We start from the raw sequence: 228,758 nt of genomic DNA, 5'->3' as shown, positions 1-228,758 counted from the left end.
CAGCGTCGCAGCAGATCACGAGGAAGCCCGCCCCTCCATCGGCCACGCCCTGCGGCAGGCCCGTATCGCCGCCGGGCTGACCGTCGACGACGTCAGTAGCGCCACCCGGGTCCGCATGAACATCGTGCACGCGATCGAGGCGGACGACTTCTCGCCCTGCGGCGGGGACGTCTACGCCCGCGGGCACATCAGGACCCTGGCCAAGGCCGTCCATCTGGACCCGGAGCCCCTGCTCGCCCAGTACGGCGAGGAGCACGGCGGGCGTCCGGCGCCGACCCCGGCGGCTCCCCTCTTCGAGGCGGAGCGCATCCGTCCGGAGCGGCGGGGGCCCAACTGGACCGCGGCCATGGTCGCCGCGATCGTCGCCGTGATCGGCTTCGTCGGGTTCACCATGTTCCAGGGCGGCGACGACGGCGGCAACGAGGCGAACGTGGCCGAGGGCTCCACGCCCAGCGACTCCGCCTCGCCGACCACCAAGACCAAGAAGCCCGCCGACCCCAAGCCCGAGCCGTCCGACAGCGCCATCGCCGCCGCGCCGCAGGACAAGGTCACCGTCCGCGTGGCCGCCGCCGACGGCCGCAGCTGGATCGCGGCCAAGGACCACAACGGCCGGATGCTCTTCGACGGCGTCCTCAAGCAGGGCGACACCAAGACCTTCCAGGACAGCACCAAGGTTCACCTCGTCCTCGGCGACGCCGGCGCGATCGACCTCTTCGTCAACGGCAAGAAGATCGAAGAGGACTTCCAGCCCGGTTCCGTCGAACGCCTGACCTACACCAAGGGCGATCCCGAAGCCGGATGACCTGTCCGTAAAGCGCACTTAGCACGGGGTTGGCCGGGAAACGGCCAACCCCGTCGACGTGGGGTGTCGGCGGGACGAAGTAGTCTTGAGCCCATGCCTGAACGCCGTACCGTCGCACTCGTCACCCTTGGCTGCGCCCGTAACGAGGTGGACTCGGAGGAGCTCGCAGGCCGTTTGGAGGCGGACGGCTGGCAGCTCGTCGAGGACGCCGAGGAAGCCGACGTCGCCGTCGTGAACACCTGCGGCTTCGTCGAAGCCGCCAAGAAGGACTCCGTCGACGCCCTCCTCGAAGCCAACGACCTCAAGGGGCACGGCAGAACCCAGGCCGTCGTGGCGGTGGGCTGCATGGCCGAGCGGTACGGCAAGGAACTCGCCGAGGCCCTCCCCGAGGCCGACGGCGTCCTCGGATTCGACGACTACGCGAACATCTCCGACCGGCTGCAGACCATCCTCAACGGCGGCATCCACGCCGCGCACACCCCGCGCGACCGGCGCAAGCTGCTGCCGATCAGCCCGGCGGAGCGCCAGGAGTCGGCAGCCGAGGTCGCCCTGCCCGGACACGGCCCCGCCGAGCCCGCCGTCGCGCCCGCCGACCTCCCGGAGGGCCTCGCACCGGCCTCCGGCCCCCGTGCGCCGCTGCGCCGCCGCCTGGACGGTTCGCCGGTCGCCTCGGTGAAGCTCGCCTCCGGCTGCGACCGCCGCTGCTCCTTCTGCGCCATCCCGTCCTTCCGCGGCTCCTTCATCTCGCGCCGTCCCTCGGACGTGCTGAACGAGACGCGCTGGCTGGCCGAGCAGGGCGTCAAGGAGATCATGCTGGTCTCCGAGAACAACACCTCCTACGGCAAGGACCTGGGCGACATCCGGCTGCTGGAGTCCCTGCTGCCCGAGCTGGCCGAGGTCGACGGCATCGAGCGGGTGCGCGTCAGCTACCTCCAGCCGGCCGAGATGCGGCCCGGCCTGATCGACGTCCTGACCTCCACCCCGAAGGTCGCCCCCTACTTCGACCTGTCCTTCCAGCACTCCGCGCCCGGTGTGCTGCGCGCGATGCGCCGCTTCGGCGACACCGACCGCTTCCTGGAACTGCTCGACACCATCCGCAGCAAGGCGCCCGAGGCCGGCGTGCGCTCCAACTTCATCGTCGGTTTCCCCGGCGAGAGCGAGGCGGACCTCGCGGAGCTGGAGCGGTTCCTGAACGGCGCGCGGCTGGACGCCATCGGCGTCTTCGGCTACTCCGACGAGGAGGGCACCGAGGCCGCGACCTACGACGGCAAGCTCGACCAGGACGTCGTCGACGAGAGGCTGGCCCGCGTCTCGCGGCTCGCGGAGGAACTCGTCTCGCAGCGCGCCGAGGAGCGGGTCGGCCAGACGGTGCACGTCCTCGTCGAGTCCGTGGACGACGAGGAGGGCGTGTACGGGCGCGCGGAGCACCAGGCGCCCGAGACGGACGGCCAGGTGCTGCTCACGAGCGGCGAGGGTCTGAGCACCGGCCGTATGGTCGAGGCGAAGGTGGTCGGCACGGAAGGTGTCGACCTGGTGGCCGAGCCGCTGCAGGGCTCGTTCGCCTTGCCTGCGTGGAGTGAGGAGGCGGGCAGATGACCGGTGTCCCGGCATCCGCGGCGGGTGGTGCCTCCGGCGCGCGGAGTGCCGCGGCCGGAGCGGTGTCCCCGGCCGGCACGGTGTCCCCGGCCGCCGCGGCCTCGGGGACGGTTCCCGGGATGGTGGCGGGGCGCGCGGCGGCTCCGTCGGCCGACGGCGGACCGTCCGCGGCCGGGTCCGGAGCGCCCGACGAGGCGGAGTGTGGTGGCGCCGCCGGCGCGGTGCCCGGCCGTGAGCCGGTCGCGGGGGACGCCGGTGCCCACGGGGACGGCGCGCCCGGCGCCGATGGCAGTGGCACGGCCGGCGGCAGCGGCGCGGCGGGCGGCGCCGGTGACGGTCGTGCGGTGGTCGGTGACGGTGGCGTGATGCTCGGGGAGGCCGAGGGCCTCGACGGCAGGGGCGGCGACGGCAGGCACCCGCGGGGCGCGAAGCTGGCGGCCGCGGCCGTCAACCAGGCCAGCGTCTGGAACATCGCCAATCTGCTGACCATGCTCCGGCTCGTCCTGGTGCCGGCCTTCGTCGCGCTCATGCTCGCCGACGGCGGATATGACCCGGCCTGGCGCTCGCTGGCCTGGGCGGCCTTCGCCATCGCCATGATCACCGACCTCTTCGACGGCCATCTCGCCCGTACGTACAACCTCGTCACGGACTTCGGGAAGATCGCCGACCCCATCGCCGACAAGGCGATCATGGGCGCGGCGCTCGTCTGCCTCTCGGCGCTCGGCGATCTGCCCTGGTGGGTCACCGGCGTCATCCTCGGCCGGGAACTCGGCGTCACCCTGCTGCGTTTCCTCGTCATCCGCTACGGCGTCATCCCCGCCAGCCGCGGCGGGAAGCTGAAGACCCTCACCCAGGGCGTGGCCGTCGGGATGTACGTGCTGGCGCTGACGGGCTGGCTGGCCACCCTGAGGTGGTGGGTGATGGCCGCGGCGGTCGTGCTGACCGTGGTGACCGGGCTCGACTATGTGAAACAGGCCATTGTGCTGCGCCGGCGGGGAATCGCCGAGCGCAAGGCTGCGTTGGAGGAGACGGAAGCGTGAGTTCCACGGCCACCGACGTGGTGCGACTACTCACGGTGAAGGGCGGGACGCTCGCTGTCGCGGAGTCCTTGACGGGTGGCCTCGTGGCCGCGGAGATCACGTCGGTCCCCGGGGCGTCCAAGGTCTTCAGAGGCTCGGTGACCGCTTACGCCACCGACCTCAAGCATGAGCTGCTCGGCGTCGACGCCACTCTGCTGGCGGCACAGGGCGCGGTGGATCCGCAGGTCGCGGCCCAGATGGCGGCGGGGGTACGTGCAGCGCTCGGTGCCGACTGGGGGATCGCGACCACCGGAGTCGCGGGACCGGAGTCCCAGGACGGCCGGCCCGTCGGGACGGTCTACGTCGCCGTGGACGGGCCCTTCGGACCGGATTCCGGTTCTGCCCGCGGCGGAAAAGTGGAGGGTCTGCGGTTGAACGGCAGCCGCGAGGAAATTCGTAGAGAGAGTGTACGGAGCGTACTCGCACTGCTTCTGAAGGAGCTTGCGGGCGAACAGACCAGGAATGAGCCGGCACAGGATACGGAACGGAACGGGGGGTTTTGATGTTTGCAGCCCTGAGTGAACACGACATCGCTCCCCGCACGGCCGCGGCGCAAGGCGGTACGGTGGGGCGTAATGGATGCGGCTACGCGGTCCGAGGAGGGAGCCACCGATGATTCTGCTCCGTCGCCTGCTGGGTGACGTGCTGCGTCGGCAGCGCCAGCGCCAGGGCCGTACTCTGCGCGAAGTCTCCTCGTCCGCCCGAGTCTCACTCGGCTATCTCTCCGAGGTGGAGCGGGGGCAGAAGGAGGCTTCCTCCGAGCTGCTCTCCGCCATCTGCGACGCGCTGGACGTACGGATGTCCGAGCTCATGCGGGAAGTGAGCGACGAGCTCGCCCTCGCGGAGCTGGCCCAGTCTGCTGCGGCCACCCCCAGCGAGCCTGTGCCCACACCGGTACGACCCATGCTGGGTTCCGTTTCGGTGACCGGTGTGCCACCGGAACGGGTGACCATCAAGGCGCCTGCCGAGGCGGTGGACGTCGTCGCCGCGTGAGGCTCCACGCTCACACGGCATGAACGAGGCCCCGGTCGGGCTTCTCCGGAGATCCGGAGGGGCACCGGTCCGGGGTTTTCGCTTGCCCGGGTGCGGTGAGGCCTGGGGCGCGCCCGGCTGGACGCCGGGCCCTGCCGGCTACCTGCTGTCCGAATTGTCTGCGTTTGCCGGTGGGGCGCGGGGCGGTCATCGTTGAGGGGATGGCGGGGGCAGTTCTCGGAGGTGCGGATGTACGTCGTGAAGAGCCCGTTGTCGGACGCGAGCCTGAAGACCGTGTCCGAGGCACTGCAGGGCGCCCTGGTCGACCTGGTGGACCTCGCCCTCGTGGCGAAGCAGATCCACTGGAACGTGGTGGGGCCGCGCTTCCGTTCCGTGCACCTCCAGCTCGACGAGGTCGTCGACACCGCACGCACCTACTCCGACACCGTGGCGGAGCGGGCCGCGGCACTGGGGATCTCGCCCGACGGGCGGGCGGCGACTGTGGCCGTCGGCAGCGGCATCGGCGTCACCCCGGAGGGCTGGGTCGACGACACCACCGCGGTGGGGACGCTGGTCGAGGCACTGGGCGCGGTGATCGCGCGGATGCGGGAGCGGATCGAGACGACCGGCGAGCCCGATCCCGTGAGCCAGGACATCTTCATCGGGATGACGGCGGCCCTGGAGAAGCATCACTGGATGTTCCAGGCCGAGAACGGGTGAGCCGGGCGGGCGCCACGGCGGACGCCGGGCCGGGCGAGCCGTGGGGGCCGTGTGGGGCATACGGGCCGCGGGGTTCCTGTGGGCCGGGAGGTGGGCACGTGGCTCTCGCCGTTCGGCGCGCAGGGGAGCGTGGCGCGTCGGGACGTGCGCGGGGTGCGCCGGCGCCCGCCGTCCGAAGGGGGCGCGGTGGTCGCCGCCCGGATGTGGGGCGGGGGTGGGGGGCGTGGCGGGCATAGTGCGCTGGGGGGTGCGCGGTACCGCGTTCGGGTTCGGTGCGCTGTGGTGGTGGGCGGTGCTGCGGCTGGTGACGGAGTCCGAGGCGGGGCTGCTGGAGGCGGCGGTCGCCGCCGGGGGCTGGGGGTTGAGCGTGCTGCCGGTGCATTGCGTGCCGAAGCGGCGGGCGCCGGGGACCGTGGCTGCCGCGCGCAGCCGGAGCGGGTGGATATCTGCACGGCGTAGGACGGACGCGCGTCGGGGGTGAGCCCGCTGACCGAGGCCGTCGTGCGGTGCGTGCAGGCGCCGACGGCTCCGAGGAGATCCAGGGCTCCGCGGCGCGTACGGCAGGCCGTCACATGGTGTGGCTGCGCCGGCGGGCGGGGGAGAGGGCCGGGGACGGGCCCGGCTGACACGTGGGGCACCAGTAGGTGGGGCGTTCCCGGGAGCCGTCGCCCTGGTCGGCGACCCTGATCGGGGTGCCGCAGCGCAGGCAGGGGCGGCGGGCCCGGCCGTAGACGAAGAGGTCCTGGCCGCGGCGGCCCGTGGTGACGCGGACCGGGCGCTCGCGGTTGAACTCCAGCAGCTTCTTGGCCAGCTCGGGCAGGTGCGCGGTCCGGTCGGCGGGCAGGTCCCCGACCGGCAGCCAGGGCGTGACACCGAGGAGGAAACACATCTCGCACTTGAAGACATTGCCGATACCGGCGAGGTTGCGCTGGTCGAGCAGGGCCTCGCCGAGGGAACGCGCCGGATCCTGCAGGACGTTGGCGAGGGCGCGGTCGGGGTCCCAGTCCGGGCCCAGGAGGTCGGGGCCGAGGTGGCCCACGGCGCGGGACTCGTCGGCGGTGCGCAGCAGTTCCAGGACGGGGAGGCGGTAGCCGACGGCCGTGCGCTCCGTGGTGCCGAGGATCGCGCGGATCTGGTGCCCGGGCCCGCCGGTCCAGCGCCGGCCGTTCTCGTAGATCTTCCAGGCGCCGTCCATCCGCAGGTGCGAGTGGAGCGTCAGCCCGCCCTCGATGCGAGTGAGGAGGTGCTTGCCGCGGGGCGTGACGTCCAGGACCGTGCGGCCGGTGAGGTCGGCCGTGGCGAAGCGGGGCACCCGGAGGTCGCTGCGGGTCAGCACCCTGCCCGCGAGGGCGTCGTGCAGCCGCCTCGCGGCCTGCCAGACCGTGTCACCTTCGGGCATGGTTCAAGAGTCGCACGCCGGCCGGGGATCAAACCCTCAGACGCAGACCGCGGGGCGTCGCGATGAAGCCCGCTCCTTCCAGCAGGGTGCCGATGGGGGACGTGAGGGCCTGGGCGCCGTTGACGCGCTCCACGGTGACCGTGCCGAGGGAGCCGGCCCGGGCGGCTGCGGCGAGGGCCTCCGCCGCGGTGCGCAGACGCGGATCGTCGGTGGGGGTGCCGTCCGGGTCGGCGGCCCAGGCGAGCAGGGTCTTGCCGCCGCGTTCCATGTAGAGCGTCAACTCGCCCTCGACGAGCACCACCAGGGAGCCGGCCTTCCGGCCGGGCTTGTGCCCGGCGCCGGTCGGCGGCTCGGGCCAGGGCAGGGCGGCGCCGTACGCGTTCGCCGGGTCGGCGGCGGCCAGGACGACGGCACGGGACGCGTCGGTACGGTCGCGGCGGGCGGAGAACCCGGAACCGTACGATCCGTACGGGCTCCCTCCACCGTTGTACCAGGGCGGTGTGTCCTGGGCCGGGTGGTCGCGCGGGGACACCCACTCGTCCCGCGCGCGGGGTGGGGCGCCGAACGGGGCGTCCGGGACGTCGGGGCCGGGGAGGCCGTCGAGGCCCGGGTGAGCGGTGTGGTCGCCGGCGGGCGGGGCGGCGGGGTCGTCCGGGCCGGCGAAGTCGTGAGCGGCGAAGTCATGGTTGGCGAACTCGTCCTGGCCGGTCCCCGCAGGCGGGGCGGGCAGGCCCTCGCCCCGGTCGCGGGCGTTGGACACCGCGCGCAGCCGGTCCACGGCGCCGTCCATCGCGAACTGGGCGGCGCCGAGTCCCTCCACCACATAGCCGCGGCGGGCCTGGCCGCTGTCCTCGAAGGCCGACAGGACGCGGTACGTGGCCGAGAAGCCGCCCTCGACGCCCTCCGCGGCGACCGCACCCCTGGTCACGACGCCGTGCCGGTCGAGCAGGGTGCGGGCGAGGGCATGCGCCCGGACGGTCGGGTCCGGCTCGTGGGCGGGAAGCAGGGACCAGCGGCCGGCGACCGTCGGCGGGCCGGACCGGGACGCGGTACGGGCGGCGGCGGTCAGGGAGCCGTAGCGGCCGCGCGGGACGGCGCGCTTGGCGCGGTGGGCCGTGGACCCGGCGGTGCGGCCCGAGCCGAGCAAGGAGCGCATGGGGGTGAGCGTGTCGTTGGTCAGACGGCCCGACCAGGCCAGGTCCCACAGGGCGTCGGCGAGCTGCTGATCACCGGCCTCGGGGTGGGTGGTGGCCCGGACCTGGTCGGCGATCTGCCGGAAGAACAGGCCGTAGCCGCCGGAGAGGGTGTCCAGGACCGACTGGTGCAGGGCGGTCAGCTCCAGCGGGTGCGGGGGCGGCAGGAGCAACGGGGCCGCGTCCGCCAGGTAGAGGGAGACCCAGCCGTCCTTGCCCGGCAGGGAGCCCGCCCCGGCCCAGACGATCTCCCCGGCGGTGGTCAGCTCGTCCAGCATGGCGGGCGTGTAGTTCACGACCCGGGACGGCAGGACGAGCTTCTCCAGGGCGGACGCGGGCACGGACGCGCCCTGCAACTGCTCGACGGCGCGCACCAGCCCGTCGATGCCGCGCAGGGCGTGCCCCTTGCCGATGTGCTGCCACTGGGGGAGGAACTGGGCGAGCGCGGGCGGCGGCACCGGCTCCAGTTCGTGGCGCAGGGCGGCCAGGGAGCGGCGACGCAGGCGGCGCAGCACGGCGGCGTCGCACCACTCCTGGCCGATGCCGGCCGGATGGAACTCGCCCTGGACGACCCGGCCCGCCGCGGCGAGCCGTTGCAGCGCACCCTCGGTGACGGCCACGCCCAGACCGAAGCGGGCCGCTGCCGTGGCGGAGGTGAACGGCCCGTGGGTGCGGGCGTAGCGGGCGAGGAGATCGCCCAGAGGGTCCTTGACGGGCTCGGTGAAGGCCTCCGGGACGCCGACGGGCAGGGCGGTGCCCAGGGCGTCGCGCAGACGGCCCGCGTCCTCGATCCCCGCCCAGTGGTCGGCTCCGGCGATCCTGACGCGGATGGCCCGGCGCGCACCGGCGAGTTCCTGCGCCCACTGGGATTCGGCGCCCCGCTCGGCGAGCTCCGCGTCCGTGAGCGGGCCCAGCATGCGGAGCAGGTCCGCGACGCCCTCGGCATCCTTGACCCGGCGGTCCTCGGTGAGCCATTGCAGCTCACGCTCCAGCTCGGTCAGGACCTCCGCGTCGAGCAGTTCGCGCAGTTCCGCCTGGCCCAGCAGCTCGGCCAGCAGGCGCGAGTCCAGCGACAGGGCGGCGGCTCGGCGTTCGGCGAGCGGGGAGTCGCCCTCGTAGAGGAACTGGGCGACGTAGCCGAACAGCAGGGAGCGGGCGAAGGGGGACGGCTCGGGGGTGGTCACCTCGACGAGGCGGACCTTGCGGGACTCCAGGTCGCCCATCAGCTCGACGAGTCCGGGCACGTCGAAGACGTCCTGCAGGCACTCGCGGACCGCTTCCAGGACGATCGGGAAGGAGCCGAACTCGCTCGCCACCTGCAGCAGCTGGGAGGCGCGCTGCCGCTGCTGCCACAGCGGGGTGCGCCTGCCCGGGTTGCGGCGCGGCAGCAGCAGCGCGCGGGCGGCGCACTCGCGGAACCGGGAGGCGAAGAGGGCCGAGCTGCCCACCTGGTCGGTGACGACCTGGTCGACCTCGCCCTTGTCGAAGACGACGTCGGCGGCGCCCACGGGTGCCTGCTCGGCGTCGTACTCCCGGCCCGTTGTCACCGGGTCCTGGTCGAGCAGGTCCAGGCCCATCAGGTCGGCGTCCGGCAGGCGCAGCACGATGCCGTCGTCGGCATGCATCACCTGGGCGTCCATGCCGTACCGCTCGGACAGCTTGGCGCCGAGCGCGAGCGCCCAGGGGGCGTGCACCTGAGCACCGAAGGGGGAATGCACCACCACGCGCCAGTCGCCGAGCTCGTCACGGAACCGCTCCACGACGATCGTCCGGTCGTCCGGGACGTGACCGCAGGCCTCTCGCTGTTCGGCCAGGTAGGACAGCACGTTGTCGGCCGCCCAGGCGTCCAGTCCGGCGGCGAGCAGGCGCAGCCGGGCGTCCTCCTCGGACAGCGAGCCCACCTCGCGCAGGAACGCGCCCACCGCCCGGCCCAGCTCCAGCGGGCGGCCCAGCTGGTCGCCCTTCCAGAAGGGCAGCCGGCCCGGGACACCGGGGGCGGGTGAGACCAGCACGCGGTCGCGGGTGATGTCCTCGATGCGCCAGGAGCTGGTGCCCAGGGTGAAGACGTCACCGACGCGGGACTCGTAGACCATCTCCTCGTCGAGCTCGCCGACCCGGCCGCCGCCCTTCTTGGGGTCGGAACCCGCGAGGAAGACGCCGAACAGGCCGCGGTCGGGGATCGTGCCGCCGGAGGTGACGGCCAGGCGCTGGGCGCCGGGACGGCCGGTGATCTCACCGGTGACGCGGTCCCACACCACGCGCGGACGCAGCTCCGCGAAGGCGTCGGACGGATAGCGGCCCGCCAGCATGTCGAGGACCGCGGTGAACGCGGACTCGGGCAGCGACGCGAAGGGGGCCGCCCGGCGCACGGTGGCGAGGAGGTCGTCGAACTGCCAGGTGTCCAGGGACGTCATGGCGACGATCTGCTGGGCCAGGACGTCCAGCGGGTTGGCGGGCACCCTGAGGGACTCGATGGCGCCGGTCCGCATGCGCTCGGTCACCACGGCCGCCTGGACCAGGTCGCCGCGGTACTTGGGGAAGACGACGCCGGTGGAGACCGCCCCCACCTGGTGGCCCGCCCGGCCCACGCGCTGCAGGCCGGAGGCCACCGAGGGCGGGGACTCGACCTGGACCACGAGGTCCACCGCGCCCATGTCGATGCCCAGTTCGAGGCTGGACGTGGCCACCACCGCCGGCAGACGGCCCGCCTTGAGGTCCTCCTCGACGAGGGCGCGCTGCTCCTTGGACACCGATCCGTGGTGCGCCCGGGCGATGACCTGCGGTGCGCCCTGGGCGGCCCCCGAGCCGCCCATGAGCGCGGCGGGGGAGTGGTGCTCCTCCAGGGGCTCACCCGTGGCCCGCTCGTAGGCGATCTCGTTCAGGCGGTTGCACAGGCGCTCCGCGAGGCGGCGGGAGTTCGCGAAGACGATCGTGGAGCGGTGCGACTGGACGAGGTCGGTGATCCGCTCCTCCACGTGCGGCCAGATCGAGGGCCGCTCGGCGCCCTCCTGGCCGTCGGCCACCGGGGAGCCGCCCAGCTCGGCCAGGTCCTCGACCGGGACCACCACGGACAGGTCGAACTCCTTGCCCGACTCGGGCTGGACGATCTCCACCTTGCGGCGGGGCGAGAGGAAGCGGGCCACCTCGTCGACCGGCCGGACCGTCGCCGACAGTCCGATGCGCCGGGCGGGCCTGGGCAGGAGCTCGTCCAGCCGCTCCAGGGACAGGGCGAGGTGGGCGCCGCGCTTGGTGCCGGCGACCGCGTGCACCTCGTCGAGGATCACCGTCTCGACACCGGCCAGCGCGTCGCGGGTGGCCGACGTCAGCATCAGGAACAGCGACTCCGGCGTGGTGATCAGGATGTCCGGGGGGCGGGTCGACAGGGCACGGCGCTCGGCGGGCGGGGTGTCACCCGAGCGGATACCGACCTTCACCTCGGGCTCGGGCAGGCCCAGGCGCACGGACTCCTGACGGATGCCGGTCAAAGGACTGCGGAGGTTGCGCTCGACGTCCACGGCCAGGGCCTTCAGCGGCGAGACGTACAGCACGCGGCAGCGCTTCCTGGGGTCGGCCGGAGGAGGCGTCGAGGCCAGCTGGTCCAGGGCCGCCAGGAAGGCCGCCAGCGTCTTGCCGGACCCGGTGGGGGCGACGACCAGCACGTCCGAGCCCTCGTGGATGGCCTGCCATGCCCCGGCCTGGGCCGTGGTGGGCGCGGAGAAGGCACCCGTGAACCAGGCGCGGGTCGCGGGGGAGAAGCCGTCCAGGGGTCCGGGTGCAGTGCTGGCCATGCGTCCATCGTGCACCCCGCCACTGACAACCGGCCGGACACGGATCGGCGGGGCCCGGCGTCCGGTCCCCCGGCAGCCGGACAATGGTCATATGAACGAGCGCGCGCGGCACTGGCAGTACGACGAGCTGCCCGGGGTCGATCTGCTGCGGGCCCGGTACGTCCGGAAGACCTTTGTGCGGCACACGCACGAGAACTTCGTGATCGCCGCCATCGCGGACGGGGTGGAGGTCTTCCACCACGGCGGCGGCGACCAGTACGCGGGCGCCGGGGCCCTGGCGCTGGTCAATCCGGACACGCCGCACACCGGACGGGCCGGGGTACCAGAGGGCTGGCGGTACGGAGCGGTGTACCCGTCTCCCGACGTCGTCGCGGAGATCGCCGCCGAGACCACGTCGCTGCGCGGGACGCCGGGCTTCGTGAGCCCGGTGGTGGACGACCCGTACGCCGTCGGGCTGGTGCATCAGGTGCTGCGGGCGGCCGACGAGGGCAACGCGCTCGCCGCGGACACCCTGCTGCGGGTCGCCGTGACCAGGCTGCTGCGGCTGAACGGGGGACCCCTGCCGCAACGTGAGGTGCGTACCGCCGGAGCACGCATCGCCGCACGCGCGCGTGGGGTGCTGGAGGAACGCATGGCACGACCGCCGAGCCTGGAGCGCCTGGCAGCCGACCTCGGAACGAGTCCCTTCGCCCTGCTACGGGCCTTCCGGGACACCTACGGGATGCCGCCCCACACCTGGCTCACCGACGCGCGCGTGCGCCGGGCCCGGGCCCTGCTCGACCTCGGGACGGCGCCCTCGGAGGTCGCCGTGGCCGTGGGCTTCACCGACCAGCCGCACCTGAACCGGCACTTCGGCCGCATCGTCGGTGTACCCCCGGGCGCGTACCAGCGGGAGCGCAAGAACGTACAAGACGTGCGCTGACCCTGGCCCGTAGCGTGCGGGGCGTGGTGGATCGAACGACTCTCGAAGACACGAGGACGGACGGGAAGACGGCGGACCGGGCCGTCGTACGGGACGCGCTGGGCGTCGGGGTGGCCGTCGGGCTGTCCGGGTTCGCCTTCGGCGTGACCTCGGCCGGCAGCGGGCTCACCCTGGCGCAGACCTGCGTGCTCAGCCTCCTGGTGTTCACCGGCGCCTCCCAGTTCGCCCTGGTGGGTGCCCTCGCGGCCGGCGGCGCCCCCTTCACGGCCGCGGCCGGGGCCTTCTTCCTCGGCGTGCGCAACGCCTTCTACGGCCTGCGCCTGTCCCAGGTGCTGGCCCTCCCACGCGCGGTGCGGCCGTTCGCCGCCCAGTGGGTGATCGACGAGACGGCAGCCGTCGCCCTGGCCCAGCCCACCCGTCGCGGCGCCCGCCTGGGCTTCCTGGTGACGGGCCTGACTCTGTACGTCCTGTGGAACCTCACCACCCTGCTCGGTGCCCTCGGCGCTGAGGCCATCGGGGACACCGACGCGTGGGGGCTGGACGCGGCGGGACCGGCGGTGTTCCTGGCCCTGCTCGCACCGATGCTCAAGAGCGGCGCGGAGCGGGCCGTCGCCGCACTGGCGGTCCTGCTCGGCCTCGGACTGCTGCCGGTGCTGCCCGCCGGCGTCCCGGTCCTGCTGGCCGCGCTCGCGGCGCCCCTGGTGCTGTGGGCGAGCGGCCGCCGCAGGGGACGGGGGCCCGACGGGAGACAGGGCCATGACCAGAGACAGGGGGCGGCGCTGTGAACGTCTGGATCGCCATCGGCGTGACCGTCCTCGGGTGCTACGCCGTCAAGCTGGCCGGGCTCCTGGTTCCCGCGCACGCTCTGGAGCGGCCGGTCGTCAAGCGGCTCGCCGCCCTGCTGCCCGTCGCGCTGCTCGCCGCCCTCACGGCCCAGCAGACCTTCGCCGAGGGGCAGACGCTGGTCCTGGACGCCCGGGCCGCGGGGCTCGCCGCCGCCGCCGTCGCGCTGCTGCTGCGCGCGCCGTTCCTGCTCGTCGTCGCGGCGGCCGTCGTCGTGACGGCGGGTGTGCGGGCCCTGGGCGGCTGATCAGGCGATGCGGCGGCCGTACGCGTGGAGCGTGCGCAGCGCCTCGATCGTCACCAGGGAACGGGCCTCCAGGGCGGGAGCGGGAGCCCAGTGCCGCCACCGCACCGGCCACCCGCCGTCCTCCCGCTGCTGCGCCGCGAGATGGTCCAGCGAGCGGTCCATCTCCTCGTCGGTGAACCACGCGCGCGCGAGCGAGTGAGGGCTGCGCGCGTAGTCGTACGCGAAGTGGTGCTCCCCCGGCGCGTAGCCGGGGGAGACCGGGTACGCGTCCGGGTCCTCCGGGTCGAGCGCCGCCAGGCGGTGCTCCCGCACCAGCCGGCCCAGCCGGTCGGCGGCCGCCTGCGCGCGGGGACGGTCGGGAACGGAGTCCAGGAAGGCCACGGCGGCCTCGATCTCGTACGGGTGCGACTTCTCCAGGGACTCCACCGCCTGCCAGCAGAAGTCCGTGGCCCTGAAGAGCCACGCGTGCCACACCTCGTTGCGGTGCAGCAGACCGACCACCGGCCCGGTCGCCAGCAGGTCGCCGGGCGGATCGTCCACGACCGTCACGAAGGGCGCCGCCGGGTGGCCCTGCTGACTCGGGTGCACCGCCGGGAGCGCGCCGTCCGGTGTGGAGACGGACGTCAGATAGCGGCACAGGCGTTCCACGCGCTGCCCGGCGCAGCGCCCCACGGCGTCCAGGACGCGCAGCGCGTGGGCGGTGTGCAGCGGCTGGCTGACCGGGCCGCGCAGATCCGGCTCAAGGGCGTGGCCGTACCCGCCGTCCTCGTTGCGGTAGGCCTCCAGCGCCGCCTCCACCGGCTCGGCCGGAGCGTCCCGGAAGTGGTGGGCGAAGAGGCGCTGCTCGAGCACGCGCGCGGTGAGCCAGACGAACCGCTCCGCGCGCGTGACTGGGCTGTGCGCCGGGACGGTCGGGGGGAGTGCGGACGCTCCTGTATCGGCCATGGGACGACCGTAGGGCGCAACACGGCGCCGGGTGGCGGTCCCGGCTCAGGCCCACCCGCAGGGGCGGGATACTGGAGTCATGCGGTTGACGGTCTTCTGGCAGCGGATGGCGGAGCACTTCGGTACGGGCTACGCCGACACCTTCGCGCGCGACCATGTGATGTCCGAGCTGGGCGGGCGCACGGTGAACGAGGCGCTGGACGCCGGCTGGGCCGCCAAGGACGTGTGGCAGGTGGTCTGCACGGTGATGGACGTGCCACGCGAGCGGCGCTGACCTCGACTGCGCAGCGGCCCGGGGGAGCGGCTCGGACGGCGTCCCGGGAAGCCGGACGGTACCGGCGGTGCAGGGGCGGAGCGGCCCGCCGGGCACAAAGATCGCAGGCGGGCAGACGGCTGTCGGTGGTGTGTACGAGACTTGGTCCGTGGCACCCACTGACGAGTCCGGGCAGGCAGCCCTCCAGTCCTCCGCGTCCGGTACGACGCCGCCGTCCGACCGCGCCCCGTCCGGCACCGCCGGACCGAGCGGCCGCATGCCGCGCTGGCTGCCGCGCGCCCTGGTGCTCGCGCTCGCCCTCGTCGCCGCGTTCCAGCTCGGCAGCTGGGCCTTCCACCAGCTCACCGGGCTGCTGATCAACATCCTCATCGCGTTCTTCCTGGCGCTCGCCATCGAGCCCGCGGTCGGCTGGATGGCCGCGCGCGGCATGCGCAGGGGGTTCGCCGCGTTCGTCGTCTTCATCGGCGTGCTGATCGTGGCGGCCGGTTTCGTCACGCTGCTCGGATCGATGCTGGCGGGCCAGATCATCAGGATGGTCGAAGGCTTCCCCGACTACCTCGACTCCGTCATCAACTGGGTCAACGCCCACTTCAAGACCGACCTGAAGCGCGTCGACATCCAGGAGGGCCTGCTCCGCTCCGACTGGCTGCGCAACTACGTGCAGAACAGCGCCACGGGCGTCCTGGACGTGTCCGCCCAGGTCATCGGGGGCCTCTTCCAGCTGCTGACGATCGCGCTCTTCTCGTTCTACTTCGCGGCCGACGGCCCGCGGCTGCGCCGCACGATCTGCTCCGTCCTGCCGCCCGCCCGCCAGGCCGAGGTGCTGCGCGCGTGGGAGATCGCCGTCGACAAGACCGGCGGCTACATCTACTCGCGCGGTCTGATGGCCCTGGTCTCCGGCGTGGCGCACTTCGTGCTGCTCCAGGCTCTGGACGTGCCCTACGCGCCCGTGCTCGCCGTGTGGGTGGGGCTGGTGTCCCAGTTCATCCCCACCATCGGCACGTACCTCGCCGGCGCCCTGCCGATGCTGATCGCGTTCACGGTCGACCCCTGGTACGCGCTGTGGGTGCTGATCTTCGTCGTGATCTACCAGCAGTTCGAGAACTACGTGCTGCAGCCCAAGCTCACGTCCAAGACCGTCGACATCCACCCCGCCGTCGCCTTCGGCTCGGTCATCGCCGGCACCGCCCTGCTCGGCGCGGTCGGTGCCTTGATCGCCATCCCCGCCATCGCCACGCTGCAGGCTTTCCTGGGCGCGTACGTGAAGCGCTACGACGTCACCGACGACCCACGGGTGCAGGGCCATCGCTGGCGCGCGGAGGGGCCGGGACTGCTCGTGCGAGCCAGAGGGCTGTGGGGGACGCGGCGCGGCACGAGGGCGGAGCGGCACGACGACGAGGGCACCGGAGGGGACTCCTCCTGACGTCGCGTGCTCGGCCGCAGGCCCGACCACTGCGGTGAGGGACGTGCGGGACGCCCCGGTGGACCCGTGGGTCGCCCCGGTGGACGCATGGGACGCCCCGGCCGGGCACCGAGGAAGATGACACGCGGGTGCCGCGTGGTGCGCTTGACACCAAAATCGAACATCCATTCTTATGGGGTGCACCGGCAAGGCTCAACGGCGGGCGTTTCGACGTAGTTTGGGTGGAGAAGGGCCCGAGTTATCCACAGGCCGGACGGGCGTCAGGACGCATTGTCAGTGGCAGGCGTTAGCGTCATTGACGTGAAGCGATCGACTCAAGCAAATCGGGTGGAACCCATGGCAGGAACCGACCGCGAGAAGGCGCTGGATGCCGCTCTCGCACAGATTGAACGGCAATTCGGCAAGGGCGCGGTCATGCGCATGGGCGAGCGGTCCATGGAGCCCATCGAGGTCATCTCGACCGGCTCCACCGCCCTGGACGTGGCTCTCGGCGTGGGCGGCCTCCCGCGCGGCCGCGTCGTGGAGATCTACGGACCGGAGTCCTCCGGTAAGACCACCCTGACCCTGCACGCGGTGGCGAACGCGCAGAAGGCCGGCGGCCAGGTCGCCTTCGTCGACGCGGAGCACGCCCTCGACCCCGAGTACGCGAAGAAGCTCGGCGTCGACATCGACAACCTCATCCTCTCCCAGCCCGACAACGGCGAGCAGGCCCTGGAGATCGTGGACATGCTGGTCCGCTCCGGTGCCCTCGACCTCATCGTCATCGACTCCGTCGCCGCGCTCGTCCCGCGCGCGGAGATCGAGGGCGAGATGGGCGACAGCCACGTCGGTCTGCAGGCCCGGCTCATGAGCCAGGCTCTGCGGAAGATCACCAGCGCGCTCAACCAGTCCAAGACCACCGCCATCTTCATCAACCAGCTGCGCGAGAAGATCGGCGTCATGTTCGGCTCCCCGGAGACCACGACCGGTGGCCGCGCGCTGAAGTTCTACGCCTCGGTGCGCATCGACATCCGCCGCATCGAGACCCTGAAGGACGGCACCGAGGCGGTCGGCAACCGCACCCGCTGCAAGGTCGTCAAGAACAAGGTCGCGCCGCCCTTCAAGCAGGCCGAGTTCGACATCCTCTACGGCCAGGGCATCAGCCGCGAGGGCGGTCTGATCGACATGGGCGTGGAGCACGGCTTCGTCCGCAAGGCCGGTGCCTGGTACACGTACGAGGGCGACCAGCTCGGCCAGGGCAAGGAGAACGCGCGCAACTTCCTGAAGGACAACCCCGACCTGGCCAACGAGATCGAGAGGAAGATCAAGGAGAAGCTGGGCGTCGGGGTGCGTCCGGAGGAGCCGGCCGCCGCCGAGCCGGGCACCGACGCGGCGGTCTCCGCCCCGGCCGAGACGCCGGCCGTTCCCGCCCCGGCAGCGGCGAAGACCAGCAAGTCCAAGGCCGCCGCAGCCAAGAGCTGACCCGTGACACGACGAACCGACTGGGCGGAGTACGAGTACGCCGCCTCCGGTGCCCCCCGGGGGAGGGGCACCGGAGGCGACACCGACTCGGCCGGGGAAGCGGAGCACGGGTACGGGAGCGCGCCCTTCGGGGACGAGTCGCACGGGGGCGGCTCGCCCGAGGGAGGCTCTCCTCGGGGTGGCTCGCGTGACGGCGGGCCGCGCGGCCGGCGAGGGCGTCGCCGGCGCGGCTTCGGCGAGACGGCCGGTGCCGAGGACGAAGGCGCCCCCTCCTCTTCGAGGGCGGAGCAGGGGGCGCTTCCGGCAGACCCGGTGGAGCAGGCTCGGGCGATCTGCCTGCGCCTGCTCACCGGGACCCCGCGGACCCGAAAGCAGCTCGCCGACGCCCTGCGCAAGCGGCAGATCCCGGAGGACGCGGCCGAAGAGGTGCTGTCGCGGTTCGAAGAGGTCGGCCTCATCAACGACAGTGCCTTCGCGGACGCCTGGGTCGAGTCCCGTCACCACGGCAGGGGCCTGGCCCGGCGGGCCCTCGCCAGGGAACTGCGGACCAAGGGCGTCGACGCGACCCTCATCGACGAGGCCGTCTCCCAATTGGACTCCGAGCAGGAGGAGGCGACCGCCCGCGAGCTGGTCGCCCGCAAACTCCGCTCCACCCAGGGCCTCGACCGCGACAAGCGGCTCCGCCGCCTCGCCGGCATGCTCGCCCGCAAGGGCTACCCCGAGGGCATGGCCCTGAGAGTGGTCCGGCAGGCGCTGGAGGAGGGGGAGGACACGGAGTTCCTGGGAGGCGAAGGGTACTGAGCCGGGGCGCCGTCGGGAGGACCCCCACTTCCCTCACGAGCCCGGTCGGGTCGGTACCGGGCACCACACAGAGCATGAGAAGCGGGGGCGGCTCACTCCACCGGTAGCCCGGCGGCCCTCCAGGCCTGGAAGCCACCGGCCAGGTCGGTGGCCCGGTGCAGGCCCAGCTGATGCAGGGAATGGGCCGCCAGGCTGGACGCGTAGCCCTCGTTGCAGAAGACGACGATGCGCAGATCGTGACGCGTCGCCTCGGGGAGGCGGTGGGAGCCCTGCGGATCGAGACGCCACTCCAGTTCGTTGCGCTCGACGACGACAGCGCCCGGGACGAGACCGTCCCGCTCGCGCAGGGCCGCGTAGCGGATGTCGACCAGCAGTGCGTCCCCCGTCCGGGCCGCCTCGTACGCTTCCTGCGGTGCGATGCGCGCGTAACCGGCGCGCACCCGTTCCAGGAACTCGTCGATGCCTATGGGCGGCTGTGCGCCGCTCGCACCTTCCGTGACGCTCACTGCCAGTCCTCCGGTCGCTCGACCTGCTCGAGTCGCAGCACGGGGCCACTTCGACTGTAACGGCGGATCTGCGGCAGGGGCGGGTAGTAGGCGTGGACGGAGATCGCGTGCCGGTCGGGGGACTCGTTCAGCACCTCGTGCACATGGTGCCGGCCGAAGGCGCGGCCCTGGCCGACGCCCAGTCGTCGCTCCCGGTCCACGCCCTCGCTGAGCTCGAGGGTCTTCCACCCGTCGGTGGGCAGCCGGGCGGCGAGCGAGTTCTCCTTGAGCTCACCCGACGCGGTCAGGAAGGCGCCGACGGAGTCGGCGTGGTCGTGCCAGCCGGTGCCCGTGCCCGGCGGCCAGCCGATCAGCCAGGCCTCGCTGCCGCGGGGGCCGTCGAGTCGTACCCACGTACGACCCTCCGGGTCCAGCGGCAGGGAGGAGATCAGCTTGCTGTCGGCGGCCGTCCGCCGCACGAAGTCGTAGAGGTCCGCCTGGGTGGGAGCCGAACCGGAGAGGGAAACGGCAGGGGAAGCGGAAGGAGACGCAGAAGGAGACGCTGAGGGGGATACAGACACGGGTGCCGTCCTGAAGTCCTGGTGAAGGTTCGCGAAGAGGACGCGGCAGCCGACGCGAAGGGGCCGCGGCGCGCTCGGAGAGTGGGGAGATGCGAAGTCAGCAGGACGGGCGACACACGCAGCCCGCATAGCGGACGAGGTCCATATGGACCCTCCGCCACAGGCGCACACAGGTGTCGGTCACGCACCGGAGTACACCACGGCCGCCCAAGCCGGTCAACTCACTGTCACCATGCGGACGCACGGTGACAGTGAGCACGTCGGAGGCGGTGGCGGAGGCGGAGGCGGTAGCGCGTCAGCGTCAGGGCGCCCCGACGGAGGCACCGGCCCCGGCCTGGGCCTTCACCGGTCCGCCCACGGCGGCCTCCGCCGCGGCGTACAGATCGGCGGGGCGCACTCCGCTCAGCGCGGTGACGAGATGCCCGTCGGGGCGGATCAACAGGACGGTGTGGGCGGCCGCGCCCGGGTAAGCCTCGGCGACCAGCAGTTCGGCCGGGTGCGGGAGCGCCGTCACGGCTGCCGCGAGCCGGGGCATGAGGCCGGCCTTGGCCCAGTGCTTGCGCTCCCACACGCCGGTACCCGGCGCGATCAGCACCACGAGCAGCACGCCCCTGCCGAGCCGGTCCCGCAGCCGTACGAAGGTGCCGTCCTCCGCGGTGACCCGCACGTCGGTGACGGGCGCCCCGGGCGCCGTGTCCACGGGGGTCTCGCCCTCGAGGTCGCGCGGCGCGAGCGGTGAATCGCCGTACGCGCCCGGCGCGCCCAGCTGGCCGTGCCCCAGATGCCCTTCCGTGAGGAGGGTGTCGTGGCCCTTGGCGGAGCCGGGCACGTAGGAACGCAGCCCTCCGCCGCCGCGCAGCACCGGCAGCGCCTGGTCGGCGGCACGCAGCCGGGCGGCGACGACCGCCCTGCGCTCGCTCTGGTAGCTGTCCAGGAGGGCGTCGTGCGGGCCGTGGTGCCAGGCCGCGGCCAGTTTCCAGGCGAGGTTGTCGGCGTCGCGCAGCCCCTCGTCGAGACCGTGCGTGCCCAGGGCGCCGAGCAGATGGGCCGCGTCCCCGGCGAGGAAGACGCGGTCGGCACGCCAGCGCCGGGCCAGGCGGTGGTGGACCGTGTGGACACCGGTGTCCAGCAGTTCGTACGGCGGGACCGTGCCGCCCGACCAGCCGGCCAGGGTCTCGCGGATACGGTTCAGCAGCAGTTCCGGGGTGACCAGGTCCTTGCCGGGGGGCAGCAGCCAGTCCAGGCGCCACACGCCGTCCGGCAGCGGTCGCGCGGTGACCTCACCGGCCGAGGGGCCCGACATGCGCCAGGGCGGCATGCGGTGCAGCAACGCCTCGTCGTGCCAGGGCAGGTCCGTCCGCAGCGCGGCGACGGCGTGACGTTCCACCGCAGTACGGCCCGGGAAGCGGATGTCCTGGAGTTTGCGCACGGTCGAGCGGGGGCCGTCGCAGCCCACCAGGTAACTGCCTCGCCACCAGGTGCCCTTGGGGCCGCGGGTGTGGGCCGTGACGCCCGAAGGCTCCTGCTCCAGCGCGTCCAGCCGGCTCTCCACCGCGATCTTGACGAGCCGTTCGTCCGCGAGGGCCTCGCGCAGGGCGCCGGTCAGGACGTGCTGGGCGATGTGCAGCGGGGAGGGCTCGGGGCCGTCGAAGACGACCTCGCGCATCACCTGCTTGCGCCGCATCGACCGCCATCCGGCCCAATGCGCGCCGAGGCGTGACAGGGGAACACCGGAGAGCCGTTCCATGAGAGCGGCGGTGTCCTCGCGCAGGACGACGGTCCGCGCGGCACGGGGTTCGTCCTTGCCCGGGCCCTCGTCGAGGACCACGCACGGCACCTCCTGCCGTGCCAGCGCCAGTGCGAGCGTGAGCCCCACGGGCCCCGCTCCGACGACGATCACCGGATCCACGGCGCGGCGCCCCCTGCCCGTGGTGTTGTCCTGGAAGACGTAGGCGAACACGAAGGTGGAGCAGGGTGCACGATCACAGAACGTATGCAACCTATTGCGGGTGCTTGCGTCAAGTGACCAGGGGCAGTGGCGATCATGCCGCTGCTCCGGAGGTCAGGCCATACGAGTACCGGCCAGGCGGCTGCTCAGGTCCTCCCACTGCCACGCCATCCGCGCTGCTTGCATGCGGTTCTTGACACGGAGCTTGGCGTAGAGGGAGCTCAAGTGGTCCTTGACAGTGTCAGGACGGATGCCGAGAGCTTCGCCGATGTCCTTGTTGGACAGTCCGTCGCCTACCAGTGTCAGTACCTCCCTCTCGCGCCGAGAAAGGCCGGAGTCGTGGAATGGCGAAGAGGGGATCGTGCACTGCATCCGCGGCGGCCCCACGTATTCATGAATCAGTGACTCCGAGAACTCGGGAGAGAGTACGTGTGCGCCCTGAGTCAACGCCGGTATGGCCCAGTGCAGGTGGTCTCCGGCTGAATCTTTGAGGAGTAGTCCGGACGCGCCGTGCAGAAAGAGACGTCGTGCCTCCTTCTTTTTCAGGCGGTCGGTGAGCATGAGAACTGCGGCTGGCTTTCCGCTCTGATGGAGACGCTTGAGAAGTAGGATGGATTCCCCCGTGCTCGGGGTGCAGGTCAGTATGACGTTCGGGCGTACCCTTTTCACCATGTGGAGGGGGCGATGCGCCTCTGCTTCTGCAGCCACGCAGAAATCCGCGCAGGACTCCACCAAGGCGCGAAGGCCGGCTCGGACAATGCTGTCCGGACATACTATTGCAACGCGTATCATGCAGAACCCCGTTTTACCCTTCCTGTGTACAGCGGTCCGCGTAGGCGCGAACTTTGAATTCGCTCATGTCGGCTGGTCGGGCCGATTGCCTACGACCTCATTCTGTCACTCTAGAGCTGCTGAGAATCAGAATCGAGGTGCCACCGACTGTGTTGCTGAAGAAGTGTGTGCTGTTTGAGGCATTTTGAGTGGCATGTCGTGGTCCTTCGTGCGCAGTCAACCCCCTGATATGGGAGTGTCCCGAGGTGAGGCGCCGGGTGGGGGGTCTCGGCGAATCGACCACCGGCAGAGAATTCATGTCACCCGGATCCAGCTACAAACGGAGGGGATATGAAGCGCGACGAAGCTGCGGCAGTCAGTCGAAGCCTTACCCGCACGCGAAAAGGTCTGGCCGCCATTGGTGGCTCGCTGGTTCTTCTGCTCGGAGCTGCGCCGGCCATGGCTGCCCCCACGGCCGCCGCTCCCCGGGCGGCGGCAGGCTGCGGCGGTCCACAGATCAAGGCGTGGTACGACTCGGATCAGTTCGGTACGTACCTCAAAGTCGATTTCTCGAGAAAGAGCAGCTGCCGCGCTCGCGTGGGTTCGATAAAGGGCGAAGTCGTCTGTAAGAGCACCGGGAAGCGTGTGTACTACGAGTCCGAAGCTCTGAAGAACAGCACGATCATCAATCCTCTCCCGGGCAAGAGCAAGTGCAAGGCCTTCTGGGCGCAGGGGACCATCACCTATGTTGGCGTCTCCGGTTCTTACCAGGACACTTGGCCGTGGGAATGGGGTAACCACCCCGCATGAGAGAGGAACGTGAGAAGGTAATGATGCGAAATGCGCTGGCCGGCGGATTTGCTGCCACCCTCGGAAGTGCGAGCCTTTTGATCGGTCTCATGGCGCTACCGGCAAGCGCCGACAGCTCGTCCGAGGTCTACCTCGGAACTGTGACCGGTCAGATCAACGTGTCCGGCGGTACAGCTCACAAGTACTCGGACAAGCAGTATCGAAGCACCTCTCTCCCAAATCTCCGTAAGCACTCGATCCGCGTTTCCTACTCCGGCTGTGCGACCTGGAAGGCGCGTGCGGCTGTGAAGTGGGGCAGTGATGTCGACACTGTCGAGCAAGAAGTGACAGGCTGTAACAAGTCTGTCTTCCTGACTCCGATGGGCGACATGAAGGCATCCGTGACGCTCACCGTCCACTTGGAGCCGATGGACCGTACGGGAAGCAAGAGCATCAAGCCCGTCGGCTGATACCCGGGAAGCTCTCATGCGTGTGGCCCGCCGTTCGCTACGGCGGGCCACACGCATGTTGTGAGGGAACAGGCCATTCAGCGCCTGTGGCGCTGTGAGGCTCTGCGGGAAGGGATCCCGACTTGACCAGGCGACTCCTCGGGTTGAACGGTCCTGCGGACGCGCCTGGACTCTCTGCGCCGGTCGGAGTGCCTCAGTTGACGTTCTAGATTTCGGCCGCGTTGAGGTCGTCGACCTTGTCGGCACCGAGGACGGCTCCCGAACTCCGCTTGCTTCGGCGCAGCCTGCCCTCGAGCCACGAGGCGAAGGACGTGAGGATGAAGTTCAGGATGATGAAGATGACCGCCACCACGATGAAGCTGGGGATCACGTTCGCGTAGTTGGCTGCGAGGGTGCTTCGGGAATTGAGCAGTTCAGTGAACCCGAGCATCACGCCGCCCAGTGCGGTGTCCTTCACGATGACGACCAGCTGGCTGACGATGGCGGGCAGCATGGCCGCGACCGCCTGCGGCAGCAGGATGCCGGCCATCGTCTGGCTCTTCCGCAGGCCGATCGCCATGGCGGCTTCCGACTGTCCCTTGGGCAGGGACTGGATGCCGGCCCGCACGATCTCGGCGAGGACCGAGGCGTTGTAGAGCACCAGGCCGGTCACCACGGCGTACAGCGGTCGTTCGTCGCTCGGGATGCCCGTGGAGCGGACGTACAGCTCGTTGGCGAACAGCATCAGCAGCAGGACCGGGATGGCCCGGAAGAACTCGACGACCGCACCGACCGGGATGCGCACCCAGCGGTGGTCCGACATGCGTGCGATGCCGAGGGCGGCGCCCAGCGGAAGGGCGATCACCATCGAAAGGGCAGCAGCCTTCAGCGTGTCGGCCAGACCGGGAAGCAGGTACGTCGTCCAGGCCTCGGACGTGGTGAAGGGCTTCCACAGGGCCCACTTCAGCTGGCCCTTGTCGTCCAGTGTCTGCCAGACCCACCACAGGAGCAGGGCGAGCAAGACGGAGAAGACGACCGTGAAGATCACATTCCGCCGCTTGGCCTTGGGGCCAGGGGTGTCGTAAAGAACGGAGGTCATCGCTTTACCGCCAGTCGCTTGCTCAGCCAACCGAGGAAGAGGCCAGTGGGCAGGGTCAGTACCACGAATCCGAAGGCGAAGATCGCGCCGATGAACAGCGTCTGAGCCTCGTTCTCGATCATTTCCTTCATCAGGAGCGCCGCTTCCGCCACACCGATCGCGGCCGCGACCGTCGTGTTCTTGGTCAACGCGATCAGGACGTTGGCCAGCGGGCCGATGACGGAACGGAATGCCTGGGGCAGGATCACGAGCCGCAGCACCTGGCTGAAGCTGAGTCCGATGGCCCGTGCCGCCTCGGCCTGTCCGACAGGCACGGTGTTGATGCCGGACCGGATGGCTTCACAGACGAAGGCGGCCGTGTACGCGGTGAGGCCGAGCACGGCCAGGCGGAAGAACTTGGTCTCGAAGTTGTCGGGTGCGCCCATGGTCACGCCGAAGATGTCGGCGAGGCCGAGGGACGTGAAGACGATGATGACGGTCAGCGGAATGTTTCGGACGATGTTCACGTAGGCCGTGCCGAAGCCGCGCATCAGCGGGACCGGGCTGACCCGCATCCCCGCCAGGATGGTGCCCAAGATCAGCGAACCGACGGCCGAGAAGACGGTGAGCTGGATGGTGACCCAGAAAGCGCCCAGCAGGGTCGGGTCGTCATAGTCTGAAAGAAAGTCGAACACGATCTCCCGCGCTTCCGGGTGTGTGGCGTAGGGGGCGGACGTGGCGCGCCGCCGTCAGAGCAGCGACGGCGGCGCGTCTGGGGACACCCGCAGAACCTGCGGACATCCTGCGTCGGCGGAGTTCCCGCGTTACTGGACGATCTGGCCGATCTTCGGGGCGGGCTCGTTCTTGTAGTTCGCCGGGCCGAAGTTCTCCTTGACGGCCTTGTCCCAGGCGCCGTCCTTGACCATCTTCTCCAGGGCGGCGTTGACCTTGTCGAGGGTCGCCTTGTCGCCCTTCTTGACGCCCACGCCGTAGTTCTCGTTGCTCAGCTTCAGGCCGGCAAGCTTGAACTGGCCCTTGTACTGGTCCTGCGCGGCGTAGCCGGCGAGGATCGAGTCATCGGTGGTGAGGGCGTCCACCCCACCGTTCTGAAGGGCGGAGAGGCACTCCGAGTACCCACCACGCTGGTCCAGCTGAGCATCGGGGGCGAAGTCCTTCTTGACGTTCTGCGCCGACGTCGAACCCGCGACCGAGCACAGCTTCTTGTCGTTGAGGTCCGTCGCCTTGGTGATGTCCGAGTCCTTCTTCACCAGCAGGTCCTGGTGGGCCAGCAGGTACGGACCGGCGAAGTCGACCTTCTGCTTGCGCTCGTCGGTGATCGAGTACGTGGCGGCGATCAGCTTGACGTCACCGCGGGACAGCGCGTTCTCACGGTCGGCGCTCTTCGTCTCGACGAACTCGATCTGGTCGGGCTTGTAGCCGAGCTCCTTGGCCACGTACGTCGCCACGTCCACGTCGAAACCGGAGAAGGAACCGTCGGGCTCCTTCAGGCCCAGACCGGGCTGGTCGTACTTGATGCCGATCTTGATCGTCTTGCCGCCGCCGGAGCCGGAGCCGTTCGAGTCACCGCTGTCGTCACCACCGCAGGCGGTGGCGGTGAGAGCGAGGACGAGAGCCGTGGCGGCCGCGGCGGAGACCTTGCGGAGCTTCATCGTGAACATCCTTTGCCGTGAAGAGAAAGAGCCGTCGTTACGGGTGAGGCGGAGCGTCGCCGGAGCAACGCGCGCGCCTAGTGGTGCAGGATCTTCGACAGGAAGTCCTTGGCACGGTCGCTGCGCGGGTTGCTGAAGAACTGGTCGGGCGCAGCCTCCTCGACGATTCGGCCGTCCGCCATGAACACCACGCGGTTTGCAGCCGATCGTGCGAAACCCATCTCGTGGGTGACGACGATCATCGTCATGCCGTCGCGGGCGAGCTGCTGCATGACCTCCAGCACCTCGTTGATCATCTCGGGGTCGAGCGCGGAGGTCGGCTCGTCGAAGAGCATGACCTTCGGCTCCATGGCCAGCGCCCGCGCGATCGCCACGCGCTGCTGCTGGCCGCCGGAGAGCTGTGCCGGGTACTTGTCGGCCTGCGCGGCCACACCGACCCGGTCGAGCAGGGAGCGGGCCCGGTCCTCGGCCGCCTTCTTGTCCTTCTTGCGGACCTTGATCTGGCCGAGCATCACGTTCTCGAGCACGGTCTTGTGCGCGAAGAGGTTGAAGGACTGGAAGACCATGCCGACGTCGGCGCGCAGCCGGGCCAGCGCCTTGCCCTCGGCGGGCAGGGGCTTGCCGTCGATCGTGATCGAGCCGGAGTCGATCGTCTCCAGCCGGTTGATGGTGCGGCACAGGGTGGACTTGCCGGACCCGGAGGGTCCGATGACCACGACGACTTCACCGCGGGCGATCGTCAGGTCGATGTCCTGGAGTACGTGCAACGAGCCGAAGTGCTTGTTGACGCTCTTCAGGACGACCAGATCGCCGGTCGCGGCCACATCTTCCTTGGCCACCGATACTTCGGTCATCGCTCTCAGGCTCCGTCCTCCTCGGTTTCGGAGGACAGTAGTAACCCTCTACGACCTGCGTCATTACATCTGAGGTGAATCTGAGCATCACGATCCGATAGCAATCGGACACTAGTCGTAGCACTTGCGAGCAGCGCTCATACCAGCCGGGTAACGGAAGCTCCTCGCAACCGGAACCCTCTTGACGGCGTGCTCATCCATCAGCGTGACTGCACAAGGTGCACGCGCGCGCGTGCACGCGTTTTTGTACACACCTGGATCGTACGACCAGTGAACCGAAGGGGGCCCGGGTGAGACTGCTGCTCGTCGAGGACGACAACCACGTCGCCGCCGCCCTGTCGGCGGTCCTGGCGCGGCACGGCTTCGACGTCACCCACGCGCGCAGCGGTGAGGAGGCCCTCCAGGCACTCGTCCCCGAGAGCGACGGCTTCGGTGTCGTCCTCCTCGACCTCGGCCTGCCCGACCAGGACGGGTACGAGGTGTGCGGCAAGATCCGCAAGCGCACGGCCACCCCGGTCATCATGGTCACCGCCCGCGCCGACGTGCGCTCGCGCATCCACGGCCTCAACCTGGGCGCCGACGACTACGTGGTGAAGCCGTACGACACCGGGGAACTGCTCGCCCGGATCCACGCGGTCAGCCGGCGCACCTCGCACGAGGACACCTCCAGCGGCATCGAGACCGCCCTGCGGCTCGGGCCCGTGCACATCGAGCTCCCCACGCGCCGGGTCAGCGTGGACGGCGCGGTGGTCCAGCTGACCCGCAAGGAGTTCGACCTGCTGGCCCTTCTCGCGCAGCGGCCCGGCGTGGTGTTCCGCCGGGAGCAGATCATCAGCGAGGTGTGGCGGACCAGCTGGGAGGGGACCGGGCGCACCCTGGAGGTGCACGTCGCCTCCCTGCGGGCCAAACTGCGCATGCCCGCCCTCATCGAGACCGTGCGCGGGGTCGGCTACCGGCTCGTCGCGCCCGCCGGATAGCGGGGCCGGGTGCGCACGCGTCTGCTCCCGCTGCTCATCGTCCTGATGGCGGCCGTGCTGCTCGCCCTCGGGGTGCCCCTCGCCGTCAGCCTGGCCGGCGCACAGCAGCAGAAGGTCGTGGTCGACCGGATCGACGACACCGCCCGGTTCGCGGCCCTCGCCCAGTTCGTCACCGACTCGCCCGAGGGCCCCACGGGGGCCTTCGAGAACGAGCGGCTGGCCACCCTCAGCAGCGAACTGCGCAGCTACCACGAGGTCTACGGCATCCGCGCCGGTGTCTTCTACCGCAACGGCAGCGCCATGGCGAAGGCACCGGCACGCTGGTCCCTGCCCGAGGAGGGCGAGGTCCGCGAGGCCTTCGACGAGGCGAAGCTCAGCCGCCGCAGCCACGACCCGCAGCAGGTCTGGCCCTGGCAGCAGCGCAAGCTCGTGGTCGCCTCGCCGGTCATCCGCGACGGGGACGTCGTCGCGGTCGTCGTCACCGACTCGCCCACGGGTCAGCTGCGTTCGCGCACCCTGCACGGCTGGCTGCTCATCGGCGCGGGCGAGTTCGCCGCCATGCTGCTGGCCGTCGGCGCCGCCCTGCGGCTCACCGGCTGGGTGCTCAAGCCCGTACGGGTGCTGGACGCCACCACGCACGACATCGCCACCGGGCGGCTGAAGTCCCGGGTCGCCGCGGCCGGGGGACCGCCGGAACTCCGGCGGCTGGCCCGGTCGTTCAACGAGATGGCGGACAACGTGGAGGACGTGCTGGAGCAGCAGCGCGCCTTCGTCGCCGACGCCTCGCACCAGTTGCGCAACCCCCTCGCGGCGCTGCTGCTGCGCATCGAGCTGCTCTCCTTCGAACTGCCCGAGGGCAACAAGGAGATCGCCTCCGTCCAGACCGAGGGCAAGCGCCTCGCCCAGGTCCTGGACGACCTCCTCGACCTCGCGCTGGCGGAGCACAGCGAGGCCGACCTGAGAGTCACCGACATCGGTGAGCTGACCGCGGAACGCCTGGCGGCCTGGTCCCCGACCGCCGATGCCAAGGGCGTGACCCTGGTCGGCGACTGCCCGCCGACCACCGCCTGGGCCGATCCGGTCGCCCTGTCCAGCGCGCTGGACGCGGTCGTCGACAACGCGGTGAAGTTCACGCCCGACGGCGGGACCGTCGAGGTGGCCGTCGCCTCGGAGGGGGACACCGTCACCGTCACCGTGAGCGATCACGGGCCCGGCCTCACCGACGAGGAACTCGCCCGTGTCGGCGACCGCTTCTGGCGCAGCGGCCGCCACCAGAACGTCAAGGGCTCCGGCCTCGGCCTGTCCATCTCCCGGGCGCTCCTCGCGGCGGGCGGCGGCACGATCGCCTATGACCACCATGAGCCGCACGGGCTGCGGGTGACCGTACGCGTGCCGCGATCCGCGCCCGCCGTCTGACCGCGCTCGGCACCCCGGATCCGGATGTGAGCCGGTCCGCCGTCCCATCCGAGCGGGCTCGCCGTCCGAGGCCAGACTGGGTTCGCCGCCCGAGGTCCGACTGGGTTCGCCGCCCGATGCTCGGCCGGGATCGCCCTCTGCTGACCGGTCGGTCACCCCGGAGGGGGCAACGGGCTCGGCTCCGGCCGTGGCACCGCCGCTGCCGCTACGGCTTGACCGACTGGTAGTACCGCTGGGCGCCGACGTGCAGTTGCAGCGGGTCCGTGTAGATCGCCGTGCGCACGTCGACCAGTTGCGCCGAGTGGACGGTCGCACCGATCCGGTCCCGGCTGTCGAGCACCGTGCGCGTGAGCCACTCGGTGAGCCGGGGATCCGTGTCGCTGCGCGTGATCAGCAGGTTGGAGACCGCCAGGGTGGGCACCGGGTGGCCGTTCTGGACGGAGGGGTACGCCGACTCCGGCATCTTCGTGGCGCGGTAGTAGCGCGTGGCTCCGCCCTGCTCGTGCAGCGCGGCCACCAGCGTGGCGTCGATCGGCACGAACCGGAAGGCCGACGCCGACTTCTTGGCCAGCCGGCTGAGCCCGTCCGTGGGCAGTCCCCCCGACCAGAAGAACGCGTCCAGGCCGTGTCCCAGCCGCTTGGGGCCGGTGTCGATGCCGTCCGAGGCCGGCTCGATGTCCTTCTCCGGATCGATGCCGGCCGCCCTGAGCACGCCGTTCGCGATCAGTCGCACCCCGGAGTCGGGCAGCCCTATCGCCACGCGCTTGCCCCGCAGGTCGGCGACCGAGCGGATGTCCGAGTCCGGCGGCACGACGAGCTGCACGTAGTCGTCGTACAGCCGGGCGACCCCGCGCAGCCGGTCGGCCCCCGGGCGGTTGTCGTGCATGTACGTGGCGACCGCGTCCGCCGCCGCGATCGCGAAGTCGGCCTCGCCCGACGCCACGTCCGCGACGTTCTCCTGGGAACCGGCGCTGGTCAGCAACCGCACCCGCAGGTCGGGCATGTCCTTGTCGATCGCGGTGCGCAACAGCTCGCCGTACTCGTGGTAGACCCCCGCGCGCGTGCCGGTGCTGAAGTCGATCGTCCCCGACGGCGGCTCCTCCGCCCAGGGGCGCAGCCACCACAGCAGCAGGCCGAGGACCAGGACGGCGGCGGTGCCGCCCTGCGCGGCCCGGCGCCTGCCGACACGGGGGAACTTCTGGGACATGCGCGCGATCCTGCCAGCCAGAGGGTCTCGCTGACCAGGGGAGGGGGTGCCACCGCGACGGCCCCCGGTGTCGGTGGCGGCCACTACAGTCGGCCGCATGAGTGCCTCGCCCGCCGATCTGGTCCGTGAGTTCCACCGCGCGTTCGGCCTGGACGCCCGCAGCACCCCGACGGAGGTCCCGCCGGAACTCGCCGCTCACCGGGGCGCACTCCTCGCGGAGGAAGCCGCCGAGGTCGCCGAGGTGGCGGTACGGGGGCCGCTGGACCGGCTCGCCCACGAACTGGCGGACGTGGTGTACGTCGCCTACGGCACGGCCCTGGTCCACGGCATCGACCTCGACGCGGTTCTGGCGGAGATCCACCGCTCCAACATGACCAAGATCGGCCCGGACGGCACGGTCTCCCGCCGCGAGGACGGCAAGATCCTCAAGGGGGAGCACTACGAGGCACCGGACGTGTCGCGCGTGCTGCGCCGGCAGGGATGGACGCCGGGCGGGGCGTGAAACGGCGGCATGGGCCGGCAGGGCAGGGTCGGCAGCGCAGGGGCCGGCAGGGCATGAACCGGCAAGGTATGGGACGGCGGGCACGAGACGTCCACCGCCGTTGCTCGATGAGCGCCCCGCCGTCCCGCCGCCCCGCCGCCCCGCCCCCTGTTCCGCCCCGCCGCCCCGTCCGCCCCGCCCCACCGCTCAGTCGGCGACCGGAGCCTCCGCCTCCGCCTTGGCCGTCCGGGGCGCCGGTTCCGGGGCGCGAGGCTCGCGGCGCCGCGCCCACCAGGACGCCACCGGCTCGGTGTAACGCGCGGTGAGCGGACCCAGGACGACCAGGATGAGGACGTAGGCCGTGGCCAGCGGGCCGAGGGACGGCTCGACACCGGCCGCGACCGCGAGCCCGGCGATGACGATGGAGAACTCGCCTCGCGCCACGAGCGCACCGCCGGCACGCCAGCGGCCCTTGACGGAGATCCCCGCGCGCCGGGCCGCCCAGTAGCCGGTGGCGATCTTCGTCAGCGCCGTGAGGAGGGCCAGTCCGAGAGCGGGCACCAGCACGGGCGGGATGCTCGACGGGTCGGTGTGCAGCCCGAAGAAGACGAAGAAGACCGCCGCGAACAGGTCACGCAGGGGACTGAGCAGGGTGTGCGCGCCCTCGGCCACCTCCCCGGACAGGGCGATGCCCACCAGGAAGGCCCCCACGGCGGCCGACACCTGCAGCTGCTGCGCGACGCCCGCGACCAGGATGGTCAGGCCCAGCACGACCAGCAGGAGCTTCTCCGGGTCGTCGCTGGAGACGAACCGTGAGATGACCCGGCCGTAGCGCACCGCGAGGAACAGCACGAGCCCCGCCGCGCCCAGGGCGATCGCCAGCGTCACGCTTCCGGCCAGCAGCCCGGCCCCCGCCACCAGCGCGGTGACGATCGGCAGGTAGACCGCCATCGCCAGGTCCTCCAGCACCAGCACACTGAGGATCACCGGCGTCTCGCGGTTGCCGACCCGGCCCAGATCGCCCAGCACCTTCGCGATCACGCCGGACGACGAGATCCAGGTGACACCGGCCAGCACCACGGCGGCCACCGGGCCCCAGCCCAGCAGCAGCGCCACCGCCGCTCCGGGCAGCGCGTTGAGCGCGCAGTCGACCAGGCCGGCCGGGTAGTGCGTCTTGAGGTTGGAGACCAGATCGCTCGCCGTGTACTCCAGGCCCAGCATCAGCAGCAGCAGGATGACGCCGATCTCGGCACCCGTGGCGACGAACTCCTCGCTCGCGCCCAGCGGCAGCAGACCCCCCTCACCGAACGCCAGGCCGGCCAGGAGGTACAGCGGTATGGGCGACAGCCGGAAACGGGCGGCGAACCGGCCGAGCAGGCCGAGGCCGAGGATGATGGAACCGAACTCGATCAGCAGGACCGCGGAGTGCACCGGCTCACTCCCGCTCGAGTATCGTCGCGGCCGCGTCCACGCCCTCGCGCGTCCCGACGACGATCAGCCGGTCCCCGCCCGCCAGCCGGAAGTCCGGCGCCGGGGACGGAATGGCCTCCGCCCGCCGCAGCACCGCCACGACCGACGCGCCCGTTTCCGTCCGCATCTTCGTGTCGCCCAGGACCCGGCCGTTCCAGCGGGAGGTGGCGGGCACCTCGATCCGCTCGGCGACCAGCCCCAGATCCGTCGTGTACAGCAGGCTCGGGCTGTGGTGCGACGGCTTCAGCGCGTCGATCAGCGAACCCGCCTCGGAGCCGGTCAGCCGCAGGGAGTGCGCGCACGAGTCCGGGTCGTCGGCCCGGTACACGTTCACCGTGCGCGTGCCGTCGCGGTGCGCCACCACCGACAGATGGCGGTGTTCCCGGGTCTCCAGGTCGTACTGGACCCCGATACCCGGCAGCGGCGTCGCCCTCAGGCGCGGAGCTGACACGTTGCTTCCCCTTGTTCGTCGAGTTTCGGCTGGCCGATCATCGGATCGGCGACCTCCGCATGCTCCCATCCGGCCGTACGGTGACGACATGGGTGTCGTGACGGATATACGCCGCGGCCGGTGGTCGGAGAGGCTGGGACGGGCTGTGTCGTACGCGAGGGGCGGAAGGAGCGGGTCCAGGAACGTGTCGTTGTTCTGGCGGATCTTCTCGCTCGACGCCGCGGGCCTGGTCGTGGCCACCGCGTTGCTGCTCGGCCCGGTCACCGTGTCCACGCCCGTCCTGCCCGGCGAGGCCCTCGTCCTGCTCGGCGGCCTGGTGGTGCTGCTCACCGGCAACGCGCTCGTGCTGCGCTTCGGTCTCGTCCCCTTGCAGCGGCTGGACCGGGCCATGGCCACCGCCGACCTGCTGCGCCCGGGACATCGCCCCGAGGTCAGCGGCCCGGCGGAGGCGGCCGGTCTGATCACCACGTACAACACGATGCTCGACCGGCTGGAGGCCGAGCGGGCCGAGGGCGCCGCCCGGGCCCTGTCCGCACAGGAGCGGGAGCGGCACCGGATCGCCCGGGAGTTGCACGACGAGGTCGGGCAGACCCTCACCGCCGTCCTCCTCCAGCTCAAGCGCGTCGCCGACCGGGCGCCCGAGGACCTGCGCGAGGAGGTCGGCCAGGCCCAGGAGGCCACCCGGGCCGGCCTGGACGAGATCCGCCGGATCGCACGCCGGCTGCGCCCCGGTGTCCTGGAGGAGCTCGGCCTGGCCAGTGCCCTGCGCTCGCTGGCCGGTGAGTTCACCACCCACGGGCTGACCGTGAGCCACCACGTCACCGGTGACCTGCCCGCCCTCGGCCCGGAAGCGGAGCTGGTCGTCTACCGGGTCGCCCAGGAGAGCCTGACCAACACCGCCCGGCACGCCTGCGCCGACCGCGCCGAACTCCGGCTGCGGCCCGTCCCCGGCGGTGTCGAACTCCTCGTGCGCGACAACGGCAGCGGCCTCACCGAGGCCGTCGAGGGCGCCGGCATCACCGGCATGCGCGAACGCGCCCTGCTGATCGGCGCCGCCCTCGCTCTGGAACCGGCCCCGGGCGGGGGCACCGACGTGCTGCTGCGCATCCCCGTCACGGAAGAAGCCCGCTGATGTCCGTCACCGCAGGACCCCACTGATGTCCGCCCCGATCCGCGTCCTGCTCGCCGACGACCACACCCTGGTGCGGCGCGGGGTCCGTCTCATCCTGGACGGCGAACCGGACCTCACCGTCGTCGCCGAGGCCGGGGACGGGGCAGAGGCCGTGGCCAAGGCCCGGGAGACCCCCGTCGACCTGGCGGTCCTGGACGTGGCCATGCCCCGGATGACCGGCCTCCAGGCGGCCCGCGAGCTCTCCCGCCGGCTGCCCGGCCTGCACATCCTCATCCTCACCATGTACGACAACGAGCAGTACTTCTTCGAGGCGCTCAGGGCCGGGGCCAGCGGCTACGTCCTGAAGTCCGTCGCCGACCGCGACCTGGTCGAGGCGTGCCGGGCGGCCGTGCGCGACCAGCCGTTCATCTACCCGGGCGCCGAGCGGGCCCTGGTCCGCTCCTACCTGGAACGGCTCCGGCGCGGCGACGGCGTGCCCGAGCGGGCCATCACCGAGCGCGAGGAGGAGATCCTCAAGCTGGTCGCCGAGGGCCACACCTCCAAGGAGATCGGCGAACTGCTCTTCATCAGCGCCAAGACGGTCGAACGCCATCGGGCCAACCTCCTGCAGAAGCTCGGCATGCGCGACCGCCTGGAGCTGACCCGGTACGCCATCCGGGCCGGGCTCATCGAGCCGTGAGCCCCCGGCGGAGTTGTCCACAGGCGGCCGAGCCACCTGTGCCGAGCGCCTACCCTTGTCGTCATGAGCAGCATCGACCGGAGCCAGTCAGTGGGCGGCACGCGCACGTACGAGGTACGCACCTACGGGTGCCAGATGAACGTCCACGACTCCGAGCGATTGTCCGGACTGCTGGAGGACGCGGGCTATGTCCGCGCCCCGGAGGGCGCCGACGGCGAGGCCGACGTCGTCGTCTTCAACACCTGCGCGGTCCGGGAGAACGCCGACAACAAGCTGTACGGCAACCTCGGCCACCTCGCGCCGAAGAAGGCCGCCCGCCCCGGCATGCAGATCGCCGTCGGCGGCTGCCTCGCGCAGAAGGACCGGGACACCATCGTGAAGAGGGCGCCCTGGGTGGACGTCGTCTTCGGCACGCACAACATCGGCAAGCTCCCCGTCCTGCTGGAGCGCGCCCGCGTGCAGGAGGAGGCGCAGGTCGAGATCGCCGAATCGCTGGAGGCGTTCCCCTCGACCCTGCCCACGCGCCGCGAGAGCGCCTACGCCGCGTGGGTGTCGATCTCCGTCGGCTGCAACAACACCTGCACCTTCTGCATCGTCCCGGCGCTGCGCGGCAAGGAGAAGGACCGCCGCCCCGGCGACATCCTCGCCGAGATCGAGGCCCTGGTCGCCGAGGGCGTCTCCGAGGTCACGCTGCTCGGGCAGAACGTCAACGCGTACGGCTCGGACATCGGCGACCGCGAGGCCTTCAGCAAGCTGCTGCGCGCCTGCGGGAGGATCGAGGGGCTGGAGCGCGTGCGCTTCACCTCGCCGCACCCGCGTGACTTCACCGACGACGTCATCGCCGCCATGGCCGAGACGCCGAACGTGATGCCGCAGCTCCACATGCCGCTGCAGTCCGGCTCGGACCCGGTCCTGAAGGCGATGCGCCGCTCCTACCGCCAGGAGCGCTTCCTCGGGATCATCGAGAAGGTCCGCGCCGCCATCCCGCACGCCGCGATCAGCACCGACATCATCGTGGGCTTCCCCGGCGAGACCGAGGAGGACTTCGAGCAGACGCTGCACGTGGTGCGCGAGGCCCGCTTCGCGCAGGCCTACACCTTCCAGTACTCCAAGCGCCCCGGGACCCCGGCCGCCGAGATGGACGGCCAGATCCCCAAGAAGGTCGTCCAGGAGCGCTACGAGCGCCTCGTCGCCCTCCAGGAGGAGATCTCCTGGGAGGAGAACAAGAAGCAGGTGGGCCGCACGCTGGAGCTGATGGTCGCCGAGGGCGAGGGCCGCAAGGACGACAGCACCCACCGCCTGTCCGGCCGCGCCCCCGACAACCGCCTCGTCCACTTCACCAAGCCGGACGAGGAGGTCCGCCCGGGCGACGTCGTCACGGTCGAGATCACCTACGCCGCCCCGCACCACCTCCTCGCCGAGGGCCCGGCCCTGGGCGTGCGCCGCACGCGCGCGGGTGACGCCTGGGAGAAGCGCAACGCGGCCGAGAAGTCCAAGCCCGTCGGTGTGATGCTGGGCCTGCCGAAGGTCGGCGCTCCCGAGCCGTTGCCCGTGGCGGCGGGCGGCTGCGGCTGCGACTGACCCCGGCGGGAGCGCTGCCGCCCGCGGTGGCGGCGCTCCTCGAGCGTTACCCTGCCGATCATGCTTGTCGCCGCCGCAGCCTGCCCCTGCCCGCCCCTGCTCGTGCCCGAGGTCGCCGCGGGCGCGGCACCGGAACTGGACGCCGCGCGAGCCGCCTGCGTGGACGCGCTGGGCGTGCTCGCCGCCGCCCGCCCCGACCGGCTCGTGGTGGTCGGGCCGGTGGAGGGCACCGGGTACGAGTCCTACGCGGAGGGCACAGCGGGCTCGTTCCGGGGCTTCGGCGTCGACCTCGACGTCCGGCTGGGACCGGCCGGGGACGCCGAGGGGGAACGGCGGTTGCCGTACTCCCTGGCCGTGGCCGCCTGGCTGCTGGAGCGCACGGACTGGCGTGACACGGCCGTGGAGGGACTGGGCGTCGGCGAGCAGCTCGCCCCACAGCGGTGCCTCGGGATCGGGCAGGAGGCCGCCGACCGGGCCGGGCGGGTCGCGCTGCTGGTCATGGGCGACGCCAGCGCGTGCCGGACGCTCAAGGCCCCGGGGTACCTCGACGAACGCGCCGCGCCGTTCGACGCCGGGGTGGCCCGTGCGCTCGGTGCGGCCGACGTGACGGCCCTCAGTGGCCTGGACACCGGTCTGGCGCAGGAGCTGAAGGTGTCCGGCCGGGCTCCCTGGCAGGTGCTGGCGGGCGCGGCCGAGGGCGCCGGCCTCGGCGGATCACTGCTGTACGAGGACGCGCCGTACGGCGTCGGGTACCTCGTCGCCACCTGGTCGTAGACACGCGGTCGGACACCGCGGACACCGCGGACACCGCGGACGCCGCGGACACGGCGGAGACGACGGAGGCCCGACGAGCGGCGGACGGCCGGGAGCGGGGGTGCTCCGCGGCCGTCCGAGGTGTCCCGCGTGTGCCGTGCGAGATGCCTCCCGTTCGCCGTGCGCCGTGCGCCGTGCTTTTGTGCGATGCCCTTGTGCCGTGCCCGTGCCGGGCGCGAATCAGGAGGTGGGCGGAGGTACGTCGTCCGGCGGGGTGGTGCCGCCCGTGTCACGCGGGGGAGCCGTGCGGCCCGCATCCGGGGGCGTGGCTCCCGCGGTCGGCCCCGGAGGGGTACCCGGCGTCGACGTCGTTCCCGCCGCCGCTGCCGTGCCGCCCGTGCCCGGTGCGCCGTCCTCCTTGTGCGCGAGCCGGCCCATGGCGCCCTTGGCCTTGCCCGTGCCGGACTGGATCCGGTCGCTGTACTTGCCCTTGGTGCTCTTGTCGACGGCCTCGGCGGCCTTGTCCAGACCGTGGTGGATCTTGTCCTCGTGCCGCTGCGCGAGGTCCGAGACCTTGTCCTTGGCCGGGCCCAGTTTGGCCTTCACGTTGTCCAGCAGACCCATGGTTCACCTTCCCTCGCGGAGGGCGGTCACGTACGGGCGCCCTCACCGGCCTCGTTGTCCGCCGCCTCTTCGGTGGACTGCTGCTTGGGGATGTCGACGCCCTCCGGCTCGGCGCTCTCGGCAGTGGCCTCGGCGGCCGGCCCGTGCGCCTGCGCGGTCGCCTCCGCGCCCTTCGTCTCGGCGCCCTGCGTCTCCGCGGCCCCGGCTACCGCCTCCTCCGCCTCGGCCCCGGCCTTCGCCGGCTCGGCCTGAGCTTCGGCGGCAGGCGCCTGCGCTGTGGCCTTCGACCGCCGGAAGAGTCGTGCAAACACGCCCATATCCACTCCATACGTTACTCGTGCGGGCGAAAACCCGCGTTGCCCGGTGCGTCCGTCTGCGCGGCCCGGGCTACCGCCTCGGTGATCCGGCGGCAGGAACCTCGCAACGGGCAACGACCCCGCGAGCGTGGCGTCACGTAACTCGTTCGAGAGCCGGCTTCGAGGTTTGCGAGACTGTCCCGGTGAGCAGCGCACCCCCCGCCCCCCGCGTCATCGCCGTCGTCGGACCGACCGCGGCCGGAAAGTCCGATCTGGGCGTCTTCCTGGCCCAGCGTCTCGGCGGCGAGGTCGTCAACGCCGACTCCATGCAGCTCTACCGAGGGATGGACATCGGCACCGCCAAGCTGACGCCCGAGGAGCGCGGGGGAGTACCGCACCACCTGCTGGACGTCTGGGACGTCACCGTCACGGCCTCCGTCGCCGAGTACCAGCGCCTGGCCCGCGAGCACATCGACGCGCTGCTCGCACAGGGCCGTTGGCCGGTCCTGGTCGGCGGCTCGGGGCTGTACGTGCGCGGCGCCGTCGACAACCTGGAGTTCCCCGGCACCGACCCCGAGGTCCGGGCCCGGCTGGAGGAGGAGCTCGCGCTGCACGGATCCGGTGCGCTCCACGCCCGGCTGGCCGCCGCCGATCCCCAGGCCGCCCGGGCCATCCTGCCGGGCAACGGCCGCCGGATCGTCCGCGCCCTGGAGGTCATCGAGATCACCGGCAAGCCCTTCACCGCCAACCTCCCCGGCCACGACTCGGTGTACGACACCGTGCAGATCGGGGTCGACGTGGCGCGCCCGGAGCTGGACGAACGCATCACGCGCCGCGTGGACCGGATGTGGGACGCCGGGCTCGTCGACGAGGTACGCGCACTGGAGGCGCAGGGGTTGCGCGACGGACGGACCGCCTCGCGTGCGCTCGGCTACCAGCAGGTGCTCTCGGCGCTCGCCGGGGAGTGCACCCTGGAGGAAGCGCGGGCCGAGACCGTCCGTGCCACCAAGCGCTTCGCGCGCCGCCAGGATTCGTGGTTCAGGCGCGATCCCCGGGTGCACTGGTTGAGTGGGGCCGCGGCGGATCTCCCCCGACTTCCGCAGCTCGCACTGTCCTTGGTCGAACGACCGGTTACAGCCTGATCACGTCCTGGCATCGGGACGCCCAGGCCGTCATCGGGGCCTTCGGCGGCGTGCCATCATCGAGCTTCGATCGACCGAGTTGAGTCCTAGTTGGGAGGGCGCGTGGCGATGGAGGCCGGCCCTCGCGACACCGCACGAAGCACCGACCGCGTCAGCGCCGAGCGGGACGGGGCGGTGTTCGGTGACGGACCGGAGCCGGAGACCGACCGCCTCAGCGAGGACGGGCCCGACGAGACGCCGAGCGTGACGGACGACGGCCCCGAGCCGGAGGAGATGTTCGCCGACGAGGTCGAGGTCGAACTGCGCCCGCAGCGTCGGCTGCGCCTGTGGCAGCTCGCCCCGATCGTGGCCCTGGCGGCGCTCGGCTCCCTGATGTTCGCGTTCCCGCTCGCCTTCGACTTCGGCGACAGCGGGGCCGTCATCGCCATGCTCGGTCTGCTGATCTGCTCGACGGCGGCGGGCTGGGGCATGATGGCGGCCCGCCGCGTCGGCTCCACCTGGCCCGGCCTGCCGGCCCGCGGCTCCGGCCGCAGACCCGACTGGCGGGTCGTCCTGGCGTACGCACTGGTGGTGGCCGCCGTGGTCGTCCTGGCCGTGTGGCGGGTGGCGCGGCTTCGCTAGAGCGGCGCGCGCCCGGACAGTGCACGGTTGCGTCCGAACAATGCACGGCCGCGCCCGAACAACGCACGGTCGCGTCCGCGCGCCCGTCGCGCCGGGGCGCACGAGCCGCGTGGCCCTTCCCGCGCGGCAGGCGCCGGGGCGCGAGCAACGCACAGTTGTCCCCGCCGTACGGCTCTGACGCCGGGGCGCGAGCGGCGCACGGTTCCTCTCGCCGCGCGGCGCCGGCGCCAGGGCGCGAATCCCGCACGGTCGTGCCCGTCCGGCAGCCCGTACGATCGAGGACATGAGCACGCGGATCGCCTTCCTCAAGGGGCACGGCACCGAGAACGACTTCGTGATCGTCCCGGACCCCGAGAACGCCATCGACCTCCCCCCGGCCGCCGTCGCCGCCCTGTGCGACCGCCGCGCGGGCATCGGCGGCGACGGGCTGCTGCACGTCGTGCGCTCCGCGGCGCACCCGGAGGCCCGGGACATGGCGGCCGAGGCCGAGTGGTTCATGGACTACCGCAACGGCGACGGCTCGGTCGCCGAGATGTGCGGTAACGGCGTGCGCGTGTTCGCCCGCTACCTCCAGCGCGCCGGGCACGTGACCGAGGGCGACCTCGCCGTCGCCACGCGCGGGGGCGTGAAGAGTGTGCACCTCGCCAAGAACGGCGACGTCACCGTCGGCATGGGCAGGGCGGTCCTCCCCGAGGGTGACGTGACGGTGAGTGTCGGTGAGCGCAGCTGGCCGGCGCGCAACGTCAACATGGGCAACCCGCACGCGGTCGCCTTCGTGGAGGACCTGGCCCACGCGGGCGACCTGTACGCCCCGCCGCCCTTCAGCCCGGCCTCGGCCTACCCGGACGGCGTGAACGTGGAGTTCGTGACCGACCGCGGCCCGCGGCACGTCGCGCTGCGTGTGCACGAGCGCGGCTCCGGTGAGACCCGCTCCTGCGGCACGGGCGCCTGCGCGGTCGCCGTGGCCACCGCCCGCCGCGACGGCGCCGACCCCACGGTCACCGGCATGCCGGTGACGTACACCGTGGACGTGCCCGGCGGCACCCTGGTGATCACCGAGCGGCCCGACGGGGAGATCGAGATGACGGGTCCGGCCGTCATCGTGGCCGAGGGCGAGATCGACGCGGACTGGCTGGACGCCGCCACGCGCGCGTGAAGCCGATTCGGTCACCGCTGTGTGCTGTCGGCCACCCGGGCCCGAAAGCGCTGTAAAGATCATAAAGATCAAGCCAATTGGCGGGAATTCGCTCGACGCGACCCTGTCATGCAGGGGTGCAAACTTCGCATTCGTCCCTCGAATGGGTGATCAGTTTCACGCTCGGCGAGAGGCGGCCAGCCACGCGTGGTGGGCTCGGTAGCATCAAGCACCGGCCCGGACGGGGGACCGAAGCCGCCCCCTGAGCCGTGTCCGCCCTGGGGCACCCCGTCCGCCGGTTGACGCAGCCGGAGGTGCCCATGAGTGCGGAGGCCACGAATTCCGTGACCCCAGGCCCGATGCCGGGCGCGGTGTCGGGATCGCTGACGCCGACAGCGCCACGCAGAAAGGCCCGCCCCCGGATCGACCTGCGCCGCCTCGGCAGAGCCGCCCTGCTCGGCCCCGCCGCGCGCGACCGGCTGCCCGACGCGATCAGCCACGTCGTCGAGGCCCACCGCGCGCACCACCCCGACGCGGACCTCGATCCGCTGCGCCGGGCGTACGTCCTGGCCGAGTCCTCCCACCGGGGTCAGATGCGCAAGAGCGGCGAGCCGTACATCACGCACCCCCTCGCGGTGACCCTGATCCTCGCCGAACTCGGCGCGGAGACCACGACGTTGACCGCCTCGCTGCTCCACGACACCGTCGAGGACACGGACGTGACGCTGGACCAGGTTGGCGACCAGTTCGGCGAAGAGGTCCGCTACCTCGTCGACGGCGTGACCAAACTGGAGAAGGTCGACTACGGCGCCGCCGCCGAGCCCGAGACCTTCCGCAAGATGCTCGTCGCCACCGGCAACGACGTGCGCGTCATGTCGATCAAACTCGCCGACCGGCTGCACAACATGCGCACCCTGGGCGTCATGCGCCCCGAGAAGCAGGAGCGCATCGCGAAGGTGACACGTGACGTGCTCATCCCGCTCGCCGAACGCCTCGGCGTCCAGGCCCTCAAGACCGAACTGGAGGACCTGGTCTTCGCGATCCTGCACCCCGAGGAGTACGCGCAGACCAGGGAACTGATCGTCCGCAACGCCGGCCGGACGGACGACCCGCTCGCGGAGGTCGCCGACGAGGTGCGCGGCGTACTGCGCGAGGCGGACATCACCGCCGAAGTGCTCATCCGCCCCCGTCACTTCGTCTCCGTGCACCGGGTCTCGCGCAAGCGCGGCCGGCTCCGCGGCTCGGACTTCGGCCGGGTCCTGGTCCTGGTGAACGAGGACGCCGACTGCTACGGCGTCCTGGGCGAGCTGCACACGTGCATGACGCCGATGGTCTCGGAGTTCAAGGACTTCATCGCCGTACCGAAGTTCAACCTCTACCAGTCGCTGCACACGGCCGTCGCCCGGGAGGATGGCCAGGTCGTCGAAGTCCTCATCCGCACCCACCAGATGCACAAGGTCGCCGAGGCCGGCGTCGTCGCCCTCGGCAACCCGTACGCACCGGCCCCCGACGACCCGGCCGACGGGGAGCGCGTCGACCCCACCCGCCCCGGCTGGCTGTCCCGGCTCCTCGACTGGCAGGAGGCGGCGCCCGACCCCGACCACTTCTGGTCCACCCTGCGCGAGGACCTCGCCCAGGACCGCGAGATCACCGTCTTCCGTCCCGACGGCGGCACGATCGGTCTGCCCGAGGGCGCCACCTGCGTGGACGCCGCGTACGCGCAGTACGGGGAGGACGCCCACGCCTGCATCGGCGCCCGCGTCAACGGCCGCCTAGCGACGCTGAGCACCGTCCTGAAGGACGGCGACACCGTCCAGCTCCTCATGGGCCAGGACCCGGCGTCCGAGCCGTCGCGGGAGTGGCTGGAGCACGCGCACACACCGGCCGCCCGCATCGCCATCCAGCGGTGGCTGGCCGCCCATCCCGCGCAGGCCGAGGCCCAGGAGGGCCGGGCGCCGCAGGGCCAGGCGCGGGAGCGGACGGTTTCCGGGGGGCAGACCACCGCCGGTTCGGCCGGGGCCGGCGGGGACTCCGGGCAGGGTCCCGAGCGTTCCGCCGTCGCCGCCCGCGGTGCCACGGTCGGTTCGAGTGCCGGAGGCGGGCGCGGCGCGAGTGCCGAGCGCGGGCCCGGTGCGGACGTCCTCGCCGACCTTCCCGGCGCGAGCGTCCGGCTCGCCCGCTGCTGTACGCCCGTACCACCCGACGACATCACCGGCTTCGCCGTACGCGGGGGAGCGGTCACCGTGCACCGCCTGGAGTGCGCCGCGGTGGCGCGCATGAGGGACGGGGAGCGCTCGGAGGTGGGCGTGCGCTGGGGGGAGACCGCCGAGTGCCGGGTCACGCTGGTCGCTGAATCGTTCGTCCGTCCGCATCTGCTCGCCGACCTCACCGAGGCCATGGCGCTCGAAGGCGCCGAGATCGTCTCCGCGACCGTCGAGCCCCCCGCCCAGCAGCAGGTGCGCCACACCTACACCGTGCAGCTCCCCGACGCGGCCCGCCTGCCCACGCTGATGCGCGCCATGCGCAACGTGGCCGGGGTGTACGACGTGAGCCGGACGCAACCACAGACCCAGGGCGGCTGAGCCGGTCCGGTCAGCGCGTCATCCGGCGTCCTCCGCTGCCCCGATCGGTCCGGCGGGGAGCGCCCCGCGCGCGGGCGCTTCCGCCCAGGACAGGCCGATGTCCGCCACCCGGGCCTCCCCGGGCTCGCCCGCGCTCCCTGGGCTCGTCTGCGCCGGCCCGTCCCCGGCCAGTCCCGGCGGGCACCCGGCGCACGTGTCGGTCCCCGGATCGGGTGGGGCGGGTGCGCGCCGCGCTCGCCGCGCCCGCGCACGCTGGTAGCGGTGGGGCATGCCCCACGCCCCCCACGCCCCTCACCCCACTCGCCCCGGAGCCGCCCGCACCCGCCGTCGCCGGACCTCCGCCGCGCTCCTCGCCTCCGCCGTCTCCGTCTGTCTCGTCGCCGCGAGCGCCCCCGCCGTGCCGCTGGGCATCGGCGACCGCCTCTTCCCGTACCTGGGCAATCCCGGCTACGACGTCGCCGCGTACGACCTCTCCTTCGTCTACCCCGGCAGCAACAGCGAGCCGCTGCGCGCCGTGACCACCATCGACGCCTGGACCACCGCCGACCTCGACCGGATCAACCTGGACTTCGCCCACGGCACCGTGGAGTCGGTCGAGGTCGACGGCGACCCCGCGCAGTTCCGCACCGCCGGCGAGGACCTGGTGATCACACCCGAGGACTCCGTGTCGGACGGCAAGTGGGTGCGCATCACCGTGCGGCACACCAGTGATCCCGTGTCCGCCGACGGTCGCGAGGGCGGCTGGGTCCGCACCGGGGACGGCCTCGCCATGGCCAATCAGGCCGACGCGGCCCACCTGGTCTTCCCCTGCAACGACCACCCCTCCGACAAGGCCATGTTCACCGTCCGCGTCACCGCGCCCGACGGGTACACGGCCGTGGCCAACGGCCTGCCCGCCGGTACGCACAGGGCGGGCGGCTCGACCACGTGGACGTACCGCACGCACCATCCCATGGCCACCGAACTCACCCAGGTGTCCATCGGCCGATCCACCGTGCTCCACCGCACCGGACCGCACGGCCTGCCGATCCGGGACGTGGTGCCCACACAGTTCCGCGCGGCACTCGAAAGCTGGCTGGAGAAGACGCCCGCCCAGATCGAGTGGATGGAGAGCAAGGTCGGCCGCTACCCCTTCGAGGCCTACGGCCTGCTCATGGCCGATGCCGCCACCGGTTTCGAACTGGAGACCCAGACCCTCTCCCTCTTCGAGCGGGAACTGTTCACCGAGCCGGTCTACCCCCCGTGGTACGTCGAGTCGATCATGGTCCACGAGCTGGCCCACCAGTGGTTCGGCAACAGCGTCGGGCCCCGTACTTGGTCCGACCTGTGGCTCAACGAGGGACACGCCACCTGGTACGAGGCGCTGTACGCCGAGGAGAAGGCCGGCAAGCCGCTGCAGGACCGGATGAAGGCGGCCTACGGCGCCTCCGACCGCTGGCGTGCCGCGGGCGGGCCGCCCGCCCTGCCCAAGGCACCGGAGGCGGGCCACAAGATCGGCATCTTCCGGCCCGTCGTCTACGACGGCTCCGCCCTCGTCCTGTACGCCCTGCGCCAGGAGATCGGCCGGCCGGCGTTCGAGCGGCTGGAACGGGAGTGGGTGGGTCGCCACCAGGACGACACGGCCGCGACCGAGGACTTCGTCCGGCTCGCCGCCGAGGTCTCGGGACGCGACCTGGACGACTTCTTCCAAGGCTGGCTGTACGAGGAGAAGACCCCGCCGATGCCGGGGCATCCGGACTGGAAGCCGGAGGCGCCCGCGAAGCCGGAGCCGGCTGCCAGTCCGGCGTCGGCTGCCAGTCCGGAGCCGGCTGTAGGGCCGTCGCCGTCCGCGAAGCCGGAGTCCGCTGGTGGGGCCCGTGGGGCTGGTGGGGCCGGCGGGGCAAGGCGGGTCGCGTCGGGCGGGAGTGCGGCGTAGGACGTGCTGGGGCGACCGGGCGTGACGGCTGCTGCCCACCGGCCTGCCGGTCGCCCCCGGGTGAACTCCCCGGGACGGGCAGGAGGGCCGCTGCCATGCGGCCCCCAGGGCCCCGAAACCCGCCCGGGTGGGCCCGACCGAGCCCCGGAATCCGCCCGGGCGGGCTGTCGCTCCCGTCCGATAACCCGGTGACGAGACGACCCGTGCCGTGCGACCATCGTCAGGTCGGCAGGGCACGGAACGCCGGGAATCTCGCGGACCGCCCGTGCGTTGTGGACAGTGACGGCAGAGCACATCGCACTCCGTCGCAGAAGTCGGTTTCCCAGCTACGTAAGGATCCAATGACCTCCTCTTCTTCCTTTTCCCAGGACACCAAGCGCTTCGCGCACAGCCACCCCGAGGGTCTTCGGGCCGATGCCCTGATGGAAGAGGACGTCGCCTGGAGCCACGAGATCGACGGAGAGCGGGACGGCGACCAGTTCGACCGCTCCGAGCGCGCGGCCCTGCGCCGCGTGGCGGGCCTCTCCACCGAGCTCGAGGACGTCACCGAGGTCGAGTACCGCCAGCTCCGCCTGGAGCGGGTCGTCCTCGTCGGTGTCTGGACCTCGGGAACCGTGCAGGACGCGGACAACTCCCTCGCGGAGCTCGCCGCCCTCGCGGAGACGGCCGGCGCACTGGTGCTCGACGGTGTCACCCAGCGCCGCGACAAGCCCGACGCGGCCACCTACATCGGCTCCGGCAAGGCCGAGGAACTGCGCGACATCGTCCTCGAGACGGGCGCGGACACCGTCATCTGCGACGGTGAGCTCAGCCCGGGCCAACTCATCCACCTCGAGGACGTCGTCAAGGTCAAGGTCATCGACCGTACGGCCCTGATCCTCGACATCTTCGCCCAGCACGCCAAGTCCCGTGAGGGCAAGGCGCAGGTGGCGCTCGCGCAGATGCAGTACATGCTGCCGAGGCTGCGCGGCTGGGGTCAGTCGCTGTCCCGGCAGATGGGTGGCGGCAAGGGCGGCGGCCTCGCCACCCGTGGTCCCGGTGAGACCAAGATCGAGACGGACCGGCGACGGATCCGCGAGAAGATGGCGAAGATGCGCCGTGAGATCGCGGAGATGAAGACCGGCCGTGAGATCAAGCGCCAGGAGCGCAAGCGTCACAAGGTGCCCTCCGTCGCCATCGCCGGTTACACCAACGCGGGCAAGTCCTCGCTGCTCAACCGCCTCACGGGCGCGGGCGTGCTCGTTGAGAACGCGCTGTTCGCGACTCTCGACCCGACCGTACGCCGGGCCGAGACCCCGAGCGGACGGCTGTACACGCTGGCCGACACGGTCGGCTTTGTACGCCATCTGCCGCACCACCTGGTCGAGGCGTTCCGCTCCACGATGGAGGAGGTCGGCGAGTCCGACCTGATCCTGCACGTGGTCGACGGTTCGCACCCGACACCGGAGGAGCAGCTGGCGGCCGTGCGCGAGGTGATCAGGGACGTCGGCGCCACCGGCGTGCCCGAGATCGTCGTGATCAACAAGGCCGACGCGGCCGACCCGCTCACGCTGCAGCGGCTGCTGCGTGTCGAGAAGCGGTCCATCGCCGTCTCGGCCCGCACCGGCCAGGGCATGGAGGAACTGCTCGCGCTGATCGACAGCGAGCTGCCGCGCCCGTCGGTCGAGATCGAGGCGCTCGTGCCGTACACGCACGGCAAGCTGGTCGCCCGTGCGCACGACGAGGGCGAGGTCCTCTCCGAGGAGCACACCCCGGAGGGCACGCTGCTCAAGCTGCGGGTGCACGAGGAACTGGCGGCGGAACTCGCGCCGTACGTCCCGGCACCGCTCGCCTGACCCCTCCCGGTCATCGCGAAGGCCCGCCCCCGAGGTCATCGGGGGCGGGCCTTCGTTCGTCCGTCCGGGCGCCCGGCGCCGTGTGCCGGTCCGGCTGCCGGGATCAACGACCGCCGTACGTCCTGCTCATGTTCCGGTAGAGCGCCTCCGCGTCGTGGCCCAACTGCGGGCCGGCCAGCCACGTGTTGTCGGCGGGGCCGATCGAGGTGTTGGAGACCAGCACGGACTCGCCGTTCAGCACGCGGAACCAGCCGCCGCCCGAGGACCCGCCGGTCATGGTGCAGCCGATGCGGTACATGGCGGCGGGGTGCGCGCCCGCTATGCCGCCTGCGAGGGCTCGGATGCCGGGTGCGCCTGCGTGGACGGAGGCGCACCCGGTCCCGCCGGGCGATGCGGCTGGTGACGCTCGCCGGCGGTCCGTCCCCACGCTCAGCGCTGGATCACTGACCCGCGAACTTCTTGCTCACCGAGTCGTACACGCCCTTGGCCACCTCGCCCAGGCGCGGCCCGGCGAGCCAGCCGGACGTCACCGGGCCGATCGAGGTGTTGGACACCAGCGCCGGCTTGCCGTCGGACCGCGTCGCGACCCAGCCACCGCCCGACGAACCGCCGGTCATGGTGCATCCGATGCGGTACATCGTCGGGTCCGACTCGGTGATCGACAGCCGTCCGGGCCGGTCCTGGCACCGGTACAGCTTCTGCCCGTCGTACGGCGGCGCGGCCGGGTAACCGATCGCCGTCACACTCTGGACATCAGGCACGGCAGGCGCCTTGAAGTCGACCGGCAGAGCCGAACCCACCATCTCCTCCAGCGACTTGCCGCCACTGCCCTTCTCGGGAGTCACATGGATCACCGCGAAGTCGTACGGCGCGCCGTCCCCGCCCGTCGAACCGCCCTGCTCGATCCACTGGTCCGAGGTCTGCGCCCAGTCACCCCACCAGACGCCGTACGGGGCGACCTCCTCACGGGTCGGGTTCTCCAGCTCCTCGACCGCCTTGCCGCCGTCGTTGTACGAGGGCACGAACGCGATGTTGCGGTACCAGCCGCCCTTCTTGCCCGCGTGCACACAGTGCCCCGCCGTCCACACCAGGTTGGACTTGCCCGGGTGGGCCGGGTCCTCCACCACCGTCGCCGAGCAGACCGCCGAGCCCTCCGGGGAATCGAAGAACACCTTCCCGGCAGTGGGCTCGTTGGCGTGGTACGACGCCGGAACCCCCTCCGCCCGGACAGGCTTGGGCGCCGGGTCCGTGACCCCCTGGTCACCGGAGATGTCGCTCTCGCCGACGCCCTGCTCGGGCTCCTCGGCGTCCCGCATGCGGTCCGGGTTCCACAGGCCCTCGATGATCGGGTTGATGTACTCGTTGGCCTCGCGCAGCCAGTCGTCCCGGTCCCAGTTCTTCCAGGCGCCGTCCTTCCACTTGTCGATGTCGATCCCGTGTTCGCGCAGCCGGTCGCGGATGTCGTCCGGCAGCTTGAACTTGCCGTCGTCGGACGCCGTCGCGGAGGCCGACGCCTCACCGCCGGCTTCGGCGTCGCCCGAGTCACAGGCGGTGGCGGTCAGCGCGAGGGCCGAGGCCAGGGCCACGGCGGCCAGCACGGGGGAGTTCCTGCGGCGCGCCCTCCCCCCTCGGCCGGTGCTGGACGACTGCCGTATGGATCGCATGATCTGACTCCCCCTGGGGTGAACGAACTGGGACGAACCTCGTCCAGGGCATGATCTCCAGCCCACTCGCGGGAGTTGGGGCCGGCCTCACGGCGTCCGGGACGGCACCACACACTATGCGGTGCCTGTGGGGGAGGTCCGACGGAACCGCAACAGTTCCGTCACGGAGAAGATCTTGAAGCAACCCGTAACCCCGAACGAGGCCGGGGGTTGGTAGCGGTGAGGGTCCTGCTGTCCGTCTGCGATCCCCCGTGCCCGTGCGCCGTGGGAGGTCAGGGAAGCCGTGCCGGAGTCCGCTGGTGGGGGTCGCGTGTCCGAGGAGGCCGCCGTGGTGTGTGCCCAGGTGAAACTGACACCGGGTGGAGCCTTCGACGCCGCGGTACGGGAAGCCCCTCGTGCGCAGGAGGGAATCCGGCGCCGTCAGTCCGCCCGCGACACCGCCGCCCGCACCTACGCCCGCGCCCTGCCCCTGGTGCCGGTGCGAGCCCGAGGGCTGACCATCGAAGGCGCGGACGGCCGACGCTACTTGGACTGCACCTCCGGCGCCGGGGCGCTCGCCCTCGGGCACAACCACCCGGTCGTCCTGGAGGCCATCCGCGCCGTCCTCGATTCCGGAGCCCCCCTCAACACCATCGATCTCGCGACTCCCGTCACGGAAACCTTCCTCGACGAACTCCACCGGACTCTGCCGCCGGGGCTCGCGCACCGAGCGCACGTGCGGTTCTGCGATCCGTCCACCGGTGACGCACTGGAGACCGCCTGCCGATGGGCACGCGCGACGACCGGACGGACCGGCCTCATGACGTTCACCGAGGCCCACCGGCGTGCGGCGTTCCAGCCCTACGACTCCTGCGCGGCCGCGCAGCCGACCGCCGCCCTTGCCGGGCTGCGGGACCCCCACTACCCCGACGGCCTCGCCGACGGGCGGGAACTCGACCTCGCCGCCGACTGGGCCGAGTCCTTGCTGGACACCCCAGGCACCGGCGGTGTTCTTCCCGCGGGGGTGATCGTTGAGCCTGTGCAGGGAGAGAGCGGAGTCCTCCCTGTGCCCGGCGCCTGGTTGCGGCGCATCCGCCGACTCACAGCCGACCGCTCCATCCCTCTCATCGTCGACGAGACACACACCGGATTCGGACGGACCGGTGCCTTCTGGGCGGTCGGGGACAGCGGCGTGACCCCCGACGTGATGATCCTCTCCCCGGACATCGGCGGCAGCCTGCCGCTGGCCGTCGTGATCCAGCGCGACGAACTCTCCGGCGAGCAACCAGTCGCCGACACGGCCCCCTTCCGCGGTAACCAACTCGCCATGGCCGCCGGTGCGGCAACCCTGGCCCACGTGCGCGAGAACGGTCTCGCCGAGCGGGCCGCGCACCTCGGTGCCCGCATGCTCGCTCAACTCCGACTGCTGGCCGAGGAGTCGCCGATCGTGGCCCGAGTGCGGGGGAGAGGGCTGCTGATCGGGGTGGAACTGGTCGCCACGGAGGAGGCGGAGGAGGCGGTGGAGGCGGTGGAGGCGGGGGAAGCGCGCACGGCGGACGCTGGCGCGCTGGGACAGTGCGGCGCCGCGGGCACGGGACCCGGGTCCGCCTCCGCCCTGGCGGCCGCCCTCCAGCGCGAGTGCCTGCGGCGTGGCCTCATCATCGGGCTCGGCGGGCACGGGGGAAGCGTTCGCCTGTCGCCGCCCCTGACGATCACCGACGAACAGGCGACCGCCGTGCTCGATCGTCTTGCCGACGCGGTCGAGGCGGTGGCGCGGGCCCACGGGGCGGCACGACAGCAGCGCCGACACCGGATCCGCCGGTGATTCACGAGGACGTGACACGTCAGGCAACGAGTGCGTCTCCCCTCGTGTCTTCGCACAACCGCCGCTTCGACGCGTGCCCACGCCGCCCGGGCTTACAGGTCGGCCCTCACCGGCCTGGCGTGATTGCTGTCGAGTAGCCCTGCTGGTCCGCACGCGCATCCCCACCCACCGCATGTCCCGCACCCCCCTCCGAGGTATCCGCCTTGAACGCCATCTCCGGGCCCGAGCCCGTCCGTCATCCCGCGACGACGCCGGACCAGGACCCCGACCACCCCGGAACCTCGCAGACGCCGGCCGTGTCGACACCTCCCGTGGTCCCTCGTCAGAGGCCGGGGAGGCAGCCGACCGGAGGCGTGGAGGGCGAGACCCCGGGCACCGACCCGCTGTGCGATCCGGAAGCGCACACCGTTGCCGAAGCAGCCGCCGTCGAGAACCTGCTCCGCTGCTGGGCGCGCGAGACCGGCCACTCCGCCCCTGCCGACGGCCTGCTGCGTATCCCGCTTCCCTCCAGCGGCGTGTCCCTGTTCGCTCCGGTCCGCTACTGGTCCCCCACCGGCTGGCACCGCTTCGGCCCCGCACGCTTCGCCGGCGCCCCCGACCATGTCCCGCCGGTCGACGCCGTCACGATCGCCGCACTGCTCGCCCGGGAGTCCACCGCCGGCGGACTCGCCCCGGCCCGCTGGGGCGAGCAGAGTCACGACCATGACCCGGGCCGCGACCATGCCCAGGGCCGCGTCCCTGATCAAGGCCGCGCTCTTGAGCAAGGCCGCGTCCGTGAGCAGGGATACGCTCAGGGCCAGCGGCACGATCCCGACCACGGGCACGATCCCGAGCACAGACATGGTCACGGCCAGGGACATGGTCACGACCAGAGCCCGAGCCGCGACCGAGGCCCTGGGCCACGTCAGGGCGGGAGCCCAGCCGACTGCCCCGCAGGTGACATCGCCGCCACTGACAGCGTCGGGTTCGTCGCAGGTGTCGCCGACTCGGTACGCCGCGTCGCCACCTTCATCCGCGACCGGCGGGAGCACCCGGCCGACATCGCCGACCTGTTTCTCTCGGCTGAGCAGGCACTCCTCCTCGGGCATCCTCTGCACCCCGCTCCCAAATGCCGCGAGGACCTCACGGAAGCCGAAGCTCGGCTCTTCTCACCTGAGTCGCATGGCACCTTCCCCCTGCACTGGATGGCTGTCGCTCCCTCGATCCTCGCCACCGACACCTCCTGGACCGAACGTGGTCGCCCCGTGCCCGCGACCACACTCACCGCGCGCCTCGCCGGACCCGGTCTCCCGCCGCTCGACGGGTACGCCCTGCTACCCCTTCACCCCTGGCAGGCCCGCGAGGTCCGCCACCGGCCCCACACCGCCGCCTTGCTGGACAGCGGACTGCTCCGCGACTTGGGAGCCCACGGAACTTCCTGGCACCCCACCTCCTCCGTTCGCACTGTCTACCGCTCCGGCTCCCCGGCGATGCTCAAGCTGTCGCTCGGCCTGCGCATCACCAACTCCTGTAGGGAGAACCTGCGCAAGGAGCTCCACCGCGGCGTGGAGGTCCACCGTCTGCTCCGCAGCGGCCTCGTCCGGCAGTGGCAGGCCGTCCACCCGGGCTTCGACATCGTGCGTGATCCCGCCTGGCTGGCCGTCGACGCTCCGGACGGCGCCCCGTTGCCCGGCCTGGACGTCGTGATCCGCCACAACCCGTTCACCCCGTCCGACGATGTCTCCTGCGTCGCCGGGCTCGTCTCCCTGTGTCCACGCCCGCCGGTCCCACCTTCATTTGTGCCGCCTTCGTTCGTGCCTCCTTTCCCCGTGTCTCCCACGCTGGTCCCGGCGTCGCCGGGCTCGTCCCCGTCGGGGCCGAGAGCACGCCGGCGCGGGGCGGCCCAACCGCTCATGCAGTCCCGCCTGGCGCGGGTCGTCACACATCTCGCCCGCCGGACCGGCCGTCCCCGTGGAGCCGTCGCCGCCGAATGGCTGCTGCGCTACCTCGAGCACGTGGTGCGCCCCGTCCTGTGGCTCGACGGTGAGGCGGGCGTCGCCCTGGAAGCGCATCAGCAGAACACCCTGCTTCTGCTGGACCCCGCCGGCTGGCCGACAGGCGGCCGCTATCGGGACAACCAGGGCTACTACTTCCGCGAATCCCGACGCGCGGACCTCGACGCGCGGCTGCCCGGCATCGGTGAACGCAGTGACACGTTCGTGCCGGACGGCGTTGCCGACGAGCGCCTCGCGTACTACCTGGCGATCAACAATGTGCTCGGACTCATCGGCGCGTTCGGCTCTCAGCGACTCGCCGACGAACGGCTGCTGCTCGCCGCCTTCCGCCGGTTCCTGCAGCGCGTGGCCTCCGGCCCCGACCGGTTGCGATCCTCCCTGCCCACCCGGTTGCTCGACTCGCCGGTCCTGCGCTGCAAGGCCAACCTGCTGACCCGTTTGCACGGCATGGACGAGCTCGTCGGCCCGGTGGACACCCAGTCCGTCTACGTCACCATCGCCAACCCCCTCCACTGTTGATCACATCGGCCGCCCGTGACCCGGTCGGCCACCGCCGACCGCCCGGCATCCCTCCTATGGACCCACTGCGAACACGCTTCACCACCTCCTTGTCCGACCGAGAGGAGCCCTCGGTGCTTCCCGCTGAGCCGACAGCCGAGACACACCTCGCCGTCACCGCCCCCAATGACAGCCATCCCGACAGTGGGGACCCTGCCGAGCCCGGCCCTCGCCCTGCGTCCGTTCGTCCTCACGCCGACCCCTCTGCGGGCGATGGGGACGAAGCCGGCGAGAACGCGGGTAGGGAGGGCCCGGGAGATTCCAGCGGCGACGCGCAGGGCGAGGACACCATGGACCTGCGTCTCCCGGACGAGTTCCTCACTTCCCTCGAGGAAGAAGCCACAGGGTTCGGCGGATGCGGACCGAAGTCGGACGGGTCCTCTGGTGGAGCGCATCACTGGCTCTCCCCTTCCGACCACGCGACCTCCCGCCCAGCGATCGACGACCTCCTGGACGGGATCGCCGGCTGGGGGCCGCTCCGGACGCCTGTGGGTGCGTTCCACCTCGTCCCCGTGCGCCTGAAACGCGACCTCCGGATGATCAGCCGCTGGATGAACGACCCCGCCGCCGCGGCCTTCTGGGAGCTGTCCGGTCCGCAGAGCGTGGTCGAGGACCACATCCGTGCCCAGCTCACCGGGGACGGACGCAGCGTGCCGTGTGTCGGAGTGCTGGCCGGAAGGCCGATGAGCTACTGGGAGATCTACCGCGCCGATCTGGATCCGGTGGCTCGGTTCTATCCGGCCCGGCCCCACGACACGGGGCTGCATCTCCTTCTCGGTGAGATTCCCGACCGTGGACGCGGTCTCGGCGGCCTGCTGCTCCGCGCCGTGGCCGATCTCGTTCTCACGCAGCGACCCTCCTGCGCACGCGTCATCGCGGAACCCGACATTCGCAACACCCCCTCCATCGCCGCTTTCCTCACCGCCGGTTTCCGGCTCTCCGCCGAGGTCGACCTGCCCGGCAAGACAGGCGCCCTCATGGTCCGAGACCGGTCACTCCGGAATGTCTTGTAGCGCAGTGTCACCGCGCCATCACTCATTGAACGTGGCGCCGGCCGCCGTGGTTCCCGCTCACCGACAAAAGGTGGATTGCCTCCCCGGCCTCGGCCGCCCGGTCCACTCCGGCCAAAGGAGCGGCTCCAAGGGCCGCCCTCACCCGCCGCGCCCTCACGACCCGCCCCGCCGTGCCGAGGAGTCCACCTTGAGCTCGACACCCGCCCCCACTGCGTTCCCTCCTTCCTTCGCCGCCCTGCCCCTCACCTCCTCCGCCACTCCGACCCCGCTCTCCTTCCCCGCCGCGATCACCCGTTTGTCAGTGCCGGGTCGTAGGGTGGTCGCGCTATGACGAAGCCCTCACTCCCCGAACTCCTGCACGCTGCCGTCGCTGCCGTCGGCGGTACGGAGCGCCCCGGTCAGGTAGCCATGGCCGAAGCCGTCGAGGAAGCGATCGACGACGGCTCCCATCTGCTGGTCCAGGCCGGCACCGGCACCGGCAAATCGCTGGGCTACCTGGTGCCCGCGCTCGCGCAGGGGGAGCGCGTGGTGGTCGCGACCGCCACCCTGGCCCTGCAGCGGCAGCTGGTGGAGCGGGACCTGCCCAGGACGGTCGACTCGCTGCACCCCTTGCTGCGCCGCCGCCCGGAGTTCGCCATGCTCAAGGGCCGGTCGAACTACCTGTGCCTGCACCGCATGCACGAGGGTGTGCCGCAGGACGAGGAGGACGGCCTCTTCGACCAGTTCGAGGCGGCCGCCCCCACCAGCAAACTGGGCCAGGACCTGCTGCGCGTGCGCGATTGGGCCGACGAGACCGAGACCGGCGACCGTGACGACCTCACGCCGGGCATCTCGGACCGGGCCTGGGCCCAGGTGTCGGTCTCGTCCAGGGAGTGCCTCGGCGCATCGAAGTGCGCGTACGGCGCGGAGTGCTTCGCCGAGATGGCCCGTGAGCGGGCGAAGCTCGCCGAGGTCGTCGTCACCAACCACGCACTCCTCGCGATCGACGCCATCGAAGGCGCCCCGGTGCTCCCGCAGCACGAGGTGCTCATCGTCGACGAGGCCCACGAACTGGTCTCACGGGTCACCGGGGTGGCCACGGGGGAACTCACGCCGGGCCAGGTCAACCGCGCGGTGCGGCGGGCCGCGAAACTCGTCAACGAGAAGGCCGCCGATCAGCTGCAGACCGCCGCGGAGGGCTTCGAGCGGCTGATGGAGCTTGCCCTGCCGGGTCGCCTGGAGGAGATCCCTGAGGATCTCGGGTACGCCCTCATGGCCCTGCGCGACGCGTGCCGCACGGTCATCTCCGCGATCGGCACGACGCGTGACAAGTCCGTCCAGGACGAGGACGCGGTCCGGAAGCAGGCCCTCGCCTCGGTGGAAAGCGTGCACGACGTGGCGGAGCGGATCACCAACGGCTCCGAATGGGACGTCGTCTGGTACGAGCGCCACGACCGTTTCGGCGCATCCCTGCGCGTCGCCCCCATGTCGGTCTCGGGCCTGCTGCGGGAGAAGCTCTTCGCCGACCGCTCGGTGATCCTGACGTCCGCGACGCTGAAACTGGGCGGTGACTTCAACGGCGTCGGCGCCTCCCTGGGCCTCGCTCCCGAAGGCACCGAAGGGGACGACATCCCGAAGTGGAAGGGCATCGACGTCGGCTCGCCCTTCGACTACCGCAAGCAGGGCATCCTGTATGTCGCCAAGCACCTGGCGCGCCCCGCTCGGGACGGCGACCGCGCCGACATGCTCGACGAGTTGACCGAACTGATCCAGGCGGCCGGCGGCCGCACCCTGGGCCTCTTCTCCTCCATGCGCGGGGCACAGCTGGCCGCCGAGGAACTGCGCTCGCGCATCCCCGAGTTCCCGATCCTGCTCCAGGGCGAGGAGACGCTCGGCGAGCTCATCAAGAACTTCGCGGCCGACCCCAAGACCTGCCTGTTCGGCACGTTGTCCCTGTGGCAGGGCGTGGACGTTCCGGGTCCCAGCTGTCAGCTGGTCGTCATGGACAAGATCCCGTTCCCGCGTCCGGACGACCCGCTGATGAGTGCCCGCCAGAAGGCCGTCGAGGACGCGGGCGGCAACGGTTTCATGGCCGTCGCCGCGACCCACGCCGCCCTTCTGATGGCCCAGGGCGCCGGCCGCCTGGTGCGGGCGTCCGGAGACCGCGGCGTGGTCGCCGTGCTGGACCAGCGTCTGGCGACGGCGCGGTACGGGAGCTATTTGAAGGCGTCGCTGCCGGACTTCTGGTTCACCACGGACCGGAACCAGGTGCGCAGGTCGCTGTCGGCGATCGACGCCGCGGCGAAGCAGGCGGAAGCGGTGACGGAGCCGGCGGAAGACGCCTGACCCCTGGGGTCGGTCTGCAGCTACGGCGAGACAGGCCGGCCCAGCCCTCCGCGCCGGTGCTATGGAGCGCGCGGCCGCTCCACCGCGGTGCGGCGAGCAGCGCCCCTGCTCCTGTCCGCACACGGACTCCTGTCCGCACACGGACCCCGAGAGCGCTGAGGGCCGTGGCAGCGACCCCGCACGGTGCAGGGCCCGGGCAGCGCAGGACCCCGGAACCGGCGCAGGGGTTCCGGGGCCCGGTCTGAGGGCGGGCCGCTTGGCCCGTCCGACGCGGCGCGCTGGGTCAGACGCGGCGCAGTACGGCCACGACCTTGCCGAGGATGGTCGCGTCGTCGCCCGGGATCGGCTCGTAGGACGCGTTGTGCGGCAGGAGCCAGACGTGGCCGTCCTCGCGCTTGAAGCGCTTGACGGTGGCTTCGCCGTCGAGCATGGCGGCCACGATGTCGCCGTTCTCGGCGACCGGCTGACGGCGCACCGTGACCCAGTCGCCGTCGCAGATCGCGGCCTCGATCATCGAGTCGCCCACGACCTTGAGGACGAACAGCTCACCGTCGCCGACGAGCTGGCGGGGGAGAGGGAAGACGTCCTCGACGGACTCCTCGGCCAGGATCGGGCCACCTGCGGCGATGCGGCCGACCAGCGGGACGTACGAGGCGGCCGGCTTGCCCGCCGTGTCCGTAGGCTGCACGGTGGCGGCCTGGTCCGAGCCGCGCACTTCGTAGGCGCGGGGGCGGTGCGGGTCGCGGCGCAGGAAGCCCTTGCGCTCCAGTGCCATCAGCTGATGGGCGACGGACGAGGTGCTGGAGAGGCCGACGGCCTGGCCGATCTCCCGCATCGACGGGGGGTACCCGCGCCGCTGCACCGAGTCCCGGATGACCTCGATCACCCGGCGCTGGCGGTCGGTGAGTCCGGAGCTGTCCGCCCGGATGCCCGGAGGTCGGCCCGGCAGGGAGCGCTTGTGCCCCTCAGGGTTCGTGGCTTCGTTCATCGCATGCACCGGCTCCAGTCGACCCTGGGAGCGGTCCTGGGCAGTAATGGCGGCACTGTCTGCGGTGGTGGTCACGTCGGCCCCTCTCGATGGTCTCCCTGCTGGACAACGGTAGTTGCTTTCGAAAGGTTGCGCCAAACACACGTTCGAGTGAAAAAACGTGGATTGGTGGGCGCGATCGCGTGTCCGGGTGTATTGGAGGCCGCGCCGCCCGGCGGGCAAATGGGCCCATTGCTGTACTCTTCACCGCCGGGGTGATCGCCTCGTGGACTGCTGCCCCAGTCTGCCATCCGGCATTCCCCTGCCCTGGGACCGGCCCTCATCTGTGCGGGAGTCCCACGCCCCCTCCCCGCGGCGCCCACGGTATCTCCGCATGTGCCGCAGCGATACGGCTGTGCAGAAAGTGCGGCCGGCCGGGCCGCGATCCGGGGCCGTACGGCGGCCCCTCAGGCGTGGAGCGGGGCCTGTGTGGCCGGACGCGCGGCCTCTCGCCGGGGCGCGCGCCTGCGACACGCGCGTACGACCTCGATGTATGCGCCAATCCCTACATCTAGTGGTTGGATTGCTACAGCAGCCCAGAAGTTGTGGTGCCCCGGGTCTCCGAGCCCAAGGTCATCGCCTATGCTTGGGGCTGCTTCGCGGGGCGCAAGAGGTCCTACGAGGCTATTGAGTCTGCTGTGAGGAGGGTTGGAGTCCATGCACTGCCCCTTCTGCAGGCACCCCGACAGTCGCGTGGTCGACAGCCGAACGACCGACGACGGCACGTCGATCCGCAGGCGCCGACAGTGCCCTGACTGCTCCCGTCGTTTCACGACCGTGGAGACGTGCTCGCTCATGGTGGTCAAGCGGTCGGGGGTCACCGAACCCTTCAGCCGCACGAAGATCATCAACGGCGTGCGCAAGGCGTGTCAGGGACGGCCGGTCACCGAAGACGCGCTCGCCCAGCTCGGCCAGCGGGTCGAGGAGGCGGTGCGGGCCACCGGAAGCGCCGAGCTGACCACCCACGACGTGGGGCTGGCCATACTCGGCCCGTTGCAGGAACTGGATCTCGTCGCCTACCTGAGGTTCGCGTCCGTCTACCGAGCCTTTGACTCGCTCGACGACTTCGAGACGGCCATCGCGGAACTCAGGGCGCAGACGGGAGACCCCGACGCGGGTGACGAAGGCCGCGACGAGGCGGGGGGCCAGGAAGACGACCGCGGGCCCGGCGGGACGAAACAGGTCCCCGAGCCCGCAGGCGCCGCCGACTGAGTGGCGGGCCGGACCCGGAAGGCAGCTCCGGGGCCGGCCGGACGGCGGCGATGTGAAGACCTGTTGCGGGCTGTGTGAGTGGGTGCCCGCAACATCAGACAGAACACCGTGCACCGGGAACAACGGGGCACTTCAGGGCGTTTTCGCCCGTACAGGGAGGCGGCATGACAGAGACGGCGAGCGGTCCGGCACGGAGTTCCCGCGCCAAGAGCGCCAAGGCGAGCAAGGGCCTGCGTATCGAGCGCATCCACACCACTCCTGGGGTCCACCCCTACGACGAGGTGGCCTGGGAGCGCCGTGACGTCGTCATGACCAACTGGCGCGACGGCTCGGTCAACTTCGAGCAGCGCGGCGTGGAGTTCCCCGACTTCTGGTCGGTGAACGCGGTCAACATCGTCACCAGCAAGTACTTCCGCGGTGCCGTGGGCACCCCGCAGCGCGAGACCAGCCTCAGGCAGCTGATCGACCGCATCGTGAAGACGTACCGGAAGGCCGGAGAGGACCACCGGTACTTCTCCTCCCCGGCCGACGCCGAGATCTTCGAGCACGAGCTGGCCTACGCCCTCCTGCACCAGATCTTCAGCTTCAACAGCCCCGTGTGGTTCAACGTGGGCACGCCGCAGCCCCAGCAGGTCTCCGCCTGCTTCATCCTGTCCGTCGACGACTCCATGGAGTCGATCCTCGACTGGTACAAGGAAGAGGGCATGATCTTCAAGGGCGGCTCCGGCGCCGGCCTGAACCTCTCCCGCATCCGCTCCTCCAAGGAGCTGCTGTCCTCCGGTGGCAACGCCTCCGGCCCCGTCTCCTTCATGCGCGGTGCCGACGCCTCGGCCGGCACGATCAAGTCCGGTGGCGCCACCCGGCGTGCTGCCAAGATGGTCGTCCTCGACGTGGACCACCCCGACATCGAGGACTTCATCGAGACCAAGGTCAAGGAAGAGGAGAAGATCCGCGTCCTGCGCGACGCCGGCTTCGACATGGACCTGGGCGGCGACGACATCACGTCCGTCCAGTACCAGAACGCCAACAACTCCGTCCGCGTCAACGACGAGTTCATGAAGGCGGTCGAGCAGGGCGGCCAGTTCGGGCTGCGCGGCCGGATGACCGGCGAGATCATCGAGGAAGTCGACGCCAAGGCGCTCTTCCGCAAGATCGCCCAGGCCGCCTGGGCCTGCGCCGACCCCGGCATCCAGTACGACGACACGATCAACAACTGGCACACCTGCCCCGAGTCCGGCCGGATCACCGCGTCGAACCCGTGCAGCGAGTACATGCACCTGGACAACACGTCCTGCAACCTGGCCTCGCTGAACCTGATGAAGTTCCTCAAGGACGACGGCAAGGGCAGCCAGTCGTTCGAGGCCGACCGCTTCCAGAAGGTCGTCGAGCTGGTCATCACCGCGATGGACATCTCGATCTGCTTCGCGGACTTCCCGACCCAGAAGATCGGCGAGAACACGCGCGCGTTCCGCCAGCTGGGCATCGGCTACGCCAACCTCGGCGCCCTGCTGATGGCCACGGGTCACGCCTACGACTCCGACGGCGGCCGCGCCCTCGCCGGCGCCATCACCTCCCTGATGACCGGCACGGCCTACCGCCGCTCCTCCGAGCTCGCCGCGGTCGTCGGTCCGTACGACGGCTACGCCCGCAACGCCGACGCCCACAAGCGCGTCATGAAGCAGCACTCCGACGCCAACGACAAGGCCGTCCGCATGGACGACCTGGACACCCCGGTGTGGGCCGCCGCCAGCGAGGCCTGGGGCGACGTCCTGCGCCTGGGTGAGAAGAACGGTTTCCGTAACGCGCAGGCGTCCGTGCTCGCCCCGACCGGAACGATCGGTCTCGCGATGTCCTGCGACACCACCGGTGTCGAGCCCGACCTCGCGCTGGTCAAGTTCAAGAAGCTCGTCGGCGGCGGCTCGATGCAGATCGTCAACGGCACCGTCCCGCAGGCCCTGCGCCGCCTCGGCTACCTCGAGGAGCAGATCGAGGCGATCGTCGCCCACATCGCCGAGAACGGCAACGTGATCGACGCCCCCGGCCTCAAGCCGGAGCACTACGAGGTGTTCGACTGCGCCATGGGCGAGCGGGCCATCTCCCCGATGGGTCACGTCCGCATGATGGCCGCGATCCAGCCGTGGATCTCCGGCGCCATCTCCAAGACGGTCAACATGCCGGAGACGGCGACCGTCGAGGAGGTCGAGGAGATCTACTTCGAGGCCTGGAAGCTCGGCGTCAAGGCCCTCGCGATCTACCGCGACAACTGCAAGGTCGGCCAGCCGCTCTCCGCCAAGACCAAGGAGAAGGAGAAGGCGGAGATCACCGAGAAGGCCGAGGAGACGATCCGTACCGCGGTCGAGAAGGTGGTCGAGTACCGCCCGGTCCGCAAGCGCCTGCCGAAGGGACGTCCCGGCATCACCACGTCCTTCACCGTCGGCGGCGCCGAGGGCTACATGACCGCCAATTCCTACCCGGACGACGGCCTCGGTGAGGTCTTCCTGAAGATGTCCAAGCAGGGCTCGACCCTCGCGGGCATGATGGACGCCTTCTCCATCGCGGTCTCCGTCGGCCTCCAGTACGGCGTGCCACTGGAGACGTACGTCTCGAAGTTCACCAACATGCGCTTCGAGCCGGCCGGCATGACGGACGACCCGGACGTGCGGATGGCGCAGTCGATCGTCGACTACATCTTCCGCCGCCTGGCGCTGGACTTCCTGCCGTTCGAGACGCGCTCCGCGCTCGGCATCCACTCCGCCGAGGAGCGCCAGCGCCACCTGGAGACCGGTTCGTACGAGCCGTCCGAGGACGAGGTCGACGTCGAGGGCCTGGCCCAGTCGGCGCCGCGCGCCCAGGAGCTGAAGGCAGTCGCCGCCCCGAAGCCGGAAGAGGCGGCCAAGCCCGCCCCGCAGCAGGCGCACACCAGCGCCGAGCTGGTCGAGATGCAGCTGGGCATCCAGGCGGACGCCCCGCTGTGCTTCTCCTGCGGCACGAAGATGCAGCGCGCCGGTTCCTGCTACATCTGCGAGGGCTGCGGCTCCACCAGCGGTTGCAGCTGACGCCAAGCGCCTGTTCGCATGACAAGCGCCTGACCGCATGACAGAGGGGCACCGGCTTCGGGCGGTGCCCCTCTCGTCGTCATGAGCCCTGTGCCACTGGGCCGCGACCGGCCGGCCTCAGCGTCCGGACCTTCCCCGAGCCCGCTGTACCGGCCGTCCGATACGTCCGGCCCGTCCGGTCAGGGACGGTGAGCCGCCCCCATCGTCCGGGTGAACTCCGCCGGGTCACCCTCGAAGCCGTGCAGACCCGAACGGAACTCCCACGGACCGGAACCGTCCCGGACGAACTCGGCGACCGTGGTGGCCGTCGCTCCGAGGACACCGCCGAAGTCGTCCTCCGCCAGGACGGTGTAGCCCTCACGGATCCGCAGGCCGGGGTTGATCACACTGACGAAGGTGCGCTCCGCGGGCCGCTGCTGGATGACGACGCCCACCACCACGCGCGCGTAGCGGACGTCCAGCCGGTCGAGCTCCAGCGTCATGACCTCGTCGTATCCGAAGCCCTGCCCGTCCTGGCTGTCCCGGTTGAGGTAGATGGTGCCGTCGGGCGAGCGGCTGTCGAAGTGCACGACGTAGGCCGGGTCGCCGTGCGGGTCGTCCGACAGGTACGTCGCCGCGACCAGATCCAGGTCCGTGGACGGCTGCCCCGCCGGACTGGGGTCCCACCGCATCGCGATCTCGATCTTGCGAAGCCCCTTGTTCAGCCCGTCCACCCAACTCCCCTTCCCCGCACCGACCGCATGTTCGCCCCAACTGCCGGGCTTTCACGACTGCTTGTCCATCCTGCCACGCGCGCGGGTGCGTGCGTGGGGGAGCGGTACGGCGGAGAGTGACCGACGCCACGCCCGGGGCCTTACCATGGCGCGGTGCTGGTCAAGTGGATTCGCTGCACCGTGGTGGACCGCCGCGGTTTCGAGCGGGGGCAGCGGAAGTGGGCGGGGCTTCTGGGAGAGCCGGGATTTCGGGGGCAGGGGGGTGGCTGGAGCCGGGGACGGCCCGACGTGGCGCACATCTTCGCCTTCTGGGAGAGCCGGGCCTTCTACGACTCCTTCATGGCGCGCTCCCACGACCGGCTCGCGACAGCGCAGTCGGGCACGTTCAAGGACGCCCGGGTCAGACTGTTCGATCACCGCTTCGACGTGAAGACCGGTTTCGAACCGCGCTTCACGGACGCCGACCTGCTGCGGGTCGCGCTCTGCCGTGTCCACGCGGAGCGGGCGGAGCACTTCGTGCTGATGCAGGAGAAGGTCTGGAACCCCGCGATGGCGGGTTCCCCGGGCATGGTGCGCGGCCTCTTCGGTGAGGCACCGGGGAACGAGTACATGGTGCTGTCGATGTGGCGGTCGGCCGCCGAACACGGCAAGTACCGCACCGAGCGGGTGGAGCGGCTCGCCCTGCGCGCCCAGACGGAAGCCGACGTGGCCGCCCTCACCGGCGCCGTCGTGGACATGGAGCCCAGCTGGACGGTGTGAAGCGCGGCCGGCCCGGGACCTGCGCGGTGCGCAAGGACGCCGATGCCGGCCGGGCCCTGTCGGGCGGGCGTGACCGATCGCGGGGAGGCGGGACCTGTCGCCGCAGGCGTGCGGTGGATGTGACCTGAGGTGCGGGAGCTGTGTGACCTACGCTGTAACGGTGCGGCATGTGTGCTCGACGGGCCGCCACTCGATCTAGGGTTTCGGCATGGCACGACCACGGCGCATCGTCCTTGTCCGGCACGGCGAGTCAACGGGCAATGTTGATGACTCCGTGTACGAGCGTGAACCCGATCACGCCCTGGCTCTGACCGAGCGGGGCAGACAGCAGGCCGAGGCCACCGGCGAGCACCTGCGCGAGATCTTCGGCGAGGAGCGCGTGAGCGTCTACGTCTCCCCCTACCGCCGCACGCACGAGACCCTGCGCGCCTTCCACCTCGAACCCGATCTCATACGGGTCCGCGAGGAGCCCCGGTTGCGCGAGCAGGACTGGGGGAACTGGCAGGACCGGGACGACGTGCGGCTGCAGAAGGCCTACCGGGACGCCTACGGCCACTTCTTCTACCGCTTCGCCCAAGGGGAGTCGGGGGCCGACGTCTACGACCGGGTCGGTGGGTTCCTGGAAAGCCTTTTCCGCAGTTTCGAGGACCCCGAGCATCCGCCGAACGTGCTGATCGTCACGCACGGCCTGGCCATGCGGCTGTTCTGCATGCGGTGGTTCCACTGGACGGTGGCGGAGTTCGAGTCCCTGTCGAACCCGGGGAACGGCGAGGTGCGGATGCTCGTTCTGGGGGACGACGGCAAGTACATGCTCGACCGGCCGTTCGACCGCTGGCGAGACCCCGAACCGTACGGGGTCACCGGATAGAGTGGCAGGGCGATGACCGCTGACTCCTCCCTCGACGTGCGCCTGGACCGCGCCCTGGCCGGCCTGCGCGGGCTGTCTGTCGGGGATGCGCTGGGCTCCCAGTACTTCGTGCCGGTGAACTACCCGCTCCTCAAGCGCCGCGAGCTGCCGGATGGGCCGTGGCGGTGGACGGACGACACGGAGATGGCCTGCTCCGTCGTCGCCGTGCTGGCCGCCCACCACCGCATCGACCAGGACGCCCTGGCCCGGTCCTTCGCCGAGCACCATGACGCCGAACGGGGCTACGGCCCTGCGGTGGGCCGCTTGCTGCAACGCGTCCGGAAGGGCGGTGACTGGCGCGAACTCGCCGCGGCGCTGTTCAACGGGCAGGGGTCCTGGGGCAACGGCGCCGCCATGCGCATCGCCCCGCTGGGCGCCTGGTACGCGGACGACCCAGAGCAGGCGACCCATCAGGCGGAGATCTCCGCCTACACCACCCACCAGCACCGCGAGGCCGTCGTCGGCGCGATGGCCGTGGCCGCGGCCGCCGCGTTCGCCGCCGCACCGGACGGACCGCCGGGCCCCGAGGCCCTGCTCGACGGGGTCATCGACCTGGTCCCGAAGAGCGCCGTGGGTGCGGGTCTGCGCCGGGCCCGGGACATGCTCGACTACGGGGACGCGGCCACGGTCGCGGCGGTGCTGGGCTGCGGGCGGCGGAAGACCGCCCACGACACCGTGCCGTTCGCCCTCTGGTCGGCCGCGCGGAGCCTCGGCGACTTCGAGCAGGCGTTCTGGACGACCGCCCGGGCCGGCGGCGACATCGACACCACTTGCGCCATCGTCGGGGGCGTGATCGCCGCCGGGAAGGCCGGAGCACCTCCTGCCGAGTGGGTGGCACGCACCGAAGAGCTCCCCGGCTGGGTGCCTGCGACCGCTTAGTTCGCCTTCTCGGGAGACTCTGCGTACACACCGGGAACTCTGCGTGATCGGCCGAGCGTTGTCATGACATCGGCTGCGTGGGCCTCGGGGGTCCTACCGCCGACTGTGGGGCAAGGGTTCGTACGCGAGCGCAGGGGGTGGTCATGCGAGTTCTGTCGGCACTTCTGCGCTCCTGCTGGGCGGTCCTCGCACTCGCTGTGCGCTGCACGTCGATGGCCAGGAGCGGCCGGGTGCCCGTGCCGCGCGTCTCCGGTTGCGGAGGTGGCCGTCCGCCCATGCGCGCGGACCGGCCCGGCAGCCGTCGGCGGGATTCTGTGAGAGCTGCCGGTGAGCTGCTGGAGCCGGTCCGCAGTGGGTTCCGCTCAGCCGATGCCCGGTCCCGCAGAGCCGGACAGTGCCTCCAGGTCGCTCTTGCGTACCCGGATCACCACCGCTGCGGTGATCAGAGCGAGGACGGCCATCGAGGCCGCCGGTATGAAGGCCGCGGAGATGCCCTGGGCCAGTACCTCGTGACCCCATGGCGCGGGCAGCTGGTGGGTCGTCGCGAACTCCGCCTTCTGCTCCGCGGAGCCCTCGGCCATGAAGTGCGACAGCTGCTCCTCCGCCTCGTTACGGGTCGCCGTGCCGAAGACGGTCGTGAGGATCGACAGTCCCAGCGAACCGCCCACCTGCTGCATGGTGTTGAGCAGGCCGGAGGCGGCGCCGGCCTCGTGCTGGGCGACGCCGGACACCGCGGTGAGGGTCAGAGTCACGAAGTTCAGGCCCATGCCGAAGCCGAACACCAGCATCGGGCCGAGCACCCCGCTGACGTACGAGCTGTCCGAGCTGATCAGTGCCTGCCAGGCGAGACCGATCGTGGCGAGCGCCGTGCCCGTGAGCATGAACGGCTTGGGGCCGAGCACGGGCAGGAAGCGCTGGGACAGCCCCGCGCCGAGCGCGATCACGACCGTCACGGGAAGGAAGGCGAGGCCCGCCTGGATCGGGGTGTATCCCAGCACGTTCTGCACGAACAGCACGATGTAGAAGAACATGCCGAACATCGCCGCGGCCAGGCTGAGCATGATCACGTAGGTGCCCGAGCGGTTGCGGTCGGCGAACATCCGCAGCGGGGTGATCGGCTCCTTGGCCCGGGATTCGATGACCACGAAGGCCGCCAGCAGTACCACGGCGGCGGCGAAGGACCCGATGGTGAGGCTGTCGCGCCAGCCCTCGTCCGCGGCCCGGATGAAGCCGTAGACCAGGGACGCCATGCCGGCGGTCGAGGTCACCGCACCCGCTATGTCGAACCGGCCGGTGTGTCGCTCGCTCTCGCTGATGTAGAGCGGTGTCAGTACGGCGATCAGCACACCGATCGGCACATTGACGAAGAGGACCCATCGCCAGTCGAGCCACTCGGTGAGCATGCCGCCCGCGAGCAGACCGATGGCGCCGCCGCCCGCGGAGACCGCGGCGAAGACACCGAAGGCCCGGTTGCGTTCCGGACCCTCGGGGAACGTGGTGGTGATGAGGGCCAGCGAGGTGGGCGACGCGATCGCGCCTCCTACGCCCTGCAGGACCCGTGCAGCCAGCAGCTGCCAGGGTTCCTGGGCGAGCCCGCCGAGCAGGGAGGCCAGGGTGAACAGCAGGATGCCGGTCATGAAGACCCGGCGCCGGCCCAGGATGTCACCGGCGCGGCCGCCGAGAAGCAGCAGACCGCCGAAGGTGAGCGTGTAGGAGCTGACGACCCAGGTGAGGTCGGTGGTGCTGAACTGGAGCGCATCTTGAATGTGCGGGAGCGCGATGTTCACAATCGTCGCGTCGAGTACCACCATGAGTTGGCAGGCCGCGATGACTGTGAGTGCGATGCCGGGGCGTCCTTCCCGGCGGGCCGCGCCCGGCTTCTGGTCCTGGAGCAATGGAGAGGTTGTCACTATGGGTCCCCCACGAGTGCCTTAGTGAACGCTCGCGTTCACTGTCGCGTCAACCGTAGTGAGTCCCCAACAGTGAACGCAAGCGTTCACTCGCGGCGGCGTCGTCCGGTACGTCCCCCGTTGCGATCGCACGGCGCGTCCCCCGCCCCCGAAATCCCCGCTTCCCTTGTTCGTTGGAGAGACAGATGGTCACCCCCAGCTGGGCGGACGCTCCCGCTCAGACGACCGCCCGCCGGCGCGGTGCCGTGCTGGAGCGCGCGATCCTCGACGCCGCTCTGGAGCAGCTCAGCACGGTCGGCTGGAACGGCCTGACGATGGAGGGCGTCGCCGCCGGCGCCCAGACCGGGAAGGCCGCGGTCTACCGTCGCTGGCCCTCCAAGGAGGACCTGGTCGCCGATGCCCTGCGCGCCGGGCTGCCCCGGTTCGACGAGACGCCGGACGAGGGTGGTGTGCGTGAGGACCTCCTCGTGCTGTGCCTGCGGGCCCGCGACGCGATGTTCTCCCGGCCTGGTTTCGCACTGCGCTCGGTCATTCACGAATGCGACACGGCACAGGCCGAACGCTTTCACGCCGTGATCTTCGACGGGGTAGTGGAGCCCACCCTGAAGATGCTGCGTGCGGTCATCGATAGAGGGATCGAGCGGGGGGAAGTGCGTCCCGAGGCTGCCAACGGCTATGTCTTCGACGCCATTCCGGCGATGATGATGTACCGCTCCAAGATGTGCGGCTGCGAATGGCAGGATCATGAAGTCGAGGAGATGATCGACCAGTTGATGGTTCCGCTCCTGCGGCCGGCTGACGGCTGAGACGGCTCCGTCGGGGCTTCGGCCGGAGGGAGACCGACCGGGGTGTCGCCGGGGGATCGGGGCGGCGTAATGTAGGGGCGCCATGCCGTACGAACCACCTACTCACACCGTCGAGCGCTCCCTTCGAGCCACGACCGGAGCGAAGATCGTTGCGGGTGTCGACGAGGTGGGGCGCGGTGCGTGGGCCGGTCCCGTCACCGTCTGCGCGGCGATCACCGGACTGCGCCGCCCGCCCGAGGGCCTCACGGACTCGAAGCTGCTCACCATCAAGCGGCGCACCCTGCTCGCCGAGGAACTGCGTACCTGGGTGACGTCGTTCGCCCTGGGGCACGCCACCCCCGAGGAGATAGACGCTCTCGGCATGACTGCCGCGCTGCGCCTCGCGGCGGGGCGTGCTCTGGACGCCCTGCCCATCCGTCCCGATGCGGTCATCCTCGACGGCAAGCACGACTACCTCGGTGCGCCGTGGCGGGTCCGCACGGTGATCAAGGGTGACCAGTCGTGCGTGGCGGTCGCGGCGGCCTCGGTGATCGCCAAGGTCCAGCGCGACAAAATGATGGCCGAACTGGGTATCGACCATGCAGACTTCGGTTTTGCGGACAACGCCGGGTATCCCTCACCCGTGCACAAGGCCGCACTGGCGGAGCGGGGTCCCACTCCCCACCACCGGTTGTCCTGGGCGTATCTTGATGCGCTGCCCCAGTGGCGGCACCTCAAGAAAGCCCGCAGCTGGGCGGACGGAAGCGTTCCGGAGATCGAGGGTCAGCTCGGCTTCGACTTCTGACCGATTCGTTCGTGCGCATGCACCACCCGCCGACGCGGGTCGTACCAACGTTTGATAAAAATCAACTCATGCCTCTCATTCCCGAGGAGCCTCAGATTCACGAGAGTGCCCAGGGTCCCCGCGCCACTCCGGCCAGCGGCCGCATCGCGCCGACCCCCCGCCCCGTACCCGGCCCCCGTCCCGCGGCGCCGCCGCGTCCCGGTCGTCCAGGGCCTCTCCGGCCCACGCCGCCGGCGCAGCGCGCAGCCCGTGAGGTGGCCGCCAAGCCCGCTGCGGCGGGCCCCGTCCCCGGCCCGGCGACTCCCGCCGGACCGCAGATCCAGCTGATCCCCGCTTCCGTCGAAGGCGCGCTCGACGCTGCCGAGGAAGCCGTGGACCTGCTGCTGGACTCCGGTCGCGCCCCCGGCGAGGTCCTGGTGATCACGACCGGTGAGCAGCATCCGTGGGCCGCCCACGAGCTGTCGTTCGGTGACGCCTCCTACTGGGCCCAGCACGATGCCGGTGACGACGTCTTCTACACGGACGCGACCATCGCCACCCGTGCCGCGTCGCGCCCGGTGGTCGTGGTCGCCGTCAACGGCGGTGACGAGCCCGCGGCGGCCAGTGCGCTGTCGCTGGCGCTCTCCCGGGCCAAGACCCTGCTGATCGTCTGCGGCGACCCGCAGCGCATCAACTCCGTGCTCGGCGCGGGCGTCTGACCCGTAGTAGGGCGCTCGTTCCGGCCGACGTCGGGACAGGGCCGCTGCGGCGGCACTCCGTCGGCACTGCAGCGGCTCAGCAGGGTGGGCGGATCGGCGTGCTTCGAGGGCTTCCCCGTCCCCGGCCTCGGGGGCGCCCCGCTGACGGCAGCTTGGCGGGGTGCCGACCAGGGGCCGGGCCAGTCGCTCGGTCTGTCTGTCGGGCTCGACAGCCGACGGGTTCTGGAAGCCCTGCCGTGCGAGACGAGGGTGGCCCCGGTTCGAGCCGGGGCGGGCCGTCGGAGGTTCAGCGCGCGGCTGCCGCGCGCCGCAAGATCTCGGAGGCGGCGCCACCGGCACGTGGTGCGGGCGGCGGCGCCTCGGACGTCGCGAAGGGTTCGGGTTCCGAACCCGAGTGGGGGCGGCGCCCGCCACGTCCCTCGCCGAGAACCTGCCAGCCGTCACGGGTCAGCGTGACGTACGCGCCGCAGCGCAGCCCGTGCAGCGTGCAGGCGTCGCGCAGTCCCCACATCCAGGCGCCGTCCTCCTCCGTCCAACGGGCGTCGCCCTCACGGCAGTAGAGCAGCACCGCAGTGCGCACCGGCGTACGGCGGCGCAGGTCGTGCGGGATGATCCGGCGCAGCTGGGCAAGCAGCACGTTGCGGAACATCCAGCCGTCGGCGGCTGCCGGGCGGCGGACGAACGAGGCGCTGGCGCACAGCCGTTCGTCCGGATCGAGTACGGCGACGACCGCGGTCGCCGGCTGGGGATGGTGCCGCGCGTGCAGTCCGCTGACGACCTCGCGCGGGTTGCGCAGCAGAGGGATCCCGGCGGCGGCCCATTCCGCGGGCTCGAGCAAGCGGTTGGCGGCGGCGGGCGTCGGCGCCGCTGCCGGAGCGAATCCGAAGGTCACGGTCCTCCCTTCGGCTACGCGCCCACACTGCGGGCGGGGTCGGATTCCTGGGAGCGCGCACCGCGGCAAAGCCCTGCCGGAGCGGCGGACGAGCCGTGCGGGGAGCGGACCTCAATTGTTCCTGTCGAACTTGAATGCGGCAACGAGCAATTGAGGCAGCAGACCGTTATCGGATGATGCGCGGCGAATATCCCCGCCGAGTGTGGCACCGGGCCACGCATGGGGCGTTCGAGCCCGATACGTTCGTACGCCACGGAAGTGTGCGGCGTCCAGGGGTGTGCGCGTCCTGTGCCGCGAGACGACGCACCTGCCGGGCGGTCGAAGGGTGTCGGGGTGCCCCCGGCCGCACCGGGCACAGGCCGACGACGTCCGGCGCGGCACCGCTGCCTCGTCATCCCTGCACTGCCAGGACCAGGGGATACACCCCCTGCGCGCCGGCGCGCCGGAGCAGTCGGGCCGCGACCGCGAGGGTCCAGCCGGTCTCCGTGTAGTCGTCGACCAGGAGAACCGGGCCCGAGACGTCGGCCAGGGCGGACGCGAGGGCGGGCGGCACGGTGAGAGCGCCGTCGAGTGCCTTCAGACGCTGAGCACTGTTGCTGCGGGAGACCGGGTGGGTGTCGCCCGTGTGCTCGACGGCGCCCAGCACCGGCAGCCGTCCGACCTCCGCGATGCGTGAACCCAGCGAACGGATCAGCTCGGGCCGGGTGCGGGAGGCCACGGTGACGACGCCGACCGGCCGGGGCTGCGCGTCCGGCACGCCCGGAGCCCAGCCGCCGGGGCCCTTGGCCCAGTCGGCCAGCACGCCCACCACGGCCGTCGCCACGTCGTCCGGCACGGCACCGTCATGCGCCTGGGGCGCGAACATGGGACGCAACCGGTTGCCCCAGCCGATGTCCGACAGACGACCCAGCGCGCGCCCCGCCCCGGCTTGCTCACCGGCCGGAATGCGCCCCTTGAGGTCCACTCCGATCGCCGGGAGCCCGGTGGGCCACATCCTGCGCGGTTCCACCTCGACACCCGCCCGGCCCAGGTCCACACGCGCCGCGTCGAGGGCCTCCTCGGACATGTCCACCGTGAAGCGCGGTCCCGCGCAGTTGTCACAGCGCCCGCACGGCTTGGCGCCCTCGTCGTCCAACTGGCGCTGCAGGAACTCCATCCGGCACTCTGTCGTGGACGCGTACTCGCGCATGGCCTGCTGCTCGGCCTCGCGCTGGCGCGCCACCCACGCGTAGCGCTCCGCGTCGTACGTCCACGGCTGTCCGGTCGCGATCCAGCCGCCCTTTACGCGCTTGACGGCTCCGTCCACGTCGAGGACCTTGAGCATGGTCTCCAGGCGGGAGCGGCGCAGCTCCACAAGGGGTTCGAGTGCGGGCAACGACAGGGGCTTTTCCGCCTGTGCGAGGAGGTCGAGCGTACGGCGCACCAGGTCCTCCGACGGGAACGCGAGCGATGCGAAGTACTTCCAGATCGCCTCGTCCTCCTTGCCCGGCAGCAGGAGAACCTCCGCGTGCTCCACTCCGCGGCCGGCCCGTCCGACCTGCTGGTAGTACGCGATGGGGGACGAGGGCGAGCCGAGGTGCACCACGAAACCGAGGTCGGGCTTGTCGAAGCCCATGCCGAGGGCGGACGTGGCGACCAGTGCCTTCACCTTGTTGGCGAGCAGGTCCTCCTCGGCCTGCTGGCGATCGGCGTTCTCCGTCTTGCCCGTGTAGGAGGCCACGGTGTGCCCGCGCTGCCGGAGGAAGGCGGTGACCTCCTCGGCGGCGGCCACGGTGAGGGTGTAGATGATGCCGGAACCCGGCAGTTCGTCGAGGTGCTCGGCGAGCCAGCCCATCCGATGAGCCGCGTCGGGCAGCCGCAGCACGTTGAGGCTCAGACTGTCCCGGTCCAGCGGACCCCGGAGCACGAGGGCGTCCGAGGCGCCTCCTGTGCCGAGCTGCTCCGCCACATCGGCGGTCACGCGGGCGTTGGCCGTGGCGGTGGTCGCCAGCACCGGCACACCGGCCGGGAGGTCGGCGAGCATCGTGCGCAGCCGGCGGTAGTCCGGCCGGAAGTCGTGCCCCCAGTCGGAGATGCAGTGCGCTTCGTCCACCACGAGCAAGCCGGTGGCCGCGGAGAGCCGGGGCAGCACCTGGTCCCGGAAGTCCGGGTTGTTCAGCCGCTCGGGACTCACGAGCAGGACGTCCACGTCGCCTGCCGCGATCTCGTCCTGGACGGCGTCCCACTCCTCGGTGTTGGCGGAATTGATGGTCCGAGCATGGATGCCGGCCCGGGCCGCGGCCTCGACCTGGTTGCGCATGAGGGCGAGCAGGGGGGACACGATGACGGTCGGGCCGCTGCCCTGCGCCCGAAGCAGCGAGGTCGCCACGAAGTACACGGCGGACTTGCCCCAGCCGGTGCGCTGGACGACGAGGGCGCGGCGTCTGTCGGCGACCAGCGCCTCGATCGCCCGCCACTGGTCCTCGCGCAGCCGGGCCTTGCCGGAGGGGTCGCCGACGAGACGGGCGAGGACCGTGTCGGCCGCTGCTCGTAGTTCCGCGTTGCTCGTGTGCTCCATGCGTCCCATACAACAGGACCACACTGACAGCGCGAGCCGGTGGCGGGGATGACGGGCGTGCGCGTCCGGTTCGTGCACGGCCTGACTCGTCAGGTGCGCGCACACCCGTTCGTGTCCGGATCATGCAGTGCTTCGTGCCGCTGTCACGGGTTGGGGGAGCCGGGCGCGATGGACGCGCTCACGGGGCGATGCGACGGCCGGTGTTCGGGTGACGTGTCCCTGATCGGACTTATCCACAGGCTCAAGCGAAAGATCGCATTCCGCGAGATCGTCTCCGCATGACGAACCACAGCGAAGCGACTGGATCCTCTGATAACGGCGATATCACCGAAGGGGCCCAGCACATGGGGCATCGCGGACACACGAGCGGCGTACCGGAGAAGCGGCGGGGCGACGGACCCGGCCTGCCCGCAGCGGACACCACCTACGACGGACCCGGCGAGCATCAGGTCACCCTTCGCACCCCGGCCGAACTCGCCGACGCCCTGCCCTACCTGCTCGGCTACCGCCCCGAGGACAGCATCGTGCTGGTCACGCTGCACGACAGGGACGGACGCGGTCGGTTCGGTGGTCGGGCCCGGCTCGGGATCCCGGAGAGCGCGGACGACTGGCCGTCCGCAGCACGGCAACTCGCCCACGGTCTGGTCAGGGGCAGCGAGCGCCGGGGAAAGCGGCCCGAGTCGATGGTCGCCTTTCTCTGCCAGGAACCGGCCAGGGGCGAGACCGGACGGGAGGTCATGGAGCGGCTGAGGCCTCTGGCGCAGGGGCTGCGGACCGAGTGCGGTTCCCTCGACGCCGTGGTGGTCGAGGCTCTGTGCATCTCTGACGGACGCTATTGGTCCTACTGCTGTGACAATGAGGCCTGCTGCTCGCCCGAGGGAACCCCCATGGGCCTGCCCGGCACTTCCGTGCTGGCGGCCGCCGCCACCTACGCCGGCATTCAGGTACGCGGCACCCTGCGCGAGCTGCGGGCCCGATTGCTGCCCTGGGAGAACGCGGCCGCCCTGGAGCAGGAAGCCGCACTCGACCGGGCCAGCATGGAACTGGTCCCCCGGATCCTGGACGAAGCGGGCAGGGCCGCGGTGGCCGAACAGACGCTGGAACTGGCAGCCGCCGCCCTCGACCGCTTCGCCAAGGCACAGCCGGTGTCCGGAGTGCTGCTGGCGGACCTCCGTGACGACGAACTGCTGGGATGCGACGAGGCCGCGAAACTGGTCCTGGGCCTGCAGGACCGCTCGACCCGCGACCGTGCGGCCGAGTGGATGGAGGGCGACGAAGCCAGTTCCGCCCTGCGCCTGTGGCGGACACTGGCTCGCCGATGCGTAGGGCCGTACGGCGAGCACGCCGCTGCGCCGCTCACCCTCGCCGGGTGGGTCGCCTGGTCGGCCGGCGATGAACTGGAAGCCCGAGAAGCCCTCGCCATGGCTCTGGGGGCGGACCCCGATTACCTCTTCGCCCGCCTGCTGCACCAGGCCTGCAACGAAGGCCTCGACCCGGAGTCCATCCGCACCTGCCTGCGATCGGAGCGCACGGGCCGTACCGGAGCCGACGTCAACGGCAGGTCCCCGCAGCCGAACGATCAGATCCAGGCAGGTGATCAGCGCCAGGACATGGGGGACCAACGCTGCGGGGACGGCCGAGTCCAGGCCGGTGGCCACGGGGTACTCGAAGCAGACACAGCCATGGACGAGCCGTCACCAGCTCAGCGGCCCGTACGACGCCGCCGGCGTGCACGTCCCGCTCTCGACGCCGCTCCCGGTCGAGCCCTCTCGGACAGTCGTGGCCAGGGCACCCGACGTCCCGGCCGCACACCGGCTGGTACGGCGGGGCCCGGTCGTCGCCCGACGGCGGCGGATGCTGGCCGATCCCTCAGCGCGAGCGCAGGCCCCCGTCCGGATACCGAGGGCGCGCCCCTGCGCGAGAGCTCAACCACTTTCCGCCGGACCAGCAAGCGGGAAGGCGTGCAGTCCGGCCGCACGGTCGAGGACAAGGAATGAGCACCCGCCGGACCATCCCGACAGCCACAGGTCAGGACTGCGGAAGCCGGACGTCGCGACTGCGGAAGTCAGACGTCGGGACTGCGGAAGTCATACGCGGCGACTGCGGAAGGCACAGGCCGGGACTACAGGCGTGACTCCAGGCGTGACTCCGGGGCAGCCCTCACCGTTCACCTGAGTGGCGGAACACCTGGACGGGGTGTGACGCCGCTCCGCCCCTGCTCCGCCGGAGCCCTCAGGCGCCGGCGTGGAACTCGATCCAGGCACACAGAGCGCAGAGGAAGCCTTTCGATGCCACAGCGGACTCCGCACTCCTCCGCCCCTGACGGCTTCCCCCCGGCCGGACCCCCCTCCCGGCAGGACCTCATCCCCCGAGACCCTCCTGCCTCGGGAGGGCGGGGAAGCCTCCCGCCACCGCCGACCAGCCGTGACGGCAGCAAGCCGGGGCTGAGGGACGACGTGCTGGACGACGTGCTCGCCACCGAGGGCGACTCACAACCCGCGCTCGAGGGACTCGCGCCGCTGCCCTCGCCGTCATCCTCGCCCTCACCCACAACCGTTCCCTTCACCCGGACGAGACGCCCAACCCTTTTGGGCAGTGGCGCCATAGGCCGTGCCGCCAGCACTCCACCCCGGGGCGGAGCTGTGGCAGGAACGCGTCGTCCTGACGAATTGCCCCCTGCCCACTCGGTCATGATCTGCGTGGCCCTGCCCGGGCTGGCCGTTTCGACGGAGGGCGGTCAGTTGACCGGACGCGGGCTGGAGGGTTTCTACCGCGCCGGCCGCCGGGTGCTCTCCCGCTGCGAGGTCCGTGTGGCCGGGCAGGAACCCCTCCCCGTACAGGCCCGGCTGGCCGCGGCCGACCGCGCCCGGTTCGTCGGCACGCTGCGCACGACCGCGCAGACCGGCCCCGACCCGAACGTGTTCGTCGAACGCAACCGCTTCGCGGACGGCACGGAGCGGATCACCCTGCACAGTTCGTCGAGTCGTCCGCTGCCGGTGCCGGTCGAAGTGACGCTGGGCACGGACCTCGCCGACCTGAGGGCCATCGCCTCGGGCGAGGCAGGACCGGAACTGCCCGCCAGCGTTCATGGTTCCGGTCTGCGCTGGTCCTGCGCGGCAGGCAACGCCACCGTGACCGCCGAGCCACCGCCCGCGGACGCCCTTGCCGCGACGGGGTTGCTGCGATGGGAACTCGTGCTGCCACCCGGCGGCAGCACGAGCGTGGAGCTGCGGGTGCGGCCGGACGGAGCGGGTCCGCTGCGCACCGCGGGTCGTGCGGCGACGAGCCCACTCGCCGCCGCAAGCGCAGAGGGCGACGATCCCAGAGCGGCCACTCTCCTCCGGACGAGCATTGAGGACCTGCAAGCGCTCCTGCTGCGTGACGCCGCGCATCCCGCCGACATTCACTTGGCCGCAGGCGTCCCCTGGCGGTGCGGTCCGGCTCCCGCCGATGCGCTCGTGGCGGCCCGGATGGCGCTTCCGCTCGGGACCGGCCTGGCCGGGGGCACCCTGCGCGCGATCGCTCGCACGCAGCTCGCCGGCCCGGGATCGCAGGCGGGGATGATCCCGGGACCACGACGGGACGCCGGCCCCTACCTCCCTCCGCACTGCACGGGGACGGAGGCCACGCTGCTCTTCCCCGTGCTGCTCGCCGAAGCGCGCCGCTGGGGACTTCCCGAGCAGGAGGCGGAGGAGTTGCTGCCCACCGCCGAGCGCTGTCTGAACTGGCTGCGGAGATCCGCGGGTGACGCCGTGTACCTGCGAGACCCGTACCCGGGTGGACTCATCCGCTGCGAGACACAGGCGCATGCCCACCGAGCAGCGCTGCTCGGCGCCGACCTGCTCAACGCCTGCGGACGGACGGGCGCCGAGGGCCTGCGGCAGTGGGCACAAGCTCTGCGAAACGCGTTCCGGAGGGACTTCTGGATCGACGATCGAGGGGGCGGTCGGCCTGCTGCGGCCCGCACTCCTGACGGCAGACCCGTGCCTTGTCTGGGTGCCTCCAGCGTCCACCTCCTCGACACCGGGTTGCTGGGGCACGGCGAGCCGGCCCCGGGCCTGCTCGACAAGGTGCAGACGGAGAACCTCGCCCGGTTGCTGGGCAGTCCCCTCATGAACTCCGGCTGGGGCCTGCGTGGGCTGGGGGCCAAGGAGCCCGGCTACAACCCGTTCGGCCACCGTGCCGGTGCCGTCCGGATCCAGGAGACGGCACTCGCCGTGGCGGGACTGGCCGCCGCGGACTACGAGAAGGAGGCGGACGCACTGCTGCGCGGCGTCCTCGCGGCCGCGGAATCCTTCGCCTACCGCCTGCCCGAGATGTACGCGGGTGAGCAGCGCATGCAGGGCAGCACACCTCTGCCCCACCCGGCGGCCTGCCGCCCCGCCGCCACCCCGGCGGCGGCAGGGGTCCTGCTGCTGACCACACTGGCCGGTATCCGCCCGGATGCCCCGGCCGGCACCGTGACCCTCCGCCCTATGCGCAGCGCACCCCTGGGCGAGATCGGCTTCACGGGGCTGCGGGTGGCCGGGGCACCCTTTTCCGTGCGAGTCAGCCGACTCGGTCTCGCCATGGTGGAGGAGGCGGCCGACGGACTGCAACTGGGGGTGTGACCAGCCAAGACCTGTCACCGCCGGGCACCTGTCACCGGACGGCGGAACCCATGCGGCACGGAAGTGGATCAGTGGCCGGGGGAAGCGGCGAAGGGAGTGTTTATCGTCAGGCAGACGACTATGATCGCCGCATGCCCTACGACCCGTCAGCGTTTCCGCCCTTCGCCGTCACCGTGGACCTGGTCGTGCTGACCGTGCGCCGCCACGCCCTCTGTGCGCTGGCGGTACGCAGGGGCGAGGCGCCGTTCCAGGGCCGATGGGCGCTGCCCGGCGGTTTCGTACGGGCCGACGAGAACCTGGCGCAGGCCGCGGCGCGCGAACTCGCCGAGGAGACCGGGCTGCGGGTCCACGACCCGTCCGCCCCCGCCCAGGACAACGGCGCGCATCTGGAGCAGCTCGCCACCTACGGCGATCCCGAGCGTGACCCCAGGATGCGGGTCGTGAGCGTCGCGCATCTCGCTCTTGCTCCCGATCTGCCGGCGCCCCGGGCGGGCGGCGACGCCAGCAACGCGCGATGGGCGCCGGTGGAGGAACTGCTGCAGCAGGGCGGTTACGGCCGCGACGCGGAGCTGGTCGACCCGCTCGCCTTCGACCACGCGCAGATCCTCGCGGACGGGGTGGAGCGGGCCCGCTCCAAGATCGAGTACTCGTCCCTGGCGACGGCCTTCTGTCCGCCAGAGTTCACCGTGGGGGAGCTGCGCCGGGTGTACGAGGCGGTATGGGGCGTGGCGCTGGACCCCCGCAACTTCCACCGCAAGGTCACGGGCACCCCGGGCTTCCTCGTCCCGACCGGCGGGACGACCACCCGCCAGGGCGGACGCCCCGCGCAGCTCTTCCGTGCCGGTGGCGCGACGCTGCTCAACCCTCCGATGCTGCGCCCCGAGGTCTGACCGACGACACGGGCGGAAGCGACACCGATCGCGATACTCCCTCGCGCCGCTTCGAATTCGCCGTTCCGCCTTGCCCTGCGCCAGCCTCACGCTGCCCGAAAAAGGGGACATAGCGCGCTATCTTGCTGCGGGTGATCGAGGCCTTCGGACTGACCAGCAATCCCCGCAAAGAGCTCCCGCCCGCAGCCGATGACGTCTCCTTCGAGGCGCGAGCCGGTCGCGTCACCGCGCTGCTCGGAGCACCGGGCGCCGGCAAGACGACAGTGCTCAGACTCATGCTCGAACTCCAACAAGGCCGCGGCATCACACACTTTCGGGGCCGGCCGCTCCACCGGATCGCCCACCCCTCACGAGAAGTCGGAGTACTACTGGGCGACGTACCGGGGCACCCGGCCCGTACGGTCCGCGGCCATCTGCGCATGCTGTGCGCGGCCGCCGGCGTTCCGGTACGGCGAGCGGATGAAGTCCTCGAGGCCGTCGGGCTGGTGAGTCTGCGCGACGAGCGCCTCGGCACCCTCTCGCGCGGCATGGACCGCCGGCTCGGCCTGGCGTGCGCGCTCCTTGCCGACCCGCACACCCTTGTCCTGGACGGCCCGACCGCCGGGCTCTCGATCCGGGAGGGCACCTGGATGCACACCACGCTGCGCGCCCTTGCCGCCCAGGGAGGAACGGTCCTGTTCACCACGGCCGACCCCAAAGAGGCCGCTCGCAACGCCGATCAGGTCGTCACGCTCGAACAGGGCAGGCTCGTGGCCGACCAGGAAGCAGCGGAGTTCGCCCGCACCCGACTCCGTCCCCGGGTCGCCGTCCGCAGTCCGCACGCGGTCCGTTTGGCGACACTCCTGGCCAAGCAGGCACGCGCCACGCGCCGTTCCGTCGAGGTCGTCCGCGAGGGCGGCAACCGCCTGTCCGTCTACGGCAGTAGCTGCGCGGACATCGGCGAGGTTGCCTTCCGGTACGGCATCGTCGTGCATCAACTGGCCGACGAGATCGGCGACATGGGCCCCGGCGCAGGAACCGTCGCCCACGCGCGGCCGACACCCCACCATGAACCGGACGGCACTGCCCTCGAGGCGCAACCCTCGCCTGCCGGGCCGCCGACGCTCACGCCCAGGCCCACGCTGTCGGCACCTTCCGGCGACAGCGCACTCGACGATGTCGGTACTCACCAGCCTGCCTTCGACGAGACGGAACAGGTACCGGTCACCCCCGAGAGGCACCCGACGCCCGACCGACCGCCCACCATGGAGGACGCAGGGCCCGGTGACGCACAACCGGCAGACACGGAGCCGCACCCAGTCCTCGGCCCACAGCCGGTCCTGAACCAGCAGCCGGCTATGAACCACCAGCCGACTCCAGGCCAGCAGCCGACGCCAAGCCGCCAGCCGACTCCAGGCCAGCAGCCGACGCCAAGCCGCCAGCCGGCTCCCGAGCAGCCACCGTCAATCTCAGGGCGACCGTCGTGTGGCGAACCCCGCGCCACGCAGGAGGAACACGCCCGGCCCATCGCCCGTGGCGGCCCGCACCCCGCTCCCGGAACCCGCACCCTCGACCAGCTTCCCCCTCTGCCGCCGCCCATCTCCGTCCGTCCCGCACCCAGTCCCCTCCGCCCGCTGCGCTACGAGATCCGCCGTGCCGCCGGAGTGGGCACCGGCTTCCTCACCGGTGCCGTCGTCCTCGTCGTCTCCGCCGTGACCGCTGTCGTACTGGCCCGGATCGGGCACACGCCGCAGCCGCGTCTGCTCGCCGCCTGGCCGCGGGAGCTTCCCCTGCCGCCCGCGGCACTCGGCGCGGGACTGCTGGGCGCCCTGTCCTTCGGCGACGAGTTCCGTCACCCCGCCCTCGCGGCGGACCGCGGCACCGTCCCCCGCCGTCTGGGGCTGCTGGCCGCCAAACTGGCCGTCTCCTCGGTCACCGCCCTGATGCTGGCCGTGCTCACCGTCGGCTGCGACGCCGAGGTGCTCCACCTCGTCTACGGACCGGAGCTCGCCCGGGTTCCCGCCGACTGGCCCGCGCTCAGTGCGGAGTGGATCGGCCTCGTGGTCGGCTGCGCCTGGGCAGGAGTGCTGGCGGCGGGAGTCTTCCGGTCCACCTCGGCGGGGCTCGCCGCCGTGGCGGCGGTGCCCCTCCTCGTCGTGCCCGTCGTGCACAAGCTCGTGACCGGCCCGTCCGTGCGCACCGCGGCCGGACTTCCCGCGCGGCTGCGGGAGGCCTTCCTTCCGCGGTGGCCGTTCGGGGGCGAGCGGTACCTGGAGGTCGTGTTCGGTGCGGTCTCCCAACCGGTCGGCGGCGCCCTGATGTTGTCGCTGGTCACGCTGCTCTGCGCCTACCTGTTCACCTCGTTGCGGAGCAGGCTCAGATGACGACTGTCCGTGACCCTTAGTTCGGCCATGCGCACAACTCCCCATAGAACGCCCATTTCTTTCCGATAAGGCGTCAATTGCGACGGGGTGAGCGATCACCCTTTCGTGTGCTTTTCACCAAAGACCTCAAGGGAGTTGGAGACGGCGCCGACAAAGGATGTGTGAGTACCCTTGCGCACACCATGATGACCGCCGCCCGCTCCGCCGACTCCGGCCTCGCGAACCCGGGCGAACTCGACCGCTACCCCTACGCGGAGGCGCCCGCCGTCGACCGTGTCGGGATGCCTGCCTGGGACGGAGCGGACCACGAGCTGGGGCGCGTGGGCCGGCGCGCCGCGGGCAGCCGCGGCCGCGGACTGCACGGCCAACTCGTCCAGCAGCTGGGTCAGATGATCGTCTCCGGCGATCTGGGGGCCGACCGTCCCCTGGTGCCCGAGGAGATCGGCCAGCGTTTCGAGGTCTCCCGCACCGTCGTGCGCGAGTCCCTGCGCGTTCTCGAGGCCAAGGGCCTCGTGAGCGCCCGTCCGAACGTCGGTACGCGTGTGCGCCCCGTGAGCGACTGGAACCTCCTCGACCCGGACATCATCGAGTGGCGTGCCTTCGGTCCGCAGCGCGACGACCAGCGCCGCGAGCTGAGCGAGCTGCGCTGGACGATCGAGCCGCTCGCCGCCCGCCTCGCCGCCGGGCACGGGCGTGAGGACGTCCAGCAGCGCCTGACGGACATGGTCGAGATCATGGGGCACGCGATGGCGCAGGGGGACGCGCTCACCTTCTCCCGCGCCGACGCCGAGTTCCACTCGATGCTCATCCAGGTCGCGGGCAACCGCATGCTCGAGCACCTGTCGGGCATCGTGTCCGCCGCCCTCCACGTCTCCGGCGGCCCGGTCACGGGCTGTGACCGCCCCAACGAGGCCTCTCTCGCCCACCACGGCCGCATCTGCGACGCCCTCGCCGCCGGCGACGGGGCGGGCGCCGAGGCGGCGATGCGCCAACTGCTCACGGTCCACCCCGAGGTGGAACGGGTGGTGCCCGCCCCGCGCGAGCACTGACCTCGTTCCGCGGGCGGCGCGGCCGGGTGTGCCACCCCCCTCCTGTGGCAGTGCCCAGTCGGTGATCCGCCCCCGTCGGACCCCGCCGGATCATGGCGATCCGGCGGGGTCCGTCTGCGCTGGGGACCTTCGCCCGGGCCGTCGCGTGCTTCCGTTGCGGGCCCCGTGAGCTCCCCGACCCGAGCGCTGCGGAGTCGTCGCTTCACGGGCGGCCGGGTCGGTACCGTAGGTGCCCGTATGTGTTCGCGTCTGACCGTTTTCGTCCGCTTACGGGGTGTGACTCGGGCCACGGAGATTAGGCGTAACGCTCGCGGGAAGAACGCGATGACCTAAGAGGTGACAGCCGCGGAAGGAATACGGACGTCGGTGACGGCGCTGTGCATCTTCCCCGGCCCCCGCCCGCACCGTCGGCCCATCCCCAAGCCGGCGGTCGGCTCCTGTCCCCCCGTGGATGGGGCCGGAAGCCGTTTTCCAACGTTCCGAGAGGTTGTTCGTGTCGGCCAGCACATCCCGTACGCTCCCGCCGGAGATCGCCGAGTCCGTCTCTGTCATGGCGCTCATTGAGCGGGGAAAGGCTGAGGGGCAGATCGCCGGCGATGACGTGCGTCGGGCCTTCGAAGCTGACCAGATTCCGGCCACTCAGTGGAAGAACGTACTGCGCAGCCTCAACCAGATCCTCGAGGAAGAGGGTGTGACGCTGATGGTCAGTGCCGCAGAGCCCAAGCGCACCCGAAAGAGCGTCGCAGCGAAGACCCCCGCCAAGCGCACCGCCACCAAGACGGTCGCGGCCAAGGCGGTGACCACCCGCAAGGCCACTGCCACCGCCACCCCGGCGGCGCCCGCCGAGGAGCCCGCCGGCGAGGAAGAGGCGCCCGCCGCGAAGAAGGCGGCTGCCAAGAAGACCACCACCGCCAAGAAGACGGTCGCGAAGAAGGCGACCGCCAAGAAGACGGCGGCGAAGAAGGCCGGTGGCAAGAAGGACGACGCCGAGGTCCTCGAAGAGGAGGTGCTCGAGGAAGCAGCCCCCGGCAAGGCCGGTGAGGAGCCCGAGGGCACCGAGGCCGCGGGCTTCGTGCTGTCCGACGAGGACGAGGACGACGCCCCCGCGCAGCAGGTCGCGGCCGCCGGCGCCACCGCCGACCCGGTCAAGGACTACCTCAAGCAGATCGGCAAGGTGCCCCTGCTCAACGCCGAGCAGGAGGTCGAACTCGCCAAGCGCATCGAGGCCGGCCTGTTCGCCGAGGACAAGCTGGCCAACGCCGACAAGCTGGCGCCGAAGCTCAAGCGCGAGCTGGAGATCATCGCCGAGGACGGCCGCCGCGCCAAGAACCACCTCCTGGAGGCCAACCTCCGTCTGGTGGTCTCCCTGGCCAAGCGCTACACCGGACGCGGCATGCTGTTCCTGGACCTCATCCAGGAGGGCAACCTCGGTCTGATCCGCGCGGTCGAGAAGTTCGACTACACCAAGGGCTACAAGTTCTCCACGTACGCCACCTGGTGGATCCGGCAGGCGATCACCCGCGCCATGGCCGACCAGGCCCGCACCATCCGTATCCCGGTGCACATGGTCGAGGTCATCAACAAGCTCGCGCGCGTCCAGCGCCAGATGCTCCAGGACCTGGGCCGCGAGCCCACCCCGGAGGAGCTGGCCAAGGAGCTCGACATGACCCCCGAGAAGGTCATCGAGGTCCAGAAGTACGGCCGCGAGCCCATCTCGCTGCACACCCCGCTGGGCGAGGACGGCGACAGCGAGTTCGGTGACCTCATCGAGGACTCCGAGGCCGTCGTCCCGGCCGACGCGGTCAGCTTCACGCTTCTGCAGGAGCAGCTGCACTCCGTCCTCGACACGCTCTCCGAGCGTGAGGCGGGCGTCGTCTCGATGCGGTTCGGTCTCACCGACGGTCAGCCGAAGACCCTCGACGAGATCGGCAAGGTCTACGGCGTCACGCGTGAGCGGATCCGCCAGATCGAGTCGAAGACCATGTCGAAGCTGCGCCACCCGTCGCGTTCCCAGGTGCTGCGCGACTACCTCGACTGATCTTCGCAGCACGGCGCAAGGCCCGGTTCCCCGCGAGGGACCGGGCCTTTCCCGTGCCCTCTGCGCGGGTGCGAGGGGCGGCACGGTGGATCACTCTGGGTGTCTCAACGGCACCAAGGAGTGAGGAGCAGGTATGCGTCGTCGCCTTGCCCGAGCCGTGGCCCTCGCCGCCACGCTGTCCGTCATACCCGTCGGCATCGGCGCCGCCGAGGCATCCGACCGGGTCGTCATAGGCGGCTTCCCCGTCGACGTGGCGCAGAGCCCCTGGACGGTGGCTCTGGCGAGCCGTGACCGGTTCGGGGGTACGCGGGCCGGGCAGTTCTGCGGAGGCGCCCTGGTGGGCCCCAGCACCGTGCTCACGGCCGCCCACTGTCTCGGCCGGGAGGCACTCGGCGGGCCGCCGGAGCGGGTGCGGGACCTGAAGGTCATAGCCGGGCGCACGGACCTCGCCGACGGAGCCGGCCGGGAGGTCGCCGTGCAGCGCACCTGGGTCAACCCGGCGTACGACGGCGCGAGCAACTCCGGGGACTTCGCCGTACTCGGTCTCGCGGAACCGCTGCCCCGCGAGTGGGTCGTCGGGATGGCCCCGGACGGTGACTCCGCGTACACGGCGGGTGGCGCGGCGACCGTGTACGGCTGGGGCGACATCTCGGGCGCCGGGGAGTATCCGAGCAGCCTGCGGGCGGCGCCGGTGCGGGTGCTCGACGACGCGGTCTGCGAGGAGGCGTACCCGGGGGGCGTGGACGGGACCTACGACGCCCGGACGATGCTCTGCGCCGGAGAGGTCGAGGGCGGCCTGGACGCCTGTCAGGGGGACAGCGGGGGGCCGCTGGTGGCCCAGGGGCGGCTGATCGGGCTCGTGTCCTGGGGGATCGGCTGTGGCCGGGCCGGCAACCCGGGGGTCTACATGCGCGTGTCGGAGGTCATCCGCGCCCTCGGCTGGGACCGGGCGTGAAGAGGCCCGGAAGGGCGTCCGACGGGGCCTGAACCGCCGTGCGGGGACGCGGACGGGCGGCTTCCTCCGGGTGCGGAGGAAGCCGCCCGTTCACCGGCCTGTGCCGTGCTGGCTCGTCGTCGGACGCGAGGTGTCAGCGCTCTTCTTCGGAGGCAGCTGCGGGAACGGCCGTGAGCCGCTCCGTCTCGTCCTGTATCTCAGCGGCGATCTTCTTGAGTTCCGGCTCGAACTTGCGCCCGTGGTGGGCGCAGAAGAGCAGCTCTCCGCCGCTGAGCAGGACGACGCGCACGTACGCCTGGGCGCCGCAGCGGTCGCAGCGATCAGCGGCCGTCAACTGGCTCGCAGGGGTCAGAACAGTAGTCACGTCGCCTCTTCTCTAGCTCGACGAGCTGTCGTACCAGGGTCAACATCCAACCAGCCCCAAAACGTTCCCGCTCGTGGCTTTTCCTCGAAAAAATCTTGCGAGGCGGCTGTCTGCTGCCGGTTGGCGGCGAATGTGCCGTATTGCGTGTCTCTGTGTCTTACGGGGCTTCGCTTGTATCGGTGGTCGGTCCGCCGGCTGGGTTGCCGGTTGTTCATGAGGACGTGCCCGGAGCCTAAATGGTTCATGCCTCGAAGGGAACGTGATGTGTGCTTCACTCCATCGAAGGATCGAACAAGCATGCGACTGTGGACTAGTCTGAGTTTTCGACGAGGGTGGCGTGACAACGGCTCTACCAGGCCTCGGTACCCTCTCACCGGTGAACGAAGCCGCGCCCTTACCCACGAGGGCCCCATCTGAAATTCAGCGAGGAGCGAACCGCGTGACCGCCGATACGTCCGTGCCGTCCACAGCTCTGCTGGCAGGAGCAGACCGGGACGGTTCCAACTACACCGCGCGGCACCTGCTCGTCCTCGAGGGGCTCGAGGCCGTGCGCAAGCGCCCCGGAATGTACATCGGCTCGACCGACAGCCGTGGCCTGATGCACTGCCTCTGGGAGATCATCGACAACTCGGTCGACGAGGCCCTCGGCGGCTTCTGCGACCACATCGAGGTGATCCTCCACGACGACGGCTCGGTCGAGGTCCGGGACAACGGCCGGGGCATCCCGGTCGACGTCGAGCCCAAGACCGGCCTCTCCGGTGTCGAGGTCGTCATGACCAAGCTGCACGCCGGCGGCAAGTTCGGCGGTGGCTCCTACGCCGCCTCCGGCGGTCTGCACGGCGTCGGCGCCTCCGTGGTGAACGCCCTGTCCGCCCGCCTGGACGTCGAGGTGGACCGCGGGGGCCACGCCCACGCGATCAGTTTCCGCCGCGGTGTCCCAGGCGCCTTCTCCGGCAACGGCCCGGACGCCAAGTTCGAGGCGAAGAGCGGACTGCGCAAGGCCAAGAAGATCCCCAAGTCGCGCACCGGCACGCGCGTGCGCTACTGGGCCGACCGCCAGATCTTCCTCAAGGACGCCAAGCTCTCCCTGGAGAACCTGCACCAGCGCGCCCGGCAGACCGCCTTCCTGGTGCCCGGCCTGACCATCGTCGTGCGCGACGAGTACGGCCTCGGCGAGGGCGGCAGCAAGGGCGAGGAGTCCTTCCGCTTCGACGGCGGCATCAGCGAGTTCTGCGAGTACCTGGCCACCGACAAGCCGATCTGCGACGTCCTGCGCTTCTCCGGCCAGGGCACCTTCCGGGAGACCGTCCCCGTCCTGGACGAGCACGGGCAGATGACGCCCACCCAGGTCACCCGTGAGCTCGACGTCGACGTCGCGCTCCGGTGGGGTACGGGATACGACACGACCCTGAAGTCGTTCGTGAACATCATCGCCACCCCCAAGGGCGGCACCCACGTCGCCGGTTTCGAGCAGGCCGTCGCCACGACGATGAACGAGGTGCTGCGGGCGAAGAAGCTGCTGCGCGTCGCCGAGGACGACGTCGTCAAGGACGACGCCCTGGAGGGCATGACGGCGGTCGTCACCGTGCGCCTCGCGGAGCCCCAGTTCGAGGGGCAGACCAAGGAGGTCCTGGGGACCTCGGCGGCCCGCCGCATCGTGAGCAACGTGATCAGCAAGGAACTGAAGGCGTTCCTGACGTCCACCAAGCGGGACGCGGCCCAGCAAGCCCGTGTCGTGATGGAGAAGGCCGTCGCCGCGGCCCGTACGCGTATCGCCGCCCGGCAGCACAAGGACGCCCAGCGCCGCAAGACGGCCCTGGAGTCCTCGTCCCTGCCGGCCAAGCTGGCCGACTGCCGCAGCGACGACGTGGACCGCAGCGAGCTGTTCATCGTCGAGGGGGACTCCGCGCTCGGCACCGCCAAGCTCGCGCGGAACTCCGAGTTCCAGGCGCTGCTGCCGATCCGGGGCAAGATCCTCAACGTTCAGAAGTCGTCCGTGACGGACATGCTGAAGAACGCAGAGTGCGGAGCGATCATCCAGGTCATAGGAGCCGGCTCGGGCCGCACCTTCGACATCGACACGGCCCGCTACGGCAAGATCATCATGATGACCGACGCCGACGTCGACGGGTCCCACATCCGCACGCTGCTCCTGACCCTCTTCCACCGGTACATGCGGCCGATGGTCGAGGCGGGCCGGGTCTTCGCCGCGGTGCCGCCGCTGCACCGGATCGAGATCGTCCAGCCGAAGAAGGGCCAGGACAAGTACGTCTACACGTACTCGGACCGGGAACTGCGCGACAAGCTCATGGAGTTCCAGACCAAGGGCATCCGCTACAAGGACTCGATCCAGCGCTACAAGGGTCTGGGCGAGATGGACGCCGACCAGCTGGCCGAGACGACCATGGACCCGCGCCACCGCACCCTGCGCCGGATCAACCTGTCCGACCTGGAGGCCGCGGAGCAGGTCTTCGACCTGCTGATGGGCAACGACGTGGCGCCGCGCAAGGAGTTCATCTCCAACTCGGCGGCGACGCTGGACCGGTCGCGGATCGACGCGTAGCCAGACCGAGCCGCGAGGTGTCTCCACCCCCGGGTGGAGACACCTCCGCCGGGGATCCACGGCCCGTTACGCCTACGGAAGGCGCACGTGCGGCCACCGACAGGGTGAGTCACCTGATGGGGTGAAGAGCGCGGGGAAGAAGAGTCGGGGATCTTCCCGTTCTGTCCATCCTTGGACATGCAGTCAAGCAAGGATCGTTCCCGCGGAGTCGGGGCCGGTCAGGAGAGTCCGGGCGAGCAACCCCACGGCCGTGCACCGGACCTGGCCGGGGCGGCCGGACAGCCGAGGTACGACGACCCCTGGTACGACGCCCTCGCCAGCGGCTGGGGCGAGTCGGCCGACGTCCCTGCGCAGGCGGTCGTCCCGCCGGCACGCGGGGGGCAGACCGGCGTCGCCGCCGCGGACATCTACCTGGAGGTGCAGCGCAGCGCGGCCTTCCAGGAGGTGCGACGGCGGTACCGGAGGTTCGTGGTCCCGGCCTGCGCGGCGTTTCTCACCTGGTACGTGGGATACGTCGTGGCCGCGACGACGGCGCCGCAGCTCATGGCGCGGCCCGTGGCCGGGGCGGTGAACGTCGGGATGGCCGCAGGGCTCGGGCAGTTCCTCACGACCTTCCTGCTGACCTGGGCGTACGCGCGGCACGCTCGGTTGCGCAGGGACCGGGCCGCGCTCGAACTGCGGTGGGACACCCAGGAGCTGACGCGCGAGGCGAACGGAGGAGCCTCGTGACGAGTGAGCATCAGACGCTGGCGCTGCTGCTGTTCAGCGTGTTCGTCGCGGTCACCCTGGGGATCACCACCTGGGTGAGCCGCAACCGGCGGGGCTCGGCGGAGGAGTTCTACGCGGGCGGGCGGCTCTTCTCGCCCATGGAAAACGGTTTCGCCATCGCGGGTGACTACATGTCGGCCGCGAGCTTCCTGGGAGTCGCCGGGCTCATCGCGCTGTTCGGCTACGACGGACTGCTGTACGTCGTCGGGTTCCTGGTGGCCTGGCTGGTGGTTCTCTTCCTGGTCGCGGAACTCGTCCGCAACTGCGGGCGCTTCACCCTCGCCGACGTGGTGGCGTCGCGGATGAGGGAGCGGCCGGTACGGATCGCGGCGGGGACGTCGTCCGTGACCGTGTCCGTGCTGTACCTGGTCGCGCAGATGGTCGGCGCGGGCAGCCTGGTGGCGCTGCTCCTCGGCGGCACGAGCGAGGCGGCGAGGTCCTGGACCGTCATCGGGGTCGGCGTGCTCATGGTGATCTACGTGTCGCTGGGCGGCATGCGGGCCACGACGTGGATCCAGATCGTCAAGACGGTACTGCTGCTCGGCGGCAGCGTCGCGCTCACCGTGCTCGTCCTGCTGCGGTTCCACGGTGACCTGGACCTGCTGCTGCTCACGGCGGCCGAACGCAGCGGCCACGGGCAGGCGTTCCTGGCGCCGGGGTTGAGATACGGCGGGGACTGGACGGCCCGGTTCGACTTCATCAGCCTGGGACTGGCCCTGGTCCTGGGGACCGCGGGGCTGCCGCACATCCTGTCCCGCTTCTACACGGTGCCCACCGCCCGGGCCGCGCGTCGCTCCGCCGTCTGGGCCATCGGTCTCATCGGCGGCTTCTACCTGATGACGATCGTGCTCGGGTTCGGCGCGGCGGCCATCCTGGGACCGGACGTGGTGCGCGCCTCCAATGCGTCCGGGAACACCGCGGTTCCTCTGCTGGCGCTCGACCTGGGCGGTGGCGCCGGGTCCACGGGCGGCACGGTGCTGTTCGCGATCGTCGCCGCGGTCGCCTTCGCCACGATCCTGGCCGTGGTCGCCGGTATCACGCTCGCGTCCTCCGCCTCCGTGGCCCATGACCTCTACGCGTCCCTGCGGCGCACGGGCAAGGGCGGCAAGCCGCGCAGCGAGGTGGCGGTGGCCCGTGTCGCGGCCATCGGGGTCGGGGCGCTGGCGATCGCCCTCGGGCTGCTCGCCAGGGACCTGAACGTGGCCTTCCTGGTGGGCCTGGCCTTCGCCGTCGCCGCGTCGGCGAACCTCCCCGTGCTGCTCTACTCCCTGTTCTGGCGCGGCTTCACCACGCGGGGCGCGGTGTGGGCCGTCTACGGAGGGCTGATCCCCGCGGTGGTCCTGGTGGTGCTGTCCCCGGTGGTCTCGGGCAGCCCCGACGCGCTGTTCCCCGACGCCGACTTCCAGTACTTCCCGCTGCAGAACCCGGGCCTGGTCTCGATACCGCTGGGCTTCCTCGCGGGCTGGCTCGGCACCGTCACCTCGGCGGAGGTGCCGGACGAGGCCAAGCAGGCGGAGACCGAGGTGCGGTCGCTGACGGGGGCGGGGGCGGCGTAGGAGCGACCGCGGGCGCCTTTCCCACGGAAGCCGATACCGGAGGCGGGGGCCTCATCGGGACCGCCCTGCCGGCCGACCGGCCGGAGCGTCAGCCGCGGGATGCCCACACGTAACGGTGTTCCGGGCGGCCCGCGTCGCCGTACTTCAGGGTCAGCCTGGCCCTTCCGGTCCGTTCCAGGAGCTTCAGATAGCGCTGGGCGGTCTGACGGCTCACGCCGGTCCGTTCGGCGATCTCCTGGGCGGACAGGGGGCCGTCGGCGTTGATCAGGGACTGGCGGACGAGTTCCGCAGTGGTGGGGGAGTGCCCCTTGGGCAGGGAAGGCTCCGAACCGGCCGACAGCGCCCCGAAGATGCGATCGACCTCGGCCTGCTCCGCCTCCCCGCCACCGTCCAGCGTCCGGCGCAACTCCGCGTACGCCTCCAGCTTGGCGCGCAGTCCGGCGAAGGCGAACGGCTTGACCAGGTACTGCAGCGCCCCGTGCCGCATGGCCGCCTGGACGGTCGACACGTCCCGGGCCGCCGTCACCATGATCACATCGGTGTGCAGGCCGCGCCGGCGCATCTCCTGGACCACGGCCAGTCCCGTCTCGTCGGGCAGGTAGTGATCCAGCAGCACCAGATCCAGCCTCGGCAGAGTCTCCATCCGTCGCAGGGCGTCCGCGGCACTGTGCGCCTCACCGGCGACATGGAAGCCGGGCACCTTCTCCACATAGGCGGCGTTCACCCGGGCCACCCGGGCGTCGTCGTCCACGACCAGCACCTCGATCATCACGACTCCTCCTGTGGGGCCGGGCGGGACGGCGGTGCCGTCAGGGCCGGTGCGGGGCCGGCCTCGGTCAGCGCGTCGGGCAGGACGACCGTGAACTCCGCGCCCCCGCCGTGTGCCTCGCCGACCGTGGCACTGCCACCCTGCCGCTCGGCCAGCCGGCGCACCAGAGACAGTCCGATGCCCCGCTCCCGGTGCGCCGGGGGCTTCTTCGTGGACCATCCCTCGGTGAAGATCAACTCGCGCTGTTCGGGCGGGATTCCCGGGCCGGTGTCCCGCACCCGCAGGACCGCCGTACGGCCCTCGGTGCGCAGTTCCACCTCCACGCGCGCGTGCGGCTTGCCCGCCACGGCGTCCAGAGCGTTGTCCACCAGGTTCCCGACGACGGTGACAAGCCCTTGCGGGTCGACCAGCCGGTCGGGCAGCCGGGTCCGGTCGGACACCCCGAGGGCGACGCCCCGCTCGGCGGCCACGGTCGCCTTGCCCACCAGCAGGGCGGCGACCAGAGGGTCCTCGATCCGCCCGGTCACCTGCTCCGCGGTCGCCCGGTGGTCGCCGACGACCTCGCCGACGAACTCGACGGCGTCGTCGTACATCTCCAGTTCGAGCAGCCCCAGCAGTGTGTGCATCCGGTTGGCGTGTTCGTGGTCCTGGGCGCGCAGGGCGTCGATCAGACCGCGTGTGGAGTCGAGTTCGCGACCCAGTTGCTCCAGCTCCGTGCGGTCGCGCAAGGTGGCCACGGCGCCGCCGTCGTCCGTGGGCATGCGGTTGGCGACCAGCACCCGCCGGCCGCGCACGGTGAGCAGATCGGTGCCGGTGACCCGCCCGGCCAGCACGTCGGCCGTACGGCCCGTGCCGAGCGCCTCCTCGGGCGTGCGGCCGACCACGGTGTCCCCGAGGCCGAGCAGGCGCTGTCCCTCGTCGTTGACGAGCCGGATACGGCCGGTGCGGTCCAGGGCGACAACCCCCTCGCGAATGCCGTGCAGCATCGCCTCGCGTTCCGACAGCAGCGCCGCGATGTCCGAGAAGGCCAGGTCCCTGGTCTGCCGCTGGACCCGCCGGGAGATGAGCCAGGCGGCCAGCGCCCCCACGGCCAGGGCGCCGCCGGCGTAGGCGAGCAGGCCGGGGATGGCGTGGATCAGCCGGGCCCGGACACTGTCGTAGGCGATCCCGACGGAGACCGCGCCGACGATGGTGCCGTCACCGTCGCGCAGAGGCACCTTGCCGCGGGCGGAACGGCCCAGCGTGCCGTTGTCGATCTCCATGACCTCCTTGCCGGCCAGGGCCCGGCCGGGGTCGGTGGAGACGATGCCGCCGATCTGCTTCGGGTCGGTGTGGGACCAGCGCACGCCCCGCCAGTCCATCACCACGACGTACTCGGCCTTGGTGGCCTCGCGGATCCGCTCCGCATCCTTCTGCACCGGGCCGTTCACCGTGGGCGGCGTGTCCCGCACCTCCTGGGCCAGCCCCGGCTGCTGCGCGGTCGTCTGCGCGATCGCCAGCGCGCGGCGCATCGCCTGGTCGTCGAGCTGGTCGCCGAGCGGCGCGAGGAACAATCCGGTCGCCAGGACCGCCACTCCCGCGGCGATCGCCACCTGCATGAGCAGCACCTGCGAGAACACCCGCCGGGGCAGGCCGAGGCGCAGGCGGCGAACGGGGGCAGTGGGACTCATACCCAAGACGGTACGTGCGGCTGTCCACCTGCCGTAATGGGTGTGGCATGGATCTCTTGATCAATACCTGGACGTGATCAAGGGGTCCACACGGCACGGTGGACGGCACTGAGATCGCAGCCGTGCGCCAGGGGACCTCCGGCTGTGCGGCAGCAAGCCTGCGGCCGTGTGGCAGCGGACCCTTCCGGCCGAGCCGGGGTCCCGGTCACACCGGACGGTCAGCTCGCCAGGGCCGACGCCAGACGGTCCTCGCGCACCGCCACCACGTCCATCCGCGCGGGGGAGCCGAGGACGGCAGCCCCGCAGCTCTCCGGACGCGGCGGCAGCGCGGCGCCCTGGGCCACGTCGACCCGCCAGCGGCGTCCGTCGACGTGGGCGACCGTCACCTCCCAGCGCGGTGCAGCGCCCGCCGTCCGCACCACGCGCAGAGCCTCCGCCGCGTCCTCACCCGTCTCGCGGCGCACGGCCAGCTCGGCCGCCTGGCCGGGCCGCTCCCAGGCCGACCTGCCCCGGCAGCCCGCCACGACGACGCGTCCCTCCTGGGCGCGGTGCAGGACCTCTTTGAGGGCGTGGGCCTCCGCACGGCCGTAGGCGTAGCCGTGCGGCAGGACCAGTGCCGTCGGGGAGAAGCGGTGACCACCCAGATGGGTGACCTCCCAGACGCCCTGAACCCCGGAGGAGGCCAGTTCGGCGGCGAGCGGCCGGCCCAGGAGGGCGCAGCAGCGGTCGCGCTTGCCGTTGGTGCAGACGAGGGCGAGGGGGTCGCCCTCATGGGCCCGGCCGCCGAGTACGGCGTCGAAGCCGGAGTGCTCACCCCGGCCCAGGGCGGCGAAGTCGAGGTCGAGCAGGCGGGCCGGATCGGAGGTCGTGGCGCTGTGCAGCCAGACGTTCCCCGGGACGGTGTGGGCCGCGAACACCCTGCGCGTGGCCGGCATCCTGCGGTCCGCGTGCCGTCCGGGGCGGCGGATGAGCACGATCCGTACGCCCGTGTCCTTGGCGGCCGCCTCCAGGGCACGTCCCACCACGGGGTCCAGGTGGCTCGAAGTGAGCGCCTTGGCACCCCAGGGGCCGGGCTGTTCCAGCAACAGCCAGGTCCTCGCGATGGCCGCGGTTCCCGCAACGGGCTCGTCGGAGTCCCGGGAGACGCTTGAGCACGTACTCACAGAGGTGAGCCTAACCTGAGTTGGGCGGGAGCTCATTTCGGCCCCGCCGCTCCCTACTCCGGCAGGGGTTGCGGCGGCCTCGGCCCGACGTACTGACCGCTCGGGCGCATGCGCAGGGGGCGTTCGCCGTACTCCTCCAGCGCATGGGCGACCCAGCCCGCCGTCCGGGCCACGGCGAAGATCGTCTCGCCGGCGCTGGCGGGCATGCCGCAGGAGGTGGTGAGCACGGCCAGCGCCAGGTCGACGTTGGCGTGCAGCGGTGTGTGGCGGGCGGTCGTCTCGACGATGTCCCGGGCGGCGAGCAGGGCGGGCTCCGCGCGCGGGACGCGCTCCAGGAGGGCGAACAGGGCACGCGCGCGTGGGTCCTCGCCCGGATACAGGCGGTGGCCCAGTCCGGGGATGCGGCGGCCGGCACGGAGTTCGTCCGCGATCACCGGTGCCGCGTCACCCCGGTCGAGCACGTCGTGCAGGAGCCGGTGCGCCAGCCCGCTGGCCGCGCCGTGCAGCGGGCCCTCGATCACGCCGAGTCCGGCGGAGACGGCCGCATAGGCATGGGCCCGGGCCGAGGCCGCGACACGCACCGCGAGCGTGGAGGCGGCCAGGTCGTGGTCGACGAGGAGGGCCAGTGCGGTGTCGAGGGCCCGCAGGGACGCCTCGTCCGGGTCCTCGCGGTGGGACAGGCGGTTCCACAGGCGGTGGGCCAGCGGCCCGTCGTCACGTCGTCCGTGCCAGGTCGGGGGGAGCGCGGCGACGAGGGTGGGGATGAGCGTGCGCGCGGTGCCGAGCACGGCGTCCTCGGACAGGTCGAAGCGCAGCGGGTCGGCGGTGGCGGCGGCGATGGTCGCGACACGCAACCGGTCGGCGGGGGAGGCGTGTTCGGGCAGGGCCTCGACCGCGCGGCGGGCGACGGCGACGGCGGGCGCGGGCGCGTCGAACGTGACGCCCGGACGCATGCGGCCGGTCCACAACCACTCGGCGACTTCTTCGTAGGTGTGCCGGGCTGCCAGGTCGACCGCGTCGACGCCGCGGAAGTGGTACCGGTCGCCCTCGATCAGCGTGATGCGGGTGCGTACGCCCAGCTCTCCGCCGGAGCCCGAGACGGTGGCGCTCTCCCGCCGGTTGCGCCGGGCGAGCGCTTCGACCTCCGCGGCGTCGAAGGTGCTGCCCCGGCCGCCGGCCGCTCGCCGGCTGCTGAGCTGCCCACGACTCACGTACGCGTACAGGGTCTCCGGTTTCACGCCGAGCAGCTCGGCGGCCTCCTTGGTGGTCAGCCGCCGTTCCGCGTCCGGTGAGACGGTCTCTTGATCGCGCATGGGGGTCACCGTATCCGTCCGTCGGTCTGTTGACTGATGTGTTGATCTAATCAACATTGACAGGCTTTCAGTCAATCATGGACAGTCGAATCAAGTTCAGGGAGGCAGAGATGTCCGTCAACAGGTCAGCAAGCGCTCTTCTCGACGTGCCCCGGGGGCTCGCGGGCGTCGTCGTCACCGACACCCGCATCGGCGACGTCCGAGGGCGCGAAGGCTTTTACCACTACCGGCAGTACTCGGCGGTCGATCTCGCCCGCAGCCGCGGATTCGAGGACGTCTGGCACCTCCTCGTCCACGGCGAACTGCCCGACCCCGCACAGCGCGCCGCCTTCGCGGCGGACACCGCCGCGCTGCGGGCGCTGCCCGGCGAGGTGCGGGCGGCGCTGCCCGCCATCGCTGCGGCGGGCGGACGTTCCGGCCCGCTCGCGGGGATGCGCACGGCGCTGTCGCTGCTGGGCGCGGCGAAGGGCTTCCGTCCCGTGTACGACATCGACGAGGAGGAGCGCCGGCGGAACACGCTGGAGGCGGCGGCAGCCGTTCCCACCCTGCTCACCGCACTGCACCGGCTGGGGCACGGGCAGCAGCCGATCGAGCCCCGGCCGGACCTGTCCTACGCGGCCAACTACCTTTACATGTTGACCGGATCAACACCGGACGAGCGGCACGCCCGGGCGATCGAGCAGTACCTGATCTCCACCATCGACCACGGCTTCAACGCGTCGACGTTCACCGCCCGGGTCATCGCCTCGACGGGGGCGGACGTGGCGGCGTGCCTCGCGGGCGCGGTCGCGGCGCTGTCGGGGCCGCTGCACGGTGGTGCGCCGAGTCGCGCGCTGGACACCCTGGACGCGATCGGCAGCCCGGACCGCATCGACTCCTGGGTGCGGGAGCGGGTGCTCGCCGGGGACCGCATCATGGGGTTCGGGCACGCGATCTACCGCACGGAGGACCCGCGGTCACGGATGCTGCGGGAGGTCGCCCGGTCGTTCGGCGGCCCGCGGGTGGACTTCGCGATCGAGGTCGAGCGGCACGTCGAGGCGATTCTGGCGGAGCTGAAGCCCGGCCGGGAGCTGCACACCAACGTCGAGTACTACGCGGGTGTGGTGATGGAACTCTGCGGTCTGCCCCGCGAGATGTTCACCCCGACCTTCGCCGCCGCGCGGGCGGTGGGCTGGAGCGCGAACATCCTGGAGCAGGCGGAGGACACGAAGATCATCCGCCCGGTGGCCCGGTACGTGGGGCCGGAGGCGCCGGAGCCGGTGCCTGTGGCCTGAGCAGGGTGCCCGGGCGAGGAGAGGTCCGGAGCGGCCGGGGCAGGGGCACGGTCAGGGTGCCGAGCGGCTCTGATCGGCAGGGAGGCGGAGAGGAAGAGCACGGAGGGAAGCGAGGAACACAAACCGGCGCCACGCTCGGCGTCTGCCCAACGCGTGCTGCCAACCATCGTTCACCTCGGCGCGACTTGCGCGGCTCGTATCCTGGACCGGCATCCCATCCCCTGCGTGTGCCGCCCACGTGAGCCGGTGCGCGCGTCGGCGTGAAAGAGGTCGCACGGTGCGTCAGGCGAGCCCGCAACCGCAGCAGATTCCGGTCGTGGTCCTGGCCGGGTTCCTCGGCTCGGGCAAGACCACTCTGCTCAACCACCTCCTGCACCGCAGCGGCGGCAGCCGCATCGGCGCGATCGTCAACGACTTCGGGGCCGTCGAGATCGACGCGATGGCCGTGGCCGGGGCGCTCGGCGACTCGACGGTCTCCCTGGGCAACGGATGCCTGTGCTGCGCGGTCGACGCGAGCGAACTCGACACCTACCTGGAGCGGCTCGCGGCACCCTCCCTCGGCATCGACGTCATCGTCATCGAGGCCAGCGGCCTGGCCGAACCGCAGGAACTGGTCCGGATGCTGCTCGCCAGCGAACACCCCGGCATCGTCTACGGCGGACTGGTCGAGGTCGTCGACGCCGCCGAGTTCGACGCGACCCGCTCCCGCCACCCCGGGATCGACCGCCACCTCGCGCTGGCCGACCTCGTCGTGGTCAACAAACTCGACCGCGCGGCCGACGGCGAACGCGTCCTCGGGCTGGTCCGGTCGCTCACCGACGGCGCCGCCGTCGTCCCGGCCAGCTACGGCCGCATCGACCCCGAGTTCCTCTTCGACTGCCGGCCGAGCGAGGAGCGCATCGGACAGCTCACCTTCGACGACCTGCACGCGCACGACGAGCACCACGAGCACCACACGCCCGGCGGGCCCGGCGAGCACGCCGGGCACCTGCACACCGCCTACGACAGCGTCTCGTTCGTCTCGTCCGCGCCCCTCGAACCCCGCCGGCTGATGGCCTTCCTCGACAGCCGCCCCCCGGGCCTGTACCGGATCAAGGGCTACGTCGACTTCGGGCCGTACGACGTCCGCAACCGGTACGCCGTCCACGCCGTGGGGCGCTTCCTGCGCTTCTACCCCGAGCCCTGGCCGGCCGGCGACGAACGCCTCACCCAGCTCGTCCTCATCGGCTCCGGCATCGACCCCACCGCACTCGGCAAGGAACTGGAGGCGTGCAAGGACGACGCCCCGCACGCCGACGAGCACGGCATGTGGGGCGTCCTGCGCTACGTGCGCACCGGCGGGGAGGAACCCGCGGAGGAACCGCCGGCCTAGACCGGCCCGGCCACCACGGCCACCGTCTTCGCCAGGGACACGCCCGACCCGTCGCGTCGAGGGTCGATGTCCGGCAGGGCGGCCGGGGTGCCGTTCTTCTGGGCGGCACGGGCCGGGACGGGCCCGGCCCAGGCCAGGGACAGGCAGTCCTCGCCCTTCAGGAACCGCTGGCAACGGACACCGCCGGTCGCGCGGCCCTTGCGCGGGTACTGGTCGAACGGGGTCAGCTTGGCCGTCGTCTGCACCGAGTCGTCCAGCGTCCCCCGCGAGCCCGCGACCGTGAAGACGACCGCGTCCGCGGCCGGGTCCACCGCCGTGAAGGAGATGACCTTCACCCCCTCGGCCAGCTTGATGCCGGCCACACCGCCGGCCGGACGCCCCTGCGGGCGGACCTGGGACGCCTGGAAGCGCAGCAGTTGGGCGTCGTCGGTGATGAACACCAGGTCCTCGTCCCCGGTGCGCAGCTCCACGGCACCGACGATCCGGTCACCCTCCTTGAGGGTGATCACCTCCAGCTCCTCCTTGTTGGACGGGTAGTCCGGCACCACGCGCTTGACGACGCCCTGCTGCGTGCCGAGCGCCAGGCCCGGGGACGACTCGTCGAGCGTGGTCAGGCAGACGACCGTCTCGTCGCCCTCCAGGGTCACGAACTCCGCCAGCGGGGCCCCGCCCGCCAGGTTCGGCGTCGGCAGGGGCTCCGGGAGCTGCGGCAGATCGACCACGTTCAGCCGCAGCAGCCGGCCCGAGGAGGTCACCACGCCGATCTCGCCGCGGGCCGTCGCCGGTACCGCCGAGACGATCACGTCGTGCTTGACGCGCTTGGCACCGGCGTCCTCCGCGAACGGCTCGGCGTCGGCCGTACGGGCCAGCAGACCCGTCGAGGACAGCAGCACCCGGCACGGGTCGTCCGCCACCTGCAGCGGTACGGCCGCGACCGGGGCGCCGCCCGACTCCAGCAGGACCGTGCGCCGGTCGGTGCCGAACTTCTTGGCGACCGCAGCCAGTTCCGAGGAGACCAGCTTGCGCAGCTCCGCGTCCGAGTCGAGGATCCGGGTCAGCTCCTCGATCTCCGCGTTGAGCCGGTCCTTCTCCGTCTCCAGCTCGATGCGGTCGTACCGGGTCAGCCGGCGCAGCGGCGTGTCGAGGATGTACTGCGTCTGCACCTCGCTCAGCGAGAAGTGCTCCATCAGGCGCTGCTTGGCCTGGGCGGAGTTCTCGCTGGAGCGGATCAGGCGGATGACCTCGTCGATGTCCAGCAGGGCCGTCAGCAGGCCCTCGACCAGGTGCAGCCGGTCGCGCCTCTTGCCGCGGCGGAACTCCGAGCGCCGCCGCACCACGGTGAAGCGGTGGTCGAGGTAGACCTCCAGCAGTTCCTTCAGGCCGAGCGTGAGCGGCTGACCGTCGACCAGGGCGACGTTGTTGATGCCGAAGGACTCCTCCATCGGCGTCAGCTTGTACAGCTGCTCCAGGACCGCCTCGGGCACGAAGCCGTTCTTGATCTCGATGACCAGGCGCAGGCCGTGCTCGCGGTCGGTGAGGTCCTTGACGTCGGCGACGCCCTGGAGCTTCTTCGAGCCGACCAGGTCCTTGATCTTGGCGATGACCTTCTCGGGGCCGACCGCGAAGGGCAGCTCGGTGACGATCAGGCCCTTGCGGCGGGCCGTCACCTGCTCCACCGTCACGGTCGCGCGGATCTTGAACGTGCCCCGGCCGCTCTCGTAGGCGTCGCGGATGCCGGACAGGCCGACGATGCGGCCGCCGGTGGGCAGGTCCGGGCCCGGGACGTGCTTCATCAGGGCGTCGAGATCCGCGTTCGGGTGCCTGATCAGGTGGCGGGCCGCGGCGATGACCTCGCGCAGGTTGTGCGGCGGCATGTTCGTCGCCATGCCGACCGCGATGCCCGAGGCGCCGTTGACCAGCAGGTTCGGGAAGGCGGCGGGCAGCGCGGCCGGTTCCTGCTCCTGGCCGTCGTAGTTCGGGTTGAAGTCGACGGTGTCCTCGTCGATCGACTCCGTCATCAGGCTCGTCGCCTCGGCCATGCGGCACTCGGTGTACCGCATGGCGGCCGGCGGGTCGTCGTTGCCCAGGGAGCCGAAGTTGCCGTGGCCGTCCACCAGGGGGACGCGCATGGAGAACGGCTGGGCCATGCGCACCAGGGCGTCGTAGATCGACGCGTCGCCGTGCGGGTGCAGCTTGCCCATCACCTCGCCGACGACGCGGGCGCACTTGACGTACCCCCGCTCGGGACGCAGGCCCATCTCGCTCATCTGGTACACGATGCGCCGGTGCACCGGCTTGAGACCGTCGCGGGCGTCCGGCAGGGCGCGGGAGTAGATGACCGAGTACGCGTACTCGAGGAAGGAGCCCTGCATCTCGTCGACGACGTCGATGTCGAGGATCCGCTCCTCGTACGAGTCGTCGGGCGGCGGGGTCTTCGTGCTGCGGCGGGCCATCGCTGCCGGCTCCTTGCTGCTGCGATCCAGATCTGACGCGGACCATTGTGGACCGCCGCACTGACAAGCGGGACCAGGCCCCGGGGCAAGCGGCGCCCGCGCCCCCGGAAGGAGGCCGGCACCGGGAACTTCACCAGGGCTTCGCGCGCTTGCATACAGTGGCAGGACCGGCACGAATCCGCGGTTGTGAAGACCGCTCCGCGATCGAAGGGACGTACATGCCCATGGGTCACACGGCCACAGCCCAGGCAGGCTCCGGAGGCCTGACAGCAACCGAGCACCGCCTGGCCAACGGCTTGCGCGTGGTGCTCTCCGAGGACCACCTGACCCCCGTCGCGGCGGTGTGCCTCTGGTACGACGTCGGCTCGCGCCACGAAGTCAAGGGGCGTACGGGCCTGGCTCACCTATTCGAGCACTTGATGTTCCAGGGATCCGCCCAGGTCAAGGGCAACGGCCACTTCGAACTGGTCCAGGGCGCGGGCGGCTCGCTGAACGGCACCACCAGCTTCGAGCGGACCAACTACTTCGAGACCATGCCCACCCACCAGCTGGAGCTCGCCCTCTGGCTGGAGGCCGACCGCATGGGCTCCCTGCTGGCCGCCCTCGACGAGGAGTCGATGGAGAACCAGCGCGACGTCGTCAAGAACGAGCGCCGCCAGCGCTACGACAACGTCCCCTACGGCACCGCCTTCGAGAAGCTCACCGCCCTCGCCTACCCGGAGGGCCACCCCTACCACCACACCCCGATCGGCTCGATGGCCGACCTGGACGCGGCGACCCTGGAGGACGCCCGCGCGTTCTTCCGCACGTACTACGCGCCGAACAACGCCGTGCTCTCCGTGGTCGGTGACATCGACCCCGAGCAGACGCTGGCCTGGGTCGAGAAGTACTTCGGTTCCATCCCCGGCCACGACGGCAAGCCCGCCCCGCGCGACGGCTCCCTGCCGGAGACCATCGGCGAGCAGCTGCGCGAGGTCGTCGAGGAGGAGGTCCCGGCGCGTGCCCTGATGGCTGCCTACCGGCTGCCGCACGACGGCACACGCGCGTGCGACGCCGCCGACCTTGCCCTGACCGTCCTGGGCGGCGGCGAGTCCTCCCGTCTGTACAACCGCCTGGTGCGGCGCGACCGTACGGCCGTCGCGGCCGGGTTCGGCCTGCTGCGGCTGGCCGGGGCGCCCTCCCTGGGCTGGCTGGACGTCAAGACGTCCGGCGACGTGGAGGTGCCGGTCATCGAGGCCGCCATCGACGAGGAGCTCGCCCGGTTCGCCGAGGAGGGCCCCACGGCCGAGGAGATGGAGCGCGCCCAGGCGCAGTTGGAGCGCGAGTGGCTGGACCGCCTCGGCACGGTCGCGGGCCGCGCCGACGAACTGTGCCGGTACGCGGTGCTGTTCGGCGACCCCCAGCTCGCCCTGACCGCCGTCCAGCGCGTGCTGGAGGTCACGGCCGAGGAGGTCCAGGAGGTCGCCAAGGCCCGCCTGCGCCCCGACAACCGCGCGGTGCTCGTCTACGAGCCCGTCGCCGACGAGACCGACGATGCCGGGGACACCGCACCCGCGGCCGGCGACGAGAACGAGGAGGCGGCCAAGTGACCGAGCTCGCCACGATGGACTTCCACCCCCGGCCGCAGGCGGGCGAGGCCAAGCCGTGGGCCTTCCCGGCCCCGGAGCGCGGCACCCTCGGCAACGGCCTGACGGTCCTGCGCTGCCACCGCCCCGGCCAGCAGGTCGTCGCCGTCGAGGTGCTGCTGGACGCGCCCCTGGACGCCGAGCCGGCCGGCCTGGACGGCGTCGCCACGATCATGGCGCGGGCCTTCTCCGAGGGCACGGACAAGCACTCCGCCGAGGAGTTCGCGGCCGAACTGGAGCGCGCGGGCGCCACCCTGGACGCGCACGCCGACCACCCCGGGGTCCGGATCAGCCTGGAGGTCCCGGCCTCCCGGCTCGAGAAGGGGCTCGGTCTGCTGGCCGACGCCCTGAGGGCGCCCGCGTTCGCGGACAGCGAGATCGAGCGGCTGGTCCGTAACCGCCTCGACGAGATCCCGCACGAGCTGGCCAACCCCTCGCGCCGGGCCGCCAAGGAGCTGTCCCGGCAGCTGTTCCCGGCCGACTCGCGCATGTCACGGCCCCGGCAGGGCAGCGAGGAGACGGTCGCCGCGATCGACTCCGCCGCCGTGCGCGGCTTCTACGAGAAGCACGTCCGGCCCGCCACGGCCACCGCCGTCGTCGTCGGCGACCTCACCGGCATCGACCTCGACGCCCTGCTCGGTGACACGGTGGGCGCCTGGACCGGCTCCCGGGCCGAGCCGCGTCCGGTGCCGCCGGTCACCGCCGACGACACGGGCCGGGTCGTCATCGTGCACCGCCCGGGCGCCGTCCAGACGCAGCTGCTCATCGGCCGCACCGGCCCGGACCGGCACGACCGCGTCTGGCCCGCCCAGGTGCTCGGCACGTACTGCCTCGGCGGCACCCTGACGTCCCGTCTGGACCGCGTGCTGCGCGAGGAGAAGGGCTACACCTACGGGGTGCGGGCGTTCGCCCAGGTCCTGCGGTCCGCCCCGGAGGGCACCGGCGCCTCGATGCTCGCCATCAGCGGTTCCGTGGACACGCCCAACACCGGCCCCGCCCTGCAGGACCTGTGGGCCGTGCTGCGCACCCTGGCCGCCGAGGGGCTGACCGACGCCGAGCGGGACGTCGCCGTGCAGAACCTGGTCGGCGTCGCGCCGCTGAAGTACGAGACGGCGGCGGCCGTCGCCTCCACGCTGGCCGACCAGGTCGAGCAGCACCTGCCCGACGACTACCAGGCCGCGCTGTACCGGCAGCTCGCCGCGACCGGCACCGTGGAGGCCACCGCGGCGGTCGTCAGCGCCTTCCCCGTGGACCGCCTGGTGACCGTCCTCGTCGGTGACGCGACGCAGATCAAGGCGCCCGTCGAGGCCCTCGGCATCGGCGAAGTCTCGGTCGTCACCGCGGAGTAGGCCACACGCGCGCGGGAGCCCTGGTTGTCATCGAAGGCACCAGGGCTCCCTTATGCCCGAATTGATACGGAGGTGGCCTGTCTGCCCTGTGGGATGCGCTACAAAAGGCGGGTTTCGTTTGGGAATTGAAAGCGGCGCCGCTTAGCGTCATCCGGGCTGTTCGTCAGGCAGTGCGCCGCACCCGCGGCACCGGACAGTCATCGCCGAGTCCCCGTACGGCGCGAGCCAGGGGAGCCGGGGACCCAACCGCAGTCCCTGGGGTGAATCGGACGCCCGCGCGAGCCGCGAGGGGGTCCGTAGGAGACCTTCCTGCTCCGAACCCGTCAGCTAACCCGGTAGGCGAGAAGGAAGGAAAGGACCAGCCACTTCATGGCGTTCACCCGCGCCACCGGGAAGCACCGTCGTCCCAGCCGCATCCAGCGCGGCACGGCCCGTGCGGCGGGCGTCGCGGCCCTCGCCACGACCGGCGTCATCGGCACCGTGGCCGCTCCGGCCGCCTTCGCCGCCGAGCCGGCACCCGAGCAGACCGGTCTCACCCCCGTCGTCACCATGGGCGACACCGTCGCCGAGCAGATCGACGCCCAGGCCGTCGCGCAGAAGCAGGCGGCCGAGGAGGCCGCCGCGAAGAAGAAGGCCGAGGAGGCCGCGCGCGAGCGGGCCGCCGAGGCGGCCAAGAAGGCCAAGGAAGCCGCCGAGAAGGCGCGCGAGGCCAAGGAACGGGCCGCACGCGAGGCCGAGCGCAAGCGCCTGAACACCTTCGTGTCCCCGATCTCCGGCTCCTACGTGTCCACCAGCTACCAGGCCAGCAGTGGCCTGTGGTCCTCCGGCAGCCACACCGGCGTCGACTTCCACGCCGCGACCGGCACTTCGGTCCACTCCGTCGGCGCGGGAACGGTCGTCGAGGCCGGCTGGGGCGGCGCGTACGGCAACCAGGTCGTGATCAAGATGAACGACGGCACGTACACCCAGTACGGCCACCTGTCGTCCGTCGGTGTCTCGGTCGGCCAGCAGGTCACCCCCGGCCAGCAGATCGGCCTGTCCGGCGCGACCGGCAACGTCACCGGCCCGCACCTGCACTTCGAGGCCCGCACGAGCCCCGAGTACGGCTCCGACATGGACCCCGTCGCCTACCTGCGCTCGCACGGCGTCAACCTCTGACGTCACCCCGAGATTCGTGACAGCCCCGGCCCGCAGGCCGGGGCTTTTCGCGTCCCGGACGGCTCGTCGCCCAAAAACTTCTCCCTGATTTCCGTCCGCCGCCGGAAAGTGCGGCACATTGCAATAGAGTCACGTGCAATGAAGCCGTGGAGCGCGCGTCGGCGTTTTCCCCGGGAATCAGACGGAGGTCGGTCATGCGCATTCCCGCGCACTCGGTGTGCACGGCCATCCGGGACGACATCGTCGCCGGCGTCCACCCGTGCGGGGCCCGGCTCACCGAGGAGCTGCTGGCCCGCCGCTACGGCGTCTCCCGGGTCCCCGTGCGGGAGGCCCTGCGCACGCTGGAGGCCGAGGGCTTCGTGGTGACCAGGCGGCACGCGGGCGCCTGTGTCGCCGAGCCCACCGAGCAGGAGGCCGCCGACCTGCTGCAGATGCGGGTGCTGCTGGAGCCGCTCGGCGCGGCCCGGGCCGCACAGCGCCGCACCGAGGCCCATCTCAAGGTCCTGCGCGGCCTGGTCCGGCTGGGCCGGGAGCGGGCGCGCCAGGGCGGCGGCGAGGACCTGCGCTCCCTGGACGGCTGGTTCCACGAGACGCTGGCGCAGGCCTGCGGGAGCCCCGCGCTGACCGCGGTGCTCACCCAGCTCCGGCACAAGATCGCCTGGATGTACACGGTCGAGGCGCAGCCCGGCCCGGTGGAGTCGTGGAACGAGCACGGCGCGATCGTGGACGCCGTGGCGCGCGGGGACGGCGAGCGCGCGCGGGCCGCCGCGGCCGCGCACGTCGAGCGCGCGACCGCCGCCCACCGCCTGCGGTCCGGCTCGGCCGGGGAGCGCGGGCGGGTGAGGAACTCGCAACATCCCCTCAACACGGCGAGCCCGCGGAATTAACACGCGAGCCGTATACAAAGAGCAGGGAATGCCGGAGGGGTGGAATTTCCCCTTTCCGCTGCCCCCTTTTCCGCTGCCTGTTTTTGGAATGCCGCCCCCATGCGGTGCGCAATTCGTCCGCGCGGACGAAAACATGGCCGGACATGCGAAGGGCCCGCCCGGTCGACACCGGACAGGCCCCGCACGCACCTGAGAGGCGCTCTCACATCAGACGGTCTCGGGCAGTTCCTCGAGACCGTCGGCGACCAGCTTGGCCAGCCGGTCCAGGGCGGCGTCCGCGCCCTCGGCGTCGGAGGCGAGGACGATCTCCTCGCCGCCCTGGGCGCCCAGGCCCAGGACGGCCAGCATCGAGGCCGCGTTGACGGGGTTGCCGTCAGCCTTGGCGATCGTCACCGGGACGCCTGTGGCCGTGGCGGCTCGGACGAAGATGGAGGCGGGGCGGGCGTGGAGACCCTCGGCCCAGCCGACGTTGACGCGGCGCTCAGCCATGTGTTGCTGCCCTTCGGTGTTCAGGGTTGTCTAGACCAGTTTCCCATACGTGAAGCCCACCGGGAGCGGTCCTGTCGTTCCACCGCCCCGGGGCGGAGATCAGATCGCGGCCTCGACCCGACCGGCGCCCCCACAGACTGCCCCGCGCCGCTGTCGGACGCGAGCCGTACTCTGGGGCCCATGCAGACCTCGCCGGACCGGCACGAGTATCCCGCCCACTGGGAGGCCGACGTGGTGCTGCGCGACGGTGGCACCGCACGCATCCGGCCCATCACCGTCGATGACGCCGATCGCCTCGTCAGCTTCTACGAGCAGGTCTCCGACGAGTCCAAGTACTACCGCTTCTTCGCGCCGTACCCTCGCCTGTCCGCCAAGGACGTCCACCGCTTCACGCACCACGACTTTGTGGACCGGGTGGGACTCGCGGCCACGGTCGGCGGCGAGTTCATCGCCACCGTACGCTACGACCGGATCGGCGCCGACGGAACGCCCGCGTCCGCCCCAGCCGACGAGGCCGAGGTCGCCTTCCTCGTGCAGGACGCACACCAGGGCCGCGGGGTCGCCTCCGCCCTGCTCGAGCACATCGCCGCGGTCGCCCGCGAGCGCGGCATCCGCCGGTTCGCCGCCGAGGTGCTGCCCGCGAACAACAAGATGATCAAGGTGTTCACGGACGCCGGGTACACCCAGAAGCGCAGCTTCGAGGACGGCGTGGTCCGTCTGGAGTTCGACCTCGAACCCACCGACCGCTCGCTGGCCGTGCAGTACGCGCGCGAGCACCGAGCGGAGGCCCGCTCCGTGCAGCGACTGCTGGCGCCCGGCTCGGTCGCCGTCATCGGCGCGGGACGCACCCCCGGCGGCGTGGGACGCAGCGTCCTCGGCAACATCCGCGACGCCGGTTACACCGGCCGCCTGTACGCCGTGAACAGGGCCCTGCCCCAGGAGCAGAAGGAACTCGACGGGGTGCCCGCCCACCGGTCGGTGCGCGACATCGACGGCCCCGTCGACCTCGCGGTCGTCGCCGTGCCCGCCGAGCACGTGCCCGAGGTCGTCGCCGAGTGCGGCGAACACGGGGTGCAGGGACTGGTCGTGGTGTCCGCCGGCTATGCCGAGAGCGGGCTCGAAGGGCGCGAGCGCCAGCGTGCCCTCGTCCGGCAGGCCCGCACGTACGGCATGCGCATCATCGGGCCCAACGCCTTCGGTGTCATCAACACCTCGCCCCGGGTGCGGCTCAACGCCTCCCTCGCCCCCGAGGTGCCGCGCCCGGGCCGCATCGGGCTGTTCGCCCAGTCCGGTGCCATCGGCGTAGCCCTGCTGTCCCGGCTGCACCGGCGCGGCGGCGGCGTCACGGGCGTGACCGGCGTGTCCACGTTCGTCTCCTCCGGCAACCGCGCCGACGTCTCCGGCAACGACGTCCTGCAGTACTGGTACGAGGACCCCGACACCGACGTCGTCCTGATGTACCTGGAGTCCATCGGCAACCCCCGCAAGTTCACCCGCCTCGCCCGGCGCACCGCCGCCGCCAAGCCCTTGGTCGTCGTCCAGGGCGCCCGGCACGGCGCCGCCCCCCAGGGGCACGCCGTGCGGGCGACGCGCCTGCCGCACGCGACCGTCTCGGCCCTGCTGCGGCAGGCCGGGGTGATACGCGTCGACACCATCACCGACCTGGTGGACGCGGGCCTGCTGCTGGCGCGCCAGCCGCTGCCCGCCGGACCCCGGGTGGCGATCCTCGGCAACTCCGAGTCGCTCGGCCTGCTCACCTACGACGCGTGCCTGGCCGAGGGCCTGCGGCCGCACCCGCCGCAGGACCTCACCACGGCGGCGTCGGCGGCGGACTTCCACGCGGCCCTGTCCCGGGCGCTCGCCGACGACCGTTGCGACGCGGTCGTCGTCACGGCCATCCCGGCGGTGGGGGAGGGCTCCGTCGCCGACGCGGCCCTCGCGCAGGCGCTGCGCTCCGCGACGGCCGCGGCCCCGTCCAAGCCGGTCCTGGTCGTGCACGTGGAGCTGGGCGGTCTCGCGGAGGCCCTGTCGGCGGCGGCCAGCACGGCCCCGCAGGCCAGGACGGACGACGCACCGCAGCCCGGACCCCACCGGGCGACCCCGGACCAGCGACCGGCACCCGCGGACGAGCCCCGCCCGCCCGCGGACGAGCGACCAGTACCTGCGGACCAGCCCCGCCCGCCCGCGGACCATCGACCGGCACCCGCGGACGAGCCCCGCCCGCCCGCAGCCCAGCCCCGCACACCCGGGGACGGGCACGCGGCGGCCCCCGACCGGCACGCGACCGGCCCGGCCCGGCCCGCGGCGGCCCCCGAGGCGGCCGAGGGCGCACACCTCATCCCCGCCTACCCCGCCGCCGAGCGGGCCGTCCGCGCCCTCGCCCAGGCCGTCGCCTACGCCCAGTGGCGGCGCGACGCTGCCGACCCGGGCAAGGTGCCCGAGTACGACGACATCGACGTGAAGGGCGCCGCCGCGCTGATCGACGGCCTGCTCGCGCGCGGGCAGAGCCCCGCCCTCGCCCCGGACGAGGCCTGTGACCTCCTCGGCCACTACGGCATCGAGGTCCACCGCTCCCTGCCCGCACCGACGCCCGACGCGGCCGCCGAGGCCGCCCGCACGCTCGGGTACCCGGTGGCGCTCAAGGCCACCGCCCCGCACCTCAGGCACCGGGCCGACCTGGGCGGGGTACGCCTCGACCTCGCGGACGAAGAGCAACTGCGCCGTGCGTACGCGGAGTTGACCGAGATGTTCGGCGCTGCCGAGGAGCTGCGCCCGGTCGTGCAGCGCATGGCACCGCGCGGCGTGGACGTGGTCGTACGGGCCGTGATCGACCCCGCGGCCGGGGCGGTGCTCTCCTTCGGGCTCGCCGGCGCCGCCTCCCAGCTGCTCGGGGACACCGCGCACCGGCTGATCCCGGTCACCGACCGCGAGGCGAACTCGCTGGTGCGGTCGATCCGCACCGCGCCCCTGCTGTTCGGCTGGCGCGGCTCGGCCCCGGCCGACACCCGCGCCCTGGAGGAGCTGCTGCTGCGTGTGTCCCGGCTGGTGGACGACCACCCCGAGGTCGTCGCGGTCACCCTGGAACCCGTGGTCGTCGCCTCGCACGGATTGAGCGTGCTGGGCGCCTCCGTCCGTCTCGCACCACCGCCCGCCCGGGACGACCTGGGCCCGAGGACGCTCCCCGCGTACTGACGAGGACGCTCCCCGCCTACGGACGGGGGCGAGCGGTGCCTCGCAGTCAGTGGTCCCCCGTAGGATGGGCGTCATGGCCAAGACCAGTACGACGACCCAGGGGCTGCGGGCGGCGATCGAGCGCAGCGGCTACTACCCGGCCCTCGTGGCCGAGGCGGTGGAGGCCGCCGTGGGCGGCGAGCCCATCCGGTCGTACCTGGTCCACCAGGAGACGACGTTCGACCAGAACGAGGTGCGCCGGCACGTCACGGTGCTCGTCCTCACGGACAACCGCTTCATCGTCAGCCACACCGACGAGCAGGCCGCCGACAGCACCTCCCCGACGCCGTACGCCACGACGTCGACGGAGTCCGTGAAGATCGGCCGCATCTCGTCGATCGTGGTCAGCCGCATGGTCGCCAACCCGGAGTCGTACAAGCCGGGCACCCTGCCGCGCGAGGTCGTCCTCACCATCGGCTGGGGCGCCGTCTCCCGGATCGACCTGGAGCCGGCGGCCTGCGGCGACCCCAACTGCGAGGCGGACCACGGCTACACGGGCAACTCCACGGCGGACGACCTCAGCCTGCGCGTGAGCGAGGCCGGGGACGGACCGGAGACCGTGCGCGAGGCCCTCGCCTTCGCGCAGGCCCTCTCCGAGGCGACCGCGGACACCACCCGCTGATGACCCATCCCAAGACGGCCTGGGACCCCCATCCCGAACCGCTCACCGTCGCCTCCGCCCCCGTACCCGAGTACGGCAGCGGATCGCTCGCCGACCTGCTGCCCACCCTGGCCGCCGGCCTGGACGTGCCGGGCATGACCGCCGCGATCTCCGAGCTGACCCCCGCCGACCGCAACTGCGTGTTTCTGATCGACGGCCTCGGCTGGGAGCAGCTCAAGGCGCACCCGGAGGAGGCGCCCTTCATGGCGTCCCTGCTCGCCACCTCGCGCGGCGGCACCGGACGCCCCCTGACCGCCGGATACCCGGCGACGACGGCGACCTCCCTGGCCTCGGTCGGCACCGGGCTGCCGCCCGGCGCGCACGGCCTGCCCGGCTACACCGTCCGCAACCCGGACACCGGCGAGCTGATGAACCAGCTGCGCTGGCAGCCGTGGACCCCGCCCGGCTCCTGGCAGCCGTACCCGACGGTCTTCCAGCTGGCGCACCAGGCGGGTGTGCACGCCGCGCAGGTGTCGTCCCCCACCTTCGAGAACACCCCGCTGACGAAGGTCGCGCTCAGCGGCGGCAGGTTCCTCGGGCGGCTGTCCGGCGAGGACCGCGTCGACCTCGCGGCCGAGCAACTGGCCGCGGGCGACCGCTCCCTGGTCTACACGTACTTCGCCGAGGTCGACGGAGCCGGTCACCGCTTCGGCGTGGACTCCGACGCCTGGCGCGGCCAGCTCATGTACGCCGACCGCCTGGTCCAGCGCCTGGCCGAGCAACTCCCGCCGCGCAGCGCGCTCTACGTCACCGCCGACCACGGCATGGTCGACGTGCCGTTCGACGAGCAGCACCGCATCGACTTCGACGAGGACTGGGAGCTGAGCGCGGGCGTCGCCCTGCTCGGCGGCGAGGGCCGCGCCCGGCACGTGTACGCGGTGCCCGGCGCCGCCAACGACGTCCTGACCTGCTGGCGCGAGGTGCTCGGCGAGCAGTTCTGGGTCGCTTCGCGCGACGAGGCCGTCGCGGCGGGCTGGTTCGGCCCGCAGATCGACGAACGCGTGTACGGCCGACTCGGCGACGTGATCGCCGCCGCCCGTGACGACGTGCTGCTCATCGCCTCCGAGCGGGAGCCCAAGGAGTCGGCGATGGTCGGCAACCACGGTTCGATGACCCCCGCCGAGCAACTGGTCCCCCTGCTCGAAGTACGCTCCTGACGTCCCCGCCGCCGGACCGACCCGTCCGGCCGGCCCACCCGCCGAAAGGTGCTCGACCCGACATGCCCGAGCTGGTGTTCTTCTCCGGAACGATGGATTGCGGGAAGTCGACACTGGCTCTCCAGATCGAGCACAACCGCTCCGCCCGCGGCCTGCAGGGCATGATCTTCTCCCGTGACGACCGGGCGGGCGAGGGCAAGCTCTCCTCCCGCCTCGGCCTGGTCACGGACGCGGTGGAGGTCGAGGACGGCCAGGATCTGTACGCCTACCTCGTCGACCACCTGTCCCAGGGCGGCCGCGCCGACTACGTGATCGCCGACGAGGCGCAGTTCCTCTCGCCCGAGCAGATCGACCAACTCGCGCGCGTGGTCGACGACCTGAGCCTGGACGTCTACGCCTTCGGCATCACGACCGACTTCCGCTCCAAGCTGTTCCCCGGCTCGCAGCGGCTGGTGGAACTGGCCGACCGGGTCGAGGTGCTCCAGGTGGAGGCCCTGTGCTGGTGCGGCGCCCGGGCCACGCACAACGCCCGCACGATAGGCGGTGTCATGGTCGTCGAAGGCGCCCAGGTCGTCGTCGGCGACGTCACCCACTCCGCCGACGAGATCGGCTACGAGGTGCTGTGCCGCCGCCACCACCGGCGCCGCATGACCGCGGCGTCGGCCAGGGCGGCGGCCCTGTCCCCGGACGTGCTGCCGGTGACGTCCGCCTGACGGACACCGGCCGGGACGCGGCAACCGCTCGGCGCACCCTGGCTCGTGACGCCTGCGCCGTCAGCCCGGCGGCTGCAGCAGCGCGAACCGCGCCCCCTCCGGATCCGCCACCGCCGCCACCCGCCCCTGCGCCGTGTCGTGCGCCGGCCTGAGCACCTGCCCGCCCAGGTGCACGACATGGTCCGCGGCGTCGTCCACGTCCGTGACCTGGAAGTACGTGACCCAGTGCGGCCCGCGGTCGCGGGGCAGGACCTGGCCCAGGCCGTGGATCCCGGCCACGGGCCGGCCGTCCAACTGCAGCGTGACGTAGTCGAAGTCGGCGGACACCACCGGCTCCTCCTCGTGGCCGAACACCGTCCGGTAGAACTTGGCGACGGTCGCGGACTCGAAGGTCAGCAACTCGTTCCAGGCGGGCGCGCCGGCGACACCGGAGACGGCCGTGCCGAGGTGCGCGGCGGCCTGCCAGACGCCGAACACGGCGCCCGAGGGGTCGGCACCGATGGCCAGCCGCCCGGCGTCGGCGGCGTCCAGCGGGCCCACCCCGATCGTGCCGCCGCGGCTGCGCACGGTGTCGGCCGTCAGGTCCACGTCGTCCGAGGCGAAGTAGGGCGTCCACGCGACGGGGAGGTGGCGGTCCGGAGGCAGCCGCCCGATGCCCGCCACCTCGCGCCCGTCGAGCAGGGCGCGCACGTACGGGCCGAGTTGCTGCGGCCCGGGACGGAACTCCCAGCCGAACAGCGCCCCGTAGAACTCCTCCGTCGCGTCAAGGCCGTGCACCATCAGGCTCACCCAGCAGGGTGCGCCGGGCGTGTGCCGATCGGGCGCTGCGCCGTTCCGGCGGGCGGACCCCCGTGCGTCGGTCATCGTCACTCTCTTCTCGGCCTCGCGGTGGCCGTGCTCTCCGCAGCCTGCGTGGGGCATGCCCTGTGGGGCGGCCCTGCCCGGGAGAATGCCCGAAGTGCGGGCCCCTGTCCCTTGCGGCGCGCTCGTGGGCACATGCGTTCAGCTGTACAGCATGTGCTTGTTCCCGTACGCATGGTGACCGTCCGGGCCCGGCCGAGCAGAGTAGCCGGACGCGGGCGGCTCGGCCACCCCGTGCGCGAGGATGGGGGCCATGAACGCCATCATCTCCGCAACCGACCTCGTCACCGAGCTGGCGGGTTCGCGGCCGCCGGTCCTGCTCGACGTCCGCTGGCAGCTGACCACGGCCAAGGCGGCCGGTGAACCGCCCTTCGACGGCCGCGCCGCCTACGAGGCCGGGCACCTTCCGGGTGCCGTCTACGTCGACCTGGACCGGGAGCTGGCCTCCGCACCGGGCGAGGGTGGCCGTCACCCGCTGCCCGACCTGGGGCTCTTCGGCGCCGCGATGCGCCGGGCGGGCGTGTCGTCCTCGACGCCGGTGGTCGTCTACGACGGTGGCCAGGGCTGGGCGGCGGCCCGGGCCTGGTGGCTGCTGCGCTGGACGGGTCACCCGGACGTGCGAGTCCTCGACGGCGGGTTGCCGGCCTGGCGGGGTCCGCTGGAGACGTCCGTACCGGACCCGGTGGAGGGCGACTTCGCGCCCGTGCCGGGGGAGAGCGGCCTGCTCGACGCCGATGCCGCCGCCTCGCTGGCGCGTGCGGGGGTGCTGCTGGACGCGCGGGCGGGGGAGCGGTACCGCGGCGAGGTGGAGCCCATCGACCCGGTGGCCGGGCACATCCCGGGCGCGGTCTCGGCGCCCACCACGGACAACGTGGCCGCGGACGGCCGGCTCCTGCCCGCCGAGGAGTTGCGTGAACGCTTCAAAGGGCTGGGCGTGACCGGGAGTTCCCGCGTCGGCGTCTACTGCGGCTCCGGCGTCTCCGCGGCGCACCAGATCCTGGCGCTGGCGGTCGCGGGCATCCCCGCGGACCTGTACGCGGGGTCCTGGTCGGAGTGGTCCTCGGACCCGGACCGCCCGGTGGCGACGGGACCGGACCCCCAGTAGGGCGGCACGGGCGAGGGCCGCGCCCGTAGGCGCGGCCCTCGTGTGTTCCTGTGGCCGTGGTGCTGGGGCCGCAGGGCTACTCCTGCTTCTTGCGCCGGGTGCCGAACACGATCTCGTCCCAGCTCGGGACGGCCGCCCGGCGGCCCGGACGGACGCCGTCTGCCTCGGCCTGCCGGTCGGTGGCGCCGACGAGCCGGTCGCGGTGGCTGCCGACGGAACGCGGCATGAGGACGTCCGCGTAGGCGGAACCCGCCGAGGCGGCGGGGGCCGGAGCCTCCTCCACCTCCACTTCCACGATGGGCTCGTCCTCGGCTTCCGGGGCGGGGCGCTCGGGGACCACGAGGTCGCCGCGGAAGCTCGGCACCGCCTCCAGCAGGCTGGTCAGCGAGTCCCGTTCGGCCGAGGCCGTGAGGGCGGTGGCCTCCTCGTCGGGCTCGGTCACCGGTGCGGGCAGGCTCAGCCGCTCCCGGTCACCGGAACGGTCCAGCGGCCTGTCGCGCGGCAGCCGGGCGATCCGCGGCACGAACGGGAAGCTCGGCTCGGGCGCGGCGAGGTCGTCGGACTCCCCGATCAGCGAGCGGGCCTCGTCGTCGACGGCCTGGACGAGCCGCCGGGGCGGGTCGTACGTCCAGCTCGCCGAGTGCGGTTCACCGGCGACGCGGTAGACCAGCAGGACCTCCCAGGTGCCGTCGTCGCGGCGCCAGGAGTCCCACTGCACGCTGTCCTTGTCGGCGCCGCGCAGCAGCAGCCGCTCCTGCACGGCCTCGCCCAGCGGGGGGCCGGAGGTCTCGCCGGGACGGCGCACGGGAGTCTTGCGGGCCCGCTCGGCCATGAAGGCGCGCTCGGCGAGCACGGGGCCCTCGAAGCGGCGCACCCGGTCGACGGGGATGCCGGCCATCTGCGCGACCTCTTCCGCGGTCGCGCCGGCACGTATACGCGCCTGGATGTCGCGGGGGCGGAGGTGGCTCTCCACCTCGATCTCGATCTGGCCGAGGCGGGGACGGTCACCACGCACGGCGGCGCGGAGCCGTTCGTCGATGGGAAGCGTGTACTCCGTGCTGTCCGCAGCCTTCAGCACCAGCCGTGTGCCGTCATTCGAGACGGCCACGACACGCAGTTCGGGCATGGGGACCTCCCGGGTGGTGCCTGCCGACGTCACGTGCGTCGCTGCTTCCGCTAGTCGAGTGTGGCCTGCCCGGGTGCAGCCTGCCACAACCTTGCCGAGTTGCCCGGCGTGTCGGGCACGGGCCCGGGATCGCCGTTATGGCACGGTTACCTATTCGCAACGCTAAGTGACGAACTCCGTCACCCTGTGCAACTAGCCCCCTCCCGGCGGTCCTTGACGGCCCCGGGCACCCTGACGGGAGACCGGACCCAGGGCTCGCCACAGTACTCCATTCGGGCCACGTGCGTGGATTGGCACGCCGCCCAACTTCTGGCAAGGACTGAGACTTGGCCTTCTGGTGCCCCCGCTCCGCGATCTTGAACGTGGGGAAGTTCACGTAATCACCGGAATCGGAACTGGGCGTTTCGGCCGCTCGTCCCCCTTCTTGTGCAGTTGGAAGGCCGTGTACGGGAAAGGGAGGCAAGGTCCGGGGATGCGTGAAAGGCCCGATGGTGTCGGTGTGGTGAGCGAATCCGGGGCGGAGAAGCCGAAACGGATCGACCTGAACGTGCCCCAGGTCGCGGGCGGAGCGGTGGCGGCGGTCCTGGCCGCCAAGCTGGCCTCGTACTTCGGCGTGTACGGCACGATCCTCGGGGCCGGCGTGGTGAGCGTCGTCGCCACCTGCGGGGGCTCGCTCTTCCAGCACTTCTTCACCCGCACGGGTGAGCAGATCCGCGGCACGCCGGCCGCGGCGCCCCGAGGGGTGGCCGGTCCGGAGGCGCGGATCCCGCCGCTCCCGGGCGAGTTCACCCAGGCCACCGTCTACCGCGCCCGTGTCCGAGGCTGGAAACGGCCGGTCCTCGCCGCGGCTGTCGTCTTCGGCGTGACGATGGCCGGAATCACCTCCTACGAGCTGCTGTCCGGCCACAGTCTCGACGGCGGACGCAGCACCACCGTCGGTGACGCCCTCACCGGCAGCCACAACCCCGCACAGGATCCGGGTGATTCGGGCAAGCCGGGCGAATCCGGTGCGTCGCGGGATGCGGACGAGCCGGAATCGTCCGCGGGTTCCGACGCGCATTCGGAGGGTGACGCCGGCGCGACGGCTGATCCGTCCGCGGGTGCTTCCCGGAGCGGGGACGCCTCGCCCTCTCCCGGCGGGGGAACTCCCGGCGGGGCAGAGGGAACCGCGACACCCGGCCCGACGCCCGCCCCGACGGGGAGCGAGGACTCCGGGCGCGCCACCCCCGAGGCGTCGCCTACGCCCCCAGGACCCTCCGCAAGTAGTCGTTCTGGAACCGGCGGTCGGGATCCAGGCGGTCCCGCAGTGCCGTGAACTCGCCGAAGCGCGGATACACCTCGGAGAGGTACTCGGCGTCCCGGGTGTGGATCTTGCCCCAGTGCGGACGGCCCTCATGGGCGGTGAAGATGCGCTCGGCCGCGGTGAAGTACCGCTGGTAGGGCGTCCCGCGGAACATGTGGACGGCGATGTAGGCGCTGTCGCGGCCGGAGGCGGTGGACAGGGTGATGTCGTCGGCGGGGGCGGTCCGCACCTCGACGGGGAAGCTGACCCTCAGCCCGGAGCGGTCGACCATCGTCCTCAGTTCGCGCAGTGCGTCGGTCACGGCCGCGCGCGGGAGCGCGTACTCCATCTCCACGAAGCGCACCCGGCGCGGGGAGGTGAAGACCTTGTACGGGATGTCGGTGTAACTACGGGCGGACAGGGCCTTGCTGGAGACCTGGGCGATGGCGGGGATCGCGGCGGGCACCGCCCGGCCGACCCAGTTGGCCACCTGGAAGACGCCGTTGGACAGCAGCTCGTCCTCGATCCAGCCCTTGACCTGCGGCACGGGCCTCTCCGGGCCGGCGCTGCGGTTGTTGCGCTTGGTGGTGGTGCTGCCCGTGTGCGGGAACCAGTAGAACTCGAAGTGCTCGTTCTCGGCCCACAGCTCCTCGAAGTCCGCGAGCACCCGGTCGAACGGCATCGGTTCCTCGCGGGCGGTGAGCAGGAACACCGGCTCGACGGCGAGGGTGATCGCGGTGACGATGCCCAGCGCTCCGAGGCCGATCCGCGCGGCGGCGAAGACCTCCGGGTTCTCCTTCTCGGAACAGGTGAGGACCGAGCCGTCCGCCGTGACCAGTTCCAGGCCCTTGATCTGGGCGGCGATCGAGCCGGAGTCACGGCCGGTCCCGTGCGTGCCCGTGCTGGTGGCGCCGGAGACCGTCTGCTCCATGATGTCGCCCATGTTCGTCAGCGACAGGCCCTCGCGCGCGAGCGCCACATTGAGCCTCTTGAGCGGGGTGCCGGCCTCCACCGTGACCGTCATGTTCTCGCGGTCGACCCTGCGTATGCCGGTCAACAGTTGAGGGCGGATCAACACGCCGTCCGTCGCGGCTATGGACGTGAAGGAGTGCCCCGTGCCGACGGCCTTCACCCGAAGCCCGTCCTCGGCGGCCCGCCGCACGGCGGCGGCCAGCTCGTCGACGGAGGCCGGGGTGACCTCCCGGGCGGGGCGCGCCGAGACGTTGCCGCCCCAGTTACGCCACGTGCCGTTCTTTCCGTTCGCTGTGCTGCTCAACGGAGCCTCCCCGACCCGGTGCCGGTCGCTTGAGCCGGCGGAACCCGAGGAAACCCACCGCGACCGCGACGGCCCCGGACACGGCCGGAACCCCGTACCCCGCGCGCGCTCCGGCCGCGTCGATCACCCAGCCGGCCGCGGAGGAGCCGAGCGCGACGCCCACCGCGAGTCCGGTGCTCACCCAGGTCATGCCCTCGGTGAGCTGAGCGCGTGGTACGTGCTCTTCGATGAGGGACATCGTCGTGATCATCGTCGGAGCGATGGACAGACCCGCAACGAACAGCGCCACGGCCAGAGACGGCAAGTTTCCGACCAGTAGGAGGGGGATCATACTCACGGCCATGGCGCACACGCCCAGCAACCACCGGCGTTCCGGGGCCCCGGCGAAGTGCAGCAGCCCGAAGACCATGCCCGCCACACAGGAACCCGCCGCGTACACCGCGAGGACGACGCTGGCCGCCGCCTTGTGCCCCTCCTCGTCGGCGAAGGCCACGGTCACCACGTCCACCGCCCCGAAGATCGCGCCGGTGGCGACGAACGTCCCCACCAGCACCTGGAGTCCCGGCGCGCGCATCGCGCTGCCCCCGCCCGTGCGCTCGCGCGGGTGCGGGGCGGGCTCGGTGGCGCGCTGCGCGGTCAGCCAGAAGACGCCGGCGGCCAGGAAGCACGCGGCCAGCAGCGGCCCGGCCTCCGGGAACCACGCCGTGGACAGGCCGATGGAGATGATCGGCCCGAAGATGAAGCACACCTCGTCCACCACGGACTCGAAGGAGTACGCGGTGTGCAGCTTCGGCGTCCCCCGGTACAGCACCGCCCAGCGGGCCCGGACCATCGCGCCGACGCTCGGCACGCAGCCGATGCCGACACAGGCCGCGTACAGCACCGAGTCCGGCCAGCCGTAGTGCGCGGCCGGCAGCAGGAGGGCGGCCGCGGCGAGCGAGACGAGCGTCGCCGGGCGCAGCACCCGCCGCTGCCCGTACTGGTCCACCAGCCGGGAGACCTGCGGCCCGGCCACCGCCGCGGACAGCGCGATGGTCGCCGACAGGGCGCCCGCCAGGCCGTACCGCCCGGTGAGCTGGGAGACCATCGTGACCACGCCGATGCCCATCATCGACAGCGGCATCCGGCCGAGGAAGCCCGCGGCGGAGAAACCCTTGGTGCCGGGCGCGGCGAACAGGGCGCGGTAAGGGCTGGGCAACAGGGTCTCCGGGGGGCTCGGTAAGCTGCCAACGCAGTCGGCACAGCTTACGTCCCGCGGCTCTGGGACGCACCGGTCGGAAGGCCCCCGCATCCGGCCCCTCCGCGTGCGGGTCCCCCGTCCGGCCCTCCGTGCGAGGGCCCCGGGATCCGCCCCGGCGCGTGGGCGCCCGCCGTTTCCCGGCTGTCGGTGCCGGGTGGCAGGATCGGACCCATGCCAGACGCGCGCGATGTCAGCCCCTACGACGCCCTGCTCCTGCTCTCCTTCGGCGGCCCGGAAGGCCCGGACGACGTGGTCCCGTTCCTGGAGAACGTGACACGCGGCCGGGGCATCCCCAAGGAACGCCTCAAGGAGGTCGGGCAGCACTACTTCCTGTTCGGCGGGGTCAGCCCCATCAACGACCAGAACCGCGCCCTGCTGGACGCCCTGCGCAAGGACTTCGCGGAACACGGTCTGGAGCTGCCCGTCTACTGGGGCAACCGCAACTGGGCGCCGTACCTGACGGACACCCTGCGCGAGATGGTCCGCGACGGCCGCCGCCGCGTCCTGGTCCTGGCCACCAGCGCCTACGCCTCCTACTCGGGCTGCCGCCAGTACCGGGAGAACCTCGCCGACGCGCTCGCCGCGCTGGAGGACGAGGGGCTGGAGCCGCCGAGGATCGACAAGCTGCGGCACTACTTCAACCACCCCGGCTTCCTGGAGCCCATGATCGACGGGGTGCTCCGCTCCCTCGAGGAGCTGCCCGAGGACGTGCGGGACGGGGCGCACATCGCCTTCTCCACGCACTCCATCCCGACGGCCTCCGCCGACACCTCCGGCCCCGTCGACGCCCACGGCGACGGTGGCGCCTACGTGGCGCAGCACCTGGAGGTGGCGAAGCTGATCGCCGAGGCGGTCCGGGAGCGCACCGGCGTCGACCACCCCTGGCAGCTCGTGTACCAGTCCCGCTCCGGCGCCCCGCACATCCCCTGGCTGGAGCCGGACATCTGCGACCACCTCGACGAGCGGCACGCGGCCGGCGTCCCGGCCATGGTGATCGCCCCCATCGGCTTCGTCTCCGACCACATGGAGGTCCTCTACGACCTCGACACCGAGGCCAAGGCCAAGGCGGAGGAACTGGGGCTGCCCATGCGCCGCTCCGCCACCGTCGGCGCCGACCCCCGCTTCGCCGCCGCCGTCCGCGACCTCGTCGTGGAGCGCGCCGCCCTGGAGCGCGGACAGGAGGTCACGCCGTGCGCCCTGGGTTCCCTCGGGGCGAGCCACCAGGTGTGCCCGGTCGGCTGCTGCCCGGCCCGCGCCCCCCGGCCCGCCGCTGCGGGCGCCGACAGCCCCTACGCGTGAGGAGCGCCGTGACCGACCCCCTGCACTCGGACCTGCTCGCTCTCGCCCGGGAGGCGGCCGGCCGGGCCGGCGCCCTGCTGCGGGACGGCCGGCCCGCCGACCTCGCCGTCGCCGCGACCAAGTCCAGCCCCATCGACGTCGTGACGGAGATGGACATCGCGGCGGAGAAGCTGATCACCGGCCTGATCGCCGAACGCCGCCCGGACGACGGTGTGCTCGGCGAGGAGGGCGCCTCCACCGAGGGCACCAGCGGTGTCCGCTGGGTGATCGACCCGCTCGACGGCACCGTCAACTACCTGTACGGCCTGCCCACCTGGGCCGTCTCGGTCGCGGCCGAGCAGGACGGCGAGACCGTCGTCGGGGTCGTCGCGGCCCCGATGCGCGGCGAGACGTTCCACGCCGTGCGCGGCGGCGGAGCCTGGCTGACCGGTGACCGGGAGGGGGAGCGCCGGCTGGCCTGCCGTCCCGCTCCGCCCCTGGACCAGGCGCTCGTCTCCACCGGTTTCAACTACGTCGCCGAGGTCCGCACCCACCAGGCCGACGTCGCCCGGCGGCTGATCCCGATGCTGCGCGACATCCGCCGGGGCGGGTCCGCCGCCGTCGACCTGTGCGACGTGGCGGCCGGACGCCTGGACGGGTACTACGAACGCGGGCTGCACCCCTGGGACCTCGCGGCGGGGGACCTCATCGCCCGGGAGGCGGGCGCGCTGACCGGTGGCCGCCCCGGAGAGCGCCCGTCGGGGGACCTCGCGATCGCCGGGACCCCCGGCGTCTTCGAGCCCCTGCAGCGCCTCCTGGAGGACTTCGGCGCCTGGCACGACTGAGCGGGACCCGGCCCCCCCGGTACCCGGCCCCCCCGGTACCCGGCCCTCCCGGGGGCGGTGTCCCGGCCCGCCGAACGGAGGGCGGCCGCAAGCCGGACACGAGGTGAACACCGCCGTGAACGGCGAAGCGGGCCCCGGCGCTGGATTCGCCGGGGCCCGCTCTCGTTCGCTCTCGATCAGACGCTGATCGCGCTGACCTCCACACCGTGCTCGGCGGCGAGGCGGCGCAGGTCGTCGAGCTCGCCCTGTTCCACGTCGACGAGGAACTCGTCGCCCTCGTCTCGAGCCCGGGACAGATCGGACTCGGTCGCCCTTATGCGCTGCAGAAGTCCTGCGGTGAATGCGTCCATGCTGCGCCCCCTCGTCCTGGGTCGTGGGTCGATGGCACGGGGGTGTGCCGGTCGGAAGGGACGATCACGCCGCATGCGGATGCCCGGCGCCGCTCGGCCGGGCGGCGACGATGCCGGACACCCACACCCCGCCCTGCGGAAAGCGGATCGCACCGCACCGCATGGTGGCGCGGTGCCAGCAGAGCGTGATCGTGGGATGTAAAGCCGTCCTCCCCAAGCTCCCTTTCGTGGAAACCTAACCGCCCGAGAAAATCTCCTATTCCCCTCCCGGCCCCCGCAGTCCCACCCGCCTTACCGCCGACTTATGACCGAAAAGGGCAGGATGGAGGCCAACACCGAGACCCCGAACACCCCTGCCCGCCCGCGCCCTGCGTCCGGCGGGCGGACATCAGGAAGGACAAGGGACGTGCGCGTACTCGTCGTCGAGGACGAGCAGCTGCTCGCCGATGCGGTGGCCACCGGACTGCGCCGGGAGGCCATGGCCGTCGACGTCGTCTACGACGGTGCGGCCGCCCTGGAGCGCATCGGGGTGAACGACTACGACGTGGTCGTCCTCGACCGTGACCTGCCGCTCGTGCACGGCGACGACGTCTGCCGCAAGATCGTCGAGTTGGGCATGCCCACGCGCGTGCTGATGCTCACCGCCTCCGGCGACGTCAGCGACCGGGTGGAAGGCCTGGAGATCGGGGCGGACGACTACCTGCCCAAGCCCTTCGCCTTCAGCGAGCTCATCGCGCGCGTGCGGGCCCTGGGCCGGCGCACCAGCGTGCCCCTGCCGCCCGTCCTGGAGCGGGCCGGGATCAAGCTGGACCCCAACCGCCGCGAGGTCTTCCGCGACGGCAGGGAGGTGCAGCTCGCGCCGAAGGAGTTCGCCGTCCTGGAGGTCCTCATGCGCAGCGAGGGCGCCGTGGTCTCGGCGGAGCAGCTCCTGGAGAAGGCCTGGGACGAGAACACCGACCCCTTCACCAACGTCGTGCGCGTGACGGTCATGACCCTGCGCCGCAAGCTGGGCGAGCCGCCCGTCATCGTCACCGTGCCCGGCTCCGGCTACCGGATCTGATCCCCCGTGGCAGCGACCCCCGCACCCCCGCAGGCGCCCCCGAAGCCCACCTGGGACCCCAGGAGGCCCGTACCGCCCTTCCCCTGGCTGCGCCCGACCATCCGGATACGGCTCACACTGCTGTACGGCGGCATGTTCCTGATCGCCGGCATCCTGCTGCTGTCGATCATCTACCTGCTGGCCGCGCAGGCGCTGAACACGGGCAACGAACCGCTGTTCAAGATCGTCGGTGGCACGGAGATCAAGGTGGCCAGTGAGAACTGCCCCGCCGTGAACTCCGCCAGCCCCACGCTGTCCGAGTTCAACGCCGCGATCAGCAGGTGCATCGACGACCAGCGCCAGGCCGCGCTCGACAACCTGCTCAGCCGCTCGCTCCTGGCGCTGCTGGGCCTCGCGGTCATCGCCTTCGCCTTCGGCTACGCCATGGCAGGGCGGGTGCTGTCGCCGCTGGGCCGGATCACCCGCACCGCCCGCGCGGTGGCGGGCTCGGACCTCTCGCGCCGGATCGAGCTGGACGGCCCGGACGACGAGCTGAAGGAACTGGCGGACACCTTTGACGACATGCTGGCGCGGCTGCAGCGCGCCTTCACCGCCCAGCAGCGCTTCGTCGGCAACGCCTCGCACGAGCTGAGGACGCCGCTGGCGATCAACCGCACGCTCCTGGAGGTGCACCTGTCCGATCCGGGCGCCCCCGTGGAGCTCCAGCAGCTCGGCAAGACGCTGCTGGCCACCAACGAACGCAGCGAACAGCTCGTGGAGGGGTTGCTGCTGCTCGCCCGCAGCGACAACCAGATCGTCGAGCGCGGTCCGGTGGACCTCGCCGAGGTCGCGGGACAGGCCATCGACCAGGTGCACGCGGAGGCCGAGAGCAAGGGCGTGCGCATCCGCGGGGAGCAGAAGCCCGCGGTCGTCCAGGGCAACGGCGTGCTGCTGGAGCGCATCGCGCTGAACCTGCTGCAGAACGCCGTGCGCTACAACGTGCCCGAGGACGGCTGGGTGGAGGTCACCACGGACGTCCAGCACGGCCAGGCGGTCCTGGTCGTGTCCAACACGGGCCCGGTCGTGCCGGCGTACGAGATCGACAACCTCTTCGAGCCGTTCCGGCGGCTGCGCACCGAGCGCACCGGCAGCGACAAGGGCGTCGGACTGGGTCTGTCCATCGTCCGGTCGGTGGCCCGGGCGCACGGCGGGCACATCTACGCCCAGCCCCGTGAGGGAGGTGGGCTCGTGATGCGGGTGACGCTGCCCGTCTGAGATCATGGCGCCGATCAACTCGGCGACACCCGGAGTTGTTCGCTTTAAGCGGAATTTCCACACCATCGCCCCGCGTGTCCCGTGTGTGATCGATCACAGGGGCGATATTCCGGCCATCTACTCTCCGTGATCATGGGTCCTGTCGGAAAGCCGGGAAAATCCCGGTTTTCGGGGGTCCTGATCACGGGAAGTACACGGTGAGACGCCTTTGTAGTGCGGCATTCGGACCGTGTACGGTCCCCATCGCCATCCAAGCCGATCACTCGTGAGGGGTCCGGTTGGGTGTCGATTGAGTAACAGACCTTGATGTGAGGCAAAATCTCCGCCTCAGGTCGGGCACAAGTCCGGCCTCTCACGCGTTACGTGCGCTGGAGACACCGCAGACACCCAGAGGGGGAGAGCGACCATGGCAACCGATTACGACACTCCACGCAAGACCGACGACGACGTCGACTCGGACAGTCTCGAAGAGCTGAAGGCTCGGAGGAACGACAAGTCGGCCTCCGCCGTGGACGTCGACGAGTTCGAGGCCGCGGAAGGCCTCGAACTGCCCGGCGCCGATCTTTCGAACGAGGAACTGGCCGTCCGGGTCCTCCCGAAGCAGCAGGACGAGTTCACCTGCATGAGCTGCTTCCTGGTGCACCACCGCAGCCAGCTGGCCCGGGAGAAGAACGGTCAGCCGATCTGCCGCGACTGCGACTGAGGGCGGGTCGGCCGTGACTGGCTCGACCCCTCCCTGGAAGCGCCGCTCCTCCAAGCGGAGGGCGGACGAAGGGCCGACCGAGAGCGGCCCGCGGTACGACGCGCGTGACGACGAGCGAGGCGCCACCGGCACGGGGGCGGCCTCGCTCGAACCTGCGGCGGAGCGGGGTGACCTCCCGGCTTCCGCGGACGTCCCCGCAACCGTTGCCCCGCGGCGGGCGGGGACGATCCGGCAGCGGGCCAGGGAAGGCGCCCGCAAGGGCGGCGACCGGGCCCGGGCGGGGCTGTCCCACCTCGCCGACCGGATCATCGAGATGGCCCCCCGGGTCCCCGTGCGGGACCTGGCGACCCTGCGTCGGCAGTTCCCCGGTCTCGGGCCGGAGGAGCTCGCGGACAAGCTCGTGGCGGGGGCCACCAGGGCGACGGCGACGGTCGGCGCCGGCATCGGCGCGGCGGCCATGCTGCCCGTGCCGATGGCGATGCCGACGGAACTGGCCGCCGAGGTCACCGGCGTCGCGGCGATCGAACTGAAGCTGATCGCGGAACTGCACGAGGTGTACGGCGTCCGGCCGCCCGGCAACCTCAAGCAGCGCAGCACCGCCTACCTCCACTCGTGGTCGGGCGAGCGCGGGATCGACGCCACACAGCCGTCGACGTTCAGCACGGCGCTGAACAGCCGCATGAAGCGTGAGCTGCGGCAGCGGATCATGAAGCGGATGGTCCGCAACATGCCGAACCTGATGCCCTTCCTGGTGGGCGCCGCCGTGGGCGCCGCGATGAACCGCAGCGAGACCAGGAAGCTGGCCGGCCGGATCCGTGCCGACCTGCGCAGGACGCAGGTGCCCTGGGAGGCACTGGAAGCCCTTCCCGCCCTCGAGCGCCCTGCCGACGCGCTGGAGATGGGCGAGATCGAGCACGACCCGCTGAACCGCCGTACGCGGCCGCGCGGTGACCACGGGGAGGACGGCGCACCGGGCGGCCTGCCCGGCGCCGGGCGCTGACTCGCCGCCCGGAGACCCGGACCCCGATCGCCGTCTCACCCGCAAGCCCGGCCGGCCGGGCCGCTCCGCCCGCCGGGACCCGGTCCGCCCGCCGGGACCCGGTCCGTCCGCCGGCCCGGTGACAGCCCGCGCGGGTGTGCTACTTCGCCTTCGCCGCCGTGAGCGCCGCCGCCAGGCGGTCCGGCTCGCGCGTGGACAGGTACAGGTAGGGAGTGGGGTCCTCCGGGTCCGTGACCTGCACGCGCAGCGCCGCCGGGATGTAGGCGCGCAGCAGCATGAAGGCGCGCGGGTCGGCCTTGTGCGTACGCCAGGCACGCGCCTCCTCGGCGTCCAGCACCTCCGCCTCGCCCAGGGCCGCCACCGGGATCCTCGCCTCGCCCGCGATCAGGAAGTCCCCCACGACCCGGATGCGCACCGAGCCGTACGAGCTGGCGGCGACGGCGGCGACCGCGGTGCCCCCGGCCAGCCCGCCGAGCATCGGCAGCGTGCCGAAGGGGAGCAGGACCAGGGCCATGGAGACGCCGACGAGGAACGAGATCAGCCACCAGGTCCGCGGGGCGGTCAGGCGTTCTTCGTACGGGGCGGCGGAGAGCTGCATGGAGCCAAGCTTGGCACGGTGTCCGCGGCGGGCCGACGCGCGGGTAAGGTCTGCGGCTGTGAGTCGTACTTCCGCAGCTCTTCAGCCCCCGGCCGACGCCGTGCCACCGGTGCGGCACCCGGACGCCCCGGCGCCCGGCGAGCTCCTCGGCGCGCACTATGGCCAGTGCTTCGGCTGTGGCGGCGAGCAGCCGCACGGACTGCACCTGGAGGCCCGGGCCGGCGACGGCGTGTCCCTCACCGCCGAGTTCACCGTGCAGCCCGCCCACCAGGGCGCTCCCGGACTGGCGCACGGCGGCGTGCTCACCAGTGCCCTCGACGAGACCCTCGGCTCGCTGAACTGGCTGCTGCGCACGATCGCCGTGACCGGACGGCTGGAGACCGACTTCGTGCGGCCCGTGCCCGTCGGCACCACGCTGCACCTCCGGGCCGAGGTCACGGCGGTGGCCGGCCGGAAGATCTACTCGACCGCGACGGGACACGTGGGCGGCCCCGACGGGCCCGTGGCCGTGCGCGCGGACGCGCTCTTCGTCGAAGTCAAGGTCGACCACTTCGTCGACCACGGCCGCCCCGAGGAGATCCGGGCCGCCATGAGCGACCCGGACCAGGTCCGGCGTGCCCGCGCCTTCGAGGTGAACCCGTGAGCCGTGAGCCGGTGGAGCTGCTGATCCGGCGCGTCGACCCCGACGTACCGCTCCCGTCGTATGCGCACCCCGGGGACGCGGGGGCCGATCTGCGGACCACCGAGTCCTGTGAACTGGCTCCGGGCGAGCGGGCGGTACTGCCCACGGGAGTGTCTGTGGCACTGCCGGAGGGGTACGCGGCCTTCGTGCACCCGCGATCCGGTCTGGCCGCTCGCTGCGGCGTCGCCCTGGTGAATGCCCCGGGGACGGTTGATGCCGGGTACCGTGGGGAGATCAAGGTGATCGTGGTGAATCTCGACCCGCGCGAGGCCGTGCGGTTCGAGCGCTTCGACCGGATCGCCCAACTGGTCGTCCAGCAGGTCGAGAGGGTCCGCTTCCGTGAGGTGGCGGAGCTTCCCGGCTCCGTGCGCGCCGAGGGGGGCTTCGGGTCCACCGGAGGCCATGCCGCGGTGGACGGGACGAGCGGCACAAGCGGTCAGGCCGCCGTGGGCGGTCGGACGGGTGGGAATCGATACGCTTCGGTCGTATCCGACCGGGAAGGACAGTGACGTGTTCGGACGTCGCAAGAAGAGGGATGCCGCCGAGGACGCGGCCGGCGAGGCCGAGCAGGTCGTCGACGGTGTCGACACCGAGGCGGACGACAAGGCCGAGCGCCTGAGGCTCGAGCCGGCGCCCCGCCCCGACGGGCCCTGGGACAGCTCCGAGGTCCGCGACCCGGCAGAGGGCCGCGTGGACCTGGGCGGTCTGTTCGTGCCGGGCGTCGACGGCATGGAACTCAGGGTCGAGGTCGCCGGGGACGCGATCGTCGCCGCGACGGTCGTCCTGCGTGACAGCGCCATCCAGCTGCAGGCCTTCGCCGCTCCCAAGCGCGAGGGCATCTGGGGCGAGGTGCGCGAGGAGATCGGCACCGGCATCACCCAGCAGGGCGGCATCATCGACGAGGTCGAGGGTCCGCTGGGCTGGGAGCTGCGCGCCCAGGTACCGGTGCAGCTGCCCGACGGCACCGGCGGCTTCCAGGTCGTGCGGTTCGTCGGCGTGGACGGCCCCCGCTGGTTCCTGCGCGGGGTGATCTCGGGTCAGGGCGCGGTGCAGCCGCAGGCCGCCGGGTTGCTGGAGCAGATCTTCCGGGACACCGTCGTCGTCCGCGGCGAGGGCCCGATGGCGCCGCGCGACCCCATCGTCCTCAAGCTGCCGAACGACGCCCAGATGGTGCCCGAGGGCGTGCAGCAGGAGGAGGGCTCCCGTTTCGCCGGCGGAATGGGACAGCTCCAGCGTGGACCGGAGATCACCGAGGTCCGCTGAACCCACGCACCGGCAGGGCCGCATCCCGGAGGGGGTGCGGCCCTTTCTCGTGCGCGGAACCTTGACGGCGCATTGGTCTGTACCTACCGTCTCCGACCAACGCGCCCGTTCATAAAGGCGCTTCACGTTCACATACGAGAACGGAAGGCCCCCCACACATGCGCAGAATCGCTCTCCTCGCCGCCTCGGCCGCCCTCGTCGCCGGGGCCCTCGCCTGGCCCGCCGGCGCCGCTCCCACCGCTCCCGCCGCCTTCGTCCACCCGGGCGTCACCGTCTCCCAGGGCCAGCTGGACTTCGCCCGCTCCCAGGTCACCGCCGGCGCCCAGCCCTGGAAGGGCGCCTTCGACCGGATGATGGCGAGCAAGTACGCCGACCTGAACCGCGTGCCCAAGCCCCGGGCGGTCGTGGAGTGCGGCTCCTACTCCAACCCCAACTACGGCTGCACCGACGAACGCGAGGACGCGCTCGCCGCCTACACCCAGGCCCTGGCCTGGTACGTCACCCGCGACGAGCGGCACGCCCGCAAGGCGATCGAGCTGATGGACGCGTGGTCGGCCGTCATACGCGACCACACCAACAGCAACGCCCCGCTCCAGACCGGCTGGGCCGGCTCCTCCTGGCCCAGGGCCGCCGAGATCATCAAGTACACCTACTCCGGCGGCTGGGCGAACTCCGGGCGCTTCGCCACCATGCTGCGCACCGTCTACCTGCCCGAGATCATCAACGGCTCGAACTCCAACGGGAACTGGGAGCTGTCGATGATGGAGGCGGCCGTCGGCATCTCCGTCTTCCTGGAGGACAAGACGTCCTACGACAAGGCCATGGCGAAGTTCCGCACCCGCACGGCCGCCTACGTCTACCTGGAGTCCGACGGGGCCCTGCCGAAGACCGTGCCGAGCCAGAACCTCGACACCCGGGACAAGGTCGTCAAGTACTGGCAGGGCCAGTCCACCTTCGTCAACGGGCTCAGCCAGGAGACCTGCCGCGACTTCACCCACACCGGCTACGGGCTCTCGGCGATCTCGCACGTCGCCGAGACCAGCCGCATCCAGGGCCAGGACCTGTACGGCACGGACGTGGGCGAACGCCTGCGGCACGGCCTGGGCTTCCACGCCAAGTACGAACTCGGCACCGCCGCCCCGAGCTGGCTGTGCGGCGGCTCCCTCAAGCCGGGGCTCGGGCCGGTCACGGAGGTCGGGCACAACGCCCTGGCCAACCGCCTCGGCCACGCCATGACGAACACCGAGACGCTGACCCTGCGCAACCGCCCCGCCGGCTCCAACAACCTCTTCGTCGCCTGGGAGACCCTCACCCACGGCGACAATCCCGCGTGAGCGGCTGAGCGGCTGAGCGGCCGGGCGCGTCAGGGTTCCGTCAAGGACGGCGCCGACGACGTGCCCGGCACCGCCGCGGCGCACCCGGCGGCCGTAGGGTCGACGCTGCGCAAGCAGCAGACCGGAAGACAATGAGGCCATGGCACGCGGCAAGCTCCGTATCCACCTCGGTGCGGCACCGGGCGTCGGCAAGACGTACGCGATGCTCTCCGAGGCGCACCGCCGGGTGGAGCGGGGCACCGACTGCGTGGTCGCCTTCGTCGAGCACCACGACCGCCCCCGCACCGCGGCCCTGCTGCACGGGCTGGAGCAGGTGCCGCGAAGGGAGCTGGAGCACCGGGGCGGGGTCTTCCCCGAGATGGACCTCGACGCGGTCCTCGCCCGCCGCCCCGGCGTCGCCCTGGTGGACGAACTCGCCCACACCAACGTCCCCGGCTCCCGCCACGCCAAGCGCTGGCAGGACGTGGAGGAGCTCCTCGCCGCCGGGATCGACGTCGTCTCGACCGTCAACATCCAGCACCTGGAGTCCCTCGGCGACGTCGTGGAGTCGATCACCGGGGTGCGGCAGCAGGAGACCGTGCCGGACGAGGTGGTCCGCCGGGCCGACCAGATCGAGCTGGTCGACATGTCGCCCGAGGCGCTGCGACGCAGGATGGCGCACGGCAACATCTACCGGCCCGACAAGGTCGACGCCGCCCTGTCCAACTACTTCCGCCCCGGCAACCTCACCGCCCTGCGCGAGCTGGCGCTGCTGTGGGTGGCCGACCGGGTGGACGCCCACCTGACGCGGTACCGCAGCGAGCAGGGGGTGTCGCGGATCTGGGGCTCCCGCGAGCGGATCGTGGTCGGCCTGACGGGCGGCCCCGAGGGCCGGACCCTGATCCGCCGGGCCGTGCGGCTGGCCGAGAAGGGGGCCGGCGGTGAGGTGCTCGCCGTCTACATAGCCCGCAGCGACGGCCTGACCGCGGCCTCACCGAAGGAACTGGCGCTGCAGCGGACCCTGGTCGAAGACCTGGGCGGAACGTTCCACCATGTCGTCGGCGACGACATACCGGCCGCGCTGCTCGCCTTCGCCCGCGGGGTGAACGCCACCCAGATCGTGCTCGGCTCCTCGCGCCGCAGGACCTGGCAGTACGTCTTCGGGCCCGGCGTCGGGGCGACCGTCGCCCGCGAGTCCGGACCCGACCTGGACGTGCACATCGTCACCCACGGCGAGGTCGCCAGGGGCCGAGGGCTCCCGGTCGCCCGGGGGGCGCGCCTCGGACGGTCCCGGCGGGTGTGGGGCTGGCTCGCCGGCGTCGCCGGGCCGCCGGTCCTGGCGGCCCTGCTCAGCGCCGTCGACCTCGGCCTCGCCAACGACATGCTGCTGTTCCTCGCGCTGACCGTGGCGGCGGCCCTGCTCGGCGGTCTGCTCCCGGCGCTCGCCTCGGCGGCGGTGGGCTCCCTGCTGCTCAACTACTTCTACACACCGCCCCTGCACCGGTGGACCATCTCCGACCCGAAGAACATCGTCGCCATCGTGATCTTCGTGGCGGTCGGGGCGGCGGTCGCCTCCGTGGTGGACCTGGCCGCCCGCCGCACCCACCAGGCGGCCCGGCTGCGGGCCGAGTCCGAGATCCTGTCGTTCCTCGCGGGCAACGTGCTGCGCGGCGAGACCGGCCTGGAGGAACTGCTGGAACGGGTCCGGGAGACCTTCGGCATGGATTCCGCTGCCCTGCTGGAACGGGCCGGTGACGTCGAGCCGTGGACCTGCGCCGCACGCGTCGGCCGCGGGCGCCCCGTCGGACGGCCCGACCAGGCCGACGTGGACGTGCCGGTCGGGGAGCACATGGCGCTGGCTCTGACCGGGCGTGTCCTGCCCGCCGAGGACCGCAGGGTGCTGGCGGCCTTCGCGGCCCAGGCCGCCGTGGTCCTGGACCGCAGCCGGCTCCAGGAGGAGGCCGACCGGGCCCGCACGCTCGCCGAGGGCAACCGCATCCGCACGGCCCTGCTCGCCGCCGTCAGCCACGACCTGCGCACCCCGCTCGCCGGCATCAAGGCCGCCGTGACCTCGCTGCGCTCGGAGGACGTCGACTGGTCCGAGGAGGACCGCGCGGAGCTGCTGGAGGGCATCGAGGAGGGTGCCGACCGCCTGGACCACCTCGTCGGCAACCTGCTCGACATGTCCCGCCTCCAGACCGGCACCGTCACCCCGCTCATCCGCGAGATCGACCTGGACGAGGTCGTGCCGGTGGCGCTCGGCGGCGTGCCCGAGGGCAGCGCCGTGCTGGACGTCCCGGAGACGCTGCCCATGGTCGCCGTCGACCCGGGACTGCTGGAGCGGGCGGTGGCCAACCTCGTCGAGAACGCGGTCAAGTACGCGCCGCCCGGCGCGCCCGTGCTGGTCGCCGCCAGCGCGCTCGCCGACCGGGTCGAGGTGCGGGTCGTCGACCGGGGGCCGGGCGTGCCCGACGCGGCCAAGGACCGGATCTTCGAGCCCTTCCAGCGCCACGGCGACGCCCCGCGCGGGGCCGGCGTGGGACTCGGCCTGGCGGTGGCGCGGGGCTTCGCCGAGGCCATGGGCGGCACGCTGAACGCCGAGGACACCCCCGGCGGCGGACTGACCATGGTCCTCACCCTCCGCGCGGCGCACTCCGGCCCCTCGCACCGTCCCCCGGAAGGCACCGCGGAAGACCCCATGGAACTCCCCGCGGAAGCCCCCGCGGAACGTTCCGCAGCAGACCCCGCAGCAGACTCCGAAAGGCAGGTCTCATGACCCGCGTCCTGGTGGTCGACGACGAGCCGCAGATCGTGCGCGCCCTCGTGATCAACCTCAAGGCACGCAGCTACCAGGTCGACGCGGCCCACGACGGTGCCACCGCCCTCCGGCTCGCCGCCGCTCGCCACCCCGACGTGGTCGTCCTGGACCTCGGGCTGCCGGACATGGACGGCGTCGAGGTGATCCGGGGGCTGCGCGGCTGGACCAGGGTGCCGATCCTGGTGCTGTCCGCCCGGCACTCCTCCGACGAGAAGGTGCAGGCGCTGGACGCGGGCGCCGACGACTACGTCACCAAGCCGTTCGGGATGGACGAGCTGCTGGCCCGGCTGAGGGCCGCCGTGCGCCGGGCCGAGCCGGCCCCCGGCGGGGAGGACGACGTGCTCGTGGACACCGGCGAGTTCACCGTCGACCTGGCCGCGAAGAAGGTCAACCGCGCGGGCAGGGACGTACGGCTGACGCCCACGGAGTGGCACCTGCTGGAGGTCCTCGTGCGCAACGGCGGCCGCCTGGTCGGGCAGAAGCAGCTGCTGCGTGAGGTGTGGGGGCCGTCGTACGGGACGGAGACCAACTACCTGCGCGTGTACATGGCGCAACTGCGCCGCAAACTGGAGGCCGACCCCTCCCACCCGAAGCACTTCATCACGGAGCCCGGGATGGGGTACCGGTTCGAGAAATAGGGGCCCTCACCACACGGGTACGGAGTTGGCGGCGGGCCCCGGTACGCTTCAGATATGAGTGCTGTTCCTCGTTCCGAGAAGCCGGCGGGCCGGTTCCGGCGCATGCTCGACCGGCTCTCCTCGTCGCAGGAGGACCTGGAGTCGGAGGAGCTGCGGGAGGACACCGAGACCACCGGCTGCATCCGGATCGGAGACTGCCAGGACCGCGAGATAGTCACGGTTACTGGTACCTTGCGCACGGTCACCCTGCGGCCGCGGGCCGGAGTCCCGGCGCTGGAGGCCGAGCTGTTCGACGGCACGGCCGCACTGGACGTGGTGTGGCTCGGCAGGCGCTCCATCGTGGGGATAGAGCCGGGGCGCAAGCTGATCGCGTCGGGCCGGATCTCGATGAGCCGGGGCCGCCGGGTGCTGTTCAACCCCAAGTACGAACTGAGACCCCTCGGACGGGAGTAGCCGGTGACGTCGCTCGACAAGCCGACCGAAGAGAATTCTGCGGACGACGCCCGGGCGGTGACCGAGGCCGCCCTGTTCGAGGCGTTCGGCGGCGTGCGGGGCATGGTCGAGACGGTGCTGCCCGGCCTGCTGTTCGTCACCATCTACACGATCAACAAGGACCTGCACCTGTCCGCGCTCGCGGCGCTCGCGGTGTCGGTGGTGCTGGTCGCGGTCCGCCTGGTGATGAAGGACACCGTCAAGCACGCCTTCAGCGGTGTCTTCGGCGTGGCCTTCGGTGTCGTCTTCGCGATGATGACCGGCAACGCCAAGGACTTCTACCTGCCCGGCATGCTGTACACGCTGGGTCTGGGCCTGGCCTACATCGTCACGACCCTGTGCGGGGTGCCGCTGATCGGGCTGATCCTGGGGCCGGTCTTCAAGGAGAACCTCTCCTGGCGCACGCGCAACCCCGGCCGCAAGAAGGCGTACGCGAAGGCCAGTTACGCCTGGGGCGCGATCCTGCTCGCCAAGTGCGCGATCCTCTTCCCGCTGTACTGGTGGGCCGACACCACCCAGCTGGGCTGGGTCCTGATCGCCCTGAAGATCCCGCCCTTCCTGCTCGCCGTGTGGCTGACCTGGGTCTTCCTGGCCAAGGCGCCGGCGCCCATCGACGTGTTCGCCGAGATGGAGGCCGAGGAGAAGGCCGCCGAGGAGCGGGAGCGGCAGGCCGCCGCCCGGTCCGCCGAGCAGTGAGTCCCCGGATCTGACGAAGGAGGGGCGCCCCCGGCCGGGGGCGCCCCTCCTTCGTCAGATCCACCGGGCGGGTGTCAGCCCGCCGCGCTGTCCCGGCGTACCGACAGCAGGTCCTCCAGCTGCTCCTCGCGGGCCTGGGCCGCGACGAAGAGGAGCTCGTCGCCCGCCTCCAGGGAGTCCTCCCGGGTGGGGGTCAGGACGCGGGTGCCGCGGATGATCGTCACCAGGGACGTGTCCTCGGGCCACTGGACGTCGCCGACCTGCGTGCCGGCCAGAGCCGACTCCTCCGGCAGGGTCAGCTCGACCAGGTTGGCGTCGCCGTGGCTGAAGCGGAGCAGACGGACCAGGTCGCCGACGCTCACCGCCTCCTCGACCAGGGCCGACATCAGACGCGGGGTGGAGACGGCGACGTCCACGCCCCACGACTCGTTGAACAGCCACTCGTTCTTGGGGTTGTTCACCCGGGCGACGACGCGCGGGACGCCGTACTCGGTCTTGGCCAGCAGGGACACGACCAGGTTGACCTTGTCGTCGCCGGTCGCGGCGATGACCACGTTGCAGCGCTGGAGCGCGGCCTCGTCCAGGGACGTGATCTCGCAGGCGTCGGCGAGCAGCCACTCCGCCTGGGGGACGCGCTCGACCGAGATGGCGGTCGGCGCCTTGTCGATGAGCAGGACCTCGTGGCCGTTCTCCAGCAGTTCGCCCGCGATCGAACGGCCGACCGCGCCGGCTCCGGCAATGGCGACCCTCATCAGTGACCGCCCTCCTCATCGGGACCCTTGGCGAACGCCGCCTCGACCTTGTCGACCTCGTCGGTGCGCATCATCACGTGCACCAGGTCGCCTTCCTGCAGCACGGTCTGCGAGGTGGGCAGGACCGCCTCGCCGAGCCGGGTCAGGAACGCCACGCGCACACCGGTCTCCTCCTGGATGCGGCTGATCTTGTGGCCGACCCAGGCGGTGGAGGTGTGCACCTCGGCGAGCTGGACCCCGCCGGTGGGGTCGCGCCACAGCGGCTCGGCACCGGAGGGCAGCAGCCGGCGCAGCATCTGGTCGGCCGTCCAGCGGACGGTCGCGACGGTGGGGATGCCCAGGCGCTGGTAGACCTCGGCGCGACGGGGGTCGTAGATGCGGGCGGCGACGTTCTCGATGCCGAACATCTCACGGGCCACGCGCGCGGCGATGATGTTGGAGTTGTCACCGCTGGAGACGGCGGCGAAGGCGCCGGCCTCCTCGATGCCCGCCTCGCGCAGGGTGTCCTGGTCGAAGCCGACGCCCGTGACGCGGCGGCCGCCGAAGCCCGAGCCCAGCCGGCGGAAGGCGGTGGGGTCCTGGTCGACCACGGCGACCGTGTGCCCCTGTTGCTCGAGGTTCTGGGCCAGAGCGGAACCCACCCTTCCGCAACCCATGATGACAATATGCATCGCGTCACACCGTGCTTCCTGCAGGCCCTCTGACCTTCATGAATGTCGTGCTCATGTCTCTCTTTCGGCTCGCCAGGCATCACGTCGCGGCCTGCGTGCGGGCCGCCAGGCAACATCATGCCGGTGGAATCACGCCATGATGCCCTCCGGGGCCGGTGCGGTGTTCGACTGTCCGACTGTCCGGCTCCAACGTATCGGCAAAGCGCAGGGGGTTGCCGACGGGGCCGTGAGGGCTCCGCCGGGCCCCAGGACGGGGGAGAGGGCCGTCGTGGACCACGAGATCGACGTACTGGTGCTGGGCGGAGCGGGCGTGGACACCATCGTCCACGTGCCCGAGCTGCCGGTGCCCTTCGCGGACAGCCACATGATCCGCCCCGGCATCGTCACCCGGGCGGGACAGAGCGGGGACTTCGTCGCTCTGGCGGCGAGCGCGCTGGGCCTGCGCACGCACCACCTCGACCTGCTCGGCGACGACCCCGAGGGCGACCTGGTCCGCGCACTGCACCGCGACCGGGCCGTCCCGCTCACCGCCGTCCACCAGCCGCTCGGCACCAAGCGCGCCGTCAATCTCGTCGGCCCCGACGGCCGGCGGACGTCCCTGTACGACGCCACGCGCTCCGCCGAGACCGACCGGCTGCCCGAGGCCCTGGTGCGCGAACTGGCCGCGGCCGCCCGGCACGCCCACGTCGTCATCACCCAGCCGTGCGCCCACGCGCTGCCCGTCCTGCGCGAGACGGGCGTCACGATCTCCACCGACCTGCACGACTGGGACGGCGCCAACCCCTACCACGAGACCTTCGCCCACCAGGCCGACCTGGTCTTCCTGTCCGCCGCGGCACTGGACGACCCGCTGCGCACGATGCGCTCGATCGCCGAGCGGGGACGGGCCCGCATCGTCGTCGCCACCGCCGGGGCCGACGGGGCGTACCTCCTGGCCGACGGGGAGCCGACCCACGTACCCGCCGCCCGGCCGCCGGCCCCGGTCGTCGACTCCAACGGCGCGGGCGACGCCTTCGCGGCCGCGTTCCTGCACGCCTGGCTGAACGGCGAACCGCCGCGCCGCTGCGCCCTGCACGGCACGGTGGCGGGCGCCTACGCGTGCACGGTCCCGGCGACCCGCGCGGACAGCATCGGTCTCACGGAACTGCGGGCCGGGGTGGCCGAGCAGGAACGGCTGCGGGACCGGTGAGACCCGGCTGCCGGACCGGTGAGACCCCGGCTCACGGCATGCCCCCGCCGCGCATGTCCGGCGAGCCGTTCTTGCGCCGGCTGATGCTCCGCACGCTCGCCACCGTGAGGATTCCGAGGACGACCAGTGCGGCCGCTGCGCCGATCAGCTCTGCGGTCGGGTGCATGGGACCTCCGGGGGGCGGGGCGGCCGGGCGTGGACAGGGCCTAGTCATATAGGCATGGGAAGCGGGTGACCTGCGCAATCCCCAGCCGCACCAGCCTCTGATTTCACTCGGAGAGCAGAGGGAACGCCGATGGGGGGTGGCGGGTGGGCACCCCCGCAATCGAACGCTTACGATCCTCTGTTGTGTCCAAACTGACCGACGTGCCCAAACGGCTCCTGATCGGGCGCGCCCTGCGCAGTGACCGGCTCGGGGAAACGCTCCTGCCGAAGCGCATCGCACTCCCCGTCTTCGCCTCCGACCCGCTGTCCTCCGTGGCCTACGCGCCCGGCGAGGTCCTGCTGGTCCTGTCGATCGCCGGCGTCACGGCGTACCACTTCAGCCCCTGGATCGCCGTCGCGGTCGTCGTGCTGATGTTCACCGTCGTCGCCTCGTACCGGCAGAACGTGCACGCCTACCCCAGCGGTGGCGGCGACTACGAGGTGGCCACCACCAACCTCGGCCCCAAGGCCGGCCTGACCGTCGCCAGCGCGCTGCTCGTCGACTACGTCCTCACCGTCGCCGTGTCGATCTCCTCCGGCATCGAGAACCTGGGCTCCGCGATCCCGTTCGTCGTCGAGCACAAGGTGCTGTGCGCGATCGGCGTGATCGTGCTGCTGACGCTGATGAACCTGCGCGGGGTGAAGGAGTCGGGCTCGCTGTTCGCGATCCCGACCTACGTCTTCGTCTTCGGCGTCTTCACGATGATCGCGTGGGGCGCCTTCCGCGGGCTGGTCCTGGACGACACCATGCGGGCGCCGACCGCCGACTACGTCATCAAGCCCGAGCACCAGGGGCTGGCCGGCTTCGCCCTGGTCTTCCTGCTGCTGCGCGCCTTCTCCTCCGGCTGCGCCGCCCTCACCGGCGTCGAGGCGATCTCCAACGGCGTCCCCGCCTTCCGCAAGCCCAAGTCCAGGAACGCCGCGACCACCCTCGCCATGATGGGCCTGCTGGCCGTCACCATGTTCTGCGGCATCATCGCGCTGGCCGCCGCGACCGACGTGCGCATGGCCGAGAACCCGGCCAAGGACCTCGTCCACAACGGCGTCCCGCTCGGCCCCGACTACGTGCAGAACCCGGTGATCTCCCAGGTCGCCGAGGCCGTCTTCGGCGCGGGCAGCCTGCCGTTCATCATCCTGGCCGCGGCCACGGCGCTGGTGCTGTTCCTCGCGGCCAACACCGCCTACAACGGCTTCCCGCTGCTCGGCTCGATCCTCGCCCAGGACCGCTACCTGCCGCGCCAGCTGCACACCCGCGGCGACCGCCTCGCCTTCTCCAACGGCATCGTGCTCCTCGCCGGCGCCGCCGCCCTGCTGGTGGGCATCTACGGCGCCGACTCCACGCGCCTGATCCAGCTGTACATCGTCGGCGTGTTCGTGTCCTTCACGCTCAGCCAGACCGGCATGGTCCGGCACTGGAACCGGCACCTGGCCACCGAGAAGGACCAGGCCAAGCGCCGCCACATGATCCGCTCGCGCGCGATCAACACCTTCGGCGCCTTCTTCACCGGCCTGGTGCTGGTCGTCGTCCTGCTCACCAAGTTCACCCACGGCGCCTGGGTCGCCCTGCTCGGCATGGTGATCTTCTACGCGACGATGACGGCCATCCGTAAGCACTACGACCGGGTCGCCGCCGAGATCGCGGCCCCCGAGGGCCCGAGCGACGACAGCGTCCGGCCCTCCCGCGTCCACTCGGTCGTGCTGATCTCCAAGATCCACCGCCCGACGCTGCGCGCCCTGGCCTACGCCAAGCTGATGCGCTCGGACAGCCTGGAGGCTCTCAGCGTCAACGTCGACCCGGCCGAGACCAAGGCCCTCCAGGAGGAGTGGAACCGGCGCGGCATCGACGTACCGCTGAAGGTCCTGGACTCGCCCTACCGCGAGATCACGCGGCCGGTCATCGAGTACGTCAAGAGCCTGCGCAAGGAGTCCCCGCGTGACGCGGTGTCCGTGATCATCCCCGAGTACGTCGTGGGCCACTGGTACGAGCACCTGCTGCACAACCAGAGCGCCCTGCGGCTGAAGGGCCGCCTGCTGTTCACGCCGGGGATCATGGTCACCTCGGTGCCGTACCAGCTGCAGTCCTCCGAGGCGGCCAAGCGGCGCGCGCGCAGGCAGCAGAACTGGAACGCGCCCGGTTCCGTGCGCCGCGGCCCCGCGCAGGTGCGGTCGAAGGAGCCCACCGAGCCCAAGTCGTGAGCGGGCGGCTCGTGTGAAGCGGCCGGGCGGCAGCCACGTAGACTGGTGGGCTGTTGTCCGGCCGCTTCCGTGCGGCCCTTCCCCCTCACGCGTTATGGAGTCACCCCGCCATGCAGGCAGAACCGAGGAAGTCGCTGGTGGGGGAGGAGTACGAGGTCGAGGTCGGCCCCGTCGCCCACGGCGGTCACTGCATCGCCCGCACCTCCGAGGGGCAGGTGCTGTTCGTCCGGCACGCCCTGCCCGGCGAACGGGTCGTGGCCCGGGTGACGGAGGGCGAGCAGGGCGCGCGCTTCCTGCGCGCCGACGCCGTGCGGGTGCTGGACGCCTCCAAGGACCGCATCGACGAACCGTGCCCCTTCGCCGGCCCCGGCCGCTGCGGCGGCTGCGACTGGCAGCACGCGAAGCCCGGGGCGCAGCGCCGCCTGAAGGCCGACGTCGTCGCCGAGCAGCTGCAGCACCTGGCGGGGCTCACCCCGGAGGAGGCGGGCTGGGACGGCACGGTCCTGCCCGCCGAGGGCGACAAGGTGCCGGCCGGCCAGGTCCCGGCGTGGCGCACCCGCGTCCAGTACGCCGTCACCGCCGACGGCCGGGCCGGCCTGCGCCGGCACCGCTCCCACGAGGTGGAGCCGATCGACCACTGCATGATCGCCGCGGAGGGCGTCAGCGAGCTGGGCATCGAGAAGCGGGTCTGGACGGGCATGGACTCCGTCGAGGCGATCGCGGCGACGGGCTCCCAGGACCGCCAGGTGATCCTCACGCCGAAGCCGGGCGCGCGGCTGCCGCTGGTCGAACTCGACCGCCCGGTCTCCGTCCTGCGCGTCGACGAGCGCTCGGGCGGTGTCCACCGGGTGCACGGCCGTCCCTTCGTCCGCGAGCGCGCGGACGGCCGGACCCACCGCGTGGGCAACGGCGGCTTCTGGCAGGTCCACCCGAAGGCGGCCGACACCCTCGTCACGGCGGTCATGCAGGGCCTGCTGCCGCGCAAGGGCGACATGGCCCTCGACCTCTACTGCGGCGTGGGCCTCTTCGCCGGCGCGCTCGCCGACCGGGTCGGCGACCAGGGCGCGGTGCTGGGCATCGAGTCCGGCAAGCGCGCGGTGGAGGACGCGCGGCACAACCTGGCCGACTTCGAGCGGGTGCGCATCGAGCAGGGCAAGGTCGAGTCGGTCCTGCCGCGCACGGGCATCTCGGAGGTCGACCTGATCGTCCTCGACCCGCCGCGGGCCGGTGCCGGCCGCAAGACGGTCCAGCACCTGTCGTCGCTGGGCGCCCGCAGGATCGCGTACGTGGCGTGCGATCCGGCGGCGCTGGCGCGGGACCTGGCGTACTTCCAGGAGGGCGGCTACCGGGTGCGCACGCTGCGGGCGTTCGACCTGTTCCCGATGACGCACCATGTGGAGTGCGTGGCGATCCTGGAGCCGCTCTCGAAGGGACTCTGACCTGCAGATTTCACAGGTTGCTCAAGCGCGTTCGGGTGCGCTCGACGTGTTCCTCGACATGCACGATGTGGAACGTGTCCTGGTGCCGGGGGGTGGGTTCGACCTGTGGCTTCGTGGGAGGTCTCGCGAGGTGATGGACGCGCTTTCCTCGGTCCATGGAGGCGGAGGGGAAACCGTCCCGACGCTCGTTTGACGCTGCTTCCGACGGACCATCAGGTGGGTGGCACGCGGGCTGCCTGGTCATGACTGGCCCCGACCCACTCGTCTGCGACTGCTCCGTCCCGCGTCGGGGCAGCCGGCCTGCTCCCCGTCGGGACGGCCTCCGCCCGCGACAGGACAGGGGCGAGGTCCACCGGCCGCCGCGTCGAGGAGCGGCCCGCCGCCGTCGGCTGACGAGGGAAGCCGCCGGAAGACACTGGTCGGCACGGCGGCTCAGGAGGCCAGGGAGTGTGTCGACGGCGTTGAGCGTTCTCGTTCTGCCAGGCACCGGCCTGCCGGGGGCAAGGGCTCACGCCGTCCTCGGCGCCCCCAGGCCCTGCTGTCGCTGAGCGGAGACGCGCTCAGGAGGGTGAGGGGAAGCGGGCGGCGAGCAGGGCGCGGTCGTCGGGAAACGCCGCTTCGGGCTGGTGGTGCAGGAACCGGTCGCACAGCTCGGTGATGCTCAGGCCGCTGGTGGTGTGGGCGAACTCGGTCAGCCGTTCCATTCCTATGGCGAGGTCCTCGCGACGGCGCTCGATCAGGCCGTCGGTGTACAGCAGCAGGGTGTCGGTCTCGGTCACGGTGGTGTCGGCCTGCCGGTAGCGGACGTTCCGGACGGGGCCGAGAGGCGGGGAGGTGGCGTGGTCGAGGTAGGCGCTGGTGCCGTCGGAGTGGATGAGCAGCGGCGGCGGATGGCCTGCCCTGGCGTAGGTCAGGGTGCATGTCCGGCGATCGAAGACCAGGTAGCAGGCGGTGGCCATGCGGCTCGGATGGTAGCGGCCCAGGAAGGTGTTGAGCTCGTCCAGGACGGCGGCGGGGTCGGTGCCGCAGCGCGGCACGATGTTGCGCAGGGCGGCGGTGATCTGTGCCATGACGGTCGCTTCGCGCAGTCCGTGACCGGCGACGTCGCCGATGCTCAGGCCGATGTGATCGGAGTCCACGTCGTAGACGTCGTACCAGTCGCCGCCGACCGAGAGCAGGTCACTGCCCGGGGCGTAGCAGGTGGCAGACTCCAGACCGGGCAGCTGTGGCAGCTGGGGCAGCAGACTGAGCTGCAGGCGTTCGGCGACCCGGTGCTCGTGCTCGTGCAGCCCGGCCCGGCGCAGAGCCTGGGCGATCTGCTGGGTGACCGCTGTCACATGCTCGGGAGCGGTGGCGCTGAGCGAGCCGTAGACGATCAGCATGCCCAGGTGGACGCCGTCCGCCTCCAGGGACAGGGCCAGGGGAACCGCGTCCGCGGCGTCACGAGTGAGCGGGCCGTCCGAGGAAGAGGGCCGGTCCAGGTCGGTCCAGCCGCCCGCGCCGACCGGAAGGCCGTTGTCCTCCGGCTGTAGGGGCGGTACCAGCCGTGACGAGTGCAGATAGAGCTCCGCCGCGGTGGCCCCCAGGGCTGCCGGTGCCACCTCGCTGACAGCGCGGGAGACCTCCGCGAGAGTGATCGCTCCAGCCAGGGCGGCGGTCAGGTCGTACAGGTGCTGCAACCGGGCACGGGCGGCCTGTTCGGCGGCCAGCAGCCGCGCCCGGTCCACTTCGGTGGCCCGACGGAAGGCCACCTCCTGGTTCAGTGCCTCCACCTGCTGGCTGAGCACGACGAACCGGTCCGACGCCCCGGCCTCGACGAGATGCAGCTGCAGAGCCGGCTGCGGGCCGTCCCACCACGTGGCCCGCGCCCCGTGACAGCGGAAACGCCGCGTGCGGCCGTCGGCGTCCTTGAGGACCAGCGCGCCGGGCACGGGACTGCCGCTGCGCAGCCACACAGCCAACTGCTGACGCAGCTGCCGGGTGTCGTCCGGCCGTAGATCGAACACGCTGGTGCCCGGGCGCAGCCGGTCGTCACAGCGGACGGCCGCCGGGTTGGCGGCCAGCACGCGGCCGTCGGCCCCGCACAACAGCACCGGATGGGGCAGCGGTCTGGTGATGGCCCGGAAGAGGCCAAGGGTCATGGAGCCACAGCCCGGTCGCCGAAGTACTCACGGCCACTCACCGTCTCGACGTCCACGTCGGGCACCAGGTGCACCACCACCCGGCAGCCCGCGTCGCCGCGCGCGATGGTCTCCTCCAACTCCACCCGCGCGTAGCCCAGATTGCGGGCGGCGACAGTGCCGAAGACGTTGGACGTCATCATGCACATCGACTCCCGGCCCACCACCTTCTCCGCGAACGGGCACACCCGGTTGCCGAGCACGATCTTCGTCTCGTCGTGCTCGATGACGTAGAAATCACCCCTGATACGGCGCTTGAGGTCCACCAGCGCCTCGGCGACCTGCTCACCCGTGAGACGGTCGGTTCCCAGTGCCTTGAGGTACATCTCGTCGATCTGCGTGCCGACGGCCTGCCCCACCAGGCTGACGTAGCCGGACGCCTCCTCCAGACCGATCACCGACTCCAGCGACGTCGCCAGCTCACGCACCAGAGTGCGCAGGAACACATCACGGTCCAGCGGAATCTCCACATCCGCAATCTGTTCCATGCCGGCTCCCTCGTCCTCGGGCCACGGTGGCCGCGCGACCGGCGTGGCCTCATGTCGTGTGCGGGAGTGATTCTGCCAGCGCACTCCAGCCCGCCACCACCAGCCCCGTCGACAGCGGTGATCAACCCTTCACAGGATCAGTCCGTCACCCGACGGACACAGATGGTTCACCAGGCATGCAGGGGTACCCGACAGACGACTGCGACCGGCTGTACGCGGCGCCAGCCGCCGGCAGAGCAGGGCCGCCACCCGTGCTGGAGGAACCTCGTGAACGGCGAACCGACCATCCCGTCCTGCGAGTCGCGCTTCCCCGCTGTGACGGCGAGCATCGCGGCCGCCCGGCACTGGGTCCGCGACTGCGTGAAAGGTTTCGGCGGTCCGCTGCACCAGCACCGGATGATCCAGACCGCCGAACTGCTCGTCTCGGAACTGATCACCAACGCCATCCGCCACGGCGTCGGCCCACCCCTGATCCGGCTCACCTGGAACGGCCGGCTGCTGCGCATCGCGGTCAGCGATGACAGCGACAGCTGGCCGCGCATGCGTGCCACCAAGAACACCGAGCCTGGCGGCTTCGGCATGCAACTCCTCGAGCGGCTCGCGCACCGCTGGGGCGTCACCCCGCGCCACCCCGGCAAAACGGTCTGGGCGGAACTCAGCCTCGCTCCCTGAGCTCGCCCTACCGGCCAAGCCTGAGTTGGCAGGGGTGCCACTACAGGAGGACACACGTACTCGGTCGCACGAGCCCCACCAGCTCACGTCATCGGACCCGCGCAGGTCAGGCCCGGCCCGAATCTCTCGCGTGGCCGGACTGGGCGTCCGCCGTGCCTGACCGGGTATCGTGCAAGGCGATCGATACGAGCGGCCGTGCGGCCGAGCCCGGGGAACTGGGGGCAAAGCGTGGATGTCGCACCCGGCATGGGCGGGCCCTCCGCCGCGCCGCCACGTGAGGCGGTACTGCAGATCGATCCGTTGCCCGACAGTTCGGGGCTGTGGGCGATCGGGGAGATCAGCATGAACACACGGACAGTCTGGCAGCAGGCGCTGCAGCAACTGGTCGAGCGTGACACAGACGTGCATCACGTCGATCTGTCCCGGGTGCGATTCGTGGATGTGGCCGGCGTGACGGATCTTGCGGTCACCGCCCAGCGTCTCCCCGAGGGACAGCGCATCGTACTTCACCGGCCTCCGGCGCAGCTGCCGCGCATCCTCGAACTCTTCTGGCCCGGGCTTGCCGTGATCGAGGTGGCCGCGTGATGACCACAGTCACCTCGCACGAGCCGTTCGTGCACCCGGCGCTCTTCTACGAGGGAACCGACCAGTACGTCGCGGGAACGGTTCCCTTCCTGCGGGAAGGGCTGGACGCCGGTGAGCCCGCAGCCGTCGCAGCTCCGCCGGATCGTTTGGAGCTGATCCGCGAGGGGCTCGGTGAGCGAGCGGCACAGGTCCGCTTCATCGACATGACCCAGGCCGGCCGCAACCCGGGCCGCATCATCCCCAACGTGCTGCGCAAGTTCGCCGACGCCCAATCCGGCGCCCGCCGGGTCCGTATCATCGGCGAGCCGATCTGGCAGGGCCGTTCCGCCGACGAGTACCCGGCGTGCGTCCAGCACGAGGCGCTGATCAATGCCGCTTTCACCGGACGCGCGGTGACCATCCTCTGTCCCTACGACGCCGGGCGACTAGAGCAGCAGGCTCTCGGCGACGCCCTGGCGACCCACCCGGTCGTCATCGGCGCCGACGGTGAGAGGCAATCCACCGCCTACAGCCCCGAAGAGATCATTGCTCGCTACAACGAGCCCCTGCTCGCGCCACTCGATGCCGCGGCCTGTACTTTCGCCGCACCGACACTGCCCGAGACTCGCGACTTCGCCGTGTCCCGGGCGCGGGCCCTGGGCGTGTCCGGCGTGAGCCTGGGCGACCTGGAACTCGCGGTGGCGGAACTGACCACCAACAGCGTCGTCCACGGCGCCGGCTCGGGGACGCTGCGGGTCTGGGCCGAGAGCGACCGCATCGTCTGCGAGGTCCACGACGGCGGACAGCTGACCGATCCGCTGGCCGGCCGCCGCCCGCCGAATCCCACGCAGCCCGGCGGCCGCGGACTCCTGCTGGTCCACCAACTCGCCGACCTCGTCCGTGTCCACACCGGCCCCGACGGCACCACCATTCGCTGCTACCTCCCCAGCTGACACGGGTAGCGAGCCTGCTCAACACAGCACAGGTATAGGTGCGGGAAAGCGGGGTAGGCGGTGCGCCGTCGGCCGTCTTGCAGGCGGTAGCGGTCGGCTCGAACTTTGGGAGGGGCACAGCATGGCGCTCATGAGCATTCCGGCGGCACTGGACGCACGAACGAGCGAGCTGCCGGAGGTCGCCGACCCCTCCCGGGTTGCGCCCAAAGACGCTCGCCAGCTCTCCAAGCTGTTCTTCGAACAGCTGACGGTCCTGGAGGAGGGCACGCCCGAGTACAGCTACGCCCGCAGCACACTGATCGAGATGAACATGTCCCTGGTCCGGTACGCGGCCGGCCGTTTCCGCAGCCGCGGCGCGGAAGAAATGGAGGACATCGTCCAGGTCGGCATGATCGGCCTGATCAAGGCCATCGACCGGTTCGAGCTGACGCGCGAAGTGGAGTTCACCTCCTTCGCGATCCCCTACATCGTGGGCGAGATCAAGCGGTTCTTCCGCGACACCACCTGGGCCGTGCACGTGCCGCGTCGGCTGCAGGAAGCCCGCGTCCAGCTCGCCCGCGCCACCGAGGAATTGCGCAGCCGGCTCGGCCGCACCCCCACGGTCAAGGAACTGTCGGAGCTGATGAGCCTGCCCGAGGACGAGGTACGGGAAGCCCGACTTGCCGCCAACGGCTACAACTCCTCTTCCCTGGACGCCGCGATCGGCGGCAGCGAAGACGGCGAGAGCGCTCTGCAGGACTTCATCGGCGCCGAAGACCAGTCGCTGGAACTGGTGGAGGACTTCCACACCCTCGCCCCGCTCCTCGCTGAACTCGACGAGCGAGACCGGCAGATCATCCACATGCGGTTCGTGGAGGAACTCACCCAGTCCCAGATCGGCGAACACCTGGGCGTGTCCCAGATGCACGTCTCCCGACTCCTGTCACGGACCCTTGGCCGCCTGCGTGAAGGCATGCTCACCCAGCGCTGAGGCCACCGGCAAAAGCGACGCCAGGTCCGCAAAGGCCCCCGATGGACGTCGGCCAGAACCGGGCGGCTGCGTTGCCGTCGAGGTGGGCGGTTGCCGAGGCCGGCCGATGAAGACGCCGGACGAAATGTGGATGATCACGCACGGAGACAGGGGCTCTCGGTAGCTCGGGCATGCAGATTCCGACCGAGAAGTGGGGGAGGCCCCGGTGTCCTTGTTGCACGTGTCCGAGCCGGTCCGGTTCAGCTCGGCTGCTACGGCCACCACTCCCGATGCCCGGTCCGGCCCAGCAGGCCGGACCGGGCATCGGGGTCATAGGGACTGCCTGGGTCACGCCTCGGCCACTTGGAGCAGCCAGCTGACCGGGATGTCGTCCTCGGTGTCGCTCGCGCTCTTCCTGACGCGGCCGATGGCGATCTTCTGCGTACTCGTCGGGAGCTTCGCGCCGTTGTGGACCCGGCCGCCTGCCTGCGTGACGTTCAGGTCCACGGCGGCGCTCCAGTTCGAGCCGTCGTGCCAGTTCACCTTGATCTTCGCATCCCCCCAGGCGGAGCCGAAGCTGATCCACATGTCGCCCGACCAACCGGCCTGGTTGGCCGCCGGGACGGCCAGGACGATGCCGTACTTGTAGTGGATGAGCCCGCCGCTCTCAGTGAACGCGAAGCCGGGGGGAATCTCGCCAGTCTGGAAGTTCGCCATTCAGTGCCCCTTGCCTGTCGCTGCTCCGGTGCCGCGGGAGGCGACGCCGCACCGCAGCCCGCAGACCACGGCGCGAACCACGCTAGGGACGCATTCTGGTCCCATCCTCAACTCCCGCGGCAAAACCACCAGTTGAGGGGTAGTGCAAGCATGCCCAGCCCATCCGCTCCGCTCCTGCGCTCCCGGATGCCCCCTGCTGCACCCCAGGGAGCGGCTGACCCCTTCGGCCGTCGGACGGGGCCCAGGGGCTTCTACAGAAGCGGATCTTGGTCGTGGATGATCACGCGTCGTGGGACACGGTGATCTGACGAGCGGCCAGCGAGCGGGGCTGGAGTTGTTGTTGCCGCAGGGCATCAAGCCGGGCCGTCCACCGGTACGGACGCGGCGGCAGCCGATAGACGGCATTCGGTGGCGACCCCGGACGGTTGCGCCCTGGCGGGATGCGCCGGAACGAGAAGGGCTCTGGGGCCGGGTCTATGACCTGTTCCGCCGCCGGCAGCGGGATGGCACCTGGGCTCGGATCGTCACCCCAGCTCCAAGCCGACGCGCAAGCCAAAGGCCCTGATCACCTGGGACGTGAATGCGGCTCCGCCTTCTGCCGGGCTCACCAGCACGCCGCCGGCGGTGAAAGGGGGGCCTGTGTGAGGGTGTCGTCCGTGCAGGCGAGGCGTGTGCGGCATTTTGTGTCAGCCGGCGTGCACGCGCGTGCGGGGTCCGGTTCCGCCTCGCGCAGCACCTCGCGAGTGACCGGGGCGACCTCCCCCTGGCCGAAGAGGAAGAAGCGCAGGAAGTTGGCGAAGGGGTTGCCCTCGGTCCATTCGAAGTAGATGTGCGGGGTGCGGCCGGTCGTGTCACGGACGTGCAGGAGCAGCGCGGCCAGGCCATTGGGTACGGAGGACGATTCCAGGGTCAGGACGCGGTAGCGGTTGTGCATGACCTCGCCGCGCGCGACCGGACCGGCCTCGAACTCGGACGGGTCGGTCACGGTGACCTCGACGAAGACGAAGTCCTCCTCATACGCCGATGGCCTCCAGGAAGCCCTTGAGGAACACCGCGCCGAGCAGCGCGATGAGGATCATCGTCACCAGAACCTGCCGGTCGTGCAGGGCCTCTTCGAGGTGCGGGTTCTCGATGAGGTGGGTCGAGGCGTCCGCGGCGGACAGCGTGATGGTGATCAGGAAGTCGGTGGCGGCGAAGCCCGACAGGGTCAGCACGAACAGCTTGCCCTTCCAGAAGGACAGCAGCCGCTCCAGCATCGCGATCGAGCCCTCGCCGTGCGGGCTCTCCTCCGCCACCCTCCGGTAGACCGGCAGGGCGCCCGCCAGCGTGACGACGACCAGCACGATGGTCGCGATCGGCGACAGCAGACCGGCCGCGAGGGCGGCGATGCCCGGCTGGTAACCGAGGGTGGAGAAGTAGTCGACGCCGGTCAGGCACATCACGCGGTACCAGGGCCGGCCTTTGTGCTCCCGCCGGGTCTCCCGGCGCGGGCCCACCTTGCCCTGATCCTTGCCCATGTCGGACAGGCCCTCCAGCATCCAGGCACGCAGCCGATGCGGTGGGTGTTCGGTGGTGGCCATCGGCGTGCTCCTGATGTGCTGCGCGGCGTGAGGTCCGGCCATCACGCGGACGGCCTGAACAGCGTAAGCAGAGAGTCACGTCCGGGCCCATGGATGTCCGGCGCAGGCCCGTCAGGATCCCGTTGAGAGTTGCCGTGTGAACGGCCTCGCGGGGGCGGGAGAGCGTACCTGCGGGGCCTTCCTCGGCGCTGAGCCGATCGTTGCCACAGGGCGCCCCGCAGCGTGCCTGGTGAAGGGACGTGCGGCGGAGCCGGCCGGCCGCCGGCCGGAATCGAACCGCTGGACCGCTACGCAGACCCGCAGCCGGGACGCGAGTGGATCAGGATGAGTGCCGGGGCGGCCGTTGGCCTGCCCCGAGGTCTCGACGAGCGGGAGCTTCCGGGCTGGACGCACCCGGCGCTGCCGGGGAGTAGCCTGAACGCACTGAGGGCTTTCGCACACCGGACCACTGCTGATCTCGTCCCACACCGGGCGGTCATCGACAGGCAGTGTCCGGAGACAGGTTGCACGCCATGCCCGTGACTACCGCGCATAGTGCGCCGTCCTTCGTGCCCTACCGGACCACGTCGGCCCGCCTCGCTCTCCGGCAGGTGACTTCTTCCCTCACCCCAGCCGGCCCGGACGGCGCCTGGTGGCCGCGCACGCACGACCTGGCGTCCGAGCTCTGCGAGCTGGCCGATGTCCTCGACCCTCTGTGGGGACGGATCACCCACGTCGCAGCCAACCCCCGTCACTGGTCTCACGTCCCGCGTACCACCGTCCTCGTCAACGACCACGACGTCAGGATCGACTGGTTCGCCCCTGGCGTGGACCCTCACCGGATTCTTCTGCAGTCCTACTCCGCAGGCCGATGGGATCTCCTCGTGGTACCGCCTGGGACCTTCGCGCTGGCAGCCGCTCGGCTGATGGCCGCGGCGAGCGCGGGGCCCGAGGGCCTCCGTCGGCCGTGGCCGCGCGGATGACGGTGTGACGAGAACCGCGACCTGCTCGCCCCCGCTGCCCCGGGGGCTGCCGACCGCGCGGCATGCGCCCCGTAGCAGCATGTCCCGTTATGGCCGGTGGCCCTCCGGGGGAGCCACGGCAACAGGGCGGCCAGGGCCACGTCGTAGGTGGTGACGGGGCGGAGCCGGGAAGCCGACGTGGTCGCGCGGCGGCTGACGCACCTGGGGCTCAGGATGTGAGAACGAGAACGCGGAACGGACCCCACCGCGACGCCGGAGTTCGTGACGGGGCAGCATCCCAGTCGCACAGGTCCCATTTTGGACGGTCGCCGTGTCGGTCGCCGTCCGTGAGGTCATGCGCAGACGCTGCTGGAGACTTGCTCGCAGTGGCGGGACCGGCCGCCGGGCGCAGGTCGAGCGGTCCCCCCCCGGGCACCACCACCGTTCACACCCGGGCGCGATGAGAGCTGACGAGTAAGACGAGCGGACGCCAACGGCAGGACGGCGAGGCGATGGCGAGGATGCTGAGCGCCCACCCCTGGACACAGCGCTCCGTCGACTGGAAACGGACCCTTCGGCTCGAGCACGGCCCGGCGGCAGTCCCGCAGCCCGTGCCGACCGGTACCTGGACTTTGCCGACGCCTTCCAGACGGACAACGACAGCCTGGAGAACGAGGCGGCGCGGCAATTGGCTCCGATCGGCCGCCCACCCCTGGCAGCCCCACCGGCATCTCGTCCACTCCCGGAGCCTCGGTACGGGATGGTGAGTGGCAGGGCGCATACTCAGTGATCATCGCGCCGGCGCCAGAGCGGTGGCGTGCGGCGATCGTTCCGACCGTCAGGATGAAGAGGGCATGGGGGATATGAGCGAGGCGAGTGGGCCGGTGATGCCGGAGACGGTGGACAGTCCCGCGCTGCGTGCGCAGCCGACCGGTGCGTTGGCGCGGTGGCTGTTGCGGCACCGGGTGCAGCCGGTGGGGCCGGCGGCGGGTGAGAGTCACGCCGAGCCGCATGCCTGGTGGAAGGTGATGTGCCTGACCGGCGTGGACTACTTCTCCAGCCTGGCCTACGTCCCGGCGATCGCTGCCCTTGCGGCGGGGGCCGTGTCGCCTCTGGCGACGTTGCTGATTGTTGCGCTGACGCTGCTGGGGATGCTGCCGATGTATCGGCGGGTGGCCAGGCAGAGTCCGCACGGTGCGGGGTCGGTGGCGATGCTGGAGGATCTGCTGCCGTTCTGGTGGGGCAAGCTGTTCGTGCTCGTCCTGCTCGGCTTCGTGGCCACCTCGTGGATCATCACCATCACCCTGTCCACTGCGGACGCCTCCGTCCATGTGGTGGAGAACCCCTTCTTCCCCGCCGCCCTGCACGGCCATGAAGTCGCTCTGACGGTGGTGCTGCTGCTGATTCTCGGCGGCGTCTTCCTGCTGGGCTTCAGCGAAGCGGTCAAGGTGGCCATCCCCCTGGTGGCTGTCTTCCTCGCCCTCAACGCCGTCGTCATCGGCGTCGGCGTGACCCACGTGCTCACCGATGCCGACGCCTGGTCTGCGTGGACCGGCTCCCTGACCGACCTCGGCGGCTTCGGCGATCTCGCGAGTCCCGCCCTGCTGGCCTTCCCCCTGCTGGTGCTGGGCCTGTCCGGCTTCGAAACCGGTGTGAGCATGATGCCGCTGGTGGCGGCTGACGGGGCAGACGAGGAACAGCGCCTGCAGGCCCGCATCCGCAACGCCCGCAAGCTGCTCACCGCCGCCGCGCTCATCATGAGCGTCTACCTCCTGGCCGCCAGCTTCGTGACCACCGTCCTCATCCCCGAGGACGAGTTCGAGCCCGGAGGCGCCGCCAACGGCCGTGCCCTGGCCTGGCTCGCTCACGAGCACGTCGGTGAGGCATTCGGCACCGTCTACGACATCAGCACCATCCTCATCCTGTGGTTCGCCGGCGCCTCCGCCATGGCGGGACTCATCAACATCGTGCCCCGCTACCTGCCCGACTACGGCATGGCCCCCGAGTGGGGACGCGCCGTGCGCCCCGTCGTCCTCGTCTACACCGCCCTGTGCATCATCATCACCATCGCCTTCGACGCCGACGTCGACAAGCAGGCCGGCGCCTACGCCACCGGCATCCTGGCGATGATGGTCTCCGGCGCCTTCGCCGTCACCGTCTTCGTCGCCCGTAAGCACCGACGCCCGGCCACCATCGGCTTCACGCTGCTCACCGCGGTCCTGCTCTACGCACTGATCGCCAACATCGTCGACAAGCCCGACGGCATCGCCATCTCCGGCTTCTTCATCCTCGGCATCATCACCGTGTCGCTCATCTCCCGGATCTCGCGCACCACCGAACTGCGCGCCGACCGCATCGTCTTCGACGAAGCCGCCCGCCACTTCATCACCGACACCCTCGCCCACGACCAGTCCATCAACATCATCACCAACCGCCGCCAAGCCGGCGACGCCGCCGAGTACAGCGCCAAGGAACGCGAACAACGCGGCACCAACCCGGTGCCGGGCCCGGCCGACGTGCTCTTCCTCGAGATCGACGTCGTCGACCCCTCCGACTTCAGCGACACCCTCACCGTCCACGGCGTCGAAGTGGACGGCCACCGCATCCTGCGCGCCCAGGCTCCGGCAGCGCCCAACGCCATCGCCGCCATTCTGCTGGCCCTGAGGGACGCCACCGGTGTGCGGCCGCACTGCTACTTCGCCTGGGCCGAAGGCAGCCCTCTGGTGCACATGTTCCGCTACTTCCTCCTCGGCCGCGGCGACACCGCCCCCGTCACCCGCGAGATCATCCGCAGTAACGAACCGGACCCCGACCGCCGCCCCGGCATCCACGTCGGCGACTGAGCCCGCCGCCCGTGGTCCTGGGCAGTGAGGACGTTCTGTGCGGTACCGGTGGGCCCCGGCGCCGGAGACGGCAAGCGGGGCCGACGCTTACTCCAGACCGGAGATCCTGAACACGGCGCGGGCTGTCTCGCGGTCCATACGCTCGGACAGACGCCGCAGGGCGGTGGCACCGCAGAGCAGCGAGCCGCCTTCGGCGGCCTTCCGAGCCCCCCGCTCCAGGCAGAACCACAGATGCGGATGACGCACCAGGACCGCCGGGTCGATCTCGACCCGGCCTCCCAGGTGATCACGCAACAGGAGCCGCTGGGAGACCCCGTCCAGGCAGCGGACCGACACCAGCAGATCCGTCCGGACCCGGTTCCCGCGAACCAGGCCGCGTGTAATCAGCCAGTTGCCATCGGCGGACACGCGCTGGGGGTAGAGCACGACGTAGAGCAGTCCGGCGAGGGCGGACCACAGCACGGTCCGCCAAGGGGTGATCAGGCCGGAGCCCCAGTCGAGCAGGAGGAGGAAGACCAGCAGTAGCCCGGCGCAGCAGGCAGCGCTGCGCAGTTCATGTGCGCGCTCGAGGTCGTTCGTCGCCTCACCGGTTCCGTCGGGGTCCTCCGGCCGGGCGTCGAGTCGTCCTCCGTGTGCATCGTCACGGCGTCCCATGACCTGGACGCCAGTGAGTCCGGGCTGCCGATGGGCGCGCCTTGACGCGGCTCTGACGGATGCCGAACGGCATCTTGCCCCGACGTCGCCTCTCACCGGCCGAGCCGTCAGGCAGCCGGGGCGAGGCGCTCGGTCGTCGCCCACGTCACTCGCGTATCAGCATCCCGTCAAAGTTGGCCGCCCGGGCGCGAAGAAGGCGCAAGGAACGGTCGGATGCGATGGGAACCGGACGGAACCTGGGTGCACTCGCACACTTCCCGAAGGAGCACCCGTCCATGACCGCAGTGACCGCCCAGCCGGATGCCGCGCCCGTCGGCGAGGAACCACCCGATACCGGTGAGCGCCACCGGCTGACCGCCGTCACGGGCCTGGCCGCCCTGTCCCTGGACGCCATGGCATCAGTGGCCTACGGGCCCGAGGCCATCGTCCTGGTCCTGGCCGCCGCGGGTGCTCACGGTCTGGGCTTCACCCTGCCGGTCACGCTGGCCATCGCCGCGCTGCTGGCGGTGCTGGTCGCCTCCTACCGTCAGGTGATCGCGGCGTTTCCGGACAGCGGCGGCTCCTACGCCGTCGCCAAGGCGCACCTGGGCGCGCGCACGAGCCTGGTCGCCGCCGCCTCGCCGGTGAGCACGGCCACCGCGGCGGGCCACCCCTCCGTACTCGCCGACAACGCGACCGCCGTGGGCGCCCTGCTCCTGCTGAAGGCTTTCGCTTCGGGCTGCTCCGCCCTGACCGGCGTCGAGGCCATCGCCAACGCCGTTCCCTCCTTCCGTGTCCCCCGTGTCACGCGCGCTCAGCGCGCGGAGGTCGCGCTCGGAGCCGTCCTCGGCGTGATGCTGACAGGGCTGTCGGTGCTGATTTCCCGGTTCCACCTCCAGCCGGTCGAGGGGGTCACGGTCCTCGCCCAGCTCGCGGACGCCTCCCTCGGCCACAACGGGGCGTTCTACGTGATCCAGTTCGCGACGATGATCCTGCTCGCCCTGTCCGCGAACACCTCCTTCGGCGGCCTTCCGGTGCTGCTGAAGCTGCTGGCCCGCGACAACTACCTGCCGCATGTCTTCGCCCTGAAGGCGGACCGCCAGGTGCACCGGCACGGCGTGCTCACGCTCGCCCTTGTCTCCTGCGCGCTCCTGGCCTTCTCCGGCGGTGACACCAACACCCTCGTGCCGCTGTTCGCCATCGGTGTCTTCGTCGGCTTCACCGTCGCCCAGGCCGGCATGGTCCGGCACTGGTGTGTCCAGCACGGTCCGCGGTGGCGAGGCAAGGCGGCCCTCAACGGCTTCGGTGGGCTGCTCACCGGAGTCTCGGCCCTCGTCGTCACCGCGACCAAGTTCGAGGAGGGCGCCTGGCTGATCGTCATCGCCCTGCCCCTGCTGGTCGTGGCCTTCCAGACCGTGCACCGCACCTACGCCCGCATCGGTGAGCGCCTCGGCCTGGGCCTGATCCCCGAGGTCCCGCACCGCGACCGCTCGGTCGTGATCGTGCCCGTCTCCTCGATCTCCCGTCTGACCTCCGAGGCGCTGACCGCCGCGGCCTCCCTCGGCGACGAGGTTCGCGCGGTGACCGTCTGCCACCCCGACCCGGAGGACCGCGCCGCCCTGTACGCGCTGGAGCTGGGCTGGACGGAGTGGGACCCCGGGGTGCCGCTGGTCAGGCTGAACAGCGAGCACCGGTCACTCGGCCGTCCCATCGCCGCGTACGTCCGCGAAGTAGGCGCCGCCGAGCCCGGCGCGCGCGTCACCGTGCTGATCCCGGAGACCGAGCCGGAGCGGCTGTGGCAGCGGCTGCTGCAGAACCAGCGCGGCGCCGTCGTCGCGCACGCCATGCGGCGGGAGACGGACGCGGTGATCTGCCGTCTCCGTTTCCGGCTGCCGTGAGGCCGGATCTCCTGCCTCAAGGCGAGTCCGATCGCCCGGTCGGCCCGGGCAGCGTCAACGTTCCGTCAAAGCCGTCGGCCTCGCCGTAAGGGAGGCGTCAACGACCGGCCTGATCCGGCCACCGATGCGCTTTCCTCGAATCGTCCGTATCAACCGAACCTCACTCCAGGAGTTCGCGATGGCCGATCTGGCCTTCGTCCTAGTCACGATCGCGGGTTTCGCACTCGTGGCTCTCGCAGCCAAGGGGGTGACGAAGCTGTGACCGCCGAGAACATCGTCGGCCTCGTCGTGGCCGTCTCCCTGCTGGGCTATCTCGTCCTCGCCCTGATCTTCCCGGAGAGGTTCTGAGACAAGAGATGGGTCCCGTACTCGCCGGCGTGCTCCAGCTGCTCGCGCTCATAGCGGCGCTGGCGCTCGCTCACAAGCCCCTCGGCACCTACATGGCCAAGGTGTACTCCTCCGACAAGCACCTGCGCGTCGAGAAGTGGATCTACAAGGGCATCGGTGCCGACCCCGACACGGAGATGCGCTGGCCCGCGTACCTGCGCGGAGTCCTGGCCTTCTCCCTGGTCGGTGTCTCGTTCCTGTACGCCCTCCAGCGGCTCCAGGGGGTTCTGCCCGGCTCGCTCGGCTTCGCCTCGATCGACCCGGACCAGGCGTTCAACACGGCCGTGTCCTTCGTGACGAACACGAACTGGCAGTCGTACTACGGCGAGCAGGCCATGGGCCACGTCGTGCAGACCGCCGGCCTGGCCGTGCAGAACTTCGTCTCCGCCGCCGTCGGCATAGCCGTCGCGGTGGCTCTCGTGCGCGGCTTCGCCCGTTCGCGCACCGGTGAGCTGGGCAACTTCTGGGCCGACCTGGTGCGCGGGGTGGTGCGCATCCTGGTGCCGCTGGCGTTCGTCGCCGCGATCGTGCTGGTCGCCTGCGGCGTCATCCAGAACTTCTCCGGGATCCACGAGGTCGGCCAGTTCATGGGCGGCGCGCAGGAGCGGAACGGCGGTGCGGTCGCGTCGCAGGAGGTCATCAAGGAGCTGGGCACCAACGGCGGCGGCTACTTCAACGCCAACTCCGCCCACCCCTTCGAGAACCCCACCCCGTTCTCCAACCTCTTCGAGATCTTCCTGATCCTGCTGATCCCGTTCTCGATCACCCGGACCTTCGGCCTGATGGTCGGCTCGGTCAAGCAGGGCTACGCGATCCTCGCCACCATGGCCACCATCTGGCTCGGCTTCGTCGCGCTGATGATGTGGACCGAGTTCTCCCACCACGGCTCGGCCTTCGAGCTGGCGAACGGGGCGATGGAGGGCAAGGAGGTCCGCTTCGGCGTCGGCGGTTCGTCGATCTTCGCGGTGTCGACCACCCTCACCTCGACCGGCGCGGTGGATTCCTTCCACTCCTCCTTCACCGGCCTCGGCGGCGGCATCACCATGCTCGGCATGATGCTGGGCGAGATCGCGCCCGGCGGCGTCGGCTCCGGCCTCTACGGCATGCTGATCATGGCGATCATCGCGGTGTTCATCGCCGGCCTGATGGTCGGCCGCACCCCCGAGTACCTGGGCAAGAAGATCGGCTCCCGCGAGATCAAGCTCGCGGCCTGCTACATCCTGATCACCCCGGCGCTCGTGCTCGTCTTCACCGCCTTCGCGATGGCGCTGCCGACCCCGGCGAACTCGATGACCAACAGCGGGGCGCACGGGTTCTCCGAGATCCTCTACGCCTACACGTCCGGAGCCAACAACAACGGCTCGGCGTTCGCCGGCCTCAACGCGGACACGCAGTGGTTCAACACCACGATCGGCCTGGCGATGCTGCTCGGCCGCTTCCTGCCGATGGTGTTCGTGCTGGCGCTGGCCGGCTCGCTCGCCGAGCAGAAGCCGGTCCCGGCCACCGCGGGGACCCTGCGCACGGACAAGCCGCTGTACACCGGGCTGCTGGTCGGCACGATCATCATCATCACCGGTCTGACGTACTTCCCCGCCCTCGCGCTGGGACCGCTGGCCGAAGGGCTGGCGTGATGACCACCGACGTAAAGAAACAGGACTCCATGTCCACTCCCACCCTCGCTCCCCACCAGGACGCCCCCACCGGACACAAGCCCGCCGAGGGGCGTGTGGGCGCCGGCCTCTTCGACCCCAAGCAGCTTCTCAAGTCGCTGCCGGACGCCTTCCGCAAACTCGACCCGCGGGTGATGGTCAAGTCCCCCGTGATGTTCGTCGTGTGGATCGGCTCCGTGCTGACCACGGTCTTCTCCTTCACCGACCCCGGCGACTGGTTCGGCTGGACCATCAGCGCCTGGTTGTGGCTGACCGTGCTCTTCGCCAACCTGGCGGAGGCCGTCGCCGAGGGCCGGGGCAAGGCCCAGGCCGACACCCTGCGCAAGGCCAAGACCGACGCGGTCGCCCGCCGCCTGGTGGGCGACCGCGAGGAGCACGTGCCCGGCACCGAGCTGAGGATCGGCGACCTGGTCGTCTGCGAGGCCGGCGACGTCATCCCCGGTGACGGAGACGTCATCGAGGGTGTGGCCTCCGTCGACGAGTCGGCGATCACCGGTGAGTCCGCGCCCGTGATCCGCGAGTCCGGCGGCGACCGCTCGGCGGTCACCGGCGGCACGAAGGTCCTCTCCGACCGGATCGTCGTCAAGATCACGACGAGGCCCGGCGAGACCTTCATCGACCGGATGATCAACCTGGTGGAGGGCGCGGCCCGGCAGAAGACGCCGAACGAGATCGCCCTCAACATCCTGCTGGCTTCGCTGACCATCGTCTTCCTGCTCGCGTGCGCCACGCTGCCACCCCTGGCGGACTACGCGGGCACCCACCTGACGATGGTCGTGCTGGTCGCTCTCCTGGTCTGCCTGATCCCGACCACGATCGGTGCCCTGCTCTCGGCGATCGGCATCGCCGGCATGGACCGGCTCGTGCAGCGCAACGTGCTCGCCATGTCCGGCCGCGCGGTCGAGGCCGCCGGTGACGTCTCCACCCTGCTGCTCGACAAGACCGGCACCATCACCCTGGGCAACCGGCAGGCCGCCGAGTTCGTGCCCGTGCGCGGCACGACCGAGGCGCAGGTGGCCGACGCCGCCCAGCTGTCGTCGCTGGCCGACGAGACACCCGAGGGCCGCTCGATCGTGGTCCTCGCCAAGGAGAAGTACGGGCTGCGCGAGCGCCACCAGGGCGAGCTGGTGGGTGCCGAGTGGATCGCCTTCACCGCGCAGACCCGGATGTCGGGTGTGGACGTCGACGGGCGCAGGATCCGCAAGGGCGCGGCCGGTTCGGTCACCGCCTGGGTCCAGGAGAACGGCGGCACCGTCGCCGACGACGCGGACCTGATCGCCGACCGCATCGCCGAGGCCGGCGGTACGCCCCTCCTCGTCGCGGTCCAGGACGCGCGTGGGGCCCGTGTCCTGGGCGTCATCCACCTCAAGGACGTCGTCAAGGACGGCATGCGGGAGCGGTTCGAGGAACTGCGCCGCATGGGCATCAAGACCGTCATGATCACGGGCGACAACCCGCTGACGGCCAAGGCGATCGCGGAGGAGGCAGGCGTCGACGACTTCCTCGCGGAGGCCACCCCCGAGGACAAGATGGCCCTCATCAAGCGGGAGCAGGCGGGCGGCAAGCTGGTCGCGATGACCGGTGACGGCACCAACGACGCTCCCGCGCTGGCCCAGGCGGACGTCGGCGTGGCGATGAACACGGGCACGTCGGCCGCCAAGGAGGCCGGCAACATGGTCGACCTCGACTCCAACCCCACCAAGCTCATCGAGATCGTCGAGATCGGCAAGCAACTCCTCATCACCCGGGGCGCGCTGACGACGTTCTCCATCGCCAACGACGTCGCCAAGTACTTCGCGATCATCCCGGCGCTGTTCGCCGCGGTCTACCCGGGCCTGGACAAGCTCAACATCATGGGCCTGTCCTCACCGGACTCCGCGATCCTGTCCGCCGTCATCTTCAACGCACTCGTCATCATCGCGCTGGTGCCGCTGTCCCTGAAGGGCGTGCAGTACCGGCCGGTCAGCGCGGACAGGCTGCTGCGCCGCAACCTGACGATCTACGGCATCGGCGGACTCGTCGCCCCCTTCATCGGCATCAAGCTCATCGACCTGCTCATCTCCCTCATCCCCGGGATCGGCTAAGGCCATGAACAACTCCGTATCGAACACCGCCCGGCTGCTCGGGGCGGGCCTGCGCGCCCTCCTCGTGCTGACCCTGGTGACCGGCGTCCTTTATCCGCTGGTCGTCACCGGCATCGCGCAGGGGCTGTTCCACGACAAGGCGAACGGCTCCGAGATCAAGGCGGACGGCAGGGTCGTCGGCTCGTCCCTCATCGGGCAGGCGTACAACCTGCCGCTGAAGAAGGGGCAGGAGACCCCGGCACCGGACCTGAAGTGGTTCCAGGGCCGACCACAGAACGGCCTCGGCACCAACAGCGTCAACACCCAGTACAAGCTCATCCTGTCCGGCGCGACCAACCGGTCCGGGGACAACGAAGAGCTCGTTCAGTGGGTGAAGGACGCCAGAGCCGCCGTCGTCAACGACAATTCCACGGGTACCTACCGGGTGACGCCGTCCCAGGTGCCCGCGGACGCCGTCACCTCCTCCGGCTCCGGACTGGACCCGAACATCTCCCCGCAGTACGCGGACATCCAGGTCCACCGGGTCGCCGAGAAGAACGGCCTGTCCACCGCCGAGGTGCGCAAGCTCGTCGACGAGCACACCGAGGGCCGCACCCTCGGCTTCATGGGCGAGCCGCGCGTGAACGTCCTCGAGCTCAACATCGCCCTCAAGGAACTCGGGGCGAAGAGCTGATGACGTTACGCGATGTCCTCGGGAGTCGGCGGCTACGGGAACATCCCGGACCCGCCGGCTCCCGCAGCCGCGACGTCGGGCGCCCCGCTTCCGGGCGTGCACGGCACGACGTACGACAGGAGAGGCAGACGCCCATGACCCGGGTGCTCGTGGTCGAGGACGACCCGCAGCTGGTGCGGGCCCTCGTCCTGAACTTGCAGGCACGTCACTACGGCGTGGACGCGGCTCCCGACGGGGCCACGGCCCTGCGGCTCGCCGCCGCACGGCAGCCCGACGTGGTGCTGCTCGACCTCGGTCTGCCCGACATGGACGGTGTCGACGTCATCAAGGGCCTGCGCGGCTGGACCCGCGTGCCGATCCTGGTCCTGTCCGCCCGCCAGGGGTCGGACGAGAAGGTGGCCGCGCTGGACGCCGGTGCCGACGACTACGTCACCAAGCCGTTCAGCATGAACGAACTGCTGGCCCGGCTCCGGGCCGCCGTACGCCGTACCGAGACCACCCCCGCCGGTCCGGCGGCGACGCTCGTCGAGACCGACGACTTCACCCTCGACCTGCTGGCCAAGAGGGCGGTGCGCGACGGAAGGGACGTGCGGCTGACGCCGACCGAGTGGCACCTGCTGGAGATCCTCGTGACGAGTCCGGGCCGGCTGATCACACAGAAGCACCTGCTGAGGGAGGTCTGGGGCGTCTCGCAGAGCAGCAAGACCAACTACCTGCGGGTCTACATGGCCCAGCTGCGGCGCAAACTGGAGAAGGACCCCGCCCACCCCCGCTATCTGATCACTGAGCCCGGCATGGGCTACCGCTTCGAAGGCTGACCGAGGAACGACATGGCACGCGGCAAGCTCCGGATCTACCTCGGCGCGGCACCCGGCGTCGGCAAGACGTACGCGATGCTGTCGGAGGCGCACCGCCGCATCGAGCGAGGCACCGACTGCGTGGTCGCCTTCGTGGAGCACCACCACCGGCCGCGCACCGAGGTGATGCTCCACGGCCTCGAACAGATCCCGCGCAGGCAGCTCGACCACCGGGGCGCCACGTTCACCGAGATGGACGTGGACGCGGTTCTGCGCCGCGCCCCCGCGGTCGCCCTGGTGGACGAGCTGGCCCACACCAACGTTCCCGGATCCCGCAACGCCAAGCGCTGGCAGGACGTCGAGGAACTGCTCGCCGCCGGCATCGACGTGATATCGACCGTCAACATCCAGCACCTGGAGTCCCTCGGCGACGTCGTCGAGTCGATCACCGGGGTGCGGCAGCGGGAGACCGTCCCCGACGAGGTCGTACGGCGTGCCGACCAGATCGAACTGGTCGACATGTCCCCGCAGGCACTGCGCCGCCGCATGGCGCACGGCAACATCTACAAGCCGGACAAGGTCGACGCGGCGCTGTCCAACTACTTCCGGCCGGGCAACCTCACCGCCCTGCGCGAACTGGCTCTGCTCTGGGTCGCCGACCGGGTCGACGCCTACCTGACCGAGTACCGCAGCGAGCACCGGGTCTCCGCCATCTGGGGTTCGCGGGAGCGGATCGTGGTCGGCCTCACCGGTGGTCCGGAAGGGGGCACCCTGATCCGGCGGGCCGCGCGACTGGCGGAGAAGGGCGCCGGCGGGGAAGTCATGGCCGTCTACATATCCCGCAGCGACGGCCTCACCGCCGCCTCCCCGAAGGAGCTGGCTCTCCAGCGCACCCTGGTCGAGGACCTGGGCGGCACCTTCCACCACGTCATCGGCGACGACATCCCCGCCGCCCTGCTCGACTTCGCCCGCGGCGTGAACGCCACCCAGATCGTCCTCGGTGTCTCCCGGCGCAGGAGCTGGCAGTACGTCTTCGGGCCGGGCGTCGGCGCCACGGTGGCCCGCGAGTCCGGCCCCGACCTCGACGTGCACCTCATCACGCACGGCGAGGCCGGCAAGGGGCGCGGGCTGCCGGTGGCACGCGGAGCACGTCTCGGGCGTGCCCGCGTGATCAGCGGCTGGCTGACCGGTGTGCTCGGCCCTGTCCTGCTCACCTTGCTTCTGAACAGTGCCGTGCCGGACGTCGGCCTCGCCAACGACATGCTGCTGTTCCTCAGCCTGACGGTGGCGGCGGCGCTGCTGGGCGGACTCCTGCCGGCGCTGGTCTCGGCCGCGGTCGGATCGCTGTTGCTGAACTGGTTCTTCACCCCGCCCGCCCACACCCTGACCGTCGCCGACCCGCAGAACATCGTCGCCATCGTGGTCTTCGTCGGTGTGGCCGTGGCGGTGGCCTCGGTCGTCGACCTCGCCGCCCGCCGCACCCAGCAGGCCGCCCGGCTGCGGGCCGAGTCGGAGATCCTTTCGTTCCTCGCGGGGAACGTGCTGCGCGGCGAGACCGGGCTGGAGGAATTGCTCGAACGGGTCCGCGAGACCTTCGGCATGGAGTCGGTAGCGCTGTTGGAGCGGACCGGCGAAACAGCACCTTGGACCTGCGCCGGCAGCGTAGGGCCCCGGCCCGCCGGCACACCGGACGACGCGGACGTCGATGTTCCCGTCGGCGACCACATGGCCCTGTCCCTGCGCGGCCGGGTCCTGCCGGCCGCCGACCGGCGGGTCCTGGCCGCGTTCGCCGTACAGGCCGCCGTCGTCCTGGACCGTCAGCGACTCAAGGGCGAGGCGGACCGGGCGGAGGAACTGGCCGAGGGCAACCGCATCCGCACCGCGCTGCTCGCCGCCGTCAGTCACGACCTGCGCACCCCGCTGGCCGGAATCAAGGCCGCCGTCTCGTCACTGCGGTCTGACGACGTCGAGTGGTCCGAGGAGGACGAGGCGGAGCTCCTGGAGGCCATCGAGGAAGGGGCCGACCGGCTCGACCAGCTGGTCGGCAACCTGCTCGACATGTCCCGCCTGCAGACCGGCACGGTCACACCCGTACTGCGCGAGACCGACCTCGACGAGGTCGTCCCCATGGCACTCGGCGGGGTCCCCGAGGACAGCGTCGAGCTGGACATCCCCGAGACACTGCCCATGGTCCAGGTCGACCGGGGACTGCTGGAGCGGGCCGTCGCCAACGTCGTCGAGAACGCCGTCAAGCACAGCCCGCCGGGGCAGAAGGTCCTGGTCTCCGCCAGTGCCCTCGCCGACCGGGTCGAGGTGCGGATCGTCGACCGCGGCCCCGGAGTGCCGGACGAGGCCAAGGAACGCATATTCGAGCCGTTCCAGCGTTACGGCGACTCACCCCGCGGTGTGGGTGTGGGCCTCGGCCTCGCGGTCGCACGCGGCTTCACCGAGGCCGTCCGCGGCACGGTACACGCCGAGGACACACCCGGCGGCGGCCTCACCATGGTGCTCAGCGTCCCCATGGCCCCCGAGCGGCTGGACCAGCCGGCGCTTCCGGCCGCGGCCGGGTCCTGAGGGCCCCGGGGCAGCGAGGTCCGGAAGGACGTGTGACCGGACGGCGTTCCGCCGGGACGGCCGGATGCCGCCGGCGGCACCGTCAGTGACCCTTGAGCAGTCACCGCACCGGCCGCGGTCCGTTGCGCGGCACCGGGCCTTGTGGAGCGCGCGGGGCGCGGCGGTGTCACTGCCCGGTGAGCCGCCAACCCCAGGACGGTCGCGAGCTGCCGAGCGCGGGCGGACCCGCCGACGCTTCCACACTCTGGCTGCCGAGGGGCACCCATCGGTCATCAAGCGCGCACCCGCCTCCCGCGCCTGTACCGCACGGTGTCCGACGGCCGTTGGGTGACATCCCGGTGCCCTCCGCACACCGGCTTCCGGGCCCCTCCCGCCCGCCACGTCAGCGATGCGTATGGGTCGACGGCACCGGCGTCAGCGTCCCGTCAGGACCGGACCGGACCGCGTGGCACCGGGCATAACGTCGATGACGGGCCCCGGACCGCCTCCCCGCGTTCCGGGGCCTCCCGGACTCCGCGCTTCGCGCAACCCTCTCAGGAGACACCCATGGCAGGGGGACCCGTGACGCTCGTTTGACGCTCCGAGTCCCCGACGGCCCCTCATGCGAGCCCGTAGACCACCTCTGACCTGCTGTTTCCTTATCCGTGCCCAGGGTGACGTGTTTCCGATGACGCACCATGTGGAGTGCGTGGCGATCCTGGAGCCGGCCGACACCCGCGGCACTCCAAGCCGGCGGCCACCGCGGATCGGCGCCGGCCCGATGCTCCGGCACGAGCCCTTTGGCCGGGCCGACGCGATCAGCTCGGTTCGGCGCAGGGGTGGTGAGCGCTGCCGCAGGCCGTGGTGCGCTGCGTCCCGGGCGGCTCACTGGTCGCGCCGCCGGCGGGGGCAGGAGTGATCGAGCCGTGCTCGCCCGCGCCGGTGAACGTGCCGGCGGTCATGACGGTGACTGCTTCGGCGGCGGTGGCGTGGACCGGCAGGACTGCGTCGACGCCGGTGAGGACGAGCATCCGCATCAGGCGGTCGGGGACGCTGACGAGACCGAGTGCACCGCCCACCGCCTGGGCGGTGTGCCAGAGGCCGATGAGCGCGCTCAGACCGGCGGAGTCGCAGAAGCCGACCTGCGACAGGTCCAGGACCAGAAGCGGACATCCGCGTTCGAGGACTCCCGAGGCTTCGCGGCGCAGGGCGTCCGCGGTGCGGGTGTCCACGTCGCCGAGAACCGTGGCGATCGCGATGCCGGGACGAGGGTGCCGGACGGTCAGCTGCAGCGTGTCGGTCACGTCGGTCGTCACTCCTGGCCGAAGTGGTCGGGCGCGGCGGCGGTGTGGGCGGTGGCGGCGACACCGCTGTCGGGTGTGGTGTGAGGGTGGGGGACGGACAGGGCCAGCAGAGCCACGTCGTCGCGGGCTCCGTCGGGCAGCGAGGCCAGCAGGGTGATGCTGTCCTCGACCAGGGAGGTGGCGGTGACGGGACCGGTGCGCTGGTGCAGGAAGCCGGTCAGGCCGTCCTCACCGAGCAGGGCGCCTTCGGTGTTACGTGCTTCGATCAGCCCGTCGGTGTAGAGGAACAGGCTCTCGCCGGCCGTCAGCGAGAACGTGGTCTGCGCGAAGGGCGCCTGGGGGAAGGCACCCACGAGCATCCCGCCCTGGGGGCGTACGGTCCGCACCCAGACGTCGCCGCTGTCGTCGGGGCGCACGTGGTAGGCCGGCGGGTGGCCGCCGGTGGCCACGGTGACGGTGAAGCCGCCGTCCTGCCGGGGCTCCAGGAGGCCGAAGAGCACGGTGCAGAAGCGGCGGCCGGCGGTGACGTCGGTGAGCAGCACGGTGTTGAGCGCGCTCAGCACCGTGACGGGATCGGCGTTGATCTGGGCCGCTGCGCGCAGAGTGTGGCGGGCCAGCGCGGTGACGGTCGCCGCCTCGGGGCCCTTGCCGCACACGTCACCGAGGAAGAACGCCCACCGGTCGCCGTCGAGGGGGAAGACGTCGTAGAAGTCGCCGCCCACGTCGTGGACCGAGGCGGTGCGGTAGTGACAGGCCAGTTCCAGGCCGGGCACCACGGGAAGGGCCGGGGGCAGCAGGGTGCGCTGGAGGGTGGAGGCGAAGGCGGCGATGGCGGCCTTGTCCTGCTCCGCCTTCTCCCGCGCCGCCCGTTCCGCCTCGGCCCGCGCCCGTTCCGCCTCGGCATGCCGCTTCTCCGCCTCCCGGCGGGCCTGCTCGTCGCGCAGGGCGCGCAGCGCCGACAGCCGCAACTCCATCTCGTCCAGCACGATCGCGGCGAGATCGGCGAGCGTGGCGGTGTCCTTCTCGGTGATCGAGCGCGGCCGGGTGTCCAGGACGTTGACCGTGCCCAGCCGGTGCCCGTCGGGGGTGATGATCGGGGCGGCGGCGTAGAAGCGCACCCCCATCTCTCCGGCGACCAGCGGATTGTCCGCCGCGACGGCGTCCTTGAGAGTGTCGGGGATGACCATGGTGTCGTCGCGCAGGATCGCCGAGCCGCACAGGCCCGGATCACGGCCGATCTCCGCGACGCCCTCCAGGCCGTGGGCGGCCTTGAACCAGATGCGGTCGGTGTCCACGATCGTGACGGTCGCCACCGGCACGTCGAAGAGCCGGGCGGCCATCGCCGCCACCCGGTCGAACGCCCCGTCGGGGGGAGTGTCGAGGATGTCGTAGCGGCGCACGGCCGCGATACGGGCCGACTCGACATCCGGGTCGGGGACCAGCTCGGGGCGGCGCCCGGGAGCCGGGTCGGTGGCCGATGCATGCTGCATCATCGGCTTTCCTCTCCGTCGATGGGCTGCCGCCGTGGACGGCACGAACCGCCGCAGCCTAATCGACCACACGCCCGGACACCGATTCCGCCGGGGGCTGGGCACCCGACCACGGCCTCCCGTGGATCGCGCGCGGGCCCTCAGGCCCGGTTACCCGTTCTGTTCGGCGCTGTCGTGCTTGCCGGCGCCGGGGCGGTCGTCGCGGTGCCGGCTGCCGGGCAGCATCTCCTGCACCTTGGCCTTCAGCCCCTGCTTCACCATGGAGCCGCGGTCGCTGTCGCCCTTGAGGATCGCGGTGGCGGCGGCCTCGATCTGGTCCAGCGAGGCGTGCGGCGGGATCGGCGGTACGGCCGGGTCGGTGCGGAAGTCGATGACGAACGGCCGGTCCGCGGCGAGGGCGCGGTCCCAGGCGGCCTCGACCTGCTTGGGCTTCTCCACCCGCACGCCGTCCAGCCCCATGCGCTGGGCGATGTCGGCGTAGGGCAGGTCGGGGATGGCTTGCGACTCCTCGAACTGGGGAGCACCCGACATGGCGCGCATCTCCCAGGTGACCTGGTTGAGGTCGCCGTTGTTCAGCACGGCCACGATCAGCCGCGGGTCGGACCACTCGCGGTAGTACTTCGCGGCGGTGACCATCTCCATCATGCCGTTCATCTGCATGGCACCGTCGCCGACCAGGGCGATGGCGGGCCGGTCGGGGTGGGCGAACTTGGCCCCGATGGCGTACGGCACGCCGGGGCCCATGGTGGCCAGGGTCCCGGACAGGGAGCCGCGCATGCTGCCGCGCAGCCGCAGGTGACGGGCGTACCAGTTGGCGGCCGAGCCGGAGTCCGCGCTCAGGATCGCGTCGTCGGGCAGCTTGCCGTCCAGGGCGTGGACGACGTACTCCGGGTTGATGGGGTCGGCGCTGACGGCGGCGCGGCGCTGCATGACCTCCCACCAGCGGGCGACGTCCTTCTCGATCTTCTCCCGCCAGGTCCGGTCCTGCTTGCGGTGCAGCCGGGGCAGCAGCCGCCGGAGCGTCTCGCGGGCGTCGCCGACGAGGTTGACCTCGTTCGGGTAGCGCAGACCGATCATGTGCGGGTCGATGTCGATCTGCACGGCACGAGCCTGGTCCAGTTCCGGCATGAACTGGGTGTACGGGAAGCTGGAGCCGATCATCAGCAGGGTGTCGCACTCCCGCATCAGCTCGTACGAGGGCCGGGTGCCCAGCAGTCCGATGGAGCCGGTCACGTAGGGCAGGTCGTCGGGAAGGGCGTCCTTGCCGAGCAGGGCCTTGGCCACGCCGGCGCCGAGCACGTCCGCCAGCCGTTCGACCTCCTCGCGGGCGCCGCGGGCCCCCTGCCCGATGAGGACTGCCACCTTCTCGCCGGCGTTCAGCACGTCGGCGGCGCGCTGGAGGTCCTCGTCGGCCGGAACCGGCGCGTACCGTCCCAGTCCCAGGCTGGAGGGCACCATCTTGAAGGCGTGCGTGGGCGGACTGTAGTCCAGCTCCTGCACGTCACCGGGCAGGATGATCGCCGTGACGGTGCGCTTGGCGTAGGCGGTGCGGAACGCGCGGTCGATCAGGTTCGGAAGCTGCTCGGGCACCGTCGCCGTCTCGCAGAAGTCGGAGGCGACGTCCTTGTAGAGGCTCGCGAGATCCACTTCCTGCTGGTAGGAGCCGCCCATGGCGCTGCGGTTGGTCTGGCCCACCAGCGCCACGACGGGAACGTGGTCGAGCTTGGCGTCGTAGAGCCCGTTCAGCAGGTGGATGGCGCCGGGGCCGGAGGTGGCCGCGCACACCCCGACCTTGCCGGAGAACTTCGCGTAGCCGACGGCCTGGAACGCGGACATCTCCTCGTGCCGGGCCTGGACGAACTTCGGTTTGTTGTCCGCCCGCCCCCAGGCCGCCAGCAGACCGTTGATGCCGTCGCCCGCGTAGGCGAAGACATGGTCGACATCCCACTCGCGCAACCGCTGGAGGATGTAGTCGGACACCTTGGTGCTGGCCATGCAAGCTCCGTTCCGATCCCGTCGGTGATCCACTGCCCCGGCGTCCGGACCGTGCACGGGGCGCGCCGGGAGACGACTCTTCAGGGGTAACCGGGCGACTACGGGCGAAACGCCGGGGTCGCGGAGTCCGCCCGGTCGTCCGAGCGTCCACGTTCCCCTCCCGCTCGGCCCGGGCCTCCCGCATGGCCCGGGCCTCCCGCATGGCCCGGTCGGGTGCACCGCGGGGGCCGTCCGCCCACCGCGGGGTACGGCTGTCTCATGAAGGCACTGGTGATCAACTGCACGCTCAAGAAGTCCCCCGAGCCGTCCAACACCGCCGCGCTGGCCGAGGTCGTCGGCGACTGGCTGGCGGAGAACGCCGGCGTCGAGGTCGAGTACGTCCGGGCCGTGGACCTCGACATCCATCCCGGCGTGGTCAGCGAAGCCGTGGACGCCGGCGACGACTGGCCCGCGGTGCACGCCAAACTCCTGCAGGCGCAGATCCTCGTCATCGCGTCCCCGACCTGGCTCGGCCGGCCGTCCTCGGTCGCCCAGCGGGTCCTGGAGCGCATGGACGCCATGCTGTCCGAGACGGACGACGAGGAGCGCCCTGTCGCCTACAACCGCGTCGCGGGAGTCGTCGTCACCGGCAACGAGGACGGGGCGCACCACGTGATCAGCGAGATCAACGGCGCCCTGTGCGACATCGGCTACACCGTTCCCGGCCAGTCGTGGACGTACTGGCACCTGGGCCCGGGGCCGGGCCCGGACTACCTCGACGACGGACGTGGTCACGACTGGGCCCACAAGACCGGCCGTGCGATGGCCGCCAACCTCTACGGCACCGCGCGTGCGCTGGCCGCGAGCCCGCTGGGCGCTCCGCCCGAGTGACCGTGCCCCGGCCTGCTCCGGCCTGCTCCGGCCTGCTCCGGCCTGCTCCGGCCTGCCCGGCCAGCCCCCGGCCTGCCCGGCCCGGCCGGTGCTGGGCAGACCGGGGGCAGGCGCACACCGTCCGGCCCGGCCGAAGACGCCGCCGCGCCGGCGCGGTCCGGCCCGAGGGGCGAGGTCAACCGGGTCCGGGGTGCCGGGGGACCGCGCGACGGATGCGGACGGGACCGCGGGCCTCGTTCTCCGTGACGGGCCGTCCGGCCCGGGTCACCTCGACCTCGCCGGCCGCCACCAGACGCCAGGCCGCCCGGCGGGCCGGATCCATCAGCGCCCGCCAGCCGTCGTCGTCACCCTCGTAGACGGCGCGCGCTGCGTCGGACGGGCAGATGGAGGCGGTGGGCGCACGCCGCTCCAGCAGGTCCACGATGGCCTGCTCCAGCCGCCGGTCGAGCTCCCGGTCCGTCTCCGCCACGCGATCCAGTGTGGCACCGGTCACCTCCGGCGTGCTCTGGCCGCCCTCCGACCGCCCTCGGCGGCACCGGCGTCACCGTCAGCGGGACAGCGTGGTCCCGCGTCCCCGGCCGGCCACTCGTCGCCGGTCGGCCGTACGGCCGCACCGGGCCTTCGGGTGGCTGCTGCGGCCGCGGGCGGCGGAGTACCGTGGAACGAGGTGGCCGATCGGCCCCTGTCCCCGTGAGGCAGGCCGCTCCATGTCCGACTCCGAATCCCCGCAGGTGACCAGCCCCTTGCCGGACGCGATCCACCGGGGCGTGCGGCCCGGGTCGGCCCTCGTCGTACGGCTGGAGACGACGCACGACCGGCAGGGCGTGCTCGACGGGGCGTGGTGGCCGCGCTCCCGGGACATCGCCGCCGAACTCCCCGGCCTGGTCGGTGCGCTGACCGAGTACCTGGGACCCGTCACCCGCGTCGGACTGGACGCCGGCGCCTGGGAGGGCCTGCCGACCCGGATGACCATCGACGACCGGGTCGTCCACATCGACTCCTCCCCGATCGGCGACGACACCGTTCTCATCACCCGCGGCGGGCAGGACCTCTTCTCGCTCCTCGTGATCCCGCCGCACGCGACGCCCGACGCCGCGCGGGCCGCCATGGCCGAGGCCGTCCGCGCCGGGAGCGCGACGCAGGCCCATCAGATCCTGCTCGACACCGGCACGGGACGAGCGGGGCACGGGCCGAAGGGCGCGTAGCGCCGACGGCGCCGGGCCGGGAACCGGCACGACGGGCACCCCGGGGGAGGCCGAACTCCCGGTGCGCGCACGGCCCGAGAGGCGGCCGGCAGGAGTAGGCTGGAGCAGTCGAGGATCTACCGCACACCGGCTTCCAGGCCGGTGTCGTTTTCGGCGATCGAATACGCCGGGCCGGTTCGCGTCGGCTCGGGGTGAGGCTCGCGTCATGACCGCGACCGTTGTCCAGCCGCCGACCTCAAAGACCGACGAGGATCCGTCCTCGCCCCGCCTGGCACTCGTACCCGCGGGCTCGGCGCCGCCGCTCCTGGACGGCGCCTGGTGGCCCCGCTCCCGTGATCTGACGGCCGAACTCCCGGCCCTGGCCGCGGTGCTGGATCCGTTGTGGGGGCGCGTCACCCGCGTCACGGTGAACCCCACCCACTGGCCCGTCGTCCCGCGCAAGGTGCCCTTGCCCGGCCGCGTGATGAACGTCGGCTGGTTCCTGGCCGAGCAGGACGCGCACGAGCTGCTGCTGCTCTCCTACCGCGTGGGCCGGTGGAACCTCCTGGTGATCCCCCCGGAGACGCCCCCCGACGCCGCCGCGTGGCTGATGGCCGCCGCGAGCGATCCGGGCGGCACGTCCTCCGGTAGCCGGTTGATGGAGGAGGCTCTGGGCGGGCGTACGCCGTCCTCGGCCGGCGGCGGGCCGCGCGGGGCGGACGTGACCGCCTGACCCGTGGCCCGGGCTCGGCCGCCTCCGGTCCCGGGCCGGGCGGAGGCGGCGTGGCCGTGGGTGCAGGGGTGCGCTCCGGTGGGTACTCGGTGCGGGCTGCCGCGGCGAGTGCGGCAGGTGGTGCCCACGCACGGACGGAGGCGGATGTCCATGACGCGAGCGGGCCGGCCGGGCACCCCTGCGGTCGCCCGGCCCGAGCCACGGCGGACGGCGGCCGTCTGTGCGCTGATCGGAGCCGCCGTGATGGCGGCGGTCGACGAGATCGTCTTCCACCAGATCCTCGGCTGGCACCACTTCTACGACCGGTCCACCACCAGCGTGGGCCTGCTGTCGGACGGTCTGCTGCACAGTGCCGAACTGCTGGGCCTGGTGGCCGGATTCTTTCTCTTCGCCGACCTTCGCCGCCGGCGGTCGCTCGACCGGGCCCACGCCTGGGCGGGCTTCTTCCTGGGACTGGGCGCCTTCCAGCTGTTCGACGGGATCGTCGACCACAAGCTGCTGCGCCTGCACCAGATCCGCTACGGCGTCGACGTCACCCCGTACGACTGGGCCTGGAACATCGCCGCGCTGGTGCTGCTTCTCGTCGGTGCCGGGCTCGCCGTCCGTGCGGCCCGGGGGCGGGCCGGCGCCGGGCGGCGGCCGGGTCCGGGCGAGGGGACGGCATGACCGGACGCCTCACCCACGAGTCACCACCACGGAGGATGCTGCTGTCATGATCACCCCCGAGCACGTCAAGGACCTGCTGGAGTCCGAAGCCGACGACCCCGTTCTGGTCGTGGTGTCGGGTGCCGCCGAGGTCGTCCCGGAGTCGGCCCTGCGAACGGACGACTACCGGGGAGCCCTGGAGATCGCCTCCCGCGAGGACCTCCTCACCGGGCTGGACGGCGAGGTCCCCTCGCGCCACGCACTGGAGGAGATCGCCGCCCGCCTGGACGCCTCCGTGACCCGCCTCGGCGCCTGACCCACCGGGGCACGTTCGAACAGCCTCTGGGGGGTGGCGGCTCCTGCCGCCACCCCCCAGAGGCTGTCGCGCGCAGGCGCCGCGGCGGTCGGCAGCGTCGTATTCGCGCCGAATTCGCCGTTGCGGTCCGGTGAAGGTGAGCAGGGGGGTGAGCCGCGGGAATAACCGCATCCCGGGCGCCTGCACGGGACCGCGCCGCGCGGGGCCCCGCGAGAAGGGGCCCGGCCCGTTCAACGCTTCCCCCCAACCGCACGTACGTACAGGAAAGTTCACCACCGCGTCCCCCAGCCGACGCGCTCCCCAGGTGTGTTCGCACCGTCTTCAGACCGGTACCCCCACGCCGGAACGGAGGACCCGCTCATGGCCACCCCGCTCACCGCCACCCGGCTCGTCGCCGCACTGAAGGCCGAGGGCTGCGCCGTCCACGAGGTGGCCGGATGGCGCACCAACAACCGCAACCACGTGGGCCCTTGGGGGCCCGTGCACGGGATGATGATCCATCACACCGTCACCGGCCCGGGCACGGACGTCGTCGGCCTGATCTACCGCGGCCACAGCGCCCTGCCCGGCCCGCTCGCCACCGGCTGCATCACCAAGGACGGCGTGGTCCACCTGACCGGCAACGGCCGGGCCAACCACGCCGGGGGCGGCGACCGCGACGTGCTGAACGCCGTCATCGGCGAGTCGTACGGCACCTACCCGCCCGCCACGCACGAGCACGACGGATCCGCCGGCTCGGTCGACGGCAACGCCCGCTTCTACGGCTGGGAGTGCGAGAACAAGGGGGACGGCAAGGACCCCTGGCCGCCCGCCCAGTACCTCGCGATGGTCAAGGCCACCGCGGCGGTCTGCCGCGCGCACGGCTGGGGCCGCAAGAGCACGATCGGCCATCTGGAGTGGAGCGACTGGAAGGTCGACCCGCGCGGGTTCGACATGGCCGACTTCCGGCGCGACGTCGCCGACGCCCTGGCCCTGCCCGCGGGCCGCTGGAAAGGAGAGGACCCCATGCCCGAGTACGTCAACCTCGGAGTGACCCAGCCGTACCCGCTGCGGCCCGGTGCCTGGGACTCGGTGGAGTTCACCACCGAGTGGGCCGACGAGTCCGGTGACCACGCCTCCGGCGGCAGCGTCTTCGTGCGCGGGCCCGCCCGCTTCACCGGCACCGTCAGCCTGCACCTGGAGGGCCTGCCGGCGGGCGCGGTCGTCCAGGCGCGCATGTCGGAGTACCAGGGCGACGAGCTGCGGTCCGACCACCCGATCCACGAGATCACCGGGACCGCCGGCGGCACCTTCGCCGTCGTGCCCCTGACGAAGCGGCTGGCCTCGGGGCGCGGCATGCGCATCCGGCTGCTGAACCAGGCCGAGGTCCCGGTCACCGTCGCGAGCGCGGTGCTGACGGCACTCGTGTGGGAGGAGCCGTAGGGAGGAGCCGTGAGCGGTTCGCGTGCGCGGGTACCCGGTTGACGCCCGCCGGGCTGCGGTGTGCAGGCCGCACCCGCAGGCTGGAGGGACGGCACGTCACCCCGAGGGAGCACCGGCATGGCGAAGAACCGCAGCGAAGGCGACCGGCCGAAGAAGGGTGACAAGGTCACCTGGAGCAGCCACGGCAGCACCGCCGAGGGCGAGGTCGAGCGGAAGATCACCGAACGGACGGAGGCGGCGGGCCGGACGGTCGACGCTTCGCCCGACGACCCCCAGTACGAGGTGCGCAGCGACAAGTCCGGCCGGACCGCCGTGCACAAGCCGTCCGCGCTCAAGAAGAAGAAGTGAGGCGGCGTGGACGACGGGCAGCGCGAGGAGACCTGGAAAGAGTTCCGTGAGCTGGTGAACATGACACCGGCCGAACTGGAGAAGTGGCTGGAGTCCGGCGATTCGCAGGACGCGGGTCAGCACAAGGACGGCGGCGAGTCCACCGGGCACGCCTCCGGCCGCCGGATCGTGGAGATCCTGCGGGCCGCGAAGGGCGACCTCACGGACGACGACTACCAGCACATGCGCAAGGTGGTCGGGTACGTCCGCCGCCACCTTGCCCAGCGCCCCTCCGGTGACGTGCGGGACACGAAGTGGCGGTACTCGCTGATGAACTGGGGCCACGACCCGCTCAGCGGGTGACGGCCCGGTCCAGCAGCGTCTGCGGGTCAGCCCGCGCTGGGCGTCCATGCCGGCGTGCGCGTGACCACGTCCGTGGCGAAGTCGCGGCGCAGCGCCGGCCGGCACTCCTCGTGGCCGGCGCCGGCGGCGGCGCCGTGGTCGTGCTCGCAGGCCGGCTCGATCCAGCGGCGCGGACCGCCGGTGCCGCGCACCCGCGCGATCGCACCGCACGGCGGCACGTCTGACGGGCAGCGCCGTGCTCGGCGGGGCTCAGTGCTCGGCGGGTTCCTCGTCGGCGGGCACGGGGTGCCCGGCCAGCGCCTGGCTCATGCGGTGCTGGGTCTCCTCGGAGACCGCGCGGGCCTCCTCGACGACGTCGCCGCGTTCGCGTATGAGGCTTTCGTAGATCGGCAGTTCTTCGGTCCGGGTCGTCTGGGTCGTCACCGCGTTTTCCTATCGCTGTATCGGGCGGGGTCTGAAGGGACCGGGTAAGTCTGCGACACGCCCTTCCTGGGCGTTACCCACCCCCGTCCCGTGCAGATTTCCGTCACGGGTTTCGCACAATCCCCACATGTGTGACCCGGTGCTGCAGGGGTACGGGCGCGGCTCGTCGTGCGGGTACGCGAAAGGGCCCCGGGACAGTTCCCGGGGCCCTTTCGCGGTCTGGTCTAGAGCGAGGTGGTGTGCACGCCCGTGTGCGCGCCCGCCGCGGCGCCCTGCGGCGACAGCGCGGCCTGCAGGTCGGCGCAGGCCCCGGCGGTCAGCGGCTCGACCAGGCCGGCGGACAGACCGCCCACGAGGCTCGCGGAGGCGCCCAGGCCGGCGTTGCCGCCGGAGACGTTCTCCAGATCGGCGTCGGAGAGCTCGACGCTGTGGGCCGGGTCGGTGAGGTGCATGGGAATTCCCTTCGCGTGAATGTCATCGCGTGAATGTCATCGCGTCAATGTCGCAGGATCAAAACACCGCCGAAGCGGAACGGCCAGTGGGTGACGGGCAGTTCGGGGTGTCGATCGCCGACGGTTTCCACCGCTGTGACCGCGGGGTCACAGGAAAACCCCACTCATTCACGAAGCCCGGCGGCCCGCCGCGCCCGAAAGGGTTGCGTCCGGAATCAGGAAGCGGGCCATTCGGTGCCGAATTCCCGTGCCGCCTGTGCCGGGCGACGGCGGCCCGGGTGGGCCGCCGTTCCTGGACGGGCGGTGTGCAGATCCGCGGGAGATTCGCGCGCCGAGCCGCGCCGGGCCGGCCGCCGTACGGGCCCGGCCCCCCCCGAGCGGGGCGACCGGGCGCCCGTCCGCGGAACGACCCGCCGCGGCGTCACGCCGCCGCGGCCGGCTGCATCAGGCGGGCCAGGAGGTCGTCCAGGGTCACCAGGCCGGTCAGCCGGCCCGCGTCGTCCCGGACCACCGCCAGGGAGGCCCGGCGGCGGCGCAGCACCTCGATGGCCTCGGCGACCGTCGTGGCCTCGGTCAGTTCCGGAACCGGCCGGGCCAGTTCCCGCGCGGACGTGGAGCGGCCCCGGGCCCGGGCGACCAGGGCGTCCCGGGCGTGCACCGACCCCAGGACCGCACCCCCCTCCCGCACCAGCAGCCGCGTCCGGTCGTGCGCGGTGGCCAGCCGCAGCAGCGCCTCGACGTCCGCGCCGCCCTCGACCCAGGTGATGCCGGCGGCCGGGACGCTCAGCGCCGCCACCGGTGTCTCCGGCTCGGTCAGGGAGCGGGTCAGCAGCTCCGAGTCGGTCGTGCTGATCAGGCCCAGCCGCTCGGACTCCTCCACGAGGTGCGCAAGCTGCTCCCGGTCGTGCACCGGGGCCAGCTCGTCGCGCGGGGCGACCCGGCACAGCCGTACCAGGCCGTTGCTCACCCGGTTCAGCAGCCGGATCAGCGGGCGCACGGCCCGCACCACCGCACGGAACGGCGGGGAGAGCAGCATCGCCGAACGCTCGGGGTGGGCGATCGCCCAGGACTTGGGCGCCATCTCGCCGACCACCATGTGCAGGAACACCACGACGACCATGGCGACGGCGAAGGCCACGCCGTAGCTGACCGCGCTGGGCAGGCCCAGGGCGTGCAGCAGCGGGTCGAGCTCGTGGGAGATCGCCGGCTTGGACACCGAGCCCAGGCCGAGCGTGCACACGGTGATGCCCAGCTGGGCACCGGCCAGCATCAGCGACAGCTCGCGCATCCCGGCCAGGGCCGCCCCGGCACCGCGCCGGCCCTCGGCCGCCGCCTTCTCCATGCGGTGCCGCTTGGCGGCGACCAGTGCGAACTCGGCCGCCACGAAGAAGCCGCTGCCGATCAGCAGCAGCACGGTCACGAAGACCGCCATCGGGAAACTCACGCCATCTCCTCGGCTTCCGCGGCTTCCTCCGCCGCCACCAGCGGACCGATCCGCACCCGGTCGGCCACGTGCCGGTCCAGCGTGCGCACCTCGATCAGCGCGCGCCCGCCACCGGGCAGTTCGGCCGTGACCCGGTCGCCCACGGTCGGGAAGCGGCCGAGGCGGTCCACGACCAGTCCGGCCACGGTGTCGTAGTCGTCGTCCTCCGGCAGCCCGACACCGGTGGCCTCGGCCACCTCGTCGAGCCGGCGGCCGGCGTCCACCAGCCAGCCGTCGCCGTCGGCGACGGCGACCGCCGTGACCGTGTCCGACTCGTCGGCGATGTCGCCGACCAGCTCCTCGGCGATGTCCTCGTAGGTGACGATGCCGGCCACGCCGCCGTGCTCGTCCAGGACGACGGCGAACTCGTCGTCGTACTCCCGCATCCGCGCGACCGCGTCGGGCAGGGCCAGGGTGTCGGGCAGCAGCAGCGGCCGCCGGGCCAGCTCGCCCGCCGTCGCGCCGTCGACGCGGGAGGCGGGCAGCGCCATCAGCTCGCGCACGCCCAGCACCCCGGAGACGTCGTCCGGGTGGTCGCCGAGGACCGGGTAGTTGGAGTGGCCGTGCCGGGCGATCAGGCCGATGGCCTCACCGGCGCCGGCGTCCCTGCGCACGAAGACGGCGTCGGCGCGCGGCACCATCACCTCGTCCAGGGTGCGCTCGGAGAACTCCAGCGCGTGGTCCAGCAGCGCGGCCGTGTCCTTGGGCAGCGCGCCCTGCTCGTGCGACTCGCCGATCAGGTGGCCCAGCTCCTCCAGCGTGGCGCCGTGGTGCAGCTCCTCCACCGGCTCGATGCCCACCCTGCGCAGCAGCTTGTTCGCCGCGGAGTCGAAGACGTGGACCAGAGGGCCGACCACCTTGAGGTAGCCCAGCGTCGAAGGCGCCAGCGCCTTGGCCAGCCGTTCGGGCACGGCGATCGCGAGGTTCTTCGGGGCCAGCTCGCCCAGCACCATCTGCACGACGGTGGCCAGCACGAAGGCGAGCACCACGGAGACGCCGCCGACGGCGGCGTCGGGCAGGCCGAGGCCGGACAGGGCGGGCCGGAGCAGGGCGGACACCGACGGCTCGGCGATGAAGCCGACGACGAGTCCGGTGACGGTGATGCCGAGCTGCGCGCCCGACAGCATGAACGACAGCCGTTCCAGCACCTTCAGGGCGCGGGCGGCCCTGCGGTCACCGGCTTCGGCCTCACGGGCCAGGGTGAGCCGGTCGGCGGAGACGTAGGCGAACTCCTGGGCCACGAAGTAGCCGGTGCCGGCGGTCAGCACGAACACGGCGAGCAGGCCCAGCAGGGCGTCGGCGGCACTCATCGAACACCACCCCGCCGTGTGCCGCGATCAGTGATGCCGTGGCGGGATGGTCGGGGACTGTGCCCCGGAGGGTCCGTCGGTCTGGCGGACAAGAACGTGCTCCTTAAGTGCGGTCTGTCTCCGGGCCAACGTCTGCCGCCGCCCCGGTGTTCCCGGATTCTACGGCCGTGTAGATGACAGCGCCCGGGTGAGGCGGCGGGGGGTGCTCCGGAAAAGCCGTTGCGCGCCGCATTGACATCGCGGAGCGTGTCGCATTGGGCCGAACGGGTGACGGTGCGCAACAATTGGCCGATGCAGACAGCGAGTGCGAGCCAGGACGGAGCATGCCGGTGAACAGCCACGATGTCACCGACGAACAGTGGGAGGGGCTCGCTCAGGTCGTGCCGCTGCGAGGCAGGGACGCCTGGCCCTCCTCCGTCGGCCACCGCTCGGTACCCGAGGCCATGACGGAGGCCCGGCGCCGTTTCGTCGTACTGCGGGTGAACGTCTTCGCCGACGCCCGCGACGTCGCCGAGACGCTGATGGCGGGCGTGCCGGTGCTGCTCGACCTGACCGGCGCCGAGACGGACGTCGCCAAGCGGGTGCTGGACTTCAGTACCGGGGTGGTCTTCGGCCTGGCGAGCGGGATGCACCGGGTCGACCGCAACGTGTTCCTGCTGACGCCCGCCGGGACCGAGGTGACGGGGCTGATGGAGGGCATCGGCGTCCCCGAGGCGTGAGCCCCGGCGGCTCCCGCCCCTCACGGGTCGCCCGTTCGTAGGAACCGGCCGGAGGCGGAACGGTTCGGCCCGTTCCCGCGGTCCTACCGTCCGGGCATGACCCACCCCCCGCTTCCCGACCGCCCCCGCGTCACCGAGCTGCGCCTGGCCGCCTTCGCCGCCCACTGCCGCGCCGCGTTCCCGCTCGGGCCGCTCACCCTCCTCGCCGGCCGCAGCGGAACGGGCAAGACGAGCGCGTTACGGGCGTACGAGGCGCTCGCCCGGCTCGGGGGCGGTGCCGAACTGGGCGAGGTGTTCCCGGACGCCACCGCCTGCGTCCCGGAAGGGGCCCGGCCGGACGCCCAGCACCGGCGCGGCTTCCGCATCGGCTGCACGGCCGACGGCCCGGCCGGCCCCGTCCGGCTCGACGTCGCCGTGCAGGCCGAGCCGGACCTGCGCATCGTGGGCGAACGGCTGTCGGCGGACGGAACGGTGCTGCTGGAGACGGCCCTGCGCGACCCGCGCAAACGCACCGTGCAGGCCGCCTGGCACACGGCGGGACCGGCCCCGGTGACCCGCGGTCCGCTGCCCGACGACCGGCTCGGCACGGCGTTGCTCCCGCTGCGCGTGGCGGGCCGGACCCCGGGGCAGCGGCGGGTGCTCGCCGCCGCCGAGCAGATGGTCGTCGCCCTGCGCTCCGCCTACTCCTGCGACCCCGAGCCCGCCCGCATGCGCGGCCGGGTCCCGGCCGGTTCCGGCAGGCTCCTCGGCGACTGCGCCAACCTCGCCGACGTCCTGTGGCGCACCCGGACCGAGTGCGGCCGCCGGCACGCGCTGTTCGTGGCGGCGGTACGGGCCGGCTGCGCCGGGCCGGTGGAGGACGTGCGGGCCGAGCGGTCGGCTCCCGTCCACGCCGGGCACGGCACCGGCACACGCACCGCCGTGCCCCGGGCGGCTCCCTCCACCCGCCCGGACGGCCTCGCCTCGGTCCGCGCCCTGCTGGACCGCGGCGCCGGCGTGCGCACGGACCTCGCCCGGCTCGGGCACGGTGAGCTCCGCTACCTCGCGCTCGCGCTGGTCCTGCTCACCGGCCCCGGAGTCCTGGAGGTCGACCCGGCCGGCGAGGTGCCGGCGGCGTTGCAGACGCTCACCGTCCTGGCCGACGGTTTCGACCGGGGTCTGGACCCGCGGCAGCGGCGCGCACTGCTGGAGCTGGCGGTGCGGATGTGCGAGCGGGGGCACATCCGGCTCGTCGGGGCGGTCAGCGACGCCTCGTGGGCCGCGGGGACCGAGGGAGTGACGGTGGTAGACCTGAACCGTGACTGATCCGTCTCCCGCACCGCACGACGAACGCCCGGACCTGGCGGCGCTCCAGCGCCGGCTGGCCGAATTCGCCGCAGCGCGCAACTGGCAGCCGTACCACACGCCGAAGAACCTGGTCTCCGCCCTCAGCGTCGAGGCGTCCGAACTGGTCGAGATCTTCCAGTGGTCGACCCCCGAGGAGTCGGCCCGGGTCATGGACGACCCGGACACCGCGCACCGCGTGAGGGACGAGGTCGCCGACGTGCTCGCGTACCTGCTGCAGCTGTGCGAGGTGCTCGGCGTCGACCCGCTGGCCGCGCTGTCCGCGAAGATCGACCGCAACGAACGGAGGTTCCCGGTCGAGTGACGCCCGGGTGAACGACAGGAGCCGCACAGTCCGTTTGTACTCTGTGTAGTCGAACCACGGTCCGAATCCGAATTGTTGTCCGTTAATTTCCGTCTTCCTCTGGCTTTTCGTCTCAACGCACCTCACTCTGGGTAGTGAACAAGGGAGTTCGGGCAGCGGACGCGCGCGGCGCGTCGGGACAGACGGGGGCAGCGCATGGAAGCGGTGCGGCTCATCGTGACGAGCAAACGGTCCCTGGCCGCGGGCGGCGAGGTCCGGGAGATCCTGGCCGAGGTATGGCAGGCGCAGGCCCTCGCGCAGGCGATCGGCAGTCGCCTCGCGGTCGCCGGGCCACCCGAACTGCGCGGCGAGGCCCTCGGGTTGACGGAGCTGGCCGGCCGCGGCTGCGGTGTTCTGGACGCTCCCGAGCTGGCCCCCGGCGAGCTGCGGGCGGGCCAGCTCACGGAGTTGGGCGACGCCCGCCACACGCTGATGTACCTGGGCGGGCTCCTCGGTGAGGTCGGCATCGCGCTGGTCGCCCTGGCCTGCGCCGCGGACGACGAGGGCACGTACTGGCAGTGCATGGAGGCCATCGACGCGGCCGACGAGTCCCGCGACCGCGTCCTGGAGATGCTCCGCAGACTCGCCGACCGCGAACAGGCCCTCCCGGAGAGGGAGGCGGGCTAGCCCTCGATCAGCCCTCCCGGTGGGAGAGGGACGGGACGGATCACGTCGTCGGCGAGGACGGAGACCCCCGTGCGGAGCGCTCCCACAGGCCCGGGCGGCACGAGCCCGGGGCGCGGCCTGAGGGCCGCCGAGACCCGGCGCGACCGCGACCGTGGCCCGGCGCCGCGGAGCCCGGGGTCCAGGCGCGGTGCGGTCGCGCGCGCCGCCGGGCGCCGGTGGAGGCCCTGCTCGCGGCGCACCCCGGGCAGACCTCGTGACCGACTGCGGGCACGCCCCGGCCCGCGGCGTGCCCGGGGTCGAGTGCCTACGCCGGCCGGCTGTCCTCCGCCGTCGTGCGGTCCGCCCCACCCGCGGACTGGAGGTCCGCGTCCAGCGCCGACAGGTCCGCGTCCAGCGCCGCCATCAGCTCCTCCATCTGCTGCAACAACCCCTTCGGCTGCGGCACGGTCTCCTCGGACATGACGGCCTCCTCGGCCCCTGGCCCCCCGCCGGAGGCCGACACGGTGACGCCCCGGGCGCTCACCGGCCGGTGCGGAAGCCGGGTCCTCCGGCTCCGCCCGAGCCAACGATCTTCGTGGGGGCCGGTCACTGGCCGGACCGGGCGTGGACCGCGGTATGGACGTCATTTCACCCGACCGGGGACCGCCCGGGTGAGGGTCCGGCCGCGAGATCGCCCACCCCGGCGTGCAGGATGGAGGTATGGACCTGCGCATCTTCACCGAGCCCCAGCAGGGGGCCACCTACGACACGTTGCTCGCCGTCGCCAAGGCCACCGAGGACCTGGGCTTCGACGCCTTCTTCCGTTCCGACCACTACCTGCGCATGGGCAACGTCGACGGCCTGCCCGGCCCCACCGACGCCTGGATCACCCTGGCCGGACTCGCCCGCGAGACCAAGCGCATCCGTCTCGGCACCCTGATGACGGCCGGCACCTTCCGGCTGCCCGGCGTGCTGGCGATCCAGGTGGCCCAGGTCGACCAGATGTCCGGCGGCCGCATCGAACTCGGCCTCGGCGCGGGCTGGTTCGAGGAGGAGCACAAGGCGTACGGCATCCCGTTCCCCAAGGAGAAGTTCGCCCGTCTCGAGGAGCAGCTGGCGATCGTCACGGGCCTGTGGGCGACGGAGGCCGGCAAGACCTTCGACTTCCACGGCACCTACTACGACCTCACGGAGTCCCCCGCGCTGCCCAAGCCCGCGCAGCGCAAGATCCCCGTGCTCGTGGGCGGCCACGGCCCGACCCGCACCCCGCGGCTCGCCGCGCGGTACGCCGACGAGTTCAACATGCCCTTCGCCTCCGTCGAGGACAGCGAGCGCCAGTTCGCCCGGGTCCGTGCCGCCGCCGAGGAGGCGGGCCGCGGCGGTGACGCCCTGACCTACTCCAACGCTCTGGTCGTCTGCGTCGGGCGGGACGACCAGGAGGTCGCCCGGCGGGCCGCGGCGATCGGCCGCGAGGTCGACGAACTGAAGCTCAACGGCCTGGCGGGCTCCCCGGCCGAGGTCGTCGACAAGATCGGCCGCTATGCCGAGGCCGGATCGAGCCGCATCTACCTCCAGGTCCTCGACCTGCACGACCTGGACCACCTGGAGCTGATCTCCGCGCAGGTGCAGTCGCAGCTGTCCTGACCGGCGCGACCGGCCAGGGCCCGCCGGCCGCCCGGATAAACGAAGGCGCTGGTGGGCACGGGTGTGCGAAGCTGTGGGCGTCGTCCTGCCGAGCCCCCGGGATCACCTCCTGGGGGCTTTCGCGCGCACGGCACCCCCGACGTCCACCCAGCCGGAGAGGCCCTCCGCATGTTCCTGACGATCAGCACCACCGGTACGCCCGAACGCCCCGCGACCGATCTCGGCTACCTGCTGCACAAGCATCCCGACAAGGCGCAGACGTTCTCCACCTCCCACGGCACCGCCCACGTCCTCTACCCGGAGGCGGACGACCGGCGCTGCACGGCGGCGCTGCTGCTGGAGGTCGACACGGTGGCCCTCGTCAGGAAGGGCAAGGGCAAGGGCCGCGGCGGCGCCCCGGACGCGGCCCTCGCGCAGTACGTCAACGACCGCCCCTACGCGGCCTCCTCGCTGCTCGCCGTCGCGTTGAGCAGCGTCTTCTCCAGCGCCATGAAGGGCGTCTGCACCGCCCGCCCGGAACTGCCCGGGCAGGTGCGGCCGCTGCGCGTGGAGGTGCCCGCACTGCCCGCCCGCGGCGGCCCGGGTCTCGTGGCCGAGTTGTTCGAGCCGCTGGGCTGGCGGGTCACGGCCGAACCGGTGCCGCTGGACGGCGAGTTCCCCGAATGGGGCGACTCGCGGTACGTGCGCCTGGTCCTGGAGTCCGACGCGCTCACCCTCGCCGAGGCCCTGCGCCACCTGTACGTGCTGCTGCCGGTCCTCGACGACGCCAAGCACTACTGGGTCGCCCCCGACGAGGTCGACAAACTGCTGCGCGCCGGCGAGGGCTGGCTGCCCGGCCACCCGCAGCAGAGGCTCATCACCAGCCGCTACCTGACGCGCCGCTGGTCGCTGACCCGCGCCGCCGCCGAGCGCCTGGAGCTGGTGCGGCTCGCCGAGGCCGACGACAGCGAGGTCGAGGCCATCGACAACGCGGTCGCGGCGGAGACCGAGACGGAGGAGAAGCCGACCCCGCTGGCGGTGCAGCGCCGGGAGGCGATCGTCACCGCGCTGCGGCGGTCCGGGGCCGTCCGGGTGCTCGACCTCGGCTGCGGTCAGGGCCAGTTGGTGCAGGCCCTCCTCAAGGACCCGGCGTTCACCGAGATCGTCGGCGTCGACGTGTCGATGCGCGCGCTCACCATCGCCTCCCGCCGGCTGAAGCTGGACCGCATGGGCGAGCGCCAGGCGTCCCGCGTCACGCTCTTCCAGGGTTCCCTCGCCTACACCGACGTCCGGCTCAAGGGCTACGACGCCGCCGTGCTCAGCGAGGTGATCGAGCACCTGGACCTGCCCCGGCTGCCCGCCCTGGAGTACGCCGTGTTCGGCTCGGCCCGGCCGCGCACGGTCCTGGTGACGACCCCCAACGTCGAGTACAACGTCCGCTGGGAGAGCCTCCCGGCCGGTCATGTCCGGCACGGCGACCACCGCTTCGAGTGGACCCGCGCCGAGTTCCGCGCCTGGGCGGACGCGGTGGCCGCACGGCACGGCTACGGCGTCGAGTTCGTCCCCGTCGGCCCGGACGACCCCGAGGTCGGGCCGCCCACCCAGATGGCCGTGTTCACGATGACCAGCCCGAAGGAGGCGAAGGCGGCATGACCGACGAGACACAGGGGCGCGTGCTGCCCGTCACCGACCTGTCCCTGGTGGTGCTGATCGGGGCCTCCGGCTCCGGCAAGTCCACCTTCGCCCGCAGGCACTTCAAGCCCACCGAGGTGATCTCCTCCGACTTCTGCCGCGGTCTCGTCTCCGACGACGAGAACGACCAGAGCGCCACCAAGGACGCCTTCGACGTCCTGCACTACGTCGCCGGCAAGCGCCTGGCCGCCGGCCGCCGCACGGTCGTGGACGCGACCAGCGTGCAGTCCGACGCCCGCCGCCAGTTGATCGACCTGGCCAAGCGGTACGACGTGCTGCCCGTCGCCATCGTCCTCGACGTGCCCGAGGAGGTGTGCGCCGAGCGCAACGCGGCGCGCACCGACCGCGCCGACATGCCCCGCCGGGTCATCCAGCGCCACACCCGCGAACTGCGCCGCTCCCTGCGCCACCTGGAGCGCGAGGGCTTCCGCAAGGTGCACGTGCTGCGCGGTGTCGAGGAGGTCGAGCAGGCCACCGTCGTCACCGAGAAGCGCTTCAACGACCTGACCCACCTCACCGGCCCCTTCGACATCATCGGCGACGTCCACGGCTGCTCCGCCGAACTGGAGGCCCTGCTGGGCAAGCTGGGCTACGTCGACGGGGTGCACCCCGAGGGCCGCACGGCCGTCTTCGTCGGCGACCTGGTCGACCGCGGCCCCGACAGCCCGGGCGTACTGCGCCGCGTGATGGCGATGGTGAAGTCCGGCAACGCCCTGTGCGTGCCCGGCAACCACGAGAACAAGTACGGCCGTTACCTGCGTGGCCGCAACGTCCAGCACACCCACGGGCTCGCGGAGACCATCGAGCAGATGGCGGGCGAGAGCGAGGAGTTCGTCGCCGAGGTGCGCCGCTTCCTCGACGGCCTCGTCAGCCACTACGTCCTCGACGGCGGCCGGCTGGTGGTCTGCCACGCCGGCCTGCCCGAGAAGTACCACGGCCGCACCTCCGGCCGGGTCCGCAGCCACGCCCTGTACGGCGACACCACCGGCGAGACCGACGAGTTCGGCCTGCCGGTGCGCTACCCGTGGGCGGAGGACTACCGGGGCCGGGCGGCCGTCGTCTACGGGCACACCCCCGTCCCCGAGGCCACCTGGCTCAACAACACGATCTGCCTGGACACCGGCGCCGTCTTCGGCGGCAAGCTCACCGCGCTGCGCTGGCCGGAGCGCGAACTGGCCGAGGTACCCGCCGAGCGGGTCTGGTACGAGCCGGCGAAGCCGCTGCGCACCGAGGCGCCCGGCGGCCAGGACGGCCGGCCGCTGGACCTGGCCGACGTGCGGGGCCGCCGGGTCGTGGAGACCCGGCACCAGGGCCGCGTCGCGATCCGCGAGGAGAACGCGGCGGCCGCCCTGGAGGTCATGAGCCGTTTCGCGGTGGACCCGCGGCTGCTGCCGTACCTGCCGCCGACGATGGCCCCGACGGCCACCAGCCGCGTCGAGGGCTACCTGGAGCACCCGGCCGAGGCGTTCGCCCAGTACCGGGAGGACGGCGTCGCGCGCGTGGTGTGCGAGGAGAAGCACATGGGCTCCCGCGCGGTGGTCCTGGTGTGCCGCGACGCCGAGGCGGCCCGCCGGCGCTTCGGTGTGGAGGGCCCCACCGGGTCGCTCTACACCCGGACCGGCCGTCCTTTCCTCGACGACGAGACGCTCACCGAGCAGATCCTCGACCGGGTGCGCACCGCCGCCGGTGACGCGGGCCTGTGGGACGAGCTGGAGACGGACTGGCTGCTGCTGGACGCCGAGCTGATGCCCTGGTCGCTGAAGGCGTCCGGGCTGCTGCGCTCGCAGTACGCGGCCGTGGGCGCCGCGTCCGGCGCGGTGCTCCCGCGGGCGCTGGACGCGCTGCGGGGCGCGGCCGGCCGGGGCGTGGACGTCTCCGGTCTGCTGCAGCGCACCGGTGACCGGGCCGCCGACGCCGCCGCGTTCACCGCGGCCTACCGCCGCTACTGCTGGACCACCGACGGTCTGGACGGGGTCCGCCTGGCCCCGTTCCAGCTGCTCGCCGTCCGGGGCAGGAGCCTGGCCGCACTGCCGCACGACGAGCAGCTCGCCCTGCTCGACCGGCTCGTCGAGCACGACGCGAGCGGCCTGCTGCAGACCACCCGGCGGCTGTACGTCGACACCGCCGACCCCGCGTCGGTGCAGGCGGGTGTCGACTGGTGGCTGGAGATGACCGGCCGCGGCGGTGAGGGCATGGTCGTCAAGCCCGTGGGCGCGGTGGTCCGGGACGGCAAGGGCCGCCTGGTGCAGCCCGGCATCAAGTGCCGCGGCCGCGAGTACCTGCGGATCATCTACGGCCCGGAGTACACGCGCCCGGAGAACCTGGCCCGCCTGCGCTCGCGGTTCCTCAACCACAAGCGGTCCCTGGCGATCCGCGAGTACGCCCTGGGCCTGGAGGCCCTGGACCGTCTGGCCGGGGGCGAACCGCTGTGGCGGGTGCACGAGGCGGTGTTCGGGGTGCTGGCCCTGGAGTCGGAGCCGGTGGACCCGAGGCTGTGACGGCGGCCGGGCCGGGCACCGAGGCAGGTGCCCGGCCCGGCACCGCTGTGGCCGCCGTCCCCTTCTCGTTCCCCGGAAACGAACAACCGGGGACGGAAACGCGCGAGGAGCGCGTCAAGGCGGGCTTACGTGGTCAGGATGGAGGCATGGCATACCACGTCCACTCCGAGGCCGGGCGGCTGCGCCGCGTCATCCTGCACCGGCCCGATCTGGAGCTCAAAAGGCTCACCCCCAGCAACAAGACCTCGCTGCTCTTCGACGACGTGCTGTGGGTGCGCCGGGCCCGCGCCGAGCACGACGGTTTCGCCGACGTGCTGCGCGACCGCGGTGTCGACGTCCACCTCTTCGGCGACCTGCTGGCCGAGACGCTCGAGGTCCCGGCGGCCCGAACCCTGGTCCTGGACCGGGTGTTCGACGAGAAGGAGTACGGCCCGCTGGCCACCGACCACCTCAGATCCGCCTTCGAGGCCCTGCCCGGCAGGGAACTGGCCGAGGTGCTGGTCGGCGGCATGACCAAGCGGGAGTTCCTGGACGCGCACCCGGAGCCGACCTCCGTGCGCTTCCACGTCATGGAACTGGACGACTTCCTCATCGGCCCGCTGCCCAACCACCTGTTCACCCGTGACACCTCGGCCTGGATCTACGACGGCGTGTCCATCAACGCCATGCGCTGGCCGGCCCGGCAGCGCGAGACCGTGCACTTCGAGGCGATCTACCGGCACCACCCGCTGTTCCGCGACGAGTCCTTCCGCGTGTGGTCCGAGGGGCAGAGCGACTACCCGTCGACCATCGAGGGCGGGGACGTGCTCGTCATCGGGAACGGGGCCGTCCTCATCGGCATGAGCGAGCGCACCACCCCGCAGGCCGTCGAGATGCTCGCGCACAAGCTGTTCGCGGCCGGTTCCGCCGAGACGATCGTGGCGCTCGACATGCCCAAGCGGCGTGCGTTCATGCACCTCGACACCGTGATGACCATGGTCGACGGCGACACCTTCACCCAGTACGCGGGTCTCGGCATGCTCCGCTCCTACACCATCGAGCCGGGCGTGGGGGAGAAGGAGCTGAAGGTGACCGACCACCCGCCGGAGCACATGCACCGGGCGATCGCCGCCGCGCTGGGCCTGAACGAGATCCGGGTGCTCACCGCCACCCAGGACGTTCACGCGGCCGAGCGCGAGCAGTGGGACGACGGCTGCAACGTGCTGGCCGTCGAGCCCGGCGTCGTCGTCGCCTACGAACGCAACGCCACCACCAACACCCACCTGCGCAAGCAGGGCATCGAGGTGATAGAGATCCCGGGCAGCGAACTGGGGCGGGGCAGGGGCGGGCCGCGCTGCATGAGCTGCCCGGTGGAGCGCGATCCGGTGTAGGCGCGGTCCCGAGGCGCTCCGGGGCCGCTCACAGGGCGCGTCCGTATAGACATGCTGACTCTCGTATAGTATTCCAATCGTCCGTGTCCCCGCATCCCTGGAGCGCCCCCATGGCGACTGTCCCGACCGCCCTCGCCGGCCGCCACTTCCTCAAGGAGCTGGACTTCACGGGGGAGGAGTTCCGCGCCCTGGTCGAGCTGGCCGCGGAGCTGAAGGCCGCCAAGCGGGCCGGGGCGGAGACCCCGTACCTGCGGGGCCGGAACATCGCCCTGATCTTCGAGAAGACCTCCACGCGCACCCGGTGCGCGTTCGAGGTCGCGGCCGCCGACCAGGGCGCCTCGACCACCTACCTCGACCCCTCCGGCTCCCAGATCGGGCACAAGGAGTCGGTCAAGGACACCGCGCGGGTGCTGGGGCGGATGTACGACGCGATCGAGTACCGGGGCGACAGCCAGCAGAAGGTGGAGGAGCTGGCCGCGTACGCCGGAGTGCCCGTATACAACGGGCTCACCGACGACTGGCACCCCACCCAGATGCTCGCCGACGTGCTGACCATGACCGAGCACTGCGCCAAGCCGCTCACGGAGATCTCCTTCGCCTACCTGGGCGACGCCCGCTTCAACATGGGCAACTCCTACCTGGTCACCGGCGCCCTGCTCGGCATGGACGTCCGCCTGGTCGCGCCGAAGGCCTACTGGCCCGCCGAGGAGGTCGTCGAGCGGGCCCGGGCGCTCGCCGAGGACAGCGGGGCGCCCATCACGCTCACCGAGACGCCGGACGAGGGCGTCCGTGGTGCCGACTTCGTCGCCACGGACGTCTGGGTCTCCATGGGCGAGCCGAAGGAGGTCTGGGCCGAGCGCATCGCCGCCCTCGCCCCGTACGCGGTGACCATGGACGTGCTGCGCGCCACCGGCAACCCGGACGTGAAGTTCCTGCACTGCCTGCCCGCCTTCCACGACCTGGGCACCCAGGTCGGCCGGGACGTCCACGCCGCGCACGGCCTGGAGTACCTGGAGGTCTCCGACGAGGTCTTCGAGTCCGCCCACTCGGTCGTCTTCGACGAGGCGGAGAACCGGATGCACACCATCAAGGCGGTCATGGTGGCCACGCTGGCCTGAACAGGCCCTATGCTGACCGGCGGCCCGGAACCACCCCTCCTCCGCGGCCGCCCGCGCGACACACCCGTCGCACTCCGCACCACCAGAAACGAGCACCACCCGCATGCCCCGCTACAAGTCGCCCCATCTGCTGGTGGCCGAATCCGGCGCCGACCGCGAAGGCCACGGCCTCAAGCGCACGATGGGCCTCTTCCAGCTCGTCTGCTTCGGCGTCGGTGCCATCGTCGGCACCGGCATCTTCGTCGGTCTGTCCGACTCCGTCGCCCAGGCCGGTCCGGCCGTCGTCGTCTCGTTCGTCCTCGCGGCGATCACCTGCGTCTTCACCGCGTTCGCCTTCGCCGAGCTCGGCGGCGCGATCCCGGTGTCCGGCTCCTCGTACTCCTTCGCCTACGCCGGGCTCGGCGAGGGCACGGCCTTCCTCGTCGGCTGGTGCCTGCTGCTGGAGTACGGCGTGTCGGTGTCCGCGGTGGCGGTCGGCTGGAGCCAGTACGTCAACGAGCTGCTCGACAGCCTCGTCGGGCTGCACCTGCCCGACGCGCTGTCGGCCGGTCCGGCCGAGGGCGGGCTCGTGAACCTGCCGGCCGTCCTCGTCATCGCCATGGCCGCCGTGCTGCTGGTGCGCGGGGTGCGCGAGAGCGCCCGGGCCACGGCCGCGATGGCCGTGCTCAAGCTGGCCGTCCTCGTGGCCTTCGTCGCGATCGGCTTCACCGCCTTCGAGGACGGCAACCTCACGCCGTTCTCGCCGGAGGGCCTGGCCGGCATCGGCGCGGGCACCACCGCCGCCTTCTTCTCCTACATCGGCTTCGACGCGATCACCACGGCCGGCGAGGAGGCGAAGAACCCGCGCCGGGACATCCCGGTGGCGATCCTCGTCTGCATCGGCCTGGTCACGCTGCTGTACTGCGCGGTCGCCGTCGCCGCGATCGGCGCCATCGGGGGCGACGCGGTCGGCGGCCGTCCCGCCGCCCTCTCCTACGTGGTCAACCAGGTCACCGGGTCCACGGTCGGCGGCGGCGTGATCGCCTTCGGCGCGGTCGTCGCCATCGCCTCGGTGGTGCTCGCCGTGATGTACGGCCAGACCCGGATCCTGCTGTCCATGTCCCGCGACGGACTGGTCCCGCGGGTCTTCGAGAAGGTGTCGCCGCGCACCGCCACACCGGTCGCCGGCACGCTCATCGTGGCCGTCGTCTTCGCCGTGCCCGCCGCCTTCGCGCCGCTGGACGCCGTGGTGAACCTGTGCACCATCGGCACCCTCGCCGTCATGGCCGCGGTCAACCTCGCGGTCATCGCCCTGCGCCGCCGCGAACCCGGCCTCGACCGCACCTTCCGCGTGCCGCTGTACCCCGTCACCCCGCTGCTCGGCGTCGGCTTCTGCCTGTACCTGATGTACGAGACGGGCGTGACGACCTGGATCCAGTTCGCCGCGTTCCTGGCGGTCGGGGCGGCCCTGTACCTGCTCTACGGGCGCCGCAACTCCCGGCTGGCCCGTGTCACTGCGCCGGACGCCGAGGAGCGGGTACCGCAGGCAGTCTGAACCAGACCGCCTTGCCCGACTCGGTCGGCCGGTGCCCGCAGGAGGAGCTCAGGGCGCGGATCAGCAGCAGTCCGCGCCCGTGCTCCTGCCAGGGGTCGGGCGGTCCGCCGGCCGGGCGGGTGAGGTCGCCGGGCGGTGCCGGGTCGGTGTCGTGCACCTCGACCCGGCAGCCCGACGGCATCAGCTCCACGACCAGCTCTATCGGCTTCTCGCCGGTGGTGTGCTCCACGGCGTTCGCCACCAGCTCGGCCGTGAGCAGCTCCGCGGTGTCGCAGTCCGCCCCGTGCTCCAGCTCGGCCAGCGCCGTGCGGACCAGGGCGCGGGCCACGGGCACCGCGGCGGCGGTGTGCGGCAGCGCGACGCGCCAGGAGGCGGGGGCTGAGGGGAGTTCGTACAAGGCGGGTCCGTTCATGGAGCAGGACATCCTGCTTTCAACCTTATGAATGGTACGGCGCCGCCTCCGGAAGACGTCCGAGGGGCACCGCGAGGGAGCGCCGTCGCCCCCTCGCCGGACGGCTTACCCAGGTGAACGCGGTGTCGCGCACCGCCGCTCCCGCCGTTACGCCGGTGTGGACGATCTGTGACGGATGTAACCGGCCCAGGTCACGTCCGGGCCCCTCACCCCGTTCCTACCCGTCCGACGTATAGCGCACTCCTGACGACAGTCACGAATGAGTGATATCTTCGGGGGGTAGAGCTCAGTGAGGCAGTGCCCGCCCGAGGAGGCCGCACGTCATGAGTCCCTTCACCGGCTCCGCCGCCCGCACCCCGCGCTGGGAGCATCTGCGCGTCGAGGTCTCCGACGGCGTCGCCACCGTCACCCTCGCCCGCCCCGAGAAACTCAACGCCCTCACCTTCGGCGCCTACGCCGACCTGCGCGACCTGCTCGCCGAGCTGTCCCGGGAGCGGTCCGTGCGGGCGCTGACGCTGGCCGGTGAGGGCCGCGGCTTCTGCTCCGGCGGCGACGTCGACGAGATCATCGGCGCCACCCTCGCCATGGACACCGCCCAGCTCCTGGACTTCAACCGGATGACCGGGCAGGTGGTCCGCGCGATCCGCGAGTGCCCCTTCCCGGTGATCGCCGCCCTGCACGGCGTGGCGGCCGGCGCCGGCGCGGTGCTCGCCCTGGCCTGCGACTTCCGGATCGCCGACCCCACCGCCCGCTTCGCCTTCCTCTTCACCCGCGTCGGCCTGTCCGGCGGCGACATGGGCGCGGCCTACCTGCTGCCCCGCGTCGTCGGGCTGGGCCACGCCACCCGGCTGCTGATGCTCGGCGACCCGGTCCGCGCCACCGAGGCGGAGCGCATCGGCCTGATCAGCGAGCTGACGGAGGAGGGCCGGGCCGACGAGGCGGCGGGGCAGCTCGCCCAGCGCCTGGCACAGGGCCCGGCCCTGGCGTACGCCCAGACCAAGGCCCTGCTCACGTCCGAACTGGACATGCCCATGGCCGCCTCGATCGAACTGGACGCCTCGACCCAGGCGCTCCTGATGAACAGCGAGGACTACGCCGAGTTCCACGCGGCGTTCACGGAGAAGCGCCCGCCCAAGTGGAGCGGACGGTGACGGCCACCCCCTCGGGCGCGCGGGAGACCGCGCGGCAAGCCGCGAACGAGCGGCGCCCGCAGACCGGCCCCGGCCATGCCCGGCGCGTCGCGGTCGTCGGCGGCGGCCCCGGCGGTCTCTACGCCGCCGCCCTCCTCAAGCGCCTGGACCCGTCCCGCGAGATCACCGTCTGGGAACGCAACCCCGCGGACACCACCTTCGGCTTCGGCGTCGTCCTCTCCGACGAGACCCTCGGCGGCATCGAGCACGCCGACCCGGAGGTCTACGAGGCACTCCGGCGGGACTTCGTCCGCTGGGACGACATCGACATCGTCCACCGCGGCACCCGCCACACCTCCGGCGGCCACGGATTCGCCGCACTGGGCCGGCAGCGCCTGCTGGAGATCCTGCACGCCCGCTGCCGCGACCTCGGCGTGCACCTGCGCTTCTCCACCGAGGCCCCGCAGGACCTCGCCCGGACCCACGACCTGGTCGTCGCGGCCGACGGCGTCCACAGCGCCACGCGCGAGCGGCACGCGGACGTCTTCCGGCCACGGATCACCCCCCACCGCTGCCGCTACATCTGGCTCGCCGCCGACTTCGCCCTGGACTCCTTCCGCTTCGAGATCGCCGAGACCGAGCACGGCGTGATGCAGCTGCACGGCTACCCCTACTCCCCGCACGCCTCGACGGTGATCATCGAGATGCGCGAGGAGGTCTGGCACGCCGCCGGCCTCGACGAGCTCGGCCCGGACGAGTCCGTCGAACACTGCGCCAAGATCTTCGCCGACGCCCTGGACGGCCGCCCCCTGAAGTCGAACAACTCGGCGTGGACCACGTTCCGCACGGTCGTCAACGACCGCTGGTCGCACGGCAACGTCGTCCTCCTGGGCGACGCCGCCCACACGGCCCACTTCTCCATCGGCTCCGGCACCAAGCTCGCCGTCGAGGACGCCCTCGCCCTGGCCGCCTGCCTGAGTGAGCACGACACGCTGCCCGAGGCCCTGACCGCGTACGAGGAGGAGCGGCGCCCCGTCGTGGCCTCCACCCAGCGCGCCGCCCGGGCCAGCCTGGAATGGTTCGAGAACCTCTCCCTCTACCTCGACCAGCCGCCGCGCCAGTTCGCCTTCAACCTGCTCACCCGCAGCCGCCGCGTCACCCACGACAACCTGCGGCTGCGGGACGCCCGTTTCACGGAGGCGGTGGAGCGCGAGTTCGGCTGCCCGCCCGGCACACCCCCGATGTTCACCCCGTTCCGGCTGCGCGGCCTGACCCTGCGCAACCGGGTCGTCGTCTCCCCGATGGACATGTACTCGGCCACCGACGGCGTCCCCGGCGACTTCCACCTGGTCCACCTGGGCGCCCGGGCCCTGGGCGGGGCGGGGCTGGTGATGACGGAGATGGTGTGCGTCAGCGAGGAGGGCCGCATCACGCCCGGCTGTGCCGGTCTGTACACCGGCCGGCAGGCGGAGGCATGGAAGCGGATCACGAACTTCGTGCACGAGCAGGCACCGGGCACCGCCATCGGCGTGCAGCTCGGCCACAGCGGCCGCAAGGGCTCCACGAAGCGGATGTGGGAGGGCATGGACGAGCCGCTCGACGACGGCAACTGGCCGCTCGTGGCCGCCTCCGCGCTGCCCTACAAGCCGGACGGGCGGACACCCCGGGAGCTGTCCCGGGCCCAGCTCACGGACATCCGCGAGCAGTTCGCGGCCGCCGCCTGCCGGGCCGCCCGGGCCGGGTTCGACCTGCTCGAACTGCACTGCGCGCACGGCTATCTGCTCTCCGGTTTCCTCTCCCCGCTCACCAACCGCCGCACCGACGCCTACGGCGGCTCACCGGACAAGCGGCTGCGCTTCCCGCTGGAGGTCTTCGACGCGGTGCGCGCGGTGTGGCCGGGGGAGCGGCCCATGACGGTGCGCATCTCCGCCACCGACTGGGCGGAGGGCGGTCTCACGGCCGAGGACGCCGTCGAGATCGCCCGGGCCTTCGCCGCCCACGGCGCCGACGCCGTCGACGTCTCCACCGGGCAGGTGGTGGCCGACGAACGGCCCGACTTCGGACGCTCCTACCAGACGCCGTTCGCCGACCGGATCCGCCACGCCACCGGCGTGCCCGTGATCGCCGTGGGCGCGATCTCCTCCTGGGACGACGTCAACTCCCTGATCCTGGCGGGCCGCACCGACCTGTGCGCCCTGGCCCGGCCCCATCTGTACGACCCGCACTGGACCCTGCACGCCGCGGCCGAACAGGGCTACGCGGGCGAGGCGGCCGTGTGGCCGGCGCCCTACCGGGCGGGCAGCCGCCGCCCCCGGACGGGCCGCACGGACGCCCCGAAGCCCCGGCTGAGCCTGTGAAGGGCGGGCCCTACGCGGCGCCCTCGGTGAAGTCCGTCTCCTCGGCCGTGACGATGCGGGCGCCCATGTTGAGCTCCATCATCTCCAGGGCGGCGGAGGCCAGATGGGGGTGGATGGAGGCGACGGCGTCCTTCGGCACCGTGACCTGAAGGTGCCGGATGTGCGCGTCCAGGGCGGAGTAGAGCACGCACTGCTCGGTGACCTGACCCGTCAGCACCACGTGACCGACCCCGAGGCTCCACAGCAGGTAGGCCAGGGGCGTCTCGTAGAAGACGGAGTGGCGGGCCTTCATCACGAAGAGGGACTCGTCGTCGGGCCGGATCGGCTCGATGAGGTCCGCGTGCGGCCGGGCGAGGGCGTTCTCGACCAGCTCTCCGTGGTGCGAGCGCCACCGCCCGAAGTTGTCGTTGGCGTAGACGACCGGCACGTCGGCCGCACGGGCCCGGCCGATCAGGTCCGCGATGACCGGCACGACCTTCTCGACGGAGGGCAGCAGCAGTTCCGCGTCCTCGTGGTCGTAGGTGTTGATCATGTCGACCACGATCAGCGCCGGCCGCTTCCGGCCCGACTGTTCTTCCATGGTCGCGTCTCCCGGTGTGCAGCGTGGGGTACGGGACGCGCCGGGTACCCCTGGGGCCGGGGAGCCTAACAACGCCGTATGCGCAGGTCACAGCCCGACGAACCGGGCCCCGGCGTCCCGCAGCCGCTCGTGCAGCCCCCGGAACACCTCCGCCGAGCGCACTCCCGGCCAGTCCCCGGGCAGCAGCCCCGAGGGCAGCCCCGGATCGGTGTAGGGCAGGTGCCGCCAGGAGTCCAGAGCGAGGAGGTAGTCGCGGTACGCCTCCTCCTCCGGGGTGCCGTCGCGCTGCTCCCAGTCGCGCAGCACCCGCTCGTGGCGGTCGAGGAAGGCCTCGTGCTCCTTGGCGATGGCGGCCAGGTCCCACCAGCGGGCCACGGCCTCCGCGGTCGGCGCGAAGCCCAGGTGGTCGCCCCGGAAGAAGTCGACGTACGCGTCCAGCCGCAGCCGCTCCAGGGTGTGCCGGGTCTCCTCGTACAGCCGCGCGGGCGCGATCCACACGCCCGGGGCCGCGGTGCCGAAGCCGAGGCCGGCCAGCCGGGAGCGCAGCACGTGCCGCTTCTGCCGCTCCGACTCGGGCACGGAGAACACCGCGAGCACCCAGCCCTCGTCCTCGGGCGGGGCGGTGGCGTAGACGCGCCGGTCACCGTCGTCGAGGAGCTGGCGGGCGTCGGGGGACAGGGCGTACCCGGCGGCGCCCTGCGCGGTGCGGGCGGGCACCAGCAGCCCGCGTCTCTTCAGCCGCGACACCGAGGAGCGCACGGAGGGGGCGTCCACGCCGACCGCGGCCAGGAGCCGGATCAGTTCGGCGACGGGCACGGGGCCCGGCGCGAAGCGCCCGTACGCGCCGTAGAGCGTGACGATGAGAGACCGTGGTGCATGCTGGTCGGACACGTTGATCATCTTAGGTCGTACGGATCAGTGCCGGTCCTCTTCCGCCGATCCGTCCCCGGTCCCCGCCGTGCGCAGCCGGAAACGCTGGAGCTTGCCCGTGGCGGTGCGGGGCAGGGCGTCGAGGAAGACGATCTCCCGGGGGCACTTGTAGGGCGCCAGCTCGGCCCTGACGAAGGCGCGCAGCGCCTCGGCGTCCCGTACGGCGCCCTCCTTGAGGACGGCGAACGCCACCACGACGTGCCCGCGCGCCTCGTCGGGGCGGCCCACGACCGCGGCCTCGACCACGTCCGGGTGCCGCAGCAGCGCGTCCTCCACCTCGGGGCCCGCGATGTTGTACCCGGCCGAGATGATCATGTCGTCGGCGCGGGCGACGTAGCGGAACCAGCCGTCGGGCTCGCGGACGTAGGTGTCGCCCGTGATGTTCCAGCCGCCGCGGACGTACTCCCGCTGCCGCGGGTCGGCCAGGTAGCGGCAGCCGACCGGGCCGCGCACGGCCAGCAGTCCGGGCTCCCCGTCGGGTACCGGGTTGCCGTCCGGGTCCTGCACGCGCGCCTGCCAGCCCGGGACGGCCGTCCCGGTGGTGCCGGGCCGGATCCGGTCGCCGGCCGCGGAGATGAAGATGTGCAGCAGCTCGGTGGCGCCGATGCCGTTGATGATGCGCAGACCCGTCCGCTCCCGCCAGGCCCGCCAGGTGGCCGCGGGCAGGTTCTCGCCGGCCGAGACGCAGCGGCGCAGGGACGACACGTCGTGGCCGTCCAGGTCGTCGAGCATCGCGCGGTAGGCCGTCGGGGCGGTGAACAGCACCGACACCCGGTGTTCGGCGATCGCCGGCAGCAGCTGCCTCGGCCCGGCCTGCTCCAGCAGCAGTGCGCTCGCCCCGGTCCGCAGCGGGAAGACCACCAGGCCGCCGAGGCCGAAGGTGAAGCCCAGCGGGGGGCTGCCGGTGAAGACGTCGTCGGGGTCGGGCCGCAGGACGTGCCGGGAGAAGGTGTCGGCGATGGCCAGGACGTCCCGGTGGAAGTGCATGCAGCCCTTGGGGCGGCCGGTGGTGCCCGAGGTGAAGGCGATCAGCGCCACGTCGTCGGCCGCCGTGCCGACGGCCTCGTAGGGGGTGCCGGGCGCGGGGCGGGCGAAGAGGTCGTCCGGGCCGTCGCCGCCGTAGGTCGTGATGCGCAGACCCGGGACCTCCGCCTTGACAAGGTCGTCGACGGCCCGGACGTCGCACAGCGCGTGCCGGACCCGGGCCATCTCGCACATGGTGCTCAGCTCGTGCGGCCGCTGCTGGGCGAGGACCGTGACCGCCACGGCCCCCGCCTTCAGCACCGCCAGCCAGCACGCGGCGAGCGAGGGCGTGGTGGGGCCGCGCAGCAGCACACGGTTGCCGGGGACGACGCCGAGTTCGCCGGTGAGCAGATGGGCGATCCGGTCCACGCGGGCGCGCAGCTCGCCATAGGTCCACCGCTCACCGGCCGGGGTGAGGAACGCCGGGCGGTCGTCCGGGGGGCCGCTCAGCAGCTCCGCGGCGCAGTTGAGCCGGTCGGGGTAGTGCAGCTCCGGCAGGTCGAAGCGCAGCTCGGGCCACTGGTCCGGGGGAGGCAGATGGTCGCGCGCGAAGGTGTCGACGTGGGCCGTGCGCCGTGCATCCATACGGTTCGCCCCCTTGGCGTGGGTGGCTCGCTCCTGGAGCGTATCGTGTTGGTGACGACAGTCAACGGTTCGCGATAGCCTCGGAGTGACCCGGCCGGAACGCAGGGTGGCGGAGAAGGGACCGGCGATGACCGCATTCTCGCTCGAACCGGCACAACTCGCCTGGTGCGCCGAACTGCGCGCCCTCGCCGCGCAGCAGCTGCGCCCGTACGCCGAGAAGGGCGAACCCGGCCGGGTGAACCGCGCCCTGGTGGCCGAACTCGGCCGGGTGGGGCTGCTCGGCCGGTTGTTCACCTCCGGCGCGCTCGACCTGTGCCTGATGCGCGAGTCCCTCGCCCACGGCTGCACCGAGGCCGAGACGGCCCTGGCCCTCCAGGGCCTCGGCGCCCACCCCGTCCACCGGCACGGCACTCCCGCGCAACGGGAGCGCTGGCTGCCCGGGGTGGCCGACGGCACCACGATCGCGGCCTTCGCCCTGAGCGAGCCCGGAGCGGGCTCCGACGCGGCCGCCCTCGCCCTGCGCGCGGTCCCCGACGGTTCCGCCCGCTGGCGCCTGACCGGCGAGAAGTGCTGGATCTCCAACGCCCCCGAGGCCGACTTCCACACGGTGTTCGCGCGCACCGGCCCGGACGCCGGGGCCCGTGGCGTCACGGCCTTCCTGGTGCCCGCCGACCGCCCGGGGCTGACCGGCCGCGCACTGGACATGCTCTCCCCGCACCCCATCGGCGCGCTGGACTTCGACGCCGTACCGGTCACCGCCGCCGACGTGCTCGGCGAGGTGGGCTCCGGCTTCCGCGTCGCCATGGGCACCCTGAACCTGTTCCGGCCCAGCGTCGGCGCCTTCGCGGTCGGCATGGCCCAGGCGGCCCTCGACGCCACCCTGGCCCACACCGCCGGCCGGGACGCCTTCGGCGGCACCCTGCGCGACCTGCAGGCGGTCTCCCACCAGGTCGCCGAGATGGCCCTGCGCACGGAGGCCGCCCGGCTGATGGTCTACGCGGCGGCGACCGCGTACGACGACGGCGCCCCAGGCGTGCCCCGGCGTGCGGCCATGGCGAAACTGCTCGCCACCGAGACCGCCCAGTACGTCGTCGACACGGCCGTCCAGTTGCACGGCGCCCGCGCGCTGCAACGCGGCCACCTGCTCGAACACCTCTATCGCGAGGTGCGCGCCCCGCGTATCTACGAAGGGGCCAGCGAGGTGCAACGCGGCATCATCGCCAAGGAGTTGTACGCCCACCTGGAGGACCAGCGGTGACCACCGAGCGCGTCAACCCGCCCCGGCTCGCCCCGCCGGCCGGCTTCTCCCACGCCGTGGTGGCCTCCGGCTCGCGCGTGGTCTTCCTGGCCGGCCAGACCGCGCTCGACGGCGACGGCAAGGTGGCCGGTGCGACCCTGCCCGAGCAGTTCGAACGGGCCCTCGCCAACCTGCTCGCGGCGCTGGCGGCCGCGGGCGGCTCCCCGTCCGACCTCGCGCGGGTCACCGTCTACGCCACCGACGTCGAGGCCTACCGCGCCCACGCTCCCCGGCTGGGCGAGATCTGGCGCGAGGCGGCCGGACGCGACTACCCGGCCATGGCGGTCGTCCAGGTCGTCCGCCTGTGGGACGCGGAGGCCCTGGTGGAACTGGACGGCTTCGCCGTCCTGCCCTAGCGGCGCCGTTCGGGCGGGGCCCCGGCCCCGGGGTGTCAGGCGGCGACGGCCAGGCCCTGTGCCGTGACCCGGTGGGGCTCCACCACCCGGCCGTCCGGCAGGAGTTCGCCGGTGTCGTCGAAGACGATCGCGCCGTCGCACAACAGGCTCCACCCCTGCTCGGGGTGGGCGGCGACGACGTGCGCGGCGGACGAGCCGGTCGCGGGGCACTGGGTCCGGTGGGCACACATGGCGCACCTCCACGTCGATAGGGCCGTGTGAAGCTTTCCCATACCTCTTACGGACAGACGATCCTCCCGTCTCGACCGCGGGGGAACGGAGTGCCGGCAAGCGTGACGAGTCCAGGACATCGCCGCGACCGTTCCACGACGGCCGGTGCGGACTCGCCACCGAAGGGGTGAGGGTCACGGACCCCGGCCCCGGGGGCCGGTACGAGTGGGAGACGGACATTTCACCTCATTCTGGAGGTTTCCCTCATGGGTCCACGTTCCCTTCTCGGCGCGGCGGCCGGTGCCGCGCTGCTCCTGTTGACCGGCGCGGGCGCAATCTCCGCCGCCGCGTCCCCCGCCGCCGCGTCCCCCGCCACCGCGTCCGCCGCCGTGGCGTCCGCCGCCGTGGCGGACAGCGTCACCGTCGACGCCATCGGCCGGATCGCCGCCGACGGCACCGTCACCCTGACCGGCACCTACCGGTGCGCGAGCGCCGGCGGTCCGGTCTTCGTCAGCTCCTCCGTGAGCCAGGGCGTGTCCACGACCCGCCACGGCATCGGCGGCACCCGGGCCGTGTGCGACGGCGCCGAGCACCGCTGGGTGAACACGGGCCGCCCCATGCCCGGCTCCCTCGTGCCCGGCGCGGCCCGGGTCGAGGCCACGCTGATGGAACTGCGCCTCTTCGGCGGCCTTCCCCTGCCCAGCGCCCACGCCACCTCGGGCCAGGCGGTCACCCTGACCCAGGGCTGAGGCCGCGGGCCCCGGCGGACCGGCGCGCGAGCCGCACAAGCGGGCGCCGCCGGTCCGTCGTGCGCGGTCGGCCGACGGCTTCCTGCCGGGGGGGTGGTGCGCCCGGGCCTCCCTTGACTGTTTAATTGCGAGGTCTGTGCAAAAGCCAGACCGAAGCAACAAGGGTGTGAGGTCACAATGTCGACCCGTCGGATACGAGGGGCCGCCGCCACGGCGGCGCTGGCCGCGGCGGTCACCGCCTGCTCCGCTCCCGGCGGTGGCGGAACCGACGGCGCCGGGTCCGCGGCATCGGTCGTCATCGGCGTGGCCACCGAGCCCGACACCCTCAACCCGCTGCTCGGCTACGGCAAGGACGGCAACTCCAAGATCTTCGACGGGCTCCTGGCGCGCGACGCCGAGCTGAAGCTGAAGCCCGCCCTCGCGGCGGCCCTGCCCGAGATCAGCGACGGCGGCCGGACGTACACGTACACCCTGCGCGACGGCGTCGAGTTCAGCGACGGCGAGCCGCTCACCTCCGCCGACGTCGTCTACACCTACCGGACCGCGCTGGACGCGAAGACCAACAACACCTTCAAGAGCGAGCTGGACGCCGTGCAGAAGGTCCGGGCCGACGGTGACGACAAGGTCGTCTTCACGCTGAAGTACCCCTACGCGCCCTTCGCCGCCCGCACCGTCCTGCCCATCGTCCCCGAGCACGTCGCGGGGAAGCAGGACCCCAACACCGGCACCTTCAACACCAGGCCCATAGGCACCGGCCCCTACGTCCTCAGCAGGTGGAGCAAGGGCGAGAAGCTCACCTTCAAGGCCAACCCCCGCTACTGGGGCGGCAAGCCGAAGGTCACCTCCTTCACCATGGCCGTCATCGGCGACGACAACGTGCGCGCCACCCGGCTGCGCTCCGGCGACCTCGACGGCGCCGTCCTGCCGCCGAACCTCGCCGCCACCTTCAAGAACGACGACGGCAAGCGCACCCACCGGGCCCGGTCCTACGACTTCCGCGCCGTCACCCTCCCCACCGCCAACCCGGTCACCGGCGACCGCGCCGTCCGGCAGGCCCTCGACGCCGCCGTCGACCGCAAGGCCATGGTCGACAGGATCCTCGACGGCGCGGGCCGGCCCGCCTACGGGCCGCTGCCCGTCGACGACCCCGCCTTCAGCCGGGACATCGAGCGCACCCGGGACCTGGACAAGGCCCGCAAAATCCTCGACGAGGCCGGCTGGAAGCCCGGCAAGGACGGCGTCCGCGCCAAGGACGGCCGGCGCGCCGCCTTCACCCTGCTCTACCCCTCCGGCGACAAGGTCCGTCAGGACCACGCCCTCGCCTACGCCTCCGACGCCAAGGAGGCGGGCATCGAGGTGACGGCCGAGAGCGCCACCTGGGAGGTCATCGAACCGCGCATGAAGGACACCGCCGTCCTCGCGGGCTTCGGCAGCACCGGCGACCCCGACTTCGGCCTCTACACCCTGCTGCACTCCTCCCTCGCCGGCGACGGCTTCAACAACATGGCCCGCTACGACGACCCGGTCGTGGACCGCGCCCTCGACGACGGCCGCCGCAGCCAGGACCCGGCCGAGCGCAAGGCCGCCTACGACAAGCTCCAGCGCGCCCTGGTGCGGGACCCCGGCTACACGTTCCTCACCCACATCGACCACCTGTACGTGCTGGCCGACCGCTGGGACGGGCTGAGCACCCAGCTGGAGCCGCACGAGCACGGCTTCGCCAGCGGTCCCTGGTGGAACATCGAGGACTGGCAGCCCGAGCAGTGACCCGCCCGCCCTGGGCCGCGATGGCGCGGCTGGCGGGGCGGCGGGCCCTGTTCGCCGGCCCCGTCCTGCTCGTCGTCACCTTCGGCGTGTTCGCCATCGCCGCCGCCTCCCCGTTCGACCCCGTCAAGGCCTACGCCGGGACCGCCGCGCTCGGCGCCGACCGGCAGACCCTGGACCGGCTGCGCGAGAACCTCGGCGTGGACGAGCCGTTCGCCGTCCGCTGGTGGCACTGGCTGACCTCCGCCCTCGGCGGCGACCTCGGCCACTCCACCGTCATGCGCCAGCCCGTCACCCAGGTCATCGGCGAACGGCTCGTGTGGTCCGCGCTGCTGTGCGCGGCCGCGTTCGCCGTCGCCGTGCTCGCCGGCACGGTCCTCGGCGTGCTCGCCGCCCGCCGGCCCGGCTCGGCGGTCGACCGGGCCGTCACCTCCCTCGCCTACACCCTGGAGGCGGCCCCGGTCTTCTGGATCGCCCTGCTGGCCGTCTGGCTGTTCGCCCTGCAGTGGGACGTCCTGCCGGCCGGCGGACTCACCGACACCGGCAGCGAACAGGTCACGTTCGGCCAGGTCGCGAGCCATCTCGTCCTGCCCGCAGGGGTTCTGGCGGTGTCGCAGCTGCCCTGGTTCACGCTGTACGTGCGCCAAGGCGTCGGCGACGCCCTGGCCGAGGACCCCGTGCGCGGCGCCCGCGCCCGCGGCCTGAGCGAACGCACCGTCCTGCTCGGCCACGCCCTGCGCTCCGGGCTGCTGCCGGTGCTCACGCTCATCGGCTCCCGCGTGCCCGAACTCATCACCGGCGCCTTGCTCGTGGAGAGCGTCTTCAGCTGGCCGGGCATCGCCGCCGCCACCGTCGAGGCGGCCACCGCGGTCGACTTCCCGCTGCTCGCCGCCCTGACGACCCTGGCCACCGCCGCCGTGCTCGCCGGGAACCTGCTCGCCGACCTGCTGTATGGACTGTTCGACCCGAGGGTGAAGCTCAGTGACATGTGACGCGCCCGCGCCCGCAGGCGCCCCGGAGCGGACCGAGTGGCGGTCGCACGGCCCGCGCCGCCGGTCCACCCGCGCCCTGCGCGTGCGCACCTCCGCCGCGCTGGTGGCCCTCACCGTGCTGGCCGTGCTGCTCGTCCCGCCGCTGGTGCAGCTCGACCAGCAGGCCGTCGACCTGGCCGCCAAGCTGCAACCGCCCTCGTGGGCACACCCCTTCGGCACCGACGACGTCGGCCGGGATCTGCTGCTGCGGTGCGTGTACGGGCTGCGCGTCTCCCTGCTCGTCGGCGTGGCGGCCGCCCTGACGGCGACCGTCGTCGGCACGGCCGTGGGCGCGGCCGCCGGGGCCCTGGGCGGCTGGGCCGACCGGGCGCTGATGCGGCTGGTCGACACGTTCTCGTCAGTGCCGCACCTGCTGCTCGGCATCTTCGTCGTCGCCATGTTCCGGCCCGGGGTGTGGCCGGTGGTGATCTCCGTGGCGCTCACCCACTGGCTGTCCACGGCCCGGATCGTCCGCGCCGAGGTGCTGTCCCTGCGGTCCCGGCCGTACGTCGACGCGGCCGTCTCCGGCGGGGCGTCGCGGTGGCGGGTGACCGTACGGCACCTTCTGCCGGCGGTGCTTCCCCAGGCCGCCCTCGCCGCCGTGCTGATGGTGCCGCACGCCATGTGGCACGAGTCGGCCCTGTCGTTCCTCGGGCTCGGCCTGCCGACCCACACCGCGAGCCTCGGCACCCTGATCCAGACCGCCCGCGGCTCCCTGCTCGCCGGCCAGTGGTGGCCCACCCTCTTCCCGGGCCTCTTCCTCATCGTCCCGACCCTCGCCGTCGCCGGCCTCGCCGGGGCCTGGCGGGAGCGGATCAACCCCCGCCACCGATCGGAGCTGATGCTGTGAGCACCGAGACCGACGCCGCCGGGCGCGACTCCGGGGCCGGGCGGGCGCCCGTGCTGTCCGTGCGCGGGCTGTCCGTGCGGTTCCTGATGCCCGGCGGGCGCCGGGTCGCCGCCGTCACCGACGCCCGGTTCGACGTGGCGGCGGGGGAGTGCCTCGCCCTCATCGGGGAGAGCGGCTGCGGCAAGTCCGTGCTGGCGTCCGCGTTGCTCGGGCTGCTCCCCGGCAACGCGCAGACCGCCGGGTCGGCCCTGCTGGGCGACCTCGACCTGCTCACGGCCGGCGAACGCGTCCTGGCCCGCAGGGTGCGCGGCCGGCTCATCGGCCTGGTCCCGCAGAGCCCCGCCGCGCACCTCACCCCCGTGCGCACCGTCCGCTCGCAGCTGGAGGAGACGGTCGCCGCCCTGACCGCCACCCGGGGCCGGTCCGCCCTGCGTGCCGCGGCCGAGGCCGCCGCCGAACGGGCCGCGTTCCCCGCCGGCCACCTCGACCGCCACCCCCACCAGCTCTCCGGCGGCCTGGCCCAACGGGCTGCCACCGCCCTCGCGCTGGTGGGCGGAGCCCCCCTGCTGCTCGCCGACGAACCCACCACGGGACTCGACCGCGACCTCGTGGACCGTACGGTCGACGAGCTGCGCCGGCACGTCGACGACCCCACCGGAACCGACGGCGGCGGACGCGCCCTGCTGATGATCACCCACGACCTGTCCGCCGCCGAGCGGATCGCCGACCGGGTCGCCGTCATGTACGCGGGCCGGATCGTCGAACTGGCCGACGCCCGCGACTTCTTCGGATCGCCCGGCCCCCGCCACCCGTACAGCCGCGGCCTCCTCCAGGCCCTGCCGGAACGGGACTTCACCCCGATCCCCGGCATGCCGCCGGAACTCGGCGCCCTCCCCGCGGGCTGCGCCTTCGCCGCCCGCTGCGACCGCGCCACCGGCCCCTGCACCACCGGCACCCCACCGCCGGGCGCGGTCGCCTGCCACCACCCGTACGTGCCGGAGGACGTCCGTGCTTGAGCTGCGTTCCGTCACCGCCGGATACGACCGGCACGCCCCGGTGGTCCGGGGGGTCTCGCTGGCCGTGGCGGCGGGCGAGTCCGTCGGCCTGCTCGGGCCGAGCGGCTGCGGCAAGTCCACCCTCGCCCGTGTCGCCGCGCTGCTGCACCGCCCCGACTCGGGCACCCTCCTGCTCGACGGCGCACCCGTCCGGCACTGGCGCCACCGCGCCCCGCGCGAGCTGCGTACCGCCTTCGGGGTCGTCTTCCAGCAGGCCAGGCTCTCCGCCGACCCGCGGCTGCCGCTGGCCGACCTGATCGCCGAGCCCCTGCGCGCCACCGGCCGGGGCGGGCAGGCGGCGCAGCGGGTCGCCGAGCTGGCCCCGGCCGTCGGTCTCACCGCCGACCTGCTGACCCGCCGGCCGCACGAGGTCAGCGACGGGCAGCTGCAACGGGCGTGCCTGGCGCGGGCGCTGGCCCTGCGCCCGCGCCTGCTGGTCTGCGACGAGATGACGGCGATGCTCGACGCGTCCACGGCCGCCGCCCTGGTCGCCGCGGTCGAGGACTACCGCTCCGCGACCGGTGCCGCCCTGCTGGCGGTGGGACACGACCGCACGCTGCTGCGGCGCTGGTGCGACCGTACGGTCCACTGGGACGACCTGGGCTGAGCGGCGGCGCTCACGCGCGCCGGGGCGGCCGCCGGCCCGTCAGTGGTCGTCCCAGTGGCCCTCGTGGGCGGCGTGCCGGTGGCCGTCGTGCACGTAGTCGGTGTGGTCGCCGTGCCGTACGGCCTGGTGGCCGCAGCGGTCGCCGTGCTGGTGGTCGTGGTTGTGGTGCACCGTGTGGCCGTCGGCGGCGCACTCGTCGGCGTGGCCTTCGTGCATCCGGTGGATGTGGCCGTCGTGGGCGTAGTCGGTGTGGTCGCCGTGGGGGAAGGCGAGGTGACCGCAGTCGTCGCCGTGGGCGTGGGCGTGGTCCTGGTGTGTGCGGTGCTCTGCGGTGGTCATGGCGGGGCTCCTTGCCTGTGCGTGCGCCGGGCCGGGCCCGGCGCACGCGGGGGGTTTGCGGCGACATCGACCTATAGCGGCTTCCGTGTCGATTGTCCCGGCGGCGGGCCGCCGTGCACCGTTCGGGGGAGTGCGGACGGGTGACCGGGCCGGCCGTGACCGCCGCGGCCGTCGCGCGGGCCGCGGGCACGCGCGGAGTCACCGCGGTCAGCGCACCGCCACGACCACACAGCTGTCGCCGTACTGCCAGACCACGCCCACCGTGCCGAAGCCGGCCCGCCGGAGCAGGTCCAGGTGGGCGGGGAGCGGGAGCCCGGCGGGGTCGCCCGTGCCGGCCGAACCCTCGCGTCGGTCGCGGTCGGCCAGCAGGTCCGTCAGCTCCGGGTCGCGGGCGGCGGCGGCCCACCAGGAGTCCCAGTCCTCCTGGGCGAACACCCGCTCGCGGACGGCCCGGCACCGCCCGACGTGCGCGGCGATCGCGGCCGGACCCCCCGCGCCCTGGGGCAGGTGGTCGCCGTTGACCAGGACGCCCCCGGGACGCAGCACCGCGGCGAGCTGCCGGTACACGGCGGACAGGGTGTCCCGGTCCAGGTAGTGCAGGGCCGTGGTCGAGACGGCCGCGTCCAGGGGCCGGTCCAGCTCCAGAGCCCGCAGCCAGCCGGGCGCGCCGACCTCCGCGTCCACGTAGCGCGCCGCGTCCGGGTGGTGGGTGCGGCCCAGCTCCAGCAGCAGCGGATCGCGGTCCACGGCGACCACCTCCGCGTCCGGCAGCCGCCGGACCAGCCGAGCGGCCAGCGACCCCGGGCCGCAGCCCAGGTCCACGACCAGGGGCCGGGCCGTGCGGCCCGCCGTCGCGTGCTCGACGACGTCGCAGATCACGGTGAACCGCTCCTCGCGGTCGACGGCGTAGCGCCGCTGCTGGAGCTCCCACCGCTCCACCCACCGCTGTGCCGTCGCCAGACTCAGCCCCATCCGCCTCGCGCCACCCAGCCGTCTCGCATCCGGTCCTTGCCCGCCCGAGCCTACAGGTGGAAACGGTTCCCATTACGCACTGCCGTCGTCCTCAGGCGAGTGAGGCGAGAACGGACAACAGCCGGTCGATCTCCTCCGCGGTGTTGTACACGTGCAGACTCACCCGGACCGAACCGGTCCGCTCGCCGGCGTCGCCCTGGCAGAGGTGGTCGGAGCGGACCATGAAGCCGTGGCTGAACAGGACGAAGCCCAGGTCGCCCGAGTCGACGCCCCGGTGCCGCAGGGTGACGATGCCCCGCCGTCGCTGCACCGCCGAGTCCGCGGCCAGACTCAGCGGGCAGCCCAGGACCTCGTAGGCGTCCAGCCCGCGCAGGCCCTCGGTGAGCCGGGCGGCCAGGTCCACCGTCCAGCGCTCGACGCGCTCCACCCCGGCCGCGTCCAGCCAGTCCAGGGCCGCCTCCAGGGAGGCGACGCCCACCGTGTTCGGGGTCCCGCTCCACCCGCCGGGCGTGAACCGCGGCCCGCGCTCCTGCCGCGCCCACACCGCCCCCGAACCCGGCAGCGCCAGCGTCTTGTGCCCGGAGAAGACCACGAAGTCCACGTCCAGCTCGTCCACGGACAGCGGCACATGGCCCACGCCCTGGGCCGCGTCGAGGCAGATCACCGCCTCGGGGCCGACCGCCCGGCGGATACGCTGCACGTTCATGTCACCGCCGTACACGTGGTGCACGTGGGTGGCCGCGACGAACCGGGTGCGCGGCCCCGCCCGTTCGGCCAGCGCGCGGTGGTCGTAGTCCCACGAACCGCTCTGGTACGGCATCGGCACGACCCGCACCCGTACTCCTTCGCGGGCCAGTTGCCGCTGGGCCTCCAGCCAGGGCTCGATGTTGGCCCGGTGGTCGGCCCCGGGCACGACGACCTCGTCCCCGTCGCGCAGGAACCCGGGCAGCCAGTCCCGCGCGATCGTGCGCAGCCCCTCGGTCGTGCCGCTGGTGAAGTGCACGGTGGAACGCCCCGGACGGGTGTCCCCGAGGAACCGGCCGACCCGCTCCCGGGTGCGCTCCACCAGGTCCGTCGTCCGGTTGGCCCAGGTGTAGGTGCCGCGCGCGGCATTGGCGTTCGACGTGGTCAGGTACGCCTGCACGGCGTCCAGCACGGCCTGCGGCTTCTGCGAGGTGGCCGCGCTGTCCAGGTAGGCCAGCTCCGGGTGCCCGGTGACGATGGGGAACTGGGCGCGCAGCTCCCGCTGCCACGCGCGCAGGTCCTCGCCAGTGGTGGGTGCCGTCATGGTCAGTCCCGCACCAGGGGCGCGCCCGCGTCCCGCCAGGCGATGATGCCGCCGGCCAAGCTGCGCACGTCCGGGTGGCCCATGCGGGTCAGCAGCGCCGCGTACCGCGCGGACCGCTCACCGACCGGGCAGGCCAGCAGGACCGGGCGGCTGCGGCTGAACGGCAGTCCCCCGCGGGCGAGTTCGGCGAACACCTCGTCGACGATGTTCACCGATCCGTCGATGTGCAGCGCCGCGTAGGCGAAGGGGCTGCGCAGGTCGACGACGAGCGGCGCACCCGTCCCGATCCAGCGCCGGGCCTCGTCCACGGTGACCGTCGCCGCCCCGGCGACCTCGGCCTCGGTCAGGTCCTCCACCGTGTTCCTCCGGGCCGGCCGCCCCAGCAGGTCCGGCCGGCGCTCCCGGACGTACCCGACGTAGCTCTCCACGCGGTCGCAGACGATGAACACCGCGGTGCGCCGCCCCGTCTGCTCCTCGTCCAGGGCGCGCAGGTGGCGGACGGCGCCGAAGTAGGCCGCGCCGCCGGTGGGGCCGCCCAGGATGCCGCAGCGGCGGTTGAGCGTGAGCATCCCCTCGATGGCCTCGTCCGCCGTCACCGAGTCCATCGTGTCGTACGTGTCCGGGTCGAACAGGCCGACCTCCCGCACCTCGTCGATGGTGCGGATGCCGGGGATGAAGTCGGACTTGGCCGCGACCAGGCCGACCACGCGCACCGACGGGTCCTCCGCGCGCAGTGCCCGGGCGACACCCGTGGACGAGCCCGCCGTGCCCACGCAGGCGACGAACCAGTCCGGGACCCTGCCGTCCAGGTCCTTCACGATCTCGGGGCCGGTGCCGGTGAGATGCGCCTCGGTGTTGCGCGCGTTGAAGTACTGGTCGGTGTGCAGGTACGAGTCGCCCGAGGCGGACAGGGTCCGGTGGAACAGCGTCAGCGGGTCGTCCGTGGCGGTCGGGTCCAGGCACTCGCTCTGACCCGGCAGTTCCTCGATCTGCGCGCCGAGCAGCAGCAGGAGGTCCCTGATCTCCGGCACCCGCATGCGGTTGGTCACGCTTCTGAAATCCAGCCCGTGCATGCCCGCGAGGACCGCCAGGGCCTTCGCCGTGTTGCCGCTGGACAACTCCACCACCTGGCTGCCCCGTTCGGCCGCCTCGGCTAGCAGCGGCTCCGCCATGCTCCAGGCGGCCCGGTCCTTCACCGAGCCGAACGGGTTGAGCATCTCGAGCTTGGCGTACAGGTCGATGTGGCGCAGCCCGTGCACGGCCGGGTCGATCCGCACCAGGGGCGTGTTGCCTATCGCGTCGGTGATGCTGTCGTACCTCACTGGACTCCCCCCGAGGGCGTGGTCGGCCAGAACTGCTCGTCGAGACACCACCGCCAGTGGTCGCCGTCCTGCCAGGCGGCGACCTTCCGCGCGGTGGGCTGCAGTTGGGCACCGGTGGCGTGGAAGTCCATCGCGTACCCGGCGGTGTTGGCGAAGGCCAGCAGGTCGCCCGGTTCGGGGCGGCGCGGCAGGAACACCGTGCGCCGGGTGATCAGGTCCGACTCCAGGCACAGACTCCCGAAGAGATGCACGGCGACGGGCCGCTCCCCACCGGGTCCGGCGGCGCCCCTGGGGACGACGACCGGGTCCACCAGCACGCCGTGGTCCTCCAGGGCGATGTCGTCCGCCTTCGCGGCCAGCCGTACGAGCAGGGGGCCGCCGCCGTCCTGGGTGCGCACCTCCAGCACGCGCGCCAGCGTCAGCCCGCACTGGTCGAGCAGGGCCCGGCCGGGCTCGGTGTGCAGGTCGTACAGGTGCTCCAGCAGCAGCGAGGCCAGCGGTCGGCCGCCCAGCGCGGCGGCGGGCCGGCCGAGCAGTTCGTCGAGGTAGGCCGCGCCCGCCACGGGCCGGTAGGCCGGGTACAGACCGAGCGCGCCGCGCAGGGTGCCGGACTCCTCACGCAGCCCGTACCCGTGACCGCCCCAGGTCAGCGGCGGGCGACGGCCCAGGACGGCCGCGGTGAGCGCCGTGGTGTACGCCTCCCACTGCTCCCGCTCGGCGAGGTAGCTGACGCCGAACCCGCCGCCGATGTCGACCGCGCGGGGCCGCAGCCCCCGGCTGCGGAACGCCTCCAGCGCCGCCAGGCACCCCTCCAGGGCGACGGCCTTCTCCGCGACGCTCGTGGTGTCGAGATGGAAGGCCACCCCGGCCGCCTCCAACGCGTCGCCGTGCCGCTCGACCGTCTCCAGCAGCGGCTCCAACTCCCGTACGGGCGTACCGAAACGGCTGCGGCGGCTCAGCACCCGCACCCCCGGGGCCTCGAACCCCGACAGTCTCAGCAGCACGGGCACCGGCGGCAGGGCGTGCTTGCGCACCAGCGCCGCCACCTGCTCCAGCTCCGCGGCGGAGTCGGCGCTGACGGTGACGCCCGTACGGGCCGCCAGCCACAGGAACTCGGGGTTCTTGGGGCCCGTGGCCGTGATCCGCCGCGCGTCGAACCCCGCCCCCAGCGCGTGCTGCAGCTCACCGAGCGAGGCGACGTCCACGCCCGCGTCCGTCGCCGCGAGCCGCCGCAGCAGGGCGCTGGAGCGGCTGGCCTTGTGGGCGTAGAGGATCTGCCCCGGCAGCCGGTGCGCCCGATACACCGACCGGAAGCCCTCCACGTTCTCCGCGATCTGGTCGGGCACCACGACGTGCAGGGGCGAGCCGAGCGCGTCGGCGAGCGAGTGCAGCGTCCCGTGCGCCGCCGTGAGCGACCGGAGCCGTGGCTCCAGCCGTGGTGCGAGATACAAGGGCTCCGGCGGTGGTTCGACGTACAAGGGCCGGCCGTCCATGCGCGCTCCCTCCCCTGAAGCCGCTGGGCCCGATGTCCGGGCACGTCGGACACTCCCCGTGTGTCGCCGTATGACCCCTATCCATTCCCCGGTCGCTTTACGCACCGTGCGGCCCGGGCCCGCGGCCACGCCGGCGTGAAGCGGATCACGGGCCGTGGCAGGGCGCACGCCGGGCGCGAGGCGGCGGTCGGACCCGGTCCGCGGTAGCGGTCCGGTGACATTCGGGACGGATCCGTAGCAGCTCCGCAGGGCAACGCACACGACGGTCGGCGGGTCGTACAGGGGGCGAGGGCACAAGCCCGCGCAGCCACCCGGGAAGCCGGGGAGACCGATGGGGGAGACCATGAAGATCCGTGCCCGAGGCATCCGCACCACCGTGGCCGCGCTGGCGGCCGTGGCAGGTGTCGCCGCTGCCGCCGTCCCGGCCGCCGCGGCCGGGACGCCGGCCTCCGACACGCCCCGGTTCCTGGAGCCGGCCGAGCTGCCGCCGTACCCGTCCTCGCCCTGGTACGCGGGGCCGGTCCTCGCCGGGCAGCCGGACCCGCTGCCGATGTGCGTCGGTGACGCGCTGCCCTCCGTCACCACGCACCGGGAGTACGGGACGGAGTACGACACGAACGCCCAGCAGCTCACGGTGGAGGGGCGCAGTGTGCAGTGGGCGAAGGACTTCGCGGCCCTGCTGCGCAAGGACCTCGCCGGTTGCGCGGAGAAGCTGATGCGGCAGGACCCCGACGTCACGGCGACGCAGAAGTCCTACGGCCACCTGAACGTCGAGGAGGGCGCCGACGTCTACGGCATCCACACCGCCTCCGCCTGGGGCTCCTCCGACATCAACCTGTTCTCGGTCGGCCGCGACGGCGCCGCCGTCACGATCGTCCGCTGGGGCCGGATGGGCACCTTCCGGGACGCGCAGGTCGCGGACTTCAAGGCGACGACCGTCACGGCGGTGAACAAGCTGTACTGACCGGTTCAGCCCCGCTCCGGTCCGGTGGGGGCGTCGTACACCAGGAGCCCGTCGTCGCGCAGACGGGCTCCCGGTGTCGGCCGGTGCGGGGTCAGGCGGCCGTCGTGCATCAGGTGCAGGACCGTCACGCCCCGGGCGAGCACGGCGAAGTCGGCGATCAGCCGGCGGTGGCAGCGCCACCAGACCGCCTCGCTGCACATCACGGCGGTCCGGGCACCGGCCGCCTCCCGCAGGAGGCGGTCCATCGCCGCGACGAACTCGGGGGAGCGGGTGTGGGCGGCGTACCCGCGGAAGGACTCGTTGCGCCAGACGACGTCCGGGCTGTCCTGCGGCAGCGGACGGAAGCCACCGAGGTCGCGCTCCCACCGGTAGCCGACCCCGCCGTCCGGCAGCCACTCGGCGAGCCGCTCGCGCAGCAGGTCGGGGTCACGCCGGCTGCCGGGGGCGGTCCGCACGTCCACCAGAGCGGCGACACCGGCCCCCCGCAGCAGCTCCAGGATCCGCTCCCGCCCGGCGGTGCTGTGCCCGAAGGTCACCAGAGGTGTGTCCACGGTGTCGGACTATCCCATCCGGGCCGGCGCACCCACCGGGACCGACACCGCCGGGTGGTCGGACGACGCCCCGTCAGATGTCCCGGAACGTCTCGATCTGCGCCCCGATCGAGTTCAGCCGCTCCGCCAGGTCCTCGTACCCCCGGTTGATGACGTACACGTTGCGCAGCACCGACGTGCCCTCGGCCGCCATCATCGCCAGCAGGACGACCACCGCGGGGCGCAGGGCCGGCGGGCACATCATCTCGGCGGCGCGCCAGCGGGTCGGGCCCTCGACCAGGACACGGTGGGGGTCCAGCAGCTGCAGCCGGCCGCCGAGGCGGTTCAGGTCGGTGAGGTAGATCGCGCGGTTGTCGTAGACCCAGTCGTGGATGAGGGTCTTGCCCTGGGCGACGGCGGCGATGGCCGCGAAGAACGGGACGTTGTCGATGTTCAGGCCGGGGAACGGCATGGGGTGGATCTTGTCGATCGGCGCCTCCAGCTTGGAGGGCCGGACGGTGAGGTCCACCAGCCGGGTGCGGCCGTTGTCGGCGAAGTACTCCGGCGTGCGGTCGTGGTCGAGTCCCATCTCCTCCAGGACCGCCAGCTCGATCTCCAGGAACTCGATGGGCACGCGGCGCACCGTCAGCTCCGACTCCGTCACGACGGCCGCGGCCACCAGGCTCATCGCCTCGACCGGGTCCTCGGAGGGGGAGTAGTCCACGTCGACGTCGATGGTGGGCACGCCGTGCACGGTGAGCGTGGTGGTGCCGATGCCGTCGACCTTGACGCCCAGTGCCTCCAGGAAGAAGCACAGGTCCTGGACCATGTAGTTGGAGGAGGCGTTGCGGATGACGGTGGTGCCGTCGTGCCGGGCGGCCGCCAGCAGCGCGTTCTCGGTCACCGTGTCGCCGCGTTCGGTCAGCACGATGGGCCGGTCCGGGACGGTCGAGCGGTCCACCTGGGCGTGGTACTGCCCCTCGGTCGCGGCGATGTCCAGGCCGAAGCGGCGCAGCGCGATCATGTGCGGCTCGATCGTGCGGGTGCCGAGGTCGCAGCCGCCGGCGTACGGCAGCTTGAACTGGTCCGCGCGGTGCAGCAGCGGGCCGAGGAACATGATGATCGAGCGCGTGCGGCGTGCGGCGTCGGCGTCGATCGACCCGAGGTTCAGCTCGGCCGGCGGCACGATCTCCAGGTCGACGCCGTCGTTGATCCACCGGGCGCGCACGCCGATGGACGCCAGCACCTCCAGCAGGCGGTAGACCTCCTCGATGCGGGCGACGCGGCGCAGTACCGTGCGCCCCTGGTTGAGCAGTGAGGCGCACAGCAGCGCCACGCACGCGTTCTTGCTCGTCTTCACGTCGATGGCACCGGACAGACGCCGCCCGCCGACGACCCGCAGATGCATCGGACCGGCGTAGCCGAGGGACACGATCTCGCTGTCGAGGGCTTCCCCGATCCGCGCGATCATCTCAAGGCTGATGTTCTGATTGCCGCGCTCGATCCGGTTGACCGCGCTCTGACTGGTGCCGAGCGCCTCCGCCAGCTGCGACTGGGTCCAGCCCCGGTGCTGCCGGGCGTCACGGATGAGCTTGCCGATGCGTACGAGGTAGTCGTCTGCCATGGGGTTGAGGTTATCTCAGATATGAGATGGCGCCCGCCCGGGGGGCCGTTCGGGTGATGAACCGTCAACCCCGTCCGGCAGCCTCAGTGTCGCGACGTGCGGGTGGTGCGCCGCCATCCGAAGGGTCCGGGCAGATCCATCGATGTCGTGCGGCGTCCCGTGCTGCTGCGGGTGTGGCGCGGGCCGTTCTTGCCGCCGCCGGTGGTGATGGACCAGGAGCGCTTGTTGATGTTCAGTCGCACCCCCGGAAGAATCCGGAAACTCTTGCGGAACGTGAGGGGCATTCAGGGCCTCCTTCCGGTGTTCACCGGGCCCTTCCCGGTTCCGTTCGCTTACCCCGGGTTCCCGGATGGATGGCAGGCGGGATCGGACCTCGCCGCACTTCTCGTGGAGTCCGGGCATGACGCTCCGGCCCTCGTGTACTAGAGTTATCTCGACATCGAGATATCTGCCGAGAAGCACCGCACGCCGCCACTCGGTAAGGGTTACCTAACTTAGCCTTACCTTAGCGGATCGGTCGAGATGCCGTGGCGGCAGGATCGTGGTGGTACGCGCACATCAATGAAGGAGACTGTCGTGTCGGCGAACAGCTTCGACGCCCGCAGCACGCTGCAGGTGGGCGACGAGTCGTACGAGATCTTCCGGCTGGACAAGGTGGAGGGCTCGGCCCGCCTTCCCTACAGCCTCAAGGTCCTGCTGGAGAACCTGCTCCGCACCGAGGACGGCGCGAACATCACCGCCGACCACATCCGCGCGCTCGGCGGATGGGACTCGCAGGCCCAGCCCAGCCAGGAGATCCAGTTCACGCCGGCCCGCGTGATCATGCAGGACTTCACCGGCGTGCCCTGTGTCGTGGACCTCGCCACCATGCGTGAGGCCGTCAAGGAGCTGGGCGGCGACCCGGCGAAGATCAACCCGCTGGCCCCGGCCGAGCTGGTCATCGACCACTCCGTCATCGCCGACAAGTTCGGCACCAACGACGCGTTCAAGCAGAACGTCGACCTGGAGTACGGCCGCAACAAGGAGCGCTACCAGTTCCTGCGCTGGGGCCAGACCGCCTTCGACGAGTTCAAGGTCGTCCCGCCGGGCACCGGCATCGTGCACCAGGTGAACATCGAGCACCTGGCCCGCGTCGTGATGGTCCGCGACGGCAAGGCCTACCCGGACACCCTGGTCGGCACCGACTCGCACACCACCATGGTCAACGGCCTCGGCGTGCTCGGCTGGGGCGTCGGCGGCATCGAGGCCGAGGCCGCCATGCTCGGCCAGCCGGTCTCCATGCTCATCCCGCGCGTCGTCGGCTTCAAGCTCACCGGCGAGCTCCAGGCGGGCACCACCGCCACGGACCTCGTGCTGACCATCACCGAGATGCTGCGCAAGCACGGCGTGGTCGGCAAGTTCGTCGAGTTCTACGGCGAGGGCGTCGCCGCCACCTCGCTGGCGAACCGCGCCACCATCGGCAACATGTCGCCGGAGTTCGGCTCCACCGCCGCGATCTTCCCGATCGACGACGAGACCCTGAACTACCTGAAGCTCACCGGCCGTTCCGAGCAGCAGGTCGCGCTCGTCGAGGCGTACGCCAAGGAGCAGGGCCTCTGGCTGGACCCGAAGGCCGAGCCGGACTTCTCCGAGAAGCTGGAGCTCGACCTGTCCACGGTCGTCCCCTCCATCGCCGGCCCCAAGCGCCCGCAGGACCGCATCGAGCTGTCCCGCGCCGCCGAGCAGTTCGCCGCCGACGTGCTCAACTACGTCGACGCCGGTGTCACCGGCGGCGACGACCGCAAGGCGGGCGTCCCGCAGCAGGAGCAGCCGCACGGCGTGCAGTCCCCCGTCGACGAGGCGTCCGCCGAGTCCTTCCCGGCCTCCGACGCCCCGGCCTACGGCAGCGACGACAACGGCGCCGGTGCCCCGCAGCACTCCGCCGTCGTCGCCGGCTCCGGCCCGTCCAACCCGGTGCGCGTCACGGCCCCCGACGGCTCCTCCTACGAGCTGGACCACGGCGCGGTGACGGTCGCGGCCATCACCTCCTGCACCAACACCTCCAACCCGTACGTCATGGTCGCCGCCGCCCTGGTGGCCAAGAAGGCGGTGGAGAAGGGCCTGACCCGCAAGCCCTGGGTCAAGACCACCCTCGCCCCGGGCTCCAAGGTCGTCACCGACTACTTCGAGAAGGCGGGCCTGACCCCCTACCTCGACAAGGTCGGCTTCAACCTCGTCGGCTACGGCTGCACCACCTGCATCGGCAACTCCGGCCCGCTGCCGGAGGAGGTCTCCCAGGCCGTCAACGACAACGACCTCGCCGTCACCTCGGTCCTCTCCGGAAACCGGAACTTCGAGGGCCGCATCAACCCCGACGTCAAGATGAACTACCTGGCGTCCCCGCCGCTGGTCGTCGCCTACGCGCTCGCGGGCTCCATGAAGGTGGACATCACCAAGGACGCCCTGGGCACCGACCAGGACGGCAACCCGGTCTTCCTGAAGGACATCTGGCCCTCCGAGGCCGAGGTGAACGACGTCGTCGCCAACGCCATCGGCGAGGACATGTTCGCCAAGTCCTACGCGGACGTCTTCGCGGGCGACGCCCAGTGGCAGGCGCTGCCGATCCCGACCGGCGACACCTTCGAGTGGGACGGCGAGTCCACCTACGTGCGCAAGCCCCCGTACTTCGAGGGCATGACGATGGAGACCACCCCGGTCTCCGACATCTCCGGCGCCCGGGTGCTCGCCAAGCTGGGCGACTCGGTCACCACCGACCACATCTCCCCGGCGGGTGCCATCAAGGCCGACACCCCGGCCGGCAAGTACCTCACGGAGCACGGCGTCGAGCGCCGCGACTTCAACAGCTACGGCTCGCGCCGCGGCAACCACGAGGTCATGATCCGCGGCACGTTCGCCAACATCCGCCTGCGCAACCAGATCGCGCCGGGCACCGAGGGCGGATACACCCGCGACTTCACCCAGGACGGCGGCCCGGTCGCCTTCATCTACGACGCCTCGCAGAACTACCAGGCCGCCGGCATCCCGCTGGTCGTCCTGGCCGGCAAGGAGTACGGCTCCGGCTCCTCCCGCGACTGGGCGGCCAAGGGCACCGCGCTCCTCGGCGTCAAGGCCGTCGTCGCCGAGTCGTACGAGCGCATCCACCGCTCGAACCTCATCGGCATGGGCGTGCTGCCGCTGCAGTTCCCCGAGGGCCAGAACGCCGAGTCCCTCGGCCTGACCGGCGAGGAGACCTTCTCCATCACCGGTGTCACCGAGCTGAACGACGGCACCACCCCGCGCACGGTGAAGGTCACCACCGACACCGGCGTCGAGTTCGACGCGGTCGTCCGCATCGACACCCCGGGTGAGGCGGACTACTACCGCAACGGCGGCATCATGCAGTACGTGCTGCGCAGCCTGATCCGCAAGTAGGTCCCACCGCGGTGCGGTTCAGGGCCGCGTCCCCGGGAAACCGGGGACGCGGCCCTCGCCGTTCCCAGGGGTGCGCCGCGGACGGTCAGGGGTGGTCCCGGGCGCGGGAGCGCCGGGACAGGGCGTCCACCGCCACGGCGGCCAGCAGCACCCCGCCCGTGATCATGAACTGCACCGCGTCCTCCACCCCCAGCAGCGCCATCCCCGAGGCGATGGACTGGATGACCAGGACGCCCAGCAGCACCGACCAGGGCGATCCCCGCCCGCCGAACAGGCTGGTCCCGCCGATCACGGCCGCCGCGATCGCGTTGATCAGCAGCACCCCGGAACCGGCGGCCCGCGCGGTCGTCGGGCTCGCCGAGGTCAGACCGGACGCCACGAACAGCCCGCCCACCGCGGCCAGCGTCCCCGACACCATGAACATCGCGATCCGCACCCGGTCCACCCCGACACCCGCCCGGCGCGCCGCCTCCACGCCGCCCCCCAGCGCGTACACCCGGCGTCCCCAGCGGGTGCGGCGCAGCACGTAGTCCGACACCACCAGGACCACCAGGAAGATCAGCAGCGCCAGCGGCAGCCCCTGGAACCGGTTGAGCGTGTGGGCCGCGGCGAAGGACACCACGGCCAGCAGGGCCGTCCGCAGCCAGATCTCACCCCTCGGCCGGTACGGCATCCCGGCGGCCCGGTGCCGGCTGCGCCTGCGGCCCGCGGCGAGCAGGTACCCGGCCGTGCCGAGCGCCGCGACCGCGTACGCCGCCAGGTCGTTGCCGAAGTGCCTGCCGGTCAGCGAGGCGACCAGCCCCTCCTCGTCGATGTTGATCGTGCCGCTCGCGCCCAGCAGGTACAGCGTCAGCCCGTTCCACACCAGCAGCCCCGCCAGCGTGACCACGAACGCGGGCACGCCGACCCAGGCGAAGAACGCGCCGTGGAACGCGCCCACGGCCGTGCCCGCCGCCACCGCCACCACCACGGCCAGCCACTCCGGCACCCCCTGGTTCACGTTCAGCACGGCGAACGCGGCCCCCGCCAGCCCGCTGACCGACCCCACCGACAGGTCGATCTCGCGGATCAGCAGCACGAACACGATGCCCACGGCCACCAGACCCGTCCCGACGACGTCCACGCCGATGTTGGACAGGTTGCGCGGCGAGAGGAACTTGTCGTCCAGCGCCTGGAACATGGCACAGATCACGATCAGCCCGGCGACGACCAGCAGCGGCCCCCGCTCGCCGTCCCGCACACCGCCCAGCACCCGGGCGGCGTGCGCCCGCAGACCGTCCCGGCTCACGGCCACGCCTCCCCGCCGCCCTTCGTACGGTGGGCGACGGCGTTGTCCGCGGCGCCGGTCACCGAGGAGATGATCTGCTCCTGCGTCACGGTGCTCACGTCGAACAGGCCGTTGTTGCGGCCCAGCCGCAGCACCGCCACACGGTCGGCGACGGCCTTGATGTCGCCCATGTTGTGACTGATCAGGATGATCCCCAGCCCGCGGTCCCGGACCTCCTCGATGAGGTCCAGCAGATGGCTCGTCTGCTCGACACCGAGCGCCGCGGTCGGCTCGTCGAGCAGCAGCACCTTGGGTGATCCCAGGAGCGAGCGGGAGATCGCGACCGCCTGGCGCTGCCCGGCCGACAGCGTCGCCACGGGCGCCCGTACGTCGGGGACGCGGATCGACAGCGCGCGCATCAGATCACGGGCGCGGCGCTCCATCTCCACCTCGTCGAGGATGCCCACCCGGGAGATCTCCCGGCCGAGGAAGAGATTGCCCACCACGTCGAGGTTGTCGCACATGGCCAGGTCCTGGTAGACGGTCGCGATGCCGAGGGCGTGGGCGTCGTGGGGGCGTCTGATCTGCACCGGGCGCCCCTCCCACTCGATCACGCCCCGGTCGGCCGGGCCGACCCCCGAGACCACCTTGACCAGGGTGGACTTGCCCGCGCCGTTGTCGCCCGCGAGCGCCACGACCTCGCCGGCACGGACCCTGAGGTCCACGTCCACCAGCGCCTGCACGCCGCCGAACCGCTTGCAGACGCCGCGCAGCACCAGCACCGGGGGACGCGCCACGGGGACCACCTCCCTCACTCGGTGAGCCCGATCCGGGCACAGGCGGGCCGGAGCTCCGCGGTGCAGATCCGGTCGACGGTGTAGACACCGTCCCGGACGAGGGTCCGGCCGATGTTCTCCCGCGTCACCGGCACCGGCTGGAGCAGCAGGGCCGGGACGTCCTTCGTCGTGGGGCTGTCCACGCTCGTCCTCACGAGGGCGTCCAGGTCGTTGCCGCGCGCCAGGGCCACGGCCATCGCGGCGGCCGCCTCGGCCTCCTTGCGGAACGGCTTGTAGACCGTCATGTACTGCTCACCCCGCACGATGCGCCGCACCGCGTCGAGGTCGGCGTCCTGGCCGGTGACCGGCGGCAGCGGGGTGACGCGGGCGCTCTTCAGGGCGGAGACGACACCGGCGGCGATGGAGTCGTTGGCCGCGAGCACCCCGTCGATCCGGTCCGGGCCCAGGGCGCTGACGGCGGCCGACATCTGGTCGTGCGCGTTCTCCGCGCGCCAGCCCAGGGTGTCGTACGACCTGAGGATGCGGACCCGGTCCCGCAGGACGGCCATGGCGCCCGCCTCGTACCAGGCGGCGTTGGGGCTGGAGGGATCGCCGTTCATCATCACGACACCGCCGCCGACGCCCCCGCGCCCATGCCCTGGAGCAGGGCCTCGCCCTGGAGCCGGCCGACCGTGCCGCCGTCGAAGCTGACGAAGCCGGAGACGGGCCCCTCCGCGAGCCGGTCGTAGGCGACCACGGGGACGCCCTCGCGCCGCGCCTGACGGACCGACGAGCGCAGGGCGCCCGGGTCGACGACGTCCAGGATCAGCACCGAGACACCCCGAGTGAGCATGGAGGTCATCTGCTGCCGCTGCCGGGCCGCGTCGTTCTCGGCGTTGGCGTGCATCACCGTGCAGTCCGGGCACAGCTCCTTCAGCCGCTTCTCCAGCAACGGCTTGTCGGCCTGCTCCCAGCGCGGCACCGCCCGGCTCGGCAGCAGCACCCCGACGGAGAGGCCCTCGCCGCCGCCGTCCTGCGAGCACCCGGCGAGGGACACCGCCAGCAGCGCCGCCAGCAGCGCCGCCAGCAGGGCGGCGGCCGCACGCCACACACGCCCCCTCACCACGGGCCCGCCTCACCGGGCCCCCGCTCCTCCCGCCCGGGCCTGCGCAGCCGCACCCGGCCGGCGTCCCTGCCCCGCCCCCGGTTCCGGGCGCGGCCCACACCCCAGCCCCGCCCGCGGACCCCGTCCGTCCCCGCCCGCGGCCCGGCCTCCGGCTCCTCGACCGCACCGGGTTCCGGATCCGGCCCGGTCCGGTCGACCACCAGCTCGCTCCACACCTGCTTTCCGCCGCCGACCGGCACCGAGCCCCAGGCCGCCGACACCGCCTCGACGAGGAACAGTCCCCGGCCGCCCGTCGACTCCCAGTCCACGACGACCGGCTTGGCCGGTGCGCGCGGCGAGGAGTCGCTCACCGTCACCCGCAGCCGGTCCGCCGCCAGGGTCAGGTCCACGCGGACGGCGCCCTGCGTGTGCACCAGCGCGTTGGTCACCAGCTCCGACACCACCAGCAGCACGGTGTCGGCCTCCTCGACCACGCCCCACGAGCGCAGGGTCCGCGCGCTGAACCGGCGGGCGTGCATCACCGCGTCCGGCAGCCGCCACACCACCCACCCCGCCCGCACCGGGCGCACGCGCATACCGTCGTAGCGCAGGAGCAGCAACGCCACGTCGTCCTCGCGGCGGCCCTGCTCGCCGAGCAGTTCGTCGGCCATCCGCCCCGGGTCGCCGGGATCGGCCGCGGCGAGCGTCTGGCGCACGAGGCGCATGCCCTCGTCCACCTGCAGGTCGGCCGACTCCACCAGGCCGTCCGTCACCAGCGCGAGCACCGAACCCGGAGCCAGCGCCCGCGCGGTGAGCGGGAAGTCCGCGTCGGCGAGGACGCCCAGCGGAAGCCCGCCCTCGACCGCGATCTCCTCGGTGCCGCCGTCGGGGTGGCGCACGAGGGGGGCCAGGTGCCCGGCCCGCACGAACAGCGCCTCGCCCTCCTCCAGGTCCAGCTCGACGTAGCAGCACGTGGCGAACAGGTCGGTCTCCATGCCGACGAGCAGCCGGTTCGCGTGCGCGACGACCACGTCCGGCGGATGTCCCTCGACGGCGTAGGCGCGGACCGCGGTACGCATCTGGCCCATGATGGTCGCGGCCGCGGCGCTGTGGCCCTGCACGTCCCCGATGACCAGGGCCACCTTCGCCTCCGACAGGGCGATCACGTCGTACCAGTCGCCGCCCACCTGCAGCCCCCGCCGGGCGGGCAGGTAGCGGGCCACGGCGACGCCGCCGGGCAGCCGGGGGAGGCGGCGGGGGAGCAGGCTGCGCTGGAGCATCGTCGCCAGTTCCTGCTCGGCGTCGTAGGCGTGGGCGCGTTTCAGGGCCTGCCCCACCAGCCCCGCGGTCGCGGTGAGCAGGGCCCGTTCGTCGGGGGCGAACTCGTGCGGCGCGTCCCAGCCGACGAGGCACACACCCGCCACGCGGTTGCGCGCCGGCAGCGGCAGCACCGCGAGGCCGCCCGGGCCGATGCCCGTGAGCCCCGGTTCCAGCACCGCACCGGCCGGCCACAGGCTCATCCGCCCGTCGCGCAGCGCCGCCTCCAGCGCGGGCAGGGCGCTGACGGGCGCGTCCGGCCATTCCGAACGCCACTCGGAGCGCCACAGCTGCGGCCAGGCCCCGGGGCCCGGCGGATCGAGGACGGTGACGGCCAGCCGGTCCTCCAGCAGTTCGGCGAGCGCGATGCGGTCGGCGCCCAGCGGCTCGCGCAGCGCGGCGACGACGACACGGCTGACGTCCCGCACGGTCGTCGCGTCGTCGAGCGCGGCCGTCAGCCACTGGAGCCGGGCCACGTCGCCGGCGCCCCGGCGCAGCACGGGCGCCGCGCTCACCACCCCCAGCACCCGTTCCGGGACGCCCTCGGCCCCCTTGCGCACCCGGCACTCCAGCCGCAGCCAGCACAGTTCGCCGGTGGGCCGGCGGATACGGAACTCCAGTTCCCGGCGGCCCGGCGCCTGCGCCGACGGTTCGATGACCGACAGCAGGGCGGGGACGTCCTCCGGGACGCTGCACGCGAGCAGGGTGTCGCTCTTGCCGTCGAACGCGCCGTCGGGGATGCCGAGCAGTTCGAGCAGGGCCGGGTCCGTCTCGACCAGCCCCGTGCCGGGCGTCAGCGCGAACGACCCCACGCCCATCGCACGCAGCGCCGAGTCCAGCAGGGGGGCGGGCGCCGACCGGTCGGCCTCGCCCTGCAGCCGCCCGGCGACCGCCTCGGCGTACCGCTCAAGGAACTCGCGCTGTTCGGCCCCGAAGCCTTCCCCGGTCTCTCCGACCACCAGCAGGCACCCCAGCCATCCGCCCGCCGCCCCCAGCGGGAGCGCCCCGAGCGGTGCGGAGGGAGCCCCGCCCTCCTCCACGCCCCCTGCCCCCTCACGCCACAGTGGCCGCCCCCGCTGATAGGCGTCGACGACCAGGGCTTCCGGCGCACGGGCGCGCGGCCCGCCCGCGCCGTCCAGGCCCTCGCCGGACCACCCCAGCGCCCGGTCGGGAAGCCGCACGTCGCGCGCGAGCCCGTGCCGGCCGGGCTCGTCCCCGGCCCACTCCACCGCCCGGAGCCCGGCCCCGCCCCGCACGAACACGACCGCCAGGGTCACTCCGGCGAACGCGAGGACCCGCCCTCGGGCGGCGCACTCGGGTGCCGGGTGGGACGGGCGAGGGTGGCCGAACGGGCCGCCGCCACCGTCTTCCGGGGGGCGGGGCGTGCCGCCGTCGCCGTCGCCCGGCGGCTGTCCGCCGGGCGTCGCGGAGCGGGCGTCGCCGTCCTGGGGCATGTGCGCCGCCACCTCCCGTCCGTGCCGCGGCCACCGGCAGGTGGGAGTCCGGGACTCAGCCGACACCGACGCCGATACCGACGCCGACGCCGACGCGGACACGGCACCGGGACCAGCGGCGCCGGACCGCGCCTCCCACGACGGATCCACGCCGCGCATGAGCGGCAGGGCACCCACACCTCAGAATCGCATACCTGAAGAACACCGACATATGGGGCGACGTGGAGGTCATCGCGGCGCGGCCACGCGTTGGTCTGCCCTCACCCGCGCCCGAGCGGCGCGCGCGGTCCACCGAGCCGCAGCGGCCGGACCGAGGCGACGTACGTCGCCGCCATGACGGCCGTCCCGGTCAGGGCGGTGCAGCACCTCTCCTTCGTCGAGACGGCCGCCCGGCCTCCGGCGCAGCGCGCCGGGCGGTGACGGCGAGGCCCACCAGGTACGACACCGACACCGTGCAGGCGCCCGCCGTACCGGTCACGGCCCGACGGGCGGGCAGCCTCACACCCGGTTCACCCCACCCGGCACGGCAGGCTCGTGGTGGCGTCACCCCCCGGGCCGGACGTGACGTAGCCGAACGTCGTGGCGGCGCCCGGGGCCAGGGAGCCGTTCCACGCGGCGTTGTGGACCATCACCGACCGGCCGTCGTAGGTCGGCGTGCCGCTCCACAGGCTGTCGACGCGGTGACCGGCCGGGAGGGTCCAGTCGACCATCCAGCCGAGCATCGGCACCGAGCCGGTGTTGGTGACCGTCACCTCCGACTGGTGGCCGCCGTCCCATGTGCCGGTCGTCCTGCGCGTGGCCGTGCACGTGCCCGGCACCGGCTCGGCCGGGTCGCCCGGCTGCCTGACGCCGGTCACCTCGCCGTTGCCGCCGTCGAAGACGACGTCGGAGCAGGAGTAGAAGGTCTCCTGGCTGTCCGAGCGCTGCCAGACCATGTAGACGATGTGGCGGCCGGACTTGCCCGCGGGCAGCTTGCCGGTCCAGGAGTAGTTCGCCTCGACGGTGCCGGGGGAGCCGTTCAGCGGCGGGTGGTCGACGCTGAGGAACGGCCGCTCCTCCATGTCGTCCCAGGTGAGCGTCTTCGCCGGGTCGAAGCCGTCCTTGGTGACGTAGACGTGGAACCAACCGGGGTGTGCCGCCCAGGCGTTGTACGAGAAGTCGACCGTGGCGCCCGAGGTGAGGTGGGTCAGCGGCCACTCCCGGTGGGGCGTGTCGAAGCCGGTGAAGTTGGGGTTTCCGCCGCTGCACAGCTTGCCGTCGGGGACGAAGCCGCGGGTGCGGCCGGCACCGTCCGAGCGCAGTACCGAGAACCAGTTGTAGAACGGTGTGGTGCCGCCGACCTGCTGGGCGGCCCTGCACGCCGGGTTGACCGGTTTGATCTCACCGGTGTCGGTGAGCCCGTCCTGCCAGCAGAGGAAGGTCCGGCTGCCGGGCTTCATGGGGGTGCCGTGCGCCTCGGCCTTCCCGCCGGCCGACATGACCAGTCCGAGCGCCGGGAGGGTGACGAGGAGCGAGAGCAGGACCAGCAGGAACGCTCTGGTCCGGGTGATCGTGAGGGGGCGCGGCCGGGGCGCGTGAGCACCGTCCGGCTCCGGTATCCCTGACCATGATGTCAGGATCATGACAGGCGTCGTCCTTTCGTGGGGGTACGGCCTGCGGACGCGCGTGCTGAGGATCGGGCGGAGCGGGGGCGCCCCCCGGCGAGTTCCGGTCCGCCCTTATGGGAGCGCTCCCACTCCGCTTGTGCGGAAGGTAGCGCCGTCTCGCCCCGTTGTCCACGGTCCTCGTGACCACGCGTCACATCGGCGCCGGCGCGGCACCCCGGCCACGCAGCGGGGCCGGGCCGCGCGCGCCGCCGTCCGGCGGTCCCGCACGACCCGGCCCCGAACTCCGGCCGGTCGACGACCTCGACCCGTGGGTCAGCCCAGCAGTTCCACCTCCGCCAGCGTCGCCTCGCCGTCGAGGACCAGGCGGTACTTCGCGTACGCGCCCGGCGACTTCACCGAGAACGCCCGGGTCTGCCGGTCCCAGGCGAAGGACTCCCCGGAGCGCCGGTCCAGCGTCCGCCAGGTCTCACCGTCCGGGGAGCCCTGGAGGGTCCACGCGGCCGGTGCCTTCGTGCGGTCCTTCGACGACGTCAGCGTGTACTGCACGGCCTCCGTGCCCTCTCCGGCCGGCAGGTCCACGGACGTCACCACCGCATCCGTCGCCGAGGTGTCGTCGAACAGGGCGCCGTCACCCTTCAGCGCGTCCACCCGGGGCTCCGGCACCTCGTCGTCCTCGGTGATCGACACCGGCGCCGCGTCCTTGCCGGTGCCCCAGGACGACGGCCGCGGCCCCATGTCGAACTCCAGGACACCGCCCCTCGCGACCACCGAGTGCGGCAGGGACGTCTTCGACCAGGTGCGGCCGTTGACCTTCAGGCCCTGCACGTAGACGTTCCTCGCGCTGTTGCGCGGCGCCTTCACCACCAGCTCGCGCCCGTTCTCCAGGTGCACGGTCGCCTTCTCGAACAGCGGCGAGCCGATCGCGTACTCGCCGCTGCCCATCACCAGCGGGTAGAAGCCGAGCGCGGAGAACAGGTACCAGGCCGACTGCTCGCCGTTGTCCTCGTCCCCGTGATAGCCCTGGCCGATCTCGCTGCCCGTGTACAGGCGGGACAGCACCTCGCGGACGTTCTTCTGCGTCTTCCAGGGCTGCCCGGCCGCGTCGTACATGTACAGGGCGTGGTGGGCCACTTGGTTGGAGTGGCCGTACATGCCCATCCGCACGTCCCGCGCCTCGGTCATCTCGTGGATGACACCGCCGTAGGAGCCGACGAACTCGGGGGAGGCCGTCTCGGGGGTGGAGAGGTACTCGTCCAGCTTGTCGGCGAGGCCCCTGCGCCCGCCGTACAGGTTGGCCAGGCCCCGGCTGTCCTGCGGCGCGGTGAAGGCGTAACCCCACCCGTTGGTCTCGGTGTAGTCGTGGCCCCAGACCCGCGGGTCGTACGTCGAGGACTCGACCCGCCAGTCGCCCTTCGCGTCGCGGCCCTGGAAGAACCCGGCCTTGTCGTCGAAGAGGTTCACGTAGTCCTGCGCGCGGTTCAGGAAGTACTCCGACTCCTCCTTGTAGCGCCGCTCGCCGGTCTCCTCGTACAGCTTGCGGCCCATGCGGGAGATGCCGTAGTCGTTCAGGTAGCCCTCCAGCGCCCAGGACAGGCCCTCATGGGTCTCGGTGCTCGTGTAGCCCAGGAACGGGGAGGTGGCCATGCCCTTGCGGCCGACGCCCGGGTTCGGCGGCACGACCGTCGCGTTCTTCACGGCCGCGTCGTACGCCGCCTTCGCGTCGAAGTCCACGCCCTTGACGTAGGCGTCCGCGAACGCCACGTCCGAGGAGGTGCCCGTCATCAGGTCCGCGTAGCCCGGCGAGGACCAGCGGGAGGTCCAGCCGCCGTCCTTGTAGTGCTGCACGAACCCGTCGACCAGCTCACCGGCCTGGGACGGGGTCAGGAACGAGTAGGCGGGCCAGGTCGTCCGGTAGGTGTCCCAGAAGCCGTTGTTGACGTACACCTTGCCGTCGACGATCTTGGCGCCGGTGTGCGTCGGGGAGTCCGGCTCCGGCATGCGGGAGAACGGCGAGGCGTACTTGTACTCGCCCCCGACCTTCTCGTGCCCGGAGTTCGGGTACAGGTACAGCCGGTACAGGCTGGAGTAGAGGGTCGTCAGCTGGTCGGTGGTCGCGCCCTCGACCTCGACCTTGCCGAGCAGCCGGTCCCACTGCCGCTGGGCACTCTTCCTGACCGCCTCGAAGGACCGGCCCTCCGGGATCTCCTGGCGCAGGTTGTCCTTCGCCTGGTCGATGCTGATGAGCGAGGTCGCCAGGCGCAGGGTGACGGTCCGGTCGTCGGCGTCGAAGCGCAGGTAGCCCTTGACGCCGCTGGAGTCGCCCCCGGTCACCGGCTTGTCGAACTCACCGTAGACGAACAGCCGCGTCGCGCCCGTGGACAGACCGGACTTCACGTCCGAGTAGCCGGTGACGACGCCGCCGTCCTTGTCGAGGGTCAGGCCCGCCTGGTCGGTCACGTTGTCGAACACGACGCTCGCGTCGTCGCCCGGGTAGGTGAAGCGCAGGGCCGCCGCGTGGTCGGTCGGCGCCATCTCGGCCTTCAGCCCGTTCTCGAACCGCACGCCGTAGTAGTACGGCCGCGCGGTCTCGTTCTCGTGCCGGAAGGCCAGCTCCCGTGCCTCACGCCCCAGTTCGGGGGTGCCGGACGCGACGGACGGCATCACCTGGAAGGTCTGCCGGTCACCCATCCAGGGGCTCGGCTCGTGACTCGCGCTGAACGCCTGGATCGTCGGCAGGTTGTCCGCGTTGTTCGACCGCGCGTAGTCGTACAGCCAGCTCAGCGAACCGGCGTTGGTCACCGGCGTCCAGAAGTTGAAGCCGTGCGGGACCGCCGTCGCCGGGAAGTTGTTGCCCCGGGAGAAGCCGCCGCTGGAGTTGGTGCCGCGGGTGGTCACCGCGTAGTCCGACAGGTGCGCCTTCGGCCGCTCGGGCGCGACGGAGGCGATGCTCACGTCGTCCAGCCAGCCGCGGAACTTGGCGGGGCCCTTGGGGGAGTCGTACGCCACCAGGATGCGGTCCACGGTCTTGCCGGCCGCGACCGAGCCGATCCGCGCGGCCACGTTGTTCCACTGGTTGACGTAGAGGACCTTCGACGCGCCCTGCCCCTGCGGGGTCAGCGGGAACCCGTGCTGGTCGGTGGCGCGCAGCTCGCTCAGCTGGGTGCCGTCGGTGAAGGCCAGGTCGACCGAGACGTTCGTGGCGTCGTAGTCGAGGTCGCCGTCCGCCATGGACGGGAAGATCCGGTAGGACAGCTGCGTGTTGCGGCCGACGGCCACGTTGACGTCGAAGACCTTGTTGTACGAGTACGCCCGGCCCTCGGCGGTGTGCCGGCCGGCGTAGCGCAGCGCCCGCTTGCCGGTGAACCCGGCACCGGCCTTGGCCGTGGGGGAGCCGCTCGGACCCCGGTCGACCAGCGAGAGCATGTCCTTCGGGACCGGGTCGTCGCTGCCGCCCGTGGAGAGCTGCAGGTCGGCGAGTTGCAGGATGCCGGCTCCGTTGTTCCGCGTCACCTCCAGCCGGAAGTGCGCGTAGGCGCCGGGCTCGGCCAGGTCGTACGTCTTCGTCTGGAACCGCTCCGCGAAGGACTGCCCGGAGCGGGTGTCGAGCGTCGTCCACTCCTTGCCGTCGGAGGAGCCCTTCAGGGTCCAGTCCTGCGGGTCGCGTTCCGCGGCGTCGTTGGCGGACGTCAAGGCGTAACGCTTGAGTTCGACCGGTTTGTCCAGGTCGAACTCCACCCAGCCGGTGGGCTCGAAGGCCAGCCACTTCGTGCTCGGCTCGCCGTCGACGAGGTTCTCCTTCACCTCGCCGCCGCCGGTGTTCTCGGCGCTCGCCCGGACGTCGGTGACCCGGTCGGTCACGTTGCCCGGTATGCCGCTGCTGTATCCGCCGTCGACGCCCGAGGCGCGTTTCGCGCCGCCGGGGCCGGTGTCGACCGTGTTCGTCCAGTCCGGAAGCGGGTCGTCCGCCTCGAAGGAGGACGTGAATCCCCGATCTGGTTTCGCCGGGGCCTGGGGCAGTGCGACCGCAACTCCCTGCGAACCCAAGGCCATGGCGAAGGCGGTCGCCGACACGACCGCCGAACCCCATCTGTGCCGAGCTTTCCGCTGCATCAACGGGTACCCTCCCTGCGCAGTGGACAACGTTGTCAGCTTCAATGCGCAAGGACCAGTAGTTGCTCAAGTGCCGCGATGTGTCAAGGGTGTTGTCTGTGGCATTCGAGGGCCGCGACCGGGATTTTTCCACCGGGAAACGTACAGGCCGCGCATACTTCCGCGAGGTCTCAACTCGGATAAGACCCGCGGGGAACCTTGTGTTCGATCTTGATCCGTTGGCGGGAAGTGGACTATACCTGTCGGGCGATTCACACGATCCGCACCTCACCAACCGCACTTTTCTGTACGACCCAGCTTGACCCGATCGCGGTGCCGGCAAGGATCCGGTTCACCGCCTGAGTCCTGGAGAAGGCGAGGACTTGAGCATGGGATCCACTTCCGCCGAGCACCACGGCACCGAGGGTGTCGGCCGCCGTGATCTGATCAAAAGGTCCGCCGCGCTCGGGCTGATCTCCGTCCCCACCATGAGTTTCCTGTCCGCCTGCGCGAGCAGCGGCGGGGACGACAGCGGGGACAAGGCCAAGGCCGGCAAGAAGACCGCGAAGAACCCGCTCGCCGTCAATGACACGGCGGGCATGGAATTCGTCCTGTTCGACGGTGGTTTCGGCAAGGAGTACGCCGAGGACGCCGTGAAGATCTACGAGAAGAACTTCCCCAAGGCGTCGGTGAAGTTCTCCGCCACGCAGAAGATCCAGTCCACGCTCCAGCCCCGCTTCAACCAGGGCACCCCGCCGGACCTCATCGACAACTCCGGCGCCGAGCAGATGGACATGGGCGT

Annotated in this window: 194 protein-coding genes, 4 pseudogenes and 1 riboswitch (1 of these 199 running past the window's edge); of the genes and pseudogenes, 124 read left to right on the top strand and 74 right to left on the bottom strand. The window is 71.9% G+C overall.

Annotation, left to right across the window (positions count from 1 at the left end; all coding sequences use genetic code 11):
- The 6 genes from ACZ4M5_RS28725 to ACZ4M5_RS28700 all read left to right on the top strand — a co-directional run.
- Window positions 1–802 carry the 3' portion of a helix-turn-helix domain-containing protein gene (locus ACZ4M5_RS28725; protein WP_467740930.1) on the top strand. It extends 47 nt beyond the left edge of the window, so the window shows 802 of its 849 coding nt (coding positions 48–849); its start codon lies beyond the left edge, outside the window; it ends in the stop codon at window positions 800–802.
- 93 nt (window positions 803–895) lie between these two features.
- Window positions 896–2,398, top strand: coding sequence for a 30S ribosomal protein S12 methylthiotransferase RimO (gene rimO, locus ACZ4M5_RS28720; protein WP_467740928.1), 1,503 nt, complete (start codon window positions 896–898; stop codon window positions 2,396–2,398).
- A gap of 365 nt (window positions 2,399–2,763) precedes the next feature.
- On the top strand, window positions 2,764–3,438 hold the full coding sequence (pgsA, locus tag ACZ4M5_RS28715) for a CDP-diacylglycerol--glycerol-3-phosphate 3-phosphatidyltransferase (RefSeq protein WP_467740960.1): 675 nt from the start codon (window positions 2,764–2,766) through the stop codon (window positions 3,436–3,438).
- The gene (locus ACZ4M5_RS28710; protein WP_467740926.1) at window positions 3,435–3,980 is read left to right on the top strand and encodes a CinA family protein; all 546 of its coding nucleotides are present in this window, start codon (window positions 3,435–3,437) and stop codon (window positions 3,978–3,980) included. Before pgsA ends, ACZ4M5_RS28710 begins: the two co-directional genes overlap by 4 nt.
- A 109-nt stretch (window positions 3,981–4,089) precedes the next feature.
- Window positions 4,090–4,470 carry a helix-turn-helix domain-containing protein gene (locus ACZ4M5_RS28705; RefSeq protein ID WP_003993396.1) on the top strand — a complete coding sequence of 127 codons (381 nt, stop codon included), beginning with the start codon at window positions 4,090–4,092 and terminating at the stop codon, window positions 4,468–4,470.
- Between the two features lie 228 nt (window positions 4,471–4,698).
- Window positions 4,699–5,169 (top strand): Dps family protein, encoded by a 471-nt coding sequence (locus ACZ4M5_RS28700; protein ID WP_467740924.1) that lies wholly within the window; start codon window positions 4,699–4,701, stop codon window positions 5,167–5,169.
- Between the two features lie 568 nt (window positions 5,170–5,737).
- Here ACZ4M5_RS28700 and ACZ4M5_RS28695 read toward each other — a convergent pair.
- Window positions 5,738–6,568, bottom strand: coding sequence for an Fpg/Nei family DNA glycosylase (locus ACZ4M5_RS28695; protein ID WP_467740922.1), 831 nt, complete (start codon window positions 6,566–6,568; stop codon window positions 5,738–5,740).
- A gap of 28 nt (window positions 6,569–6,596) precedes the next feature.
- Window positions 6,597–11,549 (bottom strand): ATP-dependent helicase, encoded by a 4,953-nt coding sequence (locus tag ACZ4M5_RS28690; RefSeq protein ID WP_467740920.1) that lies wholly within the window; start codon window positions 11,547–11,549, stop codon window positions 6,597–6,599.
- A 91-nt stretch (window positions 11,550–11,640) separates the two neighbouring features.
- On the opposite strand from ACZ4M5_RS28690, the gene ACZ4M5_RS28685 reads away from it, so the two are divergent.
- Genes ACZ4M5_RS28685 through ACZ4M5_RS28675 form a run of 3 tightly spaced genes read left to right on the top strand, consistent with a single transcriptional unit; the run spans window position 11,641 to window position 13,561 of the window.
- Complete coding sequence (locus tag ACZ4M5_RS28685; protein ID WP_467740918.1) at window positions 11,641–12,471, top strand: AraC family transcriptional regulator; 831 nt, start codon at window positions 11,641–11,643, stop codon at window positions 12,469–12,471.
- 23 nt (window positions 12,472–12,494) lie between these two features.
- A complete protein-coding gene (locus tag ACZ4M5_RS28680; RefSeq protein ID WP_467740916.1) occupies window positions 12,495–13,256 on the top strand; it encodes an AzlC family ABC transporter permease in 762 nt (253 codons plus the stop codon).
- Window positions 13,253–13,561 carry an AzlD domain-containing protein gene (locus ACZ4M5_RS28675; protein ID WP_467740914.1) on the top strand — a complete coding sequence of 103 codons (309 nt, stop codon included), beginning with the start codon at window positions 13,253–13,255 and terminating at the stop codon, window positions 13,559–13,561. The genes ACZ4M5_RS28680 and ACZ4M5_RS28675 overlap by 4 nt, the downstream gene beginning before the upstream one ends.
- Here the strand turns inward: ACZ4M5_RS28675 and ACZ4M5_RS28670 are convergent, their stop codons facing one another.
- Window positions 13,562–14,506, bottom strand: a complete 945-nt coding sequence (locus ACZ4M5_RS28670; protein ID WP_467740912.1) for a hypothetical protein — start codon at window positions 14,504–14,506, stop codon at window positions 13,562–13,564. It abuts the gene before it with no gap.
- Between the two features lie 79 nt (window positions 14,507–14,585).
- Here ACZ4M5_RS28670 and ACZ4M5_RS28665 point away from each other — a divergent pair, with 79 nt between their 5' ends.
- The 4 genes from ACZ4M5_RS28665 to recX all read left to right on the top strand — a co-directional run bounded on the left by ACZ4M5_RS28665 (window position 14,586) and on the right by recX (window position 18,465).
- Entirely contained in the window at window positions 14,586–14,780 is a 195-nt protein-coding gene (locus ACZ4M5_RS28665; RefSeq protein WP_467740910.1) for a DUF3046 domain-containing protein, read from the top strand.
- Between the two features lie 256 nt (window positions 14,781–15,036).
- Window positions 15,037–16,203 carry an AI-2E family transporter gene (locus ACZ4M5_RS28660; protein ID WP_467740958.1) on the top strand — a complete coding sequence of 389 codons (1,167 nt, stop codon included), beginning with the start codon at window positions 15,037–15,039 and terminating at the stop codon, window positions 16,201–16,203.
- 336 nt (window positions 16,204–16,539) lie between these two features.
- Complete coding sequence (gene recA / locus ACZ4M5_RS28655; RefSeq protein ID WP_467740908.1) at window positions 16,540–17,664, top strand: recombinase RecA; 1,125 nt, start codon at window positions 16,540–16,542, stop codon at window positions 17,662–17,664.
- A gap of 3 nt (window positions 17,665–17,667) precedes the next feature.
- Complete coding sequence (gene recX / locus ACZ4M5_RS28650; protein ID WP_467740906.1) at window positions 17,668–18,465, top strand: recombination regulator RecX; 798 nt, start codon at window positions 17,668–17,670, stop codon at window positions 18,463–18,465.
- 92 nt (window positions 18,466–18,557) lie between these two features.
- On the opposite strand, the gene ACZ4M5_RS28645 is transcribed toward recX, so the two are convergent.
- From ACZ4M5_RS28645 to ACZ4M5_RS28625, 5 genes are all read right to left on the bottom strand, one after another.
- The gene (locus ACZ4M5_RS28645; RefSeq protein WP_467740904.1) at window positions 18,558–18,971 is read right to left on the bottom strand and encodes a rhodanese-like domain-containing protein; all 414 of its coding nucleotides are present in this window, start codon (window positions 18,969–18,971) and stop codon (window positions 18,558–18,560) included.
- Entirely contained in the window at window positions 18,968–19,531 is a 564-nt protein-coding gene (locus tag ACZ4M5_RS28640; protein ID WP_467740902.1) for a cupin domain-containing protein, read from the bottom strand. The genes ACZ4M5_RS28645 and ACZ4M5_RS28640 overlap by 4 nt, the downstream gene beginning before the upstream one ends.
- Before the next feature lie 97 nt (window positions 19,532–19,628).
- The gene (locus ACZ4M5_RS28635; RefSeq protein ID WP_309544753.1) at window positions 19,629–19,700 is read right to left on the bottom strand and encodes a putative leader peptide; all 72 of its coding nucleotides are present in this window, start codon (window positions 19,698–19,700) and stop codon (window positions 19,629–19,631) included.
- 132 nt (window positions 19,701–19,832) lie between these two features.
- Window positions 19,833–21,440: an FAD-dependent monooxygenase gene (locus ACZ4M5_RS28630; RefSeq protein ID WP_467740956.1), complete on the bottom strand. Its 1,608-nt coding sequence runs from the start codon at window positions 21,438–21,440 to the stop codon at window positions 19,833–19,835.
- 153 nt (window positions 21,441–21,593) lie between these two features.
- Complete coding sequence (locus ACZ4M5_RS28625; protein WP_467740900.1) at window positions 21,594–22,187, bottom strand: response regulator transcription factor; 594 nt, start codon at window positions 22,185–22,187, stop codon at window positions 21,594–21,596.
- Window positions 22,188–22,601: 414 nt separating this feature from the next.
- On the opposite strand from ACZ4M5_RS28625, the gene ACZ4M5_RS28620 reads away from it, so the two are divergent.
- Window positions 22,602–23,060 (top strand): hypothetical protein, encoded by a 459-nt coding sequence (locus ACZ4M5_RS28620; RefSeq protein ID WP_467740898.1) that lies wholly within the window; start codon window positions 22,602–22,604, stop codon window positions 23,058–23,060.
- Window positions 23,057–23,509 carry a hypothetical protein gene (locus ACZ4M5_RS28615; protein WP_467740896.1) on the top strand — a complete coding sequence of 151 codons (453 nt, stop codon included), beginning with the start codon at window positions 23,057–23,059 and terminating at the stop codon, window positions 23,507–23,509. Before ACZ4M5_RS28620 ends, ACZ4M5_RS28615 begins: the two co-directional genes overlap by 4 nt.
- 205 nt (window positions 23,510–23,714) lie before the next feature.
- Here the strand turns inward: ACZ4M5_RS28615 and ACZ4M5_RS28610 are convergent, their stop codons facing one another.
- The 4 genes from ACZ4M5_RS28610 to ACZ4M5_RS28595 all read right to left on the bottom strand — a co-directional run bounded on the left by ACZ4M5_RS28610 (window position 23,715) and on the right by ACZ4M5_RS28595 (window position 27,090).
- Entirely contained in the window at window positions 23,715–24,587 is an 873-nt protein-coding gene (locus ACZ4M5_RS28610; protein WP_467740894.1) for an amino acid ABC transporter permease, read from the bottom strand.
- A complete protein-coding gene (locus ACZ4M5_RS28605; RefSeq protein ID WP_467740892.1) occupies window positions 24,584–25,261 on the bottom strand; it encodes an amino acid ABC transporter permease in 678 nt (225 codons plus the stop codon). Before ACZ4M5_RS28605 ends, ACZ4M5_RS28610 begins: the two co-directional genes overlap by 4 nt.
- A 129-nt stretch (window positions 25,262–25,390) precedes the next feature.
- Complete coding sequence (locus ACZ4M5_RS28600) at window positions 25,391–26,236, bottom strand: glutamate ABC transporter substrate-binding protein (protein ID WP_467740890.1); 846 nt, start codon at window positions 26,234–26,236, stop codon at window positions 25,391–25,393.
- A gap of 77 nt (window positions 26,237–26,313) precedes the next feature.
- Complete coding sequence (locus ACZ4M5_RS28595; RefSeq protein WP_398109895.1) at window positions 26,314–27,090, bottom strand: amino acid ABC transporter ATP-binding protein; 777 nt, start codon at window positions 27,088–27,090, stop codon at window positions 26,314–26,316.
- 290 nt (window positions 27,091–27,380) lie between these two features.
- Here ACZ4M5_RS28595 and ACZ4M5_RS28590 point away from each other — a divergent pair, with 290 nt between their 5' ends.
- Entirely contained in the window at window positions 27,381–28,067 is a 687-nt protein-coding gene (locus ACZ4M5_RS28590) for a response regulator transcription factor (protein WP_467740888.1), read from the top strand.
- Window positions 28,068–28,076: 9 nt separating this feature from the next.
- Complete coding sequence (locus tag ACZ4M5_RS28585; RefSeq protein ID WP_467740886.1) at window positions 28,077–29,483, top strand: sensor histidine kinase; 1,407 nt, start codon at window positions 28,077–28,079, stop codon at window positions 29,481–29,483.
- Window positions 29,484–29,688: 205 nt separating this feature from the next.
- Here the strand turns inward: ACZ4M5_RS28585 and ACZ4M5_RS28580 are convergent, their stop codons facing one another.
- The gene (locus ACZ4M5_RS28580; protein ID WP_467740884.1) at window positions 29,689–30,690 is read right to left on the bottom strand and encodes a TAXI family TRAP transporter solute-binding subunit; all 1,002 of its coding nucleotides are present in this window, start codon (window positions 30,688–30,690) and stop codon (window positions 29,689–29,691) included.
- Between the two features lie 97 nt (window positions 30,691–30,787).
- On the opposite strand from ACZ4M5_RS28580, the gene ACZ4M5_RS28575 reads away from it, so the two are divergent.
- Entirely contained in the window at window positions 30,788–31,192 is a 405-nt protein-coding gene (locus tag ACZ4M5_RS28575) for a pyrophosphohydrolase domain-containing protein (protein WP_467740882.1), read from the top strand.
- Between the two features lie 186 nt (window positions 31,193–31,378).
- On the opposite strand, the gene ACZ4M5_RS28570 is transcribed toward ACZ4M5_RS28575, so the two are convergent.
- Entirely contained in the window at window positions 31,379–32,602 is a 1,224-nt protein-coding gene (locus ACZ4M5_RS28570; protein WP_467740880.1) for a cation:proton antiporter, read from the bottom strand.
- Window positions 32,603–32,606: 4 nt separating this feature from the next.
- Window positions 32,607–33,092, bottom strand: coding sequence for a cation:proton antiporter regulatory subunit (locus ACZ4M5_RS28565; protein ID WP_333935699.1), 486 nt, complete (start codon window positions 33,090–33,092; stop codon window positions 32,607–32,609).
- A gap of 88 nt (window positions 33,093–33,180) precedes the next feature.
- On the opposite strand from ACZ4M5_RS28565, the gene ACZ4M5_RS28560 reads away from it, so the two are divergent.
- The 4 genes from ACZ4M5_RS28560 to ACZ4M5_RS28545 all read left to right on the top strand — a co-directional run bounded on the left by ACZ4M5_RS28560 (window position 33,181) and on the right by ACZ4M5_RS28545 (window position 37,258).
- Complete coding sequence (locus ACZ4M5_RS28560; RefSeq protein ID WP_467740878.1) at window positions 33,181–34,224, top strand: sensor histidine kinase; 1,044 nt, start codon at window positions 33,181–33,183, stop codon at window positions 34,222–34,224.
- 25 nt (window positions 34,225–34,249) lie between these two features.
- Window positions 34,250–34,903 carry a response regulator gene (locus ACZ4M5_RS28555; RefSeq protein WP_467740876.1) on the top strand — a complete coding sequence of 218 codons (654 nt, stop codon included), beginning with the start codon at window positions 34,250–34,252 and terminating at the stop codon, window positions 34,901–34,903.
- 63 nt (window positions 34,904–34,966) lie between these two features.
- Entirely contained in the window at window positions 34,967–36,484 is a 1,518-nt protein-coding gene (gene miaB, locus ACZ4M5_RS28550; RefSeq protein WP_467740874.1) for a tRNA (N6-isopentenyl adenosine(37)-C2)-methylthiotransferase MiaB, read from the top strand.
- 60 nt (window positions 36,485–36,544) lie between these two features.
- On the top strand, window positions 36,545–37,258 hold the full coding sequence (locus ACZ4M5_RS28545) for a class III extradiol dioxygenase subunit B-like domain-containing protein (RefSeq protein ID WP_467740872.1): 714 nt from the start codon (window positions 36,545–36,547) through the stop codon (window positions 37,256–37,258).
- Window positions 37,259–37,477: 219 nt separating this feature from the next.
- On the opposite strand, the gene ACZ4M5_RS28540 is transcribed toward ACZ4M5_RS28545, so the two are convergent.
- Window positions 37,478–37,861, bottom strand: a complete 384-nt coding sequence (locus ACZ4M5_RS28540) for an antitoxin (protein ID WP_467740870.1) — start codon at window positions 37,859–37,861, stop codon at window positions 37,478–37,480.
- A gap of 26 nt (window positions 37,862–37,887) precedes the next feature.
- Complete coding sequence (locus ACZ4M5_RS28535) at window positions 37,888–38,178, bottom strand: hypothetical protein (RefSeq protein ID WP_467740868.1); 291 nt, start codon at window positions 38,176–38,178, stop codon at window positions 37,888–37,890.
- 182 nt (window positions 38,179–38,360) lie between these two features.
- On the opposite strand from ACZ4M5_RS28535, the gene miaA reads away from it, so the two are divergent.
- From miaA to hflX, 6 genes are all read left to right on the top strand, one after another.
- On the top strand, window positions 38,361–39,299 hold the full coding sequence (miaA, locus tag ACZ4M5_RS28530) for a tRNA (adenosine(37)-N6)-dimethylallyltransferase MiaA (RefSeq protein WP_467740866.1): 939 nt from the start codon (window positions 38,361–38,363) through the stop codon (window positions 39,297–39,299).
- Window positions 39,300–39,407: 108 nt separating this feature from the next.
- A complete protein-coding gene (locus ACZ4M5_RS28525) occupies window positions 39,408–39,920 on the top strand; it encodes a hypothetical protein (protein ID WP_467740954.1) in 513 nt (170 codons plus the stop codon).
- 283 nt (window positions 39,921–40,203) lie between these two features.
- Complete coding sequence (gene dapF / locus ACZ4M5_RS28520) at window positions 40,204–41,076, top strand: diaminopimelate epimerase (protein WP_467740864.1); 873 nt, start codon at window positions 40,204–40,206, stop codon at window positions 41,074–41,076.
- Window positions 41,077–41,375: 299 nt separating this feature from the next.
- Window positions 41,376–43,637, top strand: coding sequence for a RelA/SpoT family protein (locus tag ACZ4M5_RS28515; protein WP_467740862.1), 2,262 nt, complete (start codon window positions 41,376–41,378; stop codon window positions 43,635–43,637).
- A gap of 268 nt (window positions 43,638–43,905) precedes the next feature.
- Window positions 43,906–45,552 carry a M1 family metallopeptidase gene (locus ACZ4M5_RS28510; protein WP_467740860.1) on the top strand — a complete coding sequence of 549 codons (1,647 nt, stop codon included), beginning with the start codon at window positions 43,906–43,908 and terminating at the stop codon, window positions 45,550–45,552.
- A 341-nt stretch (window positions 45,553–45,893) separates the two neighbouring features.
- Window positions 45,894–47,387, top strand: a complete 1,494-nt coding sequence (gene hflX / locus ACZ4M5_RS28505; protein WP_467740858.1) for a GTPase HflX — start codon at window positions 45,894–45,896, stop codon at window positions 47,385–47,387.
- Window positions 47,388–47,490: 103 nt separating this feature from the next.
- On the opposite strand, the pseudogene ACZ4M5_RS28500 reads toward hflX, so the two are convergent.
- Together ACZ4M5_RS28500 and ACZ4M5_RS28495 are read right to left on the bottom strand one after the other, a co-directional pair.
- Window positions 47,491–47,688 (bottom strand): annotated as a pseudogene (locus ACZ4M5_RS28500) (hypothetical protein); the annotation flags it as partial.
- 139 nt (window positions 47,689–47,827) lie between these two features.
- Window positions 47,828–49,051, bottom strand: coding sequence for a trypsin-like serine peptidase (locus ACZ4M5_RS28495; RefSeq protein WP_467740856.1), 1,224 nt, complete (start codon window positions 49,049–49,051; stop codon window positions 47,828–47,830).
- A gap of 310 nt (window positions 49,052–49,361) precedes the next feature.
- Here ACZ4M5_RS28495 and ACZ4M5_RS28490 point away from each other — a divergent pair, with 310 nt between their 5' ends.
- From ACZ4M5_RS28490 to ACZ4M5_RS28475, 4 genes are all read left to right on the top strand, one after another.
- A complete protein-coding gene (locus tag ACZ4M5_RS28490) occupies window positions 49,362–50,855 on the top strand; it encodes an aminotransferase class III-fold pyridoxal phosphate-dependent enzyme (protein ID WP_467740855.1) in 1,494 nt (497 codons plus the stop codon).
- A 434-nt stretch (window positions 50,856–51,289) separates the two neighbouring features.
- Window positions 51,290–53,368 carry an IucA/IucC family protein gene (locus ACZ4M5_RS28485; protein ID WP_467740952.1) on the top strand — a complete coding sequence of 693 codons (2,079 nt, stop codon included), beginning with the start codon at window positions 51,290–51,292 and terminating at the stop codon, window positions 53,366–53,368.
- Window positions 53,369–53,481: 113 nt separating this feature from the next.
- Complete coding sequence (locus tag ACZ4M5_RS28480; RefSeq protein WP_467740853.1) at window positions 53,482–54,420, top strand: GNAT family N-acetyltransferase; 939 nt, start codon at window positions 53,482–53,484, stop codon at window positions 54,418–54,420.
- A gap of 327 nt (window positions 54,421–54,747) precedes the next feature.
- On the top strand, window positions 54,748–56,745 hold the full coding sequence (locus tag ACZ4M5_RS28475; RefSeq protein WP_467740851.1) for an ATP-dependent DNA helicase: 1,998 nt from the start codon (window positions 54,748–54,750) through the stop codon (window positions 56,743–56,745).
- 283 nt (window positions 56,746–57,028) lie between these two features.
- Here the strand turns inward: ACZ4M5_RS28475 and lexA are convergent, their stop codons facing one another.
- Window positions 57,029–57,808 (bottom strand): transcriptional repressor LexA, encoded by a 780-nt coding sequence (gene lexA / locus ACZ4M5_RS28470; RefSeq protein WP_467740849.1) that lies wholly within the window; start codon window positions 57,806–57,808, stop codon window positions 57,029–57,031.
- Window positions 57,809–58,429: 621 nt separating this feature from the next.
- Between lexA and nrdR the strand changes: the two genes are divergently transcribed.
- Both nrdR and ACZ4M5_RS28460 read left to right on the top strand, forming a co-directional pair.
- Complete coding sequence (gene nrdR / locus ACZ4M5_RS28465; protein WP_467740847.1) at window positions 58,430–58,984, top strand: transcriptional regulator NrdR; 555 nt, start codon at window positions 58,430–58,432, stop codon at window positions 58,982–58,984.
- 164 nt (window positions 58,985–59,148) lie between these two features.
- The gene (locus ACZ4M5_RS28460; RefSeq protein ID WP_467740845.1) at window positions 59,149–62,040 is read left to right on the top strand and encodes a vitamin B12-dependent ribonucleotide reductase; all 2,892 of its coding nucleotides are present in this window, start codon (window positions 59,149–59,151) and stop codon (window positions 62,038–62,040) included.
- Window positions 62,041–62,219: 179 nt separating this feature from the next.
- Here the strand turns inward: ACZ4M5_RS28460 and ACZ4M5_RS28455 are convergent, their stop codons facing one another.
- Window positions 62,220–62,753: a TerD family protein gene (locus tag ACZ4M5_RS28455; RefSeq protein ID WP_398109872.1), complete on the bottom strand. Its 534-nt coding sequence runs from the start codon at window positions 62,751–62,753 to the stop codon at window positions 62,220–62,222.
- A 153-nt stretch (window positions 62,754–62,906) separates the two neighbouring features.
- Here ACZ4M5_RS28455 and ACZ4M5_RS28450 point away from each other — a divergent pair, with 153 nt between their 5' ends.
- The 3 genes from ACZ4M5_RS28450 (at window position 62,907) to ACZ4M5_RS28440 (ending at window position 65,298) form a co-directional block, all read left to right on the top strand.
- The gene (locus ACZ4M5_RS28450) at window positions 62,907–63,512 is read left to right on the top strand and encodes a YdbC family protein (protein ID WP_398109871.1); all 606 of its coding nucleotides are present in this window, start codon (window positions 62,907–62,909) and stop codon (window positions 63,510–63,512) included.
- A gap of 208 nt (window positions 63,513–63,720) precedes the next feature.
- Entirely contained in the window at window positions 63,721–64,380 is a 660-nt protein-coding gene (locus ACZ4M5_RS28445; protein ID WP_467740843.1) for a histidine phosphatase family protein, read from the top strand.
- A gap of 12 nt (window positions 64,381–64,392) precedes the next feature.
- Window positions 64,393–65,298: an ADP-ribosylglycohydrolase family protein gene (locus ACZ4M5_RS28440; protein ID WP_467740841.1), complete on the top strand. Its 906-nt coding sequence runs from the start codon at window positions 64,393–64,395 to the stop codon at window positions 65,296–65,298.
- Window positions 65,299–65,660: 362 nt separating this feature from the next.
- Here the strand turns inward: ACZ4M5_RS28440 and ACZ4M5_RS28435 are convergent, their stop codons facing one another.
- Window positions 65,661–67,208 carry an MFS transporter gene (locus ACZ4M5_RS28435; protein WP_467740839.1) on the bottom strand — a complete coding sequence of 516 codons (1,548 nt, stop codon included), beginning with the start codon at window positions 67,206–67,208 and terminating at the stop codon, window positions 65,661–65,663.
- Between the two features lie 185 nt (window positions 67,209–67,393).
- On the opposite strand from ACZ4M5_RS28435, the gene ACZ4M5_RS28430 reads away from it, so the two are divergent.
- From ACZ4M5_RS28430 to ACZ4M5_RS28420, 3 genes are all read left to right on the top strand, one after another.
- Complete coding sequence (locus tag ACZ4M5_RS28430) at window positions 67,394–68,014, top strand: TetR/AcrR family transcriptional regulator (protein WP_467740837.1); 621 nt, start codon at window positions 67,394–67,396, stop codon at window positions 68,012–68,014.
- Window positions 68,015–68,096: 82 nt separating this feature from the next.
- On the top strand, window positions 68,097–68,798 hold the full coding sequence (locus ACZ4M5_RS28425) for a ribonuclease HII (RefSeq protein ID WP_467740835.1): 702 nt from the start codon (window positions 68,097–68,099) through the stop codon (window positions 68,796–68,798).
- 68 nt (window positions 68,799–68,866) lie between these two features.
- Window positions 68,867–69,496, top strand: coding sequence for a hypothetical protein (locus ACZ4M5_RS28420; RefSeq protein ID WP_467740833.1), 630 nt, complete (start codon window positions 68,867–68,869; stop codon window positions 69,494–69,496).
- Window positions 69,497–69,782: 286 nt separating this feature from the next.
- Here ACZ4M5_RS28420 and ACZ4M5_RS28415 read toward each other — a convergent pair whose 3' ends face one another.
- Both ACZ4M5_RS28415 and ACZ4M5_RS28410 read right to left on the bottom strand, forming a co-directional pair.
- Window positions 69,783–70,388, bottom strand: a complete 606-nt coding sequence (locus ACZ4M5_RS28415; protein ID WP_467740831.1) for a hypothetical protein — start codon at window positions 70,386–70,388, stop codon at window positions 69,783–69,785.
- A 391-nt stretch (window positions 70,389–70,779) separates the two neighbouring features.
- On the bottom strand, window positions 70,780–72,945 hold the full coding sequence (locus ACZ4M5_RS28410) for a RecQ family ATP-dependent DNA helicase (protein WP_467740829.1): 2,166 nt from the start codon (window positions 72,943–72,945) through the stop codon (window positions 70,780–70,782).
- A 278-nt stretch (window positions 72,946–73,223) separates the two neighbouring features.
- On the opposite strand from ACZ4M5_RS28410, the gene ACZ4M5_RS28405 reads away from it, so the two are divergent.
- The 7 genes from ACZ4M5_RS28405 (at window position 73,224) to ACZ4M5_RS28375 (ending at window position 84,850) form a co-directional block, all read left to right on the top strand.
- Window positions 73,224–74,942 (top strand): DUF4192 domain-containing protein, encoded by a 1,719-nt coding sequence (locus ACZ4M5_RS28405; protein WP_467740827.1) that lies wholly within the window; start codon window positions 73,224–73,226, stop codon window positions 74,940–74,942.
- 693 nt (window positions 74,943–75,635) lie between these two features.
- Complete coding sequence (locus ACZ4M5_RS28400; protein ID WP_467740950.1) at window positions 75,636–77,555, top strand: glycogen debranching N-terminal domain-containing protein; 1,920 nt, start codon at window positions 75,636–75,638, stop codon at window positions 77,553–77,555.
- Window positions 77,556–77,686: 131 nt separating this feature from the next.
- Complete coding sequence (locus ACZ4M5_RS28395) at window positions 77,687–78,445, top strand: NUDIX hydrolase (protein WP_467740825.1); 759 nt, start codon at window positions 77,687–77,689, stop codon at window positions 78,443–78,445.
- A 122-nt stretch (window positions 78,446–78,567) separates the two neighbouring features.
- The gene (locus tag ACZ4M5_RS28390; RefSeq protein ID WP_467740823.1) at window positions 78,568–80,808 is read left to right on the top strand and encodes an ABC transporter ATP-binding protein; all 2,241 of its coding nucleotides are present in this window, start codon (window positions 78,568–78,570) and stop codon (window positions 80,806–80,808) included.
- Between the two features lie 161 nt (window positions 80,809–80,969).
- Window positions 80,970–81,857, top strand: coding sequence for a FadR/GntR family transcriptional regulator (locus tag ACZ4M5_RS28385; protein WP_467740821.1), 888 nt, complete (start codon window positions 80,970–80,972; stop codon window positions 81,855–81,857).
- Window positions 81,858–82,350: 493 nt separating this feature from the next.
- Window positions 82,351–83,895 carry an RNA polymerase sigma factor gene (locus ACZ4M5_RS28380; protein ID WP_467740819.1) on the top strand — a complete coding sequence of 515 codons (1,545 nt, stop codon included), beginning with the start codon at window positions 82,351–82,353 and terminating at the stop codon, window positions 83,893–83,895.
- Between the two features lie 133 nt (window positions 83,896–84,028).
- Entirely contained in the window at window positions 84,029–84,850 is an 822-nt protein-coding gene (locus ACZ4M5_RS28375) for a S1 family peptidase (RefSeq protein WP_467740817.1), read from the top strand.
- Window positions 84,851–84,983: 133 nt separating this feature from the next.
- Here ACZ4M5_RS28375 and ACZ4M5_RS28370 read toward each other — a convergent pair whose 3' ends face one another.
- Entirely contained in the window at window positions 84,984–85,214 is a 231-nt protein-coding gene (locus tag ACZ4M5_RS28370; protein ID WP_356443352.1) for a DUF7455 domain-containing protein, read from the bottom strand.
- A gap of 439 nt (window positions 85,215–85,653) precedes the next feature.
- On the opposite strand from ACZ4M5_RS28370, the gene ACZ4M5_RS28365 reads away from it, so the two are divergent.
- The 3 genes from ACZ4M5_RS28365 (at window position 85,654) to ACZ4M5_RS28355 (ending at window position 90,101) form a co-directional block, all read left to right on the top strand.
- Window positions 85,654–87,777, top strand: coding sequence for a DNA gyrase/topoisomerase IV subunit B (locus ACZ4M5_RS28365; RefSeq protein WP_467740815.1), 2,124 nt, complete (start codon window positions 85,654–85,656; stop codon window positions 87,775–87,777).
- A gap of 177 nt (window positions 87,778–87,954) precedes the next feature.
- Complete coding sequence (locus ACZ4M5_RS28360; protein ID WP_467740813.1) at window positions 87,955–88,506, top strand: DUF485 domain-containing protein; 552 nt, start codon at window positions 87,955–87,957, stop codon at window positions 88,504–88,506.
- Window positions 88,503–90,101 (top strand): solute symporter family protein, encoded by a 1,599-nt coding sequence (locus ACZ4M5_RS28355; RefSeq protein ID WP_467740812.1) that lies wholly within the window; start codon window positions 88,503–88,505, stop codon window positions 90,099–90,101. Before ACZ4M5_RS28360 ends, ACZ4M5_RS28355 begins: the two co-directional genes overlap by 4 nt.
- 88 nt (window positions 90,102–90,189) lie before the next feature.
- Here ACZ4M5_RS28355 and ACZ4M5_RS28350 read toward each other — a convergent pair whose 3' ends face one another.
- The 4 genes from ACZ4M5_RS28350 to ACZ4M5_RS28335 form a co-directional block, all read right to left on the bottom strand.
- Window positions 90,190–90,870, bottom strand: coding sequence for a response regulator (locus ACZ4M5_RS28350; RefSeq protein WP_467740810.1), 681 nt, complete (start codon window positions 90,868–90,870; stop codon window positions 90,190–90,192).
- A complete protein-coding gene (locus ACZ4M5_RS28345) occupies window positions 90,870–92,540 on the bottom strand; it encodes a sensor histidine kinase (RefSeq protein ID WP_467740808.1) in 1,671 nt (556 codons plus the stop codon). Before ACZ4M5_RS28345 ends, ACZ4M5_RS28350 begins: the two co-directional genes overlap by 1 nt.
- Before the next feature lie 218 nt (window positions 92,541–92,758).
- Window positions 92,759–93,703 (bottom strand): sucrase ferredoxin, encoded by a 945-nt coding sequence (locus ACZ4M5_RS28340; protein WP_467740806.1) that lies wholly within the window; start codon window positions 93,701–93,703, stop codon window positions 92,759–92,761.
- Window positions 93,704–93,756: 53 nt separating this feature from the next.
- Window positions 93,757–95,016 (bottom strand): citrate/2-methylcitrate synthase, encoded by a 1,260-nt coding sequence (locus ACZ4M5_RS28335; RefSeq protein WP_467740804.1) that lies wholly within the window; start codon window positions 95,014–95,016, stop codon window positions 93,757–93,759.
- Window positions 95,017–95,126: 110 nt separating this feature from the next.
- On the opposite strand from ACZ4M5_RS28335, the gene ACZ4M5_RS28330 reads away from it, so the two are divergent.
- Together ACZ4M5_RS28330 and ACZ4M5_RS28325 are read left to right on the top strand one after the other, a co-directional pair.
- Window positions 95,127–96,290, top strand: coding sequence for a citrate synthase (locus tag ACZ4M5_RS28330; protein ID WP_467740802.1), 1,164 nt, complete (start codon window positions 95,127–95,129; stop codon window positions 96,288–96,290).
- A gap of 277 nt (window positions 96,291–96,567) precedes the next feature.
- Window positions 96,568–97,662, top strand: coding sequence for a CobW family GTP-binding protein (locus ACZ4M5_RS28325; RefSeq protein WP_467740800.1), 1,095 nt, complete (start codon window positions 96,568–96,570; stop codon window positions 97,660–97,662).
- On the opposite strand, the gene ACZ4M5_RS28320 is transcribed toward ACZ4M5_RS28325, so the two are convergent.
- The gene (locus ACZ4M5_RS28320; protein ID WP_467740798.1) at window positions 97,659–100,115 is read right to left on the bottom strand and encodes a DNA gyrase/topoisomerase IV subunit A; all 2,457 of its coding nucleotides are present in this window, start codon (window positions 100,113–100,115) and stop codon (window positions 97,659–97,661) included. The two genes, ACZ4M5_RS28325 and ACZ4M5_RS28320, sit on opposite strands and share 4 nt — an antisense overlap.
- Window positions 100,116–100,333: 218 nt before the next feature.
- Here ACZ4M5_RS28320 and ACZ4M5_RS28315 point away from each other — a divergent pair, with 218 nt between their 5' ends.
- From ACZ4M5_RS28315 to ACZ4M5_RS28300, 4 genes are all read left to right on the top strand, one after another.
- Entirely contained in the window at window positions 100,334–101,704 is a 1,371-nt protein-coding gene (locus ACZ4M5_RS28315; protein WP_467740796.1) for a M16 family metallopeptidase, read from the top strand.
- On the top strand, window positions 101,701–103,089 hold the full coding sequence (locus ACZ4M5_RS28310) for a M16 family metallopeptidase (protein WP_467740794.1): 1,389 nt from the start codon (window positions 101,701–101,703) through the stop codon (window positions 103,087–103,089). The genes ACZ4M5_RS28315 and ACZ4M5_RS28310 overlap by 4 nt, the downstream gene beginning before the upstream one ends.
- 191 nt (window positions 103,090–103,280) lie before the next feature.
- A riboswitch (cyclic di-AMP (ydaO/yuaA leader) is annotated at window positions 103,281–103,445 on the top strand.
- Window positions 103,446–103,458: 13 nt separating this feature from the next.
- Complete coding sequence (locus ACZ4M5_RS28305) at window positions 103,459–104,247, top strand: M23 family metallopeptidase (protein WP_467740792.1); 789 nt, start codon at window positions 103,459–103,461, stop codon at window positions 104,245–104,247.
- A 194-nt stretch (window positions 104,248–104,441) separates the two neighbouring features.
- Window positions 104,442–105,134 carry a GntR family transcriptional regulator gene (locus tag ACZ4M5_RS28300; protein ID WP_467740790.1) on the top strand — a complete coding sequence of 231 codons (693 nt, stop codon included), beginning with the start codon at window positions 104,442–104,444 and terminating at the stop codon, window positions 105,132–105,134.
- A 207-nt stretch (window positions 105,135–105,341) separates the two neighbouring features.
- Here ACZ4M5_RS28300 and ACZ4M5_RS28295 read toward each other — a convergent pair whose 3' ends face one another.
- Window positions 105,342–105,623: an HPr family phosphocarrier protein gene (locus ACZ4M5_RS28295; RefSeq protein WP_467740788.1), complete on the bottom strand. Its 282-nt coding sequence runs from the start codon at window positions 105,621–105,623 to the stop codon at window positions 105,342–105,344.
- Between the two features lie 180 nt (window positions 105,624–105,803).
- Here ACZ4M5_RS28295 and ACZ4M5_RS28290 point away from each other — a divergent pair, with 180 nt between their 5' ends.
- The 4 genes from ACZ4M5_RS28290 (at window position 105,804) to ACZ4M5_RS28275 (ending at window position 111,385) form a co-directional block, all read left to right on the top strand.
- On the top strand, window positions 105,804–108,815 hold the full coding sequence (locus ACZ4M5_RS28290) for a bifunctional acetate--CoA ligase family protein/GNAT family N-acetyltransferase (RefSeq protein WP_467740786.1): 3,012 nt from the start codon (window positions 105,804–105,806) through the stop codon (window positions 108,813–108,815).
- A gap of 73 nt (window positions 108,816–108,888) precedes the next feature.
- Window positions 108,889–109,476 (top strand): DUF5998 family protein, encoded by a 588-nt coding sequence (locus tag ACZ4M5_RS28285; protein ID WP_467740784.1) that lies wholly within the window; start codon window positions 108,889–108,891, stop codon window positions 109,474–109,476.
- Window positions 109,476–110,672, top strand: a complete 1,197-nt coding sequence (locus ACZ4M5_RS28280) for an alkaline phosphatase family protein (protein WP_467740782.1) — start codon at window positions 109,476–109,478, stop codon at window positions 110,670–110,672. Before ACZ4M5_RS28285 ends, ACZ4M5_RS28280 begins: the two co-directional genes overlap by 1 nt.
- Window positions 110,673–110,734: 62 nt before the next feature.
- A complete protein-coding gene (locus tag ACZ4M5_RS28275) occupies window positions 110,735–111,385 on the top strand; it encodes a thymidine kinase (RefSeq protein WP_467740781.1) in 651 nt (216 codons plus the stop codon).
- 60 nt (window positions 111,386–111,445) lie between these two features.
- On the opposite strand, the gene ACZ4M5_RS28270 is transcribed toward ACZ4M5_RS28275, so the two are convergent.
- Window positions 111,446–112,249 carry a VOC family protein gene (locus tag ACZ4M5_RS28270; RefSeq protein ID WP_467740779.1) on the bottom strand — a complete coding sequence of 268 codons (804 nt, stop codon included), beginning with the start codon at window positions 112,247–112,249 and terminating at the stop codon, window positions 111,446–111,448.
- A gap of 250 nt (window positions 112,250–112,499) precedes the next feature.
- Here ACZ4M5_RS28270 and ACZ4M5_RS28265 point away from each other — a divergent pair, with 250 nt between their 5' ends.
- Window positions 112,500–113,351, top strand: a complete 852-nt coding sequence (locus ACZ4M5_RS28265) for a sulfurtransferase (RefSeq protein ID WP_467740777.1) — start codon at window positions 112,500–112,502, stop codon at window positions 113,349–113,351.
- Window positions 113,352–113,427: 76 nt separating this feature from the next.
- On the opposite strand, the gene sepH is transcribed toward ACZ4M5_RS28265, so the two are convergent.
- Complete coding sequence (gene sepH / locus ACZ4M5_RS28260; protein WP_467740775.1) at window positions 113,428–114,477, bottom strand: septation protein SepH; 1,050 nt, start codon at window positions 114,475–114,477, stop codon at window positions 113,428–113,430.
- Window positions 114,478–114,949: 472 nt separating this feature from the next.
- Here sepH and ACZ4M5_RS28255 point away from each other — a divergent pair, with 472 nt between their 5' ends.
- Entirely contained in the window at window positions 114,950–115,792 is an 843-nt protein-coding gene (locus ACZ4M5_RS28255) for a hypothetical protein (protein WP_467740773.1), read from the top strand.
- On the opposite strand, the gene ACZ4M5_RS28250 is transcribed toward ACZ4M5_RS28255, so the two are convergent.
- Together ACZ4M5_RS28250 and ACZ4M5_RS28245 are read right to left on the bottom strand one after the other, a co-directional pair.
- Complete coding sequence (locus ACZ4M5_RS28250; RefSeq protein ID WP_467740771.1) at window positions 115,716–117,035, bottom strand: D-arabinono-1,4-lactone oxidase; 1,320 nt, start codon at window positions 117,033–117,035, stop codon at window positions 115,716–115,718. The two genes, ACZ4M5_RS28255 and ACZ4M5_RS28250, sit on opposite strands and share 77 nt — an antisense overlap.
- On the bottom strand, window positions 116,995–118,233 hold the full coding sequence (locus tag ACZ4M5_RS28245; RefSeq protein ID WP_467740769.1) for an MFS transporter: 1,239 nt from the start codon (window positions 118,231–118,233) through the stop codon (window positions 116,995–116,997). Before ACZ4M5_RS28245 ends, ACZ4M5_RS28250 begins: the two co-directional genes overlap by 41 nt.
- Window positions 118,234–118,446: 213 nt before the next feature.
- Here ACZ4M5_RS28245 and ACZ4M5_RS28240 point away from each other — a divergent pair, with 213 nt between their 5' ends.
- The gene (locus ACZ4M5_RS28240; protein ID WP_467740767.1) at window positions 118,447–119,574 is read left to right on the top strand and encodes a ferrochelatase; all 1,128 of its coding nucleotides are present in this window, start codon (window positions 118,447–118,449) and stop codon (window positions 119,572–119,574) included.
- Between the two features lie 8 nt (window positions 119,575–119,582).
- The gene (locus tag ACZ4M5_RS28235) at window positions 119,583–120,398 is read left to right on the top strand and encodes an inositol monophosphatase family protein (protein WP_467740765.1); all 816 of its coding nucleotides are present in this window, start codon (window positions 119,583–119,585) and stop codon (window positions 120,396–120,398) included.
- Between the two features lie 176 nt (window positions 120,399–120,574).
- Here ACZ4M5_RS28235 and ACZ4M5_RS28230 read toward each other — a convergent pair whose 3' ends face one another.
- A complete protein-coding gene (locus ACZ4M5_RS28230; RefSeq protein ID WP_398109828.1) occupies window positions 120,575–120,748 on the bottom strand; it encodes a hypothetical protein in 174 nt (57 codons plus the stop codon).
- A 406-nt stretch (window positions 120,749–121,154) separates the two neighbouring features.
- Between ACZ4M5_RS28230 and ACZ4M5_RS28225 the strand changes: the two genes are divergently transcribed.
- From ACZ4M5_RS28225 to ACZ4M5_RS28210, 4 genes are all read left to right on the top strand, one after another.
- Window positions 121,155–121,808 (top strand): response regulator transcription factor, encoded by a 654-nt coding sequence (locus ACZ4M5_RS28225; protein ID WP_010353034.1) that lies wholly within the window; start codon window positions 121,155–121,157, stop codon window positions 121,806–121,808.
- A gap of 6 nt (window positions 121,809–121,814) precedes the next feature.
- Window positions 121,815–123,062, top strand: coding sequence for a sensor histidine kinase (locus ACZ4M5_RS28220; RefSeq protein ID WP_369195388.1), 1,248 nt, complete (start codon window positions 121,815–121,817; stop codon window positions 123,060–123,062).
- Window positions 123,063–123,468: 406 nt separating this feature from the next.
- Entirely contained in the window at window positions 123,469–123,765 is a 297-nt protein-coding gene (locus ACZ4M5_RS28215; RefSeq protein WP_003993510.1) for a DUF4193 domain-containing protein, read from the top strand.
- A 13-nt stretch (window positions 123,766–123,778) separates the two neighbouring features.
- The gene (locus tag ACZ4M5_RS28210; protein ID WP_467740762.1) at window positions 123,779–124,765 is read left to right on the top strand and encodes a hypothetical protein; all 987 of its coding nucleotides are present in this window, start codon (window positions 123,779–123,781) and stop codon (window positions 124,763–124,765) included.
- Window positions 124,766–124,904: 139 nt separating this feature from the next.
- Here the strand turns inward: ACZ4M5_RS28210 and ACZ4M5_RS28205 are convergent, their stop codons facing one another.
- Window positions 124,905–125,363, bottom strand: coding sequence for a DUF3093 domain-containing protein (locus tag ACZ4M5_RS28205; protein ID WP_467740760.1), 459 nt, complete (start codon window positions 125,361–125,363; stop codon window positions 124,905–124,907).
- A gap of 58 nt (window positions 125,364–125,421) precedes the next feature.
- Here ACZ4M5_RS28205 and ACZ4M5_RS28200 point away from each other — a divergent pair, with 58 nt between their 5' ends.
- From ACZ4M5_RS28200 to ACZ4M5_RS28165, 8 genes are all read left to right on the top strand, one after another.
- Window positions 125,422–126,006, top strand: a complete 585-nt coding sequence (locus ACZ4M5_RS28200; protein WP_467740758.1) for a PaaI family thioesterase — start codon at window positions 125,422–125,424, stop codon at window positions 126,004–126,006.
- Window positions 126,003–126,554 (top strand): dUTP diphosphatase, encoded by a 552-nt coding sequence (gene dut, locus ACZ4M5_RS28195; protein ID WP_467740756.1) that lies wholly within the window; start codon window positions 126,003–126,005, stop codon window positions 126,552–126,554. The genes ACZ4M5_RS28200 and dut overlap by 4 nt, the downstream gene beginning before the upstream one ends.
- A gap of 1 nt (window position 126,555) precedes the next feature.
- Window positions 126,556–127,308 (top strand): DUF3710 domain-containing protein, encoded by a 753-nt coding sequence (locus ACZ4M5_RS28190; RefSeq protein ID WP_467740754.1) that lies wholly within the window; start codon window positions 126,556–126,558, stop codon window positions 127,306–127,308.
- A 158-nt stretch (window positions 127,309–127,466) separates the two neighbouring features.
- Window positions 127,467–128,642, top strand: a complete 1,176-nt coding sequence (locus ACZ4M5_RS28185) for an alginate lyase family protein (RefSeq protein ID WP_467740752.1) — start codon at window positions 127,467–127,469, stop codon at window positions 128,640–128,642.
- A gap of 139 nt (window positions 128,643–128,781) precedes the next feature.
- Window positions 128,782–131,397 (top strand): ATP-binding protein, encoded by a 2,616-nt coding sequence (locus ACZ4M5_RS28180; RefSeq protein ID WP_467740750.1) that lies wholly within the window; start codon window positions 128,782–128,784, stop codon window positions 131,395–131,397.
- Complete coding sequence (locus ACZ4M5_RS28175; protein ID WP_467740748.1) at window positions 131,394–132,077, top strand: response regulator; 684 nt, start codon at window positions 131,394–131,396, stop codon at window positions 132,075–132,077. The genes ACZ4M5_RS28180 and ACZ4M5_RS28175 overlap by 4 nt, the downstream gene beginning before the upstream one ends.
- A 54-nt stretch (window positions 132,078–132,131) precedes the next feature.
- The gene (locus tag ACZ4M5_RS28170) at window positions 132,132–132,530 is read left to right on the top strand and encodes an OB-fold nucleic acid binding domain-containing protein (RefSeq protein WP_398109818.1); all 399 of its coding nucleotides are present in this window, start codon (window positions 132,132–132,134) and stop codon (window positions 132,528–132,530) included.
- A 3-nt stretch (window positions 132,531–132,533) separates the two neighbouring features.
- Window positions 132,534–133,265 (top strand): DUF3159 domain-containing protein, encoded by a 732-nt coding sequence (locus ACZ4M5_RS28165; protein WP_467740746.1) that lies wholly within the window; start codon window positions 132,534–132,536, stop codon window positions 133,263–133,265.
- Between the two features lie 74 nt (window positions 133,266–133,339).
- Here the strand turns inward: ACZ4M5_RS28165 and ACZ4M5_RS28160 are convergent, their stop codons facing one another.
- Together ACZ4M5_RS28160 and ACZ4M5_RS28155 are read right to left on the bottom strand one after the other, a co-directional pair.
- Window positions 133,340–134,017 carry a potassium channel family protein gene (locus tag ACZ4M5_RS28160; protein WP_398109816.1) on the bottom strand — a complete coding sequence of 226 codons (678 nt, stop codon included), beginning with the start codon at window positions 134,015–134,017 and terminating at the stop codon, window positions 133,340–133,342.
- Window positions 134,017–134,688, bottom strand: a complete 672-nt coding sequence (locus tag ACZ4M5_RS28155) for a potassium channel family protein (RefSeq protein WP_369195376.1) — start codon at window positions 134,686–134,688, stop codon at window positions 134,017–134,019. The genes ACZ4M5_RS28160 and ACZ4M5_RS28155 overlap by 1 nt, the downstream gene beginning before the upstream one ends.
- Before the next feature lie 268 nt (window positions 134,689–134,956).
- On the opposite strand from ACZ4M5_RS28155, the gene ACZ4M5_RS28150 reads away from it, so the two are divergent.
- Window positions 134,957–135,877, top strand: a complete 921-nt coding sequence (locus ACZ4M5_RS28150; protein ID WP_467740743.1) for a PfkB family carbohydrate kinase — start codon at window positions 134,957–134,959, stop codon at window positions 135,875–135,877.
- A gap of 31 nt (window positions 135,878–135,908) precedes the next feature.
- On the opposite strand, the gene ACZ4M5_RS28145 is transcribed toward ACZ4M5_RS28150, so the two are convergent.
- Window positions 135,909–136,043 carry a hypothetical protein gene (locus ACZ4M5_RS28145; RefSeq protein WP_467740964.1) on the bottom strand — a complete coding sequence of 45 codons (135 nt, stop codon included), beginning with the start codon at window positions 136,041–136,043 and terminating at the stop codon, window positions 135,909–135,911.
- A 182-nt stretch (window positions 136,044–136,225) separates the two neighbouring features.
- Here ACZ4M5_RS28145 and ACZ4M5_RS28140 point away from each other — a divergent pair, with 182 nt between their 5' ends.
- On the top strand, window positions 136,226–138,277 hold the full coding sequence (locus ACZ4M5_RS28140; protein WP_467740741.1) for an APC family permease: 2,052 nt from the start codon (window positions 136,226–136,228) through the stop codon (window positions 138,275–138,277).
- A gap of 110 nt (window positions 138,278–138,387) precedes the next feature.
- Entirely contained in the window at window positions 138,388–139,716 is a 1,329-nt protein-coding gene (locus tag ACZ4M5_RS28135) for a class I SAM-dependent RNA methyltransferase (RefSeq protein ID WP_467740739.1), read from the top strand.
- A gap of 560 nt (window positions 139,717–140,276) precedes the next feature.
- Here ACZ4M5_RS28135 and ACZ4M5_RS28130 read toward each other — a convergent pair.
- Together ACZ4M5_RS28130 and ACZ4M5_RS28125 are read right to left on the bottom strand one after the other, a co-directional pair.
- Complete coding sequence (locus ACZ4M5_RS28130; RefSeq protein WP_467740737.1) at window positions 140,277–141,857, bottom strand: SpoIIE family protein phosphatase; 1,581 nt, start codon at window positions 141,855–141,857, stop codon at window positions 140,277–140,279.
- The gene (locus ACZ4M5_RS28125; protein ID WP_358481274.1) at window positions 141,854–142,384 is read right to left on the bottom strand and encodes a methanogen output domain 1-containing protein; all 531 of its coding nucleotides are present in this window, start codon (window positions 142,382–142,384) and stop codon (window positions 141,854–141,856) included. The genes ACZ4M5_RS28130 and ACZ4M5_RS28125 overlap by 4 nt, the downstream gene beginning before the upstream one ends.
- A gap of 267 nt (window positions 142,385–142,651) precedes the next feature.
- On the opposite strand from ACZ4M5_RS28125, the gene ACZ4M5_RS28120 reads away from it, so the two are divergent.
- The 4 genes from ACZ4M5_RS28120 to ACZ4M5_RS28105 all read left to right on the top strand — a co-directional run bounded on the left by ACZ4M5_RS28120 (window position 142,652) and on the right by ACZ4M5_RS28105 (window position 145,543).
- On the top strand, window positions 142,652–143,056 hold the full coding sequence (locus ACZ4M5_RS28120; RefSeq protein ID WP_358481276.1) for an ATP-binding protein: 405 nt from the start codon (window positions 142,652–142,654) through the stop codon (window positions 143,054–143,056).
- A 228-nt stretch (window positions 143,057–143,284) separates the two neighbouring features.
- Window positions 143,285–143,641 (top strand): STAS domain-containing protein, encoded by a 357-nt coding sequence (locus tag ACZ4M5_RS28115; RefSeq protein WP_400093224.1) that lies wholly within the window; start codon window positions 143,285–143,287, stop codon window positions 143,639–143,641.
- Window positions 143,641–144,573, top strand: a complete 933-nt coding sequence (locus tag ACZ4M5_RS28110) for an anti-sigma factor RsbA family regulatory protein (protein ID WP_062670402.1) — start codon at window positions 143,641–143,643, stop codon at window positions 144,571–144,573. Before ACZ4M5_RS28115 ends, ACZ4M5_RS28110 begins: the two co-directional genes overlap by 1 nt.
- 121 nt (window positions 144,574–144,694) lie before the next feature.
- Window positions 144,695–145,543 (top strand): RNA polymerase sigma factor SigF, encoded by an 849-nt coding sequence (locus tag ACZ4M5_RS28105; protein ID WP_467740733.1) that lies wholly within the window; start codon window positions 144,695–144,697, stop codon window positions 145,541–145,543.
- A 327-nt stretch (window positions 145,544–145,870) separates the two neighbouring features.
- Here the strand turns inward: ACZ4M5_RS28105 and ACZ4M5_RS28100 are convergent, their stop codons facing one another.
- Window positions 145,871–146,239 (bottom strand): hypothetical protein, encoded by a 369-nt coding sequence (locus ACZ4M5_RS28100; protein ID WP_030895169.1) that lies wholly within the window; start codon window positions 146,237–146,239, stop codon window positions 145,871–145,873.
- A 289-nt stretch (window positions 146,240–146,528) separates the two neighbouring features.
- Here ACZ4M5_RS28100 and ACZ4M5_RS28095 point away from each other — a divergent pair, with 289 nt between their 5' ends.
- The gene (locus tag ACZ4M5_RS28095) at window positions 146,529–146,804 is read left to right on the top strand and encodes a transposase (protein ID WP_467740730.1); all 276 of its coding nucleotides are present in this window, start codon (window positions 146,529–146,531) and stop codon (window positions 146,802–146,804) included.
- Window positions 146,805–146,942: 138 nt separating this feature from the next.
- Here ACZ4M5_RS28095 and ACZ4M5_RS28090 read toward each other — a convergent pair.
- Window positions 146,943–147,819: pseudogene (locus ACZ4M5_RS28090) on the bottom strand (hypothetical protein); the annotation flags it as partial.
- Between the two features lie 512 nt (window positions 147,820–148,331).
- Between ACZ4M5_RS28090 and ACZ4M5_RS28085 the strand changes: the two are divergent.
- Window positions 148,332–148,781, top strand: coding sequence for a DUF5994 family protein (locus tag ACZ4M5_RS28085; protein ID WP_467740728.1), 450 nt, complete (start codon window positions 148,332–148,334; stop codon window positions 148,779–148,781).
- A gap of 866 nt (window positions 148,782–149,647) precedes the next feature.
- Entirely contained in the window at window positions 149,648–151,603 is a 1,956-nt protein-coding gene (locus ACZ4M5_RS28080) for an APC family permease (protein WP_467740948.1), read from the top strand.
- Window positions 151,604–151,690: 87 nt separating this feature from the next.
- On the opposite strand, the gene ACZ4M5_RS28075 is transcribed toward ACZ4M5_RS28080, so the two are convergent.
- Window positions 151,691–152,257 (bottom strand): hypothetical protein, encoded by a 567-nt coding sequence (locus tag ACZ4M5_RS28075; protein WP_467740726.1) that lies wholly within the window; start codon window positions 152,255–152,257, stop codon window positions 151,691–151,693.
- Window positions 152,258–152,532: 275 nt separating this feature from the next.
- On the opposite strand from ACZ4M5_RS28075, the gene ACZ4M5_RS28070 reads away from it, so the two are divergent.
- From ACZ4M5_RS28070 to ACZ4M5_RS28040, 7 genes are all read left to right on the top strand, one after another.
- Complete coding sequence (locus ACZ4M5_RS28070; RefSeq protein ID WP_467740724.1) at window positions 152,533–154,134, top strand: APC family permease; 1,602 nt, start codon at window positions 152,533–152,535, stop codon at window positions 154,132–154,134.
- Window positions 154,135–154,392: 258 nt separating this feature from the next.
- A complete protein-coding gene (gene kdpF / locus ACZ4M5_RS28065) occupies window positions 154,393–154,482 on the top strand; it encodes a K(+)-transporting ATPase subunit F (RefSeq protein WP_037722934.1) in 90 nt (29 codons plus the stop codon).
- Between the two features lie 8 nt (window positions 154,483–154,490).
- Complete coding sequence (kdpA, locus tag ACZ4M5_RS28060) at window positions 154,491–156,152, top strand: potassium-transporting ATPase subunit KdpA (RefSeq protein WP_467740722.1); 1,662 nt, start codon at window positions 154,491–154,493, stop codon at window positions 156,150–156,152.
- On the top strand, window positions 156,152–158,275 hold the full coding sequence (gene kdpB / locus ACZ4M5_RS28055; RefSeq protein ID WP_467740720.1) for a potassium-transporting ATPase subunit KdpB: 2,124 nt from the start codon (window positions 156,152–156,154) through the stop codon (window positions 158,273–158,275). The genes kdpA and kdpB overlap by 1 nt, the downstream gene beginning before the upstream one ends.
- Before the next feature lie 4 nt (window positions 158,276–158,279).
- A complete protein-coding gene (locus tag ACZ4M5_RS28050; RefSeq protein ID WP_467740718.1) occupies window positions 158,280–158,948 on the top strand; it encodes a potassium-transporting ATPase subunit C in 669 nt (222 codons plus the stop codon).
- Between the two features lie 134 nt (window positions 158,949–159,082).
- Window positions 159,083–159,766: a response regulator gene (locus ACZ4M5_RS28045; RefSeq protein ID WP_467740716.1), complete on the top strand. Its 684-nt coding sequence runs from the start codon at window positions 159,083–159,085 to the stop codon at window positions 159,764–159,766.
- 12 nt (window positions 159,767–159,778) lie between these two features.
- Entirely contained in the window at window positions 159,779–162,319 is a 2,541-nt protein-coding gene (locus tag ACZ4M5_RS28040) for a sensor histidine kinase (RefSeq protein WP_467740714.1), read from the top strand.
- A 797-nt stretch (window positions 162,320–163,116) separates the two neighbouring features.
- Here the strand turns inward: ACZ4M5_RS28040 and ACZ4M5_RS28035 are convergent.
- From ACZ4M5_RS28035 to ACZ4M5_RS28025, 3 genes are all read right to left on the bottom strand, one after another.
- Window positions 163,117–163,602 carry an STAS domain-containing protein gene (locus tag ACZ4M5_RS28035; protein WP_467740712.1) on the bottom strand — a complete coding sequence of 162 codons (486 nt, stop codon included), beginning with the start codon at window positions 163,600–163,602 and terminating at the stop codon, window positions 163,117–163,119.
- A gap of 8 nt (window positions 163,603–163,610) precedes the next feature.
- Window positions 163,611–165,095 (bottom strand): PP2C family protein-serine/threonine phosphatase, encoded by a 1,485-nt coding sequence (locus ACZ4M5_RS28030; protein ID WP_467740710.1) that lies wholly within the window; start codon window positions 165,093–165,095, stop codon window positions 163,611–163,613.
- Window positions 165,096–165,242: 147 nt separating this feature from the next.
- A complete protein-coding gene (locus ACZ4M5_RS28025) occupies window positions 165,243–167,087 on the bottom strand; it encodes a thiamine pyrophosphate-requiring protein (protein WP_467740708.1) in 1,845 nt (614 codons plus the stop codon).
- 258 nt (window positions 167,088–167,345) lie between these two features.
- On the opposite strand from ACZ4M5_RS28025, the gene ACZ4M5_RS28020 reads away from it, so the two are divergent.
- Window positions 167,346–167,957: a flavodoxin family protein gene (locus ACZ4M5_RS28020; protein ID WP_467740706.1), complete on the top strand. Its 612-nt coding sequence runs from the start codon at window positions 167,346–167,348 to the stop codon at window positions 167,955–167,957.
- Between the two features lie 175 nt (window positions 167,958–168,132).
- Here the strand turns inward: ACZ4M5_RS28020 and ACZ4M5_RS28015 are convergent, their stop codons facing one another.
- On the bottom strand, window positions 168,133–168,426 hold the full coding sequence (locus ACZ4M5_RS28015) for a DUF3253 domain-containing protein (RefSeq protein WP_467740704.1): 294 nt from the start codon (window positions 168,424–168,426) through the stop codon (window positions 168,133–168,135).
- A 238-nt stretch (window positions 168,427–168,664) separates the two neighbouring features.
- Between ACZ4M5_RS28015 and ACZ4M5_RS28010 the strand changes: the two genes are divergently transcribed.
- From ACZ4M5_RS28010 to ACZ4M5_RS27980, 7 genes are all read left to right on the top strand, one after another.
- Window positions 168,665–169,162 carry a DUF5994 family protein gene (locus tag ACZ4M5_RS28010; protein ID WP_467740702.1) on the top strand — a complete coding sequence of 166 codons (498 nt, stop codon included), beginning with the start codon at window positions 168,665–168,667 and terminating at the stop codon, window positions 169,160–169,162.
- 205 nt (window positions 169,163–169,367) lie between these two features.
- Complete coding sequence (locus tag ACZ4M5_RS28005) at window positions 169,368–169,874, top strand: DUF5994 family protein (protein ID WP_467740700.1); 507 nt, start codon at window positions 169,368–169,370, stop codon at window positions 169,872–169,874.
- 150 nt (window positions 169,875–170,024) lie between these two features.
- On the top strand, window positions 170,025–170,540 hold the full coding sequence (locus ACZ4M5_RS28000) for a DUF2243 domain-containing protein (RefSeq protein ID WP_467740946.1): 516 nt from the start codon (window positions 170,025–170,027) through the stop codon (window positions 170,538–170,540).
- 46 nt (window positions 170,541–170,586) lie between these two features.
- Complete coding sequence (locus ACZ4M5_RS27995; protein ID WP_467740698.1) at window positions 170,587–170,835, top strand: hypothetical protein; 249 nt, start codon at window positions 170,587–170,589, stop codon at window positions 170,833–170,835.
- Between the two features lie 360 nt (window positions 170,836–171,195).
- Window positions 171,196–172,257: a peptidoglycan recognition protein family protein gene (locus ACZ4M5_RS27990; protein WP_467740696.1), complete on the top strand. Its 1,062-nt coding sequence runs from the start codon at window positions 171,196–171,198 to the stop codon at window positions 172,255–172,257.
- A gap of 117 nt (window positions 172,258–172,374) precedes the next feature.
- Window positions 172,375–172,605, top strand: coding sequence for a hypervirulence associated TUDOR domain-containing protein (locus ACZ4M5_RS27985; protein ID WP_398109795.1), 231 nt, complete (start codon window positions 172,375–172,377; stop codon window positions 172,603–172,605).
- 6 nt (window positions 172,606–172,611) lie between these two features.
- The gene (locus tag ACZ4M5_RS27980) at window positions 172,612–172,947 is read left to right on the top strand and encodes a DUF3140 domain-containing protein (protein WP_467740694.1); all 336 of its coding nucleotides are present in this window, start codon (window positions 172,612–172,614) and stop codon (window positions 172,945–172,947) included.
- A gap of 26 nt (window positions 172,948–172,973) precedes the next feature.
- Here ACZ4M5_RS27980 and ACZ4M5_RS27975 read toward each other — a convergent pair whose 3' ends face one another.
- The 5 genes from ACZ4M5_RS27975 to ACZ4M5_RS27955 all read right to left on the bottom strand — a co-directional run bounded on the left by ACZ4M5_RS27975 (window position 172,974) and on the right by ACZ4M5_RS27955 (window position 176,615).
- Window positions 172,974–173,138: a hypothetical protein gene (locus tag ACZ4M5_RS27975; protein WP_467740692.1), complete on the bottom strand. Its 165-nt coding sequence runs from the start codon at window positions 173,136–173,138 to the stop codon at window positions 172,974–172,976.
- Window positions 173,139–173,196: 58 nt separating this feature from the next.
- Window positions 173,197–173,370, bottom strand: coding sequence for a hypothetical protein (locus tag ACZ4M5_RS27970; protein WP_467740691.1), 174 nt, complete (start codon window positions 173,368–173,370; stop codon window positions 173,197–173,199).
- A 224-nt stretch (window positions 173,371–173,594) separates the two neighbouring features.
- A complete protein-coding gene (locus ACZ4M5_RS27965) occupies window positions 173,595–173,822 on the bottom strand; it encodes a hypothetical protein (protein ID WP_467740689.1) in 228 nt (75 codons plus the stop codon).
- A 421-nt stretch (window positions 173,823–174,243) separates the two neighbouring features.
- Window positions 174,244–175,266 carry a hemolysin family protein gene (locus ACZ4M5_RS27960; RefSeq protein ID WP_467740687.1) on the bottom strand — a complete coding sequence of 341 codons (1,023 nt, stop codon included), beginning with the start codon at window positions 175,264–175,266 and terminating at the stop codon, window positions 174,244–174,246.
- Window positions 175,263–176,615 (bottom strand): hemolysin family protein, encoded by a 1,353-nt coding sequence (locus ACZ4M5_RS27955; protein ID WP_467740685.1) that lies wholly within the window; start codon window positions 176,613–176,615, stop codon window positions 175,263–175,265. The genes ACZ4M5_RS27960 and ACZ4M5_RS27955 overlap by 4 nt, the downstream gene beginning before the upstream one ends.
- Window positions 176,616–176,938: 323 nt before the next feature.
- On the opposite strand from ACZ4M5_RS27955, the gene ACZ4M5_RS27950 reads away from it, so the two are divergent.
- The 4 genes from ACZ4M5_RS27950 (at window position 176,939) to ACZ4M5_RS27935 (ending at window position 179,648) form a co-directional block, all read left to right on the top strand.
- Complete coding sequence (locus ACZ4M5_RS27950) at window positions 176,939–177,334, top strand: cell division protein SepF (RefSeq protein WP_467740683.1); 396 nt, start codon at window positions 176,939–176,941, stop codon at window positions 177,332–177,334.
- A 96-nt stretch (window positions 177,335–177,430) separates the two neighbouring features.
- Complete coding sequence (locus ACZ4M5_RS27945) at window positions 177,431–178,639, top strand: AAA family ATPase (protein ID WP_467740681.1); 1,209 nt, start codon at window positions 177,431–177,433, stop codon at window positions 178,637–178,639.
- A complete protein-coding gene (locus ACZ4M5_RS27940) occupies window positions 178,632–178,982 on the top strand; it encodes a nucleotide pyrophosphohydrolase (RefSeq protein WP_467740679.1) in 351 nt (116 codons plus the stop codon). The genes ACZ4M5_RS27945 and ACZ4M5_RS27940 overlap by 8 nt, the downstream gene beginning before the upstream one ends.
- A 195-nt stretch (window positions 178,983–179,177) precedes the next feature.
- On the top strand, window positions 179,178–179,648 hold the full coding sequence (locus ACZ4M5_RS27935) for a DUF6099 family protein (RefSeq protein ID WP_451878742.1): 471 nt from the start codon (window positions 179,178–179,180) through the stop codon (window positions 179,646–179,648).
- 304 nt (window positions 179,649–179,952) lie between these two features.
- Here the strand turns inward: ACZ4M5_RS27935 and ACZ4M5_RS27930 are convergent, their stop codons facing one another.
- Entirely contained in the window at window positions 179,953–180,108 is a 156-nt protein-coding gene (locus ACZ4M5_RS27930; RefSeq protein WP_467740677.1) for a hypothetical protein, read from the bottom strand.
- A 239-nt stretch (window positions 180,109–180,347) separates the two neighbouring features.
- Between ACZ4M5_RS27930 and ACZ4M5_RS27925 the strand changes: the two genes are divergently transcribed.
- From ACZ4M5_RS27925 to ACZ4M5_RS27900, 6 genes are all read left to right on the top strand, one after another.
- Window positions 180,348–181,271 (top strand): LLM class F420-dependent oxidoreductase, encoded by a 924-nt coding sequence (locus ACZ4M5_RS27925; RefSeq protein WP_467740675.1) that lies wholly within the window; start codon window positions 180,348–180,350, stop codon window positions 181,269–181,271.
- Between the two features lie 168 nt (window positions 181,272–181,439).
- Window positions 181,440–182,903, top strand: coding sequence for a 3' terminal RNA ribose 2'-O-methyltransferase Hen1 (locus tag ACZ4M5_RS27920; protein WP_467740673.1), 1,464 nt, complete (start codon window positions 181,440–181,442; stop codon window positions 182,901–182,903).
- Window positions 182,900–185,440 (top strand): polynucleotide kinase-phosphatase, encoded by a 2,541-nt coding sequence (locus tag ACZ4M5_RS27915; protein ID WP_467740671.1) that lies wholly within the window; start codon window positions 182,900–182,902, stop codon window positions 185,438–185,440. The genes ACZ4M5_RS27920 and ACZ4M5_RS27915 overlap by 4 nt, the downstream gene beginning before the upstream one ends.
- A 146-nt stretch (window positions 185,441–185,586) precedes the next feature.
- Window positions 185,587–186,810 carry an arginine deiminase gene (locus ACZ4M5_RS27910; protein WP_467740669.1) on the top strand — a complete coding sequence of 408 codons (1,224 nt, stop codon included), beginning with the start codon at window positions 185,587–185,589 and terminating at the stop codon, window positions 186,808–186,810.
- 110 nt (window positions 186,811–186,920) lie between these two features.
- The gene (argF, locus tag ACZ4M5_RS27905) at window positions 186,921–187,928 is read left to right on the top strand and encodes an ornithine carbamoyltransferase (protein ID WP_467740667.1); all 1,008 of its coding nucleotides are present in this window, start codon (window positions 186,921–186,923) and stop codon (window positions 187,926–187,928) included.
- A 103-nt stretch (window positions 187,929–188,031) separates the two neighbouring features.
- Window positions 188,032–189,462: an amino acid permease gene (locus ACZ4M5_RS27900; RefSeq protein ID WP_467740665.1), complete on the top strand. Its 1,431-nt coding sequence runs from the start codon at window positions 188,032–188,034 to the stop codon at window positions 189,460–189,462.
- On the opposite strand, the gene ACZ4M5_RS27895 is transcribed toward ACZ4M5_RS27900, so the two are convergent.
- Window positions 189,419–189,886, bottom strand: a complete 468-nt coding sequence (locus ACZ4M5_RS27895; RefSeq protein ID WP_398109778.1) for an ATP-binding protein — start codon at window positions 189,884–189,886, stop codon at window positions 189,419–189,421. The two genes, ACZ4M5_RS27900 and ACZ4M5_RS27895, sit on opposite strands and share 44 nt — an antisense overlap.
- A 311-nt stretch (window positions 189,887–190,197) precedes the next feature.
- Here ACZ4M5_RS27895 and ACZ4M5_RS27890 point away from each other — a divergent pair, with 311 nt between their 5' ends.
- Together ACZ4M5_RS27890 and ACZ4M5_RS27885 are read left to right on the top strand one after the other, a co-directional pair.
- The gene (locus tag ACZ4M5_RS27890) at window positions 190,198–191,025 is read left to right on the top strand and encodes an enoyl-CoA hydratase family protein (RefSeq protein WP_467740662.1); all 828 of its coding nucleotides are present in this window, start codon (window positions 190,198–190,200) and stop codon (window positions 191,023–191,025) included.
- Window positions 191,022–193,361: a bifunctional salicylyl-CoA 5-hydroxylase/oxidoreductase gene (locus ACZ4M5_RS27885; protein WP_467740660.1), complete on the top strand. Its 2,340-nt coding sequence runs from the start codon at window positions 191,022–191,024 to the stop codon at window positions 193,359–193,361. Before ACZ4M5_RS27890 ends, ACZ4M5_RS27885 begins: the two co-directional genes overlap by 4 nt.
- 10 nt (window positions 193,362–193,371) lie before the next feature.
- On the opposite strand, the gene ACZ4M5_RS27880 is transcribed toward ACZ4M5_RS27885, so the two are convergent.
- From ACZ4M5_RS27880 to ACZ4M5_RS27870, 3 genes are all read right to left on the bottom strand, one after another.
- Window positions 193,372–193,941 (bottom strand): cysteine hydrolase family protein, encoded by a 570-nt coding sequence (locus ACZ4M5_RS27880; RefSeq protein WP_467740658.1) that lies wholly within the window; start codon window positions 193,939–193,941, stop codon window positions 193,372–193,374.
- Between the two features lie 87 nt (window positions 193,942–194,028).
- On the bottom strand, window positions 194,029–194,841 hold the full coding sequence (locus ACZ4M5_RS27875; RefSeq protein WP_467740656.1) for a PaaX family transcriptional regulator: 813 nt from the start codon (window positions 194,839–194,841) through the stop codon (window positions 194,029–194,031).
- Window positions 194,842–194,856: 15 nt separating this feature from the next.
- A complete protein-coding gene (locus ACZ4M5_RS27870; protein WP_467740654.1) occupies window positions 194,857–196,479 on the bottom strand; it encodes an AMP-binding protein in 1,623 nt (540 codons plus the stop codon).
- A gap of 127 nt (window positions 196,480–196,606) precedes the next feature.
- On the opposite strand from ACZ4M5_RS27870, the gene ACZ4M5_RS27865 reads away from it, so the two are divergent.
- Window positions 196,607–197,737 (top strand): acyl-CoA dehydrogenase family protein, encoded by a 1,131-nt coding sequence (locus ACZ4M5_RS27865; protein ID WP_467740652.1) that lies wholly within the window; start codon window positions 196,607–196,609, stop codon window positions 197,735–197,737.
- Window positions 197,734–198,132: a RidA family protein gene (locus ACZ4M5_RS27860; RefSeq protein ID WP_467740650.1), complete on the top strand. Its 399-nt coding sequence runs from the start codon at window positions 197,734–197,736 to the stop codon at window positions 198,130–198,132. The genes ACZ4M5_RS27865 and ACZ4M5_RS27860 overlap by 4 nt, the downstream gene beginning before the upstream one ends.
- Before the next feature lie 35 nt (window positions 198,133–198,167).
- Here ACZ4M5_RS27860 and ACZ4M5_RS27855 read toward each other — a convergent pair whose 3' ends face one another.
- Window positions 198,168–198,362: a DUF5999 family protein gene (locus ACZ4M5_RS27855; protein WP_467740648.1), complete on the bottom strand. Its 195-nt coding sequence runs from the start codon at window positions 198,360–198,362 to the stop codon at window positions 198,168–198,170.
- 246 nt (window positions 198,363–198,608) lie between these two features.
- On the opposite strand from ACZ4M5_RS27855, the gene ACZ4M5_RS27850 reads away from it, so the two are divergent.
- From ACZ4M5_RS27850 to ACZ4M5_RS27825, 6 genes are all read left to right on the top strand, one after another.
- On the top strand, window positions 198,609–199,091 hold the full coding sequence (locus tag ACZ4M5_RS27850) for a DUF6299 family protein (RefSeq protein WP_467740646.1): 483 nt from the start codon (window positions 198,609–198,611) through the stop codon (window positions 199,089–199,091).
- 177 nt (window positions 199,092–199,268) lie between these two features.
- Entirely contained in the window at window positions 199,269–200,858 is a 1,590-nt protein-coding gene (locus tag ACZ4M5_RS27845; protein ID WP_467740644.1) for an ABC transporter substrate-binding protein, read from the top strand.
- 20 nt (window positions 200,859–200,878) lie between these two features.
- The gene (locus ACZ4M5_RS27840) at window positions 200,879–201,847 is read left to right on the top strand and encodes an ABC transporter permease (RefSeq protein WP_467740944.1); all 969 of its coding nucleotides are present in this window, start codon (window positions 200,879–200,881) and stop codon (window positions 201,845–201,847) included.
- Window positions 201,837–202,736 carry an ABC transporter permease gene (locus ACZ4M5_RS27835; RefSeq protein ID WP_467740642.1) on the top strand — a complete coding sequence of 300 codons (900 nt, stop codon included), beginning with the start codon at window positions 201,837–201,839 and terminating at the stop codon, window positions 202,734–202,736. The genes ACZ4M5_RS27840 and ACZ4M5_RS27835 overlap by 11 nt, the downstream gene beginning before the upstream one ends.
- Window positions 202,737–202,822: 86 nt before the next feature.
- On the top strand, window positions 202,823–203,752 hold the full coding sequence (locus ACZ4M5_RS27830; protein ID WP_467740942.1) for an ABC transporter ATP-binding protein: 930 nt from the start codon (window positions 202,823–202,825) through the stop codon (window positions 203,750–203,752).
- A complete protein-coding gene (locus ACZ4M5_RS27825) occupies window positions 203,745–204,398 on the top strand; it encodes an ABC transporter ATP-binding protein (RefSeq protein ID WP_467740640.1) in 654 nt (217 codons plus the stop codon). The genes ACZ4M5_RS27830 and ACZ4M5_RS27825 overlap by 8 nt, the downstream gene beginning before the upstream one ends.
- A gap of 39 nt (window positions 204,399–204,437) precedes the next feature.
- Here ACZ4M5_RS27825 and ACZ4M5_RS27820 read toward each other — a convergent pair whose 3' ends face one another.
- The 5 genes from ACZ4M5_RS27820 to ACZ4M5_RS27800 form a co-directional block, all read right to left on the bottom strand.
- The gene (locus ACZ4M5_RS27820) at window positions 204,438–204,737 is read right to left on the bottom strand and encodes a hypothetical protein (protein ID WP_467740638.1); all 300 of its coding nucleotides are present in this window, start codon (window positions 204,735–204,737) and stop codon (window positions 204,438–204,440) included.
- Between the two features lie 207 nt (window positions 204,738–204,944).
- Window positions 204,945–205,709, bottom strand: a complete 765-nt coding sequence (locus ACZ4M5_RS27815; protein WP_467740636.1) for a methyltransferase domain-containing protein — start codon at window positions 205,707–205,709, stop codon at window positions 204,945–204,947.
- Window positions 205,710–205,800: 91 nt separating this feature from the next.
- A complete protein-coding gene (locus ACZ4M5_RS27810) occupies window positions 205,801–206,997 on the bottom strand; it encodes an aminotransferase class V-fold PLP-dependent enzyme (protein ID WP_467740634.1) in 1,197 nt (398 codons plus the stop codon).
- Between the two features lie 2 nt (window positions 206,998–206,999).
- Window positions 207,000–208,319 carry a pyridoxal-phosphate dependent enzyme gene (locus ACZ4M5_RS27805; protein WP_467740632.1) on the bottom strand — a complete coding sequence of 440 codons (1,320 nt, stop codon included), beginning with the start codon at window positions 208,317–208,319 and terminating at the stop codon, window positions 207,000–207,002.
- Window positions 208,316–209,812 carry a type III PLP-dependent enzyme domain-containing protein gene (locus tag ACZ4M5_RS27800; RefSeq protein ID WP_467740630.1) on the bottom strand — a complete coding sequence of 499 codons (1,497 nt, stop codon included), beginning with the start codon at window positions 209,810–209,812 and terminating at the stop codon, window positions 208,316–208,318. The genes ACZ4M5_RS27805 and ACZ4M5_RS27800 overlap by 4 nt, the downstream gene beginning before the upstream one ends.
- A 331-nt stretch (window positions 209,813–210,143) precedes the next feature.
- Between ACZ4M5_RS27800 and ACZ4M5_RS27795 the strand changes: the two genes are divergently transcribed.
- Entirely contained in the window at window positions 210,144–210,776 is a 633-nt protein-coding gene (locus tag ACZ4M5_RS27795; RefSeq protein ID WP_467740628.1) for a hypothetical protein, read from the top strand.
- 5 nt (window positions 210,777–210,781) lie between these two features.
- Here ACZ4M5_RS27795 and ACZ4M5_RS27790 read toward each other — a convergent pair whose 3' ends face one another.
- From ACZ4M5_RS27790 to ACZ4M5_RS27780, 3 genes are all read right to left on the bottom strand, one after another.
- A complete protein-coding gene (locus ACZ4M5_RS27790; RefSeq protein WP_467740626.1) occupies window positions 210,782–211,327 on the bottom strand; it encodes a DUF488 domain-containing protein in 546 nt (181 codons plus the stop codon).
- 73 nt (window positions 211,328–211,400) lie between these two features.
- A complete protein-coding gene (locus tag ACZ4M5_RS27785; protein WP_467740624.1) occupies window positions 211,401–212,930 on the bottom strand; it encodes a helix-turn-helix domain-containing protein in 1,530 nt (509 codons plus the stop codon).
- 83 nt (window positions 212,931–213,013) lie between these two features.
- On the bottom strand, window positions 213,014–213,214 hold the full coding sequence (locus ACZ4M5_RS27780) for a DUF4236 domain-containing protein (RefSeq protein ID WP_467740622.1): 201 nt from the start codon (window positions 213,212–213,214) through the stop codon (window positions 213,014–213,016).
- 292 nt (window positions 213,215–213,506) lie between these two features.
- Between ACZ4M5_RS27780 and ACZ4M5_RS27775 the strand changes: the two genes are divergently transcribed.
- Complete coding sequence (locus ACZ4M5_RS27775; RefSeq protein ID WP_467740620.1) at window positions 213,507–216,341, top strand: aconitate hydratase; 2,835 nt, start codon at window positions 213,507–213,509, stop codon at window positions 216,339–216,341.
- Between the two features lie 85 nt (window positions 216,342–216,426).
- Here ACZ4M5_RS27775 and ACZ4M5_RS27770 read toward each other — a convergent pair whose 3' ends face one another.
- The 6 genes and pseudogenes from ACZ4M5_RS27770 to ACZ4M5_RS27745 all read right to left on the bottom strand — a co-directional run bounded on the left by ACZ4M5_RS27770 (window position 216,427) and on the right by ACZ4M5_RS27745 (window position 227,977).
- Complete coding sequence (locus ACZ4M5_RS27770; protein WP_467740618.1) at window positions 216,427–217,629, bottom strand: sugar ABC transporter permease; 1,203 nt, start codon at window positions 217,627–217,629, stop codon at window positions 216,427–216,429.
- Window positions 217,626–218,405 carry an ATP-binding cassette domain-containing protein gene (locus tag ACZ4M5_RS27765; RefSeq protein WP_467740616.1) on the bottom strand — a complete coding sequence of 260 codons (780 nt, stop codon included), beginning with the start codon at window positions 218,403–218,405 and terminating at the stop codon, window positions 217,626–217,628. The genes ACZ4M5_RS27770 and ACZ4M5_RS27765 overlap by 4 nt, the downstream gene beginning before the upstream one ends.
- Window positions 218,406–218,419: 14 nt before the next feature.
- A pseudogene (locus ACZ4M5_RS27760) lies at window positions 218,420–219,507 on the bottom strand (sugar ABC transporter substrate-binding protein).
- Window positions 219,504–222,260 carry a SpoIIE family protein phosphatase gene (locus tag ACZ4M5_RS27755; protein WP_467740614.1) on the bottom strand — a complete coding sequence of 919 codons (2,757 nt, stop codon included), beginning with the start codon at window positions 222,258–222,260 and terminating at the stop codon, window positions 219,504–219,506. Before ACZ4M5_RS27755 ends, ACZ4M5_RS27760 begins: the two are co-directional and overlap by 4 nt.
- 509 nt (window positions 222,261–222,769) lie before the next feature.
- A complete protein-coding gene (locus ACZ4M5_RS27750) occupies window positions 222,770–223,810 on the bottom strand; it encodes a lytic polysaccharide monooxygenase auxiliary activity family 9 protein (RefSeq protein ID WP_467740940.1) in 1,041 nt (346 codons plus the stop codon).
- 369 nt (window positions 223,811–224,179) lie between these two features.
- Window positions 224,180–227,977: a GH92 family glycosyl hydrolase gene (locus tag ACZ4M5_RS27745; protein WP_467740612.1), complete on the bottom strand. Its 3,798-nt coding sequence runs from the start codon at window positions 227,975–227,977 to the stop codon at window positions 224,180–224,182.
- Between the two features lie 368 nt (window positions 227,978–228,345).
- Here ACZ4M5_RS27745 and ACZ4M5_RS27740 point away from each other — a divergent pair.
- A pseudogene (locus tag ACZ4M5_RS27740) lies at window positions 228,346–228,758 on the top strand (N-acetylglucosamine/diacetylchitobiose ABC transporter substrate-binding protein); the annotation flags it as partial.

The organism is Streptomyces sp. NPDC026246, from assembly GCF_055567995.1.
Note: the sequence above shows the minus strand (reverse complement) of the source record. Positions and strands in the feature narration are given on the sequence as shown.

What these genes read in the sequence shown, in the direction of transcription:
- ACZ4M5_RS27815 (WP_467740636.1), bottom strand. Translation starts at nt 205,709, where the DNA reads ATGGGGCTGAGTCTGGCGACGGCACAGCGGTGGGTGGAGCGGTGGGAG.
- ACZ4M5_RS28375 (WP_467740817.1), top strand. Translation starts at nt 84,029, where the DNA reads ATGCGTCGTCGCCTTGCCCGAGCCGTGGCCCTCGCCGCCACGCTGTCC.
- ACZ4M5_RS28670 (WP_467740912.1), bottom strand. Translation starts at nt 14,506, where the DNA reads ATGGCCGATACAGGAGCGTCCGCACTCCCCCCGACCGTCCCGGCGCAC.
- ACZ4M5_RS27830 (WP_467740942.1), top strand. Translation starts at nt 202,823, where the DNA reads ATGCCCGGCGGGCGCCGGGTCGCCGCCGTCACCGACGCCCGGTTCGAC.
- ACZ4M5_RS28525 (WP_467740954.1), top strand. Translation starts at nt 39,408, where the DNA reads ATGGAGGCCGGCCCTCGCGACACCGCACGAAGCACCGACCGCGTCAGC.
- ACZ4M5_RS27855 (WP_467740648.1), bottom strand. Translation starts at nt 198,362, where the DNA reads ATGTGTGCCCACCGGACCCAGTGCCCCGCGACCGGCTCGTCCGCCGCG.
- ACZ4M5_RS28595 (WP_398109895.1), bottom strand. Translation starts at nt 27,090, where the DNA reads ATGACCGAAGTATCGGTGGCCAAGGAAGATGTGGCCGCGACCGGCGAT.
- ACZ4M5_RS28575 (WP_467740882.1), top strand. Translation starts at nt 30,788, where the DNA reads ATGAGTGCCTCGCCCGCCGATCTGGTCCGTGAGTTCCACCGCGCGTTC.
- ACZ4M5_RS28555 (WP_467740876.1), top strand. Translation starts at nt 34,250, where the DNA reads ATGTCCGCCCCGATCCGCGTCCTGCTCGCCGACGACCACACCCTGGTG.
- ACZ4M5_RS28615 (WP_467740896.1), top strand. Translation starts at nt 23,057, where the DNA reads ATGAGAGAGGAACGTGAGAAGGTAATGATGCGAAATGCGCTGGCCGGC.
- ACZ4M5_RS28620 (WP_467740898.1), top strand. Translation starts at nt 22,602, where the DNA reads ATGAAGCGCGACGAAGCTGCGGCAGTCAGTCGAAGCCTTACCCGCACG.
- ACZ4M5_RS27925 (WP_467740675.1), top strand. Translation starts at nt 180,348, where the DNA reads ATGGACCTGCGCATCTTCACCGAGCCCCAGCAGGGGGCCACCTACGAC.
- recA (WP_467740908.1), top strand. Translation starts at nt 16,540, where the DNA reads ATGGCAGGAACCGACCGCGAGAAGGCGCTGGATGCCGCTCTCGCACAG.
- ACZ4M5_RS28275 (WP_467740781.1), top strand. Translation starts at nt 110,735, where the DNA reads ATGCCCGAGCTGGTGTTCTTCTCCGGAACGATGGATTGCGGGAAGTCG.
- ACZ4M5_RS27840 (WP_467740944.1), top strand. Translation starts at nt 200,879, where the DNA reads ATGGCGCGGCTGGCGGGGCGGCGGGCCCTGTTCGCCGGCCCCGTCCTG.
- ACZ4M5_RS28540 (WP_467740870.1), bottom strand. Translation starts at nt 37,861, where the DNA reads ATGGGTCTGCTGGACAACGTGAAGGCCAAACTGGGCCCGGCCAAGGAC.
- ACZ4M5_RS28110 (WP_062670402.1), top strand. Translation starts at nt 143,641, where the DNA reads ATGACCACAGTCACCTCGCACGAGCCGTTCGTGCACCCGGCGCTCTTC.
- kdpA (WP_467740722.1), top strand. Translation starts at nt 154,491, where the DNA reads ATGGGTCCCGTACTCGCCGGCGTGCTCCAGCTGCTCGCGCTCATAGCG.
- ACZ4M5_RS28580 (WP_467740884.1), bottom strand. Translation starts at nt 30,690, where the DNA reads ATGTCCCAGAAGTTCCCCCGTGTCGGCAGGCGCCGGGCCGCGCAGGGC.
- nrdR (WP_467740847.1), top strand. Translation starts at nt 58,430, where the DNA reads ATGCACTGCCCCTTCTGCAGGCACCCCGACAGTCGCGTGGTCGACAGC.
- ACZ4M5_RS27785 (WP_467740624.1), bottom strand. Translation starts at nt 212,930, where the DNA reads ATGGCAGACGACTACCTCGTACGCATCGGCAAGCTCATCCGTGACGCC.
- ACZ4M5_RS28460 (WP_467740845.1), top strand. Translation starts at nt 59,149, where the DNA reads ATGACAGAGACGGCGAGCGGTCCGGCACGGAGTTCCCGCGCCAAGAGC.
- ACZ4M5_RS27850 (WP_467740646.1), top strand. Translation starts at nt 198,609, where the DNA reads ATGGGTCCACGTTCCCTTCTCGGCGCGGCGGCCGGTGCCGCGCTGCTC.
- ACZ4M5_RS28510 (WP_467740860.1), top strand. Translation starts at nt 43,906, where the DNA reads ATGCCCCACGCCCCCCACGCCCCTCACCCCACTCGCCCCGGAGCCGCC.
- ACZ4M5_RS27880 (WP_467740658.1), bottom strand. Translation starts at nt 193,941, where the DNA reads ATGGAAGAACAGTCGGGCCGGAAGCGGCCGGCGCTGATCGTGGTCGAC.
- ACZ4M5_RS28045 (WP_467740716.1), top strand. Translation starts at nt 159,083, where the DNA reads ATGACCCGGGTGCTCGTGGTCGAGGACGACCCGCAGCTGGTGCGGGCC.
- ACZ4M5_RS27845 (WP_467740644.1), top strand. Translation starts at nt 199,269, where the DNA reads ATGTCGACCCGTCGGATACGAGGGGCCGCCGCCACGGCGGCGCTGGCC.
- ACZ4M5_RS28330 (WP_467740802.1), top strand. Translation starts at nt 95,127, where the DNA reads ATGTCCGTCAACAGGTCAGCAAGCGCTCTTCTCGACGTGCCCCGGGGG.
- ACZ4M5_RS28350 (WP_467740810.1), bottom strand. Translation starts at nt 90,870, where the DNA reads ATGATCGAGGTGCTGGTCGTGGACGACGACGCCCGGGTGGCCCGGGTG.
- ACZ4M5_RS28130 (WP_467740737.1), bottom strand. Translation starts at nt 141,857, where the DNA reads ATGACCCTTGGCCTCTTCCGGGCCATCACCAGACCGCTGCCCCATCCG.
- ACZ4M5_RS27800 (WP_467740630.1), bottom strand. Translation starts at nt 209,812, where the DNA reads ATGGACGGCCGGCCCTTGTACGTCGAACCACCGCCGGAGCCCTTGTAT.
- ACZ4M5_RS28535 (WP_467740868.1), bottom strand. Translation starts at nt 38,178, where the DNA reads ATGGGCGTGTTTGCACGACTCTTCCGGCGGTCGAAGGCCACAGCGCAG.
- ACZ4M5_RS27915 (WP_467740671.1), top strand. Translation starts at nt 182,900, where the DNA reads ATGACCGACGAGACACAGGGGCGCGTGCTGCCCGTCACCGACCTGTCC.
- ACZ4M5_RS28205 (WP_467740760.1), bottom strand. Translation starts at nt 125,363, where the DNA reads ATGCAGCTCTCCGCCGCCCCGTACGAAGAACGCCTGACCGCCCCGCGG.
- ACZ4M5_RS28025 (WP_467740708.1), bottom strand. Translation starts at nt 167,087, where the DNA reads ATGGCCAGCACCAAGGTGTCCGACTACATCCTCCAGCGGTTGCGCGAG.
- ACZ4M5_RS28660 (WP_467740958.1), top strand. Translation starts at nt 15,037, where the DNA reads ATGCCGCGCTGGCTGCCGCGCGCCCTGGTGCTCGCGCTCGCCCTCGTC.
- ACZ4M5_RS27875 (WP_467740656.1), bottom strand. Translation starts at nt 194,841, where the DNA reads ATGATCAACGTGTCCGACCAGCATGCACCACGGTCTCTCATCGTCACG.
- ACZ4M5_RS28070 (WP_467740724.1), top strand. Translation starts at nt 152,533, where the DNA reads ATGACCGCAGTGACCGCCCAGCCGGATGCCGCGCCCGTCGGCGAGGAA.
- pgsA (WP_467740960.1), top strand. Translation starts at nt 2,764, where the DNA reads ATGCTCGGGGAGGCCGAGGGCCTCGACGGCAGGGGCGGCGACGGCAGG.
- ACZ4M5_RS28305 (WP_467740792.1), top strand. Translation starts at nt 103,459, where the DNA reads ATGGCGTTCACCCGCGCCACCGGGAAGCACCGTCGTCCCAGCCGCATC.
- ACZ4M5_RS28135 (WP_467740739.1), top strand. Translation starts at nt 138,388, where the DNA reads ATGCAGGCAGAACCGAGGAAGTCGCTGGTGGGGGAGGAGTACGAGGTC.
- ACZ4M5_RS27985 (WP_398109795.1), top strand. Translation starts at nt 172,375, where the DNA reads ATGGCGAAGAACCGCAGCGAAGGCGACCGGCCGAAGAAGGGTGACAAG.
- ACZ4M5_RS27920 (WP_467740673.1), top strand. Translation starts at nt 181,440, where the DNA reads ATGTTCCTGACGATCAGCACCACCGGTACGCCCGAACGCCCCGCGACC.
- ACZ4M5_RS28255 (WP_467740773.1), top strand. Translation starts at nt 114,950, where the DNA reads ATGCGTGAAAGGCCCGATGGTGTCGGTGTGGTGAGCGAATCCGGGGCG.
- sepH (WP_467740775.1), bottom strand. Translation starts at nt 114,477, where the DNA reads ATGCCCGAACTGCGTGTCGTGGCCGTCTCGAATGACGGCACACGGCTG.
- ACZ4M5_RS28320 (WP_467740798.1), bottom strand. Translation starts at nt 100,115, where the DNA reads ATGGCCCGCCGCAGCACGAAGACCCCGCCGCCCGACGACTCGTACGAG.
- ACZ4M5_RS28280 (WP_467740782.1), top strand. Translation starts at nt 109,476, where the DNA reads ATGACCCATCCCAAGACGGCCTGGGACCCCCATCCCGAACCGCTCACC.
- ACZ4M5_RS27755 (WP_467740614.1), bottom strand. Translation starts at nt 222,260, where the DNA reads ATGCCCCAGGACGGCGACGCCCGCTCCGCGACGCCCGGCGGACAGCCG.
- ACZ4M5_RS28515 (WP_467740862.1), top strand. Translation starts at nt 41,376, where the DNA reads ATGAGTGCGGAGGCCACGAATTCCGTGACCCCAGGCCCGATGCCGGGC.
- ACZ4M5_RS27995 (WP_467740698.1), top strand. Translation starts at nt 170,587, where the DNA reads ATGATCACCCCCGAGCACGTCAAGGACCTGCTGGAGTCCGAAGCCGAC.
- ACZ4M5_RS28075 (WP_467740726.1), bottom strand. Translation starts at nt 152,257, where the DNA reads ATGGGACGCCGTGACGATGCACACGGAGGACGACTCGACGCCCGGCCG.
- argF (WP_467740667.1), top strand. Translation starts at nt 186,921, where the DNA reads ATGGCGACTGTCCCGACCGCCCTCGCCGGCCGCCACTTCCTCAAGGAG.
- ACZ4M5_RS28405 (WP_467740827.1), top strand. Translation starts at nt 73,224, where the DNA reads ATGACGAACCACAGCGAAGCGACTGGATCCTCTGATAACGGCGATATC.
- ACZ4M5_RS28230 (WP_398109828.1), bottom strand. Translation starts at nt 120,748, where the DNA reads ATGGACGCATTCACCGCAGGACTTCTGCAGCGCATAAGGGCGACCGAG.
- ACZ4M5_RS27930 (WP_467740677.1), bottom strand. Translation starts at nt 180,108, where the DNA reads ATGTCCGAGGAGACCGTGCCGCAGCCGAAGGGGTTGTTGCAGCAGATG.
- ACZ4M5_RS28185 (WP_467740752.1), top strand. Translation starts at nt 127,467, where the DNA reads ATGCGCAGAATCGCTCTCCTCGCCGCCTCGGCCGCCCTCGTCGCCGGG.
- ACZ4M5_RS27810 (WP_467740634.1), bottom strand. Translation starts at nt 206,997, where the DNA reads ATGACGGCACCCACCACTGGCGAGGACCTGCGCGCGTGGCAGCGGGAG.
- ACZ4M5_RS27890 (WP_467740662.1), top strand. Translation starts at nt 190,198, where the DNA reads ATGAGTCCCTTCACCGGCTCCGCCGCCCGCACCCCGCGCTGGGAGCAT.
- ACZ4M5_RS28080 (WP_467740948.1), top strand. Translation starts at nt 149,648, where the DNA reads ATGCCGGAGACGGTGGACAGTCCCGCGCTGCGTGCGCAGCCGACCGGT.
- ACZ4M5_RS28005 (WP_467740700.1), top strand. Translation starts at nt 169,368, where the DNA reads ATGACCGCGACCGTTGTCCAGCCGCCGACCTCAAAGACCGACGAGGAT.
- ACZ4M5_RS28050 (WP_467740718.1), top strand. Translation starts at nt 158,280, where the DNA reads ATGAACAACTCCGTATCGAACACCGCCCGGCTGCTCGGGGCGGGCCTG.
- ACZ4M5_RS28105 (WP_467740733.1), top strand. Translation starts at nt 144,695, where the DNA reads ATGGCGCTCATGAGCATTCCGGCGGCACTGGACGCACGAACGAGCGAG.
- ACZ4M5_RS28175 (WP_467740748.1), top strand. Translation starts at nt 131,394, where the DNA reads ATGACCCGCGTCCTGGTGGTCGACGACGAGCCGCAGATCGTGCGCGCC.
- ACZ4M5_RS28145 (WP_467740964.1), bottom strand. Translation starts at nt 136,043, where the DNA reads ATGCACCCGACCGCAGAGCTGATCGGCGCAGCGGCCGCACTGGTCGTC.
- ACZ4M5_RS27745 (WP_467740612.1), bottom strand. Translation starts at nt 227,977, where the DNA reads ATGCAGCGGAAAGCTCGGCACAGATGGGGTTCGGCGGTCGTGTCGGCG.
- ACZ4M5_RS28040 (WP_467740714.1), top strand. Translation starts at nt 159,779, where the DNA reads ATGGCACGCGGCAAGCTCCGGATCTACCTCGGCGCGGCACCCGGCGTC.
- ACZ4M5_RS28270 (WP_467740779.1), bottom strand. Translation starts at nt 112,249, where the DNA reads ATGACCGACGCACGGGGGTCCGCCCGCCGGAACGGCGCAGCGCCCGAT.
- ACZ4M5_RS28265 (WP_467740777.1), top strand. Translation starts at nt 112,500, where the DNA reads ATGAACGCCATCATCTCCGCAACCGACCTCGTCACCGAGCTGGCGGGT.
- ACZ4M5_RS28215 (WP_003993510.1), top strand. Translation starts at nt 123,469, where the DNA reads ATGGCAACCGATTACGACACTCCACGCAAGACCGACGACGACGTCGAC.
- ACZ4M5_RS27910 (WP_467740669.1), top strand. Translation starts at nt 185,587, where the DNA reads ATGGCATACCACGTCCACTCCGAGGCCGGGCGGCTGCGCCGCGTCATC.
- ACZ4M5_RS28180 (WP_467740750.1), top strand. Translation starts at nt 128,782, where the DNA reads ATGGCACGCGGCAAGCTCCGTATCCACCTCGGTGCGGCACCGGGCGTC.
- ACZ4M5_RS28545 (WP_467740872.1), top strand. Translation starts at nt 36,545, where the DNA reads ATGCTTGTCGCCGCCGCAGCCTGCCCCTGCCCGCCCCTGCTCGTGCCC.
- ACZ4M5_RS28295 (WP_467740788.1), bottom strand. Translation starts at nt 105,623, where the DNA reads ATGGCTGAGCGCCGCGTCAACGTCGGCTGGGCCGAGGGTCTCCACGCC.
- ACZ4M5_RS28700 (WP_467740924.1), top strand. Translation starts at nt 4,699, where the DNA reads ATGTACGTCGTGAAGAGCCCGTTGTCGGACGCGAGCCTGAAGACCGTG.
- ACZ4M5_RS28495 (WP_467740856.1), bottom strand. Translation starts at nt 49,051, where the DNA reads ATGCGATCCATACGGCAGTCGTCCAGCACCGGCCGAGGGGGGAGGGCG.
- ACZ4M5_RS27820 (WP_467740638.1), bottom strand. Translation starts at nt 204,737, where the DNA reads ATGACCACCGCAGAGCACCGCACACACCAGGACCACGCCCACGCCCAC.
- kdpB (WP_467740720.1), top strand. Translation starts at nt 156,152, where the DNA reads ATGACCACCGACGTAAAGAAACAGGACTCCATGTCCACTCCCACCCTC.
- ACZ4M5_RS28360 (WP_467740813.1), top strand. Translation starts at nt 87,955, where the DNA reads ATGCAGTCAAGCAAGGATCGTTCCCGCGGAGTCGGGGCCGGTCAGGAG.
- miaB (WP_467740874.1), top strand. Translation starts at nt 34,967, where the DNA reads ATGAGCAGCATCGACCGGAGCCAGTCAGTGGGCGGCACGCGCACGTAC.
- ACZ4M5_RS28410 (WP_467740829.1), bottom strand. Translation starts at nt 72,945, where the DNA reads ATGGAGCACACGAGCAACGCGGAACTACGAGCAGCGGCCGACACGGTC.
- ACZ4M5_RS28335 (WP_467740804.1), bottom strand. Translation starts at nt 95,016, where the DNA reads ATGCGCGATCAAGAGACCGTCTCACCGGACGCGGAACGGCGGCTGACC.
- ACZ4M5_RS28440 (WP_467740841.1), top strand. Translation starts at nt 64,393, where the DNA reads ATGACCGCTGACTCCTCCCTCGACGTGCGCCTGGACCGCGCCCTGGCC.
- ACZ4M5_RS28285 (WP_467740784.1), top strand. Translation starts at nt 108,889, where the DNA reads ATGGCCAAGACCAGTACGACGACCCAGGGGCTGCGGGCGGCGATCGAG.
- ACZ4M5_RS28020 (WP_467740706.1), top strand. Translation starts at nt 167,346, where the DNA reads ATGAAGGCACTGGTGATCAACTGCACGCTCAAGAAGTCCCCCGAGCCG.
- ACZ4M5_RS27945 (WP_467740681.1), top strand. Translation starts at nt 177,431, where the DNA reads ATGACCCACCCCCCGCTTCCCGACCGCCCCCGCGTCACCGAGCTGCGC.
- ACZ4M5_RS28475 (WP_467740851.1), top strand. Translation starts at nt 54,748, where the DNA reads ATGACGAAGCCCTCACTCCCCGAACTCCTGCACGCTGCCGTCGCTGCC.
- ACZ4M5_RS28445 (WP_467740843.1), top strand. Translation starts at nt 63,721, where the DNA reads ATGGCACGACCACGGCGCATCGTCCTTGTCCGGCACGGCGAGTCAACG.
- ACZ4M5_RS28420 (WP_467740833.1), top strand. Translation starts at nt 68,867, where the DNA reads ATGCCTCTCATTCCCGAGGAGCCTCAGATTCACGAGAGTGCCCAGGGT.
- ACZ4M5_RS28010 (WP_467740702.1), top strand. Translation starts at nt 168,665, where the DNA reads ATGTCCGACTCCGAATCCCCGCAGGTGACCAGCCCCTTGCCGGACGCG.
- ACZ4M5_RS27965 (WP_467740689.1), bottom strand. Translation starts at nt 173,822, where the DNA reads ATGCACCTCACCGACCCGGCCCACAGCGTCGAGCTCTCCGACGCCGAT.
- ACZ4M5_RS28400 (WP_467740950.1), top strand. Translation starts at nt 75,636, where the DNA reads ATGATCTGCGTGGCCCTGCCCGGGCTGGCCGTTTCGACGGAGGGCGGT.
- ACZ4M5_RS28000 (WP_467740946.1), top strand. Translation starts at nt 170,025, where the DNA reads ATGACGCGAGCGGGCCGGCCGGGCACCCCTGCGGTCGCCCGGCCCGAG.
- ACZ4M5_RS28160 (WP_398109816.1), bottom strand. Translation starts at nt 134,017, where the DNA reads ATGAGGGTCGCCATTGCCGGAGCCGGCGCGGTCGGCCGTTCGATCGCG.
- ACZ4M5_RS28395 (WP_467740825.1), top strand. Translation starts at nt 77,687, where the DNA reads ATGCCCTACGACCCGTCAGCGTTTCCGCCCTTCGCCGTCACCGTGGAC.
- ACZ4M5_RS28300 (WP_467740790.1), top strand. Translation starts at nt 104,442, where the DNA reads ATGCGCATTCCCGCGCACTCGGTGTGCACGGCCATCCGGGACGACATC.
- ACZ4M5_RS28690 (WP_467740920.1), bottom strand. Translation starts at nt 11,549, where the DNA reads ATGGCCAGCACTGCACCCGGACCCCTGGACGGCTTCTCCCCCGCGACC.
- ACZ4M5_RS27895 (WP_398109778.1), bottom strand. Translation starts at nt 189,886, where the DNA reads ATGTCCTGCTCCATGAACGGACCCGCCTTGTACGAACTCCCCTCAGCC.
- ACZ4M5_RS28665 (WP_467740910.1), top strand. Translation starts at nt 14,586, where the DNA reads ATGCGGTTGACGGTCTTCTGGCAGCGGATGGCGGAGCACTTCGGTACG.
- dapF (WP_467740864.1), top strand. Translation starts at nt 40,204, where the DNA reads ATGAGCACGCGGATCGCCTTCCTCAAGGGGCACGGCACCGAGAACGAC.
- ACZ4M5_RS28560 (WP_467740878.1), top strand. Translation starts at nt 33,181, where the DNA reads ATGGGTGTCGTGACGGATATACGCCGCGGCCGGTGGTCGGAGAGGCTG.
- ACZ4M5_RS28345 (WP_467740808.1), bottom strand. Translation starts at nt 92,540, where the DNA reads ATGAGTCCCACTGCCCCCGTTCGCCGCCTGCGCCTCGGCCTGCCCCGG.
- ACZ4M5_RS27865 (WP_467740652.1), top strand. Translation starts at nt 196,607, where the DNA reads ATGACCGCATTCTCGCTCGAACCGGCACAACTCGCCTGGTGCGCCGAA.
- ACZ4M5_RS28705 (WP_003993396.1), top strand. Translation starts at nt 4,090, where the DNA reads ATGATTCTGCTCCGTCGCCTGCTGGGTGACGTGCTGCGTCGGCAGCGC.
- ACZ4M5_RS27955 (WP_467740685.1), bottom strand. Translation starts at nt 176,615, where the DNA reads ATGAGTGCCGCCGACGCCCTGCTGGGCCTGCTCGCCGTGTTCGTGCTG.
- ACZ4M5_RS28170 (WP_398109818.1), top strand. Translation starts at nt 132,132, where the DNA reads ATGAGTGCTGTTCCTCGTTCCGAGAAGCCGGCGGGCCGGTTCCGGCGC.
- ACZ4M5_RS28085 (WP_467740728.1), top strand. Translation starts at nt 148,332, where the DNA reads ATGCCCGTGACTACCGCGCATAGTGCGCCGTCCTTCGTGCCCTACCGG.
- ACZ4M5_RS27795 (WP_467740628.1), top strand. Translation starts at nt 210,144, where the DNA reads ATGGGGGAGACCATGAAGATCCGTGCCCGAGGCATCCGCACCACCGTG.
- ACZ4M5_RS28600 (WP_467740890.1), bottom strand. Translation starts at nt 26,236, where the DNA reads ATGAAGCTCCGCAAGGTCTCCGCCGCGGCCGCCACGGCTCTCGTCCTC.
- ACZ4M5_RS27900 (WP_467740665.1), top strand. Translation starts at nt 188,032, where the DNA reads ATGCCCCGCTACAAGTCGCCCCATCTGCTGGTGGCCGAATCCGGCGCC.
- ACZ4M5_RS28100 (WP_030895169.1), bottom strand. Translation starts at nt 146,239, where the DNA reads ATGGCGAACTTCCAGACTGGCGAGATTCCCCCCGGCTTCGCGTTCACT.
- hflX (WP_467740858.1), top strand. Translation starts at nt 45,894, where the DNA reads ATGACCTCCTCTTCTTCCTTTTCCCAGGACACCAAGCGCTTCGCGCAC.
- ACZ4M5_RS27870 (WP_467740654.1), bottom strand. Translation starts at nt 196,479, where the DNA reads ATGGATGCACGGCGCACGGCCCACGTCGACACCTTCGCGCGCGACCAT.
- ACZ4M5_RS28155 (WP_369195376.1), bottom strand. Translation starts at nt 134,688, where the DNA reads ATGCATATTGTCATCATGGGTTGCGGAAGGGTGGGTTCCGCTCTGGCC.
- ACZ4M5_RS27950 (WP_467740683.1), top strand. Translation starts at nt 176,939, where the DNA reads ATGCCGGTGAACAGCCACGATGTCACCGACGAACAGTGGGAGGGGCTC.
- rimO (WP_467740928.1), top strand. Translation starts at nt 896, where the DNA reads ATGCCTGAACGCCGTACCGTCGCACTCGTCACCCTTGGCTGCGCCCGT.
- ACZ4M5_RS28695 (WP_467740922.1), bottom strand. Translation starts at nt 6,568, where the DNA reads ATGCCCGAAGGTGACACGGTCTGGCAGGCCGCGAGGCGGCTGCACGAC.
- ACZ4M5_RS27990 (WP_467740696.1), top strand. Translation starts at nt 171,196, where the DNA reads ATGGCCACCCCGCTCACCGCCACCCGGCTCGTCGCCGCACTGAAGGCC.
- ACZ4M5_RS27935 (WP_451878742.1), top strand. Translation starts at nt 179,178, where the DNA reads ATGGAAGCGGTGCGGCTCATCGTGACGAGCAAACGGTCCCTGGCCGCG.
- ACZ4M5_RS28290 (WP_467740786.1), top strand. Translation starts at nt 105,804, where the DNA reads ATGCAGACCTCGCCGGACCGGCACGAGTATCCCGCCCACTGGGAGGCC.
- ACZ4M5_RS28430 (WP_467740837.1), top strand. Translation starts at nt 67,394, where the DNA reads ATGGTCACCCCCAGCTGGGCGGACGCTCCCGCTCAGACGACCGCCCGC.
- ACZ4M5_RS28425 (WP_467740835.1), top strand. Translation starts at nt 68,097, where the DNA reads ATGCCGTACGAACCACCTACTCACACCGTCGAGCGCTCCCTTCGAGCC.
- ACZ4M5_RS27780 (WP_467740622.1), bottom strand. Translation starts at nt 213,214, where the DNA reads ATGCCCCTCACGTTCCGCAAGAGTTTCCGGATTCTTCCGGGGGTGCGA.
- ACZ4M5_RS28315 (WP_467740796.1), top strand. Translation starts at nt 100,334, where the DNA reads ATGCCCATGGGTCACACGGCCACAGCCCAGGCAGGCTCCGGAGGCCTG.
- ACZ4M5_RS28610 (WP_467740894.1), bottom strand. Translation starts at nt 24,587, where the DNA reads ATGACCTCCGTTCTTTACGACACCCCTGGCCCCAAGGCCAAGCGGCGG.
- ACZ4M5_RS28685 (WP_467740918.1), top strand. Translation starts at nt 11,641, where the DNA reads ATGAACGAGCGCGCGCGGCACTGGCAGTACGACGAGCTGCCCGGGGTC.
- ACZ4M5_RS28030 (WP_467740710.1), bottom strand. Translation starts at nt 165,095, where the DNA reads ATGATGCAGCATGCATCGGCCACCGACCCGGCTCCCGGGCGCCGCCCC.
- ACZ4M5_RS28125 (WP_358481274.1), bottom strand. Translation starts at nt 142,384, where the DNA reads ATGGAACAGATTGCGGATGTGGAGATTCCGCTGGACCGTGATGTGTTC.
- ACZ4M5_RS28240 (WP_467740767.1), top strand. Translation starts at nt 118,447, where the DNA reads ATGCCAGACGCGCGCGATGTCAGCCCCTACGACGCCCTGCTCCTGCTC.